This is a genomic window from Streptomyces sp. DvalAA-43, from assembly GCF_900091725.1.
Lineage (GTDB): Bacteria > Actinomycetota > Actinomycetes > Streptomycetales > Streptomycetaceae > Streptomyces > Streptomyces pulveraceus.
Genome location: NZ_FMBW01000030.1, coordinates 1 through 229,637, shown reverse-complemented (window position 1 = coordinate 229,637; position 229,637 = coordinate 1). Strand labels below are relative to the sequence as shown.

The window sequence follows — 229,637 nt, the reverse complement described above, 5'->3', positions numbered from 1 at the left end:
AGCCCGGCTGGTCCTCGCCATGACGGTGGTCGTCGGACAGCTCTGGGGCCTGACCGTCGTCATCGACGCGTGGATGGAGGGCCGCACCGGCACGGCCTGGTGGGGTGCCGGCTTCCTCTGTCTGTCGTTCCTCGTCGTCCTCGGGCTGTGGCTGATCGACCCGAAGGATCGCTGACCGCCGCCGTACCCTTGACCCATGAGCACCGCCCCCGCCCCCGGCCCGCGCGATCCGAAGCCCTCCGAGCCGCAGAGGCCGCAACCGAAACCGGCTCTGGTCTTCGACGATCCGCTGGACCAGCAGTCCTCGGACGATACGGACCGAGGGTGGGGCGAGCGGGCCCCGGCCGGTGGCAGCGCCGCCGATCTGGCGCGCTTCCTCGACGAGAAGCCGCCCCACCACATCTGATTCCCAGCTCCGTGGTGATCGGCCGGCGGTGCCGCCGGTTCTTCCGCTGTCCGTGGAGCCGGTGGGGCTACTGGTCGTGACTCCGGCCGGGGTCCTGGCCGGGGGCCTCGCCCGTGCCGCCGCCGCGCTGCGAGACGAGGGCGTCGCGGATCTCCTTCAGTACCTCCAGCTCGCTCACCTCCAGCGTCTCCTGCACTCCGTCCTTCGCGGCCTGCATCGCCGCCCGCCTGGCGAGGTACTTGGCCATGGGCAGGACCAGCAGGAAGTAGACGACGGCGGCCGTGATCAGGAAGCCGAGGGCGGCGCTGAGCACCGAACCCCACAGGATCCGGATGCCCTCGGTCGCCTCGCCCGTCTTCGGATCCGTGATGCAGGGGCCCTTGAAGCAAGAGCTGTAGCTCTCCAGGTCCTTGGTGCCGAACGCGCCGACCAGCGGATTGATGACTCCCTTGACGAATGCGTTCACGATCTGGGTGAACGCGGCGCCGATGACGACGGCGACCGCCAGATCGATCACATTGCCGCGCGTCAGGAAGGCTTTGAACCCTTCCAGCAGACTGACCTTCTTCTCGCTCACGGGTGAGCCTTCCTTCACGTGTGCCGTAGGCGGAGCAAACTCCTCCGCAACTTACGGCAGTACGCGTGGAAACCACCCAATTCTGAGCTTTGGCAAGGTGACTTGATCGGCTGTCAGTTTGAATCAGCACAGGGTCACCGCCAGCCGGGACGAGATCCCCGCGCCGGCCAGCGCGGTGGCCGTGTCCCGGGAAACGGACAGCACGATCAGCGCACCGTCCTCCGCGGAACCCTCCGCCAGGGACTGCGGCACCTCCGCCACGCGCGCGCCCTTCGCCAGCACCCGGGCCTCGGCCCCGTTTCCGGCGCCGGTCCCGGCGTCCCCGGCAGCGATCACGTCGACGTGGTCACCCGGCCGCAATAAGCGAACCGTCGCCGCGTCCGCGATCCGGACGGGCACGGACGCCGACCGAGCCGGCCGCCGCGCCCGCTCCTGCACCGCCCCGGGCCCGCTCCCGGCCCCCGCCCCGTACGCCGCGTCGCCGCCCGTCCCCGTACCGCCACCGCCCAGCCCCGTGGCGGCGAGCGCGGCAGCCGTCAGGGCCAGCCCGGCGGCCAGGGCGCGGCGCTGCCGCCACAAGGCCCGGCGCAGCCGCCGACCACCACCTCCGCGTACCCGCAGGGGCGCGAACGCGGGCACCCCGCAGGGCGAAGGGGCCGAGGACGGAGACGGCAGCGGCGAGCACGACGGAGAGGACGCGGGCGACGCGGAAGACACGGACGACACGGACGACGGAAACGGCCCGGGTGACGGAAACGAAGCGGACGAACCGGAAGCCAGGAACGAAGCGGATGGCGTGGGCGATGTGGATGACGCGGACGACGGAAACATGGGCGATACCACCTGTCGCGAGGAGCCGAGGAGCCGAGAAGTTTCGGACGAACGCCCCTCACGATCCACCGTCCGCGGGATTCCCGCTGAAGCCTGTGGACGGCCCCGGAGTTGTGGACAACTCCGTCACCCACTCACGCCACAACCGTCACCCGGCCACCTCTCCCCGCAGTGCTTGGCACCCCGCAGCGCTCGCCGCCCCGCCCCACAACGCCCCTAAGGCAGCTCGATCCCCGTCTTGAGGCCGTCCAGCGCATGCGAGCACGGACAGTCCCGGTCCGCCTCCGCGGGCAGGGCGGCCACCACGTCGAAGAGCACCGCACGCAGCCGGTCCACGTTGGCCGCGAACACCTCCAGCACCTCTCCGTGCGAGACGCCCTCGCCGGCCTCCGCGCCCGCGTCCAGGTCCGTCACCAGGGTCATCGTCGTGTAGCAGAGGCCCAGCTCACGGGCGAGGACGGCCTCCGGGTGACCGGTCATCCCGACCACCGACCAGCCCATCGCCGCATGCCAGCGCGACTCCGCCCGGGTCGAGAAGCGCGGCCCCTCGATGACCACCAGCGTCCCGCCGTCCACCGGCTCCCAGCTCTTCGCCCGTGCCGCCGCCAGTGCGGCCCTGCGCCCCTCGGGGCAGTACGGGTCGGCGAAGCCCAGGTGCAGGACGTTCGGCTCCGCACCGTCGGCCCGGGTCTCCCCGTCGTAGAACGTCTGCGTCCGGGCCTTGGTGCGGTCCACCATCTGGTCCGGCACGAGCAGGGTGCCCGGCCCGTACTCCGGGCGCAGCCCGCCCACCGCGCACGGGCCGAGCACCTGGCGTACGCCGACGGAGCGCAGCGCCCACATGTTGGCCCGGTAGTTGATGCGGTGCGGCGGCAGATGGTGGCCGCGTCCGTGGCGCGGGAGGAAGGCGACCCGGCGGCCGCCGACCTCGCCGAGGAAGAGGGAGTCGCTCGGCTGTCCGTACGGGGTGTCCACCCGCACTTCCGTGACGTCCTCCAGGAAGGAGTACAAGCCCGAGCCGCCGATGACACCGATCTCTGCGTTCGCCATGCGATCACATTAGCGGCGCCGGAAAACGCCAGGAGCCCCGCCGAACGGATTCGGCGGGGCTCCTGGCGGAAGCCCGGTGCGGAAGTGCGGTGCGGCTCAGGCGGCCGACGTGCCGCTCGTCGAGGACGAGGAGGACGACGACGAGGACGCCGCGGAAGAGGCGGACGACTTCGAGTCGGATCCCGCGGACGTCGAGGACGACGAGGAATCGGACGAAGCGGAACCGGATGCCTTCGCCGAGGACGAAGCCGGCGTGCTGCTCGACGAGGAGCCGCGGCTGTCGTTCCGGTAGAAACCGGAACCCTTGAAGACGATGCCGACCGCGGAGAACACCTTCTTCAGGCGTCCGTCGCAGCTCGGGCACACGGTGAGGGCGTCATCGGTGAACTTCTGCACCGCCTCAAGGCCCTCGCCACATTCGGTGCACTGGTACTGATAGGTCGGCACTTGCTCCTCCTGGCACTCTGACTCAATGAGTGCTAACGACGCTCCATACTGACGTATTCCGCAGCATCAGTCCACCGTGACCGGCTTCCGGTGACCGACACCACGTGCCACGGTCCGCCCCGGGGCGGCGGGTACGAGCCTCGAACGCAGCCCCACCAGGGTGATCAGGGCCAGTACGGTCCCCACGAGCGGCACCACGAATCCGGTGCTGGCCCCGTGGGCGTCCGCGAGTCGCCCGGCGACCGTCACCGCCGCCGCCTGGCCGAGCGCGACCGAGCCCGTCAGCCAGGTGAACGCCTCGGTCCGGGCGGAGGCCGGCACCAGGGCGTCGACCAGTGTGTAGCCGCTGATCAGGGCCGGGGCGATGGAGAGCCCGACCAGGAGTCCGAGCCCGGCCAGCAGCGGCACCGAGTGGACCGCCCACAGCCCGGACGCGGTCAGGGTGAGTGCCGCGTACCCGACGATCAGCCGCCGTCGCGGCCCGCTCTTCCAGGCGATGGCGCCGCAGGCGATCCCGGCGAGCATGTTGCCGGCCGCGAAGACGCCGTACAGCAGACCGTTGGCTCCCGGGCGGCCGATCTCCTCGGCGAAGGCGGTCAGCGAGACCTGCATGCCGCCGAAGACCGCGCCGATGCCGAGGAAGGCCACCGCGAGCACCCGTACGCCCGGTACGGCCAGGGCGGAGGCGCGGGGCCGGGAGGCGTCGGACGCGGTGTCGCGCACCGCGGGCTGGGTGCGGTGCTGCGTGGCGAAGAGCAGCCCGCCGATCAGGGTCAGCGCGGCCTCCGTGATCAGGCCGGCCGCCGGATGCACCCCCGTGCACAGCGCGGTGGCGAGCACCGGACCGATGACGAAGGTGAACTCGTCCGTCACCGATTCGAAGGCGGCCGCCGTGGCCATCAGCGGCGAGGCCTCGCGCTCCGGAGTCGCGCCGAGCAGGGCCGCCCAGCGGGCCCGCACCATCGGCCCGACCTGCGGGACGGAGGCGCCGGTCGGCACGGCCGCCACGAACAGCGCCCACAGGGGCGCGTCCGCCAGCGCCAGCGCCGTCAGCACCGACACGGACGCCCCGTGCGCCAGGACGCCGGGCAGCAGTACGGCGCGCTGGCCGAAACGGTCGGCGAGCTTGCCGGTCTGCGGTGCGAACAGGGCCATGGAGACACCGGTCACGGCGGCGACGGCGCCCGCGCTGCCGTAGGAGCCGGTGGTGTGCTGGACCAGGAGCACGATGCCGATGGTCAGCATGGCGAAGGGTTGCCGGGCGGCGAAGCCCGACAGGAGGAAGGTCCACGCACCCGGGGTGCGCAGCAACTGCCCGTATCCGGGGCGGTCGGTGACCGTGGACGCCACGGTCCATGCCTTTCTGCCGCCTGGTGGCCGAGCTCCCGCGGCGCGGCCGGCACCGATGGTGCGGGCTCGTTCGTGCGGGTGCTGCCGAGAGCTGTCCTCTTCGCGCGGAACTGCGGTAGATGCCGGGCGCTCAGCAGAGGCGGAGGACGCCACGACCGCCATACGGTCGCGCCAGCTCTGCATCAGGCAGAGTTGGTCGTTCGGGTTGGTCGATCGGGTCGACCGGCCCCGTCGCGGGGTCGATCGTTCCCTTCACGATACAGGCAGAGGTCCTTGTGAACCTGTGAATGTGCGCAAGGACTCCACCGGCACCTCGGATCGCAAGCAACGGCAAGGGCGCCCGTGCGTACACAGGGCGCCCGCACGCTCAAGGGCGCCCTCTGAGCACGCCGCTCAAGAGCGCCCGCGCGTGCCCAGAGGCGCCCCTGCGTACTCAGTGGTGCGCCTTGGGACCGCCGCTCTTCCCCAGCTTCTTCACGGCCTTCAGCGCATGTGCCGCCTCGCGCGCCGCCTCGTGGGCCGCATGCGGCCCCGAGAGGTCGTCGCCGCCCTTGCCGCCGGTCCCCAGCCAGCCCGCGAGCTTGCCGCCCTCGCCGACCGCGCGCAGCCGTTCCTCCGCCGCGTCGCGCACCGGGTCGGTGGTGACCACCAGCAGCTCGTCGCCGCGTCGCAGCACGGTCGAGGGCGCCGGTACGAAGCTCTTGCCGTCCCGCACCACGAGGGTGACGGCGGCTCCGGCGGGCAGCCGCAGTTCCGCGACCTCCACGCCGTGCATCTTCGACCGGCCGGGGATCGCCACCGAGAGCAGATGACCGCGCAGCCGTTCCAGCGGCGCCGACTCGATGCCCAGGTCGGCGGCCTCGGCCGGGTCGTCGGCGATCTTCAGGGCCTTGGCCAGCCAGGGCAGCGTCGGCCCCTGGATGAGGGTGTAGACGATGACGAGCACGAAGACGATGTTGAAGATGCGGGTGGAGCCCTCGACCCCGGCGACCATCGGGATGGTCGCCAGGATGATGGGCACGGCGCCGCGCAGCCCCGCCCAGGACATGAGCGCCTTCTCCTGCCAGGGCAGCCGGAACGGCGCCAGCGAGATGAAGACCTCCAGCGGACGGGCCACCACCGTCAGCACCAGGCCCACGATGACCGCGGGCCAGAAGTCGTCGTACAGATCGTGCGGCGTGACCAGGAGCCCGAGCAGGACGAACATGCCGATCTGGGCCAGCCAGCCGAGCCCGTCGGCGAAGCCGCGGGTGGCGGGCCAGTGCGGCAGCTTGGCGTTGCCGAGGATCATCGCGGCCAGATAGACGGCGAGGAAGCCGCTGCCGTGGGCCAGGGCGCCCGCCGCGTACGCCGAGACCGCGATCGCCATCACGGCGATCGGGTAGAGGCCGGAGGCGGGCAGCGCCACATGACGCAGTCCGAACGAGCCGAGCCAGCCGACGGCGATGCCCACGGCCGCACCGATGGCGAGCTCCAGGGCTATCTCGCCGACCAGGACGTACCAGCTGTCCACCGGCCCCCTGGTCGAGAAGGCGACCACCAGGATCACCACGGGGGCGTCGTTGAAGCCGGACTCGGCCTCCAGCACACCGGTGACCCGGGCGGGCAGCGGCACCTTGCGCAGCACGGAGAAGACCGCGGCGGCGTCCGTGGACGACACGACCGCGCCGATGATCAGCGACTGCCGCCAGTCCAGCCCGACCAGGTAGTGCGCCCCGGCCGCCGTGACGCCCACGCTCACCGCGACACCGACCAGCGAGAGCATCACGGCGGCGGGCAGCGCCGGTTTGATCTCTTTCCACTTCGTGCCCAGGCCGCCCTCGGCGAGGATCACGACCAGTGCGGCATAGCCGATGACCTGGGTCAGCTCGGCGTTGTCGAACTTGACGTCGAAGATGCCGTCCTGCCCCATGACGATCCCGATGCCGAGATACAGGAGCAGGCTGGGGAGCCCGCTGCGCGACGAGATGCGCACCGCCGCCACCGCGACGAGCAGTACGAGCGAGCAGACGAGCAGGAGTTCGTTGAGCGTGTGGACAGACAGTGGCCGTTCCTTCCCCGCGTACGCCTGCCGAGTCGGTCGACCTTCGGCATCGGCCGTTGGCGGCCGGTACTTCGTTACCTTACCTAATCTTTAACGCTTTCTTGACGCGTTCGAGCATTCGTACGATCGCTACGTAATTCGAGCCATCCCGATACCGCGTCAGAGCCGTCCCGGCGCTGCGCCTATGGTTGCTCCTGCACTCCCAGGACCACCTGCCCCTCGAAGGACAGCGATGCCCGCCAACACCACCGCCTCTTCCGCCGCCACCGGTTCCGCCGGTGCGAAGACCGGCCGGAAGAAGGGGCGACGTGCCCGCCTGATCGTGATCGTTCTGGTGCTGGCGCTTGTCGCGGGTATCGGTTACGGGACGTTCTGGTCCGTAACGACCGTGCGGGCCTCGTATCCGCAGACGACCGGATCGTTGAAGCTCGACGGTCTCGACGGCACCGTCGACGTCAAACGCGACAACTACGGCATCCCGCAGCTGTACGCGGACTCCGATGCCGACCTCTTCCGCGCCCAGGGCTTCGTCCAGGCGCAGGACCGCTTCTGGGAGATGGACGTCCGCCGTCACATGACGGCCGGCCGGCTCTCCGAGATGTTCGGCTCCGGACAGGTCGAGACGGACTCCTTCCTGCGCACGCTGGGCTGGCGCAAGGTCGCGCAGGAGGAGTACGACAACGTCCTGTCCGAGGCCACCAAGAAGAACCTCCAGGCGTACGCGGACGGCGTCAACGCCTACCTCAAGGGGCGCGACGGCAAGGACATCTCCGTCGAGTACGCGGCCCTCGGCTTCACCAACGACTACAAGCCGACCGAGTGGACCCCGGTCGACTCGGTCGCCTGGCTCAAGGCCATGGCCTGGGACCTGCGCGGCAACATGCAGGACGAGATCGACCGCTCGCTGATGACCAGCAGGCTCGACGCGAAGCAGATCGAGGACCTCTACCCGGCGTACCCGTACGACAAGCACCGGCCGATCGTCGACCAGGGGGCCATCTCCCCGGTCACCGGAAAGTTCGACCCGGACGCCACCCCGTCCGACTCGCTCGGCTCGAACACCGCGCAGGGCGCCACGGAGGGCCTGAACACCCAGCTCTCCGCGCTCTCCGACACCCTCGACCAGATCCCGGCGCTGCTCGGCCCGAACGGCAACGGCATCGGGTCCAACTCCTGGGTGGTCTCCGGCGACTACACGACCACCGGCAAGCCGCTGCTCGCCAACGATCCGCACCTGGCGCCGCAGCTGCCCTCGGTCTGGTACCAGATGGGCCTGCACTGCCGCGAGATCTCGGCGAAGTGCCAGTACGACACCGCGGGCTACACCTTCTCGGGCATGCCGGGCGTGATCGTCGGCCACAACCAGGACATCGCCTGGGGCCTCACCAACCTCGGCGCGGACGTCACCGACCTCTTCCTGGAGAAGGTCTCCGGCGACGGCTACCTGTACGACGGCAAGGTCAAGCCCTTCACCACCCGTGAGGAGACCATCAAGGTCGCGGGCGGCAAGGACCGGACGATCACCGTCCGCGAGACCAACAACGGCCCGCTGGTCTCCGACCGCAGCAGCGAACTGGAGACGGTCGGCCAGAAGGCCCCCGTCACCAACGCGGCCCCGGACCGGGCCGACGGCTACGCGGTCGCCCTGAAGTGGACCGCGCTGGAGCCCGGCAAGTCCATGGACGCCGTCTTCGAGCTCAACCGGGCCAAGGACTTCCCCACCTTCCGGGCGGCGGCCGCGGACTTCGAGGTTCCCTCGCAGAACCTCATCTACGCCGACACCAAGGGCCACATCGGCTACCAGGCACCCGGGAAGATCCCGGTGCGCCTCAAGGGCGACGGCATGATGCCCAGCCCCGGCTGGTCCTCGGCGTACGGCTGGAAGAAGGACCCGGTCCCGTTCGACGAGCTGCCCTACGAGTACGACCCGAAGCGCGGCTACATCGTCACCGCCAACCAGGCCGTGATCGACGAGAAGAAGTACCCCCACCTGCTGACCAAGGACTGGGGCTACGGCACCCGCAGCCAGCGGATCGACGACCTGATCCAGTCGAAGATCAAGGGCGGCGGGAAGATCTCGACCGAAGACATGCAGAAGATGCAGATGGACAACACCAGCGAGATCGCCGCGCTGCTGGTGCCCGAGCTGATGAAGATCGACGTCCCGGACAAGAGCGTCCGCGAGGCGCAGAAGCTCCTGGAGGGCTGGGACTACACCCAGGAGCCCGACTCGGCCGCGGCCGCGTACTTCAACGCGGTCTGGCGCAACATCCTCAAGCTGGCCTTCGGCAACAAGCTGCCCAAGGAGCTGCGGGTCGAGGGCGAGTGCCTCAACGTGCCCCGGGCCGGCGGTTCGGGCCCGGTCGACGAGCAGCGCAGGCTGGTGCGCGAGTGCGGCCGGCGCGACGCGGACTCCGCCCAGCCCGACGGCGGTGACCGCTGGTACCAGGTGGTCGCCGAGCTGATGGACGATCAGAACAGCGACTGGTGGAAGGCGCCGAAGAGCGGCCGGTACGACCCGACCGAGAACCGCGACCAGCTCTTCGCCCGTGCCATGGAGGACGCCCGCTGGGAGCTGACCGCCAAGCTCGGCAAGGACATCAGCACCTGGAGCTGGGGCCGGCTGCACCAGCTGACCCTGAAGAACCAGACCCTCGGCACCGAGGGCCCCGGCCTGCTCCAGCGGGCCCTCAACCGCGGCCCGTGGAACATCGGCGGCGGCGAGGCCGCGGTGAACGCCACCGGCTGGAACGCGGCGGGCGGCTACGAGGTCGTCTGGGTCCCGTCGATGCGGATGGTGGTCAACGTGGGGGACTGGGACAAGTCCCGCTGGATCAACCTCACCGGCGCCTCCGGGCACGCGTTCAGCGCGCACTACACCGATCAGACCGACAAGTGGGTCAACGGTGAACTGCTCGACTGGTCCTTCGGCACCAACGCCGTCACGAAGGCGACGACCGACACCCTGACCCTCAAGCCCTAGCGGCCCGTCCGGCGGACCGACGCCGGGGTCACCACCACGTCCACGGGGTGGTCGTGCGGTTCCTCCGGAACCTGCGCGACCACCTCGTCGTCGTACAGCAGGACGACCAGTGCCGGATGGGCGCCGGCCGCGGCGAGCCTGGCCAGCACCCGGTCGTAGCTGCCGCCGCCGCGGCCCAGCCGCATCCCGCGCCCGTCCGCCGCCAGGCCCGGCAGCAGGACCGCGTCCGCCTCCAGGACCGCTTCGGGGCCCAGCCGCCCGCCGTCCGGCTCCAGCAGTCCGCGCCCGGCCCGGACGAGACGGCCGGCCCCTTCGTACGGCGCCCAGTCCAGATCGTTGTCCGCGAGGAGCACCGGCAGCAGCACCCGCACCCCCCGGGCGCGCAACGCGTCCAGCAGTACCCGGGTGCCCGGCTCGCTGCCCACCGAGACGTACGCGGCGACGGTACGGGCCCCGGACACCTCCGGGAGATCCAATGCGCCCCGGGACAGAACCACCGCGGCGTTTTCCACGTCTTCCCTGGTCAGAAGGTGACGTGCGGCCAGCAGTTCACTTCGGAGCCGTGCTTTTCGGGACATCTCTGCGCTCAACGGGCACCCCTGGATCTCGCATGTGCATATAGGCGTACAAAGTTAACCGGACCCTCATCTTCCTCGCATACATACCGGTTATGGTTCTGCGCATGACTCAGTCGCACCCCAGGATCAGCAAGGCCGTCATCCCCGCCGCAGGGCTCGGTACCCGTTTCCTGCCGGCCACCAAAGCCACTCCCAAGGAGATGCTGCCTGTGGTCGACAAGCCCGCGATCCAGTACGTCGTGGAGGAGGCGGTGACCGCCGGCCTCTCCGACGTCCTGATGATCACGGGCCGCAACAAGCGTCCGCTGGAGGACCACTTCGACCGCAATTACGAACTGGAGTCCGCACTCACCCGCAAGGGAGACGCCGAACGGCTCAAGAAGGTCCAGGAGTCGAGCGACCTGGCCACCATGCACTACGTCCGGCAGGGCGACCCGCGTGGCCTCGGCCACGCCGTGCTGTGCGCCGCTCCGCACGTGGGGGACCAGCCGTTCGCGGTCCTCCTCGGCGACGACCTGATCGACCCGCGCGACCCGCTGCTGGCCCGCATGGTCGAGATCCAGGAGCGCGAGGGCGGCAGCGTCATCGCGCTGATGGAGGTCACGCCGGAGCAGATCCACCAGTACGGCTGCGCGGCCGTCGAGCCCACCGCCGACGGCGATGTGGTGCGCATCACCGGCCTCGTCGAGAAGCCCGAAGCGGCCGAGGCGCCCAGCAACCTCGCCATCATCGGCCGCTACGTCCTGGACCCCGCCGTCTTCGGCATACTGCGCAGGACCGAGCCGGGCCGCGGCGGCGAGATCCAGCTCACCGACGCGCTCCAGCTCCTCGCCGAGGACGAGAAGGTCGGCGGCCCGGTGCACGGTGTCGTCTTCAAGGGCCGCCGCTATGACACCGGCGACCGGAGCGACTACCTCCGTGCCATTGTCAGACTCGCGTGCGAACGTGAAGACCTGGGCCCGGACTTCAGGACCTGGCTCCGCAGTTACGTCACCGAGGAGATGTAGCACTTTGAGCAGCACGATCTGGTCGGTGGACGAGCACCTGGAAGACATTCTCGGCGCGGTACGGCCTCTCGAACCCATCGAGTTGCAGCTGCACGATGCCCAGGGCTGCGTCCTCGTCGAGGACGTCATGGTGGAGATCGCCCTGCCGCCCTTCGACAACAGCTCGATGGACGGGTACGCGGTCCGTGTCGCCGATGTCGAGGGCGCCGACGAGGAGTTCCCCGTGGTGCTCACCGTCATCGGTGACGTCGCGGCGGGCAGCGACGGCCTGCCCGACGGGCGGGCCGTCGGCCCCGGCGAGGCCGCCCGCATCATGACCGGCGCCCCGCTGCCGGCCGGTGCCGAGGCGGTGATCCCGGTCGAGTGGACCGACGGCGGTACGGGCGGCGGCCCCGCCGACACCATGCGCTCCCTGAGCGACGCCCCGCAGGCCGCGGGCGGCGAGGTCCGGGTACACCGTCCCGTCGAGGCCCGCGCCCACGTCAGGGCCCGCGGCAGCGATGTGAAGCCGGGTGATCTGGCGCTGAGCGCCGGATCGGTCGTCGGCCCGCCGCAGATCGGACTGCTCGCCGCGATCGGCCGCTCCACGGTGAAGGTGCGGCCCCGGCCGCGGGTCGTCGTCATCTCCACCGGCAGCGAGCTGGTCCAGCCCGGCGAGGAGCTGACCGGCGGCCGGATCTACGACTCGAACAGCTTCGCGCTCACGGCCGCGGCCAAGGACGCCGGAGCGATCGCCTACCGCGTCGGCGCCGTCACCGACGACGCGGACACGCTCCGCGCCACGATCGAGGACCAGCTGATCCGCGCCGACATCGTCGTCACCACCGGAGGCGTCAGCGTCGGCGCGTACGACGTCGTCAAGGAGGCCCTGTCCTCGGTGGGCGACGAGGACGAGCCGGGCAGCGGCATCGACTTCCGCAAGCTCGCCATGCAGCCGGGCAAGCCGCAGGGCTTCGGCTCGATCGGCCCCGACCACACACCGCTCCTGGCGCTGCCGGGCAACCCCGTCTCGTCGTACATCTCCTTCGAGCTGTTCGTACGGCCCGTGATCCGCACCCTGATGGGCCTGAAGGACGTGCACCACCCCACCGTCCGGGCCACCCTGAAGGCCGACGGGGCACTCGCCTCCCCGTCCGGCAGGCGCCAGTTCCTGCGCGGTACGTACGACGCGGAGTCCGGCACGGTCACCCCCGTCGGCGGTTCCGGATCGCACCTGGTCGCCGCGCTCGCCCGAGCGGACGCGCTCATCGTGCTGCCCGAGGACGTCACCTCCGCCGAGCCCGGCATGGACACCGAGGTGATCCTGCTCCGCTGATCGCCCGGCGGTGGCGGTACGGTATCTGCTCGCTGTGCCTTCCCGGGGACACCCCCGGGCCCCCGGCCCGCACCCCGGTGCGGGCCCTGGCGGGCAACCGGCGCCCTACCGCGAGGCGGAGTGAGTTGAGTACGCAGAACAGACTGACGCACATCGACGAGGCGGGCGCGGCCCGCATGGTCGACGTCTCGGAGAAGGCCGTCACCGCGCGGGTGGCCCGCGCGAGCGGCCGGGTCCTCGTCTCGCCGCGCGTCGTCGAGCTGCTGCGCGGCGAGGGGGTCCCCAAGGGCGACGCCCTCGCGACCGCCCGGATCGCCGGGATCATGGGTGCCAAGCGCACCCCCGACCTGATCCCGCTCTGCCACCCGCTGGCCGTCTCCGGCGTCGAGGTCGACCTGGGTGTCGCCGACGACGCGGTGGAGATCACGGCCACCGTGAAGACCACGGACCGCACCGGCGTCGAGATGGAGGCCCTGACCGCCGTCTCGGTCGCCGCGCTCACCGTGATCGACATGGTCAAGGCGGTCGACAAGGCGGCGGTCATCACGGACGTACGGGTCGAGACGAAGTCGGGCGGCAAGTCCGGCGACTACCGCCGCACCGAGGCGGACGGAGCGGACGCATGACGCCGCCCGGGGCGGCCCCGGCCCCGTCCCCCTACCGCGCCCTCGTCGTCACCGCCTCCAACCGTGCCTCCGCCGGCGTCTACGCCGACCGGGGCGGCCCCCTGATCTCCGAGGCGCTCACGCAGCTCGGCTTCGCCGTCGACGGCCCGCAGGTCGTGCCCGACGGCGACCCGGTCGAACAGGCCCTGCGCACCGGAGCGGCCGCCGGGTACGACGTCATCGTCACGACCGGCGGTACGGGGATCTCGCCCACCGACCGCACCCCCGAGGCCACCCGCCGGGTCCTCGACCACGAGATCCCCGGCATCCCCGAGGCCATCCGCGCCGAGGGGCGCGACAAGGTCCCCACCGCCGCGCTCTCCCGGGGCCTCGCGGGCGTCGCCGGCCGCACGCTCATCGTGAACCTGCCGGGCTCCACCGGCGGGGTGCGCGACGGCCTCGCCGTCCTCGCCCGTCTCCTGGTGCACGCCGTCGACCAGTTGCGCGGCGGCGATCACCCCCGACCGGGGAGCCCGAGCTGAACGTCTCGACCTGGCCGGTGATTCTCAGCGACGGCGAGATCGTGCTCCGTCCGATCAAACTGCGCGACCAGCGCATGTGGCGCGAGGTCAACCGGCGCAACCGCGACTGGCTGCGCCCCTGGGAGGCGACCGTGCCGCCGCCCGCCCCGGGCGCACCGGCGGCCCAGCGGCCGACGTACCGTCAGATGATCCGCCATCTGCGCGCCGAGGCCCACGCGGGCCGGATGCTGCCCTTCGCCATCGAGTACCAGGGCCGGCTGGTCGGTCAGCTGACCGTCGCCGGGATCACCTGGGGTTCGATGTGTTCCGGCCATGTCGGCTACTGGGTCGATCAGGACGTCGCCGGTCGCGGCGTGATGCCGACCGCGGTCGCCCTCGCCGCCGACCACTGCTTCCGGACGGTCGGACTGCATCGCATCGAGGTGTGCATCCGGCCGGAGAACGGGCCCAGCAGAAGGGTCGTGGAGAAACTGGGATTCCGCGAGGAAGGCCTGCGCCCGCGCTATCTCCACATCGACGGTGCCTGGCGGGATCATCTCATCTACGCGCTCACCGCGGAGGAAGTGCCCGACGGGCTGCTCAGGCGCTGGCATCGGTCACGGCCCGGAACGCCACGGGAAATAAAATAAATGTTCGATATTGATCGGCGATTGGCCGAGGGTGTACACCCAAACACCCATGGCTGATCTGAACAATCACAAAAAAAGTCCGTGATATCAGCCGGATCGTGCGACACACCGGGCCAATTGGCGGATGCCCCCGTGCAAACCCCTCTACGGTGTGAGACGTGAGCAGCAGCGGCCTCATCTACGCAGTCATCGTCGGGGCCTGGGCCGCCTACCTGGTGCCGATGTGGCTCCGCAGGCAGGACGAACTCAACGAAGCCCGTCCGACGGAACGCTTCAGCACCGCCATCCGGCTGCTGTCCGGACGGGCGGCGATGGAGCGCCGGTACGCCAAGGAGTTGCGGGAGCGCACCGCCGGGGAGGCGGAGCCCGACGCGGACCCGGATGTCACCACGGACCGAATGGATTCCGTGGACGTCCGGGCCTTCGCCGCGCCCGAGGAGCGGTCCGAACCGGCACAGGCAAAGGCACCGGCACCGGCAAAGGCACCCGCCTCCGCGCGGCGCGCACGCCAGCGCCCCGGCGGCACGGACGCCGAGCGCGTCCGGCGCGCCAAGCGCCTCCAGGTCCTCGCGCGCCGTCGGCGCACCACCGTCGTCCTCTTCCTGGCCTTCACCCTCGGCGCGGTCGTCGCGGCGGTCGGCGGCCTCCACTTCCTGTGGGCGCCCGCGGTCCCGGCCGTCCTGCTGAGCACGTACATCGTGCATCTGCGGGCCCAGGAGCGGCACCGGTTCGCCTTCACCATGGACCGGCGCAGGGCCGAGGTGGCGGCGCAGCATCTGCGCGAGAGCCGCACCCGCAGGCACCAGCCGGCCGCGGCGGCCCCCGCCGAGCCCGACGAGGAACCCGAAGCGCGCCGCCCCGAACCGGAGCCCGCGCCCGAGGTCTCCCCGCAGGAGGCCGGCCGCCGCGCCCTCGTCGAGCAGACGGACCACGCGGAATGGGTCGACCAGCAGCGCGAGCGCGGCCGGGTCCAGGGCGACAGCTGGGAGCCGGTTCCGGTCCCGCTGCCGACCTACGTCACCGCCCCGGTCGCCCCGCGCGCCACGGGTGGCGTCGAGGTCGGCAACCCGGAGACGTGGAGCGCGGCCCGCTCCAGCGCCGCCGAGCCCACGGGCACCTCGCACCCCGTGGCACCCCCGGCCGACCCGGCCCCGCGCCGGCGCACCAACCAGTCCCGCCGCACCCGGGACCGGGGCCGGACCCCGCTCTTCGACCAGTACGAGGACGGGGAACGCCCCCGGGCCGCCAACGAGTGAGCCGGACCCGGACCGGCTGCGCCGCCGCCTCGGCTGACCAGCACGGACCGGATTTCCGAGCACCCCGTTCGGGGTGCTAGAGTTTCACTCGTTGCAAGGGCCTGTGGCGCAGTCTGGTAGCGCACCTCGTTCGCATCGAGGGGGTCTGGGGTTCAAATCCCCACAGGTCCACCGCACACACGGAGATCCCGTCCGATCGGAAGATCGGGCGGGATCTCCGTCGTTGTGGCCCGTACCCGGATACGACACCGCAGGGGACCGGCATCGCGCCGGTCCCCTGCGGTGCACGGGCCGTCAGCAGCCGCTGGTGTGCCACCGGCAGGCGGTGATCAGGGCGGCGGCGTGCTCCTCGCCGCGGGCGTCCTCGGTGCGGACGTCCTCGGGCAGCACCTGCAGGGCGTCGATGTCGTGCTCCATCATTTCGGTCTCCTTCGGTCGGGACGGGTGCCGGTCCGGGGTGCGGAACGGCTGCCGGTGGCCGGCGGCCACCGGACGAATCAGGGGGTGGTGCGGGCGCCCTCGGGGAGCCAGGCGCGGGGGCCGCCGTACCGCAGGCGCAGCAGCAGCGAGAGGCTTCCGGCGAGGCCGGTGGCGTATTCGGCGAGCACGGTCCGCCGGTTCTCGTCCGGTACCAGGAGGCGGCCGTCGCGCAGGACCGCCTGGGCCGCCAGGTGCTCGACGAACAGTTCCGCGTCGGCGCGGTGGCGGTCGTCGCCGGTCAGTTCGGCCACGTCCAGGAGGAGTTGGGCGTTGCCCGCCAGCCCGTGGCAGGTGGCGGGCGAGTCCGTCACCCGGCCCGCCCGGACCGCGTCGGCCGCCCCTTCCACCAGAGCGCGAAGGGTGTCGTCCCCGGCGCCCCCGGCCGCCCACAGGCGGACCAGGAAGGTGCCCACGCCGGACGAGCCGCTGCACCAGTGGCGTGCCAGGTCCGGCGAGTCGGAGAGGTGCCGGGCGCGGTCGACGGGCCAGAGCGTTCCCGCCGGGCCGCTGCGGGCGGCGGTCGTCAGGGTCTCGCCCGCCGCGACGGCCGCGGCGCGGAAGCGCTCGTCCCCGGTGGCCCCGGCCGCCAGCAGCAGGAAGGTGCCGACCCCGGCCACACCGTGCGCGAAGCCGTAGTGCCAGGCGCCCGCCAGCGCCGAACCGAAGTCCTCGGGCACCGGCCAGAAGACGCCCTCGGGGGTGTGCCGTGCCGCGGCGAGCAGCCCCTCGGCGGCCTGAGCGGCGCGGTCGAGGAAGCGGTCGTCCCCGGTGCCGTGCCAGAAGTGCAGCTGGGCCAGGCCCGACCCGGCCGCGCCGTGCGTCACATCGGGGTTGGGCCACCGTACGGGCAGCTCCAGGGCCAGCTTCGTGGCGCGTTCGGCGAGGTCGGTGTCGTCCAGCGCACGGGCGGCGTCGAGCAGCGCCCAGGCCGTCCCCGACCGGCCGAAGTACAGACCCGGCAGGTCCCCGGGGAGTTCGTCCTGCCGGTCGGCGGTCCAGTGCGCGGCGGCCCGCAGGCCCTCGCGCAGCGCCTCACCGGACACGGGGGCCGGCGCTTCGGCGGGCCGGTCGTCCCACTGGCGCAGCGCCCGCGCGAGCACCGCCACCCCGCCCGCCGAGCCGTGCTGGAGGGTGACCGGGTCGCAGGTCTCGCCGAAGCTGTCCGAGGGCCAGAGCCGTTCCGGGTCGCCGGGGCGCATGGTGGCCAGCAGATGGGCGATGCCGTCGTGCAGCAGGCGGTCGCGGGTGTCCCCGGCCCGGTCCGCACGGTCGGTCGTGCCGGTGCGGTCGTTCCCGGCCGCGGCCGGGCGGAAGGTCCGGGCCGCCTCCAGGGTCCAGCGCTCGGCGGGCTCGTCCCGCATCAGCCCCAGGACCAGCGGTGCGTAGTCGCGTACCAGGGGCTGGTCGCGGGAGAGGAGTTCGACGAGCGCGGCCAGGCGCTCCTCGTCGGGGCGGGCCGCGGCCTCCGGCAGGTCCGGTGCGAACAGCGGGTCGGCGCCGCTCAGCGCGTGCAGGACGGTCGCGCCCAGGGCGAACAGGTCGACGGAGGGCGGCAGTGCGGGCGCCACATGGTCGGCGGCGCGCAGCTCCGGGGCGGTGTAGCCGGGGGTCGCGCCGAGTACCCAGCGCTCGCCCTGCGGGGCCGCCATCTCCAGGTCGATCAGCAGCAGTCGGCCGTCCGGGGCGACCATGACGTTGTTGGGGTTGAAGTCGTGCAGGGTGAGGCCCGGCTCATGGGCGGCGGCGACCAGTTCGACGAGCTGCCCGACCAGGGACCCGGCCGTTCCGGCGTCCGGGCAGGCGGTGCCGTCCTCGGCCAGCCGGCGGGCGACGGTGCGGCGCAGGGTGGCTCCGGGCACCGACTCCACGGCCATGAAGACACTGCCCTGCTGCTCGAAGACCTCGACGACGCGCGGCACGACCCGGTCCGGGCGGTCCCCGCCGAGGCGTTCCAGCAGCGCCGCCTCCCGGCGCAGCAGGTCCCGTACGTCGAGCCCTTCCAGCCCCGCGCCCACATGGGCCCGCGCCTGTTTGACGACGACCTGCTCCCCGGTCCTGGAGTCCTCGGCCCGGAAGACCCCGCCCTTGTTGGAGTGCTGGATCGCGCCCCGTACGAGATAGCGGCCGTTCAGGAGCACGGGCTTGGCCGTGGCGGTGCTGCGGACCGGGGCGGCCGGGCGGTCGGGGAACGGGTCGCCCGCCCAGGCCGGAGGGCTGAACCAGGCGTTGCGCTCGTCGGCGACCGGTCGGCCCTCGGGGTCGGTGAGGAGTGCGGCGTACCCGCCGTCGGGCGTCAGGCTGCGGACGGCGGAGAACACCCCGTACCGGTAGAAGACCTGGCTGTCCTGACGGTAGCGCCGGTCGGAGAGGACGGCGGGCCCCGGCAGCCCGGCGGTGGCCCGGTGCAACTCCTCGGCGAGCAGCCGGAACTGCTCGTCGTCCGCCGGGTACACGGTGATGAACTTGCCGGACCCGCCCCTGGCGAAGCGCCCCGAGACCAGCCCGGCGACCCGGGCGGGGCTCCCCGCGAACTTGAACCGGCACCGGTGGGCGACCAGCACCTCGGCGGCCCTGGCCAGGGTCAGGGGCGCGGCGAGCGGGGTGGCCGAGACATGCAGCTTCCAGCCCTGGGCCCGCCGCACCGCCCCCGGCGGGACCACCTGGCACCAGAACTCACCCTGGTCGACGCTCCACTCCTGCTCCGCCCCCGCCGCCTGCCGGGCGATGACGGCACGCACCAGATCGGGCAGCAGCGCGAGGTCCGCCGCGCGCTCGGCGCGGGAGTGCCGGGGCCCCGGCCCTGACGGTGAGTCGGTCTCGGGCAGTGCTGACACGCTGGTCGACCTCGCATCTCGTGACGGGGGGCGGGACTTGGCGGACATGGCCCGGGGGCTTGCGGGACCTACTGCCGGTGCGGGGTGTAGTGGTCGCCCCAGCTGGTGTCGAGGAGGGACGCCGCGACCGTGCCGACCGAATCCGCGCCGGGTCCGTGTGCCGAGGGGCCCGCCGCGACGGCGGCGGCGCCGGCGGACAGCAGGACCGTGAGGACGAGAAGGCGGCGGACGGCTGAGGGCATGGCGCGGCTCCTGGGTCGGGAGTGGGGGCGGTGGCGAGTACCGCGGGGGACGGGGTTCGCCGCCAGATGTCGCAGCTGAGGGGGTTTCGGCTGGACGACCAAAGTTCATCCTCCGACGCCCTGTTGGTCCAGCGCTCCGGGCTGGCAATACCCTGCATGGCACGGAAGTAGCAGGGCCGCATTGCGGAGAAGAACATGACTACAGGGAAAAATCGCGGCGAACTGCCGCGCCTCGACCCGGCGACCGTCGCGGTCTTCGAGCACGCGCTGTCGCTGGGCAGCGTCGGGCGACGGCACCCCGATGTGCCGCCCGGCCTCGGCCTGGACCCGGAGGAGGTCGAGCGGGCCTGCCGTGCCCTGCTGGCGCTCCGCCTGCTCAGGCCGGCCCCGGGCAACCCCGGCCAGCTGATCCCGGTCAGCCCGGACGCCGCCGCGGCCGAGGTGGTCGGCCCCCGGGAGGCGGAGCTGGCGCGGGCGGCGGCGCACATCCAGGCGGTGCGCGACGAGTTGCAGTCCCTGATGCCGCAGTACCGGGCCGCCCGGCGGGCGCGGAGCGGCGAGGAGGGCATCACCGTACTGCCCGACCTGGCGGCCGCCTCGGCGATGCTCACCGAGGAGTCGGCCCGCTGCTGGGACGAGGTGTTCACCGTCCAGCCCGGCGGCGGACGCTCCCCGCACCATCTCCGGGACGCCATCGACCGGGACCTGGCGATGCTCGGCCGGGGCGTGCGGATGCGCACCCTCTACCAGCACTCGGCCCGGACCAGCCTGGCCACCCAGGGGTACGTGGAACGGCTCACCGCGGCCGGTGCCGAGTACCGCACGTCCGCCGAACTCCCGGACCGGGCGGTGGTGTTCGACCGTTCCGTGGCCTTTCTGCCCCGGCGCGCGAACGGCGGCTCGGGCGAGGGCGCGGTGCTCGTCAGGGACCCCGACGTGGTGGCGTACCTCTGCCGGTCCTTCGAGCAGCACTGGTCCGGCGCCACGCCGTTCCGGGGCACCAGCGAGGCCGCCTACAAGGAGGTCGGCGGCAGCATGCGCCGCGCGCTGGTGGGGCTGCTGGCCGAGGGCGCCAAGGACGAGGTGATCGCCCGGCGGATGGGCATGTCGCTGCGCACCTGTCGGCGGCACATAGCGGAGTTGCTGGAGGAGCTGGGTGCCGGAAGCCGCTTCCAGGGCGGTGTACTCGCCGAACGCGCGGGCCTCACGGCCCCGGCCGCGCCCGGTGCGCACGATGATGTGGCCGGCGCGCACGACGACGTGGCCCGTGCGCATGTCGATGTAACCGATGCGCCGGAAGAGTCCGCCGCGCCCGTCGTGGGCCACGCACCTGCCTGAGCGGGCCTAACGCCGGGGCCGGGGCGCGTTAGGCGATGCTTGGCGAGGCGTTGGTGGCCGCTGCGGCCGGCCGCGCACTCTGCGGCCGTCCGCGTACCTTGCGACGCTCTGCGTACCTTGCGACATTCTGCGGCCGTCCGGGTACCTTGCGGTCGACCCGTCAGGAACGTACGGGCCGGCCGCCGCCCTCCGGTGCCGCCGGGAGGTCCACCGGCCGCCCCAGGGCCTCCAGTTGGGACCTGGCCCGGTTCACGCCCTCCTGGAAGCCCTGGCTCGCGGCTTCCGCGAGTGCCTGGCGGGTACAGCTCTCCGCCGCGTCCCGCTCGCCCAGCGCGAGCAGCGCCTCGCTCCGGCTCAGCCGCAGGGCGGCCCTGCGCAGTGCGCCCAGGCCCGTCGTCACCCCGTGGTCGTCGAGCGCCAGCGCGTACGCCGTGCAGCGCTCCGCCGCCGCGATGTCGCCCCGGGCCAGGAGCTGGCGCGTCCGGTGCTGGAGCGCGAGGAGTTCGGTGAGTACGTCCTGCGCCTCGCGGGCGAGCCGGACCGCGCGGGTGACATGGCGCAGCGAGGTGTCGGTGATCCCGTCCGCGTCCAGTGCGACCGCCAGGTTGACCAGGGCGATCGCCTCGCTCGACGGGGCGTGTGCGCGGGCGGCGAGGGCGGGCGCGAGCTCCAGCTGGGCGAGCGCCTCGGACAGCTGCCCCTCCCGGGTCAGCACCCAGCCCAGCAGCGCCCGTACCCGGGACTCCGCGTCCGGGTCGTCGAGGAGCCGGCTCGCCTCCAGGGCCTGTTCGAGCAGGGGTGCCCAGCCGTCCCGGACGCTCCACACCACGTACGGCCACTGGAGCACGGCCAGGCGCCAGGCCCGGTCGTCATGGCCCGCCGCGCGGGCGGCGGTGACCGCGGCGGCCAGGTTCTCGCGCTCCACCGCGTACCACCGCAGGGCGGCGGGCCGGTCGGCGAACGTCCGTGCCGGGGCGTCGGCGGGAGCCTCCCGGGGCAGGGTGCAGCAGGGCTTCTCGCCCGGTTCGGCGGCGAGGGACGCGGCGAGCGCGGTGGCCGTGTAGCTGTCCAGCAGCCGCAGCAGCGCCCCTTCGTCGGTGCCGAGCCCGCGCGCGTACAGCCGGACCAGATCGTGCATGGAGTACCTGCCGGGGGCGTACTCGGTCACCAGATGGGCCCCCGCGAGCCGGTCGAGCGCCTCGGCCGCCACGGCGGGATCGCGGCCGAGCAGCGCGGCGGCGGCGTACCGCTCCAGATCCGGTCCGGGGACCACCCCGAGCAGGGCGAAGAGCCGCACCGCCTCCGGCGGCAGCCCCTGCACCGTGATGCGGAGCGCCGCCGCGACCCCCGACTCCTCCGCCTCGTCGAGCGAGAGCAGGGCCAGCCTCCGCTGCTCGTCCGCGAGTTCGGCCGCCAGATCGGCGAGCCGCCAGCGTGGTCTGGCCGCCAGCTGCGCCGCCGTGATGCGCAGCGCGAGGGGCAGGCCGTCGCAGAGCCGGGCGAGCCGGTCCGCCGCCTCGGGCTCGGCCGCCACCCGCTCCTCGCCGACCGCCGCGGCGAGCAGTTCGGTGGCGGGCACGGGTCCGAGGACGTCGAGCGGCACCGGCCGGGCCAGCTCCTCGACGATCAGCCCGCTGAGCCGGATGCGCGAGGTGACCAGGACGGCCGAGCCGGTCCCGGAGGGCAGCAGCGAGCGGACCTGGTCGGTACCGCGCACATTGTCGAGGACGACCAGGAGTGCGCGCCTCGCGGTCAGCTCGCGGTACAGCGCGGCGGCGGCCGCCGCCGAGTCCGGGAGGTCGCGCGCCGGTACCCCCAGTGCGATCAGGAACTCCCTTACGGTCTCGGCCGGTTCGGCCGGTACGCCGCCGAAGCCGCGCAGATCGGCGAAGAGCGTGCCGCCCGGGTAACGGGCCTGTCTGTGGTGCGCCCACTGGAGCGCGAGCGCGGTCTTGCCCACCCCGGCGGGTCCGGTCACCAGCGCGACGGCCCCGTCCCCGGCTCCGGCGATCCGGTCCAGCGCGGCCAGCTCCGTGTCCCGGCCCAGGAACCCCCGTACCCCGCGCGGCAGCAACCGCGGCGCGGGCCCGGCCGGTGCGGGGGGCCGCCCGGCCGGTGCGAGGAGCAGCGCGTCCGCCCCGTACCGTGCGTCCGGCACGGGAGCGAGACCGGTCCCTGGTACGGGAGCGGGACCGGCCCCCGGCGCGGGCAGCAGGTCCACCGGACCGGCACCGCCCGCCCCCACGGGTCCGCCGCGCAGGGCCGTCTCGTAGGCGCTCCGCAGCCCCGGCCCCGGGCCGACGCCCAGTTCGTCGGCGAGCAGACAGCGGACGCGGTGGTACCGGTCGAGCGCGTCCGACCGGCGCCCCGCCCGGTACAGCGCCAGGATCAACGCCTCGGCCAGCGACTCGCGCAGCGGGTGCGCCGCCACCTCCGCCTGGAGCACCGCCACCGCACCGGCACGGTCCCCGAGCCGCTCGTAGGCCACCGCCAGGCTCTCCACCACGTCGAGCCGGGCCTCCTCCAGCGTCTGCGCGGCGGCCCGCAGCGGGGCGCTCGGGGCGGTGCCGTCGAGCGCCGGGCCGTGCCACAGCGCGAGCGCCTCACCGAGGACGGCCACCGCGTCGGCGGGCCGCTGCCGGAGCCTGCCGCGCCGGGCGAGCCGATCGAAGCGGCAGGTGTCGAGCAGCGTCTCCGGCACCTCGAACACGTACGACGGGCCCTGGGTCATCAGGCCGACCCCGTGCTCCCCGGCACCGGCCGAGGCCAGCAGGGCCCGCAGCCGCGACACATGCCCCTGAACGACCGTACGGGCGTGGGTGGGCGGCGCGTCGTCCCAGAGCGCGTCGATCAACTGATCTACGGGAACGGCGGAATTGGCCTTGAGGAGCAGCGCGGCGAGCACGCTGCGCCGCTTGACGGGGCCCAGTTGGAGCTCTTCCGCCCCGGTGGCAGCGCCCACCCTGCCGAGCAGCCGGAAATCCATCAGGGCCTCCCCATCGATGTGAGAACGCTCAGCGTCAGGGTCGCCGGGTCGCGCCCGGAGGCCGGGCCCCGGAACGATGATCTTACGAGCCCTGCCATCGGCCCCGGGAAGCGCGTCACCTACGCTGGGCGCGTTCGCACGCGCGTGGATTCCCCGCGATTCCGCGCTCATGGATTCTCCGTACCGCGAGGAGCGCCCCCGTGCCGGTCGACCAGCCCGAGCCCCGGATCGACACCAGCAAGCCCCATCCCGCCCGCGTCTACGACTGGCTGCTGGGCGGCAAGGACAACTACCCGGTCGACCAGCAGGTGGCGGAGAAGCTGCCCGCGGAGGCGCGGGGCAACGCCGCGCGGAACCGGGCCTTCATGCACCGGGCCTCCGCCTGGCTGGCCCGCAACGGGGTCGACCAGTTCCTCGACATCGGCACCGGCATCCCCACCGAACCCAATCTGCACCAGGTCGTCCAGGGCATCGTCCCGTCCGCCCGGATCGTCTACGCGGACAACGACCCGATCGTGCTGCGGCACGCGGAGGCGCTGCTGATCAGCAGTCCGGAGGGCGTCACCGACTACATCCACGCGGATGTGCGCCGGCCCGGGGTGATCCTCGAACACGCCCGTGAGCTGCTCGACTTCGACCGGCCCATCGCGCTCTCCCTCATCGCGCTGATGCACTTCCTGCCGGACGACGAGGACCCGTACGGCCTCGCCCGCACCCTGGTCGACGCGCTGCCCGCCGGGAGCTTCCTGGTGCTCTCGCACGGCACGGCCGACCAGCACCCGGAGCTGAAGCAGGAGACCGAGAGCGCGTACAAGAAGGGGGCGATCCCGCTGCGGATGCGTACCCGGAGCGAGGTCGAGCCGTTCTTCGACGGGCTGGAGCTGGTCGAGCCGGGGCTGGTCTTCGCCACGGAGTGGTATCGCGAGGAGCCCGCGCCGGTGCGGGAGCGCAGCGGCTTCTACGTGGGGGTCGGCCGGGTGCGCTGAGCCGTCGGGGGAGTGCGCCCGGGACCGATGAGTCCGGGACGGTGCGGCGGTCCTCCTTCCGGACGCACGAGCGAGAAGGTGGACCGATGAGCAATCTGCGCGATCTTCTGGGGAAGCATGTCGGCGGCGGAGCGGCGCCGGGAGCCGTGGGCCTGGTGGCCCGCGGGGACCGGGTCGAGGTGGCGGCGGTCGGCTCCGCCGACGTGGGCGGTACGGTCCCGATGGCCCGGGACTCGATCTTCCGTATCGCCTCGATGACCAAGCCGATCACCGCCGCGGCGGCCATGGTGCTGGTCGAGGAGGGCCGGATCGCGCTGGACGAACCGGTGCGGCAGTGGCTGCCGGAGCTGGCGGCGCCGATGGTGGTCCGTACGCCCGCCTCCCCGGTCGATGACGTGGTGCCCGCCGAGCGGGTCATCACCGTGGCCGATCTGCTCACCTTCCGGGCCGGGTACGGCTTTCCGTCGGACTTCTCGCTGCCCGCGGTCCGGCTGCTCTTCAGCGAGCTGAAGCAGGGCGCGCTGCGACCCCGGGACGTCGCGGCGCCGGACGCGTGGATGGCCGCGCTGTCCGGGATCCCGCTGCTCCACCAGCCGGGCGAGGCATGGCTGTACAACACCTGCTCCGACATCCTCGGCGTGCTGATCGCCCGGGTCTCGGACCGGTCGCTGCCCGAATTCCTGGCGGAGCGGCTGTTCGAGCCGCTGGGCATGGCCGACACCGGTTTCGCCGTACCGCCCGCCGAGGCCGACCGGTTCACCAGCCTCTATCGCGCCGCCCCGGAAGGTGACGGCCTCCAGCTGGCCGATGCCCCGGACGGGCAGTGGAGCAGCGTGCCCGCGTTCGCGTCCGGTGCCGGCGGGCTGGTCTCGACCGTCGACGACTGGTACGCCTTCGCCCGGATGCTGCTCGCGGAGGGGCACGCCGAGACGGGCGGCCGTCGGCTGCTGTCCGCCGAGTCGGTGCGGCTGATGACCACCGACCACCTGACGCGGGCGCAGCGCGAGGGCGGTGCGATGTTCCTGGAGGGGCAGGGCTGGGGCTACGGCGGCTCGGTCGATGTCGAGGCCGTCGAGCCCTGGAACGTTCCGGGGCGCTACGGCTGGGTGGGCGGCTCGGGGACGGCGGGACACCTCACGCCCGCCACCGGCACGGTCGCCCTCCTGCTGACCCAGCTGGAGATGACCGGACCGACCCCACCCACGTCGGTGCGGGAGTTCTGGAAGTACGCGGCCGGGGCCTGAGCCGGGGTCGGAGGCGCGGAACCGCTACCGCAGCGGCTTGGCGAAGCAGCGGCTGCTGTCGTACGTGCGGTAGTGGCCGAACTTCTCGCACGGGGCGTACCCGCTGGACGCGTACAGTGCGATCGCCTCGGGCTGCTGGTCCCCGGTCTCCAGCACCATGCGGACCCGGCCCGCCGCCCGCGCGTCGTCCTCCAGGGCGGCCAGGATGCGGCGGGCCAGTCCGTTGCCCCGGCCCTCGGGTATCACGAACATCCGCTTGAGCTCGGCGTCGCCGTCCGAGTACCCCTCGTCGTTCCGCTCCTGGGAGCGCCAGCCGCCGGTGGCGACGGGGCGGCCCTGCGCATCGTAGGCGAGCAGGTACAGACCGTTCGGCGGCTCGAACATCGTGGGGTCGAGCGGTGTGACATCGCCCTCGTCGCCGTAGCGCTCGGCGTATTCGAGCTGCACCTGGTCGTTGAGTCTGACGGCGTCTGGATGGTCGAAGAGACGGGGCTGGATATGCATGCGAAGAATGGTACATGTATGCATCAGGTGGATGTCGGTATCGTGCCGTAATGCTCACCACCGTGACCACCGTCAATGTAAACGGGCTCCGTGCCGCCGCCAAGAAGGGCTTCGTCGAGTGGCTGGCCCGGACCGAGGCCGATGTGATCTGTCTCCAGGAGGTGCGGGCCGAGCCGCAGCAGCTGCCCGACGAGGTGCGCGACCCCGAGGGCTGGCACACCGTGCACGCCCCGGCCGCCGCCAAGGGGCGGGCCGGGGTCTCCCTGTACACCCGGCGTGCGCCCGAGCGCGTGCAGATCGGGTTCGGCGGCTTCGGGGACGCCGGGAGCGAGGAGTTCGACGCGAGTGGCCGCTACGTCGAGATCGACCTGCCGGGTGTCACGGTCGCGAGCCTGTATCTGCCCTCCGGCGAGGTCGGCACCGAGAAGCAGGACGAGAAGGAGCGGTTCATGGCCGCGTTCCTCCCGTACCTGAAGGGCCTGAAGGAGCGGGCCGCGGCCGGTGGCCGCGAGGTGGTGGTCTGCGGTGACTGGAACATCGCCCACCAGGAGGCCGACCTGAGGAACTGGAAGGGCAACAAGAAGAACTCCGGCTTCCTCCCCGAGGAGCGGGAGTGGCTGACCCGGGTCTTCGACGAGGCCGGGTACGTCGATGTCGTACGGTCCCTGCACCCCGAGGAGGAGGGCCCGTACTCCTGGTGGTCCTACCGCGGGCGGGCCTTCGACAACGACACCGGCTGGCGGATCGACTACCAGGTGGCGACGCCGGGGCTGGCCGGGCGCGCGGTGAAGGGCTGGGTCGAGCGGGCCGCGACGCATGCCGAGCGGTGGAGTGATCACGCACCCGTGACGGTGGTCTTCGAACAGTAGAGCGTGCGAACGCGGGGAGTGCCGGGCCGTCCGGGCCGGGCAGGATCCCGGCGTGCGATCAAGGAAAACGGTCCGTCGGCCGCCGTGCGACCACCTGTCAGCAGGGGTTCCGCGGCGGCTCGTCGGTGTTCTCGCGGCGCAGGCGCCGGTCCAGGGCCATGGAGAGTTCGGCGTCCACCACCGCGCGGGCCAGCGGCCGGAGCTGGGGTGGTTCGGGGTCGTCGCCGTGGTTCTCCAGGACGCCCACGAAGAGTTCGGCGAGCGCGTCGGCGTGCTCGCGGACGCGGCGGCCGGCCGCGAGCACCGTGGCGAGCGGGACCCCTTCCCGGACCAGCTCGGACGAGACCTCCAGCAGGCGACGGCTGATGTGGACGATCTCGTCGCCGTCGGTGGCGAGATAGCCGAGGTCGAGGGCGGCGGCCAGATTCTCCGCGCTGGTCTCGCCCTCGAAGTAGTCCGCGAGCTGCTCGGGCGTGAGGCGTACCGGGGTCTCCTCGGTCGGCTCGCCCAGGCCCAGCACCTCGGCGACATCGCGGCCGCTGTCGAAGGTGCGGGCGAGATCGGCGATGCCGGTGAGGGTGTGGCCGCGCTCCAGCAGGCCCGTGATGGTGCGCAGCCGGGCCAGATGGTGGTCGTCGTACCAGGCGATGCGTCCCTCGCGGCGGGGCGGCGAGATCAGTCCGCGCTCCCGGTAGAAGCGCACGGTCCGCACGGGGATGCCGGCCTCCTTGGCCAGCTCCTCCATGCGGTATTCGCGGTGCTCGCGTTCTTCGGCCACCCCCGCACCCTACCGGCCTCCCCCAGGGCGGGGACCGCATGTTGTACCGCCGGTAACTTTCCCTCGCCGTACCCCTACCCATCGGTACGGAGCTGCTCTACTCTCCCAACAATGCCAGTGATTGCTGGCAGAGTCGTGTGACGTACCGCGGGAGGCGGCAGCATGGCCCAGCACGAGCATGTACGAGTGGCGGTGATCGGGTCCGGGTTCGGAGGGCTCGGGGCCGCGGTCCGGCTGCGCCGCGAAGGCGTCACCGACTTCGTCGTCCTGGAGCGGGCGGACTCCGTCGGCGGCACCTGGCGCGACAACAGCTATCCGGGCTGCGCCTGCGACGTGCCGTCCCACCTCTACTCGTTCTCGTTCGCACCCAACCCCGAGTGGCCGCGCACCTTCTCCGGGCAGGAGCACATCCGCGCCTATCTGGAGCACGTCGCCGACACCTTCGGGCTGCGCCCGCACCTCAGGCTGGGCCATGAAGTGACGATCATGCGCTGGGACCGCGAGGAGCTGCGCTGGACCATCGAGACGGCGAACGGGGCCTCCTTCACCGCCGATGTCGTCGTCTCCGCGAGCGGCCCGCTCTCCGACCCGAAGACGCCGGACATCCCCGGTCTCGACGGCTTCCCCGGCAAGGTCTTCCACTCGGCCCGCTGGGACCACGACGCCGACCTGACCGGCAAGCGCGTCGCCGTGATCGGCACCGGCGCCTCCGCCATCCAGATCGTGCCCGCGATCCAGCCGAAGGCCGGCCGCCTGACGCTCTTCCAGCGCACCCCGCCCTGGGTCATGCCGCGCATGGACCGCAGGATCAGCGGTGCCGAACGCTGGCTGCACCGCGCACTGCCCATCACCGGCACCGCCCGCCGCGGACTGCTCTGGGGTATACGGGAGTTGCAGGTCAGCGCCTTCACCAAACACCCGGGCGAACTCGGCATGGTCGAGAAGATAGCCAAGGCCAACATGGCGCGGGCCATCAAGGACCCCGCGCTGCGGGCCAGGCTGACCCCCTCGTACCGCATCGGCTGCAAGCGCATCCTGCTCTCCAGCGCCTACTACCCGGCGCTCGCCCAGCCCAACGTGGACGTGGTCGCCTCCGGCCTGGCCGAGGTGCGCGGCTCCACGCTCGTCGCCTCCGACGGCACGGAGACCGAGGCCGACGCGATCGTCTTCGGGACCGGCTTCCACGTCACCGACATGCCGATCGCCGAGCGCGTGGTGGGCGCGGACGGCATCACGCTCGCCGAGTCCTGGAAGGACGGCATGCAGGCGCTGCGCGGCGCCAGTGCCGCCGGTTTCCCCAACTGGATGACGATCATCGGCCCCAACACCGGGCTCGGGAACTCCTCGATGATCCTCATGATCGAGTCCCAGCTGAACTACATGGCCGACTACCTGCGCCAGCTGAACGTCCTGGGCGGACGGGTCGCCCTTGACGCGCGGGCCTCGGCGGTCGGCTCCTGGAACCGCCGCGTCCAGGACCGGATGAAGCGCACCGTGTGGAACACCGGCGGCTGCAACAGCTGGTACCTGGACGCCAACGGGCGCAACACCACGGTCTGGCCGGGCACCACCGCCGAGTTCCGCAAGGCCACCCGGTCGGTCGATCTCTCCGAGTACGAGGTCGTACGGCTCCCGAAGCAGGCCCCCGCCGCGCGGAAGGCCGTCGCCGAGGAGGTCATGGGATGAGCCGGCTGCTGAAGGGCGCCACCACCCCGCCGGTCCCCACGCGTGAGCTGACCGCGCGCTCCGCCGACGGCGCCCGCATCCATGTCGAGGTGCACGGGCGGGACGGCGCCCCCGCGGTGGTCCTCGCGCACGGCTGGACGTGCAGCACCCGCTTCTGGGACGCGCAGGTCCGGGACCTCGCGGTGGACCACCGGGTCGTCGTCTACGACCAGCGGGGCCACGGCCGTTCGCCCGCCGTCGGCCGCGAGGGGTACAGCACGGATGCCCTCGCCGACGACCTCGAAGCGGTGCTGGCCGCCACCCTCGCGCCGGGCGAGAAGGCCGTGCTCGCCGGGCACTCCATGGGCGGCATGACGCTCATGGCCGCCGCCCGCCGGGCCGGACTGCGTGAGCACGCGGCGGCCGTACTGCTGTGCAGCACCGGCAGTTCCCGGCTGGCCGCCGAGTCGCTGGTGGTGCCGTTCGGGGCCGGTGCCGTCCGGACCGGGGTGACCCGCGCGATCCTCCGTTCCCGGGCCCCGCTCGGACCGGTCACACCGATTTCCAGGCGGATACTCAAGTACGCCACGATGGGAGCGGGCTCCGCCCCGGACCGGGTGGACGCCTGCGCCCGGATCGTGCACGCCTGCCCGCGCGGCGCCAGGGCGCCCTGGGGCCGTGTCCTCGCGGAGCTCGATCTCGACGCGGGCGTTCGGGAGTTGCGGGTGCCCGCGGCCGTGATCGCGGGTACGGAGGACCGGATGACGCCGCCCGCGTGTGCCCGCGCCCTCGCGGCGGCGCTGCCCGACTGCCTGGGGCTCACCGAGCTGACGGGCATGGGCCACATGACACCCGTGGAGGCGCCGGAGGCGGTCACGGCGAAGCTCCGGGAGCTCGTCACCGCGTACCTCCCGGCGGGCGGCACGGGCACGAGTACGGGCACGGACGGTACGGCCGAGAAGGAGGAGGTCGCATGAGCGACAGGCGGAGTCTCGAAGGACAGGTCGTCGTCGTCACCGGCGCGGCGCGCGGGGTGGGCGAGCTGCTGGCCCGCAAGCTCTCGGCGCGCGGCGCGAAGCTCGCGCTGGTGGGCCTGGAGCCGGACGAGCTGAAGAAGGTCTCCGAGCGGCTGCACGCGGAGAGCGACCACTGGTTCGCGGACGTCACCGACCACGAGGCGATGGCGCGCGTCGCCCAGGAGGTCAAGGCGCGGTTCGGGAAGATCGACATCGTCGTCGCCAACGCCGGGGTCGCCTCCGGCGGGCCGTTCGTCGACTCGGACCCCGAGGCGTGGCGGCGGGTCATCGAGGTCAATCTGATCGGTGGCGCGGTCACCGGGCGGGCCTTCCTGCCGGTGCTCATGGAGAGCCGCGGCTACTTCCTCCAGATCGCCTCGCTCGCGGCGATGACACCGGCGCCGATGATGACCGCGTACTGCGCGTCCAAGTCGGGTGTGGAGGCGTTCGCGCACAGCCTGCGGGCCGAGGTCGGCCACCGGGGCGTGAAGGTCGGCGTCGGCTATCTCTCCTGGACCGACACGGACATGGTGCGGGGCGCCGACCAGGACGACGTGATGCGGGAGTTGCGGCAGCGGCTGCCCTGGCCGGCCAACCGCACCTATCCGCTGGGCCCCGCCGTCGACCGCATCGTGGCCGGCATCGAGCGCCGGTCCTCGCATGTGTACGCGCAGTGGTGGCTGCGCGGGATGCAGTCCGTGCGGGGCTGTCTGCCCTCGCTGATAGGGGTCGTCGGGCAGCGGGAGGTCCGCAGGTTCGGGTCGCGGCTCGACGGTGTGAGCAAGGGCCTCGTGGGTGCCGGGGGCGCCGCCGACCAGGACGCGAGAGCGGCGAACACGCAGCGTAAGTGATCGACATGCGGTGGGTGCCGGGTCCTGCGACGCTGAACGAGGTCCTCACGGACCGCCCCCAAGCACCCACGAGGAGTGAACGGCATGGGTATCGCAGACCAGTTCAAGGACAAGGCGCAGCAGCTCGCCGACCAGGCGAAGAAGAAGGCCGACGAGGGCCGCGACGCAGGCCAGGAGCGGATGGGCGCCGAAGGCCGGGAGCGGATGGGCGCCGAGGGCCGGGAGGGGATGCGGCCCGAGGGCCGGGAGCGGATGCAGGGCGCGTCCGAGCGGGCCTCGAAGACGACGCAGCAGGGCCGTGACAAGGCCCGGGGCGCCGCGGACGAGCTCCGCGAGCGCCGCGACCGCTGATGGCAAGTGACCGCGACACCGCGCGTTGTCGGTGAGGGGCGTGCCCGGATCTCCGGGCACGCCCCTTCCGCGCGGCGCCGGTCCCGCAGTGCCTGGCGGGCGCGGACGATCTCCCCGTCAGGCACGGATCAGGTCAGGTCAGGTCGGATCAGGTCGGGTCGGGAAGGTGGGACCAGCCGGTCCAGTTGCCGCCGCTGTCACGCCAGTTGGCCCACAGCCAGCCGTCGGATCCCTTGAGGACGAGAGCGAAGAGGTAGGGGTACACCTGCTGCGTACGGATGCCGACCGAGCTGTACCACTCTCCGCCCATCGACGTCCACGAGGTCCAGCCCCCGGACTTCGTCCAGCGCGTCCACACGGCACGGTCGGTGCCGATCGCGAACTCCTGCTTCGTGCCGTCGGGGAGCGTCGTGGTGCTCACGCCGTACTCGCAGATGATGGTGCCGCCACCGATGTTGCAGTAGTCGACCGCCTGCGCCGGGGTAGCGGCCACTGTCATACCCGCGACGACGGCGGCCGTGAGGAGAGCGGCCTTGATTCTCTTCATCCTGAGTCCCTTTGTTCGCCCGAAACGCAACCCTCACACTCTCCGGTTCACCGCTGATGTTCTGCTCACGTCCCGCTTACGCCCACGAGTCAAGGCGGTTCAGGCCGCCTTGCGGCGGACCGGACCGAGGGACCGGCGGTCCCGGTCTCAGCTTCCGGCCGCCGGGCGCACCAGGTCGCCCGGGTCGGTGTTCGCCCCGCACAGCACGACGGCGATCCGCTCGCCGGCGCCCGGCCGGTAGGCGGGGTCCGGTGCGGTGAGGGCGGCCAGCGCGGTGGCGGCGGCGTGTTCGACGGCGACGCGGCGCTGGTCCCACAGCGCCTGGCGGGCGCGGACGATCTCCCCGTCCGGTACGAGGACGGAGTGGACGTCGTTCTGGCGCACGGCGTGCAGGGCCAGCGCGGTGGCACGCCGGGCGCCGAGGGAGTCGACGGCGACCGAGTCGACGGGTACGTCGACCGGCCTCCCGGCCTCGATGGCGGCGCTCAGCGACCGGCAGTTCTCCGGCTCGACGGCGACGGTACGGATGCCGTGGTGCCGGGCGGCGGTGGCGACGCCCGCGAACAGCCCGCCGCCGCCGACCGAGACCACCACGGTGTCCAGACCGGGGATCCGGGCGTGGATCTCCTCCAGCAGGGTGCCCGCCCCGGCGGCGATCAGCGGGTGGTCGTAGGCGTGCGCGGCCAGCGCGCCGGACGAGGCGGCGAACTCCTCGCACGCGGCCAGGGCTTCGGCGTACTCCGCGCCGACCAGCCGCACATCCGCCCCGAACTCACTGAGCTTGGCCACCTTCACCGCGGGGGCGGTGCTCGGCAGGAACACCGTGGCCCGTACGCCCTGCTGCTGGGCGGCCCACGCACAGGCCAGCCCGGCGTTGCCGCCGGAGGCGATGGTCACCCCCGCGTCCGGCAGGGTGCCCGCCTCGCGGTGGGCCTGGATGAAGTTCTGCGCGCCGCGCGCCTTGAAGGAGCCGGTGTACTGCATGTACTCCAGCGCGAACCACACCTCGTACGGCTCCCCGGACGCCGTGCGGAACGTCCCCGGGACGACGGGTGCGACGGTGACCGGGCGGATGTGCCCGGCGGCCCGCTCGGTGGCGGCCTTGATGTCGTCGTACGTGATTCCGTCGCCGAGCAGGTCCGTGTCCCAGTCGCTCATGTCGTCCCTGTGCCGTTCCGTCTCGTGGTCTCTGTCTCGTCCAGCCTAGGCAGAGACGCGCTCGCACGTCGCCGGAGGGCCCGGGACCGGCGTCACGGAGGCCCGGAACCCAGGAGCGTGAAGGCGCCGTACACCCCCGACGCGAGCGCCGCCACGCCCACGACCACCGCCGGGACCACCCTGCGCCGGGCGCCCGCCAGGGCCACCGCGGCCGGGAGCAGCAACGGGAACGCGGGCATCATCAGCCGGGGCCTGGAGCCGAAGTAGCCGGACCCGATCAGCGAGATCACGACCACCACGACGCAGTAGACGATCACGGGCAGCGGCTGGCGCGGCCGTTGCCGTACGCACAGCCACACCACCCAGAAGAGGAAGGCGAAGGCCGCGCACAGCCCGAGCCCCGCGAGGACGTTGTGGCTGAACTGTTCCGCCACGAAGGCGGCCAGCGCCGCTCCTCCGTCGATCCGGTTGTTCCAGGCCGCCTGGACGTCGAAGTACGCGAACGGGGCGCTCTCCCGCACGGCCACGAAGACGATGTACGACAGCCAGCCCAGCGGCGCCAGACAGGTACCCGCCATCATCCGGCGGTGCGTCCGCAGCGGCTCACCCCCGCGCCACGCGGTGACCAGCCGCCACAGCGCGGTGACACCGATCGCCGCGATCAGCGCGGCCGCGACCGGCCGGGTGAGCCCGGCGCCGATGCACAGCACACCCGCTGTGATCCATCTGTCGGTCAGCACGGCGTACAGCGCCCAGGCCGCCAGCGCCGTGAACAGCGTCTCGGTGTACGCCATGGACTGCACGAACGCCGTCGGGTACACCCCCCAGAGCACGGCCAGCAGCACCCCCGCCCGCCGCCCGTACAGCCGCGCGCCCACGGCGAAGATGCCACCGGCGGCGGCGAGCGAGGCGAGCCAGGAGATCAGCAGACCCGCACCGGCCACGCCGAGGGGCGGGACCACGGCGGACAGCCCCCGCTCCAGCGCGGGCAGGAGCGGGAAGAAGGCCAGATCGGAGTGGAGGGTGCCGTCCGGGAGCCGGACCTCGTAGCCGTATCCGTGCTCGGCGATCCGCTGGTACCAGACCGAGTCCCAGCGGCCCGACAGCCGGTGCATTCCGTCCTTGCCGGTGACGGAGGCGGTGATCAGGAGGATCGCGATGCCGGTGATCCGTACGGCGACGTACCCCAGCAGCGCGGGCGCGGCGTCGCGGAGCGAGAGCGCCGGCGGGCGGGACGCGGAGCCTGGCCGCAGGGCGGCGGCCCATGAGGGGGGTACGGCCTTGGTCTCGGGCATGCTGAAAAGTATGCCCGGGGGCGCTGCGGCGGGGTCAGGACGCCTTGACGGACTCGACGAACGGCGTCCAGGCGGACGCGGGAAGGACGAGCACGGGCCCTTCGGGGCACTTGGAGTCGCGGACGGGGACGAGGCGACGGTCACGAGCGCCCCGGGCCTGCCCGAGGGCCGCGGCGGTGGGCTCAGCCGGAAGGGGCGGTCATGTCCCACACGATGTAGTGGAACTGCCGTCGGCCGTTCTCGTCCGGGCCGAGGTACTCCAGGCCCGCCACGTGGCCCGCGCTGGTCGGCATGCAGAGCCATGAGCCACTCGGGGCCATTCGTGCCATTCCGTGTGAGTAGTCACGGATGAGGTCCGCGCAGATGGTGGGGGTCGCCCCCTCCAGGGAGGAGGCGACCCGCCCGTTCAGCGCCGCGATGTAGTCGTTCCCGCTCCAGGACACATCGGGGCTTTCCACCGACTTCCCGGTGGTGCCGTGCTCAAGGTCGGCGCGGCTTCCCGGCTCAAGAGCGAAGTTGCCCGTTCTGAGAATGGTGGGGGCCGTACTCGAAGGGGTGGGCGACGGCGAGTCCGTGAGGGTGTCCTCGTCGGCCGACGCACCCGGTGCCGCGGGGGTGCTTGCCGGTGGAGCGGCGGTCGGCGCATGTCCCGACGGAGGCTTCGCCCGCGGTGCGTCGGGCCGTTGCTGGGTGAGCACCGTGACGACCAGGCCGACCACGGGGATCACGATGCCGACCACCCACCACGCCCAGCGCGGCGCCCCGTGGCCGGTCGAGGGACCGTGGGGCGGGATGTGCGGGGGATGCGGGGGAAGCGGTGGCGGCGAGCCACCCGGATCATGCGCCATCCCCGTACCTGCCCCCATAGTCGTGACGACCGTCGCACCCAGAGATCCACACCGTACCGAGTACGTCGAGTGCATGTCACCGCCGTTCCCGCTCCCGCTCCTCCCGTTCCCGCAGCCGCGCCGTGCCCGGACCGGTTCTCAACGCGGCGGCAACGGCGGTCGTCGTCGGTCCGGGACGTCGTCGTAGGTCGGTGGGGTCGCCGCCGGCTGGGCGGCCAGGAGGTCCAGGGCGACCCGTACCGCGTCGTCCAGTACCGCGTACCGGCCCTCCGCCCAGTCCAGGGGGGTGCGCAGCGCCTCCAGGTCCGGTTCGACGCCGTGGTTCTCGACGGACCAGCCGTAGGTGTCGAACCAGGCCGCGTTCATCGGCACCGTGATCACCGTGCCGTCGCCGAGCCTGGTCCGGCCGGTCATGCCGACGACGCCGCCCCAGGTCCGCTGGCCCACCACCGGGCCGAGCTTCAGCAGGCGGAACGCGGCGGTGATCATGTCGCCGTCGGAGGAGGTCGCCTCGTCGGCCAGGGCGACCACCGGGCCGCGGGGGGCGTTGGAGGCGTACGAGACCGGCTGGGCGTTGCGGGTCAGGTCCCAGCCGAGGATGGTGCGGGTCAGCTTCTCCACGACCAGCTCGCTGATGTGTCCGCCCGCGTTGCCACGTACGTCGACGATGAGCGCCGGGCGGGACACCTCCATGCGCAGGTCCCGGTTGAACTGGGCCCAGCCCGATCCGCCCATGTCGGGGATGTGCAGATAGCCGCACTTGCCGCCGCTCAACTCCCGTACGACCTCCCGGCGTTTGGCCACCCAGTCCTGGTAGCGCAGCGGCCGTTCGTCGACCAGGGGGACGACCGCGACACGGCGCGGCCGCCCCAGCCCCTCGCCCCCGGCCGGGCGGAAGGTCAGCTCGACCGTGGTGCCGCCCGCCGCCGTGAGGAGTGGGTACGGGCCGGTCACGGGGTCGACCGGGCGGCCGTCGACATGGGTGAGGACCGCGCCCTCGCGGATGCCCGTACCGGCCAGCGGGGAGCGGGCCTTGGAGTCGGAGGAGTCGCCCGGCAGGATCCGCCGGACCGTCCAGTCGCCGTCCCGGCACACCAGGTTCGCGCCGAGCAGGCCGATCGCCCGCTGGTAGTGCGGCGGGCCCTCGTTGCGGCGGGCCGGGGTCACATAGGCGTGCGAGGTGCCCAGTTCGCCCAGGACCTCGCGCATCAGATCGGCGAACTCGTCGGGGGAGGCGACCCGTTCGACCAGTGGGCGGTACTGGTCGAGCACGCCCGTCCAGTCGATGCCGCACATGTCCGGCTCCCAGAAGTAGGAACGGATGATGCGGCCGCCCTCCTCGTACGCCTGCCGCCATTCCGCCGCCGGGTCGACCTCGTGCAGGATGCGGCGCAGGTCGAGGTAGACGGTGGTGTCGCTGTCGCCGGTCTCGGTGGCGGGCACGGCGCGCAGCTCGCCCTCGTCCATGACGACCAGCCGGGTCGCGTCGCCGCTGACCGCGAACCAGTCGAGATGGCCGACCAGTTCGGTCTTCCTGGCCTTGGTGATGTTGAAGTGTTCGAGGGTGGGGCGGCCCGACATGTCCGACGGGTTGGCGAAGGTCTCGCCGAGCGCGCCGGAGATCGGCCAGCGCAGCCAGACCAGGCCGCCGCCGCTCACCGGGTGCAGGGCCGAGTACTTGGACGCGGAGACCGGGAAGGGCGTCACCCGGTTCTCCAGGCCCTCGAACTCGACGGTGACCGTGGAAGGGCCCTCGCCCGTACCGATGTCGGGGAGGTCGTCGGCCGGGTCGAGACCGCCCGCAGCCGGGCGCCCCTCCGGGGACAGGGCGAACGGGGAGGGCGTGGCGGAGGAGAGCGGCACCAGGTACGGGCGGCAGCCCAGGGGGAAGGAGAGGTCGCCGGTGTGGACGTCGTACACCGGGTCGAAGCCGCGCCAGGAGAGGAAGGCGAGATAGCGGCCGTCGCCCGTGAAGACCGGGTTCTCGTCCTCGAAGCGGCCGTTGGTGACATCGACGATCACGGGCGCGCCGGTGCCCAGGATGCGGGCCAGCTTGATCTGGCGCAGCGAGCGGCCGATCCCGGGGTGCGACCAGGTGAGCCAGGCGCCGTCCGGGGAGAACGCCAGGTCGCGGACCGGGCCGTTGATGGAGCGGATCAGCTCGGTGGGTTCACCGGTGGAGGTCTCCTCGTCCGTCTCCAGGAGCAGCAGCCGTCCGTCGTTCGTGGCGATGGCGAGGCGTTCGCCGTCCGGGGCGGCGATCAGCTCCTGCACCCGGCCGATCCGCCCGGAGGCCAGCCGGCGCGGCGCGCGGTCGCCGCTGGCGCGCGGCAGGTACGCGATCTCGATCGCGTCCTCGCCGTCGGCGTCCGTGACATAGGCGACCTGGCCGCCGCTGCCGAGCATCTCGGGCAGCCGGACCCGGACCCCGGGGGTGTCGGCGATGGTCCGGGCGGGGCCGTCGCGGTGGGTGAGCCAGTAGAGGCTGCCGCGTACGGTGACGGCGCTGGCCCGGCCCGTCTCGTCCACGGACAGCGAGTCGACGTGGCTGGCGGCGGGCACCTGGTACGGGCGTCGTCCGGTGCGCGGCCCGCCGAGCCGGACCGCCAGCTTCCGGGGCACCGCGTCCGGCGACGCCAGATCGTCCACCAGCCACAGATCGCCCGCGCACTGGTAGACCACCCGGTGTCCGTCGCTGGAGGCGTGCCGGGCGTAGAAGGCGTCGTGGTCGGTGTGGCGTCGCAGATCGGTGCCGTCGGGCCGGCAGGAGTACAGATTGCCGACGCCCTCGTGGTCGGAGAGGAACGCGATCCGGCCGCCGACGAACATCGGGGAGGCGAGGTGGCCGCCGATGTCCGGCAGCAGCCGCTTGCCGTGCAGCCAGAGCCGGCCGGTCGCGCCGCCCCGGTACCGCTTCCAGGCGGCCGGTTCGTGCGGCGGTGTGCCGGTGAGCAGCAGGGTGCGCCGCTCGCCGTCGATGTCGGCGACCGCGATGTCGGAGACCGGGCCCCAGGGCAGCTTGCCGCCGGGGCTGCCGTCGGTGGGGACGCTGTAGGCCCAGGAGATGTGCGAGAACGGCTGGTGGTGCGAGGACACGGCGAGGATCTGGGAGGCGTCCGGGGGATCGGGGGTCCAGCCGCAGACCCGGGTGTCCATCGACCCCCAGTAGGTGAGCCGGCGGGCCGGGCCGCCGTCGACCGGAGCGAGATGGATCTCGGGATCGAGGCTGCGCCAGGTCGTGTAGGCGATCCGGCTGCCGTCGGGGGAGAAGCGCGGGTGGCTGACCCGGGTCCGGTCGACGGTCAGCCGCCACGCCCGGCCGGGCGTCTGCCCCTCGGACGCGAGGGGGGAGACCCAGAGGTCGTCCTCGGCCGCGAAGCAGAGCAGGTCGTCGTGGAGGTGCGGGAAACGGAGATACGCGACGTCGTCACTCACCCTCCAATGCTTTCCGCGCGGGAGGGCCCCGGCAACTCGTGGTGCGGAACCGGTTGTGGTGCGGAACACAAGCGAAACGATTCCGTTTCGCTGGACGGGCGGGGTACCGTCGATGTGTACGAAACAGTTTCGTTCGATTGACTGGCGTACGAGTAAGAGAAGTTCGAGTAAGAGAAGTTCGAGTACGAGATGCGCGAGTACGGGTAGGCGACGTACGAGCAGTAGAAGTATGAGCATCCGAACAGGAGGTCGACACATGGCGCGCACCCGGCTCACGCCCGAGCGTGAGAGCGAGCTGTACGCCGCCGTGCTCGACCTGCTCCGCGAAGTCGGCTACGACGCCCTGACCATGGACGCCGTCGCCGCTCGCACCCGTTCCAGCAAGGCCACCCTCTACCGCCAGTGGGGGAGCAAGCCCGAGCTGGTCGTCAAGGCTCTTCGGCACAACAAGCCGGTCTCCCTCGAAGAGATCGACACCGGGTCGTTGCGCGGCGACTTCCACGCCGCGCTGGGCCGCAACGACGACTGTCAGATGGAGAAGGACTCCGCGCTGATGCGGGGTCTGAGCCATGCCGTCCACGAGAACCCCGATCTGTACCAGGCCCTGCGCGACCTGCTGATCGAGCCGGAGATGACCGGTCTCGACCTGCTGCTGCGCCGAGCCGTGGACCGGGGCGAGGTGCGTCCGGACAATCCGGCGCTGAAATACGTGCCGCACATGCTGATCGGCGCTTTCGCCGCCCGGCAGCTGGTCGAGGACCGCTCGGTCGACCAGGCGTTCCTCATCGATTACGTCGACTCCGTGATCCTCCCCGCCCTCGGAGCCTGACCCCCCCGGGCCGCCCCGCGCGGTCCGTCCCCGTCCGCACGGCCCCCTCCCCGAGCTCCACCTGACACGCCGCTCTCGTCGTCGGGCTGGTTCCGCACGCCCATTTCCACTCACGACCCGACCCGGGAGTACCCCTCCGTGGCCACATTCCTCTACAAGCTCGGACGGCTGGCCTTCCGGCGCCGCCGCTATGTCGCCCTGATATGGGTGGCACTGCTGGCGCTCGCCGGATTCGGCGCGGCCTCCGCGTCCACCGCCACCTCCAGCTCCTTCTCGATCCCGGGCACGGAGGCCCAGCGCGCCTTCGACCTGCTGGAACAGCGCTTCCCCGGAGCCAGTGCCGACGGCGCGAGCGCCCGGGTCGTCTTCAAGGCCCCCGGCAGCGAGAAGATGACCGACCCGGCGAACAAGGCCGAGGTCAACAAGGTCGTCCGCGAGCTGAAGTCCGGCTCGGACCAGATCGCCTCGGTCAGTGACCCGTACGCGGCGGGCGCCGTCAGCAAGAACGGTTCCACGGCGTACGTCTCGGTCTCCTACAAGGTCAACTCGATGGAGCTGACCGACGCGACCCGGGACGCCCTGGAGGACGCGGGCCACGCGGCGCAGAAGAGCGGGATGACCGTGGAGATCGGCGGTGACGCGCTCCAGGTGATGCCGGAGACCGGGGCCACCGAGATCATCGGCGTCGCCATCGCCGCGGTGGTGCTGGTCATCACCTTCGGCTCGCTGATCGCCGCCGGGCTGCCGCTGCTCACCGCCCTGATCGGGGTCGGCATCGGTGTCTCGACGATCACCGCGCTGGCCAATGTGCTGGACCTGGGCTCCACCACCTCCACCCTCGCGATGATGATCGGCCTCGCGGTCGGCATCGACTACGCGCTGTTCATCGTCTCCCGCTACCGCGCCGAGCTGGCCGAGGGCCGGGAGCGCGAGGAAGCGGCCGGACGGGCCGTCGGCACGGCCGGTTCCGCGGTGGTCTTCGCCGGTCTCACCGTCGTCATCGCCCTGGTCGGCCTCGCCGTCGTGAACATCCCGATGCTGTCGAAGATGGGCTTCGCCGCGGCCGGCACGGTCGCCATCGCCGTCCTCATCGCGCTCACCCTGGTCCCGGCGCTGCTGGGCTTCGCCGGGAAGCGGGTCCTGGGACGCAAGGCGCGCAGGGCCGCCGAGGCCCCGGACGGGGCCGAGGCCAAGCCGAACATGGGCACCCGCTGGGCGCGGTTCGTGCTGCGCAAGCCGGTCTGGGTGCTGCTGGTCGGCGTCATCGGCCTCGGCACGATCGCCGTACCGGCCGCCTCCCTGGAGATGGGCCTGCCCGACGAGGGCTCCCAGCCCACCAGCACCACCCAGCGGCGCGCCTACGACCTGCTCTCCGAGGGCTTCGGCCCCGGCTTCAACGGGCCGCTGATGGTCGTCGTCGACACCGCGGACAGCTCCGACGGCAAGACCGCCGCCAAGCAGGTCACCGACGAGATCTCCAGCATGAAGGGCGTCGTCGCCGTCACCCCGGCCCAGTTCAACAAGGCCGGCGACGCCGCGATGATCACCGTCGTCCCGAAGGACCGGCCGAGCTCCGTCGAGACGGAGAACGTGGTCCACGCGATCCGTGACGCGGGCAAGGACATCAAGTCCGACACCGGCGCCGAGGTCCTGGTCACCGGTTCCACCGCGATGAACATCGACTTCTCGCAGAAGATGAACGACGCGCTGCTGCCCTACCTGGCGCTCGTCGTCGGGCTCGCCTTCCTGCTGCTGATGGTGGTCTTCCGGTCCGTGCTGGTGCCGCTGAAGGCGGCCCTCGGCTTCCTGCTCTCGGTCGTCGCGGCCCTGGGCGCGGTCGTCGCGGTCTTCCAGTGGGGCTGGCTCGGCTCGCTCTTCGGGGTGGAGCAGACCGGTCCGATCATGTCGATGATGCCGATCTTCATGGTGGGCGTGGTCTTCGGCCTCGCGATGGACTACGAGGTCTTCCTCGTGACCCGGATGCGCGAGGCGTACGTCCACGGCGAGAAGCCCGGCCAGGCGATCGTCACCGGCTTCCGCCACGGCGCCCGGGTCGTCACGGCCGCGGCCGTGATCATGATGGCGGTCTTCGCCGGCTTCATCGGCTCCAGCGAGCAGATGGTCAAGATGATCGGCTTCTCGCTCGCCATCGCCGTCTTCTTCGACGCGTTCGTGGTCCGGATGGCGATCGTGCCCGCGGTCCTCGCCCTGCTCGGCAAGCGCGCCTGGTCGCTGCCGCGCTGGCTGGACCGGATCCTGCCGAATGTGGACGTGGAGGGCGAGGGGCTGCGCGAGCAGCTCGGCGAGACGCCCGAGGGCGGCACCGGACACGGTGACGCCGGGGGCGAGCGCGAGCTGACCCGGGTCTGAGCCATACGGCTCCGGGGCCGCGTCCGAGCGGAGCGCGCCCCCGGACGCGCCGGTTACCTGTGGGGACGGGGGGCCGGGGCAATGACGGAAGCCCCCGTGCGAGTCAGTGGCACGGGGGCTTCCGTCATGCGTGCGCGGGGGGCTTGGTGCCCTCGGCGTGGGTCCGGTGCAGGAAGCGGATCAGCGGTGCGCTGTCGAACTGCACCACCTCCACGCCGTCCTTCGAGTGCACCTCCACGACCAGCTGGGTCCGCCCGCAGGGCCACACCCGGACGCCGCCGCGCTCGGTGGGGGAGTGCAGCCCGCCCTCCAGCAGGTCGCGGCCGAACGCCCAGTCGTCGCCGCCGGGGAAGGAGACATGGACGGTGCGGGGGTCCTTGTCGGCGTCGTACAGCAGGTCGACCGGGACCGCCGGAAGGTCGGGGGTGTCGTTGACGAGCCAGGCTTCCGCCTGCTCGTGGATCACGGGGGCCATGGGTCGACTCCTCCTGTACGTGCCGCTTCGCCATCCAATGTCCCATATTTTCGGTAAGGGGCGCGGCGAGCAGTTGTGACGCATCCGCTCTTGCGAAGGGTTCGCAACAAGGTCCTATCATTGAGCGGTTCACGACATCGTCATCCTCATCGTCGTCGCTGTCGTCCGCAGCAACGCAGGACCGCAGGAAGCGGAGCCCCTCCATGCATGTACCCGACGGATTCATCAACGCGCCCGTCTCCGCCGCCGCCGGAGTCGTCGCCGCGGGTGCGGTCGCCGTCAGCCTGCGGGGTGCCCGCCGCGAGCTGGACGAGCGCACCGCGCCGCTCGCCGGTCTCGTCGCCGCGTTCATCTTCGCCGTGCAGATGCTGAACTTCCCGGTCGCGGCGGGCACCAGCGGGCATCTGCTGGGCGGGGCGCTGGCCGCGATCCTGGTCGGGCCGTATACGGGCGTGCTCTGTGTGACCGTCGTCCTCCTCATGCAGGGCATCCTCTTCGCCGACGGCGGCCTCACCGCGCTCGGCGTGAACGTGCTCGACATGGGCATCACGACCACCGTCGTGGCGTACGCCCTCTTCCGCGGACTGCTCAAGGCGCTGCCGAAGACCCGCCGCTCCGTGACCGGCGCGTCCTTCGTCGCCGCCCTGGTCTCCGTACCGGCCGCGGCCTGCGTCTTCACGCTGATCTACTGGACCGGCGGCACCACCGACATCCCGATCGGCAAGGTCTTCACCGCGATGGTCGGGGTCCACGTCCTGATCGGCATCGGCGAGGCCCTGATCACCGCGCTGACCGTCGGCGCCGTCATCGCCGTACGCCCCGACCTGGTCCACGGCGCCCGCGGACTCACCTCCTCGCTCAAGCTCCGCGTCGACGGCGAACTCGTCGACGCCCCCGCCCGGCAGCCCCTCGCCCCGGTCGCCGCCCGCTCCCACCGCGGGATCTGGGCCACCGGCCTGGTCACCGCCCTCGTCCTGGCGGGCTTCGTCTCCTACTACGCCTCCGCCAACCCGGACGGCCTGGAGAAGGTCGCCGCCGACCAGGGCATCGACAAGAAGACCGAGGAGCACGCGGCCAAGGACTCCCCGCTCGCCGACTACGGCGTCAAGGACATCTCCAACGCCCGGATCTCCGGCGGCCTCGCCGGAGTCATCGGCGTCGGCGCCACGATCGTGGTCGGCAGCGGAGTCTTCTACGTGGTCCGCCGCCGTCGTACGCAGGACGCCCCCGACGACACCACGCGCGCCGGCGAGAACGTCTGACATGGGCGCGGGACACGCACACAAGCTCTACCGGCACGGCCACTCGCCCGTCCACGACCTGCCCCCGCACTGCAAGATCGCCGCCGCCTTCTGCTTCGTCGTGGTCGTCGTCTCGACGCCCCGCGAGTCGGTGTGGGCGTTCGGGCTGTACGCGGTGCTGCTCGGCGCGGTCACCGCGCTCGCCCGCATCCCGGCGGGCTTCCTGCTCAAGCGGCTGCTCATCGAGGTGCCGTTCGTCGCGTTCGCGCTGCTCATGCCGTTCGTGGTGCCCGGCGAGCAGACCCACGTCCTCGGTCTCTCGGTCAGCGTCCCCGGCCTCTGGGGCGCCTGGAACGTGCTGGCCAAGGGCACCCTCGGCGTCGCCGCGTCCGTACTCCTCGCCTCCACCACCGAACTGCGCTCACTGCTGCTCGGCCTCCAGCGGCTCAAGCTGCCGCCGCTGCTCGTCCAGATCGCCTCCTTCATGATCCGGTACGGCGATGTGATCACCGACGAGATGCGCCGGATGTCGATCGCCCGCCGCTCCCGGGGCTTCGAGGCGCGCGGGATACGCCAGTGGGGCGTCCTGGCCAAGACGGCGGGCGCCCTCTTCATCCGCTCGTACGAGCGCGGCGAACGCGTCCACCTCGCCATGGTCAGCCGCGGTTACGCCGGTGCCATGCCGGTCATCGACGAGGTGACCGCCTCCCGGGCCCAGTGGGCCCACGCCGCCGCGCTCCCCGTGCTCGCCCTCGCCGTATGTCTGCTGGGATGGACCCTATGAGTCAGCCCACCGCCCCCGCGCCGTCCCTCGAAGTCAGCGGCCTCGCCTACGCCTACCCCGACGGCCACCAGGCGCTCTTCGGGGTGGACCTCGCGGTCGCCCGGGGCGAACGGGTCGCCCTGCTCGGCCCCAACGGCGCCGGCAAGACCACCCTGGTCCTCCACCTCAACGGCATCCTCGACGCGGGCGCCGGCACCGTCCGGGTGGCCGGACTCCCCGTCGAGAAGCGCAACCTCGCCGAGATCCGCCGCCGCGTCGGCATCGTCTTCCAGGACCCCGACGACCAGCTCTTCATGCCCACCGTCCGCGAGGACGTCGCCTTCGGCCCCGCCGCCTCCGGGCTGCGCGGCGCCGAACTGGACGAACGCGTCACCGAGGCCCTGAAGCAGGTCGGCATGGAGGAGTACGCCGACCGGTCGCCGCACCACCTCTCCTTCGGCCAGCGCCGCCGCGTCGCCGTCGCCACCGTCCTCGCCATGCGGCCGGAGATCCTCGTCCTGGACGAGCCGTCCTCCAACCTGGACCCGGCCTCGCGGCGCGAACTCGCCGACATCCTGCGCTCCCTGGACGTCACCGTGCTCATGGTCACGCACGACCTGCCGTACGCCCTGGAGCTCTGCCCGCGCTCGGTGATCCTCAGCGAGGGCGTCATCGCCGCCGACGACCGCACCCAGGACCTGCTCTGCGACGAGGAGCTGATGCGCGGTCACCGCCTGGAGCTGCCCTTCGGCTTCGACCCGCGCTCGGTGACGCTGAACGCCCGGTGACGGCGGCGGACGTTCCACGCCCGTGAACATGAGGTGACCCGGCACCCGTCCTGCCCACGACGCGATGCACCATGGGGGGATGAGCGGGAGCGCAGGAGCAGGCGTGGACGTACGGGGCACGGTGGCGGCCGGATTCGAGCCGGTCAGGGATGCCTTCATCCGTAACTTCGAGCAGCGCGGCGAACGCGGCGCCGCCGTCGCGGTCTACCGGGACGGGCACAAGGTCGTCGACCTCTGGGCCGGTACGAGAGACGTCGACGGCACCGAACCATGGGCCGTCGACACCGTGCAGATCGTCCGCTCGGCGGGCAAGGGCATCGCCGCCGCCGTACCGCTGCTGCTGCACCAGCGCGGCCAGGTCGACCTCGACGCCCCGGTCGGCACGTACTGGCCGGAGTTCAAGGCGGCCGGCAAGGAACGCGTGCTCGTCCGCCACCTCCTCGCCCACCGGGCGGGCATCCCCGCGCTCGACCGCCCGCTGACCCCCTCCGAAGCGGCCGACGGGAGCTCCGGGCCGCAGGCCGTCGCCGCCCAGCGCCCCCAGTGGGAACCCGGCACCGACCACGGCTACCACGCCCAGACCTACAGCTGGCTCATCGGCGAACTGGTGCGCCGGGTCACCGGCCGCACCGTCGGCCGCTGGATCGCCGAGGAGATCGCCCGCCCGCTCGGCCTGGACTTCTGGTTCGGCCTCCCCGCCGACGAGGCGCACCGGATCGGCCGCATCGGCCCCGTCGAACCGCCCGCCGCCCCGGGCGACAGCGGCATCCTGCGGGTGCGGCCCAAGCGGTCCGTCGTCGAGGCGTACCGCGACCCGCAGTCCCTCACCCGCCGCGCCTTCGGGGCCATCGACCCGATGCCCGACGAGAACGACCCCGGCTACCGGGCGGCCGAACTCCCCGCCTCCAACGGCATCGCCACCGCCCGCGGGCTGGCCCGCTGCTACGCCGCGATGATCGGCCCGGTCGACGGCCACCGCCTGTTCGCCCCCGCCACCCTCACCCTGGCCCGCACCGAGGAGTCGTCGGGCCCGGACCGGGTCCTGGTCGTCAACACCCGCTTCGGCCTCGGCTACATGCTGCACGGCCCGTCGGCCCCGCTGCTCGCCCCCGGCTCGTTCGGCCACCCCGGCCGGGGCGGCTCGCTCGGCTTCGCCGACCCCGAATCCGGCATCGCCCTGGGCTATGTGACGAATGGTCTGCAGAAAGGAGTCACCGCCGATCCCCGTGCCCAGGCCCTGATCAGGGCAGTACGGTCGGCGCCATGACTCCTCCTCACACTGCTGGTTCACGGTTCGACGGATACGGCGTCCTCATCACCGGAGCGGGCCGGGGCATCGGCGCGGCCACGGCCCGCCGACTGGCCTCGGAGGGCGCACGCGTCCTGGTGACCGACCTGGACGGCGAACGCGCCGGACAGACCGCCGAGGCGATACGCGAGGCGGGCGGCACCGCCGAGGCCCTCGCCTGCGACGTGACCGACCAGGCGGCCGTCGAGACGGCGGTGGCCCACGCGGTCGCCGCCTTCGGCTCCCTCGACGTGCTGGTCAACAACGCGTACTCCTGCACCACCGACGCCCCGCTCTTCGAGGACGAGGCCGACGAGGACTGGCAGCGCGACCTGGACGTCACCCTCACCGGCCCCTACCGCTGCTCCCGCGCCGCCCTCCCGCACCTGGTGGCCTCCGGCCGGGGCGCGATCGTCAACATCGGCTCGGTCAACGGCGAACAGGACTTCGGCAACCACGGCTACAGCGCCGCCAAGGCGGGCCTCGCCAGCCTCACCCGCACCCTCGCGGGCCACGCCGGACCGCGCGGCGTACGCGTCAACCTGGTCGCCCCCGGCACGATCCGTACGGACGCCTGGGCGGGCCGGGACGCGGAACTCTCCCGGGCGAGCGGCCTCTACCCGCTCGGCCGGATCGGTGAGCCCGAGGACATCGCCTCCGCCGTCGCCTTCCTCGCCTCGCGCGACGCGGCCTGGATCACGGGGACGACGCTGCGCGTGGACGGCGGGCTGACGGCGGTCAACTCCGGCTTCCGGCAGGCGGTTTCGGGGGCGTAGAGCCTTGGCCGCGTGCGGTCAGCGGCCGGTCGCCCCGTCGTAGACGCCGACCACTCGCCGCAGGAACGCCGCCACCACGGCCCGGTCCTGCGGGGAGAGGTCGGCCGCGGCCTCGGTGACGCCCTGGATGACCGGGGACACGTGCTCGTACGCCATGGCCTCCCAGTGCTCGGCGGGAGCCACGATCACCTTGCGCCGGTCGGTCGGGTGGGGCTCCCGCCGGGCGTGCCCGGCGGCCACGAGCCGGTCGATCACCAGCGTCGTCGCGGCCGTCGACGCGTCCAGCCGGCGGGCGAGGTCGGTGGGGGTGGTCGGCCCGACGTTCACGAGATGGTCCATCACGGCGAGCCCGGCCGCGTCCACCCGCAGCCGACGGCCCAGATGGCGCTCGAACCGCTGCTGGCGCAGGGTCAGATTCCGCAGCTGCTCACGGATGGCACCGTCGTCGGCGGGGGCGCCGGAGGGAGCCTCGCTGGGAGCCTCGGCGGGGGTCTCGCCCGGGGTCTCGGTGGGGGTGCCGACGTTCGGTTTGACATCCATGGGGCTCAGGATACTCTCAATATTGCTAAGAATATTGGTAAGTTTATTGGCGAGTTAATTGGTAACCAATGAGTAGAGGTAAAATGAGTACCGACCCGACCGCCACGCCGCCGCCCTACCGGTGGCGGTGGCTGATCCTGGCGGTGATGCTCGTCGCGGAGATCATGGATCTGCTGGACGCGTCGATCGTCAATGTGGCCGGGCCCGAACTGGAGCGCTCGCTGGGCGCCGGCTCGGTCGGGCTCCAGTGGGTGATCGGCGGATACGCCCTCACGCTGGGCGCCGGGCTGATCCTCGGCGGACGGCTCGGCGACCGCTACGGGCGGCGCCGGATGTTCCTGATCGGCCTCGCCTCGTTCACCGCCACCTCCCTGCTGTGCGCCTGCGCGCCGGACATCGGGTCCCTGATCGCCTTCCGGCTGCTCCAGGGCACCGCGGGGGCGATGCTCCTGCCCCAGGGGCTCGGGCTGCTGCGGGAGAACTTCTCCGGCGCCGAACTCACCAAGGTCTTCGGCATCTTCGGACCCGTCCTTGGGCTCGGCGGCATCATCGGGCCCGTCCTGGGCGGCGGCCTGATCCAGGGCGACTTCCTCGGCCTGGGCTGGCGGCTGGTCTTCCTGGTCAACCTGCCCATCGGCATCGCCGCCCTGATCGTCGCCGCGAAATTCGTCCCCCGGCGGCCGGGCGACCGCACGGTGGTCGTCGACACGGTGGGCGCCGCCCTGGTGGCACTGTCCTGCGCACTGCTCGTCCTGCCCCTGAACCAGGGCCAGGAGGCCGGGTGGCCGCTGTGGACCTGGCTCTGCATGGCGGGCTCCGTCATCGGATTCGGCGCCTTCGCGCTCCGCCAGCGCAGCACGGCGGCCCAGGGGCGCGAACCGCTGGTCACCCCCGCGCTGCTGCGCAAGCCCGCCTTCACCGTGGGGCTCGGCGGCATCGCCCTGTTCTTCGCCGGACTGGTCGGCACCCAGCTCGTACTGACCCTCTACCTCCAGATCGGCCGGCACTTCACCGCGGGCGAGGCGGGCCTCGGCAACCTCCCGCTCGCCGTGGGGACCGCCATCGGCGGCGCGGTCAGCGGCGCCGTGCTCGCGGACCGGATCGGCCGCGCGGTCCTCCAGATCGGCCCGCTCGTCCAGCTCGCCGGCGCCGCCCTGCTCGGCTACGAACTCGGCCGCCTGGGCGGCTCGTTCTCCATCTGGGACATCGCACCCGGCGTCGTCGTCTCGGGCATCGGCGCGGGCATGGTCATCGCGGCGCTGTTCAGCTTCATCCTCGCGGCCGTCGACGACCACGAGATCGGCTCCGCCTCCGGCGTGCTCTCCGCGGTCCAGTCGATCGGCGGCTCGATCGGGGTGGCCGTCTTCGGCTCCGTGTTCTTCGCCGACGCCAGGAGCGGCGACTTCGCGTCCGGCTTCCGGCACGCGCTGATCGCGCAGTCCTGCCTGCTGGTCGCCTTCCTTGCCATGACCTTCCTGCTCCCGAAGAAGGGGCGGCCGGAGGGCGATGAGTTCACGGCGGACGACGAGCCCCGGCGGGCCGTGGCCTGAGCGCGTCCCCGACCGCCTTCCGGTCGGGGACGGGAGCGCTTGCCCATGTCAGGCGAGTGCGGGGTGGATCAGGCGCCCGTGGTGGACGAGGGAGACCGCCTGCTTGAGCCGGCGCACCCGCACACTGATCTCGTAGCCCCTGACGCCCTCGGTACGGGCGAAGCGGCCGCTGAGGTAGCGGTAGAAGTCCGGGGTGTCCTTGCAGATGACGATCGCCATGATGTTGTGCTTGCCGCTGATGGCCGCGGCGAAGGCGCACTCGTCGTGCCTGCTGAGCTCCTCGCCGATCTCCTGGAGCCGGGGCAGGTCGACCTGGAGCCAGAGGGTGGCGTTGAGCTCGTAGCCGAGGCGTTCGGGCACGGTGTCGATGTCGTAGACCAACGAGCCGCTGCCCTCCAGGGCCTCCAGCCGGCGGGCCACGCGCGGCTTGGACCAGCCGGTGACCTCCGCGAGCCGGGTGTGGGAGGCGCGGCCGTCCTCCGCCAGCGCTTCGAGGAGGGGAAGGTCCTCGTCGGTCGCGGGGAGCGGGGGACCGGCGGGGGTGGGGCGCTCCGCGGTCAGCATCCGCACCTGCTCGTCGGTGAGCGAGCCCTCCCGGCCGGTCCAGCCGGCCGTGTCCGGGGAGCCGAAGGCGTGGACGAGCAGGTCGACGTTCAGGTCCAGGACCGAGGCGGCCCGGGGGAGCTGCCGCAGCAGCACGTCGTCGCGGGCGGTCCCGGTGGGCGAACGGACGATACAGATGATCTCCGAACCGCCGGACGCGATGCTCGCGTACGCGACCTCCGGCCTGCGGGCCAGGGAATCCGCGAGCGGCCCCACGGCGTCCGGGCGGCAGCGCAGCCGCGCGATCCACTCGGACCGGCCGTGGGCGGCGGGGCTGCTCAACCCGACGACGCGGATGACGCCGCCGCGGAGCAGGGCACTGTAGCGGCGCGCCACGGTCTGCTCGGACACCCCGACGACCTCGCTGAGGCGGCGGAAGGAGACTCGCGGCGAGCAGTTCAGTCCATGGATGATTTTGCGGTCCAGATCGTCAGGCATGGATGAATGGTCACATGACCATTGCCGAATCCGGAGGTTCCGTGACGTTCACCGGGATCGCTTGGGGATTCATCGACGGTCGGGGCGAAGCTGGTCGGCGGCTTTGTGGGTGATTCGGCGAACCGCGCGGAATGCGGTGGTACGCCGGATCACCCGGGAGCGGGCGCACGCCGGACGGCGGTGCTCACATCGCAGCCGGTGCCCGCGCGGCACCCACCCCCGCAGCAGAAGGAACCTCTACGTGAACTCCGCAACGACACAGGACAGATCAGGGCGGGGCGTCACGCTCGTCATGGCCTGCCTGGGCGTCTTCGTCGCCTACCTCCCCGTGACCACCGTGTCGGTGAGCCTGCCGGCCATCCAGCGGGCCCTGGGCGCCTCCACGTCCCAGCTGTCCTGGGTCTCGGACGCCTTCGTACTGCCGATGGCCGCGCTGATCCTCACCACCGGGGTATGGGGTGACGTCCACGGCCGCAAGCGGGTGTTCCAGACGGGCATGGCCCTCTGTGCCCTGGGCGCGGCGATATCGCTGATGTCGGACACGGTGCAGTGGCTCTGGGCCGGTCAGGCGCTCTCCGGTCTGGGAGCGGCGGCGCTGCTGCCCACGACGCTGGCCCTGATCAGCCACGCGGTCCCCGACCACCGCGAGCGGGGCAAGTACATCGGTCTGTGGGCGATGGCCCTGATGGGTTCGCTCGCCGTGGGCTCGCTGATCGCCGGTGTGCTGCTGGAGCACGTCGCGTGGCGCTGGATCTTCCTCCTGCCCATCCCGGTCTCCCTGGTCGTGCTGGTCGTGGCGGCGTTCCTGCTGCCCGACTCGCGCGCCCCGCACGGCCGCCGCCTCGACTGGCCGGGCCAGATCAGCGCGGCCGTCGCCGTCACCGCGGTCGTCTACGGCGTCATCGAGGGTGGCGCGGACGGCTTCGGCGAGCCCGCCGTGGTGACGGCCCTGGTGCTCGGCGTGGTCGCCGCCGCCGTGTTCGTCGTCGTGGAGCGCCGCAGCGCGAGCCCGATGCTCGACCTGGCGCTGTTCCGCAGCCCGGCCTTCACCGCCACCGCCCTGGTCGCCATGATCAGCTTCCTCGGCCTGATCGGCTTCTTCTTCGTGCTGAGCCTCTACTTCGGCATGGTGCAGCACCTGACCACGATCGAGGCGGCGCTGCGGATGGTGATGGTCACCGGGGTGTCCCTCCTCGCGGGCCTGCCCGTCGGACGCCTGATGCACCGGGTCTCCCCCCGGGTCCTGATCACCACCGGCCTGGTCCTCGCGGCGGGCGCGATGTTCTTGCTGACGGATGTCGACGCCCACACCTCCTACGTCTCCATCGCGTGGCGGCTGGCGCTGCTGGGTCTCGGCATGGGCGCCGTGATCACCCCGATGACCGCCTCCGCGGTGTCCTCCGTCCCGTACCAGCTGGCCGGGATGGCCGCCGCCGGGAACAACGCCTTCCGCCAGCTCGGCGGCGCCCTCGGCCCCGCCGTGCTCGGCGCCCTGCTGACCACCCGGGCGCTCGACGCGCTGCCCGGCCGCCTCACCGACGCGGGGGTGCCCGCCGAGGCGAGTGCCCGCGTCCTCGACACCGCCCGTGAGCAGGGGCTCGGCGCCGTGGCCGGACTCCGCCTGGACGCCGCCACCGGACCGGCCCTGTCGGCCCTGGGCGACTCCTTCCTCGACGGCATGCGGCTCTGCCTGACCGTCTCGGCCTCGCTCGCCCTGCTGGCCGCCCTCGCCTGCGCCGTACTCCTGCGCCCGGCCGCCAAGCAGGCCGCCCCGGCGTCCCCGGCCACCGAGGAACCTCCGGCCCGCCCCGCGTCGGTCCCGGTGGGCTGAGCGCCCGCCGTGCGCGGGTCGGCCCCGCTCAGACGGCCCTGAACTCCCCCGCCTTGACGCCTGCCACGAAGGCGGCGAAGGAGGCGGGGGAGGTGTGCAGCACGGGGCCGCCGGGGTTCTTGGAGTCGCGGACGGGGACGGTGCCGGTGGCGAGTGCGCTGCTCGGGGCCCACTCAACGCAAGAACCGCCGCTGCCGCTGTACGAAGACGTGACCCAGCGGGCGGATTCGATCGTCATGGGAGCCCTTTCGCGACTGGCCGGATGCAGTACCGAAGGCTGTGCCGCGTTCCACGTGCCCATTGGGCCGGAGAGGCAAACCGGCGCGGGTGGGTATGGGCAGCGCGAAGCCCCACCGTGCGTCGCGCGGTGGGGCTCGTCGGATCGGGTGCGCTGGACCTCCGTTGGTCAGACGGCGCCGAACTCCCCTGCCTTGACGCCCGTCACGAAGGCGGCGAAGGAGGCGGGGGAGGTGTGCAGCACGGGGCCGCCGGGGTTCTTGGAGTCGCGGACGGGGACCACGCCGTTCGAGGCGGCGAGGTTGGTGGCGGCCTCCACGCAGTCGCCGCCGTTGGAGCTGTACGAAGACTTGAACCAGCGGGGCTCGTCAGTCACGGATCTTCCCTTTCATGCCTGCTTGATCATCGCCACGGATGCCGCTTGGGAGAGGGCTTCGGCCTGTAGCTGATGGTAGCCCGTCAGCAGAGGCAGAACGGAAGCGCTCTCGCGGTCCACGTTCCCCTGCGAGTGGGATTCGGCATACGAGACCATGGACCGGTCCGGAAGGGTGAGCAAGTTGACCGGCAGGTTGAAGGGACGACGCTCCCCTATGTCGAACGGCGCCACCTGGAGAACCGTGTTGGGGAGTGCGGCGAAATCGACCAGCTTCTGAATCTGGGACTCCATGACCTCGGGACCGCCGATCGGGCGGCGGATGCAGCTTTCGTCCATCACCGCGATCAGCATGGGTGGCCGTGCCCTCGTCAACGCGCCTTGCCGCTGAGCCAGGAACGACACGCGCTCTTCTGCCTGTTCGGGCGTGATGGAGCCTCGCCACACATCACCATTCGCCAGCGCCCTTGCGTACTCCGGAGTCTGCAACAGCCCGGGGACGATCCCGATCTGGAACAGTCTGATCTCCGTCGCCCTGCCCTCGTACCCGACGTATTCCGGGAATCCCTCCAGTAGGTTTCCGTGCTTGATATCGCGCCATTCGCGCTCGAACGAATCGGCGGTGTTTGTCGTATCCAATGCCACATCAACACGGCGCGAGAACGGCAGAGTCGGTGATTTACGACCAGTTTCGAGGGCCGAGATATGCCTGCCCGTACAGCCGACCAGCGCACCGACGTGATCCTGGGTCCAGCCGCGCTCTTCCCGCAGCCTGCGTAAACGTGCGCCGAAAGCAGCCTGAGGGCTTGCTTCAGGGTTCAACTCCTTGCGGTTTACCAATGTGTCCTCCCCTTCGGCCATGTTGATGACACTCCGACTCTAGGCCACTCTGAAGCCTCCTGGTAGTGGGATGGCTACGGAGCGGAGTTGACGTGCCCGAAGAAGATGGTGCCCTGACTCGTCACCAACCCCCTCAAGTTCCGCCCTCCGGAACGCTTTTCCGGGATTCCGGCCATGGCGGCCGGGTGGGGGAATTCTGTGGGGTCGCCGGTCCGTACTGGTCCCTGCGGCCGCTCGGCGGCGGTGTGGAGTGGGAGGCGGAGCCCGAGTGGGTCCAGGCGCTCACTCCGGCCGAGCGGCTGAGCGTGGAGAACGCGTTGCGGAATCTGCGGAGCAGCCGGGGTGGGGTGTGAACGGGGCGGTACCACCCGGTGGTTACCGGTGCGAGGCGTTGGCGGTGGAATTCTTCGGGGGCACGGGAGAGATGGCGAGGCATGTGCTGGGCACGTTCCGGACCGTCTCCCCGGTGCTGGCAATGCGGTGGCTGGGCGGCCAGGCGTTGTGGATCGCGGACCGGATCGACACCGATGCCGATCCCGACGCGGATCCCGACTCCGAATCCGACGCGGATTCCGATCTCGATCCCGATCCCGACTCAGGCCTTGGCCCGCGTCCCGGCCCGGGGTGTTCGGCGTGGGTGCAGCCCTTGAAGCGGCTGCCGGTCGGCTCGACGCCCGACCGCCCCGCCGAGCTCCGTGCCTGGTACGAGGACCGGCAGGGCCAGCGCGCGGCCCAGGCGCACATCAAGAGCGGCAACCCGTTCCTCGTCGTCGTCCCCGACACCGACTGCACGTACACCCTCTCCGTGCACCCTGATTGAGGCGCGACGGCCGACTCGTGCCGTGTCACGTTCCTTCGCGGACGCCCCAGGAGGTCCGCCCGCCCGGACGGACCCCGAGGGTCAGACGGAGCCGAACTCCCCGCCCCTGACGCCCGCCACGAACGCGGCGAAGGCGGCGGGGGTGGCGTGCAGCACGGGTCCGCCGGGGTTCTTGGAGTCGCGTACGGGGACGGTTCCGTGCGGGGTGGCGAGGTTGGTGGCGACCTCGACGCAGGAACCGCCGTTGTCGCTGTAGGAGGACGTGAACCAGTGCGGGGACTCGGCTGTCACGGGAGGGCCCTTCGTAGGAGGCGGAGGTCTGGAAGCGACCTACCCGCATCGCCGCCGAACCAGGCCCCTGAACCCGCTCCCTGCACCTGCCCCTGAACCCGCTTCCTGCACCTGCCCCCCCGCACCCGCCCCGCTCACCCCGTGTGCAGCATCAGGCCGATGCCGACGACCATCAGCCCGGCCGCCGCGATGCGTGGTGCGCCGAATCGTTCCTTGAAGAGGAGCGTTCCGATGGCCGCGCCGACGATGATGGAGGACTCGCGCAGGGCCGCGATCGGGGCCAGTGCCGCCCGGGTCTGGGCCCACAGGACGAGGGCGTACGCCGTCACCGACAGGGCCGCGCCCAGCAGTCCGCGTACGGCGAACGGGCGCAGGGCGGGCAGGAGTTCGGCGCGGCGGCGGTGGAGCGCGTAGACCGGGATGGCCAGGCCCTCCAGGATCATCAGCCAGGCGATGTAGCCGAGCGGGGTGCCGGAGGCGCGTACGCCGACGCCGTCCACCGTGGTGTATCCGGCGATGGCCAGTCCGGTCGCGAGGGCGGCCAGCAGGGCGGGCCAGTCGGGGCGGCGACCGCTGCCCCGGATGCCCCAGAGGGCCAGTCCGACCAGCCCCGCCGAGGCCACCGCGACCCCGGCGGTGGCCCAGCCGTCCGGGTGCTCGCCGACGAAGACCGCGGCGAGGACCGTCACCACCAGCGGGGCCGTGCCCCGGGCGATCGGGTACATCTGCCCGAAGTCGCCCAGGGTGAACGAGCGCATCAGCAGCAGCATGTACGCCACATGGAGCCCGGCCGAGACCAGCAGATACGGCCAGGCCCCGGCGGCCGGGAACGGTACGAACAGGGCGGCGGCCGCGCCGATCAGCAGACCGCCGCCGGAGATCAGGGTGAAGGAGAGGAGCTGGTCCTTGATCGCGTGCGCGATGGCGTTCCAGCTGGCGTGGGTGACCGCCGCGATCAGGACCGCGCACGCGACCAGCGGCGTCACTTCGCGTGCTCGCGCACGTCCACCACGGTGCCGCCGGCGTGTCCGATCAACGAGGCGGGGTCGAGCGGGAAGACGGTGTGCGGGGTGCCCGCCGCCGCCCACACCACGGCGTGGTCCAGCAGCCCGCGGTCGGCCAGCACCCGGGTCTTCGTGCGGTGCCCGAAGGGCGGCACGCCGCCGATGGCGTACCCGGTCGTCTCCCGGACCAGCTCGGCCCCGGCCCGCTTGACCTTCGCGGCGCCCAGCTCCGCGCGTACCCGCTCCACGTCGACCCGCGAGGAGCCGTCCATCAGGACCAGCACGGGGGACCCGTCCGCCTCGAAGATCAGCGACTTGACGATCTCGCTCAGCTCGCAGCCGATCGCGGCGGCGGCCTCGGCGGCGGTACGGGTGGCCTCGGGGAAGCGGCGGACCTCGACGTCGAGGCCCAGCTCCCGCAGGGCCTCGGCGAATCGGGGGTGGGCCTCGGCGGCGGCGGTGGCATCGGAAGTGCTCATGCCCCGCACGCTAGCGAACGGCGTGCGGGGCATGCGACGGGGTTCCGTACGGCGTCCGGTGTTCAGGACCCCGCGCGGAGCACGGCGGCGACCACCGGGCCCGCCGCGTCGCCGCCGTGGCCGCCGGCCTGCACGACCGCGGCGGCCGCCAGGTCGTTGTTGAAGCCGGTGAACCAGCTGTTGGACGTGGCCTGGCCGTCCACCTCCGCCGAGCCCGTCTTGGCGCCCTTGTCGCCGACGACCGAGGCCATCGCCGCCCTGCCGGTGCCCCAACTGGCGGTCTGCCGCATCATGCCGGTGAGCTGCTGGGAGACGGAGGCGGGCAGGGAACGCGCGGCGGTGGCGATCGGGCGGCCGTCCAGCTCCGGGGACACGATGATCGGCTGGCGGAAGGTGCCGGTCCGGGCGGTGGCGGTGATGGAGGCCATGTTGAGGGCGTTCATCTGGACCGTGCCCTGGCCGATGTACTGCGCGGCGGCCTCGCCCTGGGTCTCCTCGGGCACCTTGCCGTCGAAGGTGACGACGCCGGTCTGCCAGTCCAGGCCGATCCCGAAGACGTCACGGGCCTCCCTGGGGAGCGCCGCGTCGTCCTTGGTGTCGTCGATCAGCTTGATGAAGGCCGTGTTGCAGGACCGGGCGAAGCTGGTCGTCAGGGTGCCGTCGCCGATGGAGAACCCGTCCAGGTTCTTGAAGGTGCGGCCGTAGTACGTCGCGGTCGGCGGGCACTCGATCTTCTGGCCGGCCGAGGTGAGGCCCTTCTCGATCAGCATCGCCGCCGTCACGATCTTCATCGTGGAACCGGGGGCCTGCGTGCCCTGCATCGCCGCGTTGAAGCCGGTGGCCGGGTTGTTGGCGACCGCGCGGATCGCACCCGTGGACGGCCTGACGGCGACCACCGAGGCCTGGCTGAACTTCTTCACGGCCAGCTCGGCCGCCGCCTGGGCACCGGCGTCCAGGGTGGTCTGCACCTTGCCCGGCCTGCCCTTGGTGAGGGTGAGCAGGGTCTTGCCGGGGCTGCCCGCGTCCGCGCTCTCGATCCAGGTCTCGATGCCCGCGGTGCCGCCGGCCTTCTCGCCGTACTTCTGGCGCAGCGTGTCCAGGATCGAACCCAGCGACGGGTACTTCTCCTTGGTGAGGATCTTGCCGTTGTGGTCGACGGCCTCGATCGAGGGGGCCGACGCCTCGCCCGTCTTGAGCGAGGCGCCGTCCTTCAGCTCCGGATGGATCACGGCGGGGGACCAGTCCACCAGCGGCCTGCCGGTGGTCTTCCCGCGGACCACGGTCAGCTCGGAGGAGTACGACCAGGGCTTGGACTTCCCCTTGAAGGAGACGGTCGCGTTCACCGTGTACGGCACCTTCGGGCCCACCGCGGGGCCCGGGGTGATCACCGCCTTGGTGACATGGGCGCTCTCGCGGTAGCCGGTGAGGGCCGGGCCTGCCTCGGCCGCGTTGTTGGTGAGCTGGGACGCGGTGTCCGGGTCGCCGCTCGCCCAGGCCTTGAGGAACTTCTTCGACGCGTCGTCGATCTCCGCCTTGGTGACCGGGCCCGTCTTCACCTCGGCGGAGGTGGACGTGGTGTCCGTACCCCCGCCCCCGCCGCCGCTCAGCCCGTCCAGGATGTTGTACGCCCCGTACCCCACCCCGCCGACCACGACCGCGAACACCCCGCCGACTATCGCTACCTTCGCTCCACTGCGCATACCTGCAGTCCCCCTCCCCAGGAGTTCCTTGTTGAACGCGTTCAACAAGATGCTGCTGGGCACCCTACGGGATGGCGGGGAAGGCCGGGGCGGTCGTTATCGGAACGCGATGCGAGGGGCGCGGGCACAGGGAGTGACCGGAGCGCGGGGCCGGGGCACCCGGGCCGCGATCGGTATGGATGGGGCACGGTCGTAGAGCAGCGGTGGGCATACTGACCGCATGACCGCACAGCCACGCGTCGGCTCCGTCTGGGCCCTTCGCTTCCCGGACGCTCCGCGGCACGACCACTGCTTCCGGGTGACCGGGGTGTTCGTCGTCGGCGAGGTCACCTACGTCGAGACCGAGGATCTCGACGGAAGAGGGGGACTTGGCAGAGGACGGCTTGAGGACGTCCTTGAGTTCGCGGAGCCCGTCGGCGGCTGAGCGCCTTCACGTCGCCGACAGGTGACCACCACCGAGGGGCCGCAGTCGACGACTACGGCCCCTCGATGGCTTCATCCGTCAGATCCACGTGTCCAGCCACATCCGGTCCCGCCACGACCCGTCCGGGATCGGGGTGCCCGTGTAGATCGGCCAGAAGTAGATGAAGTTCCAGATGATCAGCAGGACCAGGACACCCGCCGCGATCGCGCCCAGTGTCCGTCTGCGCTCCCCCGAGGGATCACCGGTCATCAGGCCCAGCTCCCGTTTCGTCCCCGTCCCGGCCGCCGGGCCCAGCAGCGCGCCGATCATCATCGTCACCGCCAGACACAGGAACGGCACGAACACGACCGCGTAGAAGAGGAAGATCGTCCGCTCCTGGTAGAGGAACCAGGGCAGCCAGCCCGCCGCCACACCGCAGGCGATCGCGCCCGCCCGCCAGTCGCGCCGGAAGAACCACCGCCACAGCACGTACACCAGGGCGAAGCACGCCGCCCACCACAGCAGCGGCGTCCCGATCGCCAGCACCTCGCGCGAGCACTTGCCGGTCTCCGACGCCGCGCAGCCCGACTGCTCCTCCCAGAAGTACGAGACGGGCCGGCCGAGCACGATCCAGCTCCATGGATTGGACTGGTAGGTGTGGCCGGACGTCAGGTTCACATGGAACTCGTAGACCTGGTACTCGTAATGCCACAGGCTGCGCAGCCAGTCCGGCAGCCAGGTCCAGCTGCCGCCCCGGCCGTCGGTCTGCGCCCAGTCGCGGTAGTAGCCCTTGCCGGTGACGATCCATCCGGTCCAGGAGACGAGGTACGTCGCGAGCGCGACCGGCACCGTCGAGACGAACGCCGGCAGCAGATCCCGCTTCAGCACCGCCAGGTAGGGGCGGACCGCACCCGCCGTCCGCCGGGCACCCACGTCCCACAGCACCGTCATCAGGCCGAAGCCGACCATGATGTACAGGCCGTTCCACTTGGTGGCGAAGGCCAGCCCCAGCATCAGCCCCGCGGTGATCCGCCACGGACGCCAGCCCAGCCGCAGCCGGTCCGCGATCTCCGCGTCCGGGCGCAGCACCCCCTCCTCGTCGACCGGCAGCGCCGCGGCGAGCCTGCGCCGCGCCCAGTCGCGGTCGATCAGCAGCGCGCCGAACGCCGCCAGCACGAAGAACATCAGCACCAGGTCGAGCAGCGCGGTACGGCTCATCACGAAATGCAGACCGTCGACGGCGAGCAGGGTGCCCGCCAGACAGCCCAGGAACGTCGAGCGGAACAGCCGCCGGCCGATCCGGCACAGCATCAGCACCGACAGCGTGCCGAGCACCGCCACCATGAACCGCCAGCCGAACGGCGTGAGCCCGAAGAAGTGCTCACCGAGCCCGATGACCCACTTGCCGACCGGCGGGTGCACCACATAGCCCGGGTCCACCGGGACGTGCACCTTCGAGGGGTCCGCGAGGATCAGCTTGTCGATGTCCTTGGGCCAGTCGCCCTCGTACCCCTGGTTGATCAGCGCCCAGGAGTCCTTGGCGTAGTACGTCTCATCGAATATCAGCGCGTGCGGGCTGCCCAGCTTCCAGAACCGCAGCACCCCGGCGACCAGCGCCACCAGCAGCGGACCGCCCCACGCCGACCACCGCACCAGGCGCCCGGCCAGCGGCGGGGAGACCCCGAGCACCGCCCACAGCTGGGCGCCGGGCCGGGTGTACGGCGGGACCAGCCGCTCGCGCAGCCCGGTCCCGGGCCGGGGCGCATGGCCGAAGCGGCGCAGCCGCTGCTGCCAGGAGGCCGGTTCTTCGCCGTGCGGTTCCCCGGCGTCTTGGCCCTGTCGGGCTTCGGGCGCAGTACTCGTCACCGCGCCATCGTAGGGAACGCCGCTGTGCGAGTGCTGTCGCCCGTGCTGGGAGGATGGTTCCGTGACTGGAACGACTGGAACGCTGGTACTCGCGGGAACCCCCATCGGCGACGTGGCGGACGCCCCGCCACGCCTCGCCGCAGAGCTGGAGACGGCGGACATCGTCGCCGCCGAGGACACCCGGCGGCTGCGCCGCCTCACCCAGGCGCTCGGGATCCACACCACGGGGCGGGTCGTCTCCTACTTCGAGGGCAACGAGTCGGCCCGTACGCCCGAACTGGTCGAGGCGCTGACCGGCGGCGCCCGCGTCCTGCTGGTCACGGACGCGGGGATGCCGTCCGTCTCCGACCCCGGCTACCGGCTCGTGGCCGCCGCCGTGGAGCAGGACATCAAGGTCACCGCCGTCCCCGGACCGTCCGCCGTGCTGACCGCGCTCGCCCTGTCCGCGCTGCCCGTCGACCGCTTCTGCTTCGAGGGCTTCCTGCCCCGCAAGGCGGGCGAACGGCTCGGCCGGCTGCGCGAGGTCGCCGACGAGCGCCGCACCATGGTCTTCTTCGAGGCCCCCCACCGGCTCGACGACACCCTCGCCGCGATGGCCGAGGTCTTCGGCGACGGACGCCGGGCCGCCGTGTGCCGGGAACTGACCAAGACGTACGAGGAAGTGAAGCGCGGCCCGCTGGGCGAGCTGGCCGTCTGGGCGGCCGAAGGGGTGCGCGGCGAGATCACCGTCGTCGTCGAGGGCGCGGCCGACTCCGGACCCGAGGAACTGGACGCCGAGGAGCTGGTGCGCCGGGTGCGGGTGCGCGAGGAGGCGGGGGAGCGGCGCAAGGAGGCGATCGCCGCCGTCGCCGCGGCCGCGGGGCTGCCCAAGCGCGAGGTGTTCGACGCGGTCGTGGCGGCAAAGAATGCGGCGCGAACCGTCCCTGCGGAAGGCAAAGGACTATCGTGAAAAGCAAAGCGAGAGCCGCGTATCGGGCCTTTCTGCCACGACCGGGCCAAAAGCGCTCCAACAGTCGACAGGGCCCGGTGCGCTGCTGCCGGTAGAGGCGTCCACTGGTTCCAGGACGCAACCTCCGGAGCGCTTGTCCGGAGTGCCTGTCCGACGGACAAAGGAGCGGGCATGAGCGAGATCGCAGCAACCACCGCACACGAGGCGTATGCCTTCGCCTGCATGAGGTGCGGACATGGCTGGGAACAAGCCTTTGAGATAGAGCACCACGTCGACGGATCCAACAACGCTTTCGTCATATACAAGGCGGATGGGGAGCGTGTCCCCTCGCCCCTTTCCAGGCCCAGTTGCTCCAACTGCGGCGGACACGTGGTCCGGATCATGCGGGCCGGGCGGGTCTCGACCGTTCAGCAACTCCTCCACAACCCCCAGCCGGCCAGGCCGGCCATCGAGGACAGCGACGCCCGGGAGGGCGAGGCCGTGGCTGCCGTACCCGCGGGCGCGGGGCACCACTGGCACCTGTCCGATCTGCTGCACCCCTTCCACCGGAAGTAGCCCCCCGGCTCCACCGAGGGCGGGGGCCATCGGCGTGTCCTCGTACGATCGTCTCCATGAGCCGTACCGAAGCCCCGCCGCTGCCCGAACCCCTCCGGGTACCGGTCGCCGATTCGCACACCCACCTGGACATGCAGGACGCGACCGTCGAGGAGGGCCTGGCCAGGGCCGCGGCGGTCAATGTGACCACCGTGATCCAGGTGGGGTGCGATGTCGCCGGCTCGCGCTGGGCCGCCGAGACCGCCGCCGCGCACGCCGGTGTGTACGCGGCGGTCGCGCTGCACCCCAACGAGGCGCCGCGCCTCGTCCTCGGCGACCCCGAAGGCACCTCGCGCCAGGGAGCGCGGGAGCCGGGCGGACCGGCGGCGCTGCACGAGGCCCTCGCGGAGATCGACGCACTGGCCGCGCTCGACCACGTACGCGGGGTCGGTGAGACCGGGCTCGACTACTTCCGCACCGGGCCCGAGGGCGTGGCCGCCCAGGAGGAGTCCTTCCGGGCCCATATCGAGATCGCCAAACGGCACGGCAAGGCGCTGGTCATCCACGACCGCGAGGCGCACGCGGACGTGCTGCGCGTCCTCGCCGACGCGGGCGCCCCGGACCGTACCGTGTTCCACTGCTACTCCGGCGACGCCGAGATGGCCCGGATCTGCGCGGACGCCGGGTACTTCATGTCCTTCGCGGGCAATGTCACCTTCAAGAACGCCCAGCCGCTGCGGGACGCCCTGGCCGTCGCGCCGACGGAGCTGGTCCTGGTCGAGACGGACGCCCCGTTCCTGACGCCCGCCCCCTACCGGGGCCGGCCCAACGCGCCCTACCTCATCCCGGTCACGCTCCGTGCGATGGCCGAGGTGAAGGGGGCCGACGAGGACACCCTGGCGGCGGCGATCGCGGACAACACGGCACGGGCCTTCGACTACTGAGCGGCTGCCGAGTGCGTGCCGGGCGGCTGCTGAGCGGCCGGGCGGCGGGTGCGAACCGTAAGGCGCCTTACGCTTTACAGGTGAGCACCACAGAGCCCGATGCCCTCCTGGGCCCCGCAGACATCCGCGAGCTGGCCGCCGCACTGGGCGTACGCCCGACCAAGCAGCGCGGCCAGAACTTCGTCATCGACGCCAATACGGTCCGCCGGATCGTACGGACGGCGGAGGTCCGCCCGGACGACGTCGTCGTCGAGGTCGGCCCCGGGCTCGGCTCGCTGACCCTGGCGCTGCTGGAGGCGGCGGACCGGGTCGTCGCCGTCGAGATCGACGACGTACTGGCGGCCGCGCTGCCCGCCACCGTCGCCGCCCGGATGCCGGGGCGCGCCGACCGGTTCGCCCTGGTCCACTCCGACGCGATGCTGGTCCGGGAGCTGCCCGGCCCGGCGCCCACCGCGCTGGTCGCGAACCTCCCGTACAACGTCGCCGTGCCGGTCCTGCTGACGATGCTGGAGCGCTTCCCGTCCATCGAGCGCACCCTCGTCATGGTCCAGGCCGAGGTCGCCGACCGGCTGGCCGCCCGGCCGGGCAACAAGGTCTACGGCGTGCCGTCCGTGAAGGCCAACTGGTACGCGGACGTCAAGCGGGCCGGCTCCATCGGCCGCAACGTCTTCTGGCCCGCCCCGAACGTCGACTCCGGACTGGTCTCCCTGGTCCGGCGCACCGAGCCGATCGCGACGAGCGCCGACCGCACCGAGGTCTTCGCGGTCGTCGACGCGGCCTTCGCCCAGCGCCGCAAGACGCTGCGGGCGGCCCTGGCCGGCTGGGCGGGCTCCGCCCCCGCCGCCGAGGCGGCCCTGGTCGCGGCCGGGATCTCGCCGCAGGCCCGCGGCGAATCGCTGACGGTCGAGGAATTCGCCGCCATCGCCGAGCACAAGCCCTCCGGGGCCACGGGGAATCCCCCTTCCAGGGCCACCACGAACCAGCCCTCCGGGGACACCGGGAACGAGCCCTCAGGGAGTGGCGAGTGAGCGTCACCGTCCGCGTACCCGCCAAGGTCAACGTCCAGCTCGCGGTCGGTGCCCCGCGCCCCGACGGCTTCCACGACCTGGCCAATGTCTTCCTCGCCGTCGGCCTGTACGACGAGGTCACCGCCACCCCCGCCGACGAGCTGCGGATCACCTGCTCGGGCCCGGACGCAGCCCAGGTCCCGCTGGACGCGACGAACCTCGCCGCCCGCGCCGCGCTCGCCCTGGCCGAGCGCCACGGCATCGCACCCGATGTGCACCTCCACATCGCCAAGGACATCCCCGTCGCGGGCGGCATGGCGGGCGGCAGCGCCGACGGGGCCGCCGCGCTGCTGGCCTGCGACGCCCTCTGGTCCACCGGCGCCACCCGGGACGAGCTCCTCGCCATCTGCGCCGAGCTGGGCAGCGACGTCCCGTTCAGCCTGGTCGGCGGCGCGGCCCTCGGCACCGGACGCGGTGAGCGGCTGACCCCGGTCGAGGTCGGCTCCACCTTCCACTGGGTCTTCGCGGTCGCCGACGGCGGGCTCTCCACCCCGGCCGTCTACGCCGAGTTCGACCGGCTCACGGCGGACACCGACGTCCCGGCCCCCGAAGCCTCCCCGGCGCTCCTCGACGCCCTGCGCACCGGCGACCCCACCGCACTCGCCGGGGCCCTCTCCAACGACCTCCAGCCCGCCGCGCTCTCCCTGCGCCCCTCGCTCGCCGACACCCTCGCCGCGGGCACCGCCGCCGGGGCCCTGGCGGCCCTGGTCTCGGGCTCCGGGCCGACCACCGCGTTCCTGGTGGCGGACGCGGAGGCGGCCCAGAAGGTGGCCGAGGCCCTGCTCACCTCGGGCACCTGCCGCAACACACGCACCGCGGTCTCCCCGGCACCGGGGGCGACCGTCCGCTGAACGCCTGCCGCCGTCGTGGGGGCGGCGAGGGCGAGCGGACATCGCCCCGCCGCCGCCCCGTACCCTGGGAAGCCGATCCATCCCCCCGGGCAGGAGTGAAATGGCCGTCAATCTGGTCAATGTCGAGCAGGTCAGCAAGGTGTACGGCACCCGTGCCCTGCTCGACGGAGTGTCCCTCGGGGTGTCCGAGGGAGACCGGATCGGTGTCGTGGGCCGCAACGGCGACGGCAAGACGACGCTCATCCGGATGCTCGCCCGGCTGGAGGAGGCGGACAGCGGACGCGTCACCCACAACGGCGGGCTGCGGCTCGGCGTCCTCACCCAGCACGACTCCCTCGACCCGCGGGCGACCATCCGCCACGAGGTGATCGGCGACCTCGCCGACCACGAGTGGGCGGGCAGCGCCAAGATCCGCGACGTCCTCACCGGGCTCTTCGGCGGGCTCGCCCTGCCGGGCTTCGAGCACGGCCTGGACACCGTCATCGCCCCGCTCTCCGGCGGCGAACGGCGCCGGATCGCGCTGGCCAAGCTGCTCATCGCCGAACAGGACCTCATCGTCCTCGACGAGCCCACCAACCACCTCGACGTCGAGGGCATCTCCTGGCTGGCCGGCCATCTGCGCGCCCGCCGCTCCGCACTCGTCTGCGTCACCCACGACCGCTGGTTCCTCGACCAGGTCTGCACCCGGATGTGGGACGTCCAGCGCGGCACGGTCCACGAGTACGAGGGCGGCTACAGCGACTACGTCTTCGCGCGGGCCGAGCGGGAGCGGATCGCCGCGACCGAGGAGTCCAAGCGGCAGAACCTGATGCGCAAGGAGCTGGCCTGGCTGCGCCGCGGTGCCCCCGCCCGCACCTCCAAGCCGCGCTACCGCATCGAGGCGGCCAACGAACTGATCGCCGATGTGCCGCCGCCGCGCGACACCAGCGAGCTGATGAAGTTCGCCAACGCCCGGCTCGGCAAGACCGTCTTCGACCTGGAGGACGTGACCGTCCAGGCCGGTCCCAAGACGCTGCTCACCCACCTCACCTGGCAGCTCGGCCCCGGTGACCGGATCGGCCTGGTCGGGGTCAACGGCGCGGGCAAGACCTCGCTGCTGCGGGCGCTCGCCGAGGCGGCCCGCACCCAGGGCGAAGCGCAGCCCGCCGCCGGGAAGGTCGTCGTCGGCAAGACCGTCAGGCTGGCGTACCTCTCCCAGGAGGTCAGCGAGCTCAACCCGAACCTGCGGGTGCTCGAAGCGGTGCAGCAGGTACGCGACCGGGTCGACCTCGGCAAGGGCCGCGAGATGACCGCGGGCCAGCTCTGCGAGCAGTTCGGCTTCTCGAAGGAGAAGCAGTGGACTCCGGTCGGCGACCTGTCCGGTGGTGAGCGGCGCCGGCTCCAGATCCTGCGGCTGCTGATGGACGAGCCGAACGTCCTCTTCCTCGACGAGCCCACCAACGACCTCGACATCGAGACCCTGACCCAGCTGGAGGACCTCCTCGACGGCTGGCCCGGATCGATGATCGTGATCTCCCACGACCGGTTCTTCATCGAGCGGACCACGGACCGGGTGATGGCGCTGCTCGGCGACCGCACGCTGCGGATGCTGCCGCGCGGGATCGACGAGTACCTGGAGCGCAGGCAGCGGATGGAGGAGGCGGCCACCCCCTCCGCCGCACCCGCGGCGGCCAAGGAGAAGGCCGCACCGGCCGCGACGGTCTCCCCGCAGGCCGCCCGCGCGGCGAAGAAGGAGCTCCAGAAGGTCGAGCGGCAGCTCGACAAGATGTCGACGCGGGAGACCACGCTGCACGCGCAGATCGCGGAGCACGCCACGGACTTCGAGAAGGTGGCCAAGCTCGACGCGGAGCTGCGGGAACTGGTCGCCGAGCGCGACGAGTTGGAGATGCGCTGGCTGGAACTGGCCGAGGACGCCTGATCGCTGCGGTGCGTCAGGTCCGTCGGATCCGTCGGATCCGTCAGGTCTGTCAGGCGCGCCAGGCGCGTCAGATGTGACCGTTGGGGCTGGTGGGGCGGGTGGTAGAAAGAAGCCTCGCCCGGCGCCGCAGCCGGACCGGTCCGCACGAAGGGGGACGTGCTGATGACCCAGCCGCCCGGCCAGCAACCACCGCAGGGGGGCTTCGGGGCTCCCTACGAGCCGCAGCCGGGTTCGTACGGACCGCCGCCGGCCCAGGCCGCAGGTCCGTACGGCGCTCAGCCGCCGGGGCCCTACGGCCCACCGCCGCAGCCCGGTCCGTACGGTGCTCCCGCTCAGCCCGGCCCGTACAACGCCCCTGCCCAGCCCGGCCCTTACGGCGCGCCCGTTCAGCCGCAGCCCGGTCCGTACGGCCAACCACCGCAGCCTCAGCCGGGCGGTCCGGCGGGCGGCGGCGGTGGCGGCGGGTTCTTCCGGGGCCGGCGCGGGGCGGTCGTCGGGGCCGTGCTCGCCGTGGTGCTGCTGGCGGGCGGGGGCGTCTGGCTGGCCACCGGCGGGGGCGACGGGCCGGAACCCACCGGGAAGTCGAGCGCGGCCCCCGGGCCCGATACGTCCTCCACCGGCAAGCCCAAGGGCAAGGGCAAGGAGAAGGATCCGGGGCCGAGCGACCTGCGCGCGGAGGCCGACGGGATCAACACCTTGCGCGATCCGGGCGAGGCCAAGGTCCTCTGGCTCCAGGAGGGCGGCGTCGACCTGCCCCGTAACGGCGCGAGCGTGTACGGCCCCTGGTTCGTCGGCGACACCGTCGTCAAGGCGATGTTCCACACCGTCACCGGCTACTCGACCGCCGACGGCAGCGAGAAGTGGAGCTTCCGGCTGCCGGGCAAGGTGTGCGGGGCCCCCTCGCAGGCCACCACCGACGGCAGGATCGTCTTCGGGGTCGAGAGCGGCAGCGGCACCGAGGCCGAGTGCAACGCGCTCCAGATGGTCGACCTCACGACCGGCAGGGCCGGCTGGTACAAGACGTACAAGCGGCAGGGCACCTGGGACCTGCTCTCCGATGTCGCGATGGCGACCAACGGCAACACCGTGACCGTCGGGCGCACGACCAGGACGGACGCCTTCCGGATCAGCGACGGCAAGGTGCTCTTCGGTGAACTCCCGGGCAACTGCCAGCCGTTCGGCTTCGCGAGCGGCCCGCTGGGCATCGCCGCCGCCAGCTGCCAGACGGCGGCCGACGACCACAAGGAACAGCTGGTGGAGCGGATCGACCCGGTCGGCGGGAAGGTCCTGTGGAAGTACAAGGTCAAGAAGGGCTGGGAGGTCTCGCAGTTCTACTCCGTCAACCCGCTGGTCGTCTCCCTGAAGAAGAAGGGCGGCTGGGCCATCCTCACGCTCAACCCGGACGGTACGTACCGCTCCCAGCTGGTCGGCGGCAAGGAGAACTACCGGGTGGAGTGCGACACCGAACTCATCACCGGCGGCGGGAACCTCGACAACTGCCTCGGGGTGGCGGCCGACGACCGGACGGTCTACCTGGCGACCGAGGCCACCGAGTCCGACTCCGGCCCCACCAACAAGGTCGTCGCCTTCGACGTTGCCGGCGGCCGGGTCAAGTGGCGGGCCGCGGCTCCGGCCGGGCAGACCATGATGCCGATGCGGGTGGAGGGCGGCAGGCTGCTGCTGTTCGTGGAGTCGTCGTCGAAGAGGGGCGGCGGGATCGCCACCCTCGCACCGACCGGCGGCACACCGAAGCTGCTGCTGCGGCACCCGAACGGAGGGGTGCGGACCGAGCAGACCCTCTTCGAGCCGCGGGTCGCCTATGTGGACGGCCGCTCCCTATTGATGAGTACCAGCATCAGCGGAGTCGAGGACGGGGATGAGAAGCGGGCCAAGTCGATGGAGATGTTCGGCAACTGACACCCAGGCGTAACGGAGGCATCACGGGCCGGTTCTCCCTTGGGAACAGGGGGCGGACCGACCCGGTGCCCGGAATACTGCGGGTGGTACAAAGAAGCCCCGCTCGACTGACGTAACACGCGGGATCCATGCCCGATTCGCTCCTTTCCGGGAAATTCAGGGGGTTTCGGCCCCGTGGTGCTCCGCGGAATCGCGGGGGAGACCGGAACGGGCACCGGACCGCACGAAGGGGGACGTGCTGATGACCCAGCCGCCCAGCCAGCAACCGCCGCAGGGAGGCTTCGGCGCGCCGCAGGATCCGCCGCCGGGAAGTCCTCAGCCGCCCCAGGGCCCGCCGCAGACACCGCCGCCGGGAAGTCCTCAGCCGCCGCAGACACCGCCGCCCGCCCAGCCGGGCTACGGCTATCCGCAGGCCCCCGGCCAGCCCCCGGGCCAGGCCCCCGGCTACGGCTACCCGCAGCAGCCGGGCCAGCAGCCCGGCCCGTACGGTCAGCAGCAGGGCCCCTACGCCCAGCAGCCCGGTCCGTACACCCAGCAGCAGCCCGGCCCCTACGCCCAGCAGCCGGGTCCGTACGGCCAACCGACGCAGCCCGGTTACGGATACCCGCAGCAGCAGTATCCCGGCGCACCGGCCCCCGTCGGTCCGGGCGGTGGCGGTCCCTCCAAGCGCAAGCCCGCGATCATCATCGGCGCCGCGGCCGCCGCGCTCCTGGTGATCGGCGGCGGCATCTACGTCGCCACGAGCGGCGACGACGACAAGAAGCCGGTCGCGAAGGAGAGCGGGGACGCCAAGCCGAGCACCTCGCCCTCCGTCAACGAGGGCAACGGTGACGGCGACGGCGAGGGCCGCGGCTCCGGCGACGACCTCAACGCCGGGCGCAAGTCCGGCGAGGCCAAGGTCCTCTGGCTGCAGAAGAACGACATCGACCTGCCGCGCAACGGCGCCGACGTGTACGGCCCATGGGTGGCCGGCGACACGATCGTCAAGGCCATGTACCGCTCGGTCTCCGGCTACTCCGTGGCCGACGGCAAGCAGAAGTGGACCCTCAAGCTGCCCGCCGACCTGTGCGCGGCGCCCTCGCAGCCCACCACCGACGGCAAGATCGTCCTCGGGGTCAAGAACGGCACCACCGACAAGGCGGACTGCGCGGATCTCCAGATGGTCGACCTCGCCACCGGCAAGGCCGGCTGGAAGAAGCCGATCAAGCAGAACGGCACCTGGGACTTCCTTTCGGACATCTCGCTGGCCATCAGCGGCGACACCGTGACGGTCGGGCGCACCGGCAACTCCAACGCCTACCGGGTCAGCGACGGCAAGGAACTGTTCGGCAAGCCGTCGGGCAACTGCCAGCCGTTCGCCTTCGCCGGCGGGGCCAAGCTCATCGCCGCGTCCAGCTGCCGCACGTCCGACACCGACAACCCGCAGCACCAGCTCCAGGAGCTCGACCCGGTCAGCGGCAAGCCCCGGTGGACGTACCAGCCCAAGCGCGGCTGGGAGATCGACCGGGTCTACTCGGTGAACCCGCTGGTGGTCTCCCTGAAGAAGGACAAGGAGTGGAGCATCCTCGCGCTGAAGCAGAACGGAACCCTCCGCTCGGGCATCGTCAGTGACAAGGGCGACAAGTTCGCCCCCGACTGCGGCAGCGCCTTCGCCATCTTCGGCAAGTCCCTGGAGGGCTGTACCGGGGTCGCCGCCGACGCCAACACCTTCTACATGGCGACCTCGCCCGACTCCAGCGGCACATCCCGTACGAACAAGGTCGTGGCGTTCAACCTGAACACCGGCAAGCCCCGGTGGAAGGCCGCGGCCCCGGCCGGGCGCACGGTGAAGCCGCTGCGCATGGAGGGCGCCGATGTGCTGCTCTACGTGGAGCCCGGCTACGAGAAGGGCGGCGGCATCGCCACCCTCGCACCGACCGGCGGCACCCCGCGGATGCTGCAGCAGCACCCCGCGTCGACGGCCGAGATCGAGAACGACTTCTACAACTCGAAGATCGTCTACGCGGACGGCCGCTGCTTCGTCGCGAGCGGCCGGGTCAGCGCCAGGAACGACAAGGAAGAGCTGGAGACGAAGACCATGATGGCCTTCGGCAACTGACGGCTCACGAGGCCCTTCGACGGCAGCACCCCGGCCGTCAAAGCCCCACGGCTCACTGCCGGCGGCGGCCGGAGCACGACCGACCGCCGCCGGTTCCGTCCCACCGACTCCCTTTCCCCAGAGGTACGTACGCCATGACGCAGCCGCCCCAGCCGCCCAACGAACCGCCCCAGGGCGGATTCGGTGCCCCTCAGGATCCTCCGCCGGGTGGATTCGGCGCCCCGACCCCACCGCCCGCCGACCCGTTCGGCAAGCAGCCGGCCACCCCGCCGGCCGGTGGATTCGGTGCCCCGACCCCGCCGCCCGCCGACGCCCAGCCGCCCGCCGGGGCCCCGCAGCAGCCGGGCCCCGGCTACGGCTATCCGCAGGGGCAGCCCCCGCAGCCCGGCTACGGCTACGGCTACCCGCAGGGCCAGCCGCCGCAGCCCGGCTACGGCTACCCGCAGGCACCCGTGCCCGGTCAGCCGCAGCAGGGGTACGGCGTCCCGCAGGGCCTGCCGCCCGGCCAGCCGCCGCTCCAGGGGTACGGCTACCCGACCACGCCGATGCAGCAGCCGCCCCAGCCGCCGCAGCAGAACGGGAACGGCGGCAAGAAGCTCTCCACCCAGATGCAGATCATCGTCGCCGCCTCGGTCGCCGTCGTGCTGATCGTCGCGGGCGGCATCTGGTACTCCTCCGGCAGCGGTGACGACGACAAGAAGGACAAGGCGTCGCAGTCCAGCGGCTCCACCGAGGGCAAGGGCGGCGAGAACAAGGGCGGCACCGCCCCCGACGGCGCCGGCACGGAGAAGGCGCCCGACGACCCCAAGTCCACGGTCGCCTTCCAGCTGCCGCTGCCGAAGGTCACCGACGTCACCAAGGTCGACGGCTCCTGGCTGACCGACAAGGCGTACGTGAAGACCGGCCTGAACGAGGTCGTCGCCTACGACCCGGCCAAGGGCACCAAGCTGTGGTCCATCCCGCTGGCGGGCCAGGTCTGCGCCGCCTCGCGGCACATGTCCAAGGACTACCGCACCGCCATCGCCTTCCAGCAGAGCAAGCCGTCCAAGGCGACCAAGTACCCGCCGTGCAACCAGATCGGCGCGCTCGACCTGAAGACCGGCAAGCTGCTCTGGAGCAAGTCCGTGACCGCCGCCACCAGCGGTGACGCCCCGGTCAGGTTCGACGAGGTCACGGTCAGCGGCACCACGGTCGCCGCGGGCGGAACCGAGGGCGGCGCCGCCTTCGACCTCAACACCGGCGCCGAGCGCTGGAAGCCCAAGGCCACCACCGACGGCTGCTACGACAGGGGATACGGCGGCGGCGAAGCGCTCGCGGTGGTCCGCAAGTGCGGTACGTACGACGACCCGCAGCTCGTCATCCAGGCACTGAACCCCACCTCCGGAGCCCCGATCTCCTCGTACAAGATGCCGCCCGGTGTCGACTACGCGAGCATCGTCTCCACCAAGCCCCTGGTGGTCGCGGCCGACGTCGGCGACACCGCCGGTGACGGCAGCGGCATCTCCGACTTCTTCTCCATCGACGCCTCCACCGGCAAGCTGCTCACCCGGATCGCGGCGGACGGCGAGAAGTACGCCGCGCGCTGCGCCTCCACCGAGGTCGAGAGCTGCAGCCAGCTGGCCGTCGGCAACAACCGGATCTACGTGCCGACCGAGGACCACGAGGGCTCCGGCGACTACGGCGACACCAACGAGATCGTCTCCTTCGACCTCACCACCGGCAAGCCGACCAGCGACCGGGCCGACGCGGGCGACCGCTACACGATGTTCCCGATCCGCATGGACGGCGGCAACATCATCGCCTACCGGGTCCCCCCGTACGACAAGGGCGGCCAGGTCGTCTCCATCGACGGCGCCACGTTCAAGCAGACGGTGCTGATGGAGAACCCGAGCGACGAGTCCATCCGGGACGCGGAGACCAGCTTCACGCCGGACTACACCGAGTTCCGCTACGGCGACGGGCACCTGTACCTGTCCAGCACGATGGTCAGCAAGCCGAGCGGCTCGCTGGACACGAGCCGCCGCCTGGTGGTCAGCTTCAGCCGGGACTGAGCACAAGGCCGCATGCGCGCGGGGGTGGTGTCCGGCCGACGGACACCACCCCCGCGCGCATGTCCGGGACCGGAGGACGGCCCTCGGGCGCATGAACCCCGGGAAGCGGTCCGCAACGGTCGGCGGACAGCTCACAACGGTGATCACTCGGACATGACGCACCATCAACCGGTCCTGAAAGCACGCCGATTCGGCGTTCCAGAGCCTTTTGGCCAGTAAGGCGCCCCCGGCGTCGAACAAGCGTGTAGCTTGCCGGGTCAGGAAAGCCGGGGGGCCCGGTGTGCCGGTGCTACGGGGGTGTGTCCGATGGGTGTGCGGCTCATGGTGGTCGATGATCACAGACTGCTCGCCGAGGCACTCGCCTCGGCGCTGAAGCTGCGGGGCCACCGCGTCCTCGCGGCCGCCGCGCCGACCTCGGGCGCGGCGGAGCTGGTGGTCAGCAGGGCCCCGGAGGTCTGCCTGTTCGGCACCGCGGCACCCGCCGAACCCGGCACCTTCGACCCGATCGTACGGATCCGCCGCGAGCGCCCGCAGGTGGCCGTCGTGGTACTCGGACCGGTGCCCAGTCCGCGCGGGATCGCGGCGGCCTTCGCGGCCGGGGCCGCGGGATACGTCCGCCACGACGAGCGCATGGAGGGCGTCGAACGGGCGATGGCCAAGGCGCGCGCCGGAGAGGCGGTGGTGGCGCCGCAACTCCTCCAGGGTGCCTTCGCCGAACTGCTCCACCCCACCGCGGCACCGGACGACGAGGGGCAGCGGCTGCTGCGGATGCTCACCCCGCGCGAGGTCGAGGTCCTGGTGCGGGTCGCCGAGGGGGAGGACACCCGGCTGATCGCGGCCGGGATGCGGATCGCGCCGAGCACCGCGCGCACCCATGTGCAGCGGGTACTGATGAAGCTGGGCGTCGGCTCCCGCCTGGAGGCCGCGGCACTCGCGGCCCGTACGGGGCTGCTGGCTCACGCGGGCCTGCTGGACGGCTGAGCCGCACCGCCGCCACCCCTTCGTCCCGCGCGCACCACCGGACACCAGGCGCCGGACACGAACACCTCACGCCGGACCGCGGCAGCGCGCGCGTCGGCCCCCGCACGCCCGGCGGGGCCCGCTCATTGACGCCCTTGTTGACTTGTGGTTCATTGTGTTCGGTTATGTTTGGAGGAACCTGGTGAAGAAGACGGTTACGACGCTCGCCGACGGCCGGGAGCTGCTCTACTACGACAGCCGCGACGACGCCGTACGGGACGCCGTCGACCGGCGCCCCCTCGACGCCGTCTCGACCTCGTCCGAGATCCGCCGTGACCCCTTCCTCGGCGACAGCGTCGCCATCGCCTCGCACCGCCAGGGCCGCATCTACCACCCGCCGGCCGACGAGTGCCCGCTCTGCCCCTCGCGGGACGGCCGGCAGAGCGAGATCCCCGAGGCCGACTACGACGTCGCCGTCTTCGAGAACCGCTTCCCCTCGCTCGCCGGTGGCTCCGGCCGCTGCGAGGTCGTCTGCTTCACCTCCGACCACGAGGCGTCCTTCGCCGACCTCACCGAGGAGCAGGCCGCCCTGGTCCTGGAGGCCTGGACCGACCGCACCGCCGAACTCGCCGAACTCCCGCAGGTCAAGCAGGTGTTCTGCTTCGAGAACCGGGGCGCCGAGATCGGCGTCACGCTCGGCCACCCGCACGGCCAGATCTACGCGTACCCCTTCGTCACCCCGCGCACCGAGCTGATGCTCCGCTCCATGGCGGCCCACCGCGCCGAAACCGGCGGCAACCTCTTCGACGACGTGGTGGCCCGCGAGGTGGCGGACGGCTCCCGGATCGTCATCGACGCCGAACACTGGGTCGCCTTCGTGCCCTACGCCGCGCACTGGCCGTACGAGGTCCACCTCCACCCCCGCCGCCGCGTCCCCGACCTGCGGGAACTCGACGAGGCCGCGCGCACGGAGTTCCCACAGGTTTATCTGGAACTCTTGAGGCGATTCGACCGGATCTTCGGCCCCGGCGAGCCGCCGACCCCGTACATCTCGGCCTGGCACCAGGCCCCGTTCGGTGTCCCCGGACGGGAGGACTTCGGGCTCCATCTGGAGCTTTTCACCATCCGACGTACCTCCGGCAAGCTGAAGTTCCTCGCGGGTTCCGAATCCGGCATGAACGTGTTCATCAACGATGTGCCGCCGGAGGCCGCGGCCCAGCGACTGCGAGAGGTAGCGAGCGAGTGAGCAAGCCCCAGAAGAAGTACCTGGTCACGGGCGGCGCGGGATATGTCGGCAGCGTGGTCGCCCAGCACCTGCTGGAGGCCGGGCACGCGGTCACCGTTCTCGACGACCTCTCGACCGGGTTCCGGGAGGGCGTCCCGGCCGGGGCCGAGTTCATCGAGGGCCGCATCCAGGACGCGGCGAAATGGCTCGACGCCTCCTACGACGGGGTGCTGCACTTCGCCGCGTACTCCCAGGTCGGCGAGTCCGTCACGGACCCGGAGAAGTACTGGGTGAACAACGTCGGCGGCTCCCTCGCACTGCTCGCCGCGATGCGCGACGCCGGGGTGCGCACCCTGGTCTTCTCCTCCACCGCCGCCACCTACGGCGAACCGGCCACCACCCCCATCACCGAGTCCGACGCGACCGCGCCCACCAACCCCTACGGTGCCACCAAGCTCGCCGTCGACCACATGATCACCGGCGAGGCGGCCGCACACGGACTGGCCGCGGTCTCCCTGCGCTACTTCAACGTGGCCGGGGCGTACGGCAGTTACGGGGAGCGGCACCACCCCGAATCGCACCTCATCCCGCTGGTCCTCCAGGTCGCCCTCGGGCAGCGCGAGTCGATCTCCGTCTACGGCGACGACTACCCCACCCCCGACGGCACCTGCGTCCGCGACTACATCCACGTCGCCGACCTCGCCGAGGCCCACCTGCTGGCCCTGGACGCGGCCACCGCGGGCGAGCACCTGATCTGCAACCTCGGCAACGGCAACGGCTTCTCGGTGCGCGAGGTCATCGAGACCGTCCGCCAGGTCACCGGCCACCCCGTCCCCGAGACCACGGCCCCCCGCCGCGCCGGTGACCCCGCCGTGCTGGTCGCCTCCGCCGCCACCGCCGGGGAGCGGCTCGGCTGGTCGCCGTCCCGCGCCGACCTGACCGGAATCGTCGCCGACGCCTGGACGTTCGCCCGCCGAGAGGAGCCCACCGCCCCATGACCGAGACCAGCGAGCCGACCACTTCCCCCACCGGAACCAGCGAGCCGAACCCCTCCCTCACCGGCGGGAACCGTGAGCTGACCGCCTCCTTCACCGAGCTGTACGGGCAGGCGCCCGAAGGGATCTGGGCGGCCCCCGGCCGGGTCAACCTGATCGGCGAGTACACCGACTTCAACGACGGCTTCGTGATGCCGCTCGCCCTGCCGCACACCGCACGCGCGGCCGTCGCCCGCCGCACCGACGGCGAACTGCGGCTCCACTCGACCGACGTACCCGGCGGCGTCGTCCAGCTCCGGATCGACGAGCTGGCCCCGCACCAGGGGCACGGCTGGGCGGCCTACCCGGCCGGAGTCGTCTGGGCGCTGCGCGAGGCCGGCCACCCGGTCACCGGGGCGGACATCCAGCTGACCTCCACGGTCCCCACCGGGGCGGGCCTGTCCTCCTCCGCCGCGCTGGAAGTCGTCACCGCGCTCGCCCTGAACGACCTCTTCGGACTCGGGCTGACCGCACCGGAACTGGCGGTGCTCGGCCGCCGCGCCGAGAACGACTTCGTGGGCGTGCCGTGCGGGGTCATGGACCAGATGGCCTCCGCCTGCTGCACCGAGGGCCACGCCCTCCACCTCGACACCCGCGACCTCACCCGGCGCCAGATCCCCTTCGACCTGGCTTCGGGCGGACTGCGGCTGCTGGTGGTCGACACCCAGGTCAAGCACGCGCTCGGCGACGGCGCGTACGCCGAGCGGCGGGCCGGCTGCGAGGCGGGCGCGGCGGCGCTCGGCGTACGGACGCTGCGCGAGGTGCCGTACGAGGGCCTCGGCGCGGCCCTGGACACCCTGGCCGCGGCCGACGTGGACGAGTCCGTGGTGCGCTACGTACGCCATGTGGTCAGCGACAACGAGCGGGTGGAGCAGGTCATCGCGCTGCTCGACGCGGGCGAGGTGCGCTCCGCGGGCCCGGTGCTCGTCGCCGGGCATGTCTCGCTCCGCGACGATCTGCGGGTCTCCTGCCCGGAGCTGGACCTGGTGGTGTCGGCGGCCTGCGAGGCCGGGGCGCTCGGGGCGCGGATGACCGGCGGCGGCTTCGGCGGCTCGGCGATCGTGCTGGTGGAGGAGGAGCGCGCGGACGAGGTTTCCGAGGCCGTGCTGAAGGCGTTCGCCTCGGCGGGGCACGCGACGCCGAGGATCTTCCCGGCCGTGCCCTCGGCGGGTGCCCGCCGCCTCGCCTGAACCCCGTGGGCCCAGCCCCGGTCCCCCCTTCTGTCGCAGGACGGAACACACACCACACCTGGGGGCGGCCGGAGCCGGCCAGTTCTGCGAATCGCCTTCCCACCCGGCCCGTCGGCCGTACCCTGATGCACAGCACCGGTGGGGGCCGGTGCTGATTCAGGGGTACGAGACAGTCGGGTACGGCGCCCGGGGCGGGTTGCGGTCGGCACACGACGGCGGTCGTGGACTGCGGTCCAACTCCCCGGTCCGGGCGCCGTACCCGCACTGATCTGTCCCTTCGGCGGGCCGGGGGTGGCCCAGGAACAGATGCGGCATGGGGGTGCCTGTGGTTCGTATCCGGGTTCTCGTGGTGGACGACCACCGTATTTTCGCCGAGTCGCTCGCAGCGGCACTGGCGGCCGAGCCGGACGTCGACGTGGCGGCGGCGGGCAGCGGCCCCGCCGCCCTGCGGTGCCTGGAGCGGGCCGCCGCCGAGGGGCGCGGCTACGACGTGATGCTGGTCGACGCCGAGCTGGGCATCCCGGGCGCGGCGGGGGACCGCCGGGCGCCGGTCCCGGTCCCCGCCGACGGGGAGAACACCCCGGTGGACGGCATCTCCCTGGTGGCCGGGGTCCGTTCGGACCGGCCGTCCGTGCGCACCGTGGTGCTCGCCGAGAGGGACGACCCGCGCCGGGCCGCGCTGGCACTACAGGCCGGGGCTTCTGGCTGGGTCGCCAAGGACTGCTCGCTCCAACGGCTCCTCGCGGTCATCCGCGGAGTGCTGCGGGACGAGACACATCTGCCCCCGGCCCTGCTCACTGGCGTACTGCGGGAGCTGACGGCGGCCCGCAGACACCGCACCGAGAGCGAGCGGCTGGTCGAGGCACTGACCCCGCGCGAACGCGAGGTGCTGCGCTGCATGGTGGCGGGCCTGGGCCGCAAGGCGGTGGCCGAACGGCTCTTCCTCTCCCCGCACACGGTCCGTACCCATATGCAGAACGTGCTGGGGAAACTGGGCGTGCACTCCACCCTGGCCGCGGTCGCCCTGGCCCGCCGGGCGGGCATCGGCCCGGCCGACCAGGCTCCCGCCGGACAGGCGGCCCTAGCCGGGAATGTTGTCGAACGGGGCGGTCAACTGGCGTAGCAGCCCGGCCAGTTCGCCCCGCTGCTGGGTGGAGAGCTTGCTCAGGATGGCGCGCTCCTGGGCGAGCAGCCCGGCCAGCGACTGGTCGGCCTTGTCCCGCCCCTCGGCGGTGAGCCGGACGAGGACGCCGCGGCGGTCGCTGGGGTCGGGGAGCCGCTCGACGAGGTTCTTCTTGGTCAGCCGGTCGATCCGGTTGGTCATCGTGCCGGAGGTGACCAGCGTCTGGGTGAGGAGCTGCCCGGGGGAGAGCTGATAGGGAGCACCGGCGCGACGCAGCGACGTCAGCACGTCGAACTCCCACGGCTCCAGATTGTGCTCGGAAAAGGCGATCCGCCGGGCCCGGTCCAGATGACGGGCCAGGCGGGAGACGCGGCTGAGCACCTCGAGTGGTTCCACGTCGAGGTCGGGGCGCTCGCGGCGCCATGCAGCGACCAGTCGGTCGACCTCGTCCTCCATGTGGATCAGTGTAGAGGGTCTGTCGACATGAAGTCTCTTGAATTCAAGTGTCTTGACATCAAGATACATCGGACGTGATCCTGAACCCATGACCTCACCCACCTGGGACCCGCAGCAGTACCTGCGCCACGCCGACCACCGCACCCGCCCCTTCCTCGACCTCCTCGCCCGCATCCCCGACCTCCCGGCCACCCCCGCACCCCGCATCGCCGACCTCGGCTGCGGCGCGGGCAACGTCACCGTGCTGCTCGCCGACCGCTGGCCCGGGGCCCGGATCACCGGCTACGACAACTCCCCGCAGATGCTCGAACGGGCCCGCGCCCACACCGGCCCCCACCTCGACTTCGCCGAGGCCGACGCCACGACCTGGACCCCCGCCGAACCGCACGACCTGATCGTCTCCAACGCCCTGCTCCAGTGGGTCCCCGGCCACACCGCCCGCTTCCCGGACTGGCTGGACGCGATCGCCCCCGGCGGCACCTTCGCCTTCCAGGTCCCCGGCAACTTCGACCAGCCCAGCCACGTACTGATGCGGGAACTCGCCGGCTCCCCGCGCTGGCGCGACCGCCTGGCCGGCGAGCTGCGCCACGCGGACGCGGTACTCACCCCCACCGCCTACCTCGACGCGCTGACCGCCCCCGGCATCACGGCGGACGTCTGGGAGACCACCTACCTGCACCTCCTGCCCGGCCAGGACCCGGTCCTCGACTGGGTGAAGGGCACCGGCCTGCGCCCCGTCCTGACCGCGCTGGCCGACGACCCCGAGGCCCGCGACGCCTTCCTCACCGAATACCGCGACCTGCTCCGCACCGCCTACCCCACGGGCCCGCACGGCACCGTCTTCCCGTTCCGCCGCATCTTCGCCGCGGCCCGCAAGGAGAAGTGATGATCGTCGCCCTCGACCACGTACAGCTCGCCGCCCCGGAGGGCTCCGAGGACGCCCTGCGCGCCTACTACGCCGACATCCTCGGCATGACGGAGATCCCCAAGCCCCCGGTACTCGCCGCCCGAGGCGGCTGCTGGTTCCAGGCGGGCCCGGTCCAGCTCCACCTCGGCATCGAGCAGGACTTCCGCCCGGCGAAGAAGGCCCACCCCGGGCTGCTCGTCACCGGCATCGAGGCGTACGCGGCCCGACTGGCGGAGCGGGGCGCCGAGGTGCGCTGGGACGGCGACCTGCCGGGGCACCGGCGCTTCTACAGCCACGACCCGGTGGGGAACCGGCTGGAGTTCCTGGAGCGGGTCGCCTGACGAGCAGCGGCGCTCAGCCGTACCAGGCGACGTCGCAGACGTAGACGCACTCGTGGCGCGGGACGGCGAGAAAGCTGATGAATCCGCGTTCGCCCATGATGTCGAACTCTCGGAGACCCCCTTCTCTGTCGAGCGGCCGGCCGACCTTCACCGCACCGTGCCCGAGCGCGGCGAGCTCAGTGGCGAGTCACTCGACTTCCGCCACGACGCCGTGTACGACGGACTCGGCAGACTGCTCAAGGTATGGCAGCCCGGCTGGGCCAAGAAGGACCACGCGGACAAACCGTCGGCCGAATACAGCTACACCATCTCCAAGACAGCAGACAACGCCGTCACCACGAAGACGCTGAAGCAGAACGGTACCTACCGCACCACCTACAGCCTGTACGACAGACTCCTGCGCGAGCGCCAGACGCAGGCCCCGGCCACCGGCACCCAGAACCGGATCATGACCGAGACCATGTACGACAACCGCGGTTGGGCCTGGCAGACGTACGCCCCCTACTACGCCAACGGGCTGCCCGAGGCGAAGCTGGCGACTGCCATCGTCAACACCGTCCCCACCGCCATCCGGAACCTCTACGACGGCACAGGCCGGGTCACCGACGCACTGTCCGTCAAGTTCGGCGACGAGCAGTGGCGCACCACCACGGTGTACGGAGGCGACCGCACCACAGTCATCCCGCCGCAGGGCGGCACGGCCACGACCACCGTGACCGACGCCCGCGGCCGGACCACCGAACTGCTCCAGTACACCGACGCAGCGCGTACCACCTCGCAGAGCACCACGTACGGCTACGGCAAGTACGACGAGCCCTCCACCGTCACCGACCCGGACGGCAACACCTGGCGCTACACGTTCGACAGCCGCGGCCAGAAGACGGTCGTCGACGACCCCGACGCCGGGATCACGCGCACCGAGTACGACAAGCTGGGCAGGGCGACCGCTGTTACCGATGCCCGCGAGATCACTCTGACCACGGAGTACGACGAGCTGGGACGCAAGACGAAGGTCAAGCAGGCTGACACCGTGCTTGCCTCCTGGAGCTACGACACCCTCGCCAAGGGCCAGTTGACCAGCAGTACGCGCTACGTCGACGGTGCCGCCTACACCACGGCGACCGACGAGTTCAACGACCGCTACCAGCCGACCTCCACCACGGTCACTGTTCCGTCCCAGGCCGGCAGCACTGCCGGCACGTACACCTGGACGTACGGCTACAAGGCCGAGACGGGTGCCCTGCTCTGGACGCTCAACCCTGCTGTCGGCAACGTTCCTTCGGAACAGGTCATCACCAACTACAACAGTGACGACCAGCCCTTCCGTACCGGCGGACAGAACGGGGCCCTGGTCAGCAACACCCTGTACGACGTGTTCAACCGCCCTTCCCGTCTGGAGTACGGCGCCACCCTCGGCAAGAAGGCTTCCAAGTCACTGGTGTACGACGAGCACACGGGACGGGTGGTGCAGCAGACCATCGACCGTGATCTGGCGCCGAAACGCGTGGACGACGCCACCTACGCGTACGACCCGGCCGGCAACGTCACCGGAGTCACCACCGCCAGTGGCCAGGACGCTCAGAGGTCCGTGGACACCCAGTGCTTCACCACCGACCCGCTGGGCCGACTCACCGAGGCCTGGACAGCAAAGGCCGACTGTGCCCCCACCGGTCCGAGCGCGGCCACGGTCGGAGGCCCCGACGCGTACTGGCAGAGCTACGGCTACGACAAGCTCGGCAACCGCACCAACCAGACCGACCACGCCACCACCACTTCCGGCACGGACGTCACGACCGACTACACCCAGCCCGCTCCCGGAGCCAAGCGCCCCCACGCAGTCCAGCAGACCAAGGTCACCGGCGGCCCCGACAACGGCCGTACCACCACCTTCGAGTACGACAACAACGGCAACACCACCAAGCGAACCACCGGCTCAGACGTCCAGGACCTGAAGTGGGACGCCGAGGGCCACCTCGCGACCCTCACCGAGGCCGGCAAGACCAGCAGCTACGTATACGACGCCGACGGCAACCGGCTCATCGCCAAGAACGCCGACGGCTCCAGCACCCTCACCCTGCCCCAGGGCAATGAACTCACCGTCGCCGCCAACGGCACCAAGACCGGCACCCGTTACTACACGCACAACGGCGAAACCGTGGCCGTCCGCACCGGTGCGACCACCTCGTACCTCATCAGCGACCACCAGGGCACTGCGATGACCGCCATCACGGTCGGAACGCTCGCCCTCACCCGCCGCAAGCAGCTCCCCTTCGGACAGCTCCGCACCCCCCAGTCGACAGCCTTCGGAACCCGAGGCTTCGTCGGCGGCACCAACGACCCCACCGGCCTCACCCACCTCGGCGCGCGCGAATACGACCCCACCCTCGGCCGCTTCCTCTCCACCGACCCCGTCATCGACGTCAACGACCCGGCGCAGATGAACGCCTACAGCTACGCCCACAACAACCCCCTCACCAAGTCCGACCCCGACGGCCTCCGCCCCGACGGCCCGGCCGGCGGTGCCTCGTACAACGACGACGCCTGGGCACGGGACCGCGGCATGAACGCCGGCTACACCCTGAAGGGCAGCGAGTGGGTCTGGCACCAGACACCCAAGAAGGACCCGGAATCCCAGTTCCTCTACGCCGCGTACCGTCAGAACACCAGCGGCTACCTGATCAACGACTACTACGCGAAGCAGCGGGCTATTGATCCGAAACGGTTTGGGTTCTGGGTCGTTGCACGGGTGTGAGTGACCTGGTGGGGGACGTGCGGCATCTGTCGCCGTCGGCGCAGGAGGCCCTGCGGTTGCGGGCGGTGGCCGCGTTGGTGGCGGGGCGGGCCCGCGCGTGGAAGGTGGGGGCGAGCTTTCCGGTGGCGCGGGGGAGGTTGTAGGTGAGGTTCCCCCGCTGCGCGGGAGTGGCTGGCTGGCTGATCAGGGCGGGTTGACGCGGTTTCAGGTTCACTGGTTCGGTCGCTGCCTGGTCGGCGTAATGCTTCTCCTCGAACTCGATGGGGCTGAAGTAGCCGAGCCGTTTCTGGATGCGGCGGGGGTTATAGAAGCCGTCGATGTACTCGACACCTGATCGACGGCTGCCTCGTGGGCACCGGCCTGACCTTGACCAGCTGACACGATCAGGCCGACATCACACATTCAAGTTCAGTAGTGGCCAATAGATATTGAGAGAGGTCATATGGGGTATGTGGGAGTGTCCGTGATGGTTATAGGTGGACTCGGCCTGATCGTCTCAACGCGGGGACGACGCGACTGGAATATCTGGACAAGACGCCAGAAGACGGGGGCCTCGCTGAGCGCCGTGATCATCGCAGCCGGACTCATTCTGATGGGCATCGACTCGGGATCTGGTACCTGATCCTGGATCCACCGGTTCGGTTTGGGGGCGGGTGGGCTCCCAAACCGACAGGTGCGGGTTGCAGGGGTGAGAGGTCAGTAGCGGCCCTCGCTCAGAGGCTGCGAAGAATGGTGACGACCTTCTTTGTTGCTTTGCCCGAGATCGTTGCCCGGTTGGCCCAGATGCGTTCGCAAGCCTTGTTGTCGCGCATGGCGGCCATCACGGTCGGGCCCGCGCTCTGACCCGCCGCGAGCAGCTGCCCTTCGGTCAAACTCCGCGCCACCCAGTCGACAGCCTTCGGCACCCGAGGCTTCGTCGGCGGCGCCAACGACCCCACCGGCCTCACCCACCTCGGCGCGTGACCTGGGAGCCTCGCTCCATCTGCCCGATTCGGGCTGATCCGGCCGAACGGGTGACCAACCCCCCGCTCAGCTCTTCCGGTGCCCGATCAGTCTCGGCTTCGCCTCCAGGTTCTCCAGGCCGTGCCAGGCCAGGTTCACCAGATGCGCGGCGACCTCGGACTTCTTCGGCTTGCGGGCGTTGACCCACCACTGGCCGGTCAGGGCGACCATGCCGACCAGCGCCTGCGCGTACAGCGGGGCCAGCTTCGGGTCGAAGCCGCGGGCCTTGAACTCCAGGCCCAGGATGTCCTCCACCTGGGTGGCGATGTCGCTGATCAAGGAGGCGAAGGTGCCGGTCGACTGGGCCACGGGGGAGTCGCGGACCAGGATGCGGAAACCGTCCGTGTACGTCTCGATGTAGTCGAGCAGGGCGAACGCCGCCTGCTCCAGCAGCTCGCGGGGGTGGCCCGCGGTCAGCGCGCTCGTCACCATGTCCAGGAGCTGGCGCATCTCGCGGTCGACCACGACGGCGTACAGGCCCTCCTTGCCGCCGAAGTGCTCGTACACGACCGGCTTGGAGACACCGGCACGGGACGCGATCTCCTCGACCGAGGTGCCCTCGAAACCCTTGTCGGCGAAGAGGGTGCGGCCGATGTCCAGCAACTGCTCGCGGCGCTCCTTCCCGGTCATCCGCACCCGGCGGGTACGCCGGGTGGAAGAGGAGGGACGGTTTTTCTCGCTGCTGGTACTGGAGTCGGTCGCCACGTCGTCAATCATGCCGCGTCGGCGCGTTCGCGGTCGCGCCGGGAGTCGATCCGGCGGGACTCGATCCGGGCGGCGTCCGGCCAGCGCACATCGTGCGCCCAGCCCAGTTTCTCGAACCAGCGGATCAGCCGGGCGCTCGAATCGATCTGACCGCGCATCACGCCGTGCCGGGCGCTCGTCGGATCGGCGTGGTGCAGGTTGTGCCAGGACTCGCCGCAGGACAGGACCGCGAGCCACCACACGTTCCCGGACCGGTCGCGCGACTTGAAGGGCCGCTTGCCGACCGCGTGGCAGATCGAGTTGATCGACCAGGTGACATGGTGCAGCAGGGCCACCCGGACCAGCGAGCCCCAGAAGAAGGCCGTCGCCGCACCCCACCACGACATCGTCACCAGACCCCCGACCAGGGGCGGGAACGCCAGCGACACGATCGTGAGGGTCATGAAGTGGCGGGAGACGGCGCGCAGCGCCGGGTCCCTGATCAGATCGGGGGCGTACTTCTGCTGCGAGGTCTGCTCCTCATCGAACATCCATCCGATGTGGGCCCACCACAGCCCCTTCATCAGCGCGGGCAGACTCTCGCCGAAACGCCACGGCGAATGGGGGTCGCCGTCCGCGTCGGAGAACCGGTGGTGCTTGCGGTGGTCGGCCACCCAGCGCACCAGTGGACCCTCCACGGCCAGCGAACCCGCGACGGCCAGGGCGATGCGGAGCGGGCGCTTCGCCTTGAAGGAACCATGCGTGAAATAGCGGTGGAAACCGATCGTGATGCCATGGCAGCCGATGAAGTACATCGCCACGAGCAGGCCCAGATCGAGCCAGCTCACACCACGGCCCCAGGCCAGCGGCACCGCCGCGACCAGCGCCACGAACGGCACCACGATGAACAGCAGAAGGGCGACCTGCTCGATCGACCGCTTGTTGTCCCCGCCGAGCGTGGCGGAGGGAGGGACCTGACCGTCGGCCGCCGGTGGCTGGGCGTCGTCGATCACGGAGGGGCGGGTGTTCATGGGGAGTCCCCTGGGGATGAGGAATACGACGGATAGCTCTGGCTACGGTTCCGTAACCTACGGCGACGTAAGTATGGCAGCGCACGGGCCCATCGCACGAGAGCGCGACGGGCCGCCCACGAAGGGGAAACCCGATCGGGCCGCCAGTGGGGCCGACGGAGTGGACACCTATCCTGGTGGGGTCGGACAGCGCGGTCCGCACTCTGCTTCCCGGGGTGACGCCAGCACCGCTGCCTGTCGTGGCCCCCGGAGAACCCCTGTGGCCGCTGCCTGCCGCGGCCCCGGAGAACCCCTGTGCTCAACCACTGCAAGGAGCCGCACACCGTGAGCAGTGCCGACCAGACCCCCGCCGCCAGCCCCGAGCTGCGCGCCGACATCCGCCGCCTCGGCGACCTGCTGGGCGAGACCCTCGTACGCCAGGAAGGCCAGGAACTCCTCGACCTCGTCGAGCGGGTCCGCGCCCTCACCCGCACCGACGGCGAGGCCGCGGCCCAGCTCCTCGGCGACACGGACCTGGAGACCGCCGCACAGCTCGTGCGCGCCTTCTCCACCTACTTCCACCTCGCCAACGTCACCGAGCAGGTCCACCGCGCCCACGAGATGCGCGACCGGCGCGCCGCCGAGGGCGGCCTCCTCGCCCGCACCGCCGACCGGCTCAAGGACGCCGACCCCGACCACCTGCGCGAGACCGTCAAGAACCTGAACGTCCGCCCCGTCTTCACCGCGCACCCCACCGAAGCCGCCCGGCGCTCCGTACTCAACAAGCTCCGCCGCATCGCCGCACTCCTGGAGACCCCCGTCGTCGACGCCGACCGGCGCCGCCAGGACCTCCGCCTCGCCGAGAACATCGACCTCATCTGGCAGACCGACGAACTGCGCGTCGTCCGCCCCGAGCCGGCCGACGAGGCCCGCAACGCCATCTACTACCTCGACGAACTCCACGCCAACGCCGTCGGCGACGTACTGGAGGACCTCGCCGCCGAACTCGAACGCGTCGGCGTCGAACTCCCCGCGGGCACCCGCCCCCTCACCTTCGGCACCTGGATCGGCGGCGACCGCGACGGCAACCCCAACGTGACCCCCGCCGTCACCTGGGAAGTCCTGATCCTCCAGCACGAGCACGGCATCACCGACGCCCTCGAACTCATCGACAACCTGCGCGGACTCCTCTCCAACTCCATCCGCTACACCGGCGCCACCGACGAGCTGCTGACCTCCCTCCAGGCCGACCTGGAACGCCTCCCCGAGATCAGCCCGCGCTACAAGCGGCTGAACGCCGAGGAGCCCTACCGCCTCAAGGCCACCTGCATCCGGCAGAAGCTCGTCAACACCCGGGAGCGCCTCGCCTCCGGCACCCCGCACCGCCCCGGCTGCGACTACCTCGGCACCGCCGAACTCCTCGCCGACCTCGAACTCATCCAGACCTCACTGCGCGAGCACCGCGGCGGACTCTTCGCAGACGGCCGGATGGACCGCACCATCCGTACGCTCTCCGCCTTCGGCCTCCAGCTCGCCACCATGGACGTCCGCGAACACGCCGACGCCCACCACCACGCCCTCGGCCAGCTCTTCGACCGGCTCGGCGAGGAATCCTGGCGCTACGCCGACATGCCCCGCGACTACCGGCAGAAGCTCCTCGCCAAGGAACTCCGCTCCCGCCGCCCGCTCGCCCCCACCCCGGCCCCCCTCGACGCCGCGGGCGAGAAGACCCTCGGCGTCTTCCACACCGTCAAGGAAGCCTTCGAGCGCTTCGGCCCCGAAGTCATCGAGTCCTACATCATCTCGATGTGCCAGGGTGCCGACGACGTCTTCGCCGCCGCCGTCCTCGCCCGCGAGGCCGGCCTGATCGACCTGCACGGCGGCTGGGCCAAGATCGGCATCGTGCCGCTCCTGGAGACCACCGACGAGCTGCGCGCCGCCGACGTCATCCTCGACGAAATGCTCGCCGACCCCTCCTACCGCCGCCTCGTCTCACTCCGCGGCGACGTCCAGGAGGTCATGCTCGGCTACTCCGACTCCTCCAAGTTCGGCGGCATCACCACCTCCCAGTGGGAGATCCACCGCGCCCAGCGCCGCCTCCGCGACGTCGCCCACCGCTACGGCGTACGCCTGCGCCTCTTCCACGGCCGCGGCGGCACCGTCGGCCGCGGCGGCGGCCCCTCGCACGACGCGATCCTCGCCCAGCCCTGGGGCACCCTGGAGGGCGAGATCAAGGTCACCGAACAGGGCGAGGTCATCTCCGACAAGTACCTCATCCCCGCACTCGCCCGGGAGAACCTGGAACTGACCGTCGCCGCCACCCTCCAGGCCTCCGCACTCCACACCGCACCCCGCCAGTCCGACGAAGCCCTCGCCCGCTGGGACGCCGCGATGGACACCGTCTCCGACGCGGCCCACGCCGCCTACCGCAAGCTCGTCGAAGACCCCGACCTGCCCGCGTACTTCCTCGCCTCCACCCCGGTGGACCAGCTCGCCGACCTGCACCTGGGCTCGCGGCCCTCCCGTCGCCCCGGCTCGGGCGTCTCGCTCGACGGCCTGCGGGCCATCCCGTGGGTGTTCGGCTGGACCCAGTCCCGGCAGATCGTCCCCGGCTGGTACGGCGTCGGCTCCGGCCTCAAGGCCCTGCGCGAAGCCGGTCTCGACACCGTCCTGGAAGAGATGCACGAGCAGTGGCACTTCTTCCGGAACTTCCTCTCCAACGTCGAGATGACCCTGGCCAAGACCGACCTGCGCATCGCCCGGCACTACGTCGACACGCTCGTCCCCGACGAGCTGAAGCACGTCTTCGACGCCATCGAGGCCGAGCACGCGCTGACCGTCCAGGAAGTCCTCAAGGTCACCGGCTCCACCGAACTGCTCGGCACCAGCCCGGTGCTCCAGCAGACCTTCGCCATCCGTGACGCCTACCTCGACCCGATCTCCTACCTCCAGGTCTCGCTGCTGGCCCGCCAGCGCGAAGCCGCCGCACGCGGCGAAGAACCCGACCCGCTGCTCGCCAGGGCCCTGCTGCTCACCGTCAACGGCGTCGCCGCGGGCCTGCGCAACACCGGCTGACCCCCACCGGACCGGGTACGGCCCCGCTCACAGCGCGAAGAACGTCGCCACGAGCAGGGCCGTACCCGCGAGCCCGGTGCACCAGCCGGTCCGCGACATCCGCAGCCCCCCGCCGATCACCAGCCCCGCCAGCAACAGCGCACCGCCCAGCGGCACCCAGGCATGCAGAAAGCCCGGCGTTCCGGTCCGCACCACATCGTCCGTACCCGGCTTCACCACCACCGGGAACCGGTCACCCCTGCGCGCCGCGACGGAACTGTCGATCGTCACCCGCGACCGCGCGACCGCCTGCCCCGACGGCGCGAACGGCCCCGTGCAGACATCGGCGCCGCACCCCGTCACCGTCATCGTGCCGTGCTCACGGCCCTTGGCCAGAATGATGTGGTGCGCCTCGTTCCAGGACGACAGCACACCCGCCACCAGCAGCAACAGGACAACACAGCCCATGGCGGCGTTGCGGGCGTAGACCAGGGCGCGGTGGGAGGAGCTCCGCTTCATGGGGAGCGATCCTTGGGCAGACCGGGGCCACCGGTCAACTCGTGGCCGAAAAACGCCGGGGTACCGGCAGGAATGTCAGAGTTGTACGCGCAACCGTGCCCTGCGACTTGTACGCACCCCGCGCCTACGAGTTGTACGCGCTCTGCGCGCGCTCCAGGCCCTCCGCCAGCAGGCACTCCACCGAATCCGCCGCCCGGTCCACCAGGTACGCGAGCTCCTTGCGCTCGGTGGACGAGAAGTCCTTCAGCACGAAGTCCGCGACCTGCATCCGCCCCGGCGGCCGCCCGATCCCGAACCGCACCCGGTGATAGTCCGGACCCATCGACTTGGTCATCGACTTCAGCCCGTTGTGACCGTTGTCGCCGCCACCCAGCTTCAGCCGCAGCGCCCCGAAGTCGATGTCCAGCTCGTCGTGGATCGCCACGATGTGGTCCGTCGGCACCTTGTAGAAGTCGCGCAGCGCCGTGACCGGCCCGCCCGAGAGATTCATGTACGACATCGGCTTGGCCAGGATCACCCGCCGGTTCGCCGGTCCGGGCGGACCCATACGGCCCTCCACGACCTGCGCCTGCGCCTTCTGCGCCCGCTTGAACTTCCCGCCGATCCGCTCGGCCAGGAGATCGGCCACCATGAAGCCGACGTTGTGCCGGTTCGCCGCGTACTCGGGGCCGGGATTGCCGAGGCCCACGATGAGCCAGGGTTCGGTGGCGTCGGACATCTGCGCTCGGTCTCCTCGCGTACGACGGCTGATTGCGCTGATTACAGGGAAGCTGATGACGGGGAAGCTGATGACAGGGAAACGGGGCGGCGGTCCTCGAACAAGGAACCGCCGCCCCGTCAGTCAAGCAGTGAAGCAGTCAAGCGGTGAAGCAGTGCGACGAGGCTCAGGCCTCGGCGCCCTCGCCCTCGGCACCCTCGGCAGCCGGCTCCTCGGCCTGCGCGGCGACGACCTGGAGCACGACGGCGTCCTCGTCACCGGCCAGCACGGAGCCCTTGGGCAGCGGGATGTCCTTGGCGAGAACGGACGCACCGGCGTCCAGGCCCGCGACGGAGACCGTGACCGACTCCGGGATGTGGGTGGCCTCGGCCTCGACCAGCAGGGTGTTCTGGACGTACTCCAGCAGGTTGCCGCCCGGGGCCAGGTCGCCCTCGACGTGCACGGCGATCTCGACGTTGACCTTCTCGCCGCGCTTGACGGTCAGCAGGTCGACGTGCTCGATGTCGCCCTTCAGCGGGTTGCGCTGCACGGCCTTCGGGATGACCAGCGCGTCCTTGCCGTCGATCTCCAGACCGATCAGGACGTTGGCGGTCTTGAGCGCCATCATCAGGTCGTGACCCGGCAGGGTGACGTGAACCGGCTCGGCACCGTGGCCGTAGACGACCGCGGGAACCAGGTTGGCGCGACGGGTGCGACGGGCGGCACCCTTGCCGAACTCGGTACGGACCTGGGCGTCGAGCTTGACCTCAGCCATGACTGCACTCCTCGTAAGGTGACGAAACTTGGATGGTCACCCGGCCCACGACAGGCCTGCTACGAAGAGCGCGTCGATAACGGACCGCCGTACACATGAGTACGGCCTCCCTCGCCGAGCAACTCACTGAGTCTACCCGGCGGGGAGGCCGCCCCCAAAGTGGATCTTCGGAGCCGCTGCTCCGACCACCACTCCCGCTGCTCCTACTGCTCCTCGAAGAGGCTCGTGACCGAACCGTCCTCGAAGACCTCACGCACCGCGCGCGCGATCGTCGGCGCGATCGAGAGCACCGTGATCTTGTCGAGCTCCAGCTCGCCCGGGGTCGGCAGGGTGTCCGTGAACACGAACTCGCTGACCTTGGAGTTCTTCAGCCGGTCCGCGGCCGGACCCGACAGCACACCGTGGGTGGCCGTCACTATGACGTCCTCGGCGCCGTGCGCGAACAGGGCGTCGGCGGCGGCACAGATGGTACCACCGGTGTCGATCATGTCGTCGACCAGGACACAGACCCGGCCCTTCACATTGCCGACGACCTCGTGGACGGTCACCTGGTTGGCGACGTCCTTGTCACGGCGCTTGTGCACGATGGCCAGCGGGGCGTCCAGACGGTCGCACCAGCGGTCGGCGACCCGCACCCGGCCGGCGTCCGGGGAGACGATCGTCAGCTTGGAACGGTCGACCTTGGCACCGACGTAGTCGGCCAGGATCGGCAGCGCGAAGAGGTGGTCCACCGGGCCGTCGAAGAAGCCCTGGATCTGGTCCGTGTGCAGATCGACGGTGAGGATGCGGTCGGCACCCGCCGTCTTCATCAGATCGGCGACCAGACGGGCCGAGATCGGCTCACGGCCGCGGTGCTTCTTGTCCTGACGGGCATAGCCGTAGAACGGCACGATCACCGTGATGGAACGGGCCGAGGCGCGCTTCAGCGCGTCCAGCATGATGAGCTGCTCCATGATCCACTTGTTGATCGGAGCGGTGTGGCTCTGGATCAGGAAGCAGTCGGCGCCACGGGCCGACTCCTGGAAGCGGACGTAGATCTCACCATTGGCGAAATCGAAGGCCTTCGTCGGCACGAGGCCGACACCCAACTGGTGCGCGACCTCCTCGGCCAGCTCGGGGTGGGCGCGGCCGGAGAAGAGCATCAGTTTCTTCTCGCCGGTCGTCTTGATCCCGGTCACAGCACAGTCTCCTCAGACGTGTTCCTGGCGCTGCGCGCATGTTGTCCCGATGCGCAACGAGCCAGCCGAAATGGGGTGAGCATCTATCACGGTACGCCGTGCTCGGCGTACCTGTTTCCGGTCAGCTTTCGCTGTTGCGCTCCGATGCGGCGGCCTGGGCCGCCTGCGCGGCGCCGCTCCCCGGACGCTTGCGGGCCACCCAACCCTCGATATTCCTTTGCTGGCCGCGGGCGACGGCCAGCGAACCGGGCGGTACGTCCTTGGTGATGACCGAGCCGGCCGCGGTGTAGGCGCCGTCCCCGACCGTGACAGGCGCCACAAACATATTGTCCGACCCGGTACGGCAGTGGGAGCCGATCGTCGTGTGGTGCTTGGCCACGCCGTCGTAGTTCACGAAGACGCTGGCCGCACCGATGTTGGTGTGGTCGCCGATCGTCGCGTCGCCCACGTAGCTCAGGTGCGGGACCTTGGTGCCCTCGCCGATCGTGGCGTTCTTCATCTCCACGTACGTACCGGCCTTGGCCTTCGTGCCCAGCCGGGTGCCGGGCCGCAGATAGGCGTACGGGCCGACCGTGGCGCCCTCGCCGATCTCCGCCCGGTCCGCGACCGTGTTGTCCACCCGCGCGCCCGCCCGGACGACGGTGTCCGTGAGCCGGGTGTTGGGGCCGACCTCGGCGTCCTCGCCGAGATGCGTGGTGCCGAGGAGCTGGGTGCCCGGGTGCACGAGCGCGTCCCGCTCGTAGGTGACGGTGGCGTCGATCACCGTGGACGCCGGGTCCACGACGGTCACACCGGCCATCATGGCCCGCTCCAGCAGCCGCTGGTTCAGCAGCCGCCGGGCCTCGGCCAGCTGGACCCGGTTGTTGATGCCGAGGATCTCGCGGTGGTCGACGGCGACCGAGGCGCCGACCCGGTGCCCGGCCTCGCCCAGGATGGAGAGGACGTCGGTGAGGTACTCCTCGCCCTGGCTGTTGTCGGTGCGGACCTTGCCGAGGGCGTCGGCGAGCAGCCGGCCGTCGAAGGCGAAGACCCCGGAGTTGATCTCCCGGATCGCGCGCTGGGCGTCGGTGGCGTCCTTGTGCTCGACGATCGCGGTGACCGCGCCGTCGGCCGGGTCGCGGACGATGCGGCCGTAGCCGGTGGAGTCCGGGACCTCGGCGGTCAGCACGGTGACGGCGTTGGCGTCGGCCGTGTGGGTGGCGGCGAGCGCGCGGAGCGTCTCGCCGGAGAGCAGCGGGGTGTCGCCGCAGACGACGATCACGGTGCCCTCGACGGCGCCCCCCAGCTCGTCGAGACCGACGCGCACGGCGTGGCCGGTGCCCTTCTGCTCCGCCTGGTGGGCGGTCCGCAGCCGGTCGTCGGCGGCGGTGAGGTGTGCGGTGACCTGCTCGCTGCGGTGGCCGACGACCACGACGAGGTGTTCGGGGTCCAGTTCGCGGGAGGCGGCGACGACATGTCCGACGAGCGAGCGCCCGGAGATCTCGTGCAGAACCTTGGGGGTCTTCGACTTCATGCGGGTGCCCTCACCCGCTGCGAGGACGACGACGGCTGCCGGGCGTTCGGAGCTCACGGAAATGCCCTTCGGCTTCGGGTGGTGGACACCCGAAGGATACCGGGGGGGTATGGGGCGGGCATGGGTGCGGGCCCCGACCTCTGAGGTCGGGGCCCGTCATCGAGCTCCCGGGGAAGGAATCGAACCCTCATTCAATGGACCAAAACCATTTGTCCTGCCATTAGACGACCCGGGATAGATTGTCCGTCATGTCCGAATTTGCCGATCGGGCATCGAGGCAGCCCCTACTATGCCGTACCACCAGCCCTCGATGCGACGGTACAGGTCAGCACTTTTCAGAACTCGCACCACCAGGCAACCCCGGTAGCCCTCCCCGACGTTCTTCCGGTTGGTCCTCGGGGGGGTGCCTCTTGATCGTCGTCTTGCCGAATGCGGACGTATCGGCGCCCGTCGGGGTGGCCCAGAACCGCTCCGCCGACGCGACATCGGCCGTCTCGTGGATGTGTACGTGAAAGCGGAGCCGCTCGTCGCCCACTCCCAGCAGGCGGAGCCGGGCGAGGAAGACCTTGATCATGTCCGGGTCGCTGTTGACGAACGAGACCCGCTCCTGCGTGCGGTGGGGCTTGGACTTGGAGCCCTCCGCCCAGTAGAGGCCCACGCCGAGCAGGAACAACTCGTTCGCGCTCATGGTGTCGATCTCGCTCCGTGCCCGTCTCCTCGTCTCCTGGCGCTCCTCGTCGCGCCGCCGAAGCGTGGGCTCCCAGCCGCGCCGTGCGATGGCGGATGCTTCCTCCCGTGTCCGCTTGCGTTCCGGCTTCGGCAGATCCCGCACCCACAGCGAGATCGAGCTCTTCGAGCGGCCCAGCTCCACCTGGATCCGGTCGTACGTCATGCCCTGGCCGCGCAGGTCCCGGGCCTTCTCCCGGAGGTCGTCCTTGGCGCGTGGGCGCTTCGTCCACTCCGGGGCGGGCTCGCCTCGGACGAGGCGGCCCAGGATGTCGTTGTTGTGGATGTGCAGCCGGTCGCGGATCTGCCGGAGGCTGAGGCCCTCCCGGCGTAACGCGATCGCCTGCTCGCGCAGGTCTTCGAAGTTGGCGTACTTGCTCGTGATTTCCGTCATGCGACGAGCATCGTCCGGAATACGGACGTCCGGTGCGAAAGCCTGCCCGATTCGCCATTTCAAGCGATAAGTAGGCGTTTCGCCTTCGTTCGGTGGACGCACATGGTGTTGCCGTCGCCCGAAAACCAGGTGCGCCCGCCCGTAGGGTGGACGGCATGACCGCAACGGGGGCAGACCGGGACGCGGCGGGTTCGACCACCCGCGGCTACTGGTGGTGGGAACGGCGGCGCAGTGTCGCCCTGGATGTGGGGCTCGGGCTCCTGTCGGCGCTGGAGTGCGCGCTGGAAGGGGTGGAGTTCGCCGGGGACACCGGGTTGCCGGTGCCGATGGGTGTGCTGTTCGGGCTGTTCGCGGGGTCGGTCCTGGTGGTGCGGCGGCGCTGGCCGCTCGCGGTGGTGCTGGTGGCGATCGCGACCACGCCGGCCGAGATGGGCTTCCTGATGGGCCTGGTCGGCCTCTACACGCTGGCCGCCTCCGATGTGCCGCGGCGGATCACCGCGGTGCTGATGGGGATGTCCTTCGCGGGGACGTTCATCGTCACCTACGTACGGCTGCGGCAGAGCGTCGCCCAGCAGGACGACTTCGGGCCGGGCGACTGGTACGTACCGCTGATCTCCCTCTTCATGTCGCTCGGGCTCACCGCGCCGCCCGTGCTGTTCGGCCTCTACATAGGGGCCCGGCGGCGGCTGATGGAGAGCCTGCGGGAGCGGGCGGACTCGCTGGAGCAGGAGTTGTCGCTGCTCGCCGACCGGGCGGAGGAGCGGGCGGAGTGGGCGCGTGTGGAGGAGCGCCACCGGATCGCCCGCGAGATGCATGACGTGGTCGCCCACCGGGTCAGCCTGATGGTGGTGCACGCCGCCGCGCTCCAGGCCGTCGCGCCGAAGGATCCGGCGAAGGCGGTGCGGAACGCGGCGTTGGTCGGTGACATGGGCCGGCAGGCGCTGACGGAGTTGCGGGAGATGCTCGGGGTGCTGCGGACGGGGGACCCGGTGACGGCCCGGCCGGCCTCGGTGCCGCTGGCCTCGGTCGGTCGGGCGGCGGCCGCCGCGGCCGCCGCGGCGACGGAGGACGGGCCTCGGCTGGACGAGGTGGAGACCCTGGTGGGGGAGTCCAGGGCGGCCGGGATGACGGTGGAGCTGTCGGTGGACGGTGAGGCGCGCGCGTATCCGCCGGAGGTCGAGCAGACGGCGTACCGGGTGGTGCAGGAGGCTCTGACGAACGTCCACAAGCACGCGGCGGGTGCGAAGACCTGGGTGCGGCTGGCGCACCGGGGCGCGGAGGTCGCGATGCAGGTGGAGAACGGTCCGTCGGACGCGGCCACGGCGGACGCGGGGCTGCCGAGCGGTGGCAATGGCCTGGTCGGCATGCGGGAGCGGGTGCAGGGGCTCGGCGGTGTCTTCGTCTCGGGCCCGACGGACGCGGGTGGCTTCCGGGTGTCGGCGGTGCTGCCGGTGCAGGGGGCGGCGGCCTGATTCGCCGGGGCCGGTGGGGGCGGGCCGGGTCGGTCCTGCGGGGCGGAGCCGACGACCTGGCGACCGGCTCGACGCGGTGGCCTCTGGGCACTCCGAGCCCTCGGGCACGTCGAGCCCTCGGGCACGCCCCGTGCCCCCGAGGGCGTGCCGCATCCCCGCCGAGTACGCCCCGCGCCGCGGGCACGTCCCCGCCGCTCGTTCAGCCCGAGACGAGGCGTTCCGGCTGGATGCCCGAGATCAGGGTGGCCAGTGCCTGGTCGATGTCCGGGCCGAGGTACCAGTCGCCGGTGTGGTCGATGCTGTAGACGCGGCCCTCGGTGTCGATGGCCAGGACCGCCTGGCCGTCCCCTTCCTCGCCCAGGGGGCTGACCTCGGTCTCCAGTGCCCGGCCGAGGTCGCCGAGGGTGCGGGCGAGGTGGAGTCCGCTCAGTGGGTCGATGCGTACCGGGGCGGGTGCGATCTGGCGGCCCGGTGCGGACGCGGAGATGTGGAGTCCGCCGAATTCGGCCCAGGCCTCCACGGCCGCGGGGAAGACCGCGTGCTGGTGGCCGGCGGGCGAGGCGTGCGAGCGCAGCGCGTCGGCCCACTCCTCGGCCTGGCGGATGTCCCAGCGGCCGGGCTGCCAGCCGGCGGCGCGCAGGGCGGCGTCGACGGTGACGGGGAAGCGGGTGGAGTCGTGCCGGTCGCGCTCGGCGGGGCCCGTCTGTTCGGGCAGGTCGGTTCGGTCGTGCATCGGCGTGCGGTCAGCCCTTCTCGGCGGTGGTCGCCGACCCGGTGGTCGTGAGGTCGACGGGACGTACGCCGAAGTGGGCGAGCATCGCCGTGCAGGAGCGGCACGGGGGCGCGTAGCTGCCGTGCATCGGGTCGCCGTCCTCACGGATGCGCCGTGCGGTGAGTCGTGAGTGCTTGAGGGCGCGCCGGGCTTCGCCGTTGGTCAGCGGCTTGCGCTGGGCGCGCTTGGAGCGGGTCGACTCCGCCGCGGTGAGCTGGCGGGAGAGCAGTATCGCCTCGGGGCAGCGGCCGGTGAAGCGTTCGCGCCGGCCGCTGGGGAGGGTGTCGAGGAAGTCCTGGACGAGTGGGTGCAGTACGGGGGGCTGGTCGCCCTTGCCCGCGGTGCAGGTGAAGGTCTCGCCGCGTACGGACAGGGCCGCCGCGACTGCGGGCAGGATGCCGTCGCGGCGGTGGCGCAGGCGGGGTGCGCGGCTGGTGTCGGTGCTGCTCCAGCTGAGGCGTGGATCCCCGGATGTGACTGATTGTGCAGTGGTCATGGTGCTTTCCCTCCCGTGCCCGCAGCGGTAGCTGCGCGATGTGCACGCCCCCCGAGTTGCGGTGACAGCCTGCCAAATGTCCGGGCTGGTGGGGAAGCTGGGGCGGTGAAACGTGTCTCCGTGTCGCCCGTCGGGGGCAGGAGCGTCGCTCGTCCGTCACGCCGTTGTGACGGTTCGTGACGGGTGCGGAGGGGGAGTCGTACGACAGGTCACATGAGCGAGACCCGCCCTTGCGGCACCGCATAGGCTGTGCCCGGACCGTCCCCCTCGGGCAGGCCGGTCCTCACCAGCCAGACGCAGCAGGGGGCAACCGCCATGACGACAGGTCGGCTCGGGCAGCAAGCCGCGCCACCGAACGCGGCCTACGCCGGGCAGCTCGTGCATTTCCCGGACCCGGTCCGGGCGTCCCGCCATCCCGGTGGTGTGCGCATGGACGGGAACGGCAGCCCGGACTTCGCGCCGTACGCGCGTGCCGCCGCCGAGATCGCCGAGCCGCCGCAGGGCTTCGGGGTCGATGAGCTGCGGCTCACCGATTATGTCTCGGCCAATGCGGCGCTGGCGGCGAGCGGCCATGAGCTGTGGGACACGATCCCGGCGGTCGCCACTCCGCACGGCTGGACGTGGCACCACGTGCCGGGGGGCCGGCGGATGGAGCTGGTCCCGGTCGAGGTGAAGGCGCTGCTCAGGCATCACGGTGGTCTGGCGGCGACGGCGGTGGACCACGGCAAGCGGGGGACCCGCCCGTTGCAGGAGACCCGGCCGGCGCACTTCCGGCTGCCGAAGGGTGCCGTGGCGGTGAGCGAGGCGCAGGTGCTGAACGTCGAGGAGGATCTCGGCTACCGGCTGCCGGGTGCCTACCGTTCGTTCCTCAAGGCGGCGGGCGGTTCGGCGCCGGTCGGCGCGGCGCTCGACGCGGAGCTGGGGCTCCTGGTCGACCAGCCGTTCTTCACGGTGCGCGAGCAGGCCGCGGCGAACGACCTGGTGTACATCAACAAGTGTCTGCGCGATCACCTCACCAAGGACTTCCTGGGCGTCGGTTTCGTCCAGGGCGGCATCGTCGCGGTGAAGGTGAAGGGCAACGGCGTCGGTTCGGTCTGGTTCTGCGCGTACGACGATGCCCGGGACCGGGACGGCTGGAACGTCCAGGAGCGGGTGGACCGGCTGTTGCTGCCGTGCGGTGACGACTTCGACGCCTTCCTGCGGCGTCTGGCGGGCAATCCGCCGGAGCTGGAGACCGTGGCGAACCTGATGGTGGACGGCGGCTTCGCGCGGGCCGTCCCGGTGGAGGGGTGAGCGCGATGGTGACCTTCGCTCAGGCGCAGGAGCGCGCGGACGAGTGGATCAACGGCGATGTGCCGGTGTACCAGCACCGTGAGGTGCGGGTGCGGGAGTTCGAGCTGGGCTTCGTGGTGTGGGGCGAGGACCGTGCCGAGGGCCCGGTCTCGGACGGCGGTGCGCAGCGGCTGGTGATCGCCCGGGACAGCGGTGAGGCCACCTTGTGGCCGGGGCTGCCGGTGGGTGAGGTGATCCGGCGGTACGAGGAGGAGTACGGCGCCCCCGTGGCGGCCGCGGCTGCTCCGGAGCCGCCGCAGCGCATCGATCTCAATCAGACGTCGTTCCTGTTGAGCCCCCCGGAGTGGCTCCAGGAAGCGGCCGACAAGCTGGGTATCCCGGATCGCCGGGAGGGTCGGGACCAGGGTGGGGACGCGGTGCCCCCGGTTGCCCCGATGCCTCCGGTCCCGCCTGCTTCGCCGGTTCCGTCCGCTTCTCCGATTCCTCCGGCTGCCCCGGCTCCGTCCGTCACCCCGCCGGCCGCCGTTCCGGCGGCCCGTGGCGGGCACGGGGCGCCTGGTGCGCAGGGTGGGCCGGTCGCGTACGAGCCCACGGCCAACGACGGTGTCCCGGTGTCCCCGCCGAATGTGCCCGCCGGGTCCACCCCTTGGGCCGGTACGGACACGAACGGGGGCTCCGACGAAGGGGCGGTGCCGTTGCCGGCCACGGTGTTCGCGCCGCCGCTCTCGGGTGCCGACGACGACGGCACCCCGCCGCCGATCGTGCCGGCCGATGCGCCGACCGCCCTGATGTCGGGCGGCAGCCAGCTGCCCCGGACGGCGATAGTGCCGGGTCTGCCCCCGCAGGGCGGCGCCCCGGGTGCCCCGAGCGCTCCGGTGGGTCCTCCGGGCCCGGGCGCCGGTGACATCGCCGACGCGGCCACCAGCAAGGCCACCGTGACGCCGCGCGGGGCGCGTGGTGGCGGTTCGTCGACCCCGCCGCCGCCCGGTGCTCCCGGGACGCCGGGTGCCAGGCCGGGTGCGCCCGTGCCGCCGCCGTCGGGCCCGGGTACGCCCGGTGCTCCGGCGGGCGGGTACCTGCCGACCCAGCTCGCCCCTCAGGCGGGTCCGCCCGGGGCCCCCGGCGCACCGCTGCCGCCTCCGGGCCCGCCCGGTGTTCCTGGTGTGCCTGGTGCTCCGGTGCCGTCTCCGCCGCCTGGTTCGACGCCTCCGCCCGGTGGTGGCATGCACCATGCCGCGACGATGCTGGCCGATCCGGGCATGGGCGGTCCCGGTGCACCGACGCCTCCGGGCCCGCCTGGTGCTCCTGGCGCCCCTGGTGTTCCTGGTGCTCCGGTGCCGTCTCCGCCGCCTGGTTCGACGCCTCCGCCCGGTGGCGGTATGCACCATGCCGCGACGATGCTGGCCGATCCGAGCATGGGCGGTCCCGGTGCTCCGGGTGCCCCCGTGCCGCCTCCGCCCGGTGGCGGTATGCACCATGCCGCGACGATGCTCGCCGACCCGAGCATGGGCGGCCCTGCCGGGGTCCGGCCTCCCGGTCCGCCCGGAGCGCCGCAGGGCGGCGCCCCCGGCCCCGTACCGCCGAATCCGCACACCCCGCCGCCCCCGGCGTACGGATATCCGCAGACGCCGCCCGGTCAGCCGACCGTCGGGCCCGGCTACCAGGCCGTGCTCCGCTACCGCGCGCCCGACGGCAGCGAGCAGCAGCTGATCCGGCGTTCGGCGCCCGGCACCCCGCACCCCGAGTGGCAGATGCTGCACGAGCTGCGGGCGATGAACGTGCCGCCGCAGCAGGTCATCGAGCTGCACACCGAGCTGGAGTCCTGCGAGCTGCCCGGTGGGTACTGTGCGCGGATGATCCGTGAGACCTGGCCGCAGGTCCGGATCACCAGTGTCGCCCCGTACGGCACCGATCACGCCAGCCGTCAGCAGGGCATGCAGCATCTCCTCACCCACCAGGGCGAGCTGCACCAGGTGGCGGACGGGCCCGCTCGTCCGGCGCCGGTGCGGGCGCCGCTGCCGCAGATGCCGCCCGCGATGGCGGCACCGCCGGAGGCCATCGCGGACGAGCTGCTGCAGACCTTCGGGCCGCAGGGCATCTGCCGCTTCGACCAGCGTGCCGTCTCCCGGCAGGGAGTGCCCGAGACCGTGGCGCGCACGCTGGTGTGGGCGGGGCTGCCCGCCGACTTCGGGCCGTTCTTCTGGGCGCAGCCCGGTCAGCCGGTGGTGCCGACGCTGGCCGAGCTCGCCGCGCAGCGCCAGGTGCAGGCCGCCCCCGACGCGGGGTCGTACCTCGTCATGGGGTCCGACTTCGGGCGGGCGATCTGTGTCCAGTACGGGACCGCGAACATCGTGGCTGTGCCGGTCGAGGCGGGGCCGGGCGGGCAGTCGGTGGCGCCGCAGTTCGTGAACACCGGGCTGCCGGAGTTCCAGCGTTCGATGGCGCTGCTCGGCCGGATGTGGCGGCTGCGCTTCGGGCTCAATCCGGAGCAGGCGGGCCGCTGGACGGTCGATTTCCAGGCCCAGCTGGTGGCGCTGGACGCGGCGGCGCTGGCGTCGCCGGAGAGCTGGTGGTCGGTGCTTCTGGAACAGATGTGGGACGGGCTGATCTGACCCGGCGGTTTTCGCGGACGGCGCCCGGTTTCCCCGTGAGGGGAGCCGGGCGCCGTGCTCCGTGGTGCGGGGCAGTGCCTGGTGCTCGGGTGCCTGTGGTGTCCGGGATATCCGTGATGCCTGTGATGCCTGTCGCTTCCGTCTGGAAATCAGTTGATCGATTCCGACTTCTTGGCCAATTGCCGCATCCTTGACCTGTCGCTGATGGTCGGAGAGTCGGAAAGAGGCTTCAAGGATGAGTTCTGCACCGGTGTCCGCGCACGGCTTCGTCGGCGGACGAGGGCGTGGCTACCGTCCGGAGCAGGTGGACCGCGCGGTGGCCGGGCTGTCGGCGGAGCGGGACGCGGCGCTGGACGAGGTGTCCCGGCTGACCGCGCTGGTGGAGAAGGTGTCGGCGGAGTCGGTCCGGCTGAGCGAGGTCGTCGCCACGCTCGCCCCGCAGACCTACGAGTCGCTGGGTGAGCGTGCCCAGCAGATCCTGGCGCTCGCCGAGAGCGAGGCGGAGACCGTACGGGGCGCCGCCCAGGAGGAGGCGCAGGCGCTGCGGGACGCGGCGGACGAGGCGGGCCGCGAGGTCCGTGCCTCGGCGCGGGCGGACTCCGAGGCGATGCGGGCGGCGGCCGTGCGGCACGCCGACGAGACGCTGTCCACGGCGCGGGGCACCGCCGACACCACGGTCGCCGAGGCCCGCGAGGAGGCCGCGGAGGTGCGGGAGCGGGCGGAGTCCATGATGGCGGAAACGATTCGCCGCACCGAGAGCGTCCTCGCGCACCAGGAGCAGGAGCACTCCGAGCGGTGGCAGGCGGCCGAGCTCGAACTGGCCGGTGACGAGGCCGCGCAGGCGGCGCGCCACGACGAGCTGACCGAGCAGGCGGAGGCCCGTCTGGCCGAGGCGCGGCGGGCGCTCGCGGAGACGGAGGAGGCCGCCCGTCACGGCCAGGAGGACGCCGAGGCGCAGGCCGCGGAGCTCCTCGCCGAGGCCAGGGTCCGCGAGGAGCGGGTGGTCCGGGAGACGGAGAGGATCGTGCGGGAGCACGAGGAGGGCCGCGAGGAGCTGCAGGCGCACATGGCACACGTACGGAATTCGCTCGCGGCGCTCACCGGGCGGGTGACCCCGGCGGAGGACTGAGCCCGGCGCCTTCCCGCCCGGTCTGAACCGCGTTGCCCCACCTCCGCCCGCCCGTCCGCCGTTCCCCGCGGCGGACGGGCGGTGCCCTCTTGCGTACACGTGGGCCGTGTACATGGAGGCCCCGCGTGCCGGGTGGCTGAACGCCCGCGCCCGGCGGGCGGGCTCACTGGTGTGCCGGTGGGGCACCCGCCAGGATCCGGGGTTCCTCGCCCTGGTAGAGCCGGCGGGCCGCGGGGGCCGTATGGCGGGGGAGGACCGTGCCCAGCCAGCCCGCCAGGAATCCGGCGGGGATGGAGACGAGCCCGGTGGTGGTGTACGGGAACCAGTTGAAGTCGTGGTCGGGGAAGACCGAGGTGGGTGAGCCGGAGACCAGGTTGGTGCCGGTGATCAGTACCAGGGTGGTGAGGGTGCCGACGATGAGGGTGCAGAGCAGTCCGGCGCGGGTGAAGCGCCGCCAGAACATGCTGTAGACGAGCGCCGGGGCGAAGGCGGACGCGCCGACGCAGAACGAGAGCGTCGCCAGCGCCTGCACGTTCCAGTGTCTGGCCACGACGGCGAGCACGGTGGCGAGCAGTCCGACGACGATCGCCGAGAACTGTGCCGTACGCATCTCGGACAGGCCCGGCAGTGGCTTGCGGTCCGGGTCGCGCACCCCGTGCAGGCCGTGGGCGAAGAGGTCGTGGGCGAGGGAGTTGGCGCAGGACAGGATCATTCCGGCGACCGAGGCGAGCAGGGTCAGGAAGATCGCCGTCGTCATCGTCGTGATGACCAGGGCCCCCATCCGCGTACCGTTCGCGACCTCCCCGCTGATCTGGAGGATCGCGCTGTTCCCGGAGGCCCCGGCGGCGGTGATGCCCTCGTGGCCGACGAGCGCCCCCGCGCCGAAACCGATCACGACGAGCAGCAGGCAGATCGTGGCGACCACGGCGACGGCCCAGGACATCGAGCGCCGGACGGCCTGGGTGGAGCGGGCGCTCGCCATGCGCATGGTGACGTGCGGCAGGCAGGCGGCGCCGAGCACCACGGTCAGCTCGGAGCTGACCATGTCGAGCCCGCTGCCCTCGAACTGGAGCCCCGAGCGCAGGTAGTCGGCCCCCGCGCCGCTGCTCTGGCGGGCGGCCGAGAGCAGGGAGTCGGTGTTCCAGTCGAACCGGTTCATGATCAGTACGGCGATGGTGAAGGAGGCCACGAAGAGGACCACGGTCTTCACGATCTGGATCAGTGAGGTGCCCTTCATCCCGCCGATCGCCGCGTAGCCGATCATCAGGGTGCCGAGTCCGATGATGGCGCCGGTGCGGAAGCCCGAGGTGTCGAATCCCAGGATGAAGGCGAGCAGATCGCCGCTGCTGGCGAGCTGGACGACCATCATCGGGACGAGCGCGGCGAGGGTGGCCGCGCAGGCGGTGATGCGGACGGCGCGGCCGGGGGCGCGGCGCACCAGCAGGTCGCCCATGGTGAACCCGCCCGCGTTGCGCAGCGGTTCGGCGAGCAGGAACATCAGCAGGACGAGCGAGAGGGTGATGCTCAGGGCGAGGATCATCCCGTCGTAACCGGTGAGGGCGATGATGCCGGTGGTGCCGAGCACGGTGGCGGCGGAGAGGTAGTCGCCCGCGAGGGCGAGGCCGCTCTGCATGGGCGAGAGCGAGCGGGAGCCGGTGTAGAACTCGTCGAGGTCGTCGCGGTCCGGGCCGGTCATCACACAGAGCAGCAGAGCCACGGTGCCCACGGCGAGGAAGGCCACCAGGGACATCGACTGCGCGGAATTGTCGAATCCGTTCACCGTGCCGCTCCCGCTCTTCGTATCCGGGCGGCGAGCGGGTCGACCGTGCGCCGTGCGGTCCGCTCGTACACGACGATGGCGAGCACCGTCACGGGGAGCTGAAGCAGCCCCAGGGCCACGCCGAGGTTGAGGCCGCCGAACAGGGGGACGTCCATCAGCTCCTTGGCGAATCCGGAGAGCAGCAGGAAGGCCACGAAGTAGCCGAGTGCGGTGAAGGTCGCGATGCGCCGCAGCAGCCGGTACGCGGTGCGCAGCCGGCGCAGGTCGCTGTGGCGGCCGGGGGCGGGTGCGGGTGCGGGAGCGTCGGTCGGGCTCGGCGGCCGGTCGGGCGGTGCCTGTTCCGAGCTCTGCCAGGGGAGCAGGTAGTCGAGGTGGTGGGGGGAGGGGGGCGGGTTTCCGTGCGACATCGGGGTGCTGCTCCTTGCATGGCTCGGGTCCTGGTCTGGACGGCAAGGCAGGAGTGCGGGTGCGGTCGGAAGCGCGAATATTACTCGCGGGTACAGCAGTTGGGGAGTGGGTGGCCCGAATTGCTGCTGGTAATGGCTCAGTTGCATGTGGTCCCGTGAACGGGGGGTGGCGGCCGGGCGGGAAGGAGACCCCGGCCGCCCCCGCCGGTGCACCTTTGGGTCCAGTCCCTGATACGGGCCTCCACCCAGGGGCCGAGACCCTTAGGGGGAGGTCCTTACTTCTGGGCAGGGGTGGTTCCTCCCGGCGGAGGACGTGAGAGCGGGGGCCCGTTCCTTAACGTGTTCCTACACCGCGAAAAGCGGCTGAATCCCACCGCGGACGCGGTGGAAAACGGGGGGCCGGGGGCGGGACACGGGGGGCCGGGGTGGGGGAAACCCCACCCCGGAACGGTGCCGGGCACCAGTGATCCGGACCCGCCCCCGGCACCAGACTCTGCACGTACAGCGACATATTCACCGACGCATTCATCAGCGCAATCACCAGCGCGTCCATCCAGCGACGCGCCCATCGACGCGTTCCCACGCCGACCGACATAGGAGATAAACCGTGACAACGGCTATGACCATTCCCAGGCACGGGGGTACTGGAGGGCGTACGGCCGTTGCTGCGCGAGCGCGGCAGGTCGTCAAGGCGTACGGGGCGGGGGAGACCCGGGTCGTCGCGCTCGACCATGTCGACGTGGACATCGCCCGGGGGCAGTTCACCGCGATCATGGGCCCGTCCGGCTCCGGCAAGTCGACCCTGATGCACTGCCTGGCGGGCCTGGACACCGTGAGCTCGGGGCAGATCTACCTCGACGAGACCGAGATCACCGGGCTCAAGGACAAGAAGCTCACCCAGCTCCGCCGGGACCGGATCGGCTTCATCTTCCAGGCGTTCAACCTGCTCCCCACGCTCAACGCGCTGGAGAACATCACGCTGCCGATGGACATCGCGGGCCGCAGGCCCGACGCCGCCTGGCTGAGCCAGGTCGTGGAGACCGTGGGCCTCGCCGAGCGGCTGAAGCACCGGCCCACCGAGCTCTCCGGCGGCCAGCAGCAGCGCGTCGCGGTGGCTCGGGCGCTCGCCGCCCGGCCGGAGATCATCTTCGGTGACGAGCCCACCGGGAACCTGGACTCGCGGGCCGGCGCCGAGGTGCTGAGCTTCCTGCGCAGGTCGGTCGACGAGCTGGGCCAGACCATCGTCATGGTCACCCATGACCCGGTGGCCGCCTCCTACGCGGACCGGGTGCTGTACCTCGCCGACGGACGCATCGTCGACGAGATGCACAACCCGACGGCCGACCAGGTCCTCGACCGCATGAAGGACTTCGACTCGCGCGGGCGGACCTCATGACCGTCTGGAAGACATCGAGGCGGAATTTCTTCGCCCACAAGGGACGCATGGCGCTCTCCGCCGTAGCGGTCCTGCTGTCGGTGGCGTTCGTGTGCGGCACGCTCGTCTTCACCGACACCATGAACACCACCTTCGACAAGCTCTTCGCCGCGACCTCGGCCGATGTCACGGTCGGCCCGAAGGAGGCCGAGGAGAAAGACCGGCTCCCGGGCGGCGGCAAGCCCGTCACGATCCCCGCGTCCGATGTCGGCCGGATCGTGAAGGCCACCGGCGCGAAGGCGGCCGAGGGCGCGGTCACCAGCATGTCCGTCACCGTCGTCGACAGCCATGACAAGAACATGGGCTCGACCACGGGTGCCCCGACGATCGCGGGCAACTGGACGCGCAACGACCTGCGTTCGATGGAGATCTCCTCCGGTCACGCACCGCGCGGCCCGACCGAGATGATGGTCGACGCCGACACCGCCGAGAAGCACCACCTCAAGCTCGGCGACGAGCTGCGCACCATCACCGCCAACGGCGACATCCGGGCCCGGATCAGCGGCATCGCCACCTTCAAGGTCACCAACCCCGGCGCGGCGATCGTCTACTTCGACACCGCCACCGCGCAGACGAAGCTGCTCGGCCGGCCCGATGTCTTCAGCCTGGTCTCCGTCACCGCCGAAGCGGGTGTGGCCGACGAGCAGCTGAAGAAGAACGTCGCCGCGGCGCTCGGCGACACCTCCGCGTACGAGCTCCGGACGCAGAAGGAGGCCGCGGACGCCAACAAGGACTCGATGGGCTCCTTCCTCGACGTCATGAAGTACGCGATGCTCGGCTTCGCCGGGATCGCCCTGCTCGTCGGCATCTTCCTGATCGTCAACACCTTCTCGATGCTGGTCGCCCAGCGCACCCGCGAGATCGGCCTGATGCGGGCCATCGGCTCCAGCCGCAAGCAGGTCAACCGTTCCGTGCTGATCGAGGCGCTGTTCCTCGGCGTCGTCGGCTCGCTGCTCGGCGTGGCCGCGGGCGTCGGCCTCGCCGTCGGCCTGATGAAGCTCATGGGCGCCGTGGGCATGGAGCTCTCCACCGGGGACCTCACCGTCGCCTGGACGACCCCGGTGACCGGCCTCGTTCTCGGCATCGTCGTCACCGTCGTCGCCGCGTACTTCCCCGCCCGCCGGGCCGGGAAGGTCTCCCCGATGGCCGCCCTGCGCGAGTCCGGCACCCCGGCGGACGGTCGCGCGGGCAAGGTCCGGGCCGCGATCGGCCTGGTCCTCACGCTCGCCGGCGGCGCCGCGCTCCTCGCCGCGACCAGGGCCGACAAGTCGAGCGAGGGCTCGCCCCTCCTCGGTGCGGGCGTCCTCCTCACCCTGATCGGCTTCATCGTGATCGGCCCGCTGCTGGCCGGATTCGTGGTCCGGGTGCTGAGCGCGGTCATGCTGCGGATGTTCGGCCCCGTGGGACGGCTCGCCGAACGCAACGCGCTGCGCAACCCGCGCCGCACCGGAGCCACCGGCGCCGCCCTGATGGTCGGCCTCGCCCTGGTCGCCTGCCTCTCGGTCGTCGGCTCCTCCATGGTCGCCTCGGCCACCGAGGAACTCGACAGGTCCGTCGGCGCGGACTTCATCGTCCAGCCGGCCGGCGGCGACGGATCGCCCATCGTCGACCAGGCGGCGAAGGCCCTGAAGGCCGTGCCGGACATCGAGCACCTCACCGGCTACACGTACGTGAGTGCCCGGCTGACCGCCCCCGACGGCACCACCGAGGACGAGGGCCTGGTCGCCGCCGACCCCACGTACAAGGACGACGTCCGCCGCGAGACGGTCTCCGGCGAGCTGGCCGCCGCGTACGGCAAGGACGCCATGTCGGTCGGCGACACATACGCCACCAAGCACCACGTCGAGGTCGGTGACCGGATCACCGTCGCGTTCAAGGGCGGCGAGACCGCGAAGCTGACGGTCGCCGCGATCACCTCCGACGACGTGAACATCGACAAGGGCGCGATGTACACCAACGTCGCGACCGCCGCGCGGTACGTCCCCGCCGACACCCTGCCGCAGAACATGCTCATGTTCGCGAAGGCCGCGGACGGCAAGGAGAAGGAGGCGTACGCCGCCCTCAAGGACGCCCTCGCCAAGTACCCGCAGTACGAGGTGCGGAATCAGGCCGACTACAAGCAGCAGCTGAAGGACCAGATCGGCCAGCTGCTGAACATCGTCTACGGCCTGCTGGCGCTCGCGATCATCGTCGCCGTGCTCGGTGTGGTGAACACCCTGGCGCTGTCGGTGGTCGAGCGGACCCGGGAGATCGGCCTGATGCGGGCCATCGGCCTCTCCCGCCGGCAGCTGCGCCGGATGATCCGCCTGGAGTCGGTGGTCATCGCGGTCTTCGGCGCCCTGCTCGGCCTCGGCCTCGGCATGGGCTGGGGCACCGCGGCCCAGAAGCTGCTGGCCCTGGAGGGCCTCGGCGTCCTGGAGATCCCGTGGCCGACGATCCTCACGGTCTTCGTCGCCTCGGCCTTCGTGGGCCTGTTCGCCGCCCTGGTCCCGGCGTTCCGGGCAGGCCGGATGAACGTCCTGAACGCGATCGCCACGGATTAGGGCCGGTCCGGCGGGGGCGACCGCCGACGTAGAATGACGAGATCCGGCCCCGGGGTGTTCCTCCAAACACTCCGGGGCCGGATCGCGTGCGGCTCCGGGACGTTCCTCCACGCCTTGGGAGGGCCGGATCCCGTGCGTCCCGTGGTGCCCGTTCCCGTGCCCTGCCGGGTGTCTCCCGGTACGGCGATCCGGTTGCACGAAGCTGCCGCGGCGCGTGCAGCAAGCTGACACGGCGGCCCCTGCTGCCACGCCTCCCTCGCTGGCATCGTCGTCCTGCCGGGGGCACCCCCCGGCAGGACGACACAGCCGAAGGGGACAGAAGTGTTCGGTTCTTCGCTTTCATGCCGGTCGGCCATCGTGACCCGTACCGCCGCCGTCACCCGCGCCGCGGCCGTCACGGGTCTCGCATTCGCCGCACTCACGTTCGGTGCCCCCGCCGCCCTCGCCGCCCCGGGGGCCGGGACGGGCGGGCAGCGTCCCGCCCACGAGGTCACGCGGGTCTGTACGGACGTGGAGGCGTTCCTCGCCCGGCTGCCGCTGCCCGCACCGGTACTGGTATGCAAGCTGGTCAACGGCTGGGACTAGACCGCGATGATGCGGTTCCAGCTGCTCGGTCCCCTGACCCTCGCCGACGGGCCCGAGGCCGTGGTGCTCCAGCCGTCGAAGCCGACGATCCTGCTGGCGGCGCTCCTCCTGCGCGCCAACTCCGTCGTGTCCGCCGACTACCTCCAGCGGGCCGTGTGGGGGGAGGAACAGCCGGCCACCGCCAAGGCCGCGCTCCAGACCTGTGTGCTGCGGCTGCGCAGGCTCTTCGCCAAGCACGGCGTGACCGAGACATCGATCGAGGCGGTGCCCGGCGGCTACCGGATCACCGCCGAACCGCACACCCTCGACCTGCTCGGCTTCCGGGACCAGGTCCGCCGCGCCGTGCTGCTCTCCCACGACCCCGAGGCCGAACTCTGCGAACTCAAGGACGCGCTGTCGTTGTGGCAGGGCGCGCTGCTCGCCAACGTGCGCTCCGACGTGCTGCACCGGGACGAGGTGCCGCGCCTCGCCGAGGAGCGGCTGCGGAGCGTGGAACGGGTCTGCGACCTGCTGCTGGGGCTCGGACGGCATGGTGAGGCGCTCGTCGAACTATGGACCGCTACGCGCGTATACCCGGGACACGAGCGGCTCCATGAGCAGCTGATCGAGGCGCTCTACCGGACCGGGCGGCAGACCCAGGCCCTCGCCGAGTACCGGAGGGTCAAGGGGTTCCTGCTGGACGAGCTGGGGGTCGACCCGTCACCCGCCCTCCAGCAGCTGGAACTCGCGATCCTGCGCGGCGAGGACCTGGGCCCCGGCGGTGTCCGGACGCCGCCGCCGTCCCGTCCCGTCGCGTCGATCGCACGGCACACCGGCGCGGAGGCGAGAGCGCTGGAAGGACCGGCGGCCCCCGCCGCGGACCCGGTGCCGCTGCCCGGCACACCCGCCGCGGGGACGGCCGGGCCACCGCTGCCGGTCCCGGCGGCCGAACCGGACCCGGCGGTCGGCGTGGTACGGGCGGCAGGCCGGGTTCCGGTGACGGGTGCGGTACCGGCCGCCCCCGTACCGAGGTCCGCGGCGCCCGCCGGTGCGTCCCCGGCGCCCGAGGCCCGCTCCGTCCCGAACTTCACCGGCCGCGAGACCGAAACCGCCGCGATGACCGCACGGCTCACCGCGTCCGTCGCCGACGCCGACCGGCATCCGCCCACCATTCTGGTGTCGGGGGCGCCCGGCGTCGGCAAGTCGGCCCTCGCCCACCACGTCGCCCACCTGGTGCGGGACGCCTTTCCGGGTGGCCGTGCGGTCGTCCGGGCGACCCGGCCGGACGGCGAGGCCCGCACCGCCGCCGACCTCACGGCGGAGGCGGCCGAGGTGCTGCGGCCCGGCGCGGACGGCGCACGGGTCCTGCTCGTCCTCGACGACGTCGTCCAGGCCGACCAGGTGCGCCCGTTGCTGCCCGCCGTCGCACGGGCCCAGGGGGCGGTGATCGTCACCAGCCGGATGGGCCTCGCCGGACTCGTCGCCACGCACGGCGGCTGGGTGCACCGGCTCTCGGTGTTCACCGCGGCCGAGTCGTACGCGCTGCTGGTCTCCGTCCTCGGTGTCGAACGCGTCGAGGCGGAACCGGACGCGGCCCGCCGGCTGACCGGGCTGTGCGGCCATCTCCCGCTCGCCCTGCGCATCCTGACGGCCCGGCTGCTGACCCGGCCCGCGCTGTCGCTCGGCGACGCCGTCGACTGGTTCGGCGACGATCCGCTGGCCCGGCTCGCCCTCCCCGACGCCCCGGGACTGTCCGTGACCGCCGTCCTCGACGCGGCGCTGAGCCGGCTCGACCCGAGGCTCTCCGAGGCGTTCCACCGGGCCGCGACCGGCACCGGATCCACCTTCACGGCCGACGACGTCCCGGACATCACCGAGGCGGTCCTGGAACGGCTCGCCGACGCCGGGCTCCTGGAGGACGGCCCGCCCGGCCCCTACCGGATCCATGAACTGCTCCGCGCCCACGCACGAAGAACCGACCAGGAACGCATCCGCCGCACAGAGAAGGTGTGACCCCCATGGCCGAGACCGCCGCCACCACCGAGCGCGCCCCCGACGCCGTGCCGACGGGCGAACCCGCCCGAAGCACCCCCGCCCCGGCGGCGTCGGCCTTCGACACGCTGGCCGGGACCCGGCCGCGCATCCGCCGGGACGTGCTGTTCACCGAGACCCCCGGCGGGGTGCTCTTCCACAACGCCGACGGCGGCTTCCACCTGGCAGGCCGCACCGCCTACCGCTTCGCCTCGCTCGTCGTGCCCCACCTGACAGGCCACCACCGGCTCGCCGACCTCTGCGCGGGCTTCGGACCCGCCCAGCGGGCGATGGCCGCGGAACTCGTCAAGACCCTCTACGCCCGCGAGTTCGCCCGCGACGTTCCCGAGCCCGGCACCGGACCGGACCCGGTGCCCGACGAGGTCGCCGAGCGCTTCGCCGCGCAGATCGCCTACATCGACCACTACGCGGACGGCGCACCGGAGCGCTTCGCCCGGTTCCGCGCCACCCGGGTCGCCGTCCTCGGCGACGACGAGACCGCCCGCTGGTGCGCGCTGAGCCTGCTGCGCAACGGGTGCGTGCGGATCGGTACGAACACGGAGTCCGACGACGTCACGGCCGAGGCGGACCGGGCGGCCGCACACGTCGAACGGGTCACCGCCGGGACCGGCGCGGGCTGGCGCGACCTCGACGGGTACGACGTCGTCGTGGTGACCGGCACCGGCGCCGGGCCGCGCACCCAGCGGCTGCTGGCCGCCGGGGTGCCCGACGGCCGGACCCTGATCCCCGCCTGGCAGTTCGGCGAGCGCCTGGTCGTGGGACCGCTGGCCACCGCCGACTCCACCGGCTGCTGGTCCTGCGCCGTGCTGCGGCTGGGCGGCAACGTGGACGCGGGAGCGGCGGCCGAGCTGTGGAGCCGGGCGGCGGGGGCGGTGCCCGTGTGCCCGGACACCGTGACCGGACCGGTCGCCGCGATGGTGGGCAACCTCCTGGGCTACGAGGTCTTCCGCCTCACCACCGGTGTGCTGCCCGCCGAGACCGACCGCCAGGTCCTGATCCAGGACCTCGCCTCGCTGGACGTCGTGGCCGAACCGGTCGCCCCGCACCCCCGCTGCGCGCGCTGCGCGGGCGCGGACGGCCACGAGCCCGCCGCGGCCCTGCCGGACGGGCTCGCGCTGCCGGTCACCGCGACGGTGGAGACCGCCCGCGACGCCGAGGAACTGGTCGGGGAACTGAACCGGCACAGCGCGGCGATGGTGCGCCCGCACACCGGGATCTTCCGGAGCTGGGACGACGAGGCGCTGACCCAGACCCCGTTGAAGATCAGCCGGGTCGAGGTGGCGCTCGGCGCCGGGGAGCGGCGGCGGATCGCCGCCTTCGACGTGCACCACCTGGCGGGGGCGCGGATGCGGGCCCTGTACGCGGCGGCGGCCGCGTACGTCGAACACGTGGTGCCGCTCGACGCGTCGGCGGCGGCCGGGACGGCGGACCGGGTGCTCGGCCCGGACGCGCTGACCACCGGCGGCGGCACCGGGGCGGTCCCGGACGCCTGGACCGTGGCGACCTCGCTGACCGGCAGGGACGCGGTCCGGGTGCCCGCCGCGGCCGTGCGGACCTTCGGCGCGCACAACCGGGGGCGCGTCCACCTCGCGACGGCGGCCGGCTCGGGGGCCGGGGCCGACGCCCGGGAGGCGGCGGGGACCGGCCTGATGTCGGCGCTGGCGCACGACGCCCTGCTGCGGGCGGTCCGCGGCACCACCGAGGTCCGCCCGGTCGCCACCGACGGCGACGACCCGGAGCTGGTGTTCCTGCTGAAGTCCGCCGTCAACCTGGACCTCGCGGTCGAGCTTCTGGAGCTGGGCGAGCACGGGCGCACCACGGCCCATGCGGTGCTGGCCCGGGAGGCGGACGGCGGCAACGCCCGGGGACGCTGGGCGGTCGGTGCCGGGCTCTCGCGCCGGGCGGCGGCCTGCGCGGCGCTGCGGGACCTGCTCGGGCAGGCACAGCTGGCCGCCGAGGACCCGGACACCCCGGTGGACACCGGCGACCCGCTGGTCCGGGACCTGGCCGCGGCGAGCGTCGCGGTGGCCGGTGCCCCGGTCGCCGTGGACGGGCCCGCGACCACGTTCGACGCGGTCCTCGACGCGCTGCGCGAGGCCGGCCGGGACGCCCTGTACGTGCCGACCACCCCGGCCGACCTCGCCGCGGGCGGCATCAGCACCGCCCGGGTGCTGCTGACGGCGGGCGGAGAGGCCGGCACCGATGCCCGTTGACGCTCCGGTCCGGGAGGCTCCCGTGCTGTCCCGGACCGCACATGCCCTCACGACGGCGCTCCGGGAGGCGCTGGCCGGGTACGGGACACCGCCCCCGCTGGACGTGGCACCGCTCGGGGTGCGCGACGCCTTCGCGGGCGGAGTGGACGGAGTAGGGGGTGTAGGCGGAGCGGACGGTGCGGGCGGTGCGGGCGGAGTAGGAGGTATAGGCGAAGCGGGCGGAGCGGTGGGCGCGTCCGGCGGCCCCGGTGCGTCCGCCGGATCCGGCGCCGTGCCCGTGCGGTTCTACGGCCGGCACGCCGTCGTCGGCCCCTTCGCACCCCTCGCGTCCGGGAAGCGCGACGGCGGGCGGGCCTGCGTCCGGTGCCTTGAGCGCCGCTGGCAGGCGGTCCGCTCCGTCGCGCTGCGCGAGGCGTTGGAGCTCGGCTCCGGCACCCGGGCGGCCGGGGAGTCCCCGTACCCCACACCGTTCGCCGTGCACGCCCTGGCCGGACTGGTCGCGGCCAGGCTGGCCGGTGCCGGGCCGCGGACCGGCACCCGCCCGGCGGTGCACCTGGTGGACCTGGAGACGCTGACGGTCCGTCACTATCCGTTCGTCCCCGACCCCGAGTGCCCGCGCTGCGGGATGAGCGAGCAGGACACCGCCGAGGCGGCGGAGCTCGTCCTGGGCCCCGCGCCCAAGCGCCGCCCCGGCGGCTTCCGGGTCCGGGACATCGAGGCGTACGACCTGCCGGTCGAGCCCTACGCCAACCCGGTGTGCGGCTCGCTCGGCCCGTCCGTCGTCCAGGACGTCTCCTCCACCTCCACCTCGGCGACCATCGGCTGCTTCTCGATGCGCTCGGGCGAGTACCTGCGCGAGACGTTCTGGGGCGGCCACGCCGACACCTACGCCGAGTCCATGCGGATCGGGGTGCTGGAGGGGCTGGAGCGGTACGCGGGCATGCGGCCCCGGGCCAAGCGGGCCGGGACGACGGACTCCCTGAACGCCCTGCGGGCCCGCGGCGAGCACGCGCTCGACCCCCGGGTCTGCGGGCTGTACTCGGACGCGTTCCACCGCGCCAACCCCCGGGTAGCCCCCTTCACCCCGGACCGCCCGGTCCCCTGGGTCCAGGGCTGGTCGCTGCGCGACCGGCGCACGATCCTGGTGCCCGAGGTCCTCACGTACTACCACGCCCCCGGACTGGAGAACCGCTTCGTCCAGGAGAGCTCCAACGGCTGCGCCTCCGGCGGCTGCCTGGAGGAGGCCGTCTACTGCGGGCTGATGGAGGTCGTCGAGCGCGACGCCTTCCTGCTCACCTGGTACGGGCGGGCGGCGCTGCCGGAGATCGACCCGGCCAGCAGCCGCCGCCCCGCCACCCGGCGGATGATCGACCGGCTGGAGATGTACGGCTACGAGGCCCGCTTCTTCGACACCCGGATCACCTTCCCGATCCCGGTCGTCACCGGGGTGGCGGTGCGCCGGGACGGCGGGCCGGGCCTGATGTGCTTCGGTGCCGGGGCCGGCCTCGACCCGGAGGCGGGCCTGGCCGGGGCGCTGTGCGAGATCGCCACCGACGCGGTCAACCTGCCCCGCCGCACCGAGCGCGACCGGGACCGGCTGCGCGCCATGGCCGCCGACTTCGACCAGGTCGAGGCGCTGCACGACCACCCGCTGGTCTACGGCCTGCCCGAGATGGGCCACCACGCGCACTTCCTGCTCGGTGAACCGGGCGCCCCGCGCCCTCCCAAGCGGTCCTTCGACGAGCTGTACGGGAACGGGTCGGTGCCGCCGGTCTCCGACGACCTGCGCGAGGACCTGAACCGGTGCGTGGACGCCGTCACCGCCGCCGGATTCGATGTGGTCGTCGTCGACCAGACCATGCCGGAACAGCGGGAACTGGGGCTGACCACGGTCAGCGTCCTGGTACCGGGGCTGCTGCCGATCGACTTCGGCCGGAGCAGACAGCGCGCCCTCGGCATGGACCGGCTGCGCACCGCGCTGCGCGCCGCCGGGCTGCGCGACCGCGACCTGACCGACGCCGACCTCAACCCGGCCCCGCACCCCTTCCCGTGACCGCCGACCGCCCGGGGCCGCCCGCCGCGACCGCTGCCCCGCCGACCGCCCGCACCCCTTTCCGTGACCGAGGAGCCCGCCATGGGGTACGCCCATGAATACGCCACCGCGATCCTTCACCGCGGCCGCATCCCGATGGACCCCGCCGACTACGTGCCGAACTGGTCGGACGGGCCGCGCAAGACCAAGTTCTACCCCGGCACCGACAGCACGCCGCTGCCCGACTGCGCCTACCCGGCCCACGCGGACCTGGACCGGGGCCTGGCCCGGGACACCGGCGGGGACGGCGCGTTCGACCTCGCGCTGCTGTCCGGGATGCTCCGTGACTCCTACGGGCTGACCGGCCGCCGCCTCGGCGTCCAGGCCAACACCGACCTGAACGCCCTGCCGTTCTACCCGCTCGCCAACTGGTCCCGGGGCACCGCCTCCGGCGGCGGCCTCTACCCGGTCGCCGTGCACTGGGTCTCCGGGCCCGGCGCCCCGGTGCCGCCCGGGGTGCACTACTACTCCACCCGGCACCACGCCATGCGGCGGCTGCTGACCGGCGACGTGACCGGGGAGGTGCGGGCTGCGCTCGGGGACGGGGCCCCGGGCCCGGACACCGACCAGTACCTGGTCCTGTCCATCAAGTACTGGCAGAACGCCTTCAAGTACAACAACTTCTCCTTCCACGCCGTGACCATGGACCTCGGCGCGTGCCTCCAGACCTGGCGGATGTGGGCCGGGGCGCGCGGGCTGTCCGTCGAGCCCGCGCTCTGGTTCGACGAGGAACGCCTCGGACGGCTGCTCGGGATCGACACGGTGGAGGAGGGCGTCTTCGCCGTCGTCCCGCTGAAGTGGGCCGGTTCCGTCGCCTCCCGTACCCCCGGCCCGGTCCCGGTGTCGGTGCGCCACCGTGACCAGGAGCGCTCGCGCACCGTCCTCGGTTTCGACGCGCTGCGGCGGATGCAGTCCGTGACGGCCGCCCGGGCCACCGAGCGCCCCGGCCCCGGTGCGCTCGCCCCGGCCGCCGCGCACCCCGCCGTCCCGGACCGGCCCACGACGGCGCTGCCGCCCCGCCCGCCGCTCTCCACCGACGTCCGTACCGCGCTGCGCGCCCGCCGCAGCAGCTTCGGCCGCTTCGACGCCCAGCACCCCCTGACCGCCGAGCAGCTGGCGTCCTGCCTGGCGGCCACGGCGGCCGGTTCGCTGATCGGAGGGGACGGCGGCGGGCACCGGCTGGCGAAGCTCTACGCGTTCGTCGGCCACGTCGACGGGATAGAACCCGGGGCGTACGAGTACGACCCCGAGGCACACAGCCTGCGCCTGGTGAAGGCGGGCGCGCCGGGCGTCTTCCTCCAGAAGAACTACTTCCTGTCGAACTACAACCTGGAGCAGGCGGCGGCGGTCCTGGTGCCCACCGTCCGCACCGACGCGGTCCTCGACGCCGTCGGGGACCGCGGCTACCGCCTGGTCAACGCCACCGTCGGGGCGATCGCGCAGACCACGTACACCACCGCGTCCGCCCTCGGCGTCGGCTGCGGCGTCGCCCTGGGCTTCGACAACATCTCGTACATCGAGGAACTCGGCCTCGACGGCACCGGCGAGGCTCCGCTGCTGATCATGATGATCGGCAACGAGCGGCCCGCCCCGGCCGACTTCCGGTACGAGATCGCCTGAGTGCGCCCGCCCCATGAGCTCCACGAGACGACCGGAACGAGAAGGGGAGACCCCGCCATGACGCCGGAACACCCGGCCACCGCCGCCCCCGCGGCCGTCACCCGCCCCCGCTTCATGCTGCGGGTCGCCGGGCTGCCCGTCGACAGCGTGCGGGGCTTGCGCTGCCCGGACAGCCGACGCTGGGCCGACGACGTCCTGCGCGCCACCGAACGGGTGCGCGCCGACGGCGAACGGCTCGGCGACCTGCTCCACGACCTGGTCGGCGGCAGCGAGGACGAGACGCTGCGCCGCACCCTGCTCGCGCTGCGCCGCGACATCTTCAACAACCGGCTGCCCCGGCCCGGGGCGGCCGACCGCGCCCTGGCCCTGGTGCGCGGGCTCGACGGGCCGGCCGGCGACGCGCTGACCGCCTGGCTCGCCGGACGGCGCCGCCTGGAGGAGCAGCGGGCGGCGGGCGCCGCTCTGCTCGCCGCGGAGACCGCCCGCGCCCGCGGGCACCTGCGCGCCCTGGCGGGGGAGGAACGGCTGCGCAAGGCGCTGCTGCTCGCCTCCCCGGCCCTGGACGCGCAGCTGGACGGCTACGTCCGGTCCGACGCCGCCGCGCCGCCGGACAAGAAGCAGCGCAAGATCGAGCGCTCGCTCCTCTCGTACCTGTACCGCACGGCGTGCAAGACGAGCCCGTTCTCCACGTTCACCGGGGTCGCCCTCGGCACCTTCGGTGAGGGCGGCGGCCAGGACGGCGGCCCGGACGGTGAGGGCGGCCCGGACCGGGGCCTGCGGGTGCGGGTCGACGACACGTGGGACGGCAGGCTGCGGCTGAACGTCGCCGCCGTCGGACGGCTCACCGAGGCCGTGATCGCCGACCCGGTGCGCCGGGCCGATCTGCCGGTCGCGCCCGCCTCCGGCTGGGGCCGCGACGACGACCGGGTCCGTTACGTCCGCCGCTGGATCACCCAGGGCGACGAGGACACCGCCGTCACCTTCGACGCGGTGAAGGACCGGCTGTTCTTCCTGCGCCGCAGCGGCACCCTGGAACGCCTCCTCGGCCTGTTCGAGAAGTGCGGCACCCTCCGGTACGGGGAGCTGGCCGACTGGCTCGCAAGGGACCGGGACGCGGACCCGGAGGAGTGCGCCCAGTACCTCCAGGCGCTTCTGGACATCGGCATGGTGCAGGTGCCGTGCCTGCGGACCGAGGTCCACGACACCGATCCGCTGCGTGCCTTCCAGGACTCGCTGCGCGGTCTCGGCCGTCCCTGGGCCGACCGGCTCGCCGGGCGGCTGGAGGCCCCGGCGTCCGGGATCGAGCGGTTCGCCGACGCGGACCCGGCCGGACGCCGGGCGCTGATGGGGGAGTTGCGTACCGCGCTGCGCGCCCTCCAGGAGGAGGAGCTCGGCGTGGACGGGGCCCGGGTCCCGCAGACCCTGCTCTACGAGGACGTGGCGGCCGGGCGGCACACCGAGCTGTCGGCGTCCGCCTGGGAGCGGCTGGCGGCCGGGCCGCTCGGGGCGGTGGAGCGCGTTCTTCCCGCCTTCGACCTGACACTGCCGCAGCGCATCACGTTCAAGGGGTTCTTCCTCGCCCGGTACGGGCAGGGCGGGCGCTGCGACGACCTGCTGAAACTGGTCCACGACTTCCACGAGGACTTCTTCGACCAGTACATGTCGTTCACCGCCAAGCGCACCGCCTTCGACGCGGACGGCACCTACGTCCCCGAGGAGAACTGGCTGTCGCTGCCGCAGCTCAAGGCCCTCGACACCGCCCGGCAGACCTTCGTGGAGCGGATGCGCGGCCTGTGGGCGGACTGGGAGGCGGGCCGGGGCGGGCGGCCGGAGCACGGCGGTGCCGAAATCCGGTTGGACGGTGCCCTCCTCGACGAGGTCGCCGCCGAACTCGACACGCTGCACGGCGAGTTCGCGCCACTGGCCCATCATGTGCAGATCGCGGACCGGCCCGGCGACCCGCTGGTCGTGCTCAACCGCTCCTACGGCGGGGTGTCCTTCCCGTTCAGCAGGTTCACCCACCTCTTCGACGGCCTCGACGCGCAGCTCCTCGCCGCCACCGTGGACCTGCTGCCCGACGACGCGGTCCTCGCCGAGGTCACCGGCGGGCCGGTGACCAGCAACCTCAACCTGCACGGCCGCCTCACCGAGTACGAGATCGTCTGCCCCGGCGAGCGCGGCACCCTGCCCGAGGAGTACCGGATACACCTGGACGACCTCCACCTCGTCCACGACCGCGACGCGGACCGTCTGGTGCTGCGCTCCACCCGGCTCGGCAGGGAGGTGGTGCCGGTCTACCTCGGATACCTCGTCCCGCTCGCCCTGCCCGAGCTGCCCCGCACCCTGCTCCTGCTCTCGCCGACCTCGATGTCCCCGCTGAACGTGTGGGGCGGCGTCCCGGAAGGTGCGCCGGTCGACGGGGTCACCAGCCGGCCCCGGGTCCGGCACGGCAGCGTGGTCCTCAGCCGGCGGAGCTGGAGCGCGCCCGCCGCCGGACTGCCGCTGCGCCCGCCGGCCGGAGCGGACGACGCGTGGTTCCTGGGCTGGCAGGCGTTCCGCCGCGCCCACGGGCTGCCGGACCGGGTGTTCGCGACCGTCGCCGACAGCGGGGCGCGCGGCGCGACCGGCGCCAAACCCTGCTACGTCGACTTCGACAGCCCGCTCTCGCTGGCCGCGTTCGAGGCCCTGATCAAGACGGCCGGGGCACGGGTCGTGTTCCGGGAGATGCTCCCCGACGAGGACGGCCTGCACACCGTCTCCGGCCGGGGCCGCCACGTCGCCGAACTCGCGGTGGAGACCGCCGCCCCCGTCGAAAGGACCAACCCGTCATGAGTACGGCGCAACCCGCGCGGACCGCCGCCGGTACCACCGCCACCACCGGCACCGGCCGGGCGGGAGCCTGGCAGGCCACGCACATCTTCTACGCCGCCAACCCGCGGCCCATGCTGACCCAGTGCGTCCGCCCGCTGGTCGAGGAGCTGACGGCGGACGGCCTGCTCGACGGCTACTTCTTCATCAACTACTGGCTGGAGGGGCCGCACGTCCGGCTGCGGATCAGGCCCGCGTCCCCCGGGGCCGAGGCCGAGGTCCGGCGCCGGACGGAAGCGGCGGTGGACGCGTTCCTCGCCGAACGGCCCGCCCTGTACGAGGTGGACTCCGGCTTCCTCAACGACTTCTACAACACCCTGTTCGACATCGAGTTCCCCGGTGCCGAGCGCGGTCACTTCACCGACGACCAGGGCCGGATGCGGCTGCGGCCGAACAACTCGCGCAGCGCCGAGCCGTACGAGCCGGAGTACGGCAAATACGGCGGCCCGGCCGGGATCGAGCTGGCCGAATGGCACTTCCGGCACTCCAGCGACCTGGTCATCGACGCTTTCCGGACGAAGAACCTCCACTTGAGGACCGTGCTGCTCGGCACCTCCGCCCAGCTGATGATGGTGATGTCCGCCGCGTTCCTGCCGGACCGCACCGAGCTCGCCGACTACCTGGACAGCTACTACGAGTTCTGGCACAAGGCGTTCCCCGGTACCGGGTTCATCGGCAGCGACGAGTACGACCGCAACTACGCGGCCATGGCTCCCGGCCTGGCCGCCCGCTTCGCCCGTGTCCGCGCCGCCGTCGCCGCACCGGCTGACGCCGGGACCGGGGAGGGTGGCACGGCGCGGCTGCCCGGCTTCCTCGCCGGATGGGCCGAGCACTGCGCCGAACTGCGGGAACGCGCGGTCGGGCTGAGCCGCAACGGCGATCTGGTCTTCCGGTCCTGGGACGGGGAGCGCGACGAAGTCGTCACCGATCCGGCGGCCTCGCTGCCGCTGCTGCTCTCCCCGTACATGCACATGACCAACAACCGGCTGCACGTGACGATCCGGGACGAGGCGTATCTCGCGCACGTCCTCGGCCGGGCGCTGCGGGAGCCGGGATGAGCGCCATCCCGCCCAGGGCCGTCGAGGGCCTCGCCGAGTACCGGCCCGAGCTGGGCCCCCAGGTCCTGCTGAGCGACGCGATGCTCCAGGGCGCGGCGACGGTGCACCTGATCAAGGACACCGCCGGGGGCGGCTCGTTCCGGGTCGGGGCCAAGGAGCACTTCCTGATCGCCCGGATGGACGGCAGCCGCAGCCTGGCGGAGATCGGCGAGGAGTACGCGCGGGAGTACGGGCGCAGGCTGGACGGCGCCCGCTGGCAGCAGATCCTGCGGATGCTCGGCACTCGCGGACTGCTGGCCGGGGCGCCCGCCCGCCCGGCCGGTGGGCCCGCGTCCGCGCCCGCCGAGCCCGACCGCGGGCTGCTGCGCGGCAGCATCCGGCTGGTCGCCGACGCGGACGCCACCACCGACCGGCTGCACCGGGCGGTCGGCTTCCTGCTGACGCCCGGCTGGCTGGTGCCACTGCTGGCCCTGGTGCTGGCGATGGAGGTGGTGGCCGCCCTCCGGATCGGTGAACTGCTCGACGCCACCAAGGGGCTGTTCGGCAATCCGGTGCTGCTGGTGGGGGCCGCCACGCTGCTCTGGTTCAGCACCGCGCTGCACGAACTGGCCCACGGGGTGGTCGCCCGGCACCATGGCGGCACCGTGGCCGAAATCGGACTGCGCTGGCGACTGCCCGTGGTCATCATGTACTGCACGGTCGGCAACTACCTCTACCTCGGCTCCCGTTGGCAACGCATCCAGACGGCGCTGGCCGGCGCCGTGATGAACCTGCTGTTCCTGTTGCCGTTCTGCGCGCTGTGGCTGTTCGCCCCCCTGGACACCGCGACGCGCGACGCACTCGGCGCGCTGCTGCTCCTGGGCAGCGTGCAGGCGCTGGCCATGCTCGTCCCGTTCCCGCCGCTCGACGGCTACCGGATCGCGAGCCAGTTGTGCGGGGCCACCGAACTGGCCGGTTCGACCGTCGCCTACCTGCGCCTGGCCGCCCGCCGCGACCCCGCGGCGGGCGACTACCCGCGCCGGGCCCGGAACGCGTACCGCGCCTACGGGCTGGGCGCGGTGTTGGTGCTCGTGGGCATCGCGGCAGCCGTCGTGGCGGCGGCCCATCGCCTCCTGACCACCTGACCACCTGACCGCCCGACCACCCGGCCCCTCCACCGCCGACCGTCCCCCTCCACAGGCCCGACCCACCAGACCGCCGATCAGCGGCGGACAAGGAGAGTTCCATGACCCCCACCGCCCCCTCCGCCTCCCCGGGCAACCAGGCAGGCCCGGACGGCGACCGGTCCGCACAGGCCGTCGTCCTCGACGCCGTGCACAAGAGGTACGGCGACCGGAACGCCGTCGACGGGGTGTCGTTCACCGTGCGGCGCGGCGAGTTCTTCGGACTGCTCGGTCCCAACGGGGCCGGCAAGACCACCCTCGTCGAGATCATGGAGGGCCAGCGGAAGGCCGACTCCGGGACCGTCACCGTGCTCGGCACCAGCCCCTGGCCACGCAACCCGGAGCTGCTACCCCGGCTCGGCGTGCAGACCCAGAGCTCGGCGTTCTTCGTCCGCCTCACCGCCCGCGAGCACCTGCGCACCATGGCCGCGCTCTACCGGACGGACCATGCGGCGGCGGACCGGGCGCTGGCCTCCGTCGGCCTCACCGAACAGGGCGGGACCCGGGTGGACGACCTCTCCGGCGGCCAGCGCCAGCGCCTGGCCATCGCCTCCGCGCTCGTCCACGAACCCGAAGTGATCTTCCTGGACGAGCCCACCGCCGCCCTCGACCCCCAGGCCAGGCGGGCGCTGTGGCAGGTGCTGCGTGACCTCAAGGGCGAGGGCCGCACCATCATCTACACCACCCACCACCTCGACGAGGCCGAGGCGCTCTGCGACCGCGTCGCGATCATGGCCGACGGTGCCGTCGTCGCCCTGGACAGCCCCGCCCACCTCATCGCGGCCGCCGCTCCCACCACCCGGCTGGTCGTCCCCGACGACCGGATCACCCTCGAACAGGCCCAGGCCATCGACGGTGTCGACGCCGTCACCGAGGAGCCCGGCGCCCTCGTGCTGGAAACCCTCGAATCCGGCAAGGTGCTCGCCGCGATCGACGCCCTGGCCGGACTGCGCGGCGTGCAGACCCGCACCGCCGGCCTGGAGGACGTCTACCTGGCGCTCACCGGCACCGGAACCGGCTTCGACAGCGGTACCACCACGCAGCAGTAGCGGACGCCGATGCCGCGCCCCCGCCTTCCCCGGGAGCCCTGCCGCCCCGCCCCACCCACCGACTTCAGCAGTGATACGGAGATCTCCCGATGAGCGCATACGCGGCGCTGAGCCAGGCCGGATACCGGGCCTACACACGCGACAAGACCACGCTCTTCTTCACCTTCGCCTTCCCGCTCATCTTCCTCGTCGTCTTCGGACTGATCTTCCACGGGAAGACGGTCGAGGAGAGTGGCCTGCCCTACATCAACTACATCGCCCCCGGCGTCCTGTCCTGGGGCGTCGGCAACGCCGCCGTGTTCGGGGTCGGCTTCGTCCTCATGCAGTGGCGGCGCGACGACATCCTGCGCCTCATCCGGATGACCCCGACACCGGTATCCGCCCTCCTCGCCTCCCGGTACGTCCTGGCGCTCGCCATCGGCGCCGTCCAGGCCGTCCTCTTCGTGGCCGTCGCCCTGCTGCCTCCGTTCGGCCTGGAGCTGGACGGCCGCTGGCCCCTCGCCCTGCCCGTCCTGGTGCTCGGCATCACCGCGTTCCTCGCTCTGGGCGTCATCGTCGGCAGCTACACCAGGACACCCGAGGCCGTCGCCGCCGTGGCCAACTGCCTGATGATCCCGATGGCGTTCCTGTCCGGTTCGTTCTTCCCGCTGGACGCGATGCCGGGCTGGATGCAGAACCTGTCCCGGGTGCTGCCGCTGCGCTACCTCAACGACGGGATCACCGGCTCCCTCACCGGCGGCGGCACCACCGGCGACATCGGCCTGGCCTGCGTGGTGCTCGCCGGGTTCGCCGTCGTCCTGGGCGCGATCGCGATCAAGACCTTCCGCTGGAGCGACAAGTCATGACGACGGCACCCGCCCCGTCCCCGGTGCGCGGCGAGACCCCGCTGGAGGAGGCCCGTGCCGCGCTGCACGACGAACTCGCCCGCCGCCACCGGGAACTGCCCGCCCCGGCGGCCCTGCCCGCCCCCCGTGTCGTCTCCCTCGGCGCCGCCGACACGCTCGGCTTCGGCGGACCCGACCCGTACGCGGACCTCCGCCCGGCCGCCAACGTCCAGCTCACCTCCCGTGCGGTACTGATCGGCCCCTGGGGCGGCGAGCCGGGAACCGCCGCCTGCGGCCAGTGCCTCGCCATGCGCTGGCAGCGGCTGCGCAGCCGCTCCGAGCGCGAGGCCCTGGAACTCGGACGGCAACCGAACGGCGCCGTCCACTGGCCGGTCCTCACCGCCTACGCGGCCGACGCCGTCTGGGCCCTCTACCGGGCGGTCCTCGGCGGAGACCACGGCCTGCCCGAGGCATCCCCCGCGGACCGGGCCCTGCCCCGGGTCAGCCGGATCGACCTGGTCACCCTTGCCACCGCGACCTTCCCGATCCTGCCCGAGCCGCTCTGCCCCTTCTGCGTCCAGGAGGTGCCGGACACCGCCGATGCGGCCCGCATGCACCTCGGCCCGGCCCCGAAACCGGACCCCGACGGCTACCGGCTGCGACCGCTGTCCTCGTACCCGCTGCCGACCGCCGCCCTCGTCAACCCGGTCTGCGGCGCCCTCGGTTCGGACCTCTGGATCAACCCGACGTCCACCACCACCGCACCCGCCGCCGGAACTCACTTCGTCCGCGGCTACGCCGGTCTGAACGACGTCACCTGGAGCGGCCAGGCCAACAGCTACGACACCAGCCGTGTCCTCGCCCGCCTGGAGGGCCTGGAACGCTACGCGGGCACCACGCGCAGGCGCGGCACCTCGCCCGTCGTGGACAGCTACCACCGCCTCGCCGGCCACGCCCTGGACCCCGCCGCCTGCGGCCTCTACGCCCCCGAGACCTACGCGAACGACCCGATGGTCTCCCCGTTCGACCCCGACCGCCCCATCCCCTGGGTGTGGGGCCACTCGCTGCGCGACGACCGGCCGGTCCTCGTGCCCGCCCGGCTCGCCCACTACAGCGCCGGGGTCGAGGCCGACAACTTCGTCTTCGAATGCTCCAACGGCTGTGCCACCGGCGGCAGTCCGGAGGAGGCGATCCTCTACGGGCTGCTGGAGATCGTCGAACGGGACGCCTTCCTGCTGGCCTGGCACGCCCGGACCCCGCTCACCGCGATCGACCTCGCGACCTGCCGTTCCCCGGCCGTCCGCAGCATGATCGACCGGGCCGGACTGCACGGCTACGACGTCCACGCCTTCGACACCCGGATGGACCTGGCCGTGCCCGTCGTCACCGCCCTCGCCGTGCGCCGGGACGGCGGATACGGCGCCCTGTCGTTCGCCGCCGCCGCCGGATTCGACCCGGAGGCGACCGTCGAGTCGGCGCTGTCCGAAGTCCTCACCTACATCCCGCACCTGCCCTACCAGGTCGCCGAACGGCACGCCGAACTCACCTCCATGGCAGCGGACTTCGGCCGGGTGCGGCAGCTCAAGGACCACGCCCAGCTGTACGGACTGCCCGAAATGGCCGAACACGCCCGGGAGTACCTGGAACCGGTCGCCGTGCGCCCGCTGGCCGACACCTTCGCCGACTGGCAGCCGCGCCGCCCGCGCACCGGGGACCTGCTGGACGACCTGAATCTCCTGCGCGACCAGCTCGTCTCCGCCGGACACGATGTCATCGCCGTCGACCAGACCACCCCCGAGCAGCGCCGCATGGGCCTGCACACGGTCGCCGCGGTCGTCCCCGGCCTGCTGCCGCTGGACTTCGGCTGGGCACGGCAGCGTGCCCTGCTGATGCCCCGGCTGCGCACCGCGCCGCGGGCCGCGGGCAGACGCGCCGACGACCTGCCGGAGTCCGCGGTCAAACGGGTTCCGCACCCCTTCCCGTGACCGCTCCCGTGACCGCTCCCGTGACCGCTCCGACGTCCGCGCCGGCCGGTGCGGACGGGCGCCGACAGCGCACAGGCCCTCTCCGTGCTCACGGCACGGGGAGGGCCTGTGGTCTTGCGGACGACGTGCGGCCGACGGACCGGTCAGGCGCAGCAGGAGGTGGTGCTGGTGGTGCTGGAGCAGGTCGAGGTCGAGGAGCAGGACGTCGAACCGGCGAGCACGACCTCCGCGGCGTCCGAGTAGTCCGAGATCTCGAAGGTCTCCGACTCCAGCTCCAGGATCTCGTCGGCGAGGGTGGCGAGCTCGGTCTTGGGGGCCATGGTGTTCTCCCTTGGTCGTCGGGGACGAACCGGCGGATCCGGCACCGTTCCCCTGCGCTGACGCCATTCCAGCGGGGGCCGCTGTCGGATCGGCAGCGGTTTCGCTGTCAGACCGCTGACACCCCATGACAGCGGAACGCCGCATTGATGAAGCCGGGGCGGCGCAGGCTGATGCAGCCGGCCCCACACGTGCCCGGCGGGCCGGGAGGAAGACGACCCGGCCCGCCCAGCGGAACGAGGTGAGATGACATGCAGGAGACAGCCGAGTCCCCGCCCGGCCCCCCGCCCCCGCAACGTTCCGGACAATCCGGACCGCCCCCGGTGGCGCGGGAGGTTCTGCGTCCGGCGCTGGAGCTGTACCTCGACATCCACGCCCACCCCGAACTCTCCGGGGCCGAGCGGCGCACCGCGGACCTGTTCGCCGCCCGGCTGGAGGCGAGCGGCTGCACGGTGACCCGGAAGGTCGGCGGCGGCCACGGACTGGTCGGCGTCCTGCGCAACGGGAACGGTCCGACGGTGATGCTCCGCACCGAATTCGACGCCCTTCCGGTCACCGAGCGCACCGGCCTGGCCTATGCGAGCACCGTGCCGGGCATGATGCACGCCTGTGGCCACGACCTCCACCTCGCCGCGGTCACCGGCGCGGTGGACGAACTCGACCGGACCAGGTCCGCCTGGCGGGGCACGGTCCTGGTGGCGGGCCAGCCGGCCGAGGAGACGCTGACCGGGGCGCGGGAGATGCTGGCGGACGGTCTGTACGAGCGTTTCGGCACCCCGGACGCGGTGCTCGCCCAGCACACCTCGCCCTCGCCCGCGGGCACCCTCGCGCACGCCGCGGACCCCGGTACGCCGCTGATGGCGGCCAGTGCGTCGGTGGAGATCACCCTGTACGGGCGCGGCGGTCATGCCGGAGCGCCGCACCTGGCCGTCGACCCGGTCCTCACGGCGGCGGCGACGGTGCTGCGGCTCCAGTCCGTCGTGTCCCGGGAGACCGCCCCGGCCGAGCACGCGGTGCTGACCGTCGGTGCGATGCGGGCCGGGGGCCCGGCCAACGTGATCCCGGACACCGCGGACCTCTCGCTGTGCGTACGGGCGCTCTCCGAACCGGCCGTCGACCGGATGGTGGCCGCCGCGCTGCGGATCGTGCGGGCCGAGTGCGCGGCGTCCGGCTGCCCGGAGGACCCGGACTTCACCGTCACCGCCCGCTCGCCCGCCCTGCTGACCGACGGGGCCGCCACCGCCGCGGTGCGCCGGGCGCACGAGGAGCTGTTCGGCCCGCACCGGGTCGTTGGCACCGGCCCGCTCACGGCCACCGAGGACTTCGCCCGGTTCGGCGCCGGGGGAGTGCCGACGGTGTACTGGCTGCTCGGTGTCACGGGGGCCGGGCCGTGGCGCCGGGCCCGGGACGGCGGTCCGCCGGTGCCGCCGAACCACGCGCCGGAGTTCGCCCCGGACGCCCGTACCGCCCTGCCCACCGGGATCGCGGCCATGGCGTCGGCCGCGCGGCGGCTCCTCGCCCCGGCAGGGGGCACCGCATGACCCGCCGGGGCGAGACGGCGCACGGCACCGGCCAGGGGATGACACACGGCCCCGGCCACGAGGCGGCGCATGGCACCGACCAGGGGATGACACACGGCCCCGGCCACGAGACGGCACACGGCACCGGCCACGTCGACCTGGTCGCCGTCCGTCGCGACGGTACCGCCGCGACGGGCGAGACCACCGTCGTACGGCTGCTGAGCCTGCTGCCCACCCACTGGCTCTGCGCCCCCCGGTCGGTGGGCCCCGACCGGATCACCCTGCGCATCGCCCTCGACGAGGCCGTCGACCCGGGCGCGGTCCGCCGGGCCGTCGCCGGTGCCCTCGCCGACCGGGCACTGGACGGCTGGGTACTGGACGGCTGGGCGGAGGAGCCCCGAGGGCTCGGATCCGGCCGTGTTCCCGGACCGGGGAAGGAGCCCTGAGAGCCCTGAGAGCCCCGAGCACTCAGATCCAGCCGCGCTCCCGGGCGAGCAGTGCGGCGTGGGCGCGGCTCGCGGCGCCGAGGGTCTGCATCAGCTCGGCCACGTACCGCCGGTACGTGCGTACCGAGACGCCCAGTTCGCGTGCGCCCGCCTCGTCCTTGCCCACGGAGCACATGGAGACCAGAACCCGGTGCTCGGTCTCCGACAGGCGGTCGTCCGGCGCTTCCTCCGCCTCGCCCTCCGCCTGAGCGAGGTCCGCCGCCTGGTCCCAGATCTTCTCGAAGAGGGCGATGATGTTGCACACCAGGCCGCTGCGGTGGGCCAGCAGCGCACCACGTGAGGTGTCGTGCGGGTCCAGCGGAACGAGCGCCGCCTTGCGGTCGTAGACCAGCAGCCGCTCGGCGCCGCGCTCCGTCACCCGGATCATGGCCCCGTGCCCGGCCAGCTCCTTCAGGTACGCGGCGGTCGCCGGATCCCGCAGGGCATCCCGGATCACCACGTTCCGGATCTTTACGCCGCGCCGCAGACATCGCAGGTCCAGGGGGCGCGAGCGGGCGATGTTCTCCGGCGACAGCTTGGTGTACGGCTCCACGGAGAGGATCTCCTCCCGCGCGAAGAACGCGAGGTCGTCGATCCGGTTGCGGATCTGCGCGAGCCCCTCCAACTGCTCGATCCCCGCCGCGGGAGGCTTACGGGTGTTCTGCTCCGCACGCAGGCCGTCGATGACATGCCGGGACCGGGTGACGCGCTGGAACTCCTGGTGCAGGGCGTGTAACCGCAGATCGATCAGGTGCGCCACGGCGATCTCGGGATCGGTCGGGAAGACGCGCAGATCCGGTTCCTCGGGGTGGAGCAGCCCCAGCTTCTGGAGCCGCTCGACGTGAGTGCGCGCGGACGCCGGGGTCGTGTGCAGAAGGAGGTGCAGATGGTCCGTGGTGGTGCCGGGGTTGCGCAGGAAATGCCGGTATATCTCTTCCTCGGCCTCCGAGACTCCGAACACGGACATCTCGTTGTCGCCCACGTGTGCCCCCGCTGCCTGGTCCCGTACGGCCGCACGCATCCCCGGAGGTCGACCGCGGGATCCGGTCTGCGGCTGCCGCGCTGACTGCCCGTGCACCTGCTTGTGGAATCTTTCGGCCAAAGAGTAGACGCTGAGATCATTTCTGTGAGGGCCTCGGGCACAACTGTGCAAGAGATGGAGACGAACGGTGTGTGTCCAGCGATGAGCGGCCCTCCGCACGAGACGGACGGTCCGGGCCGGGCGCCCGCCGAGCGGGACCGTCCCCGTCTACGACGCATTCCGGCCACAGCGCCGAGCACCGACGCAGACCGGCCATGCCGTGGTGCCGGTCGGGTTCTCGGTCTGTCCGGCCGTGCCGTGGTGCCGGTCCGGTCCTCGGCCTCTCCGGCCCGTGGCTCGTTCGGCCCGTGGCCTGTCCGGCCCCTGGCCCGTTCGGTCACGACGCCGTGCAGGTCCGTACGGCCCCGGTCCGTCCGGCCGTCCGGAACCCGTCGCCCGTCCCGCCCCGGGGCGGATCGCGGGCGCGGGCGCCCCTGCGGAGTCGTAGGCTGGTGGTCCCCGGCCCGCCCGGGGGTGGCTCCTGGACCGTGCCGGCGGGCCCGGCACGCGGACACGACGGCGAAAGCCCGGCCGAGCGGGCGCCCGCGGCGCGGTGTCGCCGCCCGTGCCCCGCACGTGCCGCGCACCCGCCGACGAGGACCGCGCGCACCGCCCGCGTCCCCGGTCCGGCCCGGAAGCCGCCCCCGCACACGTGTCGGGCCCTTCGCGTTGCCCCGACCCTGGCAGCAGCCGGCTGCCGGGACCTGCCCTTCGTTACCGGACGGAAGCCCTTCATGAGCCTGCACGGTCTGCTGGATGTCGTCGTACGTGATCCGGCGCTCGACGAAGCGGTGAAGGCCGCCGGCGACGGCCACCGGATGCATGTCGACCTTGTCGGCCCGCCCGCCGCCCGCCCCTTCGCCGTCGCCGCGCTTGCCCGCGAGACCGGGCGGACCGTGCTCGCCGTCACCGCGACCGGCCGGGAGGCCGAGGACCTGGCGGCCGCGCTGCGCACCCTGCTGCCGCCGGACACGATCGCGGAGTTCCCGTCCTGGGAGACGCTGCCGCACGAGCGGCTCTCGCCCCGCTCGGACACCGTGGGCCGCCGCCTCGCCGTGCTGCGGCGCCTGGCGCACCCGAGGGCGGACGACCCGGAGACCGGCCCGGTCTCCGTCGTCGTCGCGCCCATCCGCTCCGTGCTCCAGCCGCAGGTCAAGGGGCTCGGCGACCTGGAACCCGTGGCGCTGCGCATCGGCCAGAGCGCCGATCTCGGCAAGACCGTCGAGGCGCTCGCGGCGGCCGCGTACTCCCGGGTCGAACTGGTCGAGAAGCGTGGCGAATTCGCTGTGCGCGGCGGCATCCTGGACGTCTTCCCGCCGACCGAGGAGCACCCCCTTCGGGTGGAATTCTGGGGCGACGACGTCGAGGAGATCCGCTACTTCAAGATCGCCGACCAGCGGTCGCTGGAGATCGCCGAGCACGGGCTGTGGGCGCCGCCCTGCCGTGAGCTGCTGCTCACCGACGAGGTGCGGGAGCGGGCCGCCGCCCTCGCCGAGCAGCACCCGGAGCTGGGCGAGCTGCTCAACAAGATCGCCGAGGGGATCGCGGTGGAGGGCATGGAGTCCCTCGCCCCGGTCCTCGTCGACGACATGGAGCTGCTGCTCGACGTGTTGCCGAAGGGTTCGATGGCGCTGGTCTGCGACCCGGAGCGGGTCCGTACCAGGGCCGCCGACCTGGTCGCCACCAGCCAGGAGTTCCTCCAGGCGTCCTGGGCGGCGACCGCGGGCGGGGGTGAGGCCCCGATCGATGTCGACGCGGCCTCGCTGTGGGGCATCGCGGACGTCCGGGACCGGGCCCGTGAGCTGGGGATGATGTGGTGGTCGGTCTCCCCGTTCGCCGCCGGCGAGGCCGACGAGGCCGATGAGGGCGCCGACACGCTCAGGCTCGGCATGCACGCCCCGGAGGCGTACCGCGGCGACACCGCCCGCGCGTTCGCCGACACCAAGGGCCGGCTCGCCGACGGCTGGCGCACGGTGTACGTCACCGAGGGCCAGGGCCTGGCCTCCCGCACCGTCGAACTGCTGGGTGGCGAGGGCATCGCCGCCCGTCTCGACCCGGACCTGGCGGAGATCACCCCGTCCGTCGTCCATGTCTCCTGCGGCGCGATCGACCACGGCTTCGTGGACCCGGCGCTGAAGCTCGCCGTCCTCACCGAGACGGATCTCACCGGCCAGCGCACCGCCACCAAGGACCTGGGCCGGATGCCGGCCCGCCGCCGCAAGACGATCGACCCGCTGACGCTGGAGACCGGCGACTACATCGTCCACGAACAGCACGGCGTGGGCCGCTACATCGAGATGGTGCAGCGCACCGTGCAGGGCGCCACCCGCGAGTACCTCCTCGTCGAGTACGCCCCCGCCAAGCGCGGCCAGCCCGGCGACCGGCTCTACATCCCGACCGACCAGCTGGAGCAGGTCACCAAGTACGTCGGCGGCGAGGCGCCCACCCTGCACCGGCTCGGTGGCGCCGACTGGACGAAGACGAAGGCGCGCGCCAAGAAGGCCGTCAAGGAGATCGCCGCAGACCTGATCAAGCTGTACTCGGCCCGGATGGCGGCCCCCGGCCACACCTTCGGCCCCGACACCCCCTGGCAGCGCGAGCTGGAGGACGCCTTTCCGTACGCGGAGACGCCCGACCAGCTCTCCACCATCGCCGAGGTCAAGGAGGACATGGAGAAGTCCGTCCCGATGGACCGGCTGATCTGCGGTGACGTCGGCTACGGCAAGACGGAGATCGCGGTCCGGGCGGCGTTCAAGGCGGTCCAGGACGGCAAGCAGGTCGCCGTGCTCGTCCCCACGACTCTCCTCGTCCAGCAGCACTTCGGCACATTCACCGAGCGCTACTCCCAGTTCCCGGTCAACGTGCGGGCGCTCAGCCGCTTCCAGTCCGAGACCGAGTCCAAAGCGACTCTCGAAGGGCTCCGCGAGGGCTCCGTCGACCTGGTCATCGGCACCCACCGCCTCTTCTCCTCCGAGACGAGGTTCAAGGACCTGGGCCTGGTCATCGTCGACGAGGAGCAGCGCTTCGGCGTCGAGCACAAGGAGCAGCTGAAGAAGCTCCGCGCCAACGTGGACGTCCTCACCATGTCCGCGACGCCGATCCCCCGTACGCTCGAAATGGCCGTGACCGGCATCCGCGAGATGTCGACGATCACCACGCCGCCCGAGGAGCGCCACCCGGTCCTCACCTTCGTCGGCCCGTACGAGGAGAAGCAGATCGGCGCGGCCATCCGCCGCGAACTGCTCCGCGAGGGCCAGGCGTTCTACATCCACAACCGCGTCGAGTCGATCGACCGCGCCGCCGCCAGGCTCCGCGAGATCGTCCCGGAGGCCCGTATCGCGACGGCCCACGGCCAGATGTCCGAACAGGCCCTGGAACAGGTGGTGGTGGACTTCTGGGAGAAGAAGTTCGACGTCCTGGTCTCCACCACGATCGTCGAGTCCGGCATCGACATCTCCAACGCCAACACCCTGATCGTGGAGCGCGGCGACAACTTCGGCCTCTCCCAGCTCCACCAGCTGCGCGGCCGCGTGGGCCGGGGCCGCGAGCGGGGGTACGCCTACTTCCTCTACCCCCCGGAGAAGCCGCTCACCGAGACGGCCCACGAGCGCCTCGCCACGATCGCCCAGCACACCGAGATGGGCGCGGGCATGTACGTGGCGATGAAGGACCTGGAGATCCGCGGCGCGGGAAATCTCCTGGGCGGCGAGCAGTCCGGCCACATCGCGGGCGTCGGCTTCGACCTGTACGTCCGCATGGTGGGCGAGGCGGTCGCCGATTACCGGGCCTCCCTCGAAGGCGGCGTGGAGGAGGAGCCGCCGCTGGAGGTCAAGATCGAGCTTCCGGTCGACGCCCATGTCCCGCACGACTACGCCCCCGGCGAGCGGCTGCGCCTCCAGGCGTACCGCGCCATCGCCTCCGCCACCACGGAGGACGACATCAGGGCGGTCCGCGAGGAGCTCACCGACCGCTACGGCAAGCTCCCCGAGCCGGTCGAGAACCTCCTCCTGGTCGCGGGCCTGCGCATGCTGGCCCGCGCCTGCGGCGTCGGCGAGATCGTCCTCCAGGGCCCGAACATCCGGTTCGCCCCGGTGGAACTGCGCGAATCGCAGGAGCTGAGGCTGAAGCGCCTCTACCCGAGAACGGTCATCAAGCCCGCCGTCCACCAGATCCTGGTCCCCCGCCCCACCACCGCCAAGGTCGGCGGCAAGCCGGTCGTGGGGCGTGAACTGCTGTCTTGGACGGGGGAGTTCCTCACTACGATCCTGGGGTCGTAGTTCCTGGAGCGGTACGTGAAGAGGTCCCGCCGGACGTTCGGCGGGACCTCTTCCCCGTCATGGGGCGGCCGGTCTCCTGAACGCGAGCCAGACGGTCTTGCCGACGACGTGGTGGTCGACGCCGAACTCCGCGGCAAGTTTCATCGACCAGGAATAAGCCGCGCCCCGAGCAGCAGTCATCTTCCGCGTGCTGGATCGCCGGTCGTCCGCCGCCGCTGTCCCGCACTTCCAGGCGCACGAGATCCTCTGTTGCCCGGAGGCGGACGGCGAACTCCCTTCCCGGCGGGACGCCGTGCAGCAGGGCATTGGTCGCCAGTTCCGAGACGCAGAGCCGTATGTCCTCGATCAAGGTGGTGAGCTGCCACTCCGTGAGTGCTTCGACGACGAAGTCGCGTGAGGCACCGACAGAGGTGCGTCGCCGGGGAAAGCGCCGTTGCTGAGACAGGGACACGGTGGTCCACCGCCTTGCTCGTGGGGCACGACGCGCACACCGTACTGCTATTCGCGAAAAGCGGCACGGTTTACTCTGGGGGGTGCGGCCAGGTCGCCTACCGTGTGGATACCGCAGGCTGGGACGGGCGTCGGCTGCGAAGGAGGAGGGCATGGGCGGCAGCGAATGGGTCAGCACCTCGGTGCCGTACCTTTTCGTGTCTTCGGGGGGTCCAGGTGACGCGTGGGCCGCGGAGGCCGCCGCGGAGGGCCGCCGGGGCAGCCAGCGCATCATTCAGGCTGGCGAGGTGGCCGCGGCGGAAGCGGTTGCGGAACTGCTGGGGCTGCCCGCCGGCCGGCGCGTCGTTGCTCGTCGCAGGATCATGTATCTCGACGGTGAGCCCTGCGAGTTGACGGACACGTACTACCCCGTGAGCATCGCGGGCGGCACTGCTCTGGCCGGGACCGCCAAGATCCGGGGCGGGGCGATCAGATTGCTGGCGGACCTGGGTCACGTCGGCGTACGCGTCCGCGAGGACGTGACCGCGAGGCTGGCGAGCGGCCACGAGCGGGAACAGTTGGGGCTGGCAGCCGGCGAGCCCGTACTGCAACTGACCCGGCTCACGCTGGACGACGAGGATCGGCCCATTCAGGTCGACATCATGGTCATGCCGCCACGGCGCCAGAAGTTGCGGTACGAGATCAGGATCGGATGACTGTGCCCAGACCCGAAGCGGATGCCGTCGACCGCCGTTCACTGCACGAGCGGATCGCGGCCGACCTCAGGGACCAGATCATGGGCGGGGACCTCGCTCCCGGCGCCAGCCTGCCCTCCACCGTGCATCTCAAGGAACGGTTCGACGCCTCGAACGCGACGGTGCAGAAGGCGCTGCAACTGCTCAAGGACGAACAGTTGGTGATCGGCAGGGCGGGCGCCTCCGTGACGGTCCGCGAGCACCGGCAGCGAACCGTCCGCCCGGCCTCGTCCATGGCTCCGGCGGGTTCCGGCGAGCCGTACCGCTGGCTGACCGAAGCGGCCAGGAACGGTTCCCGCGCGCACAGCACGCTCCTTGAGGTCGCCGAGGCTGTGCCGCCTGCGGACGTCGCCGAAGCGCTCCGGCTCCCGAAGTCCGGCACCGCGGTCCTGCGGCGCCAACTTCTCACGATCGACGACGAGCCGGTCGAGCTGGTCGCGTCCTACTACCCGCTGGACATCGCCCATGGCACGGCGATGACCGAGCCCCGAAAGATCCCTGGCGGCACCCCGACCCTGCTCGCCGAGCTGGGCTGCCCGCCGCGACTCAGCGTGGACCGGGTCTCCGCGCGCGTCCCCACCCAGGAGCAGTACCAGGCGCTCCGACTGCCCGGCGGGCTGCCGGTGCTCCGTACCCTGCGCGTCGTCCACAGCGACGACGAGCGGCCCATCGAGGCGACCGTCATGGTCAAGGCGGGGCATCTGTACGAGTTGCAGTACGAGTTCGTTGCCGAGTGAGCGGTGCCCGGGTTCCGGCCACGACGGAACGCGGGCGTTCTAGCCGGGCACGTCCAGGCGCTGGGTGCCGACGACCGACAGCAGCCGCAGGGCCTGTTCGGCCGGTGAGCCGGGGGTGGCGGTGTAGATGACGACCCGCTGGTCCCGGTCGGCGATGTCCAGGATGTCGCAGTTGACGGAGACAGGGCCGACGAGGGGGTGATGGAAGGTCTTGCAGAGGGTGGGGCGGGCGGTCACGTCGTGGGCCGCCCAGATGCGGGCGAACTCCTCGCTGCCGGACAGGAGTTCGTCCACCAGACCGGTCACCTCCGGGTCGCCCGGGTAGCGGGCCGCGGCGGCGCGCAGGTGCTGGGCCGAGGTCCGGACGAACTCGTCCGCGTCCGAGACCCCGTACAGGGGCCGGCCGTTGCGGTGCGGTCCCAGGAAGGCGCGCCGGATGAGATTGCGGTCGCGGCGCGGCAGGGCGGAGAAGTCCTCCATCAGTGCGGCGGCCAGGTCGTTCCAGGCGATCACTTCGTACGTCGCCGACAGCACCAGCGACGCGGCCTCCGGCAGCCGGTGCAGCAGGTCGACGATGCTCTGCCGCACCTCCCTCGACGGGCCCGGCAGCGGGCCGGGCGGGGTGCCGGCGAGGTGGTGGAGGTGGTCGCGCTCGGCGTCCGACAGGCGCAGGGCGCGAGCGAGCTGGACCAGCACCTCGCGGGAGGGATGCGGGCCGCGTGCCTGCTCCAGCCGGGTGTAGTACTCGGTCGAGATGAACGCCAGCTGCGCCACCTCCTCGCGGCGCAGCCCCGGTGTGCGGCGGCGCGGCCCGGCGGGCAGCCCCACGTCGGCGGGGGTGATCCGCTCGCGCCTGCTGCGCAGGAAACCTGCCAGTTCTCGTCGATCCACCCGTCCAGTGTGCGCGAGCTCCGGCCGGCCCAGCCAGGTACTGCCGGTGCCTGGATGAGGGCCGCGGCCCGGCGCAGGCTCGTCGGCATGAACGACACGACGATCACATCCACCGCAGCCACCACGTCCACCGCACATCCGGGCCTGCTCGCCGGCAAGGTCGCCTTCATCACCGGAGCCGGCCGCGGCATCGGCGCGGCCGCCGCGCGGCTCTTCGCCCAGGAGGGCGCCCGGGTGCTCCTCGCGGCCCGTACCGAGGCCCAGCTCAAGGCGGTGACCGAGGAGATCCGGGCGGCGGGCGGCACCGCGGAGTACGCGCTGTGCGATCTGGCCGACCCGGCGGGCATCCGGGCCGCCGTCGACCGGACGGTGGAGCTGTACGGACGGCTCGACGCCGCCTTCAACAACGGTGCGACGGCCCAGCCGCCCGGCCCGATGGACCAGCTGGCGGAGGTCGACTTCGACCGTGTGTACGCGGTCGACCTCAAGGGGCCGTGGCTCGCCATGAACGCCGAGATCGCCGCGATCCGGGCCACCGCCGGGAGCGGGGCGATCGTCAACACCTCCAGCGTCGGCAGCCTGATGGGCAACCCCTGGCTGCCCGCCTACGGCGCCGCGAAGCGGGCGGTCAACAGCCTCACCGCGTCGGCCGCCGTCACCTACGGCCCGGAGAACATCCGGGTCAACGCCATCGCGCCCGGCACCACGCTCACCGAGATGGTCCACGAGTGGGAGGCGGATTCTCCCGGCATCATCGAGCAGCTCAACGCCCGGACCCCGCTGGGCCGCGCGGCCGACCCGGATGAGATCGCCCAGGCGGCCGCCTGGCTGCTGAGCGACCGCGCCTCCTACGTGACCGGCACGGTCCTGCGCGTGGACGGGGGCATGCGGGCCTGAGCCGGGGCCCGGCCGGGCCGGGGGCGGGCCGAGGCCGGGCCGGGGGCGGAGGATGTGATTCCGGCCGCATCGGGGCGGTGGCGTGCTCATGAACACCCGTCAGCGGGGAAGGCCTCCGTAGGATTCCCGGGTTCGGCTTTCTCCCCGTCAGGACGGTTCCGAGTGATATCTCCCCGCACATACCGAGTGATGCTGCCCGCCCTCAGCGTGGCGGCGGTGCTGGCCCTGGCCGGCTGCGACCCTGAGTCCTCACCCTCCGAGGGGAGCGGAGGCGGGCGGGCCGTCACCGGATTCGGGGCCAGCCCGCTCGACAACGCCGACGGTACGAAGCCGGGGCTCGCGCCGCTCACCTCCGAGGCGGACCGGGCGGCCGGCCGGAAGGTCATCGAGAAGGTGGCGACGAAGGGGCGGGGGCCGAAGACCGGTTATGCGCGGGACAAGTTCGGCTACGCGTGGAAGGACTCGGTCGACGGGATACCGCTCGCGAGGAACGGCTGCGACACCCGCAACGACCTCCTCGCCAGGGACGGCAAGGACGTGAAGTTCAGGTCCGGTTCGGACTGTGTGGTCGTGTCGATGACCCTCAAGGACCCGTACACCGGCTCGACCATCGACTGGCGCAAGCAGCAGGCCACCAAGGTGCAGATCGACCACGTCATGCCGCTCTCGTACGACTGGCAGATGGGCGCCGCGCGCTGGAACGAGGCCAAGCGGCAGCAGATCGCCAACGACCCGCTCAACCTCGTTCCGGTGGACGGTCCGGCCAACAACGCCAAGCGCGACTCGGGGCCGGCCTCCTGGCTGCCGCCTTACAAGCCGGTCCGCTGCTCGTACGCGGTGCGGTTCGCGCAGGTGTCCCTGAAGTACGAACTGCCGGTCACCGCCGCCGACAAGAGGGCGATGCTGGAGCAGTGCGGCGGGTGACCGTCCGGACGGGCCCCTGACGGGGCGGGTGACGGACGGGTGGAACCCGCCCCGGGGCGGGGCGGGTTCCGGTGCCCCGGTGGTCCGGGGGCTTCAGGTCTTCGGCGCGTTCACTGTGAACGGCTGGTCGAATGCGGAGAATTCGACTGTCGCGGGGGCGGTGCCGCCTCCCGTGCCGTCGTGCGGGAGGCGCAGCTTCAGCTTCAGCAGGAAGGGCTTGCCGGTGGTGGCGATGTCCGCCGCCCATTTCCCCTCGGCTGTTTTTCCGGTGACGGTCAGGGCGGGCGCGTCGGAGCCGGAGGTGGTGGTCGTCCTTCCTTTGCGGGCCGTTCCGCTCTGCGGTGCGAGGGGGCCGAGGAAGGTCTCGCGGTCGCAGTAGCGTTCGGCCAGCTCCGCGTGCCGGTCGCCGGGGGCGGGCTTCGTCCAGCGGCCTGCGCGGTCGGCGGTATCGGTGGCGGTCTTGGTGGCGGTATCGGCGGTGGTGGTTCTGATGTCGGATCTGGTGCGGACCGTGCCGCCCGTCCGCACCAGCTCCATGGTGCCGGTCGCGCCCAGGGAGAGCGTGACCGTGCACGCGCCCCTGATGTCCGTGGCCACGAACGCCTCGACCGGGCCCTCGGGGGAGGTCGTCTCCACCGCCATGCGGACCGACTTGGCGGCCCGGGTCGCCGCGAGGGCCTTGTTGACGACCTCGGGGCCGGTCAGCCGCGCATAGGGGGCGGTGGCGTCGGGTGCGTCCTCCGGAAGCATGCCGCAGGCCGACGCGAGGGCGAGGGCGGTCGCGGCGCTCAGGGTGGCTGCCGAGGCGCGGGCGAGAAGGCGCATGGTGGGCGGCTCCGGTCTCTCCGGTTCGTTCTGTCCGGTTCGCGTTCTGCCCGGTTCGGCCTGTGTGGTTCGGCCTGTGCGGTTCGCTCTGTGTGGTTCGTTCTGTCCGGGCCCGGAAGGACGGTCAGAGCTTCAGGTCCCACTGGGAGGCGTCGTACGTGAAGCCGGGGTTGACCTCGACGGTCAGGTTCTTGGCGTCCGCCGGGGCGTCGAAGGCGAACTGGACCGTGACCTTCTTGCCCGGCAGGACCGTGCCGCTGAAGCCCGCGCCGACCTTGTTGTCGAAGATCTGCCCGGCGTCCACGCCGTCCTTCCCGGCCCGCGCCGAGACGCTGACGAGCGCGGAGTCGAACTTCTCCTTGCCCGCGTTCTCGATGACGACGGCGACCCGGTAGGCCTTCTGGCCCTTGGTGTGTCCGGCGGCGTAGGCGTCCGGGGTGTACGAGGTGGCGTCGCCGACCGTGACCGTCAGATCGTCGTCGTACACGGCCGAGTCACCGGCCTCCAGTGCCTTGCCGGTGTCCTTCTTCTCCGCGCCGGCCTTGTCCGTGCCCCCGCCCTTGGCGGAGTCGTCGCCGGGCTTCGGCTTCGCGGAGGCCGTGGTGTCCGACACCGCCTTGCCGAGGTCGTCCACCGCGTCGCCCACGGCCTTGAACGTGATCACCGCGCCCACCACCGCGAGGATCAGCGAGATCAGGCCGAGCACGGCGCCGAAGGTGGTCACGCCCTTGTTGGTGGCCTCGCCGCGCTTCGCCCGGCCCCGGCCCGCCAGGCCCAGGATCAGGGCGATGAGGCCGAGGATGCCGGCCAGCCAGAACAGGAACGGGACCAGGCCGGACACGGCGCCGATGACACCCAGGACGAGAGCGGCGATGCCCAGTCCGTTGCGGGCCGGGCGCGTCCCCGGCGTCTGGGCGGGGGCGTACGGCTGCTGGGGCTGCGGGGACTGCGGCGGCTGCGTGAACTGGGACATGGCTGTGCCCTCCGGCAAAAGCAGAAATGGATGGTGAGCGGTTCCGTGCACCGCTCCGGTGTGGCGATGGGTCAATAACAGCAGAGCTTGTGAACCGAGTCAACACGGTTCACGGTGGATGGGTTGATGCACGCTGTGAATCGATGTCGTGTGAACCGGGTCGGTATGCTCGCCGACAAGCCAGTACCGGGACGAGCGCCAGGACCAGGGAGACAGTCAGTGCCGGAGAACTCGACAGAGGTGACCGCGGCCGGGATCGCACGGCTGGCCGGAGTGGGGCGCGCCGCGGTCAGCAACTGGCGCCGCCGCCACGCCGACTTCCCCAAACCCGTGGGGGGCACCGAGACGAGCCCGTCCTTCGCCCTGTCCGAGGTCGAGCAGTGGCTCCGCGACCAGGGGAAACTCGCCGAGGTCCCGCTGCGCGAACGGGTCTGGCAGCACCTCGCCGGGCACCCCGCCGGTCCGGTCCCCGCCCTGGTCCACACCGGCTGCGCCCTGCTGCTCCTGCGAACGTCCCCCCACGCCTGGCCGGAGATCACCGCCGCGTCGGACGAAGGGATGGCCGGCGTGCTCTCCCTCGCCGTCGACAAGGCGCTCACCGCCCGCTTCGGTCCGGCGGAAGCCGGGCGGGCCGTCCACGCCCCGAGCCCGGCCGAACTGCTCCCCTCCGTACCGCTGCTCCGCGCCGCCGCCGAACTCGCCGCCGGGACCGGGGCCCAGGAGACCTTCGAGTTCCTGCTCGGCCGTCAGCTGGACGCCAACCCCCGCCAGTACACCCTCACCCCGCCCGGACTCGCCGAGCTGATGGCCGCCCTGGCGGAGACGTCGGAGCGGCCCGCCCGCACGGTCCTCGACCCGGCCGCGGGCACCGGCGCCCTGCTGCGCGCCGTCGGCCGCCCGGCCGCCCTGTACGCCCAGGAGGCCGACCCCGACCTCGCCGCGCTCACCGCGCTGCGGCTCGCCCTGCACACCGACACCGGCTGTGCCCTGGCGGCACGGACCGCCGACACCCTGCGCGCCGACGCCTTCCCGCAGCTCGCCGCCGACGCCGTGCTCTGCCACCCGCCGTTCAACGAACGCAACTGGGGCCACGACGAACTCGCCTACGACCCGCGCTGGGAATACGGCTTCCCGGCCCGCACCGAGTCCGAGCTCGCCTGGGTCCAGCACGCGCTGGCCCATCTGCGCGAGGGCGGCACCGCCGTACTGCTGATGCCCCCGGCCGCCGCCTCGCGCCGCTCCGGCCGCCGGATCCGCGCCGATCTGCTGCGCCGCGGCGCCCTGCGCGCCGTCATCGCGCTCCCGGCCGGCGCCGCGCCCCCGTACGGCATTCCGCTCCACCTCTGGGTGCTCCGCAAGCCCGGCAGCGGCCGGCACCCCTCGCCGGAACTGCTGCTCGTCGACACCGCCGAACCCGCCGAATCGCCTTCGGCGGGCCCGGCGCAGGCCGCCCCCGCAGGCGGGCGCGACCGGCTCGACTGGCAGGCCGTGCACCGCGCCGTCCTCGACGCCTGGCAGTCCTTCGAGGACCCCGACCTCGCTGCCCGCCCCGGCGCCGGCCGCGCCGTACCCGTCATCGAACTCCTCGACGACGACGTGGACCTGGCCCCCGCCCGCCATCTGCCGCCCGCCGCCACGGGCGGACCCGCCGAGCTGATCCGCGTACGGGAACGGCTCACCGAGACGCTCGGCCTCACCGGCACCCTCACCCCGCCCGCCGTGACCCCCTCCGACCCGGCCCACTGGCCGCTCACCACCGTCGGCGAACTCGCCCGCGCCGGTGCCCTCCAGCTCCGTACCGGCGGCTCAGGCACCGGCCAGGGCCCCGTCCTCACCGAACACGACGTCCTCGGCTCCGCCGCCCCTTCGGGAAGCCTGCCCGCCGACGGGCCCCCCGAGGAGCCCGTCCTCGTCGAACCGGGCGATGTCGTCGTCCCCGTGCTCGGCGGCGGCTCCGTCGCCCGCGTCATCGACGACGCCACCGCGGGCGCCGCCCTGGGCCGCAACCTCCAGCTGCTGCGCCCCGATCCGGCCGCCCTCGACCCCTGGTTCCTGGCCGGGTTCCTGCGCGGCACCGCCAACAACCGCCAGGCCAGCAGCTACGCCTCCACCGCCACCCGGCTGGACGCCCGCCGCCTCCAACTGCCGCGGCTGCCGCTCGCGGAGCAGCGGCGGTACGGGCAACGGTTCCGTGCCCTGGCCGAGTTCGAGGACGCCCTCAGACTGGCCGGCCGGCTCGGCGGACAGCTCGTCCAGGGGATGTACGACGGGCTGACGGACGGCACGGTCGCGCCGGGGTGAGCTGAACCACAGCGGATCCGTACAACCCGGGGCCGGTTGCCGGTGTCGCCCTTTACGCTCGGTCTGCGTGCACGGAGCGTGTGCGCGGATGTTCAACGACCAGGTCTCCAGGAGCAGCCATGTACGCCCCGGGTCATCCGCCGACGCCGCCGCGCCGGGTTCCCAGCCGGGCCTGGATCGTCTCCATGCGGGTGCTGTTCGTCGTGCTCTCGGTGGGCTCGGTCGGCATACTGCTGTGGAGCCCGCTGCTCCGCCTCGCGATCGTGCGCCGCCGGGCGTCCGACTGGTGGCTGACCGGGGCCGGGTTCGTCTTCGTCTGCGTGCTCATCCCGATCCTCGGCCGGGACGGCAACGACGAGCCGACCGGCATCGACAACGTCCTCATCCCGCTGCTGCTGGTGACGATGCTGGGCTCGATCGCGTACTACCTGGTCGGGGATGTCCGCCACTACGACCGGCTGACGGAGCAGCACCCGATGGGCGGCTACTCCGCCGTCCCGCCGGTGCCGGGGTACGGATACGGGTACCCGTACGCGCCCACGGTGCCGACGCGGATGCCCGCAGCCGCGCCCATGCCCGCGCCCCTGCCGGCCCCGGCGCCCGCGCCGCCGGTTCGACCGGCACAGCAGCCCCAGCCGGCACCCCGGCAACAGCAACAACCTCATCCCCAGCCCCACCCCCACCGCATCGACCAGGTCCGCGCCGAGCTCGACGAACTGAGCGACTACCTCCGTAAGGAGGAGGGCCGGTGAACGGCCGTCTCATCGGTGGTCGGTACCAACTGGCGACCATCCTCGGCCAGGGCGGCATGGGCCAGGTCTGGACGGCCTACGACCAGCGCCTGGACCGCCGCGTCGCGGTGAAGCTGCTCCGCCCCGACCGGGTCACCGGCCCCGTCGACGGCGAGGCCGCCGACGAGCTGCGCCGCCGCTTCGTCCGCGAGTGCCGGGTCACCGCCCAGGTCGACCACCCGGGCCTGGTCACCGTCCACGACGCGGGCAGCGACGGCGACGACCTGTTCCTCGTCATGCAGTACGTCGAGGGCGCCGACCTCGCCGACCATCTCGCCGAGCACGACCCGTACCCCTGGCAGTGGTCCGTCGCGGTCGCCGCCCAGCTCTGCGCCGTCCTGTGCGCCGTGCACGCGGTGCCGATCGTCCACCGCGACCTCAAGCCGCGCAACGTGATGGTCCGCCCGGACGGCACCGTCACCGTCCTCGACCTGGGCGTCGCCTCCGTCCTGGACACCGACACCACCCGGCTCACCCACACCGGCTCACCGATCGGCTCCCCGGCCTACATGGCCCCCGAGCAGGCGATGGGCGGCGCCGTCGGCCCGTACACCGATCTGTACGCCCTCGGCGTGCTCCTCCACGAACTGCTCAGCGGCGAGGTGCCGTTCGCCGGGTCCACCGCCCTCGGGGTGCTGCACCGCCACCTCTACGAGCCGCCGCTCCCGGTCCGCCGGATCAGGCCCGACATCCCCGAGCCGCTCGAAGCGCTGGTGTTGCGGCTGCTCGCCAAGGACCCGCAGCACCGCCCGTCCGGCGCCCAGGAGGTGTACGAGCACCTCGCCCCGCTGCTCCCCTCGCCGGGCACCGGACCCTGTTCCGGACCGCTCGACCCGACCCGCCCCTTCCTGCGCCCGCACGCCCCCTGGCCCGACCGCACCAGCACCCCGCCCCCGCCGACGGGCCCGCCCGCCCCCGCGGTCGCCCGGCCCGATGTGGCCGCCGCCGTCGACGACGTCAAGAGGCTGCTCGGTGAGGGCCGGATCACCCAGGCCGTGGACATCCTCGGCTCGATCCTCCCGGCCGCCGCCGAACAGCACGGCGAGGACTCCGCCGTGGTCCGCATCCTGCGCAAGCAGTACGCGGCGACCCTGATGGACGACGGGCAGTACCGCCGCGCCCTGCCCGAGCTGCGCCGCCTCGCCGACGACCGCGCGGCGGAGGCGGGCCCGGCCGACGCGCAGACGCTCCAGTTCCGCTACGACGCGGCCCAGTGCCTGGAGCAGCTCGGCGAACCGGCCGCCGCGCTCGCGGAGTACCGCGCGGTCCTCCCGTACCACGAGAACCACGGCACCCCCGGCGGCGACCCGGCCCGCTCCTTCGAGATCCGCAACCGCATCGCCCACCTGCTGCTCGCGCTCGGCGACCACGTGACCGCGCGCGTCCAGCTCCAGGCGCTGCTGTACGACGCCGAGCGTGCCTACGGGCCCCACCATCCGCTGCCGGTGGAGCTGCGTCGCAGGCTCGACCGCCAGGTGGAGGTACGGGGCGGCTGATCACCGGCCCGGGGGCGGGCGTTCCGCCCCCGGCCCCGGTCAGGCGTCCACGGGCTCCGGCGTCCCGGCCTGTCGCGGAGCCCGGTCGGAGCCGGGCCGCCCGGCCCCCGCGTCCCGCCGCCGCCGGTACGCGAGCCCCGCCCCGCCGAGCACGAGAACGGTGAGCGCGCCCGCCCCCGCCACCGCGCCCGCCCGCAGGCCCGGGGGCCGGAACGCGCAGTCGACGGCCGTGCCGTCCGCGGGGGCCGGGGTGGCGACCAGGCCCAGGTAGCTGTCGGCGGGGCGGCCCTGGCAGCTCCAGCCCGCGATCCGGGGCGCGGCGAGTACGACCGTTCCGGTGGTGCCGGGCGGCAGTTCGGCGCGGACGCCGTGGTCGGTGACGTGGACGGCGGTCGCGCCGGTGCGCTTCAGCCCGGCGACCGCCGAGGACAGCCGGGTCCGGTCCAGACAGCCGATCGCCCCGTGCGGCACGGTCCCGGCGCGTACCGGGGCCAGCGTGACCCGCACGTTCCCGTCCTTGCCGACCGTGCCCAGGTGGTGCATGGCGGCACGCCGGGCCGGCAGCTGCCCCTTGAACTCGACCTCCGGGCCGTCGCCGAGCCGTGCCCGGCCGAACAGGTCGGGCGACCACAGATACGCCTCGGTGCCCGCCGGGCAGGCGGCGGTCAGTGTGTACGCGCCGCGCCCCACCCGGTAGTCGTCCGCCCCCTTGTCGGCCACCGCACCGCCGGCCGCCGTGCGCAGCGCCGTCGCCGGGACCGTGTAGACCCGCGAGCCGAGCAGCCGCTCCTGGTTCCGGTACGGCGAACGGCCGTACGGCACCGGCCCGCCCGCCCCGCGCACCGTCACCAGCGGCGGCACCTCGGCACGGCTCACCGTCACCGGCCGGTCGTCCGTACCGCCCATGCCCGTGCGCCCGGCCCCCTGGTGCGGATCGCGCGGCCCGCGCACCCGCGCGCCGACCGAGAAGACCGCGTCCGTGACCGGGTTGTCGAGGCTCTGCACGGCCCGCCCGTTCGACGTCCACCCGCCGCCCAGCGCACGCATCGTGCGGGTCAGCACATCGGGCGTGTGGCTGCTGTAGTACGCGCCGCCCTGCCCGCCCACCAGCAGCGGATCGTTGGCGGTGGTCTGCTCCCGGCCGGGGTCCGTGCGGTAGCCCGGCCAGCCGTCGGCGCCCGCCACCACGGCCGCCTGGGTCCGCTGCCGTTCGCCCCAGGGCGCGTAGTCGTCGAGCCGGTTCAGCCGCTCCCGGTCGAAGTACGCGGTGGACGCGGCGGCCTGCCCGGCCTGGGCGCCGATCAGCAGCACGGCGGCCAGCGCCGCGAGCCTGCGGCCCCGCCCGACCAGCACCAGAGCGCAGGCCGCGGCCACCAGACCCACCCCGAACAGCGGATACGTCCACCCGGTGACCAGATCGCTGAAGCCCGCCCCGGCCGCGAGCAGCACCAGGACCGCGACCCCGCCGAGCAGCGCCCGCCGCCCCGGCCAGCCGTACGAGACCGAGACCCAGGCGGCGATCACCACCAGCCCGGCCAGCACGAACGTCTGCCGGTACGGGCTGCCGTTGGGCGTGGCGAAGGCGTGCCACAGCAGATGCGTCGGCTCCCACTGCAACGACAGCGCGACCCCCGCCACCAGTCCCGCCCACGCCCACCGCTCGCGCCCCGGCACGGACCGCTGGAAGGCCAGCGCACAGGCCAGCAGCAGGGTGCCGGTGCCCAGGAAGAGCGCCGGGGTGAAGAAGCTGTACGTGGCGGGCAGCAGCCGGGCGAGCACATCGGGCCAGGCGGCGGGCGCGAACGCACGGTCCCAGCCCGGGTAGGCGTGCTTGGTGCCCAGGTAGACGGGGAGCAGGACGGGCGCCGCGAGCCCGACGCCCACCCCGACCGTGCAGACCGCCCGCACCAGACCCCGGACCACCGCCCGCCGGTCGTCCCGCTCGGTGAAGAGCCGGACGGCCAGCACCAGGGCGGCACCGAGCGTCGCCATGTACGCCGTGTAGAAGTTGGCCGCCCACACCACCGCGACCAGCAGCGGCCCGGCGATCCGGTGCCGTCCCGTACGGGCCCACTCGGCGACCAGGCAGAGCAGCGGCAGCGCGACCAGCCCGTCCAGCCACATCGGGTTGTACGAGGCCTCGGCGACCGACCAGCCGCACAGCGCGTACGAGGCACCGAGCGCCCCGGCCGCCCACCAGCGCCCACCGCGCAGCGTCAGCAGGAACAGCGTCATCAGCGCCGCCGCCGACGCCATCTTGAGGATCGTCACCACATAGACCGCGAGATCGATGCGGTCGCGTGGGAAGACCCCGACGAGCAGGGCGAACGGGCTGGTCAGATAGGTGCCGAGATCCGGCAGGAAGCTCGTCCCGTACCCGGAGGACCAGTTGAGCAGCAGCCCGCCGTCGGCGTTCCCGTGCAGCAGGTCCCACAGCCGGGCGTGGAACGGCACGAACTGATTGCCCAGGTCGTTGACGCTGCGCGTGTACGGCCCGAACGGGAAGACGCGGGCCACGGCGTCACCCGCGCAGACCGCGGCGACGGTGAGCAGCGCGGCGAGCGAGCCCGCGCACAGGCGGGGGCGGGAAGTCGGCATACGCAGGAATATGCCAGCTTCGAACGCCCAAACCCGTGCCGAATTGGGTCAGTTCACGTAATGGACGCTCACCGGCCACGTGCTGCATCGGGTTCCGACATCTGGCCGCGCTGATGTACATCCGTGCTGATCTCGCTGGTGGTGCCTTGTTACAACGAGGAAGAGATCCTCGAACGCTTCCATGAACGCGTCACGGACGAAATGACCGGGCTGGGACATGAATTCCAGCTGGTGTTCGTCGACGACGGCAGTGCGGACCGGACCCTGGTGATCCTCCAGGAGCTGGCAGCCGCCGACCCACGGGTCCGCTATGTCTCCTTCAGCCGCAACTTCGGCAAGGAGGCCGCCATGCTGGCCGGTCTCCAGCACGCCGAGGGCGACGCCGTCGTCATCATGGACGCCGACCTCCAGCACCCGCCGGAGCTCGTGGGCCGCATGCTCCAGGAGCACGCGCAGGGCTACGACCAGGTGATCGCCCGCCGCACCCGCAAGGGCGACCGGGTCACCCGCACGCTCAGCGCCCGCGCCTACTACTGGCTGATCAACCGCATGGTGGACGTGGAGCTGGTCGACGGCGTCGGGGACTTCCGGCTGCTCTCCCGCCGCACCGTCGACGCCGTACTGGAACTCACCGAATACAACCGGTTCTCCAAGGGCCTTTTCGCCTGGGTGGGATTCCGTACGACGACCTTCAGCTACGAGAATGCCGTCCGTGAGCAGGGCAGTTCCGCCTGGACCTTCGGAAAGCTGCTCAATTACGGCCTCGACGGTCTGCTGTCCTTCAACAACAAACCGCTGCGCGCCGCGCTCTACCTGGGCATGCTGCTGCTGTCTGTGGCCTTCGCCTATGCCGCGTGGATCGTGGGTGTCGCCCTGGTGCAGGGGGTCGACACCCCCGGCTATGTCACCCTCATCGTCGTGGTCACCGCGCTCGCCGGGGTCCAGATGGTGATGGTCGGAGTGGTCGGCGAGTACGTCGGCCGTATCTACTACGAGGTGAAGCGGCGCCCGCACTTCCTGGTGAAGGCCACGAACACCGAGGCGTCGCACCGGACACGGGAGCCCCAGGAGTTCGTACGCCGATGACGGTCACCGCACAGATGGCCCGGTTCGCCCTCGTGGGAGTGGTGAACACCGGCACGTACTACGGCTGCTACCTGGTGCTGCTGACATGGCTGCCCTATATCGCCGCCCATGTGACCGCCTTCGCGCTGAGCATGGTCGGGTCCTTCTTCCTGAACTCCTGGTTCACCTACCGGACCCGTCCCACCTGGCGGAAGTTCCTGCTCTTCCCGCTCACCAACGCCGCCAACTTCGTCATCACGACCGGCGGTGTCTATCTGCTGGTCGACCTCGCCGGGTTCAGCAGCCGGTACGCGCCACTGGTCGCGGCCGCGGCGGCCATCCCGATCACCTTCGTCGTCTCGCGCACGATCATGCTGCGGCCGGAGCCCCGGGTCCCGTCGCCCGAACGCGTGCCCTGAGCCCCGCCGGGCGGTCCCGATCGGGCCCACATCCCCAACTCCTTCCGAATCGTTGGTCGAATCAGTGGCCCCAGCCACGTCCACTGCCTAACATCGATCACCGCAAGGTCTTGTGCACTGATGCACAAAGTCTCCCCGGGAGGTTCCTTTGCACCGCCGCCGTCGCACCGCGCTCACCGTCTCCGCCGCCCTGCTCGCCGGCGCCCCACTCCTGACCGCCTGCGGCAGCGAGGCCCACCCGGGCGCCGCGGCCGTCGTCGGCGGGGACCGGATCGAGGTCTCCACGCTGCAGAGCCAGGTGGCGGCCGTCCGCGAGGCCCAGCGCGATTCGAAGGACGCCTCCCAGCTCATCGACAAGTCCGGACAGCTCAGCCGGGCCAAGCTGCACGGCATGATCTTCGACCGGGTCCTGGACCGGGCCGCGCAGGACGCGGGTGTCACCGTCGACCGCAACGACATCCAGCAGATGCGCAGGGCGGCGGCGGCCCAGTCCGGCGGGGAGGCGCGGCTGCGGACGGCGATGCTCCAGCAGAGCTGGGTCGCCCCCGGTCAGATCGACGCCGTCCTGCGCGAGCAGGTCCAACTGACGAAGCTCGCCCAGGCGCTCGGCGCCGACCTCCAGCAGCCCGCCGGGCAGCAGGCCGTCGGCGAGGCGCTCAGCAAGGCGTCGAAGGCGCTGCGCGTCGACGTCAACCCGCGCTACGGCACCTGGGACAACAAGCAGACCCAGCTGGCCGACTACAAGGCGCCCTGGATCACCCAGGTCACCAAGCCGGCCGGCGCGAACGCCGAGGCCGGAGCCTGACCGGCCGGCGGAACGGGCGGCGGAAGCGACCGAGGTAGATTCGGACGGTGAACGCTGAAGCCCCCGGCCGTATCGTCCTGCTCACCGCCAGCCACCGCGTCGCGCCCGGACTCCTGTCCTGGCCCGCCTGGCAGACGCTGCACGCCGCCGACCGGGTGCTCTGCGCCGAGCCGGACCATCCGCAGCTGCCGTATCTGCGCGAGGCGGGCGTCACCGTCGAGCACGTTGCGCCCACCGCGCGGGAACTCGTCGACGCCTGCGCGGGCGGCCGGTCCGTCGTCGTCCTCGCGGGAGGCGCGGGCGACCAGCCGCTGACCGACGGCCTCGCCCGGCTCGCCGGTTCGGGCCGGGCGCGGATGCCGGACCTGGAGCTGTTGCCCGGTTCGTACGATCTGCCGGGGGCCCGGCTCCTCGATCTGGTCCAGGTCATGGACCGGATCAGGATCGAATGCCCGTGGACCTCGCAGAAGACCCACGAGGGCCTCGCCAAGTACGCCATCGAGGAGGCGTACGAGCTCGTCGAGGCGATCGAGGACGGCGACCGGGACGAACTGCGCGAGGAACTCGGGGACGTGCTCCTCCAGGTCGTCTTCCACGCCCGGATCGCCGAGGAGGCCGAGGACGAGCCGTTCTCCGTCGACGACGTGGCCGCGACCCTCGTCGAGAAGCTGATCCACCGCCACCCGCACGTCTTCGGCGACGAGAGCGCCGAGACCCCCGAGGACGTGCACGCGCACTGGCTGCGGACCAAGGCGATCGAGAAGCAGCGCGACTCGGTGACCGACGGGGTCCCGCTCGGCCAGCCCGGCCTGGCACTGGCGGCGAAGCTGGCCGGCCGGGTCCGTACCGCGGGGCTCGACGTGCCGCTCCCCACCGGCGAAGGCATCGGCTACGAGCTCCTCGCCCTCGCCGTACGCGCCGAAGAGGACGGCATCGACCCCGAGGCCGCCCTGCGGGCCGCGGGCCGCGCCTACCGGGACGCCATCAGGGCGACGGAGGGCAACGCCTAGAGCAGCGGGCAGCACCGGGGTGGCGCCGAACGGCCCCGGAGGGCGCCGGAAGGCGTCCGGGGGCAGCGGATAACGTCGGGGGGTGAACCACAGCCCCGCCGACCGTCCCGCAGATCAGCCCGCCGCCTGCCCCGTAGCCGCGCCCGAACTCTTCACCTGGGAGTTCGCCACCGACCCGTACCCGGCGTACGCCTGGCTGCGCGAGCACAGCCCCGTGCACCGGACCACGCTGCCCAGCGGCGTCGAGGCCTGGCTCGTGACCCGGTACGCGGACGCGCGGCAGGCGCTCGCCGACTCCCGGCTCTCCAAGAACCCGGCGCACCACGCCGAGCCGGCGCACGCCAAGGGCAAGACCGGCATCCCGGGCGAGCGCAAGGCGGAGCTGATGACGCATCTGCTGAACATCGACCCGCCGGACCACACCCGGCTGCGCCGCCTCGTCTCCAAGGCGTTCACCCCGCGCCGGGTCGCCGAGTTCGCGCCGCGCGTGCAGGAACTGACGGACCGCCTCATCGACCGTTTCGTGGAGGAGGGCAAGGCGGACCTCATCCACGACTTCGCCTTCCCGCTCCCCATCTACGCCATCTGCGATCTGCTCGGCGTCCCGCCCGAGGACCAGGACGACTTCCGGGACTGGGCGGGCATGATGATCCGCCACGGCGGCGGCCCGCGCGGCGGGGTGGCCAGGTCGGTGAAGAAGATGCGCGGCTACCTGGCCGAACTGATCCACCGGAAGCGGGAGAACCCGGGGGACGACCTGATCTCCGGGCTGATCCGGGCCAGCGACCACGGCGAGCACCTCACCGAGAACGAGGCCGCGGCCATGGCCTTCATCCTGCTCTTCGCCGGATTCGAGACCACGGTCAATCTCATCGGCAACGGCGTCTACGCCCTGCTGCGCAACCCCGGGCAGCGCGAACGGCTCCAGCTCTCCCTCGGCTCGGGGGAGAGCGGGCTGCTGGAGACCGGGATCGAGGAACTGCTCCGGTACGACGGACCGGTGGAGCTGGCCACCTGGCGGTTCGCCACCGAGCCGCTGACGCTCGGCGGACAGGACATCGCGGCCGGGGACCCCGTGCTCGTGGTGCTCGCCGCGGCCGACCGCGACCCGGAGCGCTTCGAGGACCCCGACACGCTCGACCTCGCACGGCGTGACAATCAGCACCTCGGATACGGGCACGGCATCCACTACTGCCTGGGAGCGCCGCTCGCCCGGCTGGAGGGACAGACCGCGCTCGCCACGCTTCTGACCCGCCTTCCGGACCTGCGGCTTGCGGTGGAACCTACCGATTTGCGGTGGCGTGGCGGGCTCATCATGCGTGGACTTCGCACGCTCCCCGTGGAGTTCGCGCCGGGGCTCACCCACACCGGAAATGACGCTCCGTCAACTCTGTGACTTTTACGTGATCTGCGCTGCATCGACTTGTGACGCGCGTTCGAGTCCCGCTAGGTTCACCGTTCGACCCACCCGTCACACGTCAGTCACACGGAAGGCAACCCCATGGGCTCCGCGAACGGCAGACACCGTCGCCCCCGTCAGGCACCCGCCATCGTCGTCGCCGCGGGCGTGACCGGATCGGCCATCGCCATCCCGCTGCTCGGCGCGTCCGGTGCGCACGCGGCCGACGCCACGACCTGGGACCGGGTGGCCGAGTGCGAGAGCGGCGGCGCGTGGAGTGCCGACTTCGGGAACGGCTCCTACGGCGGCCTCCAGCTCTCGCCGGAGACCTGGAAGGCGTACGGCGGTGAGGCCTACGCCGAGCGCGCCGACCTCGCCAGCCGGGCGCAGCAGATAGCGGTGGCCGAGAAGGTCCTGGACGCCCGGGGCCCGAAGGCCTGGCCCAGCTGCGCGGTCATCTCCGGCCTCGCGGCGGACGGGACGCTGCCGGGGGTCGACCCGGGCTCCGTGCCCGCCGACGACCCGACCGGGAGCACGAAGCCGTCTGACGACACGTCGGCGGACCCGTCCGACGACGCCACGCCGTCCCCGGACGCCTCGGACGGGCCGGACGCCGTGGACGGTGAGGAGGGCTCGGACGGGACCGCGAAGCCGTCGGGGAAGACCTCGCCGTCCTCGAAGCCTCCGGCCTCGGACTCCCCGTCCTCGACCGCCCCGTCCTCCAGGACGCCCTCCGGGGCGCCCCGTGACACGTCCAGCTCATCCGACTCGTCCAGTGGAGTGGGCGGCAAGCACCGTGGCGCGCCGGCCCCCGAGGGGAGCCGCGACACGGACGGCGGCGACAGCCGCGAGTCGGGCCGCCACGCCTCCCGCGGCGGCGACGCGCGCGACACGGGCGAGCCGACGGCTGACGGTACGTACACCGTCCTGCCCGGCGACAACCTCTGGGCGATTGCTGATGCACAGAAGGTTCCCGGTGGCTGGCCCGCGCTCTACGAGGCCAACAAGGGTGCCGTGGGTGCCGACCCGGACCTCATCCTCCCTGGCCAGAGTCTCGATCTCGATGTGAAGGACCAGTGAAACCAGTCTGATAATCGACTAAAAGCGCCCCGAAAACTGGGCCAGTTCAGGGACCTATGTCCACTTATGCGTAAGTGAGACATGGGTCTCTTTGCGTCAACTGGCGTGTCGCGCCTGGGGACCCCTTCCGCATCGCGTCCCACCTGCGAAAACAACAGTTCTTCAGATGCAAGTACGGGCTGATTGTCCGATGTGTCCATCTTTGAATGTGAGGGTTGCGTATGTTTACGGTCGGAACCGCTCGCACCGCGGGCCCCGTCGACCGTCACGCCGAATCCTGCCGTCGGTCGAAGGGAACAGACGCGTAAAGCGCCGTAGGCAGGAGCGGGGGACCCAGGTAAGCGCCGGGCCCGATCGTCGAGAGACGCATCAGGACCGGCTTGGGGTGAAGTCGCGTGCTAGGACGTGCGACCGGGCAACTCACTTGGCCCGAACCCGACAGCTCACCTCGTAGGCGTCGGTGAGGAGAAGTTCCATGCTGCTTTCCAGCAAGGGCAAGCACCGCCGCCCGTCCAAGGCCGTCCGTATCGCCACGCTCGCCGGTGTCGCCGGTGCCGCCGTCGCCGTGCCCCTGATGGGTGCGACCAGCGCCTCCGCCGCCTCCGTCGCCACCTGGGACGCCGTCGCCCAGTGCGAGTCCGGTGGCAACTGGTCCATCAACACCGGCAACGGCTACTACGGCGGTCTGCAGTTCTCGCAGTCCAGCTGGGCCGCCGCCGGTGGTACGCAGTACGCCCCCCGTGCCGACCTGGCCACCAAGGCCCAGCAGATCGCCACCGCCGAGCGCCTCCTCGACATGCAGGGCCCGGGTGCCTGGGGCTGCGCCGGCGCCGGCAACCTGACCAACGACGGCGTCGACCCGGGTGTCAACACCGGCTCCTCGTCCTCTTCCTCCTCCTCGAACTCCACCGCGAGCTCCGGCGCCTCCGGGCAGCAGAGCGCCCCGGCCGCCCCGAAGCAGCAGGCCCAGCCGAAGCCGGCCGAGCGCACCGAGGCCCCCGCCGCCTCCCGCTCGGACCGCTCCGACGCCCCGCGTGCCGAGTCGAAGAAGACCGTCACCACCCCGACCGGCGAGAAGGTCAAGAAGGGCGACGGCGAGTACAAGGTCGTCTCCGGCGACTCCCTGAGCAAGATCGCCGCCGACCACAAGGTCGAGGGCGGCTGGCAGCAGCTGTTCGAGCAGAACAAGGACATCGTCAAGAACGCCGACCTGATCTACCCGGGTCAGCAGCTGCACCTGACGAAGTAGTCACGGCTCTCTCCTCCCTGAGCACCCCGGCCCGGCGCGTTCCCCCGTACGCGTCGGGCCGGGGTTCCGCCGTCTCCGCTCGGGGGAGCGCCGGACCGTTCAACTGTTGTAGTTACCGACCGGTAAAATTCTGGCCGTTTGCCCGGCTATGTGCGTCCTCGGGTCCTTTTTCGTCCCAGAGGTCGGGCGGTCGTCGGGCTGAGCGGGCCGGGCCGGTTAGGCTCTTGTCGCAAGGCCAAAGCGACCCTGCACAATCAGCGTCATATCCCAGAAGGAGATGCCTCGTGCCGTCCATCGACGTCGTCGTAGCCCGGGAAATCCTCGACTCCCGCGGAAACCCCACGGTCGAGGTCGAGGTCGGCCTCGACGACGGCAGCACGGGCCGTGCTGCCGTTCCGTCCGGCGCCTCCACCGGTGCGTTCGAGGCCATCGAGCTTCGCGACGGTGACCCCAACCGCTACCAGGGCAAGGGCGTCGAGAAGGCCGTCCTCGCCGTGATCGAGCAGATCGGCCCGGAGCTCGTCGGCTACGACGCCACGGAGCAGCGGCTGATCGACCAGGCGATGTTCGACCTGGACGCCACCGAGAACAAGGGCTCGCTCGGCGCCAACGCCATCCTCGGCGTCTCGCTGGCCGTCGCCCACGCCGCCTCCGAGGCCTCGGACCTGCCGCTGTTCCGCTACCTCGGCGGCCCGAACGCGCACCTGCTGCCCGTTCCGATGATGAACATCCTCAACGGCGGCTCGCACGCCGACTCCAACGTGGACATCCAGGAGTTCATGATCGCGCCGATCGGCGCGGAGTCCTTCTCCGAGGCCCTGCGCTGGGGTGCCGAGGTCTACCACACGCTGAAGAAGGTCCTGAAGACCAAGGGCCTGTCGACCGGTCTCGGCGACGAGGGCGGCTTCGCGCCGAACCTGGAGTCGAACCGCGCCGCCCTCGACCTCATCCTCGAAGCCATCAAGGAAGCCGGTTACGCCCCCGGCAAGGACATCGCGCTCGCGCTCGACGTCGCCGCGTCCGAGTTCTACAAGGACGGCAAGTACGAGTTCGAGGGCAAGTCCCGTTCGGCCGCCGAGATGACCGAGTACTACGAGGAGCTCGTCTCCGCGTACCCGCTGGTCTCCATCGAGGACCCGCTGTACGAGGACGACTGGGCCGGCTGGAAGGTCATCACCGACAAGCTCGGCGCCAAGGTGCAGATCGTCGGCGACGACCTCTTCGTCACCAACCCGGAGCGCCTGGCCCGCGGCATCGAGGAGGGCTCCGCCAACGCCCTGCTCGTCAAGGTCAACCAGATCGGTTCGCTGACCGAGACCCTGGACGCCGTCGAGCTGGCCCAGCGCAACGGCTTCAAGTGCATGATGTCCCACCGCTCCGGCGAGACCGAGGACGTCACCATCGCCGACCTCGCGGTCGCCGTGAACTGCGGTCAGATCAAGACCGGCGCCCCGGCCCGCTCGGACCGTGTCGCCAAGTACAACCAGCTGCTGCGCATCGAGGAGATCCTCGACGACGCCGCGGTGTACGCGGGCCGCTCGGCGTTCCCCCGGTTCAAGGGCTGATCATCCCTTTCGGCCCGTCAGCGGTCGAAGGCCATGGCATCCGTCCGTCCCCGCACTCGGTCCCGTACCGTGTGCGGGGACGGACGTGCGTAGTGGGGAGGCGGGGACATGGCCGCGAAGGACCGGGACCGGTTCTCCACCGGGACCCGGCTGCGGCTGCTCGGTGAGCAGACCGCTGCCCGCGTCTACCGTTCCCAGAACCGCCGCCAGGCCCGCCGCTCGCGGCTCACCGGCCGGGCGGCCTTCCTGGCGCTCGTCGTCTGCTCCCTGGTGGTCGCGCTCGCGTACCCGATGCGGCAGTACGTCTCCCAGCAGGACGAGATCGCCGACCAGGAGCGGCTGGCGCAGGAGGCCAGGGCCCGCACCGAGGAGCTGCGCGACGAGAAGGCGCGCCTCCAGGACGACGCGTACATCAGGCAGCTGGCCCGTACGCATCTGCACTACCTTCTTCCCGGGGAGACCGGTTATACGGTGATCGACCCCGACGCGGTCAAGGAGCGCGAGGGCAGGACGGACGGGTCCGGCCGGCCGTGGCACTCCAACCTCTGGGACGGCGTGGACAGCGCCGACCGCGACTGACCCCTCTTCACCCCTCTGCAGAACCGCTTGTTCGAGCAGCCCGATCAGAACCTAGGCAGGCATGGAAACGCCCCCTCCCCAGACCGAGTCCACCGCGCCCACCGAGGCGGACATCGCCGCGTTCCAGCAGCAGCTGGGCCGCCCGCCGCGCGGTCTGCGCGCGATCGCGCACCGCTGCCCGTGCGGCAACCCGGACGTGGTCGAGACGCAGCCCCGGCTGGAGGACGGTACGCCGTTCCCGACGACGTACTACCTGACGTGCCCGCGTGCCGCGTCCGCGATCGGCACGCTGGAGGCGAACGGGGTCATGAAGGAGATGACCGAGCGCCTCGCCACGGACCCCGAGCTGGCCGCCGCGTACCGGGCCGCGCACGAGGACTACCTCGCCCGGCGCGACGCCATCGAGGTGCTGGAGGGCTTCCCGAGCGCGGGGGGCATGCCGGACCGGGTGAAGTGCCTGCACGTCCTGGTCGGGCACTCGCTGGCCGCGGGTCCTGGCGTGAACCCGCTGGGCGACGAGGCGATCGCGATGCTGCCGGAGTGGTGGCGCAAGGGGCCGTGCGTTTCGCCGTGCGGCGCGCCGGAGAAGAAGGACGGCTGGACCGTCGAGGCGTCGGAGGGCGGGCACTTCGCGACCCGGCCGATCGACGGCGCGCCGGACGAGGGCTGACCGTTCGCCTTCCGGGGGCCCTGCCCCCGGACCCCCGCTCCTCAATCGCCGGAGGGGCTTGGTTTGCTCCTCGGTCGTCGGAGAGGCTTGGTTGCTCCTCGTCCGCCGGAGGGGCCTGATTCGGGAGTTCTTTCATGAGCCGCGTGGCCGCCATCGACTGTGGTACCAACTCCATCCGCCTGCTCGTCGCCGATGTGGACCCGTCCACCGGTGAGCTCGTCGAGCTCGACCGGCGGATGGAGATCGTCCGCCTCGGCCAGGGCGTCGACCGCACCGGCCGGCTCGCCCCCGAGGCCCTGGAGCGGACGTTCGCCGCCTGCCGCCAGTACGCGGCGGTGATCGAGGAGCACGGGGCGCGGCGCGTCCGCTTCGTCGCCACCTCCGCCTCACGCGACGCGGAGAACCGGGACGAGTTCGTGCGCGGGGTGCTGGAGATCCTGGGCGTCGAGCCCGAGGTGATCAGCGGCGACCAGGAGGCGGAGTTCTCCTTCACCGGAGCGACCAAGGAGCTCGCGGGCCGCGATCACCTGGCGAAGCCGTATCTCGTCGTGGACATCGGCGGCGGCTCCACCGAGTTCGTCGTCGGCGACGACCACGTCCGGGCCGCGCGCTCCGTGGACATCGGCTGCGTACGGATGACCGAGCGGCACCTGGTGTGCGACGGCGTCGTCACCGACCCGCCGGTTCCCGCCCAGATCGATGCGATCCGGGCCGACATCGACGCCGCCCTCGACCTCGCCGAGGAGAGCGTCCCGCTCACCGGGGCCGGCACCCTCGTCGGCCTCGCCGGGACGGTCACCACCCTCGCCTCGATCGCCCTGGGGCTCGACGCGTACGACTCCGAGGCGATCCACCACTCCCGGATCTCCTTCGACCGGGTCCAGGAGATCACCGGACGGCTCCTCGGCTCCACCCACGCCGAGCGGGCCGCGATCGGCGCGATGCACCCGGGACGGGTCGACGTGATCACGTCCGGGGCGCTGATCCTGCTCGCCGTGATGAAGCGGACCGGGGCCCGGGAGGTCGTCGTCAGCGAGCACGACATCCTCGACGGAATCGGCTGGTCGATCGCCTAGGACGGGGCCTTCGGGAGGCGCCGCACGCGGTGTCTCCCATAGGTGCTCACGCGTACCTTGGCCTGCACCTTTGAGCTCCTGTGGGCCGCTCGGGCGGTGGTTTCGGGGACACGTCGCGACCAAGTTCGTGAACTTCTTCACAAGGAATTCGGTCCTGCGGAGGGCAGTTCTCGCCCGTATGGGCATCCGGAGCCGCTCGCAGGGGCGCCGAGTCGTCGTGCGGGAGTGTTCCGCCCGTGTTGCGGGCAGATGAATCGGAGCGGTGGTTCACCCCGTCCGGAGGGCCAAGGGCCAGCTCACAAGCGGTGAACAACGTTCGCCGTGACGCCGTGGTTCCCCTCCGGCGCCATGACCTGGGTCACGTGGGCGGCGAAGTGTAGCAGAAGGTGGCTCATACCTTGTGAAGGGGCTCACGAGCCCTCCCCGGGAGGGGGGTGGATACTCGATGGCATGAGCACCACGGAGCGTCCCAGGATCCTCGTAGTAGGCGGTGGGTACGTAGGCCTGTACGCAGCTCGACGCATTCTCAAGAAGATGCGCTACGGCGAGGCGACCGTCACGGTCGTCGACCCGCGCTCGTACATGACGTACCAGCCCTTCCTCCCCGAAGCTGCTGCCGGCAGCATCTCGCCTCGGCATGTCGTCGTCCCGCTGCGACGCGTCCTGCCGAAGGCCGAGGTACTCACCGGCCGTGTCACGACCATCGATCAGGACCGCAAGGTCGCCACGGTCGCGCCGCTCGTCGGCGAGGCCTACGAGCTGCCCTTCGACTACCTGGTCATCGCGATGGGCGCGGTCTCCCGCACCTTCCCGATCCCCGGCCTCGCCGAGCAGGGCATCGGCATGAAGGGCATCGAGGAGGCCATCGGCCTGCGCAACCACGTCCTCGAACAGCTCGACAAGGCTGACTCGACGACCGACGAGGACGTCCGCCGCAGGGCGCTGACGTTCGTCTTCGTGGGCGGCGGCTTCGCCGGTGCGGAGACCATCGGCGAGGTCGAGGACATGGCCCGCGACGCGGCGAAGTACTACACGAACGTGAAGCGCGAGGACATGCGCTTCATCCTCGTCGACGCCGCCGACAAGATCCTTCCCGAGGTCGGCCCGAAGCTGGGCACCTGGGGCCGGGAGCACCTGGAGTCCCGTGGCGTCGAGGTCTTCCTCTCGACCTCCATGGACTCCTGCGTCGACGGTCACGTGGTGCTGAAGAACGGCCTTGAGGTCGACTCCAACACCATCGTGTGGACGGCCGGCGTGAAGCCGAACCCGGCGCTGGCCCGCTTCGGCCTGCCGCTCGGCCCGCGCGGTCACGTGGACACCTCCGAGAAGCTCCAGGTGCAGGGCACCGACTACATCTGGGCCGCCGGCGACAACGCCCAGGTCCCGGACATGATCGGCCGCAAGGCCGGCAACCCGAACGCCTGGTGCCCGCCCAACGCCCAGCACGCGCTGCGGCAGGCCAAGGTCCTCGGCGACAACGTCATCTCCGGCATGCGGGGCTTCCCGCAGAAGGAGTACAGCCACGCCAACAAGGGTGCCGTCGCCGGTCTGGGGCTGCACAAGGGCGTCGCGATGATCGTCATGGGCAAGATGAAGATCAAGCTCAAGGGACGCCTCGCCTGGTACATGCACCGTGGCTACCACGGCATGGCGATGCCGACCTGGAACCGCAAGATCCGGATCTTCGCCGACTGGACCCTCGCGATGTTCCTCAAGCGTGAGGTCGTCTCGCTCGGCGCCATGGAGACGCCGCGCGAGGAGTTCTACGAGGCCGCCAAGCCGAACCCGGCCCCGGCCGCCGTCAAGGCCGAGGGCGAGAAGGCCAAGGCCTCCTAGCCCGCCCGCGGGCCCACTCGCCCGTCGCAGTACACGCACAACGCCCGAAGGGGCCGTCCGCCATCCGTGGTGCGGGCGGCCCCTTCGGCGTGCCCGGCCCCACATGTATGTGGTGTACAACCATTTTGCTCTTCCATTGCGCTGTAGCGGGATGGGGCACGCCTCACGGAGTGTTGAGGGGTACGTACCTCGTCGTGGCGCACGGGTGCCCGGCGTGGTGACAGGCATGTTCGACCATGTTTGGGCACATTGGGAACACCATCACGGAGGTGTGCGCCATGGCAGACGCCGCGTTGCGGCTGACCGCTCTCGCCGAGGAGTTGCTGGGAGAAAGGCTGCCGGTCCGTATCCGGGCCTGGGACGGCAGCGAATCAGGACCGCCCGGTGCCCCCGTCCTGGTGATCCGGAACCGCCGGGCACTGCGCCGGCTGCTCTGGAAGCCGGGCGAACTGGGCCTGGCCCGCGCCTGGGTGGCGGGCGAGCTCGACATCGAGGGCGATCTCTACGAGGCCCTGGACCTGCTGGCCGCGCTGATCTGGGAGCGCGGGGCCGACGCGAAGGACGGCGTCCATCCGGTCCGCGACCCCAAGGTGCGGGCCTTCGCCAAGGGGCTGCTGCAACTGGCCGGCCCCTGGCCCCCGCCGCCCCCGCCGCCCGAGGAGGTGCGCCGCCGCACCGGCACCCTCCACACCAAACGCCGCGACAAGGCGGCCATCAGCCACCACTACGACGTGGGCAACGACTTCTACGAACTGGTCCTGGGCCCGTCCATGGTCTACTCCTGTGCCTACTGGGAGGACGGCGGGAACCTTGAGGACGCCCAGCGCGACAAGCTCGACCTGGTCTGCCGCAAGCTCGCGCTGAAGGAGGGCGACCGCCTCCTCGACGTCGGCTGCGGCTGGGGCTCCATGGCCATCCACGCGGCCCGCGAGTACGGCGCCCGGGTCACCGGCGTGACCCTCTCCGTGGAACAGGCCGCCTTCGCCAGGAAACGCATCGCGGAGGAGGGCCTGACCGACCGGATCGAGATCCGGGTCCAGGACTACCGGGACGTCAGGGACGGCCCGTACGACGCCATCTCGTCGATCGGCATGGCGGAACACGTCGGCGCGGTCCGCTTCCGCGAGTACGCCGACGACCTCCACGCACTCCTCAAGCCCGGCGGCCGGCTGCTCAACCACCAGATCGCCCGCCGCCCCGAGCCGGACGAGTCCGCGTACCACGTGGACGACTTCATCGACGCCTATGTCTTCCCGGACGGTGAACTGGCCCCGGTGGGCCGGACCCTGGCCACTCTCGAAGAGGCGGGCTTCGAGGCCCGCGACGTCGAGTCGCTGCGCGAGCACTACGCACTGACCCTGCGCCGCTGGGTCGCCAACCTGGAGGAGCACTGGGACCGTGCGGTCCGGATGACCTCGCCCGGACGGGCCAGGGTCTGGCGCCTCTACATGGCCGCCTCCGCCCTCTCCTTCGAGCACAACAAGATCGGCGTCAACCAGATCCTCGTGGTGCGCCCGGCGGAGGGCGGGGCCTCCCGCACACCGCTGCGGGCCCGCGCCTGGACGGCGTCCGCGACCGGCTGACACCGGAAACGGACCGGGGGCCGGTACACGCAGCGCCGTGCTGCGTGTACCGGCCCCCGGGCGTAGCGGGCGGAGTCCGCCCGTTCCGCCCTTCGGTCCGTCCTGCTATTCGGTCTTGATCGCCGTCAGCATGTTCAGCTTCGCGGCGCTGCGGGCCGGCCAGAGCGAGGCCAGCACGCCCACGAGCCCCGCCAGCACCAGGAAGACCGCGATCCGGTCCCACGGGAGGACCAGCACGTACCCCGGGATGTCCGAGGACAGCGTCTGCCCGATCGCCCAGCCGAGGAACATGCCGAGCGCGACACCGACCACCGCACCGAAGAGCGAGATGACCACGGCCTCCAGCCGGATCATGCGCTTCACCCTGCGGCGGTCCAGCCCGATCGCCCGCAGCATGCCGATCTCCTGCTGACGCTCGAAGACCGACATCGCCAGGGTGTTGATGACCCCGAGCACGGCGATGATCAGGGCCATCGCCAGCAGCCCGTACATGATGTTCATCGCGAGGTTGACCGAGCCGCCGAACATGTCACGGATGTCCTGACGGTCCATGATGCTCATCGCCGGGTTGTCGCCCAGCGCCTTCACCAGGGCCTGCTCGTTGGCGTCGGAGGCGCCGCCGTCCGTCTTCAGCCAGATCTCCCGGATGTCCGCCCGGCTGCCGTGCGCGTCGGCGATGTCCTTCGGCATCAGGACCGGGGAGAGCATCTCGTTGCCCTGGAAGACCGCCCCGACCTTCACCTCGCCCTTCTTCTCGTCGTCGAACGTCACCGGCAGGGTGTCGCCGGTCTTCCAGCCGTTCGACTTCGCCGTCTTCTCGTCGACGGCGATCTCGCCCTTCTCCAGCGCGTCGAGCGAGCCGGAGACGGTCGGCAGCGTGAAGAGCTTCTGCACCTCGCCGGGGGCGACGCCGGACACGGAGTGGTACTCGCCCTTGATCTGGAGCGAGGAGGCCTGCTGCGCCGAGACCGCCGAGACGCCGTCGGCCTTGCGCAGTGCGGTGAGCGTCGACTCGTCGAGCGAACCGCCGCTCGCCATCGTCACCATGTAGTCGGCCTTGATGTTGTCCGTGGTCATCCGGTCGACCGCCTGGCCGAGAGTGACGCCGAGGACCGAGATGCCGGTGACCAGCGTGAGGCCGATCGCCAGCGCGGAGGCGGTGGCGCCGGTACGACGCGGGTTGCGCACCGCGTTCTGCGCGGCCAGCTTGCCGGAGACCCCGAACAGCCGCTTCAGCATCGGGCGGACCAGCGCGATCACCGGCCGCGACAGCAGCGGGATCAGCACGATGACACCGATCAGCGTGAGGAAGGCACCCACCGCGATGACGGTCCGGCCGGTCGATCCGGACTTGGACGCGCCCGCCACGATCGCCGCCCCGCCCAGCAGGGTGAGCACCGCGCCGATCGAGTTGCGCACCACCAGGGACTTGACGGTCGCCGTGGCGTGCACGCTGCTCATCGCCGCGACCGGCGGGATCTTGGCGGCCCGGCGGGCGGGCAGCCAAGCGGCCAGCACGGTGATCAGGACACCGACGGCGAACGCGGCGACGACCGCGGTGGGCGAGACGATCAGGGGCCCGGCCGGGATCTTCCCGCCGAACATGCCCATCGCGGAGCGCAGTCCGATGGCGAGGCCGAGACCGAGGGCGAAGCCGACGACCGAGGCGATCAGGCCGACGACGGCCGCTTCGAGGAGCACCGAGCGCTTGACCTGGCGGCGGGAGGCGCCGACGGCGCGCATCAGTGCCAGCTCCTTGGTGCGCTGGGCCACCAGCATGGTGAAGGTGTTGGCGATCAGGAAGACACCGACGAACAGGGCGATGCCGGCGAAGGCGAGCAGCATCCCGTTGAGACCGCTCAGGCCCTTCTCGATCTGCTCGGCCTGGTCGTCCGCGAGCGCCTTGCCGGTCTGGGCCTCGGCGTTCTTGGGCAGCAGCGGCTTCACCTCGGCCAGCAGCTTCTCGGCGGAGACGCCGGGCGCGGCGGACAGATTGACGTCCCTGAACACACCGGGCTTGAGGTAGAGCTTCTGGGCGACCTCGGGGTCGAAGAGGACCAGGCTGCCGCCCGCGTTGACCGCGCCGTCCTCGGTGGTGAAGACACCGGAGAGGGTGTACTCCTTCACCGGTCCGTTCGTGGCGACCCGGACCCGGTCACCGACGTGGTACTCGCCCCGCTTCGCGGTCTCCTTGTCGAGCGCGATCCGGTCGGCCGCGGCCGGGCCGGTCCCGTCGACGAAGGTGTACGCGGAGTCCTTGCCGTCCTTGCCGGGGGAGTAGTTCCCGCCGGTGTTCGACCAGCCGTTGCCGATCAGCTTGCCGTCTGGGTCGGCGACCCCGGCGAAGCCGGAGACCCGGCCGGTGGCGTCGGCGACGCCGTCCAGGCCCTGGATCTTCTTCAGGGTGGCGTCGGTGATGCCGGACGTCTTGTCGTCGCGCTGGTCGGCGTAGGTGGTGACGGCGACGGCGACGTCGTCGTAGCTCTTCGCCGACTGGTTGCGGAGGGCGTTGCCGAGGGTGTCGGTGAAGACCAGCGTGCCGGAGACGAAGGCCACGCCGAGCATCACGGCGAGGACGGTCATCAGCAGCCTGGCCTTGTGCGCGAGCACATTGCGCAGGGCGGTACGGAACATGTCTGTCAGTCCTGGGATGGGGAGAGGTGCCGGAAAAGGGCGCGGGGGAGGGCGGGGTTCAGCTGGTGCGGCCCTTGGCGTCGAACGCCTTCATCCGGTCGAGGACCCCGTCCGCGGTGGGGTGGAGCATCTGGTCCACGATCGCCCCGTCGGCGAGGAAGATCACCCGGTCCGCGTAGGAGGCGGCCGCCGGGTCGTGGGTCACCATCACCACGGTCTGGCCCAGCTCGCGCACCGAGTTGCGCAGGAAGCCGAGGACCTCGGCGCCGGAGCGGGAGTCGAGGTTCCCGGTCGGCTCGTCACCGAAGATGATCTCCGGCTGCGAGGCCAGCGCGCGGGCCACCGCGACGCGCTGCTGCTGGCCGCCGGAGAGCTCGGTCGGCCGGTGGGACAGCCGGTCGGAGAGGCCCACCATGTCGATGACCTGGCGCACCCACGCGGCGTCGGGCTTGCGGCCCGCGATGTCCACGGGGAGCGTGATGTTCTCGTACGCCGTCAGCGTCGGCAGCAGGTTGAACGCCTGGAAGATGAAGCCGATCTTGTCCCGGCGGAGCTGGGTGAGCTGCTTGTCCTTGAGGGAGCCGAGCTCCGTGTCGCCGATCCGTACCGAACCGCTGCTGAAGCTGTCGAGGCCGGCCACGCAGTGCATCAGCGTGGACTTGCCGGAGCCGGACGGGCCCATGATCGCGGTGAACTCGCCCCGGGGGAAGTCCACGGTGACCCGGTTCAGGGCGGTCACCCTGGTCTCGCCCTCTCCGTAGACCTTCGACAGGTCCGTGGCGCGGGCGGCCACCGTGGTGACGCGGGGTGCGGTGGAAAGGGTGGTCACGGGAATCTCCTGGTTCGGGGCTCCGGCCGAGGGCTCGTCCGGGGTGTTGTTCGGAACCCTTCAATCCTCGCCGCCGTACCGCCGCCGGTCGTCAGCCCGCGTGCCCGTTCCATGGGCAGTCTTGAGTCGCATCGGGAAGCCCCTGGGTCCTCCTGCGGTATGACACCGACCCCGAGGCGGTCGGTCCGGGGAACCGTCACCGGCCCGCTTCCCGGGAGCCCTGGGGCGTGTCCGCCGGCGTATGCGCGGCGGTCGTCGGCGCGCGCCCGGTGAATGCGCCGTCCGGGTGCGGCGACTTTACGTCAATCCGGATTGCCGTCCGCCGCGCCCCTTACCCCGCCCAGGCATGTGGCGATGCCCTTTCACGGGTGCTGACGACCCCTCAAGCGGTCAATAAAATAAGACAACATCGCGCCAATGATCCGCTGTTCGGGGGAAGTCCCCGGATAGGGTCATGTGCCAACGCGGAGCCGCGCGCCAGGCCTGGATGGTGGAATGCAGACACGGCGAGCTTAAACCTCGCTGCCCCTCGGGGGCGTACCGGTTCGAGTCCGGTTCCAGGCACCACTACTCACTTGGCGGCCGAGCCGGCGGAACGCCTCGACGGCGGCCGTTCCCGGGCCCGCGGGCCACTCGCAGCGTATGCCCCATGGATTCAGCCTTCGCTCCCGTCGCTGGAGTGATGACGCCGTACCGGTTGGTCGGAACGTTACTTGACCGCGCGCCCGGAGGGTATGGGGTGAGCCGGTTTTCGTGGGTGGCCGCGGGCGGACCGGTGACCGACGCGCGGATGTCGTCCCGGACAGGTTTCCGCAAAGATCCTCCCCAAGCACTAGTCTGATTCTTTTGCCTACCCATTACTCTTGTGGGAAGGCCACGCAGGGTGGCCATGGAGGAGTGAGATGAGGAGCAGCAACCCGGTCTTCTCGCGACGGGGCTTCAGCCGCGACAACGGATACGCGGGCTTCAACGCGGCGCCGCAGGCCGGGGCCCCCGCAGCGGGTGCCAACCCGTACGCGCAGGGCGCCGCCGCCAACCCGTACGCCACCAACCCCTACGCCCAGCCGGACGCCCAGTACGGCGCCCCGCAGGCCCCGGCGCGCACCGGCGCGATGACGATCGACGACGTCGTCACGCGGACCGCGATCACGCTGGGCACCGTGGTGCTCGGCGCCGCGCTCGCCTGGGCGCTGCTGCCGGTCGACGAGGCGAACCTCGGCAAGTCGTACGGCATCGCGATCGGCGCCGCCCTGGTGGCGTTCGTCCTGTCGCTCGTCCAGTCCTTCAAGCGCAAGCCGGTGCCGGCGCTGATCGTCTCGTACGCGGCCTTCGAGGGTGTCTTCCTCGGAGTGATCTCCAGCGCGGTCAGCACGTACATCGGACCGGGCGTCGTGATGCAGGCCGTGATGGGCACCATGTGTGTCTTCGCCGGTGTGCTGCTCGCGTACAAGATGCGCTGGATCCGTGTCACCCGCCGCTTCTACGGCTTCGTGATGGCCGCCGCCATGGGCTTCATGCTCCTGATGGTGGTCAACCTGCTGTTCGCCGTCTTCGGCGGCGGTGACGGCCTGGGCTTCCGCAGCGGTGGCCTCGGCATTCTCTTCGGCGTCATCGGGATCATCCTGGGCGCGTGCTTCCTGGCCCTGGACTTCAAGCAGGTCGAGGACGGCATCGCCTACGGCGCCCCTCGCGAGGAGTCCTGGCTGGCGGCCTTCGGCCTCACCATGACCCTGGTGTGGATCTACCTGGAGATGCTGCGTCTGCTCTCCATCCTCAGCGGCGACGACTGATCCCTCGCCCGCACGACGGGAACGGCCCGCAGGCACTGCCTGCGGGCCGTTCCCGTTTCCCCGTGCGGCCCAGGGCTGTCGTCGGACTGCCGTCTGCCGCCCGGCGTCGCGTAGGGTCGCGGAGTGCTCGATACGACCCCCCTGATCACCGCCGTGGACCGATTCGCCGACCGGCTGCGCGCCGCCCCGCAGAGCCGCCTCCAGCGCGGTGCCGCCGCCGAAGGGCTGGCCACGGCCCGGGAACTGGCGCTGCGCGCCCAGCGGATCGAGGCGCCGTACCGGGAGCCGCGCGCCATGCCGGACGGCGGGATCTTCTCGATCGGCGACCAGCTCGCCGTGGCGGGCCGCGATCTGGCGGTGGCACTGGAAACGGCCCCGTCGGCTGAGCTGGACGAGGCCGTGCGATACGTGGACGAGGCGGCCGCGCGCGCGTTCGCGTAGTGGCGGGGGCGGCGGTCCGGGGGAGGCCCGGAGGCGGCGGCCGACGAGAGCCGCTGTGCCCGGACGCCGTGGTGTCGGGCGGCAGGTGTCAGAACGAGGCGATGACGCGGTCGGCGAGGATGTACACGTTCTCCTTGCCGCAGGAGAAGGTCAGGGCGTACGCGCCGGACACACCGGAGCCGCCCAGCAGGACCGGGTGCTCACCGGCGAGCAGCGAACCCGCCAGACGCTCGGCCGTCTCGCGGTGGCCGGGGGTCATACAGAGCGTGGTGCCGTCGGCGAAGACGTAGACGTCGAGCGTGCCGAGCGGGCCGGGGCGCACATCGGCGAGCTCCGTACGGCTGTCGGCGAGCTCTTCGAGACGGTTCACAGTGCGCTCGTGGTCGGTGACGACCGGGGTCTGCACCGGTACGAAGTCGGGGTGCGAAGGGTGCCTGCGGCGGGCGGCGGCCAGCTCGGGGGAGTCCTCGGCGAACTCCGCCGGGCCGGTCAGCTCGGTCAGGTCCGCCGCCTCCGTCAGCTCCGCCAGCTCGTCCAGGGCCTCGGCGGCGTCGAGGTCCATCGCTTCGAGGCCCGCGAAGTCGGCCTGGCGGGGCATGAAGAACGGGATGTCCTCGCCCGCCCCGGCCAGCCCGCCCAGCAGGGACGGGGCGTCGGCGGCGTCGCGCGCTTCCTGGGTGGCCCAGAAGGCGCGGGCCTCGGCGAGCTCGCGCTCGCGCTCCTCGGCCAGTGCTTCGGCGACGGCCGCGCGTATCTCGGCGACCGGGGTGATCGTGCTGCGGCTCTGCGCGGGCACGACGACATCGTGCGTGCGGGCCTCGGCCAGCTCCGTACGAAGGGCCGTGACCTGCTTGCGCAGCCCGTGAGCAGCGTGCAGAGCAGCGGCGCCCACGGCCGTGGCGGCGGCGGTGGTCAGCAACAGGGCAAGAGACATGGCGCTCACTGACATACTCCCGGTTTCAATCGATCCCCCGACTTCCTACATCAGCTTGTCCCCTACCTGCGCCCTGTGTCAGTGCATTACGTCACGAAATGGACAGGTCTTTGGGCCTGGGGTTTAACCCTGATGCGGGTGTGACCTGCGGGAATGACTCTCCCCCAGGACATAGGTCACATCCTGGGGGAGATTCGGTCACGGTCGGGGCTCGGAACCGGCCACCTCATGCGGCGCGGGCCCGCTGACGACTATGTCAGGTCCGGCGCGGCTCTCAGCTCAGCCGCTCGATGACCATCGCCATGCCCTGGCCGCCGCCCACGCACATGGTCTCCAGGCCGAACTGCTTGTCGTGGAACTGCAGGCTGTTGATCAGCGTGCCGGTGATCCGGGCGCCCGTCATACCGAAGGGATGACCGACGGCGATCGCGCCGCCGTTGACGTTGACCTTCTCCAGCGGCAGGCCGAGGTCGCGGTAGGAGGGGATCACCTGGGCCGCGAACGCCTCGTTGATCTCGGCCAGGTCGATGTCGTCGACGGTCAGCCCGGCCCGCTTCAGCGCCTGCTTGCTGGCCTCCACCGGTCCGTACCCCATGATCTCGGGGGAGAGGCCGGAGACGCCGGTGGAGACGATCCGGGCCAGGGGGGTCAGGCCCAGCTCGCGGGCCTTGGTGTCGGACATGATCACGAGGGCGGCGGCGCCGTCGTTGAGCGGGCAGCAGTTGCCCGCGGTGACCAGGCCGTCGGGGCGGAACACCGGCTTCAGGCCCTGCACACCCTCCAGGGTGACGCCCGCGCGCGGCCCGTCGTCCTTCGAGACGACCGTGCCGTCCGGGGTGGTGACCGGGGTGATCTCGCGCTCCCAGAAGCCGTTCTTGAGGGCTTCCTCGGCGAGGTTCTGCGAGCGGACGCCGAACTCGTCCATGTCCTGGCGGGTGACGCCCTTGAGGCGGGCCAGGTTCTCCGCGGTCTGCCCCATCGCGATGTACGCGTCCGGGACCAGGCCGTCCTCGCGCGGGTCGTGCCAGTCGTCGCCGCCCCGCTCGGCGCGGGCCGCGGTGCGGGCCTCGGCGTCGGCGAACAGCGGGTTGTGCGTGTCCGGCCAGCTGTCGGAGTTGCCCTTCGAGAAGCGGGACACCATCTCGACACCGGCCGAGATGAAGACGTCGCCCTCGCCGGCCTTGATGGCGTGCAGCGCCATCCGGCTGGTCTGGAGGGAGGACGAGCAGTAGCGGGTGACCGTACAGCCCGGGAGGTGGTCCATGCCCATCTGCACGGCGATGATGCGGCCCAGGTTGTTGCCCTGCTCGCCGCCGGGGAGGCCGCAGCCGAGCATCAGGTCGTCGATGTCCTCGGGGTCCAGCTCGGGAACCTTCGCGAGCGCGGTCTGGATGATCGTGGCGGTCAGGTCGTCCGCGCGCAGTTCCTTCAGCGAGCCCTTGAAGGCCCGGCCGATCGGAGAACGGGCTGCAGAGACGATCACGGCTTCGGGCATCACGCGGCTCCATGAGGGCTGGAAGGCGGGTTCTGGCGGGTACTGAATGGGAAGTTACCTGTACGTACGCGCTGGGTCACCGGGCAGCGCGTGTGACGCCGACCTCTTTTCTAAGCGGCCGCTCAGTCGATCAGTTGGCCGGGAGACTGCCCGGCTTCCCGTGCGTCTCCCCCGTCTCTCCGGTCTCCCGCGTCTCCGCTGTCCTGCTTGTCTCGTCCGTCTTGCCTGTCTTCTTTCCAGTCTCCCTCCCCGCTCTCTTCCCCGGCTCCCCCGTCTCTCCGTGCGGCTCCGGGTGCGGGTGCGGATGGGGCTCCGTGGCGGCGGGCAGGCGCCGCCGCCTGCGGTGCTTGAGGAGTGCCCAGGGCGCCCGCGCCCCCGTGACCTCCGTACCGGCCTCCCTGGCCGCCTGGGAGGCCGCCTTGGCCACCGGCAGCATGTCCTCGCGCCGGGCCCCGTCCAGGCGGTCGGACTCCGGCCACAGCCCGAGCACCGCGCAGAGCGTGGGCAGCACCGCCATCGCCGCCGTGGCGTACCCCTCCGCCGACGGGTGGTAGTTGTCCGGGCCGAACAGCTCCCGCGGATTCGCCTCGAACTCCGGCCCGAGCAGATCGCCCAGCGACACCGTGCGCCCGCCCTGCTCCACCGAGCCGATCGTCTGGGCCGCGGCCAGCTGCCGGCTCACCCGCCGGGCCAGCCAGCGCAGCGGCTGATAGACCGGCTCGATCGTGCCCAGGTCCGGGCAGGTGCCGACCACGACCTCCGCACCCGCCGTACGCAGCCTGCGCACGGCGGTGGTCAGACAGCGCACCGACTGGGTGGCCGGCATCCGGTGCGTCACATCGTTCGCGCCGATCATGATCACGCAGACGTCGGGCGTACGGGAGGTGTCGGCGAGCAGCAGCGAGACCTGCCGCTCCAGATCGTCCGACCGGGCGCCCGGCTGTGCCACATTGCGCAGATCCACCGGCCGCTCGGAGACCGCGGCGAGCCCCGAGGCGAGCAGCGCCCCCGGGGTCTGCCCGGCCCGGCGCACCCCCTGCCCGGCCGCCGTCGAGTCGCCCAGCAACCCCAGCCGCAACGGGTCCGCGGGGCCGGCGAACGCCACCCCGTACCGCCCGTCCGCGCTCGGCGGAACCGGTGCGATCCCGCCGCCCACCTGCCGTTTCGCCAGCTGGACCTCCGCCAGCAGCACGCCTACCGTCGCGGCGCCGAGCAGCCCGATGCTGCCCCCGCCGTAGGCCGCGCCCGCTGCGATCCGCCGTGCCACCCTTGCCCTCGACACAGTCCGGTCCACCTCCTCGTCGCCGTACCGCCGTACCTACAGCTAACTGCCCCGCAGGAGCCGTCGCTCAATCGCTTCGCCCAATCCCGTGCCCGTACGCATACCCTTGCCGCACCATCTCGGAGACCCCGGAGTACACGGTGCAATTCCACGATTCGATGATCAGTCTCGTAGGCAATACCCCGCTGGTGAGGCTGCGCAGTGTGACGGCCGGCATCCAGGCGACGGTCCTGGCCAAGGTCGAGTACTTCAACCCCGGCGGTTCGGTCAAGGACCGCATCGCCCTGCGGATGATCGAGGCCGCCGAGCAGAGCGGCGAGCTCCGGCCCGGCGGCACGATCGTCGAGCCGACCAGTGGCAACACCGGCGTCGGTCTGGCGATCGTCGCCCAGCAGAAGGGGTACAAGTGCATCTTCGTCTGCCCGGACAAGGTGTCCACGGACAAGATCAATGTGCTGCGCGCCTACGGTGCCGAGGTCGTCGTCTGCCCGACGGCCGTTGACCCCGAGCATCCCGACTCCTACTACAACGTCTCCGACCGCCTGGTCCGCGAGACGCCGGGGGCCTGGAAGCCCGACCAGTACTCCAACCCCAACAATCCGCGTTCCCACTACGAGACCACCGGTCCCGAGCTGTGGGAGCAGACGGACGGGAAGATCACCCACTTCGTCGCGGGCGTCGGGACCGGCGGCACGATCAGCGGGACCGGCCGCTATCTGAAGGAGGTCAGCGGCGGCTCGGTGAAGGTGATCGGCGCGGACCCGGAGGGCTCGGTCTACTCCGGCGGCTCCGGACGCCCCTACCTCGTCGAGGGGGTCGGCGAGGACTTCTGGCCGAGCGCCTACGACCGTACGGTCACGGACGAGATCGTCGCCGTGTCCGACAAGGACTCCTTCCAGATGACCCGCCGCCTCGCCAAGGAGGAGGGCCTGCTGGTCGGCGGTTCCTGCGGCATGGCGGTGGTCGGCGCCCTGGAGGTCGCGGCGCGCCTGGGCCCGGACGACGTGGTCGTCGTCCTGCTGCCGGACAGCGGCCGCGGCTACCTCAGCAAGATCTTCAACGACGAATGGATGGCCGACTACGGCTTCCTGGAGGACACCGGCCCGTCCGCGCGCGTCGCCGATGTGCTCGACCACAAGGCCGGCCCGATCCCGACGCTCGTCCACATGCACCCGGAGGAGACCGTCGGCGAGGCGATCGACGTGCTGCGCGAGTACGGCGTCTCGCAGATGCCGATCGTGAAGCCGGGCGCCGGGCACCCGGACGTGATGGCCGCCGAGGTCATCGGTTCGGTGGTGGAGCGCGAGCTGTTGAACGCGCTGTTCGCGCAGCGCGCCTCGCTCTCCGACCCGCTGGAGAAGCACATGTCGCCGCCGCTGCCGCAGGTCGGCTCCGGCGAGCCGGTCGAGGACCTGATGGCGGTGCTCGGCGGCACGAACGCCGCGGACGCGGCGATCGTGCTGGTGGAGGGCAAGCCGAAGGGCGTGGTCAGCCGCCAGGACCTGCTGGCGTTCCTCGCCAAGGACGCGGGGACCGGCAAGGCGTAGCCCCACGGGTCCGGGCTTCGCGAAAACGGTACGAGCGCGACACGTCCGCGCAGCACCGGCTTAACACGGGTCCGGCAGATTGACGGGTGTCGGCGGGGAGACCCGCCGACACCCGAAACGGCGACACGGACTACGGAGCGGCTCCCGGACCTCCACCGTCGCCAGGACGCGGTGACCGGCCCTGACCCGGACCGTGTCCCTCGCGGGGACCGCCGTCGTCCCGCCCCCCGGGCAACCGGGGGTGCGGCGGTCCCCGCGACACATCCATGTCCGCGGGCCCGCGGACGGCTCAGTCGGCCGGGGCCGACGGCGCGGCCGCCCGGCCCGCCAGCAGCGCGAGGCGCTCGGCGGTCTCGCTGCCGGGCTCCGGTGTGTAGACCACCAGGCACTGATCGGGATCGCCGGCCGCGCCGAGCGTCTCGTACGGGAACACGAGCTCGCCCACGAGCGGATGGGCGACGCGCTTGACGCCGTAGGTCTTCGACTTCACCTGGTGATCCGCCCACAGCCGGCGGAAGTCCTCGCTCTTCAGGGACAACTCACCGACCAGCGTGGCCAGTTTCCGGTCATCGGGGTGCAGCCCCGCATCCAGGCGCAGATACGCCACGGTCTCCGCCGCCACCGCCGCCCAGTCCGGGTACAGCTCGCGCGCCGCCGGTTCCAGGAACACCTGGCGCGGCATGTTCCGTTCGGCGGCGGGCATCCGGGAGAAGCCGACGACGGCGTCCCCCAGCGCGTTCCAGGCCAGCACGTCCATCCGGCGGCCCAGGACGAACGCCGGGGCCGCGGCGAGCGAGTCCAGCACCCGGCGCAGACCCGGCCGGACCCGCTGGGCGGAGGCCGGGGCGGAGGCGCGCGACCGGGGGCGGGCCACGGTGCGCAGATACGTGTGCTCCGTCTCGTCCAGCCGCAGCACCCGGGCTATCGCGTCGAGCACCGCGTCCGAGACGCTCGGGCCGCGCCCCTGCTCCAGCCGGATGTAGTAGTCGACGCTCACCCCCGCGAGCTGAGCGACCTCCTCGCGCCGGAGTCCGGGCACGCGCCGCCGGCCGTACGCCTGGAGCCCCACGTCCTCGGGCTGGATACGGGCTCGGCGGGAGCGGAGGAAATCACCCAGGTCAGCGTCCATGGCGTCGATCGTAGAAGAAGCGCGAGCGCCCAGCCTGGTACTGGCGGACCCAGGAACAGCGTCGCCCTGGCTGGGCCCCGGGCGGCCCCGCAGAGTGGAATCGGGCCCGGGGAAACGCTCCGGTCCGCAACCACTCAAGGAGTACGGACATGTCGTACGAGACCCTCGCGGGCCGCACCGCCGTCATCACCGGAGCCGCCAGCGGCATGGGCGGCGCGACCGCCCGGCTGCTCGCCGCCCAGGGGGTCCGGGTCGCCCTGCTGGCCCGGCGCGCGGAGCGGCTGGAAGAGCTCGCCGCCGCGGTCGAGGAGGCAGGAGGCGTGGCGCTCGCCGTCCCCACCGACGTCACCGACCAGGCGTCCGTCGACTCCGCCGCCGAGCGGGTGCACCGCGCCTTCGGTCCGGTGGACCTGGTGGTCAACGCGGCCGGTGTGATGCTGCCGAATCCGGTGGACGAGGGCCGGACGGACGAGTGGCAGCGGATGATCGACACCAATGTGACGGGCGCCCTGCGGATCATCCGGGCCTTCACGGCCGACCTGGTGGCGGCGGCCGCCGAGGGGCGCACCGCGGACCTGGTGAACATCTCGTCCATCGGCGCGCACGTCATGTTCCCCAATTACGCGGTGTACGGGGCGACGAAGGCCGCGCTGACGTACCTGTCGACATCGCTGCGCACCGAGTTCGGGCCGCGCGACGTCCGCGTCACGAACATCGAGCCGGGCCTCACCGACACGGAGCTGGCCGGCCACGTCGACAACGCCGAGCTGAGCGGGCAGCTCGACGGCATGTTCAAAGCGCTCGGGGGGCTCTCCGGCGACGAGATCGCCGACCTGATCGCCTACGCCACCAGCCGGGCGCGCCACATCAACCTGCGCCAGCTGATCGTGCAGCCGACCCGCCAGGCGTAGAGCCGGTCAGGCCCGGGGGTTGCGTGCTTCCGGGGTCCGGGGGCCTGGGAGCGCGGCCCCGTCACTCCTCCCAGTCGGAGTCCGTACGTGCCGGGCGGCGCGAGAACCGCGGCCGGGCGGCGTGCACGGCGTTGACCGCGACGATCCCGAGCCAGGCGACGATCAGGCCCGCCGTGTGGGCGGTCGAGGCGCCGATCGCCGACAGCGGGACGGCCAGGACCAGCGAGATGATCCCGAAGCCGTAGCGCTCGCCGAAGTTCCCCAGGGGGTGCGGCGGGTGCGGTTCCCTGACGACGCTCACCCGCTGCTCGGCGAGATGACGCCGGACGCGGCGGTCGAGCGTGCTGTCGAGCCGCTGCTCGACCTTCTCCAGAAAGGACTCGACGAGAGCGGGCTCGTACTCCGACCCCAGCTCGCTACGGGCCTGCAGGGCGGCATCGAGCTCGTTCCTGAGCTCGGGGTCACGGGCTTTCATACCCTTTACGGTACGAATCGAGGCCGCCCCGGACAGTGGGGCTAACCCCCCTCTTTGGACCCCGGGTGTCCCGGCCTCCCGGCCGCGTACGGACGTCCCGGGCACCGGCCCGCGTACCGGCTGCATATGGACATGCAGACGGCTTGCTGGCTGAATGGATTGGTCGGCGCCGGATCGCGGCGCGACGGATCTACCGAGGGGACAGCATGAGCGGGAGCAGCCCGGCCGCGCGGTTGCAGCAGCTCTTCGAGGGGCGCCGGCTCACACCCACCCAGCGGCGCATCGCGCACTCGATGGTGCGCCGGGCCGGGGACGTCCCGTTCCTGTCGAGCGTGGAGCTGGCCGAGCTCGCCGGGGTCAGCCAGCCGTCCGTCACCCGCTTCGCCGTGGCGCTCGGCTTCGACGGCTATCCGGCGCTCCGCAGGCACCTGCGGGAGGTCGCCCCCGCCGAGCCCGGTGCGGCGGGCGGGGACGACGCGTACAACGAGTACCAGCAGGCGGTACTCGGCGAGATCGCGAATCTGCGGCATCTGGCCGAGCTGCTCGCCGATCCCGGGCCCGTCGAGCGGGCGGGCAGGCTGCTGGCGGCCTCGCGTCCGCTGCCGGTGCTCGGGCTGCGGGCCGCCTCCTCGCAGGCGCGGGGCTTCGGGTACTTCGCGGCCAAGGTCCACCCCGATGTCCGGGTGCTCGACGAGGGCGGCAGCATGCTGCGCGACCGGATCGACGCCGCACGGCGGGCGGGCGCCACCGCGCTGATCTGCTTCGCGCTGCCCCGCCACCCCAAGGAGGTCGTGGACGCCCTCGCCTACGCGCAGGAGCAGGGGCTGGCCGTGGTGTCGGTGGCGGACTCCGCCTTCGCGCCCGTCGCCAAGCACAGCGATCTGCTGATCCCGGCCGCCGTCGGCACCGGGCTCGCCTTCGACACGGCGTGCGCGCCCATGCTGCTGGGGCGGGTGCTGCTGGAGGCGATGTGCGACGACCTGCCCGACGCGCAGGCACGGCTGGAGGAGTTCGACGCGAGGGCGGCGGCGCGGGGGCTGTTCGTGGAATGACCGCCCCTCGGGCCTGGGGGAGCGACCGACTCCGGCCGATGCGCAGTCCAACGGCTGGGTGCGCTGTCGCGCGAACGTGTCGGCTCTCCGAAGTCGCTCCCCTTGCGCTGCTCCCCCGGCGTCGTTCCTCCGGTGCCGCTCTCGGATATCGCTTCTTCTCAGGCATCGCTCATCTACGGCCACTAATCTCCGGGCCGGAACGGCTTACGAGGAACTGCGGAGAGGGGTACGGACGTGGGGCGCGGAGCGCAGTCGTTGGCGAGGGTGGCCGTGATCGTACGGGCCGGAGCCGCACCGATGTGGTGGCCGGGACTGCTGGCCGCGGCGATCGGCGCGCTGGTGCCGGGACTCACCGGGCGCCGGATCGGCCTGCTGTCCGGGGCCGCGCTGTTCCTGATCACCGCGGCCGTGGTGGCGCTCGTCCGGAGCCGACGGTACGCGGAGCTGGCCGGGGGTGCCACGCGTGCCGGGCGCTCCGACTTCCTCCAGGACCGGGCCGTGACCGTACGCGACTGGCGGCGCGGGCACCGGTGGTGGCTGCTCGGGGCGTTTCTCGTGGCGGTGGCGAGCGCGTTCCTGCTGCCCGGGGCCGGCGGGATGGTGCTCGCAGGGGCGGGCGCCGGGCTCTGGATCAAGGCCGTCCGGATCGGGCGGCGCGAGCACCGGGACGATGCCCTGTACTGGGTGCGGACCGACTGGGTGGAGCGCGGGCGGCCCGCGGGCAAGCGGGTCAAGGGATACCGGACGACCGGGCCGGTGGCGGGGGACGCCGCGCCCGGCGGGGCGCGGCGCAGGCGCTGAAGCCGCCCGTCGTGCCTCCGGCCGTCAGAGGCGGGGCGGCAGCGGGTCGGAGTGCGGGGGCAGTTGCCTGGGGGAAGGGACCGAGGGCGCACAGCAGGTGGCGCGGCGGTGCGCGGCGTCGAGCAGCTCGCCGATCAGGGCACCTGCCCGGCGGCCCTCGAAATGGAGGCTGTCGATGTCGATCCGGTCCTCGGCGAGCAGGGTGAGCACGGCCGAGGAGCCCGCGGCGTACGAGGCGATGCAGCCGGACTCGCACCGTACGAGAAGTTCACCGAAGCCGCCCCGGCCGGTCGCCTCCGTCATCCGGACCGCGACGCCGAGCGCGCTCGCGGTCAGCGCGGCGACGCCCTCGGTCTCCACCCCCGGGGCGTCATGGGCCAGGACGAGCCCGTCGGTACCGGCGACCAGGGCGCCGGTAAGGAGCGGGACCCCGGCCCGTAATCGCCGGAGTTCGGCCAGGACGTCCGGCGCCCCGGCCTCGGATTCCATCGTTTGCTTCGTGCCGGCGCGCAGTCGGAGTGCTCGGATCACAGGGGCCTCCCATAGATCTCTGGGCCGGGACGGCGGAGCGGACCCGTGTCCGCTCCGCCGTCCCGGCTGGGTGTGACCAAGAGGCTACGTAACGTGCCTGCTTCCGGAAGGGGTTCGGTACTTTCCCCCGGCACATGCCGGAGGCGTACGGGGGTGCGTGGAGGGCGCGCGACCGAGGTCCGGGGCGAACTGTGCGCGGGGCGGGCGCGGGTCGCTGCCCCCGTGCGACGGCGCGGAACTGTTGACTACGAGTATTCAGACCCCCAGGATGTGAATAGAAGACTTACAGTCGCGAGGAGGCACCGCCATGTCAGGACCCCGCCCCGTACGGGCACCGCGCGGTACGGAACTGAGCGCCCTGGGATGGCAGCAGGAGGCCGCCCTGCGCATGCTGCAGAACAACCTCGACCCCGAGGTCGCCGAGCACCCCGACAAGCTCGTCGTCTACGGCGGCACCGGCAAGGCGGCCCGCGACTGGCGTTCGTTCGACGCGATGGTGCGCACGCTGCGGACGCTCAAGCAGGACGAGACGATGCTCGTCCAGTCCGGCCGCCCGGTCGGCGTCATGCAGACCCACGAATGGGCGCCGCGCGTCCTGATCGCCAACTCCAACCTGGTCGGCGACTGGGCGAACTGGGAGGAGTTCCGCCGCCTGGAGGCGCTCGGGCTCACCATGTACGGCCAGATGACCGCCGGGTCGTGGATCTACATCGGCACGCAGGGCATCCTCCAGGGCACCTACGAGACGTTCGCCGCCGTCGCGGCGAAGAAGTTCGGCGGGACGCTGGCCGGCACGATCACCCTGACCGCCGGACTCGGCGGCATGGGCGGCGCCCAGCCGCTCGCCGTGACCATGAACGACGGCGTCGTGATCTGTATCGACTGCGACCCCCGTGCCATCGAGCGCCGGATCGAGCACCGGTACCTGGATGTGCGCGCCGACTCCCTGGAGCACGCGCTCCAGCTGGCCACCGAGGCCCGGGACGCCCGCCGGCCGCTCTCCATCGGCCTGCTGGGCAACGCGGCGGAGCTGCTGCCGCGGATGCTCGCCGAGGGCGCCCCGATCGACATCGTCACCGACCAGACCAGCGCGCACGACCCGCTGTCCTACCTCCCGCTCGGCGTCGACTTCGACGACATGGCCTCGTACGCCACCGAGAAGCCCGCCGACTTCACCCGGCGCGCACGGGAGTCGATGGCCCAGCACGTCGAGGCGATGGTCGGCTTCATGGACGCCGGGGCCGAGGTCTTCGACTACGGCAACTCCATCCGCGGCGAGGCCCAGCTCGCCGGGTACGAGCGGGCCTTCGACTTCCCGGGCTTCGTGCCCGCCTACATCCGGCCGCTCTTCTGCGAGGGCAAGGGCCCGTTCCGCTGGGCGGCGCTGTCCGGCGAGGCGTCGGACATCCACAAGACCGACAAGGCGATGCTCGAACTCTTCCCGGAGAACGAGTCGCTGCACCGCTGGATCAAGATGGCCGGCGAGCGCGTCCACTTCCAGGGACTGCCCGCCCGCATCTGCTGGCTCGGCTACGGCGAGCGCGACCGGGCCGGCGAGCGGTTCAACGACATGGTGGCGAGCGGCGAGCTGGCCGCGCCGCTGGCCATCGGGCGCGACCACCTGGACTGCGGCTCCGTGGCCTCCCCGTACCGGGAGACCGAGGCCATGCTCGACGGGTCCGACGCGATCGCCGACTGGCCGCTGCTGAACGCCATGGTCAACGTGGCGTCCGGGGCCTCCTGGGTCTCCATCCACCACGGCGGCGGCGTCGGTATGGGGCGCTCCATCCACGCCGGGCAGGTGACCGTCGCCGACGGCACGAAGCTGGCGGGCGAGAAGATCCGCCGGGTGCTCACCAACGACCCGGGCATGGGCGTCATCCGGCATGTCGACGCCGGATACGACATCGCGGAGTCGGTCGCCGAGGACAAGGGTGTGCGGGTGCCGATGCGGGAGGACGAACAGTGAGCCTGCCTCCCGGGGGCGCGAACGGGAACGAGGACACGGCCGGGAACGGGGTGGCCGGGAGCGGAGCGGCCGCGAACGGGGCCGTAGCCGGAAGCGGGGCCGGAAACGCGGCCGCGACCGGGAACACGGTCGCGACCGGGAACAAGGCCGCGACCAGGAACACCGCCGCGACCGGAAGCGGGGCCGCGGCCGGCGGCGGCTCGTCGTTCCAGGCCATGTGGCGGGAGCTCCTGCCGGTCGGCCGGAACCAGGACAGCGGGGGCTACCGCCGTTACGCCTGGACCGGGGCCGACGCCGACTGCCGCGCCTGGTTCCGGGCGCAGGCCGAGGCGCGCGGCCTCGCCTACGAGGTCGACCGGAACGGCAACCAGTGGGCCTGGCTCGGCGACCCCCTGGCCGGGGACGCCGTCGTCGCCGGATCGCACCTCGACTCCGTACCGGACGGCGGCGCCTTCGACGGGCCGCTCGGCGTGGTCTCCTCCTTCGCCGCGCTCGATGAACTCCGCCGCAGAGAAGTGGAGTTCACCCGGCCGCTGGCCATCAGCAACTTCGGCGACGAGGAGGGTGCCCGCTTCGGGCTCGCCTGTGTGGGCTCCCGGCTCGCCGCCGGACAGCTGACCGTGGAGGCCGCCCACCGGCTCCGCGACGGCGACGGCATCACGCTGCCGCAGGCGATGGAGGCGGCCGGACACGACCCCGACGCCATCGGCCCGGACCCCGAACGGCTCGCCCGCATCGGCGCGTTCGTCGAGCTCCACGTCGAGCAGGGGCGCGCCCTCGACCTCACCGGCGACCCGGTCGGCATCGCCTCCGCGATCTGGCCGCACGGACGCTGGCGGTTCGACTTCCGGGGCGAGGCCAACCACGCGGGCACCACCCGCCTCGCCGACCGGCGGGACCCGATGCTCACGTACGCCGAGACCGTGCTGGCCGCCCGCCGCGAGGCGGAACTCGCCGGGGCCCTCGCCACCTTCGGCAAGATCTCCGTCGAGCCGAACGGGGTCAACGCCATCCCCTCCCTCGTCCGTGGCTGGCTCGACTCCCGCGCCGCCGACCAGGAAGCCCTCGACGCCGTGGTCACCGGCATCGAACGGGCCGCCAGGGAACACGCCGAGCGGGCCGGGATCGACCTCGACGTCGTACGGGAGTCCTTCACGCCCGTCGTCGAATTCGAGCACGCCCTCCGCGACGAGCTCGGCAAGATCCTCGCGGGCCGGGACGGCGGGGACAGCCGGGACGGCGGTGGCGCCGACCGGCCGGTACCCGTCCTGGGCACCGGCGCCGGACACGACGCGGGTATTTTGTCCGCTTCGGTCCCTACCGCCATGCTGTTCGTACGGAACCCCACCGGGATCTCGCACTCGCCGGCCGAGCACGCGGGCGAGGACGACTGCGTGGCCGGGGTGATCGCACTCGCCGACGTACTGGAAGGTCTCGCGTGCAGCTGACAACGCAACCGACGGGCAGGCCCGCCACCATGACGTACTGGCTGTCCCACGCCTGGCTCGGCACCCATGTCGAGCCAGGCGTCGCCCTGGACGTCTCCGACGGGCTGATCGCGGGCGTCCGCACCGGCGTCGCCGCCCCGCCGCCGGGTGCCACCGTGCTGCGCGGGCTCACCCTCCCCGGGCTCGCCAACACCCATTCGCACGCCTTCCACCGCGCCCTGCGCTCCACCGTCCAGGTCGGCTCCGGCACCTTCTGGACCTGGCGCGAGACCATGTACCAGGTCGCCTCCCGGCTCACCCCCGACTCGTACTACGACCTCGCCCGTGCCGTGTACGCCGAGATGGCGCTGGCCGGCATCACCGCGGTCGGCGAATTCCACTATCTGCACCACGCGCCGGGCGGCACCCCGTACGACAACCCGAACGCGATGGGGGAGGCCCTGATCGCGGCGGCGGGCGAGGCCGGTATCCGGATCACCCTGCTGGACACCGCCTACCTCTCCGCCGGATTCGGCAAGCGCCCCACCCAGTACCAGCAGCCCGACCGGCACCAGCTGCGCTTCTCCGACACCACCGCGGACGCCTGGGCCGAACGCGCCTCCCTCCTCAAGGGCGGCGACCACGCCCTGATCGGCGCGGCCGTCCACTCCGTGCGTGCCGTGCCCGCCGCACAGCTGGCGACCGTGGCCGCCTGGGCCGAGGAGCGACAGGCCCCGCTCCATGTCCACCTCTCCGAGCAGACCGCGGAGAACGACGCCTGCCTCGCCGCCCACGGCCGCACCCCCACCCGGCTCCTCGCCGACCACGGGGTCCTCGGCCCGCGCACCACCGGCATCCACAACACCCACCTCACCGCCGAGGACATCGCGCTCCTCGGCTCCTCGGCGACCGGCACCTGCATGTGCCCCACCACGGAACGCGACCTCGCCGACGGGATCGGCCCCGCCGTCGCCCTCCAGCGCGCCGGTTCGCCGCTCTCCCTGGGCAGCGACAGCCACGCCGTGATCGACCTCTTCGAGGAGGCCCGTGCGATGGAGCTGAACGAGCGCCTGCGCACCCGGGCACGAGGGCACTGGACGGCGGCCGCCCTGCTGCGCGCCGCGACCGTCGACGGACACGCGGCGCTCGGCCGGCCCGAGGCGGGCGTCATCGAACCCGGGGCGCCCGCCGATCTGGCGACCGTCGCCCTGGATTCGGTCAGAACAGCGGGGCCGGTGCCCAGACTCGCCGCCGAAGCGGTCGTATTCGCCGCCTCCGCGGCCGATGTGCGGCACACGGTCGTGGCGGGGCGGCACATCGTCCGCGACGGACGGCACGCCCACGTCGAGGACGTACCCGCGGCACTCGCCTCGGCCATCGCCGCCCTGCACCGCTGAGACCGGACCCCCGCAAGGAGAGCAGCCCCCCGATGACGACGACCGCCATCACCAACATCGCCAGTCTGGTCACCAACGACCCCTCCCGCCGTGCGGATTCCCCCCTGGGCCGGATCCGGGACGCGGCCGTCGTCATCGAGGGCGACCGGGTCGTCTGGACCGGTGAATCAAGCAAAGCACCCGCCACTGACAACGCCGTCGACGCGGGCGGCCGGGCGATGATCCCCGGCTTCGTCGACTCCCACTCCCACCTCGTGTTCGCGGGCGACCGCACCGAGGAGTTCAACGCCCGGATGTCCGGCCGCGCCTACAGCGCGGGCGGCATCAGGACCACGGTCGCCGCCACCCGCGCCGCCACTGACGAGGAGCTCGCCGCCAACGTCGCCCGCTACCTCGCCGAGGCGCTGCGCCAGGGCACCACCACCTTCGAGACCAAGTCCGGCTACGGGCTCACCGTCGAGGACGAGGCCCGCGCCCTGCGCATCGCCGCCCGGCTCACCGAGGAGGTCACCTACCTCGGCGCCCACATCGTCTCCCCGGACTACGCCGACGACCCGGCCGGTTACGTCGACCTGGTCACCGGTCCGATGCTCGACGCCTGTGCCCCGTACGCCCGTTGGATCGACGTCTTCTGCGAGAAGGGTGCCTTCGACGGCGACCAGGCCCGCGCCGTCCTGACCGCGGGCATGGCGAAGGGGCTGCACCCCCGCGTCCACGCCAACCAGCTCGGCCACGGCCCCGGCGTCCAGCTCGCCGTCGAGCTCGACGCCGCGTCCGCCGACCACTGCACCCACCTCACCGACGCCGACGTGGACGCCCTGGCCCAGGGCGGCACCGTCGCCACCCTGCTCCCCGGCGCCGAGTTCTCCACCCGCGCCACCTGGCCCGACGCCCGCCGCCTCCTCGACGCGGGCGCCACCGTCGCCCTCTCCACGGACTGCAACCCGGGTTCGTCGTTCACCTCCTCCATGCCCTTCTGCATCGCGCTCGCCGTACGCGACATGGGCATGACGCCGGACGAGGCGCTCTGGTCCGCCACCGCGGGCGGCGCCGCGGCCCTGCGCCGTACGGACATCGGCCGCATCGCCCCCGGCGCCCGCGCCGACCTGGTGCTGCTCGACGCGCCCAGCCATGTCCACCTCGCCTACCGGCCGGGTGTTCCGCTGGTCCACGCGGTCTGGCGGCACGGCGAACGCGCCGTCTGAACCTCCCCCGGCGCCCCGTGACGCGGTGTCGGACGTGACGCGGTGTCGGACGTGACGCGGTGTCCGGACATGCGGAAGGACCCGCCCTTGCCGGGGAGGGTCCTTCCGCATGTCTCTTCGCGGTGCGCCGCCCGGACGCCGGACGGGCGGGCGGCGCACTCGTTCACTCCTCCAGGGTCAGGCCCTTGCGGAGTCTGACCAGCGTGCGCGAGAGCAGCCGGGACACATGCATCTGGGAGATGCCCAGCTCCTCGCCGATCTCCGACTGCGTCATATTGGCGACGAACCGGAGCGAGAGGATCGTGCGGTCGCGGCGTGGCAGCGAAGCGATCAGCGGCTTCAGGGACTCCACGTACTCGATGCCTTCGAGTCCGTGGTCCTCGTAGCCGATACGGTCCGCCAGCGCGCCTTCGTGCTCGTCCTCCTCGGGCTTGGCGTCCAGCGAGCTCGCGGTGTACGCGTTGCTCGCGGCCATGCCCTCGACGACCTCGTCGTGGGTGATGCCGAGGCGGTCGGCGAGCTCGCCCACAGTGGGCGAGCGGTCCAGTTGCTGGGCGAGCTCGTCGCCCGCCTTGGCCAGGTCGAGCCGCAGCTCCTGCAGTCGGCGCGGGACGCGCACGGACCAGCTGGTGTCGCGGAAGAAGCGCTTTATCTCGCCGACGATGGTCGGCATCGCGAACGTGGGGAACTCCACGCCCCGGCTGAGCTCGAAACGGTCGATCGCCTTGATCAGGCCGATGGTTCCGACCTGGACGATGTCCTCCATCGGCTCGCTGCGGGAGCGGAACCGGGAGGCGGCGAACCTGACCAGGGCCAGGTTCAGCTCGACGAGCGTATTGCGGACGTACGCGTACTCGTGGGTGCCCTCTTCGAGGGATTCGAGCCGCGCGAAGAGCGTCTTCGACAGCGCTCTGGCGTCCAGCGGTCCCACCTCGTCGAAGGGCGGGATCTCGGGAAGTCCTTCGAGACCGTCGCTCGCGCCGTGGTCGTCGGCGCCGATGCGGTCGAAGTCACCGATGTGGCCGGTGTCGCCGATGGTGCTGGTGTTGCTGATCGTGCTGGTGGTGCTGTTGCTGCTGCGGGTGCCGTCCTCGGCGATCGCGGCAGGGGAGTCTGAGTGGGTCAGTCCCTGAGGACATGCTGACGTCGCGTTGTGGGGACGCGGTCCGTCGAGCCGGGGTGACATGGTCTCCTCCATCGTTCTCGGCATATGGCTGCCGATGCCCATACGTGTTCCTGCGGTGAAGCGGCGCCTCCGAAGCCGGTCGTGTTTTGGGTGTCCCCCTACCCTTACCCGGTTCGGGCGGGCAGTTACAAGCGCCAATTGGCGCTATATGTCCGGTTTGTTGAGGTCTTCGGGTACCGCGTCACGCACAGACCGCGTAGTGTTTCGAGAACGTCAGAGGCAGCGCATACGTCTCTGCGCACGCAGAGACGCGGACAGTGACGAACGGCGAAGAGGGACGGGCATGGACCGCGGGACGGTCGGCAGTGCGAACCGGGGTCGACTTCATGTCGATGTCCGGACCGAAGGGCTCAGCGAGGTCGTGACGCCGGTGGGTGAGCTGGATCACCACACGGCGGATCTGTTGCGGGAGCCTCTGGAGCGCGCGGTCGAGCAGGGGCGAGTACGCCTGGTGGTCGACTGCTCGGGACTCGAATTCTGTGATTCCACCGGGCTCAATGTGCTGCTCGGTGCCCGCCTGAAGGCGGAAGCGGCCGGGGGAGGGGTTCATTTGGCCGGAATGCTGCCCGTGGTGGCGAGGGTCTTCGAGATCACCGGGGCCGAGGCGGTCTTCACCGTCCACGACTCCCTCGAAGCGGCCCTGGACACATGACCGCGGCGCGTGTCGCGGTCCCGGGCGCTTCTTGTGTTGCCCGTGTCACGCGATCCGCGTAGACGAAGTGGGTGTTGTCACGATTCGGCCGGGCAGGAGACACCCGGCGGGGCCGTGGGCGCCCCGCACACTCTGTATCTGTAACTGCAACTGTCAAATCGTTTCGATGGCGACATGGTGAATCGGTGAGGTGAAGCGCTGATGAGCACCACCCGGCAGCATCCGCCGGGCGACCTGGGCCGCGAGCCGCAGGGCGCCGGCGTGGACGCGGGTGCCGGTGCGGCCTCGCCCGAGCCGGCCGAGCGGCAGTGGCGCACCCTGTCGCTGCGGGATGCCAGCGGCATCGTGCCGACCGCCCGCGACTTCGCCCGGCAGGCCCTGCACGCATGGGGCTGGCTCCCCGCGTCGAGCGCCGACGGCCGGGCCGCCGCCGAGGACGTCCTGCTGGTCGTCTCCGAGCTGGTCACCAATGCCTGTCTGCATGCCGAGGGCCCCGAGGAGATCCGCATCGCCTGCACCGCGAAGGTGCTGCGGGTGGAGGTCGTCGACTCGGGCGCGGGTCAGCCCGCGCCGCGCACCCCGCACCGGGCCGGGCGGCCCGGCGGACACGGCATGTTCATCGTGCAGCGGCTCTGCCTCGACTGGGGCGTCCTGCGGGTGCCCGGCCGACCGGGCAAAACCGTCTGGGCGGAGCTGGCCGCCCCCGCGTAGGCCGGGGCCGGGCCCCGGGGGGCGTACCGCCCCCGCCGTTCGCACCACCGAAGAGCGCGCCGGATCGGCGCGCTCTTTGTCTTCCCTCCACAAGGCGCCGGGCGTACCTTGAGCGCCCGATCTGATGTGTCGTCAGTAACTTGCGTCGGTCAGCACCGGCGTGCGGCGACTTCCGGCATGAGGGGAACTCAGGTGTCCTACCAGAAGCGAACAGCTCTCGCGCTGGCGTCCGCGCTGGCGGGCACGGTGGTGCTGCTGGCCGCGCCCGCCGCCCACGCCACGGTCGTGGACGTCGACTACAAGTGCAAGACCCCGATCGGCGACAAGAGCGCCGTGTCTCCCATCGACATCAAGAGCGTCAAGAGCGGTGGTGGCTACCGGCTCACGATGTCCTTCCAGAAAGGCGTCTCCTCCAGCCCCGTCGAGCTGGGCAAGGGGGCGATGAACCCCAGCGCGGTCATCGAGGTGGGCGGCGCCGACACGGGCCAGGTCCAGGTCTCCGGCCCGCCGAACTCCACCGCCATACCCGCCAACACCCCGATCAAGATCAGCGATCTGTCGGGTACGTACACCCCGAAGAAGAGCGGCAAGGTCGACTTCACCGCCGGAGTGCTCACCATCAAGGCGCTCGGTACGACCACGACCTGCACCCCCGCCAACAACCCGGGACCGTCGCTCCAGCTCGACGTAACGGCCGCGGGCAACGCGCAGAGCACCCCGGACGGCGGCGGCCAGCTGCCGAAGACCGGCCCGCTCGACTCGGCGGTGGCACTCGGCACCCTGGGCGGCACGGTGCTGCTGACCGGCGCGGCCGGGGTGCTCTGGCTGACCAGGCGCGGGCAGGGGGCCGTGGGCCGATAGGGCGCCTTTGGACCCAGCCGCCGCCGTCACGCACCAGGGAGCCGCCCATGTCGTCGCCGACCGGCCACGCCGCCCGACTCGCCCTCGCCGTACTGCTGTGCGCCCTCGCCATGACACCGGTGGCCGGTGCCGCGACGCCGCCCGCCCCGGACCGGGGTGCCGCTCCGTGGACGGCGCGGCCCGCGGTGGGCGGTTCCGGTACGGGCGGCAGACCGTACTTCTATCTGGAGGGCCCGCCCGGCACCGTTCTGCAGGACCGGCTCTCCGTCACCAACCCCGGCCGGGCCCCGGTCACCGTACGGCTGAGCGGCTCCGGTGTACGCGCGGGCGGCGAGGGCGCCACGGAGGGCGGGGCCGGCAACTGGCTGCGGACGGCCGCCGAGAAGGTGACCGTCCCGGCCCGCACCCGGGCCGATGTGCCGTTCACCGTGACGGTGCCGGCCGGGGCGACGCCCGGCGACCACCCCGGCACGATCGTCGTGCGCGGCGGCGACCGCACGGTGGGCGTGCCCGTCCGGCTGCGGGTCGGCGGGCCGACCCTGGCCGCGCTCACCGTCGAGGACGTCACCGTGTCCGGGCGGGCCATCCACTACACGCTGGTCAACCGCGGCAACGCGGTCCTCGCCCCGCGGATCGCCGTACGCGCCGACGGGGTGTTCGGGACCCTGCTGCGGCGCGAGGACCGCACCCTGCCGGTACGGGTGCGGCCCGGACAGCGCGTCAGGCTCACCGAGCCGTGGCGGGACGTCCCCGTACTCGACTCGGCGACGGTACGGCTGCGCGTCACGGCGGCGGGCGGCGCGCACGGCGAGGCGACGGCCCGCGCCGTCTTCGTTCCGTGGGCGCCGCTGACCGCGGGCGCGCTGCTGGTCCTGGGCGCCGCCGGCGCGGGCACGTACGCCTACCGGCGCAGGCGCCCGCGCGACCGGCGGCCGGACGACGAAGAGCGGCCCGGCGCGTCATCGGGCGAAGAAGAGAGGCCCGGCGACGAAGAGCGGTTCGGCAGGTCACCGGACGGCGAAGAGCGGCCCGGTGACCGGCCGGGCGACCAACAGCACTCCAGGAGCAGGCACGTGGCGAAGGCGGGAGCGGAATCGTGACTGGACAGGCCGGACCGGCAGCACACCGCAGCGGTAGCCACCGGTGGGCCGCGGCGCTGTTCGTCGCGCTGCTCATGGCCCTGCTGCCCGCCCTGCCGGTGCTCCCCACGGCCGGGGCCCGAGCGGCCGTCACGCGGGCCGCGGACGCGAAGCCCGTGGTCACCCTCTCCGAGCAGCAGGCGGGCAAGGGCGGTGAGATCACCGTGAAGGGCGGCGGCTGGCGCCCGAAGGCCCTGCTGATGATGCTGATCTGCGGACGTTCCACGACGGACCGGGGCGTGATCGGCGGTACCAACTCCTGCGCCAACGCCGAGGGCCGGGCCGTCACCACCGATGCCCGGGGCGCCTTCCGCAAGAAGATGCCGGTCGCCGAACCGCCCGTGCCCTGCCCCTGCGTGGTGCATGTCGCCACCGTCACCGGTGAACAGGCCGCCGCCGACGCCGTGTTCGTCGTCGCGGGCCACCCGATCGCCCCGCTGCCGAAGGAGACCGGGGGCGGCAGGCTCGCGGTCCTCGCCACCACCAGGCTGGAGGGCGACAGCGGGGTCCTCACCTGGTTCGGCGCACCGCCCGCCCGGCACCTGGTCTTCACCGTGGGCAACCTCGGTTCCGCCCCGGTCAAGGACCCGGTCTTCGAGATCGGCACCGCGCACGGCGTCTTCGCCCCCCAGTGGGAGGAGCAGCAGTGGCGCGGCACCATCGGGTCCGGCCACAAGGCGCGCATCGAGCTTCCGGTCGAACTGGCGGCGGGCGCCCACGGCGACTACCAGGTCTCGCTCAGGTACGGCGGCAAGGTGCTGGCCGAACAGCCGTGGGGGGTCGGCCGCCCCTGGGGCGTCACGCTCTTCTGGATCCTGCTGTGCCTGGTCGTACCGGCCGCCGTGTTCCGGATCGGCATGGCGGTCGTCGACAAGGTGCGGCCCCGCTCCTCGCGCGCCCCGGGCCGCGCCGGACGCCACCGCCCCCCGGGACCGGCCGACGCCACGGCGAAGTCCGCGAAGACTCCGAGGGCCGTGAGGATCCCGGGGCGCCGCCGCGCCCAGGGGCCCGTCGCGGACCCCGTGGCCGGGGCCACCGACGGCCCGGCCGACACCACGGCCGCGCTGCCGTGGTTCACACCTGATTCCGCACCGTCAGAGAACAGACCGACGACGAAGGGACATTCGTGAGTACGCATCGCAGGACGGTCGCGGCGGGAGTCGCGATGATGCTCGGCGGCGCGGGCATGCTGCTGGCCGCGAGTCCGGCCCAGGCCGCCGACGTCTCGTACGCGACGGAGTGCATTCCGCCGCCCATCTCCGGGCTGCCGGCCGTGCAGGGCACCACCCAGGTGCGGCTGACCGCGCCCGCGGAGGCGAAGGTCGGGGACACCGTCGAGGTGGTGTGGAAGACGGTCCAGGCCGCCTCCAAGAACCCCGACATCCTCGACCTGGACAAGGACACCGTCAAGCCGACCGGCACGCTCAAGGTCGGCGGCGCCGCCACCGGCACCGTGCAGATGGAAGGGCCGCGGCAGAACCCGCCGATCCCCAAGAACAGCGCCATGGTGCTGCCCGACATGAAGGGCACGCTGAAGCTGGAGAAGGCCGGCGAGATCACGCTCACGCCGGACGCGTACAGCATCAACGTCTCCAAGCCGATCTCCACGGACACCAAGTGCACCCCGAAGGCGGCCGTGCAGCCGGGCGCGACCATCAAGGTCACGGACGGCGGCGGCTCCACGGGAGGTACGACGACCGCGGGCGGCACGACCTCCGGCTCCACGACCGCGGGCGGCACCACCACGGGCGGTACCACCACAGGTGGGACGACCACGGGTGGGACGACCACGGGTGGGACGACCACGGGCGGCGACTCCGGTTCCACCGCCTCCGGCTCCACCACCGCGGGCTCCGGAGGCGGCGACGGGCAGACCGACTTCCCCGGCAAGGAGGTCGCGGTCCACTTCACCTGTACGTCCCCGGGACCGCCCGACATCTCCTCCAAGGTGACGATCAACGCCAAGAAGAGCGGCGGCAGCTACGCCCTCACGGTCAAGACGGCCAAGGGCGTGATGGACAGCCCGGCCGCACTCCCGGCCGGTGCGCTCAAGCCGTCCATGGACATCACCCTCGGCGGCGCCGACAAGGGCTCGGTGAAGGTCACCGGACCCGCCAACGCAACACCGCTGGAGCAGGGCAAGCCGGTCGACCTGTCCGACATGACCGGCACCTACAAGCCCGGCGCCTCCGGCAAGTCCACGCTCAGCCCCGGCACCCTGACGATCGACGTCACCCTGGGCGCCTCGAAGATCAACATCCCGTGCAAGGTCAAGGGCTCGGTGACCCCGTCGCTGACGCTCGACACCACGGCCCAGCAGGGCGGCGCCTCCGGCTCCGCCACCACGGGCTCCACGGGCGCCGCCGGCTCCACGGCCGGCGGCACGGCCTCCGGCGGCGGACTGGCCGCCACCGGGGCCGAGGACAACGGCACCCTGCGCGCCCTGGGCCTGGTCGCGGGCACCGCGATCCTGCTCGGCGGCGCGGTGTTCACCTTCACCCCGTGGCGCAGGCTGCGCGGGACGCGCTGAGTCTCCGAGGAACGAGGGGCGTCGCACCGGGCCACCGGTGCGGCGCCCCTCGGCCGTACACGGGAGCGCACGCGCCACGTCGCACCGCGTGCCCGGACACCCCCCCCGCACCGGGTCAGCAGGGCGTCGGCCGATGCTCCGGATCGGCGTCGTCGCAGGCAGCGGCCACATCGGCCTGGGCCACGTCGTTCTCGGACAGGGAGCGGATGCGCGGTATCGGCGAAGCCAGTAGCCAGAGCAGTGCCAGCGTTCCCCCCACGGCGCCGACCAGCAGTGTGGCCCGCAGGCCGAAGGCGGTGGCGAGCAGGCCGCCGACGACGGCCCCGAGGGGGCGTACGCCGTAGTTGACGCTGCTGAACGCGCCCGCCACGCGGCTGCGCATGCCGTCGGGGATGACGCTGGTCTGCAGGGAGTTGAGGTTGACGTCGAAGAGCATGACGCCGACCCCGGAGAGGAATTCCCCCGCGGCCAGCACTCCGGCGCGGGCCCAGAGCGGGCCTCCCGCAAAGGCCGCGATGGCGAGGGGCGCCGGGAACAGCACGGCTCCCACGGCGATGCTGCGCCCCACCCCGATACGACGCGAGACGCTCGGAGCGAGGACGGCACCGAGCAGGGCGCCGGTCGAGCCGATGCCCAGGGCCAGTCCGATGGCTCCGGCCGACAGCTCCAGGACGCGGCTGGCGAACAGCACCAGCAGCCCGCTGCCCGCGACGAAGGTGAAGAAGTTGACGGTGGCCGCGCAGCCCAGCCCGGCACGCAGCACCGGGTGCCGCCGGACGAAGGCCATCCCCTCCCGGGCGCGTCGCAGCAGCGAAGGAGGCGCCGCCCCGTCGGTGCCGGTGGGCGATTCATCGAGCGGGATCCGCCCGATCAGGAACGCGGACGCCAGGTACGACAGGGCGTCGACGACGACGGCGACGGGCGCGGTCAACGCCTGGACCAGAGCGCCACCGGCCGCGGGGCCGACCACGTGCGACACCGACCGGCTGGCACTGAGCCTGCTGTTCGCCTCGACGTAGGAGGAGCGGGGCACGAGGTGTGCGAAGAAGGGCGGATAGGCGGTGTTGAAGAGCACCGCCGCGGTGCCGGTCACCAACGCCACGGCGTACAGCTGACCGAGGCTCACCGCGTCGAGCAGGTACGTCACCGGAAGGCTGAGCAGCACCGCGGCGCGCACCAGATCGGCGAGAACCATCAGGCGGCGTTTGCGGACCCGGCGGTCGACCCAGGCCCCCAGGACGATCGCGAGCAGATTCGGGGTCCAGACGAGCGCGGTCAGCCACGCCACCTGGTTGGCCGAGGCGCTCAGCGCCGTCACGGCGATCAGTGGCAGCGCCAGTTCGGTGATCCGGTCGCCGAACTCCGAGATCGACTGCCCCGCCCAGAACCGGCGGAAGCGCCGGTCGCGCCAGAGCGGTATCGGGCCGTCCTCCCGAGAACCGCCTGCCCGAGGGCCGTCCTCCCGAGCGGCGCTCACCGGGCCCCGCCGGTCTGCTCCTCGTCGGCCGGCTCCGGCAGGACGTAACGCATCAGCCGGACGCCGCGGCTGCCGGCCGGGCGCTCGGTGGGTTCGCGCGTCACGTAGGGCGCGAGCACCTGCTCGATTCCGTTCTGGATCGCCGCGAGTTCCTCCGCCGAGACGACCACACGGGTATCGGCCAGACCGGCGGCCCCCCGCCACACCGGGTCCAGGCCGGGCTCGACCTCGGCCGCCCACCTGCTCGGCAGTTCTCCGTAGCGCGCGAACATCTCCCGGGACAGCGCCCGCGCGGCCGACCTGCCCTCCTCGTCCTCCGGTGCCTGGAACCGGAAACCGCGTCCGGCCGCCTCCCAGCGCCGCTGCCGACGGTCCGTCCCGGCCCCGGCGTCCCGGACCAGTCCGAACCCCGCGAGGTGCCGCAGATGCCAACTGGTCACCGAGGGGGTCGCTCCCACATCGGGCGAGAGCTGGGTGGCCGTCGCGGGGCCGTACCGGTGGAGGCGGTCGAGGATCGCCAGCCTCACCGGATGTGCCAGCGCCCGCATCGCCTGTGGATCGGTGATCTCGATATCGCCCAGCCGGTTCTCGGAGTCCATGACGTGAGAGTGTCCTCTCACATAATGTGAGAGTCAACTCTCACATTGGGCCCCGGTAAGTGGCCCCGGAAACCGCGGAGGGCCCCGCACCACCAGAAGCGGTGCGGGGCCCTCCGTCGTACGGAAGCGGCTGCGTCAGTGCACGCCGCCCATCAGGGGCTGGATCTTCTTGCGGTACATGAGGATCGCCACGCCGGCGAGGACGGCCAGCGCACCCTGGCTGGCGAACCACCCCTGTGTGGTGGTCGGGACGCCGACCAGCTGGAGCAGGGCGATGACGGAGTCGCCCGCCGTCACGGCCAGGAACCAGACACCCATCATCTGCGAGGCGTACTTCTGCGGAGCCAGCTTGGTGGTCACCGACAGACCGACCGGGGAGAGCGTGAGCTCACCGACGGTCTGGATCAGGTACACCATGACCAGCCACAGGGGCGAGACGCGCGTGCCGTCGGTCGCGAGGCCCTGGGCGATCATCATGATGCCGAAGGAGGCACCGATCAGCACCAGGCCGAACGAGAACTTCGCCAGGGTGGTCGGCTCCTTGCGGCGCTTGGCGAGCGCCACCCAGATCCAGGCGAACACCGGGGCGAGCGCCATGATGTACAGCGGGTTGAGCGACTGGAACCAGCTCTCGGGGAAGCTGAAGCCGAGCAGCGAGGACGACGTGGAGTCCGAGGCGAAGACCGTCAGCGTCGAGCCGGTCTGGTCGTAGATGCCCCAGAAGACGGCGGCGGCCACGAAGAGCCAGATGTACGCGGACATCTTCGACTGGTCGGCCGGGGCCAGCTCCTTGTCCCGCTTGATCCGGGCCAGGTAGTACACGGGCAGGACCAGACCGAGGATGGTCAGCGGCCACAGCGCCCAGTCGATCGTGAAGTGACCGGAGAGGCCGACCACGCCGTAGGCGACGGCGGCGACCAGCGTCCAGATCAGCACCTTCTTGATGATCGAGGCGCGCTCGGCCTCGGACATCGGGCTCGGGACGACATCGCTCTGCGCGTCGAAGTGGCGCGTGCCGAAGAGGAAGAACGCGAGGCCGATCGCCATTCCGATACCGGCCATGGCGAAGCCGAGGTGCCAGTTGACCTTCTGGCCGATCGTGCCGATGGTCAGCGGCGCCACGAAGGCGCCGATGTTGATGCCCATGTAGAAGATCGTGAAGCCGCCGTCACGGCGGGGGTCGTTCACGCCGTCGTACAGATGGCCGACCATCGTCGAGATGTTGGCCTTCAGCAGCCCGGACCCGACGGCGATGAACGCCAGCCCGATGAAGAAGGAGAACTCGGGCGGCAGCGCCAGCAGGAAGTGGCCGATCATGATGATCGCGCCGCCGATGGCGACGGTCTTGCGGGCGCCCCAGGCGCGGTCGGCGATCCAGCCGCCCGGGAGGGCGAGGAGGTACACCATCGCGTTGTACACGCTGTAGATGGCGGTGGCCGTGGCCACGTTCATGCCCAGTCCGCCCTGCGCCACATCGGCGGTCAGGTAGAGGACGAGGAGGGCCCGCATGCCGTAGAAGCTGTAGCGCTCCCACATCTCCGTCATGAACAGATTGGTCAGGCCGCGGGGGTGGCCGAGGAAGGTCCGCTCGGTACCAGTGCTACTGGCCGGGTCCTTCGTCAGGCTGGACGCCATGGTCGATCCTTGTGTGCTCGGGACGCGACGCCTTGTGAGCGTGGTGCGCCCGGTGGGGGGAGGCCGGCACCGGCACGGACGGACCCCACCCCTCACGCCTGAGAGGGATTCGTCCCGGCCGCCGGGCTCACGAAGGAGCCGGCCGAAGGGGACGGGGACCGGCCGCATCGGGATCCACGCCCGGTGCGCATCCTCGCGCTCCGGGCCCGGCCGCAGGTCATTGACTGTGTCCGCGACTGGCGGGTACCAGTCGGCCAACAAAAGAGACCCTTGGCGCTAAAAGCTGCCCAAGGGTCCTTGAGTCGTGCAACAGGCGTCGAGCAACCATACGACACGACAGAGACGGATATGAACGGACTTGAGAGATGGATCACAGGTCTGGGTGGAACCGCGCTCCCATAATCAAAGGCGTCTGCCCATTTATTTCGCAGACCCGCAGGGCTTCTGGATCACCTCACTGCATGCCCTCCGCGCGGACTACCATCACTCCATGACCCGTGTACTGCTCGCCGAGGACGATGCATCCATCTCGGAGCCGCTGGCCCGCGCCCTGCGTCGGGAGGGATACGAGGTCGAGGTCCGCGAAGACGGTCCGACCGCGCTCGACGCCGGCCTCCAGGGCGGAATCGACCTGGTCGTGCTCGACCTGGGTCTGCCCGGGATGGACGGCCTCGAAGTGGCCCGCAGGCTCCGTGCCGAGGGTCACACCGTGCCGATCCTGGTGCTGACCGCCCGCGCCGACGAGGTGGACACCGTCGTCGGCCTCGACGCGGGCGCCGACGACTACGTCACCAAGCCCTTCCGCCTCGCCGAACTGCTCGCCCGTGTCCGGGCCCTGCTGCGCCGCGGCGCCAGCGAGCCCGCGCCGCAGCCCGCGACGCACGGCGTCCGGATCGACGTCGAGTCGCACCGCGCCTGGATGGGCGAGGAGGAACTCCAGCTCACCGCCAAGGAGTTCGACCTGCTGCGGGTCCTGGTCCGCGACGCCGGCCGGGTCGTCACCCGGGACCAGCTGATGCGCGAGGTCTGGGACACCACCTGGTGGTCGTCGACGAAGACCCTCGACATGCACATCTCCTGGCTCCGCAAGAAGCTCGGGGACGACGCCGCCAACCCCCGCTACATCGCGACCGTGCGGGGCGTCGGCTTCCGCTTCGAGAAGAGCTGACGTGCGGAAGCGCCCGTGCGCCGCAGGCTGATCAACTCCACGCTCGCCGTGGTGCTCGTGGTGATCGCCGTCTTCGGCGTGTCCCTCGTCATCGTCGAGACCCGCACCATCAGCAACAGCGCCCAGGAGAGCGTCGACTCCGAGGCGCTGCGGCTGATCGGCGTCGTCGAGAGCCGGCTGCTGGAGGACGAGCGGATCACCTCGGTGCTGCTCTCCCAGCAGATCGCCAGCAAGCGCTACGCACTGGTCAAGATCCCCGGCCGCGCCCCGCTCGAAGTCGGCAAGCGCCCCACCGGCAGTGTGATCAGGAGCACGGCCGAGGGGGAGCGGGGCGAGCGGGTCACCGTCGAGGAGTCCAGCTCCGCGGTCACCCGTGAGGTCGGCCGCACCCTGATGATCATCGGCGCGGTGGCGCTGCTGGCCATCGTCTCCGCCGTGCTCCTGGCCGTACGCCAGGCCAACAAGCTGACCTCGCCGCTGACCGACCTGGCCGAGACCGCCGAACGCCTGGGCTCCGGCGACCCGCGCCCGCGCCACAAGCGGTACGGGGTGCCGGAGCTGGACCGGGTCGCCGATGTCCTGGACGCCTCCGCCGAACGGATCGCCCGGATGCTGACCGCGGAACGCCGGCTGGCCGCCGACGCCTCGCACCAGCTCCGTACGCCGCTCACCGCGCTCTCCATGCGGATCGAGGAGATCTCGGTCACCGACGACCCGGACACGGTGAAGGAGGAGGCGAACATCGCCCTCACCCAGGTCGAGCGGCTCACCGACGTGGTGGAGCGGCTGCTGACCAACGCCCGCGATCCGCGAACCGGCTCCGCCGTCGTCTTCGACCTCGACGAGGTCGTCAAGCAGCAGATCGAGGAGTGGCGCCCCGCCTACCGGAGCGCGGGCCGCGCCATCGTCCGCTCCGGCAAGCAGGGGCTGCGGGCCGTCGGCACGCCGGGCGCGGTCGCCCAGGTGCTGGCCGCGCTGATCGAGAACTCACTGATGCACGGCGGCGGTACGGTCGCGCTGCGCACCCGGGTCACCGGAAACCAGGCGGTCATCGAGGTCACGGACGAGGGCCCGGGGGTGCCGCCCGACCTGGGCGCCCGGATCTTCGAGCGGACGATCAGCGGCCGCAACTCCACGGGCATCGGCCTCGCGGTGGCCAGGGACCTCGCGGAGGCGGACGGCGGACGCCTCGAACTGCTCCAGCAGCAGCCCGCGGTCTTCGCCCTGTTCCTCAGCCGGGTGGCCCTGAAGAGGCAGGAACCGGAACGCCCGGTGCGGTGAGCCGCGCCGGGGCGTACGCGGCCGGCCACAGGCGCACGCGGTCAGCGACGGGCGCACGCGGTCGGGCCACAGACGACGCGGTTCGCTACCGCTGTGCGCCGTCCGCTACCGCCGTACACGGTCTGCTGAACCTGTCCGTCAAAGCCGTCCGCCGTCCGCCGTCCGCCGTCCGCCGTCCGCTGCCGCCCAGCCGTCCGCTACCGCCGTACGGAATCCGCCTCGACCCGCGGCACCTGCTCCGTCCGCCCCTGCTTCAGAAACGCCCCGGCGCCGGGCACGCCCCTGTCCGGCAGGGTCCCGTCGGGCACGGCGTCGCCCGGCACGTCTCCGCCCGGCACGGCCTCGTCCGGTGCCGCCTTCTCGATGGGCAGCGCCTTGAACACCCACGTCCGGTAGGACCAGAAGCGGAACAGGGTCGCGATGCCGATCCCGAGGATCTTGAAGACATTGCTCTGGACCGGGCTGTTCCAGCCGAAGCCGTACGTCGCCGTGTACAGCACACCCGTCTCGATGACCGCGCCCACCGCGCTGAACAGCAGGAACAGCGTCAGCTCGCGGGTCCGTCCGCTCTTGTCGCGGTCCCGGTAGGTCCAGTAGCGGAAGCCGATGTAGTTGCCGAGGATGGCGACGACGGTGGCCAGCAGACCGGCCCGCACCGTCGGGATGTCCGTATAGCGCCAGAGCAGGTTGGACACCACGATGTTGACCACCAGGCCGACCGCGCCGACCACGCCGAACTTGGCGACTTCCCGGGCCAGCAGCTCCAGCCGCGCCCGTAGTGCGCCCCGTTCGCTCATAGTGATCGCTCAGCCTGTCTGTCGGTTACATCAACCCGGTCATGCTAACCAGCCCTTCCTCGCGCCGCCCCCGGATGCCGTGAGTGGTGTGGCGATGCTGTGACACGGCCCGCCCCCGGCCGGGCGGGGGCGGAGGGCGTCGTCGGGAGCTTCCCGGGGCGGCGGATACTCTGGAGGAGTGACGTTCCCCGTAGTCGGCATGGTCGGTGGCGGTCAGCTCGCCCGTATGACCCACGAGGCGGGCATCCCCCTCGGCATCAAGTTCAAGCTCCTCAGCGACACCCCCCAGGACTCGGCGGCCCAGGTGGTGAGCGAAGTCGTCATCGGCGACTACCGCGACCTGGACACGCTGCGCGCCTTCGCGCGCGGCTGCGACGTGATCACCTTCGATCACGAGCACGTACCGACCGAGCACCTGCGGGCCCTGGAGGCGGACGGCATCCCCGTGCGCCCCGGCCCCGACGCGCTGGTGCACGCCCAGGACAAGGGGGTGATGCGCGCGAAGCTCACCGAGATCGGCGCGCCCTGCCCCCGCCACCGCATCGTGAAGGACCCGGCCGACGCCGCCGCCTTCGCCGAGGAGACCGGCGGCTTCCCCGTCATCCTCAAGACGGTCCGCGGCGGCTACGACGGCAAGGGCGTCTGGGTGGTCCGCTCCGAGGCGGACGCGGCGGAGCCCTTCCGGGCAGGCGTCGCGGTCCTGGCCGAGGAGAAGGTCGACTTCGTACGGGAGCTGGCGGCCAACATCGTCCGCTCGCCGCACGGCCAGGCCGTCGCCTACCCGGTCGTCGAGTCGATCCAGGTCGACGGGGTCTGCGACACGGTGATCGCCCCCGCCCCCGAGCTGGACGAGCGGCTCGCCGGCGAGGCCCAGCAGCTGGCCCTCCGCATCGCCTCCGAGCTCGGTGTCGTCGGCCACCTCGCGGTCGAGCTCTTCGAGACCCGGGACGGACGCATCCTGGTCAACGAACTGGCCATGCGCCCGCACAACTCCGGCCACTGGACGCAGGACGGCGCGATCACCTCGCAGTTCGCCAACCACGTCCGCGCCGTGCTCGACCTGCCGCTCGGCGACCCGCGCCCGCGCGCCACCTGGACGGTCATGTGCAACGTCCTCGGCGGCGACTTCCCGGACATGTACCAGGCGTATCTGCACTGCATGGCCCGCGACCCGCAGCTCAAGATCCACATGTACGGCAAGGACGTGAAGCCCGGCCGCAAGGTCGGACACGTCAACACCTACGGCGACGACCTGGCGGACGTGCGGGAGCGCGCCCGGCACGCGGCCGACTACCTGCGAGGAACGATCACCGAATGACCTCCCCCGGCACCGCCGCGCCGCTCGTCGGCATCGTCATGGGCTCGGACTCCGACTGGCCCGTCATGGAAGCGGCCGCCAAGGCCCTCGACGAGTTCGAGATCCCCTACGAGATCGACGTCGTCTCCGCCCACCGCATGCCGCGCGAGATGATCGCGTACGGCGAGCACGCGGCGGACCGCGGCCTCAAGGCGATCATCGCGGGCGCGGGCGGCGCCGCCCACCTGCCCGGCATGCTCGCCTCCGTCACCCCGCTGCCGGTCATCGGCGTACCGGTCCCGCTGAAGTACCTCGACGGCATGGACAGCCTGCTCTCCATCGTGCAGATGCCCGCCGGTGTGCCGGTCGCGACCGTCTCGGTCGGCGGCGCGCGCAACGCGGGCCTGCTCGCCGCCCGCATCCTCGCCGCCCACGACGCCGAGCTGCTGGCCCGGATGCGGGAGTTCCAGCAGGATCTGAACGACCAGGCGACGGAGAAGGGCAAGCGGCTGCGCAGCAAGGTCCAGGGCGCGGACTCCTTCGGCTTCGGGAAGTAGGCGGCCGTGCAGCAGCTGGAGCGGGCGAGGGAACTCCTCGCCGCGTACCCCGTCGTCGACGGCCACAACGACCTGCCGTGGGCGCTGCGCGAACAGGTCGGCTACGACCTCGCCGCCCGCGACATCGCCACCGACCAGTCGGCCCATCTGCACACCGACATCCCCCGGCTGCGCGCGGGCGGCGTCGGCGCGCAGTTCTGGTCCGTCTACGTACGGACCGACATGGCGGGCGACGAAGCCGTCAGCGCGACGCTGGAGCAGATCGACGTGGTCGCCGAGCTGATCGGCCGCCACCCCGCCGATCTGCGGCGCGCCCGGACCGCCGACGACATGGAGGCGGCCCGCGCCGAGGGCCGGATCGCCTCCCTGATGGGTGCCGAGGGCGGCCACTCCATCAACAACTCGCTGGGCACCCTGCGCGCCCTGCACACCCTGGGCGTCCGCTACATGACGCTCACGCACAACGACAACATCGCGTGGGCGGACTCGGCGACCGACCGACCGGGCGTCGGCGGTCTCTCGCCGTTCGGCCACGAGGTCGTACGGGAGATGAACCGCACCGGCATGCTGGTCGACCTCTCCCACGTGGCGGCCACCACGATGCGCGACGCGCTCGACACCTCCACGGCGCCGGTGATCTTCTCGCACTCCTCGGCGCGGGCGGTCTGCGACCACCCGCGCAACATCCCGGACGATGTCCTCGGCCGGCTCCCGGCCAACGGCGGCATCGCCATGGCGACCTTCGTGCCGAAGTTCGTCCTGCCGGAGGCCGTCGCCTGGACCCGGGCCGCGGACGAGAACCTGCGCGCGCACGGCATGCACCACCTGGACACCACCGCGCAGGCCATGAGGGTCCACGCCGACTTCGAGGCGGCCTACCCCCGCCCGATGGCCACCGTGGCGACCATCGCCGACCACCTCGACCACATGCGCGAGGTCGCCGGCGTCGACCACATCGGCATCGGCGGCGACTACGACGGAACCGCCTTCCTCCCGGCGGGCCTCCAGGACGTCGCCGGCTACCCGAACCTGATCGCGGAGCTCCTCGGCCGCGGCTGGTCCACCGCCGATCTCGCCAAGCTCACCTGGCGGAACGCCGTACGGGTGCTGCGCGACGCCGAGGCCGTGGCGCGCGAGCTGCGCACCCGCCGCGGTCCGTCGCACGCCACGATCGAGCAGCTGGACGGCCCGGCCGTCTGAGCCGTGCCGTGACACGTGTGGGGGGCGCCCGGGAAGGGCGCCCCCCACACGTCGTCCGTCACGCCGCGCAGAGACAGAACGGGTGCCCCGCGGGATCCGCGTACACCCGGAAACTCCGCTCCCGGTCGTCCGCCTCCAGCACGGTGGCGCCCAGCGCGAGCGCCTCCTTCTCCGCCGCGTCCAGATCCTGCACGGTCAGATCCAGATGGACCTGCTGCGAGGCGTCCGCACTCGGCCACCGCGGCGGTACGTGACCGGGCGCGGCCTGGAACGCGACGAGCGTGCCCCCGGTACCGGTCAGCTCCACCCAGTCCTCCCCACCGGGCACGATCTCCCCGCCGAGCAGCCCCGCGTAGAAAGCGGCGAGCGCCGCAGGGTCGGGGCAGTCCAGTACGACGGTTCCCAGGGTGGCGACAGCCATGACAATTCCTCTCCTTCTCCGGACACATGGACACAGCCGGTTACCTGCAGATGGCGCCAACAGGTAACCGTTACTGCATGCTGCCGCAAAGGAGGTAACGTCGCAACCATGAGGTCGCCATCATGAGTGAGAGCGGGAAGGAATCCGCGCCCGGGGAACTCGCGCTGATCGAGGCCCTGGTCAACACGCTGGACGTCGAGACGGGCGCGGACACCCTCGACACGGCGGACGGCCGCGCCGCCTTCGGCCTCACCGAACCCGAGGTTCCGGACGCACGCGAGCTGCGCGAGGCGCTCCGTACCGCCTGCCTCGCCCACGCCGGCCACCGCCCGCCGGACGGCGCCGCGTCCCCGCTCGACCGGCTGCTCGCCGGGGCGGCCCTGCGCGTCACCGTGGACGCGGCGGGCGCCGCCGCCCTGCGCCCCGCCACCGAACCGGCCGGGCTGACCGCACGCGTGGCGGCGGCCATCGCCACCGCGGCGGCCGAGGGCACCTGGACCCGGCTCAAGGCGTGCGAGGCGGAGGACTGCCGCTGGGCCTACTACGACCGCAGCCCCGCGGGGCGCCGCCGCTGGTGCTCCATGGCGGTGTGCGGCGCCCGCGCCAAGATGCGCACCTACCGCGCGAAGCGCGGCTGAGGTCTTCCCCCGGGCCCAGGGGTCTTTTCTCCGGCTCAGGCCGTCGGGCGGCCCATCGCCCGGTACGTCCAGCCGGCCGCGCGCCACAGCTCGCTGTCGAGCGCGTTGCGGCCGTCCAGGATGATCCGGCGGGACGTGACCTCGCCGAGCGCCGCCGGGTCCAGCTCGCGGAACTCGCGCCACTCCGTCAGATGCAGCACCACATCGGCGCCGCGCACCGCGTCCCGCGCGGTGTCCGCGTAGCCGAGGGTCGGGAAGAGCCGCCGGGCGTTGTCCATGCCCTTCGGGTCGAAGACCGTGACCTGGCCGCCCTGGAGGTGGATCTGCCCGGCCACGTTCAGCGCCGGCGAGTCCCGTACGTCGTCCGAGTCCGGCTTGAACGTCGCGCCCAGCACCGCCACCCGCTTGCCGAGGAACGAATCGCCGCCCACGGCCTCCCGGGCCAGCTCCACCATGTGGCCGCGGCGCCGCATGTTGATCGAGTCGACCTCGCGGAGGAAGGTCAGCGCCTGGTCCGCGCCCAGCTCACCGGCGCGCGCCATGAAGGCCCGGATGTCCTTCGGCAGACAGCCGCCACCGAAGCCGATCCCGGCCCGCAGGAACTTCGAGCCGATCCGCTCGTCGTGCCCGATCGCCTCGGCCAGCTTCTTCACATCGCCGTCGGCGGCCTCGCAGACCTCCGCCATGGCGTTGATGAACGAGATCTTCGTGGCCAGGAAGGAGTTGGCCGCGGTCTTCACCAGTTCGGCGGTCGGGAAGTCCGTCACCACGAACGGCGAGCCCTCGGCGACCGGCACCGCGTACACCTCGCGCAGCAGCTTCTCGGCCCGCTCGCTCGCCACCCCGACCACGATCCGGTCCGGGTGCAGGGTGTCCTTGACGGCGAAGCCCTCGCGCAGGAACTCCGGGTTCCAGGCCAGCTCCGCGTCGGCGCCCACCGGCGCCAGCTCCGCCAGCCGCGCCGCGAGCCGGGCCGCCGAGCCCACCGGGACGGTCGACTTCCCGACGACCAGGGCCGGCCGGGTCAGATGCGGTGCCAGCGATTCGAACGCGGTGTCCACGTAGCTCATGTCGCAGGCGTACTCGCCGTGCTTCTGCGGAGTGTTCACACAGACGAAGTGCACATCGCCGAAGGCCGCCACCTCCTCGGGGGAGGTGGTGAACCGCAGCCGTCCCGTGGACCCCTCGATCCCCTCGACGTGCTTGCGCAGCAGCTCCTCCAGCCCCGGTTCGTACATCGGGACCTTGCCTGCGCCGAGCATCTCGATCTTCTCGGGCACGACATCGAGGCCGAGCACTTCGAAGCCCAGCTCCGCCATGGCCGCGGCGTGGGTGGCGCCGAGGTAGCCGGTGCCGATCACAGTGATCCTGAGGGCCATGAAGTGCTCCTGGGAGATGCGGACAGACGTGCGGTGAACGAGCATAGTCCTGCCCCCGAAGCCCAGGTTTTCCCCCCGCCCGCGCCCCTTCGCACCCCTCCCTCTTCCCCCTTTCCCACCCCTGTCGCGAAGCTCACGCGGGCATTGCATAGGCCATTGCGGGCGCGGAGCCCTAAAATTGGGTTACTTAACGGTAGTTAGCGTCTTGGGGAGTGAGCGTCTTGGCGGGTTCGACCGATTTCGACCTGTACCGTCCGGCCGAGGAGCACGAGATGCTTCGGGAGACGGTGCGTGCGCTCGCGGAGGCGAAGATCGCCCCGCACGCGGCGGCGGTCGATGAGGAGGCGCGCTTCCCGCAGGAGGCGCTGGACGCCCTGACCGCTGCGGACCTGCACGCGGTGCACGTACCCGAGGAGTACGGTGGCGCGGGCGCCGACGCCCTCGCCACGGTCATCGTGATCGAGGAGGTGGCCCGTGTCTGCGCCTCCTCCTCCCTCATCCCGGCCGTGAACAAGCTCGGCTCCCTCCCGGTGATCCTCTCCGGCTCCGAGGCCCTGAAGAAGAAGTACCTGGGCCCGCTCGCCAAGGGCGACGGCATGTTCTCGTACTGCCTCTCCGAGCCCGACGCGGGTTCCGACGCGGCCGGCATGAAGACCAAGGCTCTCCGCGACGGCGACTTCTGGGTCCTCAACGGCGTGAAGCGCTGGATCACCAACGCGGGCGTCTCCGAGTACTACACGGTCATGGCCGTCACCGACCCGACCAAGCGCTCCAAGGGCATCTCGGCCTTCGTCGTCGAGAAGTCGGACGAGGGCGTCTCCTTCGGCGCCCCGGAGAAGAAGCTCGGGATCAAGGGCTCCCCGACCCGCGAGGTCTACTTCGACAACGTCCGCATCCCCGCCGACCGCATGATCGGCGAGGAGGGCACCGGCTTCGCCACCGCGATGAAGACCCTGGACCACACCCGCATCACCATCGCGGCCCAGGCCCTCGGCATCGCCCAGGGCGCCCTCGACTACGCCAAGGGCTACGTGCAGGAGCGCAAGCAGTTCGGCAAGCCGATCGCGGACTTCCAGGGCATCCAGTTCATGCTCGCCGACATGGCCATGAAGCTGGAGGCGGCCCGCCAGCTCACCTACTCGGCCGCCGCCAAGTCCGAACGCCTCGACGGCGACCTCACCTTCTTCGGCGCCGCGGCCAAGTGCTTCGCCTCCGACGTCGCGATGGAGATCACCACGGACGCGGTCCAGCTCCTCGGCGGCTACGGCTACACGCGTGACTACCCGGTGGAACGGATGATGCGCGACGCGAAGATCACCCAGATCTACGAGGGCACGAACCAGGTCCAGCGGATCGTGATGGCGAGGAACCTGCCGTAGCGGGGTTGTTCAGCTCGGCGGCGGTCCTGCTGGGGAACCCTGGGGCGGCACTGGGCTCTGAATAGCTTCTGACCTGCACAAACACAACGGCCTCCGGCATGATGCCGGGGGCTGTTCGCCTCGTCATGCGACTGGGCAGGCCAGTTCAGCGTTGGCCCGATTCGAGGAACAGGCCACCACTGCCAGGGACAGGTACGTGGGGCGTTCCAGGTAGAAGCCGTATGACACGTCAGCACCCGAGCGCAGATGCTCGGCAGCATCGTTCACCAGCCGGGCCAGGCGCGTGGGGTCGCGGTCCCTGTCCGACGCGAACCGAGGCGCGTACTCGGCCAGCCGCTCACCGAGCCACGAGGCGGCCTCCTTCGCGTCATCCCACGTACCGCGGACCAACGAACGGGGCTTGATCAGCCAGTACGCCGTTTCCAGCGGCGGCAGATCCGAAGCGGGGAACTCCGCGGCCACCTCGCGGTACCGCTGAATCAGTTCCGGCCTGCTGTTGGCCGGGGGCGGATCAGGGGGTGGAGGCCGCCGAAGGGCCTCGGCGTCGAACCGCTGCTTCGAGCCGGCCCAGAGATAGCCGTGGTGGTGCAACTGCCGTCCCGTTCAACGCAGGAGCAAGAGGTAAGCGGCCGGTCTCAACCCTCGGGGGAGGGAGCGGGACCGGCCGCCGAGCGGGGCGGCCGTCAGGCCGACAGACCAAAGCGCGCCGGGTCGATACCTGCCGCGTCCAACTCGGCCGTGGTGAAACGCAGCGGGGTCATGTCGGGCCGCTTGCTGTCACCCAGGGCCCACGCGTCCTCACCGATCCTGGCGAGCGTCATGCACGACTCGCCGTCCGGGTGAGTGTTGCCGCCGCATGCCTTGGCGAATACGGCGGTGTCGATGTCGAGCGTGTACAAGCCGGTTCCGTCCAACATGTTGCTGCCTTTCTGATAATCCAACGGCCGTGCAGGAAGCTGCCTCCACCCGTCCCGGGGTGGGAGCACGGAAGCCCTTGAAGGGCTGATTCAGGCGAGTGCCGGAACTTGGAGAACCAGTCGCCACCCTCCTGTGTGGGAACAGGAAATTCGGTGTCTCCCGCCGGTCGGCACAGAACAATCGTCGGACCGTCAACGCCGAGACTCCAGCAATATTCGCGTTGCTGGATAAAAGATCATGAACGGTAGGCGGTGGCCCATTCCCCGAGTTGTGCCCTGGCCTCTTCCCCGAACAATGCGTTCCGCTCGTACAGGCCGAATACTTCAAGATGCTCCGCGATGTCCCGGGCATCCTGGAAAACTATGCGACCGGTGAATGTCTCGACAGTCGCCAGACGTTGGTCGTAGACCGTAAAGGTGTTCATCGGGCCACGCCCGACAACCGTCCCCAAGGGGATGACGCCGATGCGCACATTGGAGAGATGGGACAGCGAGACAAGACGGTCGATCTGTACGGCCATCGCTGCGCGAGGCACCACGGCCCATCTGACGGCCTGCTCCGAGAGCAGGAACGTGAACCGCTTCCTGTTGTCGTAGAGCACCGCTTGGCGATCCAGCTTTTTTGCGACCGTCTTGGATGTGTCCACCGGTGAGTGCCCCAGGCTCGCCCTGATGTACTCAGGCGTGGCCAGGAGTCCGGTCACCATCGCGGGCAGGAAGTACCGGAGCGTCAAGGCATCCGCTTCGAGGCCGGCCAGTTCCGACTGCCGCTTCTCCAATCCTCTGCGCCACGACGCCCGCTTGCCCTGCCATTCCGTATGGGCGAGCCGAGCGAGAGCGGCCACTTCGGCCACGGACTCCGGAGGCGCGTCAAGGGCTCTGAGAATCAACTCGATGTCAACAAGGCCGGGTGTGCTCCGGCCCGTCTCGATATTGCTGAGCTTGGTCTGGGACATGTTGCAGCGCTGGGCGAGCCAGACCTGTGTGCGGCCGGCTCGCCTGCGCAGTGCGCGGAGTGTCTCCGCCAGGTCAGCCTTCGACTGCCCTAGCTGCCCGGGGTCAAACGTCAAGGCCCTTCACGTACTTCTCGAAAGGCACGGCGTGTTCCAGGGCGATGCGCTTCCACTCTCGATAGGGAGCGGGGTCTCCCTCGTACGCCTCGCGATTGATCTGGGTGCCGTCCGGCCGGAAGTTCAGATGAGCGGCGCGGCTTTCGTCGAACAACCACCAGTCGCGCCCGGAGAGCGGCAAACCGTAATCCTCCCGCGTCACGTCCAGGACGCGGATGTCCTCACCGGCCGTGATGTTGCCGGGGATACCCCAGGCGAATTGATACCGCTGGTAGTCGGTGAGCGGCTGTCGCACGACGCGTACACGCCCGATGCGCCTTCCGGATGCGACGTATGCGCGTACCCGGTCATGCCAGCGGGCATTGTGGTCGGCGGGCTTGTCCTCGCCCCTCAGGAAGCGGGCGACACTCTCCTGTTCCTTGGGCATGGTGTAGGTGGGCTGTGCCTCGAACCGCCATGCTTCGCGCTCGAAGGCGTCGAAGAAGCGACGCCAGTCCTCACCATCCAAGGGCACGGGCGGCCTCCCTGAGAACGTGCTCGGGGATCTCTACCAGGCCCTCGCCGGCGGGTGGCGTGAAGGCGGATGACACGTTCCCCTGAACAACTAATGAACCGCTCCTGGTCCGATAGACGTTGGGGCAATCGTCGTCGTCGCAGTTGGGCCCTCCGGCATGGCCGGTAAGACGGGTCAGTTCTTCGCGCGCCACTGTGATCTCCTTCGATGCAGGGCTGGTCCGTGCCGTCAGGGCGACGGTAGGCCGGATGCGTGTGGCGGGTCTATGTCACATCGCCGATATTCGTGTTGTCGGGTAGACGATCACGGGGAAATGCTGGGCAGGCACTTCATGAAGTGGGTGTTTACGCAGGTCAGAGCGCTGAGTGTTGTAAAGCACCCGATCTACGAGGGCGCGGACCAGATCCAGCGCATCGTGATGGTCAGAACCTGCCGTAGCGGGACCGGCTGTACGCCCGCGCCTCCGGATGCCTGTCGCAGCAGGCTGTACGGAAACGCGGCTCGGCCCCCATCGCGGACACGGTGGCACCCCTTGGGGCCCCGGCGCCATGCCGGGGAAGTTCCTGATTGGTTCTGGGAAGTCCTGGAGACGATACGGCCGCGTCTGTCTTCCCTGGAGTCGTGGCTCGGGTCGCAGCGCCGGGAAGTTCTTGAGGACTTCGCGCTCGCCTACCTGGATGCGGCAGAAACGCTGGATGCGGCGATCGCCGCATCCGGCCGCGCCGCCAGGGGCCCTGCATGCCGAGCCGAGCGCGGCGATCACCGACTCCCAGTCGCCGCGGGCCGCCGAGACGGCCGGTGCGGCCGACCGGGGGCTGGGACACGGGCAAGAAGGTGAACGGCACCAGGCGGCGCATCGCGGCGGCCCCTCTCGGCAACCAGGGCGAACCGTCCGTCCGTACGCGTGACCTGCTGCAACGCACACCGAAGTCCGGCTCGATCTGTGTAGTCGCATGGCACGGGCACGACGAGCTCCGGGCGGTTGCTCGATGCTGCGACGGCAGCGATCCGCGCCCGGTCCCGCGCTACGACGCCGACCCGTCGCCCCTGGCGGACGAGGTGATGCACAACCCTGTCAGCATGCCTGTCCCGCCGACGACCAAAGCGGGACTTCTGGAAAGCGCCATCGGCGCTCACAGTTTCGCAGCAGACCGCTGAGGCAGCTGACCGCCACAGGTGACCGTGTCCGCCGGACGGGTGTATGCGATGAGGGGACCGGGCTGGGTCACTCCCCGGCGAAGACTTCCTCGATGGTGGCGGCGGTGATGGCGCGGTTCAGCCACTGGCGCAGGAGCCGGAGGTCATGGCAGCTGGTGATCTTCTCGCGGGCCTCGTCGGCAAGGGTGATGCCACGTGCTTCGAGGACCAGCAAGAGGCTTTCCGCCTGGCCCTCCGCCCGGCCTTCGTCCCGGATCTCCTCTGAGATGAAGGACTTGTAGAAAGACGTGTCCACGGCCACCAGATTCCTCCACTGTTGTGCGGCCGGGCGGTTGCCCAGGCCCTGTGCGGTGAGTTCGACGATGGGGTCGGCGATTGCTTCCGGTGTGTCGCGCAACGCGGCGGACAGCGTCTTCAGTATGGCACCGACGTCCGGATTGTCGGCGTGTGTGATGGCGGCCAGGGTGGCGAGCGCGAGGTCTTTGCGGGCCTCGGCCACATCGGTGATGACCGGCATGTTGTGCGGCCCCGCGACGAGGGGGTTCAGGGTGAGGGTCTGCCATTGACGGACACCGATGGAGATGGGCCGTGTGGCCCATTCGGCGGTGGCCTGGTCCTGGCAGACGACCAGCAGCAGGATCGGCAGCCCATATCTGTTGTGGAGGTAGCTGACGTAGTACGGCCAGCTGGCTGTCTTGCGCGGGGCCTTCTTGCCCTGGGCTTCGATGGCGAGGACGAAGGGGCCGTCGTGCTCTGTCTCGATGCGCAGGAGGGTGTCCACCCTGCGCTCGACGGGGCGGGCCTCGGTGAGGTCGGTGGGCAGGGCGATGGCCGAGGTGGGTGCGGGGATGTCGACTCCGAGCACTTCGGAGACGCGCGAGAAGAGGCCGGGGTACTCCTGGAAGATGCGGTGCATTGCTTCGTGGGGTGAGCTGACCATGGAGGTCCGTTCGGGTCGAGTGGGTCCGGGGCGGTGCCCGGTCTGGGCGGGGAGGACCATTTCCCCCAAGTTCTTTCAGGCTTTATACGTCAGGGAACGCGGGGACGTGGTTCACCGGGTCGTGGGATTCCGCGACCCGGTGGAGGGGGTGCGGTACGAGGTCGATCTCAGCCCAGACGGTCTTGCGTGGGACGGGTCCGAGGCCGATGCCCCAGCGGTCGGCGAGCGCCTCGACGATCAGTAGGCCGCGCCCGTTCTCCGCGTGCTGGTCGGGGGTGGACACGACGGGCAGTTGCTCGGCCCGGGTGTCGGTCACCTCGATCCGAAGGAGCTCGTCGCGGTGGACGGTGATGTTCAGCCGGAAGTCCCGGCCCGGTACGCGACCGTGGACGGCGGCGTTGATCGCCAGCTCGGCGACGACATGCGCGGCCCGTTCGTAGGCGATCCCCCAGTCGCCCAGATGCGCCGTGGTGAGGAGGCGGGCGAGCCTGGCGCCCCGGCGGGTGGGGGAGAGCAACACGGTGAACTGCCGGACGGGAGCGGAATGTTCGGTTCGGGTGATGTGTGGGTTCACGCCACTCAGCGTGGCCGTGGCTGCGTACCGTGAACAGTGACAAGCCGCTTACGTACGGCGATTGTCCAGGGTTTGTCCAGTGTTGTCCCGGCTGTCCGGGGTGACCTGCCGGGGGCATCAGGGGTTGGGCCGAGAACGGCAAACGCATCGGAAGTGGGGCACGGATGAGCGTGGATGAGACCGGTACGGAACATGGCGACGCCGGGGCGGACGAGCCGGGCTGGGACGTCGATCCCGATGACGAGTCGGGGGCGGCCGTGGTCGCGGCGGTGGGCCGCCAGCTCAAGGCGTGGCGGGAGGCGGCGGGGTTGCGGGCCGGGGAGTTCGGGGCCGCGATCGGGTACGGGGAGGACCAGATCTACAAGGTGGAGGGCGGTCGCCGCATCCCCCGGCCGGAGCTCCTGGACAGAGCCGACAGCGTGCTCGGGGCGGATGGGAAGCTCGCGGCGATGAAGCAGGACGTGGCCGAGGTCCGCTACCCGAAGAAGATCCGGGATCTGGCGAGCGTGGAAGCGAAGGCGGTCGAGATCGCCGCCTATGTGGCGCACGGCCTGCACGGGTTGTTGCAGACTCCGGGCCATGCGCGGGCACTGTTCGAGGCCCGGCAGCCCTCGTACTCTCAGGACGAGGTGGAGCGGATGGTGGCCGCGCGCATGGCGCGGCAGTCGATCTTCGAACGGTCGCCCGCACCTGCTCTCAGTTTCGTCCAGGAGGAGTCGGCGCTCAGGAGGCCCATCGGGGGCACGATGGAATGGCGGCGACAGCTCGAACGCCTGCTGGAGATCGGGCAGTTGCGCAATGTCACCCTCCAGGTGATGCCTACGCACCGCGAGGCGCACCCTGGGATGGACGGGGACATCGACGTGCTGAAGTTCAGAGACGGTTCGGCGGTGGGGCGTTCGTATGGAGCGTTCGGCGGGCGTCGGGTGACCGACGCGAAGCAGCTCCGTATCCTTGAACTGCGGTATGGCATCATCCGAGCCGTGGCTCTCACGCCCCGAGAGACTCTGGCCCTCATCGAGCAAATGCTGGGAGAGACATGATCCGCAGGACTTCCGCGCAGGACGTTTCCGAGTTGGCCTGGTTCAAGAGCAGCTACAGCAGCAATGGCAACGAAGGCGACTGCGTCGAGGTCGCGGCGGCCTCAGGCTCGGTGCATGTACGCGACTCCAAGAACGCGCAGGGCGCCCGCCTCGCCTTCACTTCCGCCGCCTGGACCGGCTTCGTCTCCTACGCCACCGAGCGCTGATCCCGCTCGGCCGCCGGCCCCGGGCGGGATGGCCTCCGTCAGTCCTCCTCGTCCTCCCCGTCGAAGCGGTCGAAGGCCGCCTCCGTGCGGGCGCGGAACATCGCGGTCCCGTGGTCGTCGCGGAGGATGATCTCGTCGTGGGCGTACCAGCGCGAGCCCGGCCGCTGGCTGATCGGGTACTCCGGGAACGGCAGGCGCAGGAAGGCGGCGGCGATGTCCTCGGGCAGACCGGTGTCGTCGGGGGTCACCCAGCCCATCAGGTCCTCGTCGGCGCACAGGGCCTCGGAGAGGACGATCTCGATGAACGCGACGCTGACCCGGCCCAGCCACGCGGCCCAGTCGTCGGCGGTGGGGCTGACGAGGTCGGCGCGGATCACGACGGGCGGGTCCTCCTGGTCCAGGTCCGTGACGCGTATGCCCCAGTAGGCGCAGGACTGGTTCTCGACGCGGAAGACCAGTACACCGCGGTCCGCGTCCACGTAGAGGTCCTGCGGGGCGAGCAGCGTGTCTTGATTGTCCGTCAGGTCGATTCGAGTACCGAGCAGTTGGAGGGCCTCGCGCAGCGCGGCGGGCAGGGGAAGGCCGAGCCGGGCCTGTGCCGCGTCGAGTTCGGCGGCGGTGTGGCCGTCGGCCTCGCCCAGGGGGCGCCCGCTCCAGTCGCGGGCGAAGGCGCGGATGAAGCGCCATGCCGCCTGTCTGTCGGGCCGCTCACCGGTGGCCGCGCCGAGCGCGTCGAGGTCGAGCGCGAGGGTCGGGGGCTGCTGCTCCTGCGTCATGCGTGCGACTGTAGGTGCCGCCACCGACAACGCCCCGTACCTTGCGTCCCGCAGGGTGCCGCCGCCGACAACGCCCCGCGCCGGTCGGCCCGTACTCCGCATTCCGGCCTCCTTCCCGCATTCCGCCCACCTTCCGCACCCGGCCTCGGCACACTGGGTACATGACCGATCACCAACAGGCACCACCGGATCACCTCGTCATCAACGTGCAGCACCGGGACGACCCGGTCTCCCTCGTCACCGAGGCGGACGCGCTCGTCGCGTCCCGGACGTACGGGAAGATCGTGGTCCGGGGGCCTCTCTTCGGCATCGCCGAGCAGCGCTGCGGCGAGCGGCCACGGTGGCGGCTGCTGACCGACATGGACACCGGCTATCCGCAGGACGCCCGCGACCAGCTGAACTCCTACCTCTGGTTCAAGGCCAAGGACGAGACGGACGACCCCCGCGAGCGGCGCGTCCTCCTGGACGCGGTGGCCCGGCTGGAGACCGAGCCGCTGAACGAGCTGACCGTCGGTGACACGCGCTACCGCGTGGTGCGCGCCGACGAGTTCGCCCGGACCGGGCAGGGGCGTCTGGAGCCGCCCAGGGCCACGGACGTCGACTCGGAGGGCTGGGACCTCCTGCCGTGCACGCCCTCGACCACCAAGGGGTTCGTCGTCGACCACGCGGCGGCGGTGGGGCTGACGGAGGGCCTGGACCGGATGGGTCTGGTGCCGGTCTCGTACACCTCGGACCGCTTCCCGCCCGACGTACTGGCGGATTCGCAGCGGGCGTTGCGGACCCATCCGGGCCTGGTGCTGCTGCCGGTCGTCTTCCGGGTGATGGAGCACAAGGAGAAGTCCTGGTCGATGGCGTCCAGTCAGCACCCCACCCCGCAGGACGCGCGGCGCTCACTGGTCCACTACCTGAAGACGTACCTGCCGATGACCGGGGAGGTCGACGAGCGGGACGCCGCCGTGTACGCGCGGGCCGCGGATTCGTTCGTGCGGCGCGTGCGGCCCAACGAGCTGAAGGTACGGGGGCGTTGCTTCGAGATCGCCCGGATCGAACGGATGATGCGCATCGGTCCCGCCGGCCCGGAGGGTCCGCGTCGCTCGGACGTCGACGACCAGGGCCCCACGCAGATCCACCCCACGATGGACGAGTGGGGAAACGTCGACCGCAGCGAATAGTCGACTGCAGCGGATAGCGGCGGTGGCGGAATCCGGCGCGGAACGGGACCAGGAACGGGAACGGGGCCCGGACGGCGAACCGTCCGGGCCCCGTTCTCCGGGCTCTGTGCCAGTCGTCAGTTCTCGGTGACGGTGACCTTCTCGTCGTTCTTGAGCTGCTCCACCAACTGCTTGACCTTGGTCTTGTCCCAGACCACATTGCCGCCCGAGAAACCCGAGATCGGCATGTTCATCGACTTGCCGTCGCCGCCCGTGACGTCCTTCATGGCGAAGAACATCTGCCCCAGGGACCAGAGCGACATGTCCTTGTCCACGACCAGGGTGTCCAGGCCCGCCCCCATCGTCGGGTACAGCTTGAACGGGTTGAGGATGGTGGACGCCGTCGCCGTCTGGCTCGCCAGCGCCGCGAGGAACTTCTGCTGGTTCTTCGTACGGGCCAAGTCCGCCTGGGCGAAGGCGTACCGGGTGCGGACGAAGGCCAGCGACTGTTCGCCGTTCAGCGTCTGCTTGCCCGCCTTGAAGTCGGCGCCGGACTTCTTGTCCTTGAAGCCCTTGGGGATGTCCAGCTCCACGCCGCCGATCGCGTCCACGATCTTGGCGAAGCCGCCGAAGCCGATCTCGCAGTAGTGGTCGATGCGCAGGCCGGTGTTGAACTCGACGGTGCGGACGAGGAGTTCGGGGCCGTCCATGGCGTACGCGGCGTTCAGCTTGGTGAAGCGGCCGCGGCCGGGGTAGAGCTTGCCGGAGTCGGAGCCCTTGAACGAGGGGATCTCGACGTTCGAGTCACGCGGCAGGGAGATCAGCGTCGGCCCGTTGGAGCCGTCGTGCAGGATCATCATCGAGTCGGTCCGCTTGCCTTCCGCGGAGCCGGTGTGGAGCTTCTTCTTGTCCTCGGCCGTCATGCCCTCGCGGCTGTCGGAGCCGACGATCAGGTAGTTGGTGCCGTCGCCGCCCTCCGGCCGCTCGATGACCTTGGAGAGGTCCACCTCGCGCTTGAGCTTGGAGTCGGCCCAGAAGTACGTGCCGATGGAGACCGCGAGGACCACGATCACCAGCGACAGCGAGCCTATCTTGATCCGGCGGCGCCAGTCGGGCGCCGAGCGCCCCTGCGCATAGCCGCCGGGGCCCTGGCCACCGCCCTGGCCGCCGCGGCCGTTGCCCCGGCCGCCCCCCTGGCCGCCGTAGACCTCACCCGTGTTGTAACCGCTGTCGTACCCCGCGCCGTCGTCGTAGCCGCCGGAGTGCTGCTGCGACTGCGCCTGGCGCTGCCGGGGCGGAGCGGGGCGCTGCCGCGGCGGGGCGGGAGGGCGCTGGACGTGCGGCATCACGCGGGCGCCCTCGGGCCGCTCGCCGGCGCTGCCCTGCCCGTAGCGGTTACCGCCGCGGTTGTCGTCGGACCATCCCTCGGGCCAATCGTTCATGCGGTCCAGTGTGCAGGCCAGGTGTACTGGTATTACAGGGGGTGCGGGAAATCGCATCAGGGCTGTTGCGAAGCTGATGCAATGCGGCCGGGTGAGAGCCCCCGCATAAGGTGGACGGTATGACAGATCAGGCCCCACGCCCGGAGGGCGACATTCCGGGCAAGCCGACCGCCGCTTCCCGGACCACCCTCAGCCACATCATGACCGGCAGCGACACCAATCTGCTGGGTACGGTGCACGGTGGCGTGATCATGAAACTGGTCGACGACGCGGCGGGCGCCGTGGCCGGCCGGCACTCCGGCGGACCCGCCGTGACGGCCTCGATGGACGAGATGGTCTTCCTGGAGCCGGTCCGCGTCGGCGACCTCGTGCACGTCCGCGCCCAGGTGAACTGGACCGGCCGCTCCTCGATGGAGGTCGGCGTCCGGGTCATGGCCGAGCGGTGGAACGAATCGACCCCCGCCCAGCAGGTCGGCAGCGCCTACCTGGTGTTCGCCGCGGTCGACGCGGACGGCAGGCCGCGCCCCGTACCGCAGGTGATCCCGGAGACGGAGCGCGACAAGCGGCGCTACCAGGAGGCGCAGATCCGGCGCACCCACCGCCTCGCCCGCCGCCGCGCGATCAAGGAGCTGCGCGAGAAGCGCGCGGCGGACGGCATCGAGGACTGAGAGCGCCGACCGGCCTCGTGGGCGTGGACACATCGGCCCGTCGGCAGGCCTTGCGGGCACGGGCAGGTCGGTCCGTCGGCAGACCCGTGGTCACGGGCAGGCCACCTCGTCGCCCGTGACCGCGCCGTACTCGCCGTTGTTCTTCTCCTCGGCCCGCACCCGCTGCACCTTGTCGAAGTCGGCGCCCGCCGTCACCCGCATCGTGGCGCCCTGCCCCCGCACCGCCCGCAGCTCGGCCCCGGGCAGCGCTGCGGCCAGCGACTTCGCGGACTGGTCCCAGCGCGGGTCGTAGGTGACCAGGGTGCGCTTCAGCCCGTACGGCTCGCGCTCGGCGTCCACGTTCTGCTCGTCGTCCGCGTTCTGCTCCCTGTTCGTGTGCGGCTCCCTGTTGAGCGGGGTGCGCGTGGTGTCGAAGCCGGTGGCGCGCAGCGCGTCGTCGACCGTCCTGCCGAGCCCGTCCTTCGGCGTCCCGTTGTAGACCTGGACCCGGATCTCCCGGGGGGCGACGTCGACCTGCACCGCCTTCGGCCGCGCGGGCCGTACGGGGGCGAGCGGCTTGTCCTCGCGCAGTGCCTGGAAGAGCTTCTTCGACTTGGCCTTGTCCCAGGTGACGGTCGTGCCGATGCCCTTGACCTGGTAGGAGACGTTCCCCATCGGCACGGAGGCGAACTCGGACGAGGCGGGGGAGAAGCCGCGCATCGCCTGGCCGAGCTCCAGCATCTGCTCCGTACCGAACCCCTGGTCGGCCCGGACCGAGCCGAGCATCGTCGCGGTGACGTCCCGGAACTTCACCGGGTTCAGCAGCACCCCGCTGCTGGTCGCCTGCGCGATCAGCGAGGCGAGGAACTTCTGCTGGCGCTGCATCCGTCCCAGGTCGGCGGCCCCGTCGATGTGCCGGGAGCGTACGTACTGGAGGGCCTGCCCGCCGTTCAGCTCATGGGAGCCCGCGGCGAGGTCGAGGCCGGTGTACGCGTCCTTCATCGGCCGGGTCGTGCAGATCTTCACCCCGCCCAGGGCGTCCACCGTCTTCATGAAGCTGGTGAAGTCGACCTCCAGATAGTGGTCGACCTTGACGCCCGTCATGTGCTCGACGGTCCGTACGGTCAGATTCGGCCCGCCCTCGGCATAGGCCGCGTTCAGCTTCGACGGGTGCGCGGGGCGCTCCTTGCCGGTGGTCCCGTCCCGGTGCTCGGGGACCTCGGCGTAGCTGTCGCGGGGCAGCGAGACGACGCTCGCGCGCTTCTTGTCCGCCGACAGATGCACCAGCATGACCGTGTCGGTGCAGTGGCAGGGGGCGCCGCCCAGCCGGTACTTCCTCTTCTCCTCGGCGGTGATCCGGTCGCGGGCGTCGGTGCCCACGAGCAGCAGATTCGTGCCGGTGCCCGCGGGCGGCCGGTTCTTCATGTCCTTGAACGGGTCGATCCGGTCGATCCCGGTCTCCAGACCGGTCACCATCGCGTGACCGATCCCGCCGGCGCCCAGCACCAGCACGGAGAAGCCGGTCACCATCCGCATGCCCCAGCGTGGTCGCTCGTCCTGCTTTCTGGACCTGCGCTGCGGCGGAACCGCGCGGGAACGGGACGGACTGGGGGAGCGGTGCGGTGTGGGCACTGGGGGACCTCCACGGTGCGAGGGGGACCGTTCGCACAGTAGGTCCATATGATCAACGGCCCGGTGTGTGCTCCGGCGGGGCGCGCCGGTATCCCCCATTCGCGGTAACGTGGCGGCCGAATACCGCCGCCTGGTGGGGTACGAAACCCCCGGCGCCCCCGAGGACCACCCGAGGACCACCATGTCTGCCGCGCAGCATCCCGCCGTCTCCGTGATCATGCCGGTGCTCAATGAGGAGCGTCACCTCAGGAACTCCGTACGGCACATCCTGGAGCAGGAGTACGCAGGGGAGATGGAGGTGGTCATCGCGCTGGGCCCCTCCACGGACCGTACGGACGAGATCGCCGCGGAGCTGGTGCGCGAGGACCCCCGGGTCCACACCGTCCCGAACCCGACCGGCCGCACCCCGGCCGCCCTCAACGCCGCGATCAAGGCCTCCCGCCACCCGATAGTGGTGCGGGTCGACGGCCACGGCATGCTCTCGCCGAACTACATCGCGACCGCCGTCCGCCTCCTGGAGGAGACCGGCGCGCAGAACGTGGGCGGCATCATGCACGCCGAGGGCGAGAACGCCTGGGAGGACGCCGTCGCCGCGGCCATGACGTCGAAGATCGGCGTCGGCAACGCGGCCTTCCACACCGGCGGCCAGGCCGGCCCGGCGGAGACCGTCTACCTCGGCGTCTTCCGCCGCGAGGCGCTGGAGAAGGCGGACGGCTACAACGTGGAGTTCATCCGGGCCCAGGACTGGGAGCTGAACTTCCGCATCCGCGAGGCCGGCGGCCTGATCTGGTTCTCGCCCGAACTGAAGGTGCAGTACCGGCCGCGCCCCTCCGTGCGGGCCCTTGCCAAGCAGTACAAGGACTACGGCCGCTGGCGGCATGTCGTCGCCCGCTACCACTCCGGCTCCATCAACCTGCGCTACCTGGCGCCGCCCACCGCCGTCTGCGCGATCGCGGCGGGCATCGTGGTCGGCGCGGCCGTCACCCCGTGGGCGTTCGTCGTCCCCGCCGGGTACGTCGCGGCGATCGTCGCCGGGTCCGTACCGGCGGGCAAGGGCCTGTCGCTGAAGGCGCGGGCGCAGATCCCGGTGGCCCTCGCGACCATGCACATGTCGTGGGGGTACGGCTTCCTGACCAGCCCGCGCTCGCTGGCGAGGAAGGTCATCGCCAGCCGCCGCCCGGCCGTCACCGCGTAGCGCGCCGACGACATCGCAGGGGGCCTTCCGATGTGCCGGAGGGCCCCCTGCGGTGTGCTGTGCCGGTGCGGCGCTACCAGGTGAAGCCCGGCTGGATGTCCATGCAGGCCGAATCGTCGTCGCCGTTGAGCGCCCGTGCGCTGTCCGGGGTCTTCTCCTCGGCGGAGGCCGCGTGGTACGGCCCGTCCTCGCGCCAGTCGGCCCCCACGGTCAGTGTGATGCCCGAGACGTCGGCCGACTTCTTCACCGCTGTCAGCGGGATGCCGAGCGCCTTGGCGACCGCCTGGGCGTTGCCCTCCATGTCCACGGTGGGGAAGAGGATCCCGGTCCGCTTCGCGGCCTCGGCGCTCTGCGCGTCGATCGTGGCCCGGGTGAAGCCCTTTCCGGCCAGCAGCGTCTGGACCGCCGAGGCGCGGCCCTTGACCGGGTAGTCGGTTTCGGTACGCGTGCCGTTGCGGACGGTCACCGGGATCTCGGCCGGGGACGCCGTGGGCTCCTTGGCGGCGGCCGGCTTCTTGCGCTTGGACGCCTTGCCGTCGAGCGGGATGTCGTCGCGGACCATCTGGAAGAGCTGGTCGGCGTCGCCGGGCTTCGGGAGCACCCGCTCCTTCAGGGTGCCCGTCCCGTAGACGTTCGGCATCGTCGTCATGGTGATGCGCTTGGTCGGCACCCGCTTGAGGTCTTCCGCGAGGTCGTAGAGATCCTTGACCGTGTCGATGGACTTGTCGACGGTGAGCGCGTTGATCACCGCCTCGGCGAGGTCGGTCAGCTTGCCCGGGTCGGTGAGCTTGGTGCCCTTGCGCAGTTCACGGACCATCGAGTTCATGTACATGTGCTGGGCGTGGGTACGGCCGAGGTCGGTGCCGTCCTCGAAGCCGTAGCGGGTGCGCAGCCACTGGAGGGCCTGCTTGCCCTTGATCTTCGTGGTGCCCTTCTTCAGCTTCAGCCCGGAGCCGTGGCCCTTGCTGTCGCGCGAGTAGACGTTGTTCTTCACGCAGACCGGGACGCCGCCGATCGCGTCGGCCATCGAGACCACACCGGAGAAGTCGATCATCATGAAGTGGTCGATGGTGATGCCGGTGAGCTCGTACCAGGTGGCCACGGAGCATCCCGGACCGCCGCGGCCGAGCGTCTCGTTGGTCATCTCCAGACCGACGGACGCGGGGTAGACGCGCTTCGTCTTCGGATCGGTGCACTTCGGGATCTTCAGCATGGTGTCGCGCGGCATGCTGATCACCGACATGTTGCTGCGGTCCGCGGAGACGTGGAGCAGCATCTGTACGTCGGCCAGGGGCGGTGCCCCGAAGGTGTCCTTCGCCCCGCCGAGCTTCTGGTTCTCCGCGTTGTCCCGTGCGTCCGAACCGAGGAGCAGGATGTTCAACGGCGTCTGACCGGCGGCGTTGGCCTTGTGGTCGGCCATCTTCTTGTCGCCGAGGGTCAGATCGGCCTTCTTGATGTTGCTGTTGAGGTGTTCGTAGTAGAGGTATCCGGCCCCCGCGCCGCCGATTATGAGCAGCGCGAGAACCGACGCGCTCCAGCGCAGCACCCGGCGTTTGCCCTTCTTGCCGCGCCGCTTCGAGCCACCGCGCCGGTGACCGCTCTCCCCGGAAGCGGCCTGCCGCTCCCCGGTGCCGGAGTCCGTGCCGCTCTCCGGCCCCTCCTCGTACAGCCCGTCGTCCCAGCCGAGTTGGCCGGCATGCCGGACGCGTGGTCGCGTCCCCTCCCCGGATGTACCACTTCGTGCCACCAGGTCCCCCCTGCTGCTCAGACTCGTGGGTAAGCGCGGTGACCCGGTGTCACTTGGCGCACTCTGCCTTGTCGGCGTTTGCTTGCTGGATGTCGGCCGGCACCTTGGCCGGCCCGGTGATGGGAGTGCCCGCGCCCTTGAAGTCGTCCCCCAGGGTCAGGACCATCGCCTGGAGCCCTTCGGCGTCCTCGGTGCCCTTCTTCATGGCCGAGCCGGGCAGGCCCATCATGGCGGCCAGCGCGCGGGCCTGGTCCGCCTGGTTCGGCGCGTACTCCAGCGTCGTCTTCGCGGCCTTCGCCGGGGCGTTGGCCTTGTTGGTGGACTTGAGTACGCCCTGCTCGTTCTGCAGCCAGGTGACCGTCGCCTGTGCGGCTCCCGGGACCTTGCCGCCGTTGTACACATCGACGCGGACATCGCCCGCGGCGGCCTTGGGGCCCTTGAGGAGGGCGTCCTGCTTGCCCTTCGCGGCCTTCTTCTTCGACTTCACCTCGGTCAGCGAGGTGTCGTCGCGCATCATGGCGAAGAGCGCGTCGGACTTGGGCGGGTTCAGCACGACGGTGACCGGTGTCTTCTCGGCCGGGTTGTCGAGCACCGGCACCGTGGTGAAGGTGATGTTCTTGGTGTTGACCTTGCTGAGCTCCTGGGCCAGCGAGGCCAGCTTCGTCCCCGTGCCGATGCCGGTGTCGACGGTGAGTGCCCTGGTCGCCGCGTCCGCCAGCTTGTAGAGCTTGGTCGGGCTGGTCAGGGTGGAGTCGGACTGCATCTGCCGGATCATCGAGGCGATGAACTGCTGCTGGACCTTGATCCGGTCCAGGTCGCCATGGTTGCCGAAGCTGTGCCGGGTCCGTACGAACGCCAGGGCGTCCTCGCCCTGGATCCGGTGCTCACCGGCCGGCAGGTTCAGGTGCGAGTCCGGGTCCTTGACCGGCTTGGCCAGGCAGATCTCGACCCCGCCGACCGCGGTGGACAGCTCCTTCACCGCGTTGAAGTCGACCATCATGAAGTGGTCGACCTTCAGGCCGGTGATCTCCCTGACCGTCTCCATGGTGCAGCCGGCGTTACGGCCCTCCTGGCCGAGGCTCTGGTTGAAGCGGACGTTCTGCGTGCCCGGGACGACCTTCTCCGAGCCGTCCGGCTGCTTGACTTCGCAGTCCGGGATGTCGGTGATCAGGTCGCGGGGGATGCTCAGCGCCGTCGCGTTGGTGCGGTCCTCGGAGACGTGGAAGAGGATGTTGGTGTCGGCGTGGCCCACACTGCCCTTGTCGCCGTAGCCCTCGTTGCCCTTGCCGGTGCGCTTGTCGGTACCGATGATCAGGATGTTGATCGGGGCGTCGTTGTCGAAGACGTTCTTGTTGCCGGCCCCGCCCACGTCGACCGTGTTCAGGTTGCCGTTGAAGTGCTGGTAGAGCGCGTAGCCGCCCACCGAGAGGCCGACCAGGACGAAGGCCGTCACACCGCCCGTCCACATCAGGGCCTTCTTGCGCCGGGCCTTCGGGGCCTTGCGGCTGCGGCGGCCCGCCGGGCCGGAACTCTCCTGGCCACGCGTGCCGTTGGCCGAACGGCGGCTGCGCTGACCGGGCACCTCGCGCTTCGACGGGGAATCCTGGTCGTCGCGGGCCGGATCACGGCGGTCGCCCCTGCCGTCGCGGGTGGTGCCTCTGCGTCCGCCGCCACTGTCCCGGACCGGCTCCCGACTATGCGGAACACGCGCGCCGGAAGTACGGGAAGGGGTGTCCGAATCCCCTCCGGAATGATTCAGTCGCAGTTCGTAATCACCGGTGTGCGGGTTGAGGACCCACTGGTCTGCGGGGTCGATTCCGTCCGCCCGCCCACGGCTTTGCGCATCCACGGTTGCTTGAGTCCTCCGTCGGTGCCACGCGAGGCGCCTCCCCCGATCAGGCGCTCGATCTTTCGCTCCAGAAGTGCGCGGCCTGGCGGCCGGAAGCACCGGATCGCGTCACACTATCGGCCCAGTTCGGCGTCTAGCGACGTGCGTGACAAATTCCACGCTCCTTACAACTGGTCATACTGCTCATTACACGCCGATCACCGGCTTCTGCTTGGGAATTGCTTTACTGCTTGCACAGGTCCGCCGCCGCGTTGTTGCCCGAATAGGTAGGCGTGGGACTGGGGCCCGAAGCATCCGGGGTATCGGCCGCGGCATTGTTTTTCCCGTTGTTCTTTCCGTCGTCATGTTGGAACTCGTCCGCCGGGACCACCGCGACCGGATCGTCGTCGCGCAGCCGCTTGAAGAGCCGGTCCGCATCGGGCTGTACGAGTTCGTCCCGATTCCGGTCGGCGGCGTACGGCTGCCGGGGCACGGTCAGGAACTGAACCTTGTCGGTCGGCACGTTGCGCATGCCGCGCACCAGCTCGTACAGGTCCTTGAGGCTGTCCAGCCCCGGGTCGGTGGTCAGCGCCTTGGTGGCCGCGTCCAGCACCGGGTAGAGGCGGGTCGGATTGAGCAGGACGCCGTTGCTCTGGACCTTGTTCACCAGCGCGCCCAGGAACTGCTGCTGGCGGTCCATCCGTTCGGTGTCGCTGCCGTTGCCGATCGACTTGCGGGCCCGTACGTACCCCAGCGCCTGCTCGCCGTCGAGCGTCTGGCGTCCGGCGGGGAGCTTCAGATGGGCGGCGGTGTCGTCGACCGGCTTCTTGAGGCAGACCTCGACCCCGTCCACGGCGTCGACCATGTCCTTGAAGCCGTTGAAGTCGACGATCATGTGGTGATCGATCCGGACGCCGGTCATCTTCTCGACCGTACGGATCGTGCAGGCGGCGCCGCCGAACTCGAAGGCCCAGTTGAACTGGGCGAATTGCTTCTTCGTGGCCGTGCCGTCCGCCTGGTGGCAGACCGGGATCCGCACCATCAGGTCGCGCGGCAGGGACATCGCGGTCGCGCTCTTCCGGTCCGCGGCGAGGTGCAGCAGGATCGTGGTGTCCGAGCGCTGGCTGCCGCCGTCGTCCCGGCCGTACTTGCGGTTGTCACCGGCCCGGCTGTCCGAGCCGATGAGCAGGATGTTCTCCGCGTCGTGCACCACGGAGGCGGGCCGCTCCCGGTCGTACACCTTGAGCTCGGCGGCCGCGGAGGTGTCGGTCCTGATGTTGCCGTCGAGCTTCCGGTACAGCCACCAGCCGGCACCCGCCGCGACCAGCACGACGAACGAGGCGCCGAGTGCGGCCCAGCGCAGCCAGTGGCGCCGGTGCCCGGTCGCCGGGGCGGCGCCGGGCCCGTCCTCGGGCTCCGGCTTGTCCCCGCCCGCCGGGTCGGCCGGTGGGCCGGCGCTTTCGCTCACGTCTGCGTCCATCCTTCACGTTCGGCGGCACGTCGGGCCACCGGTCGCAGGAGTAGACGGCTGAACCTCACGCTTGGTTGTGTCCCCGGTGGTCCGTAACGCCGATCATGTACCGGAGTTGACGCGGAGCCGCCGAGGACTCGACACGGTATGGGCCGGAAGAGTGGTCCTCAGCGTGCTTGTCATACCGCACTGTTGGTGACCCGCTCGCTCGCCATCCGCTTCGCCAGCCCCTCCTCGCCCAGCTGCCCCAGGTGCCGGCACAGGACCACGGACCCCCCGGCGGCCAGCGGCGCGAACAGCCCCGCGCTCAGCCCTTCCCAGCTGCCGTACGTACGCCCCGTGAGCAGCCGCGATCCGGCGGTCAGGCCGAGCCCTTCCGCATCCTTCCCGGCCCGCGCCACCAGCTGCGCCGACGTCAGCTCGACGCCGTCCACCACCAGCGCGGGAGCGTCCGGGTCCACGGGGGCGAACGGGGCGAACCGGTCTCCCTGGCCCGGCACCTCCACCGCGTAGTCCGCGAAACCCTCGGGCGCCTGCGGGAACCTGCCGCCCAGCGGGCGCAGCGCCAGGGCGACCCGCTCGCCCCGGCAGGCGCGCGCCGCCTCCAGGCTGTCCGGACCGCTGACGACGAGGTCGGCCCCGGCCGGGTCGCCCTGCACATCGGCGATCACGCCGACCGAGGAACAGGCGAGCAGCCACACCGCGGACTGCCAGTGCGCGGGCAGCAGCAGCGCGAGCCGGTCGCCGGGTTCGGCGGCGAGATCGCCCTGCAGGAGATTGGCGGTCTTGGCCACCCAATTGGCGAAGGTGGCCACCGACAGTTCGACGCGCTCTCCGGTGGCGTCGTCGTAGAAAGTGACCAAGGGGCGGGCCGGGTCCGCGGCGAGCGCGGAACGCAGCAGGTCGGCAGGGGTGCGGTCGGTGGCGTTCATCCGCGCAAGGGTACGCGGCGGCGCCCGGCCCGGCGGGGAGAAAGGGTGCCGGGTACACCGGTGGGGCAGACGGGCCGTCACATGTACGCAGAGGTCCGGGTGGCCGGAGTTGCGCGGTTATGCCCAGGATTACTGGCATGCGTGCCTTCCTTGCATCCTCGATCGGTGTCACCTGCGCGGCCGTTCTCGTACTGCCGTCGGCCGTGCCCGCAGGCGCCGCCCCTGACAACCGCACCCTCCCCGCCGAGTCGGCCGGGCCCGTCGACGTACCGGGCTCCACGCAGTCCCTGCCGATGCGGACCCTGCCGCCACCCTCCGACCGGGCCACCGGCGAACCGACCCGGGCCGGGGCAGCCTCCGAACAGGGACTGCCCGAACGCGCGGTCCGCCCCTTCTCACTGGTCGGCGTCGTCTGGGACGACGTGAACACCGAACTCCACGGCACCGTCCAGGTCCGCACCCGCGCCACCACCACCGGCACCTGGTCGAACTGGCAGGACCTGGAGACCCACAACGCCGAGCACTCCGCCGACCCCGGCACCGCCGAGCGCGAATCCGGCGCCGTCCGGGGCTCCACCGCCCCGCTCTGGGTCGGCGACTCGGACGGCGTCGCGGTCCGCGTACGCCCCGAGGCCCCGGACCCGCAGGACCGGACCGCCCCCGCCGTACCGCTGCCCGGCGGGCTGCGCCTCGAACTCGTCGACCCCGGCAGGGACCCGCAGCAGGTGAGCGCGACGGACCTCGGCGGTGTCACCGCGGCCGGCTCCCAGGCCGGAGCGGACGGCCGCACCAGCACCCTCGCCCAGGGCGTGCTCCCCGCCCTGAGCAAGACGGAGTCCGAGGTGCGGGGCGAGGCGGAGGCCGGTCTCGCGCCGGGCGCCCGGCCGTACATCGGGCCCCGTCCGCGCATCATCACCCGCAAGGGCTGGGGCGCCGACGAGAAGCTCAGGGAACGCAAGTTCGTCTACACCAGCACCGTCAAGGCCGCCTTCATCCACCACAGCGCCACCGGCAACAACTACACGTGCTCCCAGGCGGCCTCGGTCCTGCGCGGTATCTACCGCTACCACGTCAAGAGCAGCGGCTGGCGCGACATCGGCTACAACTTCGCCGTCGACAAGTGCGGAAACATCTACGAGGGACGTGCGGGCGGTGTGACCCGGGCCGTCCTCGGAGCGCACACGCTCGGCTTCAACACCAACAGCATGGGCATCGCGGTGCTCGGCACCTTCACCAAGTCGAACCCGCCCGCCGCCGCGGTGAATGCCGTGGCGAAGCTCACCGCCTGGAAGCTCGGCCTGTTCGGCGCCAACCCGCGCGGCAAGGTCACGCTGGTCTCGGGCGGCGGCAACAAGTACAAGAAGGGCAGGAAGGTCTCGCTCAACGTCATCTCCGGCCACCGGGACGGCTTCGCAACCGAATGCCCCGGAGCGCGTCTCTACAAGAAGCTCGGCTCGGCCCGGACCAGCTCCGCCAAGCTCCAGGGCCGCTGATCCGCCGAGCTCCAGGGCCACTGAACGGAACGGAAGAGCTGCTGCGGGCCGCTGACCGGGGACGACCGAACCGGTCTGCATACACTGGCCAGCCGAAACCAGGCCAGGCCCCAGCAGGAAGCAGAGTCAGTGCTGTGACAGAGGCAAAAGAAGCGATCCTCCTGGTCGGCGGAAAGGGAACCCGGCTGCGCCCGCTCACGGTGCACACGCCCAAGCCCATGGTTCCGGCAGCGGGCGTTCCGTTCCTCACCCACCAGCTGGCGCGCGCCCGCGCCGCCGGGGTCGAACACATCGTGCTCGCCACCTCGTACCTGGCGGAGGTCTTCGAACCGTACTTCGGCGACGGCTCCTCGCTCGGCCTCCACATCGAGTACGTCACCGAGCGCGAGCCGCTCGGCACCGGCGGAGCGATACGCAATGTCGCGTCCCGGCTGACCTCGGGCCCGGACGACCCGGTGCTCATCTTCAACGGCGACATCCTCACCGGCCTGGACATCCGGGCGCTGGTCGCCTCGCACGCCGGCTCCGGAGCGGACGTCTCCCTCCACCTCACCCGGGTCGAGGATCCGCGCGCCTTCGGCCTCGTCCCGACCGACGACAGCGGCAGGGTCACCGCCTTCCTGGAGAAGCCCGAGACGCCCGAGGAGATCGTCACCGACCAGATCAACGCGGGGGCGTACATCTTCCGCAGGTCGGTCATCGACACCATCCCGGCCGGCCGGCCGGTCTCCGTCGAGCGCGAGACCTTCCCCGGACTGCTCGCCTCCGGAGCGCACCTCCAGGGCATGGTCGACTCCACCTACTGGCTGGACCTCGGCACCCCGCAGGCCTTCGTACGCGGCTCCGCCGATCTGGTCCTGGGCCGCGCCCCCTCCCCGGCCGTCCCTGGCCGGTGTGGCGACGGGCTCGTGCTGCCGACGGCCTCCGTCGCCGCCGACGCCAAGATCAGCGGCGGTACGGTGGTCGGAGAGGGCGCCCTGATCGGCGCGGGAGCCCGGATCGACGGCTCGGCGATACTGGCCGGCGCGGTGGTCGGACCGGGCGCCGTGATCACGGACTCGCTGGTCGGAGCCGATGCCCGGATCGGCAGCCGTACGGTGCTCACCGGCGCGGTCGTCGGGGACGGGGCCCGGGTCGGCGCCGACAACGAGCTGCGCGACGGCATCCGCGTCTGGTGCGGGGCGGTCCTCCCGGACGCGGCGGTGCGCTTCTCCTCCGACGAGTAGCCGGGCGCCGTACGGAGATCAGCCGGGCACCGGCCGGTACGGAGGTCAGCCGGACACCCGCCGCAGCGCTTACCCTCGACAGGCACCCCGACGACCGAGGACCTCACCGTGGCAGGACGATTCGCCCCCCGCAGCGCTCCCCGCGCGGCCGTCCCGCACCAGGCGGCGGCCCCGGCGGCGGACGCGCTGACCCGTGAGTGGACCCCGTCCGGCCCCTTCGACCTCCGCCTGGTCGTCGGCCCACTGCGCCGCGGCCCCGCCGACCCCACGTACCGGCTGACCGGGGACGGCACGGCCTGGCGGGCCAGCCGCACCCCCGCGGGCCCCGGCACCCTCCGGATCACCGCCCGGGGCGGCCGGATCGAGGCGACGGCCTGGGGCCCCGGCGCACCGTGGCTGCTGGACCGGCTCCCGACGCTGCTCGGCGCGACGGACGACCCGGACGCCTTCCGCCCGCGCCACCGGCTGCTCGCCCTGGCCCGGCACAGCCGCCCCGGTCTGCGGCTGCTGCGCACCGGCCTGGTCATGGAGTCGCTGATCCCCTCAATCCTGGAACAGAAGGTCACCACGGACGAGGCCTACCGCGCCTGGCGCCTCCTGGTCCGGAAGCACGGCACCCCGGCGCCCGGCCCCACGGACCACGCCGCGTTCACCGCGCTGGGCCTGCACGTCATGCCGGACGCCCGCGCCTGGTCCTTGATCCCGTCCTGGGAGTGGCACCGCGCGGGCGTCGACGCCAAGCGCTCGGGCACGATCCTGCGCGCGGTACGCGTGGCCCGCCGCCTGGAGGAAGCGGCGGCCATGGAGCTCCCGGAGGCCATGGCCCGCCTGGAGCTGATCCCCGGCATCGGCCCCTGGACCGCGGCCGAGACGCTCCAGCGGTCGAACGGCGCCCCGGACGCGGTCACCGTCGGCGACTTCCACCTCCCCGGCATCGTCGGCCACGCCCTGGCGGGCAACCGGGATGCCGACGACGAGGAGATGCTGGCCCTCCTGGCCCCGTACGAGGGCCAGCGCCACCGGGCGACCCGCCTCATCCTGCTGTCCGGCCACACCCCGGCGCGCCGGGCCCCGCGCATGACCCGGGGCGACATTGCCCGCCTGTAGAAAGCCCCCGCCCGGACCACGCGGCCCACGCACGGAAGCCCCCGGAACCCCGGCCCCGCCTCAGCGCACCTCGACGAATCCCTCCGCGTCCCGCACCGCCCGCGCCGCGGGCTCGGCCGCCGCGCGGCCCACCGCCACGGCTCCCAGCGGATCCCAGCTCTCCGGCAGCTCCAGCACCTCGCGCACCACGGAACGGCAGAACATCGTCGACGACACCCACGCCGAGCCCAGCCGCTCGCCCGCCAGCGCCACCAGGAAGTTCTGGATGCCGGCCCCGGCGGCGACCACGAACATCTCGCGCTCCGCCGTGTCCCGGCGCTCGTCCCCGTAGGTGTGGGAGCCGTCCATCACCAGGCACGGCACCACCAGATACGGCGCCCGGCGCAGCACATCGCCGCGCCGCACCCGCTTGGCGACCGACTCCTCGCTCTTCCCGTCCCGGCGCAGATCGGCGATCCAGGCGTCCCGCATCGCGTCGAGCAGCCGGGTCCGCGACTCCTCGGACTCCAGCAGGACGAACCGCCACGGCGTCGTGTGATGCGGCGCGGGCGCCGTCACCGCCGCGGCCACGGCCCGCCGCACCGCCCCCGGGTCCACCGGGTCGTCGGTGAACTCGCGGACGGTACGCCGCTGGGTCACCGCCTCCCGTACCGCCTCGGACGTCCCCAGCCGGAACATGTCGTCGGCCGCGACCCGCACCATCGCGCGGGCACCACCGGCATCGGCGGGGTCCAGGACATGGCCGAGCCCGCGCACCACCGCGACCGGCAGCCCGTCCGCCTTGCCCTTGACCAGGTCTCCGGCGGAGGCCAGCTCGTCGGCGGTGGCGACCACGGTGGCGCTCAGCGGATTGCCGTACGCGTCGGTGCCGCCCCGCAGATCGTCCAGCACCCGGATTCCGGCCGCTCCGATCGCCACATCGGTCAGCCCGCTGCGCCAGGGGCGCCCGAAGGTGTCCGTGATGACGACCCCGACCTCCACGCCGAGCGTGTCCCGCAGCCCCTCGCGGATCGCACGCGCGGAGGCGTCCGGGTCCTCGGGCAGCAGCAGCACCGTCCCGGCGGGGGTGTTCGAGGCGTCGACCCCGGCCGCGGCCATGACCAGGCCCTGCCGGTTCTCCACGATCCGCAGGGTGCCGCGGCGCGCCACGACCCGTACCGTCTCGGCGTCGATCGCCGCCTCGCGGTCGGTCGCCTCGACGATCCGGCCCTCCGCCTTGGAGACGATCTTCGAGGTGACCAGCAGGACGTCACCGTCGGCCAGACCGGGCCCGGTCGCGGCGATCAGCTTCGCCAGGTCGTCCCCGGCCCGCACCTCGGGCATCCCGGGCAGTGCCCAGACCCGGTACGAGGGCGCTGCGGCACTCATGCCCGTACCTCCTCGGCCAGCGCCAGCGCCTGCCGGGCCATCTCCGCCGTCGCGTCGACATCGGTCATCATCAGCGGTACGGCACGGCAGCGGATACCCGCGGCCTCCACCGCGTCGACCGCCCCGGCGTCCACCGTGTCGACGAGCCAGCCGTCGAGCAGCCCGGAGCCGTAGTGCGTGGCCACGGCGGAGGCCGTCGACTCGACGCCCACCGCGGCGAGCACCTTGTCCGCCATGCCGCGCACGGGCGCGTCCCCGACGATGGGGGAGAGGCCGACGACCGGCACCCCGGCCTCGGCGATGGCCTCCCGGATCCCGGGCACGGCGAGGATCGTCCCCACCGACACGACGGGGTTGGACGGCGGGAAGAGGATCACATCGGCCCCGGCGATGGCCTCCAGCACGCCCGGAGCGGGCTTGGCCTGCTCGGCGCCGACCGGCACGATCGCCTGCGCCTCGACCGAGGCACGCAGCTTCACCCAGTACTCCTGGAAGTGGATCGCCCTGCGCTCGCCGTCGATGTCGACCGCGACATGCGTCTCGACCCGGTCGTCGGACATCGGCAGCAGCCGGACCCCCGGCTTCCAGCGCGCACAGAGCGCCTCGGTGACGGCGCTCAGCGGATAGCCCGCGCCCAGCATCTGCGTGCGGACGATGTGCGTGGCGAAATCACGGTCGCCGAGCCCGAACCACTCGGGCCCCACGCCGTACGCCGCGAGCTCCTGCTTGACGTGGAAGCTCTCGTCCGTACGCCCCCAGCCCTGCTCCTCGTTGATGCCACCGCCGAGGGTGTACATCACGGTGTCGAGGTCGGGGCAGACCTTCAGCCCGAACAGATGGATGTCGTCACCGGTGTTGCCGATCACCGTGATGTCCGCGTCGGGCGCGGCCCGCTTGAGGCCACGCAGAAAACGAGCACCACCGATACCGCCGGCCAGAACCACAATGCGCATGCAGACAGT

199 protein-coding genes, 3 tRNA genes, 3 pseudogenes and 1 riboswitch (1 of these 206 running past the window's edge) are annotated in these 229,637 nt (G+C 71.7%); of the genes and pseudogenes, 121 read left to right on the top strand and 84 right to left on the bottom strand.

Annotated elements, in window-relative coordinates:
• Together GA0115234_RS07040 and GA0115234_RS07035 are read left to right on the top strand one after the other, a co-directional pair.
• Positions 1-175, top strand: partial view of a hypothetical protein gene (locus GA0115234_RS07040; RefSeq protein ID WP_093539981.1) — the final stretch only. It extends 257 nt beyond the left edge of the window; only the last 175 of its 432 coding nucleotides appear in the window; the start codon falls outside the window, past its left edge; the stop codon is at positions 173-175.
• Positions 176-196: 21 nt separating this feature from the next.
• A complete protein-coding gene (locus tag GA0115234_RS07035) occupies positions 197-406 on the top strand; it encodes a hypothetical protein (RefSeq protein ID WP_093539980.1) in 210 nt (69 codons plus the stop codon).
• Positions 407-473: 67 nt separating this feature from the next.
• On the opposite strand, the gene GA0115234_RS07030 is transcribed toward GA0115234_RS07035, so the two are convergent.
• The 6 genes from GA0115234_RS07030 to GA0115234_RS07005 form a co-directional block, all read right to left on the bottom strand.
• Positions 474-983, bottom strand: a complete 510-nt coding sequence (locus GA0115234_RS07030; RefSeq protein WP_093539979.1) for a large conductance mechanosensitive channel protein MscL — start codon at positions 981-983, stop codon at positions 474-476.
• Between the two features lie 123 nt (positions 984-1,106).
• Positions 1,107-1,622 (bottom strand): RcpC/CpaB family pilus assembly protein, encoded by a 516-nt coding sequence (locus tag GA0115234_RS07025; RefSeq protein WP_343335934.1) that lies wholly within the window; start codon positions 1,620-1,622, stop codon positions 1,107-1,109.
• Positions 1,623-2,030: 408 nt separating this feature from the next.
• Positions 2,031-2,864 (bottom strand): S-methyl-5'-thioadenosine phosphorylase, encoded by an 834-nt coding sequence (locus tag GA0115234_RS07020; protein WP_093539978.1) that lies wholly within the window; start codon positions 2,862-2,864, stop codon positions 2,031-2,033.
• Positions 2,865-2,960: 96 nt separating this feature from the next.
• A complete protein-coding gene (locus GA0115234_RS07015) occupies positions 2,961-3,311 on the bottom strand; it encodes an FmdB family zinc ribbon protein (protein ID WP_093539977.1) in 351 nt (116 codons plus the stop codon).
• Positions 3,312-3,377: 66 nt separating this feature from the next.
• A complete protein-coding gene (locus GA0115234_RS07010) occupies positions 3,378-4,661 on the bottom strand; it encodes an MFS transporter (RefSeq protein ID WP_093539976.1) in 1,284 nt (427 codons plus the stop codon).
• A gap of 433 nt (positions 4,662-5,094) precedes the next feature.
• Complete coding sequence (locus GA0115234_RS07005) at positions 5,095-6,645, bottom strand: potassium/proton antiporter (RefSeq protein WP_256088654.1); 1,551 nt, start codon at positions 6,643-6,645, stop codon at positions 5,095-5,097.
• Between the two features lie 292 nt (positions 6,646-6,937).
• On the opposite strand from GA0115234_RS07005, the gene GA0115234_RS07000 reads away from it, so the two are divergent.
• Positions 6,938-9,688 carry a penicillin acylase family protein gene (locus GA0115234_RS07000; RefSeq protein ID WP_093539974.1) on the top strand — a complete coding sequence of 917 codons (2,751 nt, stop codon included), beginning with the start codon at positions 6,938-6,940 and terminating at the stop codon, positions 9,686-9,688.
• On the opposite strand, the gene GA0115234_RS06995 is transcribed toward GA0115234_RS07000, so the two are convergent.
• Entirely contained in the window at positions 9,685-10,266 is a 582-nt protein-coding gene (locus GA0115234_RS06995; protein ID WP_093539973.1) for a 5-formyltetrahydrofolate cyclo-ligase, read from the bottom strand. The genes GA0115234_RS07000 and GA0115234_RS06995 overlap by 4 nt on opposite strands.
• Before the next feature lie 104 nt (positions 10,267-10,370).
• Between GA0115234_RS06995 and galU the strand changes: the two genes are divergently transcribed.
• From galU to GA0115234_RS06960, 7 genes are all read left to right on the top strand, one after another.
• Positions 10,371-11,273 (top strand): UTP--glucose-1-phosphate uridylyltransferase GalU, encoded by a 903-nt coding sequence (gene galU, locus GA0115234_RS06990; protein ID WP_093540151.1) that lies wholly within the window; start codon positions 10,371-10,373, stop codon positions 11,271-11,273.
• Positions 11,274-11,277: 4 nt separating this feature from the next.
• Complete coding sequence (glp, locus tag GA0115234_RS06985; RefSeq protein ID WP_093539972.1) at positions 11,278-12,588, top strand: molybdotransferase-like divisome protein Glp; 1,311 nt, start codon at positions 11,278-11,280, stop codon at positions 12,586-12,588.
• A gap of 125 nt (positions 12,589-12,713) precedes the next feature.
• The gene (gene moaC / locus GA0115234_RS06980; protein ID WP_093539971.1) at positions 12,714-13,214 is read left to right on the top strand and encodes a cyclic pyranopterin monophosphate synthase MoaC; all 501 of its coding nucleotides are present in this window, start codon (positions 12,714-12,716) and stop codon (positions 13,212-13,214) included.
• Complete coding sequence (locus GA0115234_RS06975) at positions 13,211-13,735, top strand: MogA/MoaB family molybdenum cofactor biosynthesis protein (protein ID WP_093539970.1); 525 nt, start codon at positions 13,211-13,213, stop codon at positions 13,733-13,735. Before moaC ends, GA0115234_RS06975 begins: the two co-directional genes overlap by 4 nt.
• A 17-nt stretch (positions 13,736-13,752) precedes the next feature.
• On the top strand, positions 13,753-14,364 hold the full coding sequence (locus tag GA0115234_RS06970; RefSeq protein WP_093539969.1) for a GNAT family N-acetyltransferase: 612 nt from the start codon (positions 13,753-13,755) through the stop codon (positions 14,362-14,364).
• 158 nt (positions 14,365-14,522) lie between these two features.
• Positions 14,523-15,620: a divisome protein SepX/GlpR gene (gene glpR, locus GA0115234_RS06965; RefSeq protein WP_093539968.1), complete on the top strand. Its 1,098-nt coding sequence runs from the start codon at positions 14,523-14,525 to the stop codon at positions 15,618-15,620.
• 97 nt (positions 15,621-15,717) lie between these two features.
• Positions 15,718-15,791: transfer RNA gene (locus GA0115234_RS06960), tRNA-Ala, on the top strand.
• 123 nt (positions 15,792-15,914) lie between these two features.
• Here GA0115234_RS06960 and GA0115234_RS42765 read toward each other — a convergent pair.
• The 3 genes from GA0115234_RS42765 to GA0115234_RS42230 all read right to left on the bottom strand — a co-directional run bounded on the left by GA0115234_RS42765 (position 15,915) and on the right by GA0115234_RS42230 (position 19,176).
• Complete coding sequence (locus GA0115234_RS42765; protein ID WP_202553435.1) at positions 15,915-16,040, bottom strand: ALQxL family class IV lanthipeptide; 126 nt, start codon at positions 16,038-16,040, stop codon at positions 15,915-15,917.
• Positions 16,041-16,117: 77 nt separating this feature from the next.
• Complete coding sequence (gene lanL, locus GA0115234_RS06950) at positions 16,118-18,934, bottom strand: class IV lanthionine synthetase LanL (RefSeq protein WP_093539966.1); 2,817 nt, start codon at positions 18,932-18,934, stop codon at positions 16,118-16,120.
• A gap of 68 nt (positions 18,935-19,002) precedes the next feature.
• The gene (locus GA0115234_RS42230; RefSeq protein WP_161275576.1) at positions 19,003-19,176 is read right to left on the bottom strand and encodes a hypothetical protein; all 174 of its coding nucleotides are present in this window, start codon (positions 19,174-19,176) and stop codon (positions 19,003-19,005) included.
• Between the two features lie 195 nt (positions 19,177-19,371).
• Between GA0115234_RS42230 and GA0115234_RS06945 the strand changes: the two genes are divergently transcribed.
• A complete protein-coding gene (locus GA0115234_RS06945; protein WP_093539965.1) occupies positions 19,372-20,514 on the top strand; it encodes a hypothetical protein in 1,143 nt (380 codons plus the stop codon).
• Positions 20,515-20,674: 160 nt separating this feature from the next.
• Here the strand turns inward: GA0115234_RS06945 and GA0115234_RS06940 are convergent, their stop codons facing one another.
• A complete protein-coding gene (locus tag GA0115234_RS06940; RefSeq protein ID WP_161275575.1) occupies positions 20,675-23,500 on the bottom strand; it encodes an AfsR/SARP family transcriptional regulator in 2,826 nt (941 codons plus the stop codon).
• Positions 23,501-23,700: 200 nt separating this feature from the next.
• Here GA0115234_RS06940 and GA0115234_RS06935 point away from each other — a divergent pair, with 200 nt between their 5' ends.
• Complete coding sequence (locus GA0115234_RS06935) at positions 23,701-24,486, top strand: SAM-dependent methyltransferase (protein WP_093539963.1); 786 nt, start codon at positions 23,701-23,703, stop codon at positions 24,484-24,486.
• Between the two features lie 86 nt (positions 24,487-24,572).
• Positions 24,573-25,730 (top strand): serine hydrolase domain-containing protein, encoded by a 1,158-nt coding sequence (locus tag GA0115234_RS06930; RefSeq protein ID WP_093539962.1) that lies wholly within the window; start codon positions 24,573-24,575, stop codon positions 25,728-25,730.
• Between the two features lie 24 nt (positions 25,731-25,754).
• Here GA0115234_RS06930 and GA0115234_RS06925 read toward each other — a convergent pair whose 3' ends face one another.
• Complete coding sequence (locus GA0115234_RS06925) at positions 25,755-26,234, bottom strand: GNAT family N-acetyltransferase (protein WP_093539961.1); 480 nt, start codon at positions 26,232-26,234, stop codon at positions 25,755-25,757.
• A gap of 50 nt (positions 26,235-26,284) precedes the next feature.
• Between GA0115234_RS06925 and GA0115234_RS06920 the strand changes: the two genes are divergently transcribed.
• On the top strand, positions 26,285-27,103 hold the full coding sequence (locus GA0115234_RS06920; RefSeq protein WP_093539960.1) for an exodeoxyribonuclease III: 819 nt from the start codon (positions 26,285-26,287) through the stop codon (positions 27,101-27,103).
• A gap of 97 nt (positions 27,104-27,200) precedes the next feature.
• On the opposite strand, the gene GA0115234_RS06915 is transcribed toward GA0115234_RS06920, so the two are convergent.
• Positions 27,201-27,848: a MerR family transcriptional regulator gene (locus GA0115234_RS06915; protein ID WP_093540150.1), complete on the bottom strand. Its 648-nt coding sequence runs from the start codon at positions 27,846-27,848 to the stop codon at positions 27,201-27,203.
• 195 nt (positions 27,849-28,043) lie between these two features.
• Between GA0115234_RS06915 and GA0115234_RS06910 the strand changes: the two genes are divergently transcribed.
• The 4 genes from GA0115234_RS06910 to GA0115234_RS06895 all read left to right on the top strand — a co-directional run bounded on the left by GA0115234_RS06910 (position 28,044) and on the right by GA0115234_RS06895 (position 31,764).
• Positions 28,044-29,567, top strand: a complete 1,524-nt coding sequence (locus GA0115234_RS06910; protein WP_093539959.1) for a flavin-containing monooxygenase — start codon at positions 28,044-28,046, stop codon at positions 29,565-29,567.
• Entirely contained in the window at positions 29,564-30,523 is a 960-nt protein-coding gene (locus GA0115234_RS06905; protein ID WP_093539958.1) for an alpha/beta fold hydrolase, read from the top strand. The genes GA0115234_RS06910 and GA0115234_RS06905 overlap by 4 nt, the downstream gene beginning before the upstream one ends.
• Positions 30,520-31,413 (top strand): SDR family oxidoreductase, encoded by an 894-nt coding sequence (locus GA0115234_RS06900; protein ID WP_093539957.1) that lies wholly within the window; start codon positions 30,520-30,522, stop codon positions 31,411-31,413. The genes GA0115234_RS06905 and GA0115234_RS06900 overlap by 4 nt, the downstream gene beginning before the upstream one ends.
• Before the next feature lie 84 nt (positions 31,414-31,497).
• Positions 31,498-31,764: a hypothetical protein gene (locus tag GA0115234_RS06895; protein ID WP_093539956.1), complete on the top strand. Its 267-nt coding sequence runs from the start codon at positions 31,498-31,500 to the stop codon at positions 31,762-31,764.
• 148 nt (positions 31,765-31,912) lie between these two features.
• Here GA0115234_RS06895 and GA0115234_RS06890 read toward each other — a convergent pair whose 3' ends face one another.
• The 6 genes and pseudogenes from GA0115234_RS06890 to GA0115234_RS06865 all read right to left on the bottom strand — a co-directional run bounded on the left by GA0115234_RS06890 (position 31,913) and on the right by GA0115234_RS06865 (position 39,047).
• Entirely contained in the window at positions 31,913-32,311 is a 399-nt protein-coding gene (locus GA0115234_RS06890; RefSeq protein WP_093539955.1) for a hypothetical protein, read from the bottom strand.
• Positions 32,312-32,458: 147 nt separating this feature from the next.
• Positions 32,459-33,469 (bottom strand): serine/threonine dehydratase, encoded by a 1,011-nt coding sequence (locus GA0115234_RS06885; protein WP_093539954.1) that lies wholly within the window; start codon positions 33,467-33,469, stop codon positions 32,459-32,461.
• Between the two features lie 92 nt (positions 33,470-33,561).
• Positions 33,562-34,764: a hypothetical protein gene (locus tag GA0115234_RS06880; protein WP_093539953.1), complete on the bottom strand. Its 1,203-nt coding sequence runs from the start codon at positions 34,762-34,764 to the stop codon at positions 33,562-33,564.
• Positions 34,765-34,798: 34 nt separating this feature from the next.
• Positions 34,799-34,879: pseudogene (locus tag GA0115234_RS06875) on the bottom strand (DUF397 domain-containing protein); the annotation flags it as partial.
• Between the two features lie 67 nt (positions 34,880-34,946).
• Complete coding sequence (locus GA0115234_RS06870) at positions 34,947-35,612, bottom strand: hypothetical protein (protein ID WP_141718405.1); 666 nt, start codon at positions 35,610-35,612, stop codon at positions 34,947-34,949.
• A 138-nt stretch (positions 35,613-35,750) separates the two neighbouring features.
• A complete protein-coding gene (locus GA0115234_RS06865; RefSeq protein ID WP_093539951.1) occupies positions 35,751-39,047 on the bottom strand; it encodes a S41 family peptidase in 3,297 nt (1,098 codons plus the stop codon).
• Positions 39,048-39,303: 256 nt separating this feature from the next.
• On the opposite strand from GA0115234_RS06865, the gene GA0115234_RS06860 reads away from it, so the two are divergent.
• Complete coding sequence (locus GA0115234_RS06860) at positions 39,304-39,876, top strand: TetR/AcrR family transcriptional regulator (RefSeq protein ID WP_093539950.1); 573 nt, start codon at positions 39,304-39,306, stop codon at positions 39,874-39,876.
• A 138-nt stretch (positions 39,877-40,014) separates the two neighbouring features.
• Positions 40,015-42,246, top strand: a complete 2,232-nt coding sequence (locus GA0115234_RS06855) for an MMPL family transporter (protein WP_093539949.1) — start codon at positions 40,015-40,017, stop codon at positions 42,244-42,246.
• A gap of 124 nt (positions 42,247-42,370) precedes the next feature.
• Here GA0115234_RS06855 and GA0115234_RS06850 read toward each other — a convergent pair whose 3' ends face one another.
• The gene (locus tag GA0115234_RS06850) at positions 42,371-42,721 is read right to left on the bottom strand and encodes an SsgA family sporulation/cell division regulator (protein WP_093539948.1); all 351 of its coding nucleotides are present in this window, start codon (positions 42,719-42,721) and stop codon (positions 42,371-42,373) included.
• 203 nt (positions 42,722-42,924) lie between these two features.
• On the opposite strand from GA0115234_RS06850, the gene GA0115234_RS06845 reads away from it, so the two are divergent.
• From GA0115234_RS06845 to GA0115234_RS06825, 5 genes are all read left to right on the top strand, one after another.
• Positions 42,925-43,983, top strand: a complete 1,059-nt coding sequence (locus tag GA0115234_RS06845; protein WP_093539947.1) for an energy-coupling factor ABC transporter permease — start codon at positions 42,925-42,927, stop codon at positions 43,981-43,983.
• Between the two features lies 1 nt (position 43,984).
• Positions 43,985-44,746: a cobalt ECF transporter T component CbiQ gene (gene cbiQ, locus GA0115234_RS06840; protein WP_093539946.1), complete on the top strand. Its 762-nt coding sequence runs from the start codon at positions 43,985-43,987 to the stop codon at positions 44,744-44,746.
• Entirely contained in the window at positions 44,743-45,513 is a 771-nt protein-coding gene (locus GA0115234_RS06835; protein ID WP_093539945.1) for an energy-coupling factor ABC transporter ATP-binding protein, read from the top strand. Before cbiQ ends, GA0115234_RS06835 begins: the two co-directional genes overlap by 4 nt.
• A gap of 103 nt (positions 45,514-45,616) precedes the next feature.
• Positions 45,617-46,780, top strand: a complete 1,164-nt coding sequence (locus tag GA0115234_RS06830) for a serine hydrolase domain-containing protein (RefSeq protein WP_093539944.1) — start codon at positions 45,617-45,619, stop codon at positions 46,778-46,780.
• Complete coding sequence (locus GA0115234_RS06825) at positions 46,777-47,577, top strand: SDR family NAD(P)-dependent oxidoreductase (RefSeq protein ID WP_093539943.1); 801 nt, start codon at positions 46,777-46,779, stop codon at positions 47,575-47,577. The genes GA0115234_RS06830 and GA0115234_RS06825 overlap by 4 nt, the downstream gene beginning before the upstream one ends.
• An 18-nt stretch (positions 47,578-47,595) precedes the next feature.
• Here the strand turns inward: GA0115234_RS06825 and GA0115234_RS06820 are convergent, their stop codons facing one another.
• On the bottom strand, positions 47,596-48,117 hold the full coding sequence (locus tag GA0115234_RS06820) for a MarR family winged helix-turn-helix transcriptional regulator (RefSeq protein ID WP_093539942.1): 522 nt from the start codon (positions 48,115-48,117) through the stop codon (positions 47,596-47,598).
• A gap of 83 nt (positions 48,118-48,200) precedes the next feature.
• Here GA0115234_RS06820 and GA0115234_RS06815 point away from each other — a divergent pair, with 83 nt between their 5' ends.
• Entirely contained in the window at positions 48,201-49,667 is a 1,467-nt protein-coding gene (locus GA0115234_RS06815) for an MFS transporter (RefSeq protein WP_093539941.1), read from the top strand.
• A gap of 48 nt (positions 49,668-49,715) precedes the next feature.
• On the opposite strand, the gene GA0115234_RS06810 is transcribed toward GA0115234_RS06815, so the two are convergent.
• Positions 49,716-50,708: an Lrp/AsnC family transcriptional regulator gene (locus tag GA0115234_RS06810; protein ID WP_093539940.1), complete on the bottom strand. Its 993-nt coding sequence runs from the start codon at positions 50,706-50,708 to the stop codon at positions 49,716-49,718.
• 292 nt (positions 50,709-51,000) lie between these two features.
• On the opposite strand from GA0115234_RS06810, the gene GA0115234_RS06805 reads away from it, so the two are divergent.
• A complete protein-coding gene (locus tag GA0115234_RS06805; RefSeq protein WP_093539939.1) occupies positions 51,001-52,539 on the top strand; it encodes an MFS transporter in 1,539 nt (512 codons plus the stop codon).
• 28 nt (positions 52,540-52,567) lie between these two features.
• On the opposite strand, the gene GA0115234_RS06800 is transcribed toward GA0115234_RS06805, so the two are convergent.
• The 3 genes from GA0115234_RS06800 to GA0115234_RS06790 form a co-directional block, all read right to left on the bottom strand.
• Positions 52,568-52,777: a DUF397 domain-containing protein gene (locus GA0115234_RS06800; protein ID WP_093539938.1), complete on the bottom strand. Its 210-nt coding sequence runs from the start codon at positions 52,775-52,777 to the stop codon at positions 52,568-52,570.
• Positions 52,778-52,945: 168 nt separating this feature from the next.
• Positions 52,946-53,152, bottom strand: coding sequence for a DUF397 domain-containing protein (locus GA0115234_RS06795; protein ID WP_093539937.1), 207 nt, complete (start codon positions 53,150-53,152; stop codon positions 52,946-52,948).
• A gap of 12 nt (positions 53,153-53,164) precedes the next feature.
• On the bottom strand, positions 53,165-54,010 hold the full coding sequence (locus GA0115234_RS06790; protein WP_093539936.1) for a helix-turn-helix domain-containing protein: 846 nt from the start codon (positions 54,008-54,010) through the stop codon (positions 53,165-53,167).
• Positions 54,011-54,081: 71 nt separating this feature from the next.
• On the opposite strand from GA0115234_RS06790, the gene GA0115234_RS06785 reads away from it, so the two are divergent.
• The gene (locus GA0115234_RS06785) at positions 54,082-54,342 is read left to right on the top strand and encodes a hypothetical protein (RefSeq protein WP_093539935.1); all 261 of its coding nucleotides are present in this window, start codon (positions 54,082-54,084) and stop codon (positions 54,340-54,342) included.
• A 44-nt stretch (positions 54,343-54,386) separates the two neighbouring features.
• On the top strand, positions 54,387-54,809 hold the full coding sequence (locus GA0115234_RS06780) for a hypothetical protein (RefSeq protein WP_141718404.1): 423 nt from the start codon (positions 54,387-54,389) through the stop codon (positions 54,807-54,809).
• 81 nt (positions 54,810-54,890) lie between these two features.
• On the opposite strand, the gene GA0115234_RS06775 is transcribed toward GA0115234_RS06780, so the two are convergent.
• From GA0115234_RS06775 to GA0115234_RS06760, 4 genes are all read right to left on the bottom strand, one after another.
• Positions 54,891-55,100, bottom strand: a complete 210-nt coding sequence (locus GA0115234_RS06775) for a DUF397 domain-containing protein (RefSeq protein WP_093539933.1) — start codon at positions 55,098-55,100, stop codon at positions 54,891-54,893.
• 134 nt (positions 55,101-55,234) lie between these two features.
• Positions 55,235-56,086 (bottom strand): DMT family transporter, encoded by an 852-nt coding sequence (locus GA0115234_RS06770; RefSeq protein ID WP_093539932.1) that lies wholly within the window; start codon positions 56,084-56,086, stop codon positions 55,235-55,237.
• A complete protein-coding gene (locus GA0115234_RS06765) occupies positions 56,083-56,583 on the bottom strand; it encodes a YbaK/EbsC family protein (protein ID WP_093540149.1) in 501 nt (166 codons plus the stop codon). The genes GA0115234_RS06770 and GA0115234_RS06765 overlap by 4 nt, the downstream gene beginning before the upstream one ends.
• A gap of 62 nt (positions 56,584-56,645) precedes the next feature.
• Positions 56,646-58,283: a penicillin-binding transpeptidase domain-containing protein gene (locus tag GA0115234_RS06760; RefSeq protein ID WP_093539931.1), complete on the bottom strand. Its 1,638-nt coding sequence runs from the start codon at positions 58,281-58,283 to the stop codon at positions 56,646-56,648.
• Positions 58,284-58,503: 220 nt separating this feature from the next.
• On the opposite strand from GA0115234_RS06760, the gene GA0115234_RS06755 reads away from it, so the two are divergent.
• Positions 58,504-58,707, top strand: a complete 204-nt coding sequence (locus GA0115234_RS06755; RefSeq protein ID WP_093539930.1) for a hypothetical protein — start codon at positions 58,504-58,506, stop codon at positions 58,705-58,707.
• Positions 58,708-58,785: 78 nt separating this feature from the next.
• Here the strand turns inward: GA0115234_RS06755 and GA0115234_RS06750 are convergent, their stop codons facing one another.
• Positions 58,786-60,552 carry a dolichyl-phosphate-mannose--protein mannosyltransferase gene (locus GA0115234_RS06750; protein WP_093539929.1) on the bottom strand — a complete coding sequence of 589 codons (1,767 nt, stop codon included), beginning with the start codon at positions 60,550-60,552 and terminating at the stop codon, positions 58,786-58,788.
• A 61-nt stretch (positions 60,553-60,613) separates the two neighbouring features.
• Between GA0115234_RS06750 and rsmI the strand changes: the two genes are divergently transcribed.
• The 14 genes from rsmI (at position 60,614) to GA0115234_RS06680 (ending at position 78,413) form a co-directional block, all read left to right on the top strand.
• On the top strand, positions 60,614-61,501 hold the full coding sequence (rsmI, locus tag GA0115234_RS06745; RefSeq protein WP_093539928.1) for a 16S rRNA (cytidine(1402)-2'-O)-methyltransferase: 888 nt from the start codon (positions 60,614-60,616) through the stop codon (positions 61,499-61,501).
• A gap of 171 nt (positions 61,502-61,672) precedes the next feature.
• The gene (locus tag GA0115234_RS06740) at positions 61,673-62,056 is read left to right on the top strand and encodes a hypothetical protein (protein ID WP_093539927.1); all 384 of its coding nucleotides are present in this window, start codon (positions 61,673-61,675) and stop codon (positions 62,054-62,056) included.
• A gap of 56 nt (positions 62,057-62,112) precedes the next feature.
• A complete protein-coding gene (locus tag GA0115234_RS06735) occupies positions 62,113-62,979 on the top strand; it encodes a TatD family hydrolase (RefSeq protein WP_093539926.1) in 867 nt (288 codons plus the stop codon).
• An 80-nt stretch (positions 62,980-63,059) separates the two neighbouring features.
• Positions 63,060-64,007, top strand: coding sequence for a 16S rRNA (adenine(1518)-N(6)/adenine(1519)-N(6))-dimethyltransferase RsmA (rsmA, locus tag GA0115234_RS06730; protein ID WP_093539925.1), 948 nt, complete (start codon positions 63,060-63,062; stop codon positions 64,005-64,007).
• Positions 64,004-64,897, top strand: coding sequence for a 4-(cytidine 5'-diphospho)-2-C-methyl-D-erythritol kinase (locus GA0115234_RS06725; protein ID WP_093539924.1), 894 nt, complete (start codon positions 64,004-64,006; stop codon positions 64,895-64,897). Before rsmA ends, GA0115234_RS06725 begins: the two co-directional genes overlap by 4 nt.
• A 100-nt stretch (positions 64,898-64,997) precedes the next feature.
• Positions 64,998-66,815: an ABC-F family ATP-binding cassette domain-containing protein gene (locus tag GA0115234_RS06720; protein ID WP_093539923.1), complete on the top strand. Its 1,818-nt coding sequence runs from the start codon at positions 64,998-65,000 to the stop codon at positions 66,813-66,815.
• 162 nt (positions 66,816-66,977) lie between these two features.
• The gene (locus GA0115234_RS06715) at positions 66,978-68,732 is read left to right on the top strand and encodes an outer membrane protein assembly factor BamB family protein (protein WP_093540148.1); all 1,755 of its coding nucleotides are present in this window, start codon (positions 66,978-66,980) and stop codon (positions 68,730-68,732) included.
• Positions 68,733-68,973: 241 nt separating this feature from the next.
• Positions 68,974-70,830 (top strand): outer membrane protein assembly factor BamB family protein, encoded by a 1,857-nt coding sequence (locus tag GA0115234_RS06710; RefSeq protein WP_093540147.1) that lies wholly within the window; start codon positions 68,974-68,976, stop codon positions 70,828-70,830.
• A 134-nt stretch (positions 70,831-70,964) separates the two neighbouring features.
• A complete protein-coding gene (locus tag GA0115234_RS06705) occupies positions 70,965-72,881 on the top strand; it encodes an outer membrane protein assembly factor BamB family protein (protein ID WP_093539922.1) in 1,917 nt (638 codons plus the stop codon).
• A gap of 306 nt (positions 72,882-73,187) precedes the next feature.
• Positions 73,188-73,862 (top strand): helix-turn-helix transcriptional regulator, encoded by a 675-nt coding sequence (locus GA0115234_RS06700; RefSeq protein ID WP_093540146.1) that lies wholly within the window; start codon positions 73,188-73,190, stop codon positions 73,860-73,862.
• Positions 73,863-74,043: 181 nt separating this feature from the next.
• Entirely contained in the window at positions 74,044-75,087 is a 1,044-nt protein-coding gene (galT, locus tag GA0115234_RS06695) for a galactose-1-phosphate uridylyltransferase (RefSeq protein ID WP_093539921.1), read from the top strand.
• On the top strand, positions 75,084-76,064 hold the full coding sequence (galE, locus tag GA0115234_RS06690) for a UDP-glucose 4-epimerase GalE (RefSeq protein WP_093539920.1): 981 nt from the start codon (positions 75,084-75,086) through the stop codon (positions 76,062-76,064). The genes galT and galE overlap by 4 nt, the downstream gene beginning before the upstream one ends.
• Complete coding sequence (galK, locus tag GA0115234_RS06685) at positions 76,061-77,290, top strand: galactokinase (RefSeq protein ID WP_093539919.1); 1,230 nt, start codon at positions 76,061-76,063, stop codon at positions 77,288-77,290. The genes galE and galK overlap by 4 nt, the downstream gene beginning before the upstream one ends.
• Positions 77,291-77,603: 313 nt before the next feature.
• On the top strand, positions 77,604-78,413 hold the full coding sequence (locus GA0115234_RS06680) for a LuxR C-terminal-related transcriptional regulator (protein ID WP_176729091.1): 810 nt from the start codon (positions 77,604-77,606) through the stop codon (positions 78,411-78,413).
• Here GA0115234_RS06680 and GA0115234_RS06675 read toward each other — a convergent pair.
• Complete coding sequence (locus GA0115234_RS06675; protein ID WP_093539918.1) at positions 78,372-78,869, bottom strand: MarR family winged helix-turn-helix transcriptional regulator; 498 nt, start codon at positions 78,867-78,869, stop codon at positions 78,372-78,374. The genes GA0115234_RS06680 and GA0115234_RS06675 overlap by 42 nt on opposite strands.
• An 88-nt stretch (positions 78,870-78,957) precedes the next feature.
• On the opposite strand from GA0115234_RS06675, the gene GA0115234_RS06670 reads away from it, so the two are divergent.
• Both GA0115234_RS06670 and GA0115234_RS06665 read left to right on the top strand, forming a co-directional pair.
• On the top strand, positions 78,958-79,755 hold the full coding sequence (locus tag GA0115234_RS06670; protein ID WP_093539917.1) for a trans-aconitate 2-methyltransferase: 798 nt from the start codon (positions 78,958-78,960) through the stop codon (positions 79,753-79,755).
• A complete protein-coding gene (locus GA0115234_RS06665) occupies positions 79,755-80,117 on the top strand; it encodes a VOC family protein (protein WP_093539916.1) in 363 nt (120 codons plus the stop codon). The genes GA0115234_RS06670 and GA0115234_RS06665 overlap by 1 nt, the downstream gene beginning before the upstream one ends.
• Before the next feature lie 13 nt (positions 80,118-80,130).
• Here the strand turns inward: GA0115234_RS06665 and GA0115234_RS43250 are convergent, their stop codons facing one another.
• Positions 80,131-80,268, bottom strand: a complete 138-nt coding sequence (locus tag GA0115234_RS43250; RefSeq protein WP_237541118.1) for a hypothetical protein — start codon at positions 80,266-80,268, stop codon at positions 80,131-80,133.
• Positions 80,269-80,274: 6 nt separating this feature from the next.
• Here GA0115234_RS43250 and GA0115234_RS06660 point away from each other — a divergent pair, with 6 nt between their 5' ends.
• Positions 80,275-82,869 carry an RHS repeat-associated core domain-containing protein gene (locus GA0115234_RS06660; RefSeq protein WP_256088652.1) on the top strand — a complete coding sequence of 865 codons (2,595 nt, stop codon included), beginning with the start codon at positions 80,275-80,277 and terminating at the stop codon, positions 82,867-82,869.
• 713 nt (positions 82,870-83,582) lie between these two features.
• Here GA0115234_RS06660 and GA0115234_RS41795 read toward each other — a convergent pair.
• From GA0115234_RS41795 to GA0115234_RS06650, 3 genes are all read right to left on the bottom strand, one after another.
• On the bottom strand, positions 83,583-83,774 hold the full coding sequence (locus GA0115234_RS41795) for a hypothetical protein (RefSeq protein WP_141718403.1): 192 nt from the start codon (positions 83,772-83,774) through the stop codon (positions 83,583-83,585).
• Positions 83,775-83,898: 124 nt separating this feature from the next.
• A complete protein-coding gene (locus GA0115234_RS06655) occupies positions 83,899-84,588 on the bottom strand; it encodes a TetR/AcrR family transcriptional regulator (protein WP_093539914.1) in 690 nt (229 codons plus the stop codon).
• On the bottom strand, positions 84,585-85,586 hold the full coding sequence (locus GA0115234_RS06650) for an acyl-CoA desaturase (protein WP_093539913.1): 1,002 nt from the start codon (positions 85,584-85,586) through the stop codon (positions 84,585-84,587). Before GA0115234_RS06650 ends, GA0115234_RS06655 begins: the two co-directional genes overlap by 4 nt.
• 324 nt (positions 85,587-85,910) lie before the next feature.
• Here GA0115234_RS06650 and ppc point away from each other — a divergent pair, with 324 nt between their 5' ends.
• On the top strand, positions 85,911-88,640 hold the full coding sequence (gene ppc / locus GA0115234_RS06645) for a phosphoenolpyruvate carboxylase (protein ID WP_093540144.1): 2,730 nt from the start codon (positions 85,911-85,913) through the stop codon (positions 88,638-88,640).
• Between the two features lie 27 nt (positions 88,641-88,667).
• On the opposite strand, the gene GA0115234_RS06640 is transcribed toward ppc, so the two are convergent.
• The 7 genes and pseudogenes from GA0115234_RS06640 to GA0115234_RS06610 form a co-directional block, all read right to left on the bottom strand.
• A complete protein-coding gene (locus tag GA0115234_RS06640) occupies positions 88,668-89,138 on the bottom strand; it encodes a hypothetical protein (RefSeq protein ID WP_093539912.1) in 471 nt (156 codons plus the stop codon).
• Between the two features lie 124 nt (positions 89,139-89,262).
• On the bottom strand, positions 89,263-89,856 hold the full coding sequence (gene pth, locus GA0115234_RS06635; protein WP_093539911.1) for an aminoacyl-tRNA hydrolase: 594 nt from the start codon (positions 89,854-89,856) through the stop codon (positions 89,263-89,265).
• 166 nt (positions 89,857-90,022) lie between these two features.
• On the bottom strand, positions 90,023-90,610 hold the full coding sequence (locus tag GA0115234_RS06630; RefSeq protein WP_093539910.1) for a 50S ribosomal protein L25/general stress protein Ctc: 588 nt from the start codon (positions 90,608-90,610) through the stop codon (positions 90,023-90,025).
• A 203-nt stretch (positions 90,611-90,813) separates the two neighbouring features.
• A complete protein-coding gene (locus tag GA0115234_RS06625; RefSeq protein WP_030976866.1) occupies positions 90,814-91,788 on the bottom strand; it encodes a ribose-phosphate diphosphokinase in 975 nt (324 codons plus the stop codon).
• A gap of 121 nt (positions 91,789-91,909) precedes the next feature.
• Positions 91,910-93,358 carry a bifunctional UDP-N-acetylglucosamine diphosphorylase/glucosamine-1-phosphate N-acetyltransferase GlmU gene (gene glmU / locus GA0115234_RS06620; RefSeq protein WP_093539909.1) on the bottom strand — a complete coding sequence of 483 codons (1,449 nt, stop codon included), beginning with the start codon at positions 93,356-93,358 and terminating at the stop codon, positions 91,910-91,912.
• Positions 93,359-93,465: 107 nt separating this feature from the next.
• A tRNA-Gln gene (locus tag GA0115234_RS06615) sits at positions 93,466-93,536 on the bottom strand.
• Between the two features lie 11 nt (positions 93,537-93,547).
• Positions 93,548-94,421: pseudogene (locus GA0115234_RS06610) on the bottom strand (hypothetical protein).
• Between the two features lie 155 nt (positions 94,422-94,576).
• Between GA0115234_RS06610 and GA0115234_RS06605 the strand changes: the two are divergent.
• Positions 94,577-95,893: a sensor histidine kinase gene (locus GA0115234_RS06605; RefSeq protein ID WP_093540143.1), complete on the top strand. Its 1,317-nt coding sequence runs from the start codon at positions 94,577-94,579 to the stop codon at positions 95,891-95,893.
• Between the two features lie 199 nt (positions 95,894-96,092).
• Here the strand turns inward: GA0115234_RS06605 and GA0115234_RS06600 are convergent, their stop codons facing one another.
• On the bottom strand, positions 96,093-96,626 hold the full coding sequence (locus GA0115234_RS06600; RefSeq protein WP_093539908.1) for an SUKH-3 domain-containing protein: 534 nt from the start codon (positions 96,624-96,626) through the stop codon (positions 96,093-96,095).
• Between the two features lie 10 nt (positions 96,627-96,636).
• Positions 96,637-97,161, bottom strand: a complete 525-nt coding sequence (locus GA0115234_RS06595; RefSeq protein ID WP_093539907.1) for a YwqJ-related putative deaminase — start codon at positions 97,159-97,161, stop codon at positions 96,637-96,639.
• A gap of 315 nt (positions 97,162-97,476) precedes the next feature.
• Between GA0115234_RS06595 and GA0115234_RS06590 the strand changes: the two genes are divergently transcribed.
• From GA0115234_RS06590 to GA0115234_RS06580, 3 genes are all read left to right on the top strand, one after another.
• Positions 97,477-98,454, top strand: a complete 978-nt coding sequence (locus GA0115234_RS06590; RefSeq protein WP_093539906.1) for an SMI1/KNR4 family protein — start codon at positions 97,477-97,479, stop codon at positions 98,452-98,454.
• Positions 98,455-98,459: 5 nt separating this feature from the next.
• Complete coding sequence (locus GA0115234_RS06585) at positions 98,460-101,066, top strand: SUKH-4 family immunity protein (protein WP_093539905.1); 2,607 nt, start codon at positions 98,460-98,462, stop codon at positions 101,064-101,066.
• A gap of 235 nt (positions 101,067-101,301) precedes the next feature.
• Complete coding sequence (locus GA0115234_RS06580; RefSeq protein ID WP_176729090.1) at positions 101,302-102,195, top strand: cellulose-binding protein; 894 nt, start codon at positions 101,302-101,304, stop codon at positions 102,193-102,195.
• A 163-nt stretch (positions 102,196-102,358) separates the two neighbouring features.
• On the opposite strand, the gene GA0115234_RS06575 is transcribed toward GA0115234_RS06580, so the two are convergent.
• Positions 102,359-103,975, bottom strand: a complete 1,617-nt coding sequence (locus GA0115234_RS06575; protein WP_093539904.1) for a sodium/solute symporter — start codon at positions 103,973-103,975, stop codon at positions 102,359-102,361.
• Entirely contained in the window at positions 103,972-104,382 is a 411-nt protein-coding gene (locus GA0115234_RS06570; RefSeq protein WP_093539903.1) for a DUF485 domain-containing protein, read from the bottom strand. The genes GA0115234_RS06575 and GA0115234_RS06570 overlap by 4 nt, the downstream gene beginning before the upstream one ends.
• A 607-nt stretch (positions 104,383-104,989) precedes the next feature.
• Here GA0115234_RS06570 and GA0115234_RS06565 point away from each other — a divergent pair.
• The 13 genes from GA0115234_RS06565 (at position 104,990) to GA0115234_RS06505 (ending at position 125,848) form a co-directional block, all read left to right on the top strand.
• Positions 104,990-105,778, top strand: a complete 789-nt coding sequence (locus GA0115234_RS06565) for an ABC transporter ATP-binding protein (RefSeq protein ID WP_093539902.1) — start codon at positions 104,990-104,992, stop codon at positions 105,776-105,778.
• On the top strand, positions 105,775-108,360 hold the full coding sequence (locus tag GA0115234_RS06560; RefSeq protein WP_093539901.1) for an ABC transporter permease: 2,586 nt from the start codon (positions 105,775-105,777) through the stop codon (positions 108,358-108,360). Before GA0115234_RS06565 ends, GA0115234_RS06560 begins: the two co-directional genes overlap by 4 nt.
• A 357-nt stretch (positions 108,361-108,717) precedes the next feature.
• Positions 108,718-108,945, top strand: a complete 228-nt coding sequence (locus GA0115234_RS06555) for a hypothetical protein (RefSeq protein ID WP_202553433.1) — start codon at positions 108,718-108,720, stop codon at positions 108,943-108,945.
• Positions 108,946-108,954: 9 nt separating this feature from the next.
• Positions 108,955-110,937 (top strand): BTAD domain-containing putative transcriptional regulator, encoded by a 1,983-nt coding sequence (locus tag GA0115234_RS06550; protein ID WP_093540140.1) that lies wholly within the window; start codon positions 108,955-108,957, stop codon positions 110,935-110,937.
• A 5-nt stretch (positions 110,938-110,942) separates the two neighbouring features.
• Complete coding sequence (locus GA0115234_RS06545) at positions 110,943-113,189, top strand: TOMM precursor leader peptide-binding protein (protein WP_093539900.1); 2,247 nt, start codon at positions 110,943-110,945, stop codon at positions 113,187-113,189.
• Entirely contained in the window at positions 113,179-115,242 is a 2,064-nt protein-coding gene (locus GA0115234_RS06540) for a TOMM precursor leader peptide-binding protein (protein ID WP_237541117.1), read from the top strand. The genes GA0115234_RS06545 and GA0115234_RS06540 overlap by 11 nt, the downstream gene beginning before the upstream one ends.
• Before the next feature lie 81 nt (positions 115,243-115,323).
• Entirely contained in the window at positions 115,324-116,901 is a 1,578-nt protein-coding gene (locus GA0115234_RS06535; protein ID WP_093539899.1) for a SagB/ThcOx family dehydrogenase, read from the top strand.
• A 57-nt stretch (positions 116,902-116,958) separates the two neighbouring features.
• Positions 116,959-119,733, top strand: coding sequence for a lantibiotic dehydratase (locus GA0115234_RS06530; protein ID WP_237541116.1), 2,775 nt, complete (start codon positions 116,959-116,961; stop codon positions 119,731-119,733).
• A complete protein-coding gene (locus GA0115234_RS06525; protein WP_093539898.1) occupies positions 119,730-120,827 on the top strand; it encodes a lantibiotic dehydratase C-terminal domain-containing protein in 1,098 nt (365 codons plus the stop codon). Before GA0115234_RS06530 ends, GA0115234_RS06525 begins: the two co-directional genes overlap by 4 nt.
• Entirely contained in the window at positions 120,824-121,951 is a 1,128-nt protein-coding gene (locus GA0115234_RS06520) for a M50 family metallopeptidase (RefSeq protein ID WP_093539897.1), read from the top strand. Before GA0115234_RS06525 ends, GA0115234_RS06520 begins: the two co-directional genes overlap by 4 nt.
• A 101-nt stretch (positions 121,952-122,052) precedes the next feature.
• Entirely contained in the window at positions 122,053-123,039 is a 987-nt protein-coding gene (locus GA0115234_RS06515; RefSeq protein WP_093539896.1) for an ABC transporter ATP-binding protein, read from the top strand.
• 89 nt (positions 123,040-123,128) lie between these two features.
• Positions 123,129-123,884, top strand: coding sequence for an ABC transporter permease (locus GA0115234_RS06510; protein ID WP_093539895.1), 756 nt, complete (start codon positions 123,129-123,131; stop codon positions 123,882-123,884).
• On the top strand, positions 123,881-125,848 hold the full coding sequence (locus tag GA0115234_RS06505) for a TOMM precursor leader peptide-binding protein (RefSeq protein ID WP_093539894.1): 1,968 nt from the start codon (positions 123,881-123,883) through the stop codon (positions 125,846-125,848). Before GA0115234_RS06510 ends, GA0115234_RS06505 begins: the two co-directional genes overlap by 4 nt.
• Before the next feature lie 143 nt (positions 125,849-125,991).
• Here the strand turns inward: GA0115234_RS06505 and GA0115234_RS06500 are convergent, their stop codons facing one another.
• Entirely contained in the window at positions 125,992-126,168 is a 177-nt protein-coding gene (locus tag GA0115234_RS06500; protein WP_073790073.1) for a thiazolylpeptide-type bacteriocin, read from the bottom strand.
• A gap of 249 nt (positions 126,169-126,417) precedes the next feature.
• On the opposite strand from GA0115234_RS06500, the gene GA0115234_RS06495 reads away from it, so the two are divergent.
• Positions 126,418-127,707 carry an amidohydrolase gene (locus GA0115234_RS06495; protein WP_093539893.1) on the top strand — a complete coding sequence of 430 codons (1,290 nt, stop codon included), beginning with the start codon at positions 126,418-126,420 and terminating at the stop codon, positions 127,705-127,707.
• Entirely contained in the window at positions 127,704-128,132 is a 429-nt protein-coding gene (locus GA0115234_RS06490) for a hypothetical protein (RefSeq protein ID WP_343335933.1), read from the top strand. The genes GA0115234_RS06495 and GA0115234_RS06490 overlap by 4 nt, the downstream gene beginning before the upstream one ends.
• 22 nt (positions 128,133-128,154) lie before the next feature.
• On the opposite strand, the gene GA0115234_RS06485 is transcribed toward GA0115234_RS06490, so the two are convergent.
• The gene (locus tag GA0115234_RS06485) at positions 128,155-129,153 is read right to left on the bottom strand and encodes a helix-turn-helix transcriptional regulator (RefSeq protein ID WP_176729089.1); all 999 of its coding nucleotides are present in this window, start codon (positions 129,151-129,153) and stop codon (positions 128,155-128,157) included.
• Positions 129,154-129,986: 833 nt separating this feature from the next.
• Here GA0115234_RS06485 and mfd point away from each other — a divergent pair.
• Entirely contained in the window at positions 129,987-133,529 is a 3,543-nt protein-coding gene (mfd, locus tag GA0115234_RS06480) for a transcription-repair coupling factor (protein WP_093539892.1), read from the top strand.
• Positions 133,530-133,586: 57 nt separating this feature from the next.
• On the opposite strand, the pseudogene GA0115234_RS06475 reads toward mfd, so the two are convergent.
• Positions 133,587-133,980 (bottom strand): annotated as a pseudogene (locus GA0115234_RS06475) (ATP-binding protein).
• 151 nt (positions 133,981-134,131) lie between these two features.
• Between GA0115234_RS06475 and GA0115234_RS06470 the strand changes: the two are divergent.
• A complete protein-coding gene (locus GA0115234_RS06470) occupies positions 134,132-134,674 on the top strand; it encodes a UTRA domain-containing protein (RefSeq protein ID WP_093539891.1) in 543 nt (180 codons plus the stop codon).
• Positions 134,671-135,450, top strand: coding sequence for a GntR family transcriptional regulator (locus GA0115234_RS06465; RefSeq protein WP_093539890.1), 780 nt, complete (start codon positions 134,671-134,673; stop codon positions 135,448-135,450). The genes GA0115234_RS06470 and GA0115234_RS06465 overlap by 4 nt, the downstream gene beginning before the upstream one ends.
• Before the next feature lie 39 nt (positions 135,451-135,489).
• On the opposite strand, the gene GA0115234_RS06460 is transcribed toward GA0115234_RS06465, so the two are convergent.
• Positions 135,490-136,341 (bottom strand): helix-turn-helix transcriptional regulator, encoded by an 852-nt coding sequence (locus GA0115234_RS06460; RefSeq protein WP_093539889.1) that lies wholly within the window; start codon positions 136,339-136,341, stop codon positions 135,490-135,492.
• 87 nt (positions 136,342-136,428) lie between these two features.
• On the opposite strand from GA0115234_RS06460, the gene GA0115234_RS06455 reads away from it, so the two are divergent.
• A complete protein-coding gene (locus GA0115234_RS06455; protein ID WP_093540135.1) occupies positions 136,429-137,238 on the top strand; it encodes an SDR family NAD(P)-dependent oxidoreductase in 810 nt (269 codons plus the stop codon).
• A gap of 189 nt (positions 137,239-137,427) precedes the next feature.
• The gene (locus GA0115234_RS06450) at positions 137,428-138,162 is read left to right on the top strand and encodes an HNH endonuclease family protein (RefSeq protein ID WP_176729087.1); all 735 of its coding nucleotides are present in this window, start codon (positions 137,428-137,430) and stop codon (positions 138,160-138,162) included.
• 93 nt (positions 138,163-138,255) lie between these two features.
• Here GA0115234_RS06450 and GA0115234_RS06445 read toward each other — a convergent pair whose 3' ends face one another.
• Together GA0115234_RS06445 and GA0115234_RS06440 are read right to left on the bottom strand one after the other, a co-directional pair.
• Positions 138,256-138,987 (bottom strand): hypothetical protein, encoded by a 732-nt coding sequence (locus GA0115234_RS06445; RefSeq protein WP_093539887.1) that lies wholly within the window; start codon positions 138,985-138,987, stop codon positions 138,256-138,258.
• A 124-nt stretch (positions 138,988-139,111) separates the two neighbouring features.
• The gene (locus GA0115234_RS06440; protein ID WP_093539886.1) at positions 139,112-139,960 is read right to left on the bottom strand and encodes a DUF4352 domain-containing protein; all 849 of its coding nucleotides are present in this window, start codon (positions 139,958-139,960) and stop codon (positions 139,112-139,114) included.
• Positions 139,961-140,179: 219 nt separating this feature from the next.
• Here GA0115234_RS06440 and GA0115234_RS06435 point away from each other — a divergent pair, with 219 nt between their 5' ends.
• The 3 genes from GA0115234_RS06435 to GA0115234_RS06425 all read left to right on the top strand — a co-directional run bounded on the left by GA0115234_RS06435 (position 140,180) and on the right by GA0115234_RS06425 (position 144,548).
• Positions 140,180-142,261, top strand: coding sequence for an N-6 DNA methylase (locus GA0115234_RS06435; protein WP_093539885.1), 2,082 nt, complete (start codon positions 140,180-140,182; stop codon positions 142,259-142,261).
• A 119-nt stretch (positions 142,262-142,380) separates the two neighbouring features.
• Positions 142,381-143,013, top strand: coding sequence for a hypothetical protein (locus GA0115234_RS06430; RefSeq protein ID WP_093539884.1), 633 nt, complete (start codon positions 142,381-142,383; stop codon positions 143,011-143,013).
• Positions 143,010-144,548, top strand: a complete 1,539-nt coding sequence (locus GA0115234_RS06425; RefSeq protein ID WP_093539883.1) for a serine/threonine-protein kinase — start codon at positions 143,010-143,012, stop codon at positions 144,546-144,548. Before GA0115234_RS06430 ends, GA0115234_RS06425 begins: the two co-directional genes overlap by 4 nt.
• A gap of 39 nt (positions 144,549-144,587) precedes the next feature.
• Here the strand turns inward: GA0115234_RS06425 and GA0115234_RS06420 are convergent, their stop codons facing one another.
• Positions 144,588-147,146, bottom strand: a complete 2,559-nt coding sequence (locus tag GA0115234_RS06420; RefSeq protein WP_093539882.1) for a YfhO family protein — start codon at positions 147,144-147,146, stop codon at positions 144,588-144,590.
• Positions 147,147-147,269: 123 nt separating this feature from the next.
• On the opposite strand from GA0115234_RS06420, the gene GA0115234_RS06415 reads away from it, so the two are divergent.
• The 13 genes from GA0115234_RS06415 (at position 147,270) to GA0115234_RS06355 (ending at position 161,482) form a co-directional block, all read left to right on the top strand.
• On the top strand, positions 147,270-148,232 hold the full coding sequence (locus GA0115234_RS06415; RefSeq protein ID WP_093539881.1) for a glycosyltransferase family 2 protein: 963 nt from the start codon (positions 147,270-147,272) through the stop codon (positions 148,230-148,232).
• Positions 148,229-148,630 (top strand): GtrA family protein, encoded by a 402-nt coding sequence (locus GA0115234_RS06410; RefSeq protein WP_093539880.1) that lies wholly within the window; start codon positions 148,229-148,231, stop codon positions 148,628-148,630. Before GA0115234_RS06415 ends, GA0115234_RS06410 begins: the two co-directional genes overlap by 4 nt.
• A gap of 148 nt (positions 148,631-148,778) precedes the next feature.
• Positions 148,779-149,435 carry a SurA N-terminal domain-containing protein gene (locus GA0115234_RS06405; protein WP_093539879.1) on the top strand — a complete coding sequence of 219 codons (657 nt, stop codon included), beginning with the start codon at positions 148,779-148,781 and terminating at the stop codon, positions 149,433-149,435.
• A gap of 47 nt (positions 149,436-149,482) precedes the next feature.
• On the top strand, positions 149,483-150,445 hold the full coding sequence (locus GA0115234_RS06400) for a nucleoside triphosphate pyrophosphohydrolase (RefSeq protein WP_093539878.1): 963 nt from the start codon (positions 149,483-149,485) through the stop codon (positions 150,443-150,445).
• Between the two features lie 82 nt (positions 150,446-150,527).
• Positions 150,528-151,841, top strand: coding sequence for a cytochrome P450 family protein (locus GA0115234_RS06395; protein ID WP_093539877.1), 1,314 nt, complete (start codon positions 150,528-150,530; stop codon positions 151,839-151,841).
• A gap of 105 nt (positions 151,842-151,946) precedes the next feature.
• Positions 151,947-152,924 carry a LysM peptidoglycan-binding domain-containing protein gene (locus GA0115234_RS06390; protein WP_093539876.1) on the top strand — a complete coding sequence of 326 codons (978 nt, stop codon included), beginning with the start codon at positions 151,947-151,949 and terminating at the stop codon, positions 152,922-152,924.
• Between the two features lie 300 nt (positions 152,925-153,224).
• Positions 153,225-153,396, top strand: a riboswitch (cyclic di-AMP (ydaO/yuaA leader).
• 3 nt (positions 153,397-153,399) lie between these two features.
• Positions 153,400-154,173 (top strand): transglycosylase family protein, encoded by a 774-nt coding sequence (locus GA0115234_RS06385; RefSeq protein WP_093539875.1) that lies wholly within the window; start codon positions 153,400-153,402, stop codon positions 154,171-154,173.
• Positions 154,174-154,457: 284 nt separating this feature from the next.
• Positions 154,458-155,738, top strand: a complete 1,281-nt coding sequence (gene eno / locus GA0115234_RS06380; protein WP_093539874.1) for a phosphopyruvate hydratase — start codon at positions 154,458-154,460, stop codon at positions 155,736-155,738.
• Between the two features lie 108 nt (positions 155,739-155,846).
• Positions 155,847-156,317 carry an FtsB family cell division protein gene (locus GA0115234_RS06375; protein ID WP_093539873.1) on the top strand — a complete coding sequence of 157 codons (471 nt, stop codon included), beginning with the start codon at positions 155,847-155,849 and terminating at the stop codon, positions 156,315-156,317.
• Positions 156,318-156,378: 61 nt separating this feature from the next.
• Positions 156,379-156,987, top strand: coding sequence for a DUF501 domain-containing protein (locus GA0115234_RS06370; protein ID WP_093539872.1), 609 nt, complete (start codon positions 156,379-156,381; stop codon positions 156,985-156,987).
• A 134-nt stretch (positions 156,988-157,121) separates the two neighbouring features.
• Positions 157,122-158,063 (top strand): Ppx/GppA phosphatase family protein, encoded by a 942-nt coding sequence (locus GA0115234_RS06365; protein WP_093539871.1) that lies wholly within the window; start codon positions 157,122-157,124, stop codon positions 158,061-158,063.
• Between the two features lie 450 nt (positions 158,064-158,513).
• A complete protein-coding gene (locus tag GA0115234_RS06360) occupies positions 158,514-159,899 on the top strand; it encodes an NAD(P)/FAD-dependent oxidoreductase (protein WP_093539870.1) in 1,386 nt (461 codons plus the stop codon).
• Positions 159,900-160,177: 278 nt separating this feature from the next.
• On the top strand, positions 160,178-161,482 hold the full coding sequence (locus GA0115234_RS06355; RefSeq protein WP_093539869.1) for an SAM-dependent methyltransferase: 1,305 nt from the start codon (positions 160,178-160,180) through the stop codon (positions 161,480-161,482).
• Between the two features lie 105 nt (positions 161,483-161,587).
• Here GA0115234_RS06355 and GA0115234_RS06350 read toward each other — a convergent pair whose 3' ends face one another.
• Positions 161,588-164,116, bottom strand: a complete 2,529-nt coding sequence (locus tag GA0115234_RS06350; protein WP_093539868.1) for an ABC transporter permease — start codon at positions 164,114-164,116, stop codon at positions 161,588-161,590.
• Between the two features lie 58 nt (positions 164,117-164,174).
• Positions 164,175-164,945 carry an ABC transporter ATP-binding protein gene (locus tag GA0115234_RS06345; protein WP_093539867.1) on the bottom strand — a complete coding sequence of 257 codons (771 nt, stop codon included), beginning with the start codon at positions 164,943-164,945 and terminating at the stop codon, positions 164,175-164,177.
• A gap of 481 nt (positions 164,946-165,426) precedes the next feature.
• Between GA0115234_RS06345 and GA0115234_RS06340 the strand changes: the two genes are divergently transcribed.
• From GA0115234_RS06340 to GA0115234_RS06330, 3 genes are all read left to right on the top strand, one after another.
• Positions 165,427-165,512, top strand: a tRNA-Leu gene (locus tag GA0115234_RS06340).
• Between the two features lie 335 nt (positions 165,513-165,847).
• The gene (locus GA0115234_RS06335) at positions 165,848-166,735 is read left to right on the top strand and encodes a Bax inhibitor-1/YccA family protein (protein ID WP_093539866.1); all 888 of its coding nucleotides are present in this window, start codon (positions 165,848-165,850) and stop codon (positions 166,733-166,735) included.
• 123 nt (positions 166,736-166,858) lie between these two features.
• A complete protein-coding gene (locus GA0115234_RS06330; protein ID WP_093539865.1) occupies positions 166,859-167,176 on the top strand; it encodes a hypothetical protein in 318 nt (105 codons plus the stop codon).
• Positions 167,177-167,264: 88 nt separating this feature from the next.
• Here GA0115234_RS06330 and GA0115234_RS06325 read toward each other — a convergent pair whose 3' ends face one another.
• From GA0115234_RS06325 to GA0115234_RS06315, 3 genes are all read right to left on the bottom strand, one after another.
• Positions 167,265-168,110 (bottom strand): hypothetical protein, encoded by an 846-nt coding sequence (locus GA0115234_RS06325; protein ID WP_237541115.1) that lies wholly within the window; start codon positions 168,108-168,110, stop codon positions 167,265-167,267.
• A gap of 274 nt (positions 168,111-168,384) precedes the next feature.
• Entirely contained in the window at positions 168,385-169,605 is a 1,221-nt protein-coding gene (locus GA0115234_RS06320; RefSeq protein WP_093539863.1) for an acetyl-CoA C-acetyltransferase, read from the bottom strand.
• 130 nt (positions 169,606-169,735) lie between these two features.
• On the bottom strand, positions 169,736-170,872 hold the full coding sequence (locus GA0115234_RS06315; protein WP_256088666.1) for an SGNH/GDSL hydrolase family protein: 1,137 nt from the start codon (positions 170,870-170,872) through the stop codon (positions 169,736-169,738).
• Positions 170,873-171,027: 155 nt separating this feature from the next.
• On the opposite strand from GA0115234_RS06315, the gene GA0115234_RS06310 reads away from it, so the two are divergent.
• On the top strand, positions 171,028-172,434 hold the full coding sequence (locus tag GA0115234_RS06310) for a cystathionine beta-synthase (RefSeq protein ID WP_093539862.1): 1,407 nt from the start codon (positions 171,028-171,030) through the stop codon (positions 172,432-172,434).
• A 289-nt stretch (positions 172,435-172,723) separates the two neighbouring features.
• On the opposite strand, the gene GA0115234_RS06305 is transcribed toward GA0115234_RS06310, so the two are convergent.
• Positions 172,724-173,563 carry a helix-turn-helix transcriptional regulator gene (locus GA0115234_RS06305; RefSeq protein WP_093539861.1) on the bottom strand — a complete coding sequence of 280 codons (840 nt, stop codon included), beginning with the start codon at positions 173,561-173,563 and terminating at the stop codon, positions 172,724-172,726.
• Between the two features lie 149 nt (positions 173,564-173,712).
• Between GA0115234_RS06305 and GA0115234_RS06300 the strand changes: the two genes are divergently transcribed.
• Complete coding sequence (locus GA0115234_RS06300; RefSeq protein ID WP_093539860.1) at positions 173,713-174,474, top strand: SDR family oxidoreductase; 762 nt, start codon at positions 173,713-173,715, stop codon at positions 174,472-174,474.
• Positions 174,475-174,535: 61 nt separating this feature from the next.
• Here GA0115234_RS06300 and GA0115234_RS06295 read toward each other — a convergent pair whose 3' ends face one another.
• Complete coding sequence (locus tag GA0115234_RS06295) at positions 174,536-174,949, bottom strand: hypothetical protein (RefSeq protein WP_093539859.1); 414 nt, start codon at positions 174,947-174,949, stop codon at positions 174,536-174,538.
• Between the two features lie 206 nt (positions 174,950-175,155).
• Here GA0115234_RS06295 and GA0115234_RS06290 point away from each other — a divergent pair, with 206 nt between their 5' ends.
• Positions 175,156-176,001 carry a MurR/RpiR family transcriptional regulator gene (locus GA0115234_RS06290; protein ID WP_093539858.1) on the top strand — a complete coding sequence of 282 codons (846 nt, stop codon included), beginning with the start codon at positions 175,156-175,158 and terminating at the stop codon, positions 175,999-176,001.
• Positions 176,002-176,265: 264 nt separating this feature from the next.
• Positions 176,266-176,802, top strand: coding sequence for a hypothetical protein (locus tag GA0115234_RS06285; RefSeq protein WP_093539857.1), 537 nt, complete (start codon positions 176,266-176,268; stop codon positions 176,800-176,802).
• 24 nt (positions 176,803-176,826) lie between these two features.
• On the opposite strand, the gene GA0115234_RS06280 is transcribed toward GA0115234_RS06285, so the two are convergent.
• Positions 176,827-177,291: a roadblock/LC7 domain-containing protein gene (locus GA0115234_RS06280; RefSeq protein WP_093539856.1), complete on the bottom strand. Its 465-nt coding sequence runs from the start codon at positions 177,289-177,291 to the stop codon at positions 176,827-176,829.
• Between the two features lie 349 nt (positions 177,292-177,640).
• Between GA0115234_RS06280 and hutU the strand changes: the two genes are divergently transcribed.
• From hutU to hutI, 4 genes are all read left to right on the top strand, one after another.
• Positions 177,641-179,302, top strand: coding sequence for a urocanate hydratase (gene hutU / locus GA0115234_RS06275; RefSeq protein ID WP_093539855.1), 1,662 nt, complete (start codon positions 177,641-177,643; stop codon positions 179,300-179,302).
• Positions 179,303-179,517: 215 nt separating this feature from the next.
• A complete protein-coding gene (locus tag GA0115234_RS06270; protein WP_093540134.1) occupies positions 179,518-180,750 on the top strand; it encodes an allantoate amidohydrolase in 1,233 nt (410 codons plus the stop codon).
• The gene (locus GA0115234_RS06265; protein WP_093539854.1) at positions 180,741-182,126 is read left to right on the top strand and encodes a formimidoylglutamate deiminase; all 1,386 of its coding nucleotides are present in this window, start codon (positions 180,741-180,743) and stop codon (positions 182,124-182,126) included. Before GA0115234_RS06270 ends, GA0115234_RS06265 begins: the two co-directional genes overlap by 10 nt.
• A gap of 32 nt (positions 182,127-182,158) precedes the next feature.
• Positions 182,159-183,331 (top strand): imidazolonepropionase, encoded by a 1,173-nt coding sequence (gene hutI / locus GA0115234_RS06260; protein WP_093539853.1) that lies wholly within the window; start codon positions 182,159-182,161, stop codon positions 183,329-183,331.
• Between the two features lie 163 nt (positions 183,332-183,494).
• On the opposite strand, the gene GA0115234_RS06255 is transcribed toward hutI, so the two are convergent.
• A complete protein-coding gene (locus tag GA0115234_RS06255) occupies positions 183,495-184,517 on the bottom strand; it encodes an RNA polymerase sigma factor SigF (protein ID WP_093540133.1) in 1,023 nt (340 codons plus the stop codon).
• Between the two features lie 283 nt (positions 184,518-184,800).
• Between GA0115234_RS06255 and GA0115234_RS06250 the strand changes: the two genes are divergently transcribed.
• The 6 genes from GA0115234_RS06250 (at position 184,801) to GA0115234_RS06225 (ending at position 190,410) form a co-directional block, all read left to right on the top strand.
• Positions 184,801-185,169 (top strand): STAS domain-containing protein, encoded by a 369-nt coding sequence (locus tag GA0115234_RS06250; RefSeq protein ID WP_093539852.1) that lies wholly within the window; start codon positions 184,801-184,803, stop codon positions 185,167-185,169.
• Positions 185,170-185,370: 201 nt separating this feature from the next.
• The gene (locus tag GA0115234_RS06245) at positions 185,371-185,880 is read left to right on the top strand and encodes an ATP-binding protein (RefSeq protein WP_093539851.1); all 510 of its coding nucleotides are present in this window, start codon (positions 185,371-185,373) and stop codon (positions 185,878-185,880) included.
• 192 nt (positions 185,881-186,072) lie between these two features.
• Entirely contained in the window at positions 186,073-186,741 is a 669-nt protein-coding gene (locus tag GA0115234_RS06240; RefSeq protein ID WP_093539850.1) for a peptidase, read from the top strand.
• A 47-nt stretch (positions 186,742-186,788) separates the two neighbouring features.
• On the top strand, positions 186,789-187,841 hold the full coding sequence (locus GA0115234_RS06235) for a COG1470 family protein (protein WP_176729085.1): 1,053 nt from the start codon (positions 186,789-186,791) through the stop codon (positions 187,839-187,841).
• Entirely contained in the window at positions 187,838-189,010 is a 1,173-nt protein-coding gene (locus GA0115234_RS06230; RefSeq protein WP_370803913.1) for a hypothetical protein, read from the top strand. The genes GA0115234_RS06235 and GA0115234_RS06230 overlap by 4 nt, the downstream gene beginning before the upstream one ends.
• A gap of 38 nt (positions 189,011-189,048) precedes the next feature.
• A complete protein-coding gene (locus GA0115234_RS06225) occupies positions 189,049-190,410 on the top strand; it encodes a hypothetical protein (RefSeq protein WP_093540131.1) in 1,362 nt (453 codons plus the stop codon).
• Between the two features lie 115 nt (positions 190,411-190,525).
• On the opposite strand, the gene GA0115234_RS06220 is transcribed toward GA0115234_RS06225, so the two are convergent.
• From GA0115234_RS06220 to GA0115234_RS06210, 3 genes are all read right to left on the bottom strand, one after another.
• Complete coding sequence (locus tag GA0115234_RS06220) at positions 190,526-191,887, bottom strand: MFS transporter (RefSeq protein WP_256088645.1); 1,362 nt, start codon at positions 191,885-191,887, stop codon at positions 190,526-190,528.
• On the bottom strand, positions 191,884-192,486 hold the full coding sequence (locus GA0115234_RS06215; RefSeq protein ID WP_093539849.1) for a helix-turn-helix domain-containing protein: 603 nt from the start codon (positions 192,484-192,486) through the stop codon (positions 191,884-191,886). Before GA0115234_RS06215 ends, GA0115234_RS06220 begins: the two co-directional genes overlap by 4 nt.
• A gap of 135 nt (positions 192,487-192,621) precedes the next feature.
• The gene (locus GA0115234_RS06210) at positions 192,622-194,121 is read right to left on the bottom strand and encodes a peptide MFS transporter (RefSeq protein ID WP_093539848.1); all 1,500 of its coding nucleotides are present in this window, start codon (positions 194,119-194,121) and stop codon (positions 192,622-192,624) included.
• A 490-nt stretch (positions 194,122-194,611) separates the two neighbouring features.
• Here GA0115234_RS06210 and GA0115234_RS06205 point away from each other — a divergent pair, with 490 nt between their 5' ends.
• Positions 194,612-195,289, top strand: coding sequence for a response regulator transcription factor (locus tag GA0115234_RS06205; RefSeq protein WP_093539847.1), 678 nt, complete (start codon positions 194,612-194,614; stop codon positions 195,287-195,289).
• A 15-nt stretch (positions 195,290-195,304) separates the two neighbouring features.
• Positions 195,305-196,570, top strand: a complete 1,266-nt coding sequence (locus GA0115234_RS06200) for an ATP-binding protein (RefSeq protein WP_093539846.1) — start codon at positions 195,305-195,307, stop codon at positions 196,568-196,570.
• Positions 196,571-196,767: 197 nt separating this feature from the next.
• Here GA0115234_RS06200 and GA0115234_RS06195 read toward each other — a convergent pair whose 3' ends face one another.
• Positions 196,768-197,367, bottom strand: coding sequence for a GtrA family protein (locus GA0115234_RS06195; RefSeq protein WP_237541114.1), 600 nt, complete (start codon positions 197,365-197,367; stop codon positions 196,768-196,770).
• 178 nt (positions 197,368-197,545) lie between these two features.
• On the opposite strand from GA0115234_RS06195, the gene GA0115234_RS06190 reads away from it, so the two are divergent.
• From GA0115234_RS06190 to GA0115234_RS06180, 3 genes are read left to right on the top strand one after another with little or no spacing between them, the layout of a single operon-like run.
• Positions 197,546-198,685, top strand: a complete 1,140-nt coding sequence (locus tag GA0115234_RS06190) for a 5-(carboxyamino)imidazole ribonucleotide synthase (RefSeq protein ID WP_093539845.1) — start codon at positions 197,546-197,548, stop codon at positions 198,683-198,685.
• A complete protein-coding gene (gene purE, locus GA0115234_RS06185; RefSeq protein ID WP_093539844.1) occupies positions 198,682-199,221 on the top strand; it encodes a 5-(carboxyamino)imidazole ribonucleotide mutase in 540 nt (179 codons plus the stop codon). Before GA0115234_RS06190 ends, purE begins: the two co-directional genes overlap by 4 nt.
• Positions 199,222-199,227: 6 nt before the next feature.
• Entirely contained in the window at positions 199,228-200,421 is a 1,194-nt protein-coding gene (locus GA0115234_RS06180; protein WP_093539843.1) for a dipeptidase, read from the top strand.
• A 58-nt stretch (positions 200,422-200,479) separates the two neighbouring features.
• Here the strand turns inward: GA0115234_RS06180 and GA0115234_RS06175 are convergent, their stop codons facing one another.
• Entirely contained in the window at positions 200,480-200,842 is a 363-nt protein-coding gene (locus GA0115234_RS06175; RefSeq protein WP_093539842.1) for a VOC family protein, read from the bottom strand.
• A 122-nt stretch (positions 200,843-200,964) separates the two neighbouring features.
• On the opposite strand from GA0115234_RS06175, the gene GA0115234_RS06170 reads away from it, so the two are divergent.
• Positions 200,965-201,480: a CGNR zinc finger domain-containing protein gene (locus GA0115234_RS06170; protein WP_093539841.1), complete on the top strand. Its 516-nt coding sequence runs from the start codon at positions 200,965-200,967 to the stop codon at positions 201,478-201,480.
• A gap of 35 nt (positions 201,481-201,515) precedes the next feature.
• Here the strand turns inward: GA0115234_RS06170 and GA0115234_RS06165 are convergent, their stop codons facing one another.
• Positions 201,516-202,859, bottom strand: coding sequence for a UDP-glucose dehydrogenase family protein (locus tag GA0115234_RS06165; RefSeq protein WP_093540129.1), 1,344 nt, complete (start codon positions 202,857-202,859; stop codon positions 201,516-201,518).
• 221 nt (positions 202,860-203,080) lie between these two features.
• Here GA0115234_RS06165 and GA0115234_RS06160 point away from each other — a divergent pair, with 221 nt between their 5' ends.
• A complete protein-coding gene (locus tag GA0115234_RS06160) occupies positions 203,081-204,238 on the top strand; it encodes an acyl-CoA dehydrogenase (RefSeq protein ID WP_093539840.1) in 1,158 nt (385 codons plus the stop codon).
• A 123-nt stretch (positions 204,239-204,361) separates the two neighbouring features.
• On the opposite strand, the gene GA0115234_RS06155 is transcribed toward GA0115234_RS06160, so the two are convergent.
• The 5 genes from GA0115234_RS06155 to GA0115234_RS43245 all read right to left on the bottom strand — a co-directional run bounded on the left by GA0115234_RS06155 (position 204,362) and on the right by GA0115234_RS43245 (position 206,932).
• Positions 204,362-204,829 (bottom strand): hypothetical protein, encoded by a 468-nt coding sequence (locus GA0115234_RS06155; RefSeq protein WP_093539839.1) that lies wholly within the window; start codon positions 204,827-204,829, stop codon positions 204,362-204,364.
• A 92-nt stretch (positions 204,830-204,921) separates the two neighbouring features.
• Entirely contained in the window at positions 204,922-205,155 is a 234-nt protein-coding gene (locus GA0115234_RS06150) for a DUF397 domain-containing protein (protein WP_093540128.1), read from the bottom strand.
• Positions 205,156-205,391: 236 nt separating this feature from the next.
• The gene (locus tag GA0115234_RS06145) at positions 205,392-206,225 is read right to left on the bottom strand and encodes a helix-turn-helix domain-containing protein (protein ID WP_093539838.1); all 834 of its coding nucleotides are present in this window, start codon (positions 206,223-206,225) and stop codon (positions 205,392-205,394) included.
• Entirely contained in the window at positions 206,215-206,739 is a 525-nt protein-coding gene (locus GA0115234_RS06140; protein ID WP_093539837.1) for a DUF6879 family protein, read from the bottom strand. The genes GA0115234_RS06145 and GA0115234_RS06140 overlap by 11 nt, the downstream gene beginning before the upstream one ends.
• Positions 206,723-206,932, bottom strand: a complete 210-nt coding sequence (locus GA0115234_RS43245; RefSeq protein WP_093539836.1) for a hypothetical protein — start codon at positions 206,930-206,932, stop codon at positions 206,723-206,725. Before GA0115234_RS43245 ends, GA0115234_RS06140 begins: the two co-directional genes overlap by 17 nt.
• A 641-nt stretch (positions 206,933-207,573) precedes the next feature.
• On the opposite strand from GA0115234_RS43245, the gene GA0115234_RS06125 reads away from it, so the two are divergent.
• Complete coding sequence (locus GA0115234_RS06125; RefSeq protein WP_141718402.1) at positions 207,574-207,897, top strand: hypothetical protein; 324 nt, start codon at positions 207,574-207,576, stop codon at positions 207,895-207,897.
• A 67-nt stretch (positions 207,898-207,964) separates the two neighbouring features.
• Here the strand turns inward: GA0115234_RS06125 and GA0115234_RS06120 are convergent, their stop codons facing one another.
• Positions 207,965-208,837, bottom strand: coding sequence for a hypothetical protein (locus GA0115234_RS06120; protein ID WP_093539833.1), 873 nt, complete (start codon positions 208,835-208,837; stop codon positions 207,965-207,967).
• Between the two features lie 82 nt (positions 208,838-208,919).
• Positions 208,920-209,411 carry an ATP-binding protein gene (locus tag GA0115234_RS06115; protein ID WP_256088641.1) on the bottom strand — a complete coding sequence of 164 codons (492 nt, stop codon included), beginning with the start codon at positions 209,409-209,411 and terminating at the stop codon, positions 208,920-208,922.
• A gap of 164 nt (positions 209,412-209,575) precedes the next feature.
• Between GA0115234_RS06115 and GA0115234_RS06110 the strand changes: the two genes are divergently transcribed.
• A complete protein-coding gene (locus GA0115234_RS06110) occupies positions 209,576-210,454 on the top strand; it encodes a helix-turn-helix domain-containing protein (RefSeq protein ID WP_093539832.1) in 879 nt (292 codons plus the stop codon).
• Positions 210,451-210,660 (top strand): DUF397 domain-containing protein, encoded by a 210-nt coding sequence (locus tag GA0115234_RS06105; RefSeq protein WP_093539831.1) that lies wholly within the window; start codon positions 210,451-210,453, stop codon positions 210,658-210,660. The genes GA0115234_RS06110 and GA0115234_RS06105 overlap by 4 nt, the downstream gene beginning before the upstream one ends.
• A 38-nt stretch (positions 210,661-210,698) precedes the next feature.
• On the opposite strand, the gene GA0115234_RS06100 is transcribed toward GA0115234_RS06105, so the two are convergent.
• Complete coding sequence (locus tag GA0115234_RS06100; protein WP_093539830.1) at positions 210,699-211,436, bottom strand: SMI1/KNR4 family protein; 738 nt, start codon at positions 211,434-211,436, stop codon at positions 210,699-210,701.
• A gap of 161 nt (positions 211,437-211,597) precedes the next feature.
• Between GA0115234_RS06100 and GA0115234_RS06095 the strand changes: the two genes are divergently transcribed.
• Complete coding sequence (locus tag GA0115234_RS06095; RefSeq protein WP_093539829.1) at positions 211,598-212,608, top strand: DUF5954 family protein; 1,011 nt, start codon at positions 211,598-211,600, stop codon at positions 212,606-212,608.
• A gap of 116 nt (positions 212,609-212,724) precedes the next feature.
• On the opposite strand, the gene GA0115234_RS06090 is transcribed toward GA0115234_RS06095, so the two are convergent.
• The gene (locus GA0115234_RS06090) at positions 212,725-214,029 is read right to left on the bottom strand and encodes an LCP family protein (RefSeq protein ID WP_093539828.1); all 1,305 of its coding nucleotides are present in this window, start codon (positions 214,027-214,029) and stop codon (positions 212,725-212,727) included.
• 119 nt (positions 214,030-214,148) lie between these two features.
• On the opposite strand from GA0115234_RS06090, the gene GA0115234_RS06085 reads away from it, so the two are divergent.
• Positions 214,149-214,697, top strand: a complete 549-nt coding sequence (locus GA0115234_RS06085) for an acyl-CoA thioesterase (protein ID WP_093539827.1) — start codon at positions 214,149-214,151, stop codon at positions 214,695-214,697.
• 90 nt (positions 214,698-214,787) lie between these two features.
• Here GA0115234_RS06085 and GA0115234_RS06080 read toward each other — a convergent pair whose 3' ends face one another.
• Positions 214,788-216,212, bottom strand: a complete 1,425-nt coding sequence (locus GA0115234_RS06080) for an LCP family protein (RefSeq protein ID WP_093539826.1) — start codon at positions 216,210-216,212, stop codon at positions 214,788-214,790.
• A gap of 277 nt (positions 216,213-216,489) precedes the next feature.
• On the opposite strand from GA0115234_RS06080, the gene GA0115234_RS06075 reads away from it, so the two are divergent.
• Entirely contained in the window at positions 216,490-217,503 is a 1,014-nt protein-coding gene (locus tag GA0115234_RS06075) for a glycosyltransferase family 2 protein (protein ID WP_093540127.1), read from the top strand.
• 73 nt (positions 217,504-217,576) lie between these two features.
• Here GA0115234_RS06075 and GA0115234_RS06070 read toward each other — a convergent pair whose 3' ends face one another.
• From GA0115234_RS06070 to GA0115234_RS06055, 4 genes are all read right to left on the bottom strand, one after another.
• Complete coding sequence (locus tag GA0115234_RS06070; protein ID WP_093539825.1) at positions 217,577-219,250, bottom strand: LCP family protein; 1,674 nt, start codon at positions 219,248-219,250, stop codon at positions 217,577-217,579.
• Positions 219,251-219,299: 49 nt separating this feature from the next.
• On the bottom strand, positions 219,300-221,099 hold the full coding sequence (locus GA0115234_RS06065) for an LCP family protein (protein WP_093539824.1): 1,800 nt from the start codon (positions 221,097-221,099) through the stop codon (positions 219,300-219,302).
• A 223-nt stretch (positions 221,100-221,322) separates the two neighbouring features.
• Positions 221,323-222,558, bottom strand: coding sequence for an LCP family protein (locus GA0115234_RS06060; protein ID WP_093539823.1), 1,236 nt, complete (start codon positions 222,556-222,558; stop codon positions 221,323-221,325).
• Between the two features lie 170 nt (positions 222,559-222,728).
• Entirely contained in the window at positions 222,729-223,481 is a 753-nt protein-coding gene (locus tag GA0115234_RS06055) for a TIGR03089 family protein (protein ID WP_093539822.1), read from the bottom strand.
• A 137-nt stretch (positions 223,482-223,618) separates the two neighbouring features.
• On the opposite strand from GA0115234_RS06055, the gene GA0115234_RS06050 reads away from it, so the two are divergent.
• From GA0115234_RS06050 to GA0115234_RS06040, 3 genes are all read left to right on the top strand, one after another.
• Positions 223,619-224,974 (top strand): peptidoglycan recognition protein family protein, encoded by a 1,356-nt coding sequence (locus tag GA0115234_RS06050; RefSeq protein WP_093539821.1) that lies wholly within the window; start codon positions 223,619-223,621, stop codon positions 224,972-224,974.
• A gap of 134 nt (positions 224,975-225,108) precedes the next feature.
• Positions 225,109-226,200 (top strand): nucleotidyltransferase family protein, encoded by a 1,092-nt coding sequence (locus tag GA0115234_RS06045; RefSeq protein ID WP_093539820.1) that lies wholly within the window; start codon positions 225,109-225,111, stop codon positions 226,198-226,200.
• Positions 226,201-226,308: 108 nt separating this feature from the next.
• Positions 226,309-227,307 carry a DNA-3-methyladenine glycosylase family protein gene (locus tag GA0115234_RS06040; protein ID WP_093539819.1) on the top strand — a complete coding sequence of 333 codons (999 nt, stop codon included), beginning with the start codon at positions 226,309-226,311 and terminating at the stop codon, positions 227,305-227,307.
• A gap of 60 nt (positions 227,308-227,367) precedes the next feature.
• On the opposite strand, the gene GA0115234_RS06035 is transcribed toward GA0115234_RS06040, so the two are convergent.
• Complete coding sequence (locus tag GA0115234_RS06035) at positions 227,368-228,675, bottom strand: coenzyme F420-0:L-glutamate ligase (protein ID WP_093539818.1); 1,308 nt, start codon at positions 228,673-228,675, stop codon at positions 227,368-227,370.
• Positions 228,672-229,628 (bottom strand): 2-phospho-L-lactate transferase, encoded by a 957-nt coding sequence (gene cofD / locus GA0115234_RS06030; protein ID WP_093539817.1) that lies wholly within the window; start codon positions 229,626-229,628, stop codon positions 228,672-228,674. The genes GA0115234_RS06035 and cofD overlap by 4 nt, the downstream gene beginning before the upstream one ends.
• Positions 229,629-229,637 lie beyond the last annotated feature (9 nt).

Excerpts from the sequence above, each read along its gene's own strand:
- GA0115234_RS07035 (WP_093539980.1), top strand. The coding sequence starts at position 197 with ATGAGCACCGCCCCCGCCCCCGGCCCGCGCGATCCGAAGCCCTCCGAG.
- GA0115234_RS07020 (WP_093539978.1), bottom strand. The coding sequence starts at position 2,864 with ATGGCGAACGCAGAGATCGGTGTCATCGGCGGCTCGGGCTTGTACTCC.
- GA0115234_RS07000 (WP_093539974.1), top strand. The coding sequence starts at position 6,938 with ATGCCCGCCAACACCACCGCCTCTTCCGCCGCCACCGGTTCCGCCGGT.
- GA0115234_RS06995 (WP_093539973.1), bottom strand. The coding sequence starts at position 10,266 with ATGTCCCGAAAAGCACGGCTCCGAAGTGAACTGCTGGCCGCACGTCAC.
- galU (WP_093540151.1), top strand. The coding sequence starts at position 10,371 with ATGACTCAGTCGCACCCCAGGATCAGCAAGGCCGTCATCCCCGCCGCA.
- GA0115234_RS06975 (WP_093539970.1), top strand. The coding sequence starts at position 13,211 with ATGACGCCGCCCGGGGCGGCCCCGGCCCCGTCCCCCTACCGCGCCCTC.
- GA0115234_RS42765 (WP_202553435.1), bottom strand. The coding sequence starts at position 16,040 with ATGATGGAGCACGACATCGACGCCCTGCAGGTGCTGCCCGAGGACGTC.
- GA0115234_RS42230 (WP_161275576.1), bottom strand. The coding sequence starts at position 19,176 with ATGCCCTCAGCCGTCCGCCGCCTTCTCGTCCTCACGGTCCTGCTGTCC.
- GA0115234_RS06945 (WP_093539965.1), top strand. The coding sequence starts at position 19,372 with ATGACTACAGGGAAAAATCGCGGCGAACTGCCGCGCCTCGACCCGGCG.
- GA0115234_RS06940 (WP_161275575.1), bottom strand. The coding sequence starts at position 23,500 with ATGGATTTCCGGCTGCTCGGCAGGGTGGGCGCTGCCACCGGGGCGGAA.
- GA0115234_RS06930 (WP_093539962.1), top strand. The coding sequence starts at position 24,573 with ATGAGCAATCTGCGCGATCTTCTGGGGAAGCATGTCGGCGGCGGAGCG.
- GA0115234_RS06925 (WP_093539961.1), bottom strand. The coding sequence starts at position 26,234 with ATGCATATCCAGCCCCGTCTCTTCGACCATCCAGACGCCGTCAGACTC.
- GA0115234_RS06920 (WP_093539960.1), top strand. The coding sequence starts at position 26,285 with ATGCTCACCACCGTGACCACCGTCAATGTAAACGGGCTCCGTGCCGCC.
- GA0115234_RS06915 (WP_093540150.1), bottom strand. The coding sequence starts at position 27,848 with ATGGAGGAGCTGGCCAAGGAGGCCGGCATCCCCGTGCGGACCGTGCGC.
- GA0115234_RS06910 (WP_093539959.1), top strand. The coding sequence starts at position 28,044 with ATGGCCCAGCACGAGCATGTACGAGTGGCGGTGATCGGGTCCGGGTTC.
- GA0115234_RS06905 (WP_093539958.1), top strand. The coding sequence starts at position 29,564 with ATGAGCCGGCTGCTGAAGGGCGCCACCACCCCGCCGGTCCCCACGCGT.
- GA0115234_RS06900 (WP_093539957.1), top strand. The coding sequence starts at position 30,520 with ATGAGCGACAGGCGGAGTCTCGAAGGACAGGTCGTCGTCGTCACCGGC.
- GA0115234_RS06895 (WP_093539956.1), top strand. The coding sequence starts at position 31,498 with ATGGGTATCGCAGACCAGTTCAAGGACAAGGCGCAGCAGCTCGCCGAC.
- GA0115234_RS06890 (WP_093539955.1), bottom strand. The coding sequence starts at position 32,311 with ATGAAGAGAATCAAGGCCGCTCTCCTCACGGCCGCCGTCGTCGCGGGT.
- GA0115234_RS06885 (WP_093539954.1), bottom strand. The coding sequence starts at position 33,469 with ATGAGCGACTGGGACACGGACCTGCTCGGCGACGGAATCACGTACGAC.
- GA0115234_RS06880 (WP_093539953.1), bottom strand. The coding sequence starts at position 34,764 with ATGCCCGAGACCAAGGCCGTACCCCCCTCATGGGCCGCCGCCCTGCGG.
- GA0115234_RS06870 (WP_141718405.1), bottom strand. The coding sequence starts at position 35,612 with ATGGCGCATGATCCGGGTGGCTCGCCGCCACCGCTTCCCCCGCATCCC.
- GA0115234_RS06860 (WP_093539950.1), top strand. The coding sequence starts at position 39,304 with ATGGCGCGCACCCGGCTCACGCCCGAGCGTGAGAGCGAGCTGTACGCC.
- GA0115234_RS06850 (WP_093539948.1), bottom strand. The coding sequence starts at position 42,721 with ATGGCCCCCGTGATCCACGAGCAGGCGGAAGCCTGGCTCGTCAACGAC.
- GA0115234_RS06845 (WP_093539947.1), top strand. The coding sequence starts at position 42,925 with ATGCATGTACCCGACGGATTCATCAACGCGCCCGTCTCCGCCGCCGCC.
- cbiQ (WP_093539946.1), top strand. The coding sequence starts at position 43,985 with ATGGGCGCGGGACACGCACACAAGCTCTACCGGCACGGCCACTCGCCC.
- GA0115234_RS06835 (WP_093539945.1), top strand. The coding sequence starts at position 44,743 with ATGAGTCAGCCCACCGCCCCCGCGCCGTCCCTCGAAGTCAGCGGCCTC.
- GA0115234_RS06825 (WP_093539943.1), top strand. The coding sequence starts at position 46,777 with ATGACTCCTCCTCACACTGCTGGTTCACGGTTCGACGGATACGGCGTC.
- GA0115234_RS06820 (WP_093539942.1), bottom strand. The coding sequence starts at position 48,117 with ATGGATGTCAAACCGAACGTCGGCACCCCCACCGAGACCCCGGGCGAG.
- GA0115234_RS06815 (WP_093539941.1), top strand. The coding sequence starts at position 48,201 with ATGAGTACCGACCCGACCGCCACGCCGCCGCCCTACCGGTGGCGGTGG.
- GA0115234_RS06810 (WP_093539940.1), bottom strand. The coding sequence starts at position 50,708 with ATGCCTGACGATCTGGACCGCAAAATCATCCATGGACTGAACTGCTCG.
- GA0115234_RS06805 (WP_093539939.1), top strand. The coding sequence starts at position 51,001 with ATGGCCTGCCTGGGCGTCTTCGTCGCCTACCTCCCCGTGACCACCGTG.
- GA0115234_RS06800 (WP_093539938.1), bottom strand. The coding sequence starts at position 52,777 with ATGACGATCGAATCCGCCCGCTGGGTCACGTCTTCGTACAGCGGCAGC.
- GA0115234_RS06790 (WP_093539936.1), bottom strand. The coding sequence starts at position 54,010 with ATGGCCGAAGGGGAGGACACATTGGTAAACCGCAAGGAGTTGAACCCT.
- GA0115234_RS06765 (WP_093540149.1), bottom strand. The coding sequence starts at position 56,583 with ATGAGCACTTCCGATGCCACCGCCGCCGCCGAGGCCCACCCCCGATTC.
- GA0115234_RS06760 (WP_093539931.1), bottom strand. The coding sequence starts at position 58,283 with ATGCGCAGTGGAGCGAAGGTAGCGATAGTCGGCGGGGTGTTCGCGGTC.
- GA0115234_RS06755 (WP_093539930.1), top strand. The coding sequence starts at position 58,504 with ATGACCGCACAGCCACGCGTCGGCTCCGTCTGGGCCCTTCGCTTCCCG.
- GA0115234_RS06740 (WP_093539927.1), top strand. The coding sequence starts at position 61,673 with ATGAGCGAGATCGCAGCAACCACCGCACACGAGGCGTATGCCTTCGCC.
- GA0115234_RS06735 (WP_093539926.1), top strand. The coding sequence starts at position 62,113 with ATGAGCCGTACCGAAGCCCCGCCGCTGCCCGAACCCCTCCGGGTACCG.
- GA0115234_RS06720 (WP_093539923.1), top strand. The coding sequence starts at position 64,998 with ATGGCCGTCAATCTGGTCAATGTCGAGCAGGTCAGCAAGGTGTACGGC.
- GA0115234_RS06715 (WP_093540148.1), top strand. The coding sequence starts at position 66,978 with ATGACCCAGCCGCCCGGCCAGCAACCACCGCAGGGGGGCTTCGGGGCT.
- GA0115234_RS06710 (WP_093540147.1), top strand. The coding sequence starts at position 68,974 with ATGACCCAGCCGCCCAGCCAGCAACCGCCGCAGGGAGGCTTCGGCGCG.
- GA0115234_RS06705 (WP_093539922.1), top strand. The coding sequence starts at position 70,965 with ATGACGCAGCCGCCCCAGCCGCCCAACGAACCGCCCCAGGGCGGATTC.
- GA0115234_RS06700 (WP_093540146.1), top strand. The coding sequence starts at position 73,188 with ATGGGTGTGCGGCTCATGGTGGTCGATGATCACAGACTGCTCGCCGAG.
- galK (WP_093539919.1), top strand. The coding sequence starts at position 76,061 with ATGACCGAGACCAGCGAGCCGACCACTTCCCCCACCGGAACCAGCGAG.
- GA0115234_RS06680 (WP_176729091.1), top strand. The coding sequence starts at position 77,604 with ATGGGGGTGCCTGTGGTTCGTATCCGGGTTCTCGTGGTGGACGACCAC.
- GA0115234_RS06675 (WP_093539918.1), bottom strand. The coding sequence starts at position 78,869 with ATGGAGGACGAGGTCGACCGACTGGTCGCTGCATGGCGCCGCGAGCGC.
- GA0115234_RS06670 (WP_093539917.1), top strand. The coding sequence starts at position 78,958 with ATGACCTCACCCACCTGGGACCCGCAGCAGTACCTGCGCCACGCCGAC.
- GA0115234_RS06665 (WP_093539916.1), top strand. The coding sequence starts at position 79,755 with ATGATCGTCGCCCTCGACCACGTACAGCTCGCCGCCCCGGAGGGCTCC.
- GA0115234_RS06655 (WP_093539914.1), bottom strand. The coding sequence starts at position 84,588 with ATGATTGACGACGTGGCGACCGACTCCAGTACCAGCAGCGAGAAAAAC.
- GA0115234_RS06650 (WP_093539913.1), bottom strand. The coding sequence starts at position 85,586 with ATGAACACCCGCCCCTCCGTGATCGACGACGCCCAGCCACCGGCGGCC.
- GA0115234_RS06640 (WP_093539912.1), bottom strand. The coding sequence starts at position 89,138 with ATGAAGCGGAGCTCCTCCCACCGCGCCCTGGTCTACGCCCGCAACGCC.
- pth (WP_093539911.1), bottom strand. The coding sequence starts at position 89,856 with ATGTCCGACGCCACCGAACCCTGGCTCATCGTGGGCCTCGGCAATCCC.
- GA0115234_RS06630 (WP_093539910.1), bottom strand. The coding sequence starts at position 90,610 with ATGGCTGAGGTCAAGCTCGACGCCCAGGTCCGTACCGAGTTCGGCAAG.
- GA0115234_RS06605 (WP_093540143.1), top strand. The coding sequence starts at position 94,577 with ATGACCGCAACGGGGGCAGACCGGGACGCGGCGGGTTCGACCACCCGC.
- GA0115234_RS06600 (WP_093539908.1), bottom strand. The coding sequence starts at position 96,626 with ATGCACGACCGAACCGACCTGCCCGAACAGACGGGCCCCGCCGAGCGC.
- GA0115234_RS06595 (WP_093539907.1), bottom strand. The coding sequence starts at position 97,161 with ATGACCACTGCACAATCAGTCACATCCGGGGATCCACGCCTCAGCTGG.
- GA0115234_RS06590 (WP_093539906.1), top strand. The coding sequence starts at position 97,477 with ATGACGACAGGTCGGCTCGGGCAGCAAGCCGCGCCACCGAACGCGGCC.
- GA0115234_RS06585 (WP_093539905.1), top strand. The coding sequence starts at position 98,460 with ATGGTGACCTTCGCTCAGGCGCAGGAGCGCGCGGACGAGTGGATCAAC.
- GA0115234_RS06580 (WP_176729090.1), top strand. The coding sequence starts at position 101,302 with ATGAGTTCTGCACCGGTGTCCGCGCACGGCTTCGTCGGCGGACGAGGG.
- GA0115234_RS06570 (WP_093539903.1), bottom strand. The coding sequence starts at position 104,382 with ATGTCGCACGGAAACCCGCCCCCCTCCCCCCACCACCTCGACTACCTG.
- GA0115234_RS06560 (WP_093539901.1), top strand. The coding sequence starts at position 105,775 with ATGACCGTCTGGAAGACATCGAGGCGGAATTTCTTCGCCCACAAGGGA.
- GA0115234_RS06550 (WP_093540140.1), top strand. The coding sequence starts at position 108,955 with ATGCGGTTCCAGCTGCTCGGTCCCCTGACCCTCGCCGACGGGCCCGAG.
- GA0115234_RS06545 (WP_093539900.1), top strand. The coding sequence starts at position 110,943 with ATGGCCGAGACCGCCGCCACCACCGAGCGCGCCCCCGACGCCGTGCCG.
- GA0115234_RS06540 (WP_237541117.1), top strand. The coding sequence starts at position 113,179 with ATGCCCGTTGACGCTCCGGTCCGGGAGGCTCCCGTGCTGTCCCGGACC.
- GA0115234_RS06535 (WP_093539899.1), top strand. The coding sequence starts at position 115,324 with ATGGGGTACGCCCATGAATACGCCACCGCGATCCTTCACCGCGGCCGC.
- GA0115234_RS06530 (WP_237541116.1), top strand. The coding sequence starts at position 116,959 with ATGACGCCGGAACACCCGGCCACCGCCGCCCCCGCGGCCGTCACCCGC.
- GA0115234_RS06525 (WP_093539898.1), top strand. The coding sequence starts at position 119,730 with ATGAGTACGGCGCAACCCGCGCGGACCGCCGCCGGTACCACCGCCACC.
- GA0115234_RS06520 (WP_093539897.1), top strand. The coding sequence starts at position 120,824 with ATGAGCGCCATCCCGCCCAGGGCCGTCGAGGGCCTCGCCGAGTACCGG.
- GA0115234_RS06515 (WP_093539896.1), top strand. The coding sequence starts at position 122,053 with ATGACCCCCACCGCCCCCTCCGCCTCCCCGGGCAACCAGGCAGGCCCG.
- GA0115234_RS06510 (WP_093539895.1), top strand. The coding sequence starts at position 123,129 with ATGAGCGCATACGCGGCGCTGAGCCAGGCCGGATACCGGGCCTACACA.
- GA0115234_RS06505 (WP_093539894.1), top strand. The coding sequence starts at position 123,881 with ATGACGACGGCACCCGCCCCGTCCCCGGTGCGCGGCGAGACCCCGCTG.
- GA0115234_RS06500 (WP_073790073.1), bottom strand. The coding sequence starts at position 126,168 with ATGGCCCCCAAGACCGAGCTCGCCACCCTCGCCGACGAGATCCTGGAG.
- GA0115234_RS06495 (WP_093539893.1), top strand. The coding sequence starts at position 126,418 with ATGCAGGAGACAGCCGAGTCCCCGCCCGGCCCCCCGCCCCCGCAACGT.
- GA0115234_RS06490 (WP_343335933.1), top strand. The coding sequence starts at position 127,704 with ATGACCCGCCGGGGCGAGACGGCGCACGGCACCGGCCAGGGGATGACA.
- mfd (WP_093539892.1), top strand. The coding sequence starts at position 129,987 with ATGAGCCTGCACGGTCTGCTGGATGTCGTCGTACGTGATCCGGCGCTC.
- GA0115234_RS06470 (WP_093539891.1), top strand. The coding sequence starts at position 134,132 with ATGGGCGGCAGCGAATGGGTCAGCACCTCGGTGCCGTACCTTTTCGTG.
- GA0115234_RS06465 (WP_093539890.1), top strand. The coding sequence starts at position 134,671 with ATGACTGTGCCCAGACCCGAAGCGGATGCCGTCGACCGCCGTTCACTG.
- GA0115234_RS06455 (WP_093540135.1), top strand. The coding sequence starts at position 136,429 with ATGAACGACACGACGATCACATCCACCGCAGCCACCACGTCCACCGCA.
- GA0115234_RS06450 (WP_176729087.1), top strand. The coding sequence starts at position 137,428 with ATGCTGCCCGCCCTCAGCGTGGCGGCGGTGCTGGCCCTGGCCGGCTGC.
- GA0115234_RS06445 (WP_093539887.1), bottom strand. The coding sequence starts at position 138,987 with ATGCGCCTTCTCGCCCGCGCCTCGGCAGCCACCCTGAGCGCCGCGACC.
- GA0115234_RS06440 (WP_093539886.1), bottom strand. The coding sequence starts at position 139,960 with ATGTCCCAGTTCACGCAGCCGCCGCAGTCCCCGCAGCCCCAGCAGCCG.
- GA0115234_RS06430 (WP_093539884.1), top strand. The coding sequence starts at position 142,381 with ATGTACGCCCCGGGTCATCCGCCGACGCCGCCGCGCCGGGTTCCCAGC.
- GA0115234_RS06420 (WP_093539882.1), bottom strand. The coding sequence starts at position 147,146 with ATGCCGACTTCCCGCCCCCGCCTGTGCGCGGGCTCGCTCGCCGCGCTG.
- GA0115234_RS06410 (WP_093539880.1), top strand. The coding sequence starts at position 148,229 with ATGACGGTCACCGCACAGATGGCCCGGTTCGCCCTCGTGGGAGTGGTG.
- GA0115234_RS06390 (WP_093539876.1), top strand. The coding sequence starts at position 151,947 with ATGGGCTCCGCGAACGGCAGACACCGTCGCCCCCGTCAGGCACCCGCC.
- GA0115234_RS06385 (WP_093539875.1), top strand. The coding sequence starts at position 153,400 with ATGCTGCTTTCCAGCAAGGGCAAGCACCGCCGCCCGTCCAAGGCCGTC.
- GA0115234_RS06375 (WP_093539873.1), top strand. The coding sequence starts at position 155,847 with ATGGCCGCGAAGGACCGGGACCGGTTCTCCACCGGGACCCGGCTGCGG.
- GA0115234_RS06370 (WP_093539872.1), top strand. The coding sequence starts at position 156,379 with ATGGAAACGCCCCCTCCCCAGACCGAGTCCACCGCGCCCACCGAGGCG.
- GA0115234_RS06365 (WP_093539871.1), top strand. The coding sequence starts at position 157,122 with ATGAGCCGCGTGGCCGCCATCGACTGTGGTACCAACTCCATCCGCCTG.
- GA0115234_RS06360 (WP_093539870.1), top strand. The coding sequence starts at position 158,514 with ATGAGCACCACGGAGCGTCCCAGGATCCTCGTAGTAGGCGGTGGGTAC.
- GA0115234_RS06355 (WP_093539869.1), top strand. The coding sequence starts at position 160,178 with ATGGCAGACGCCGCGTTGCGGCTGACCGCTCTCGCCGAGGAGTTGCTG.
- GA0115234_RS06350 (WP_093539868.1), bottom strand. The coding sequence starts at position 164,116 with ATGTTCCGTACCGCCCTGCGCAATGTGCTCGCGCACAAGGCCAGGCTG.
- GA0115234_RS06335 (WP_093539866.1), top strand. The coding sequence starts at position 165,848 with ATGAGGAGCAGCAACCCGGTCTTCTCGCGACGGGGCTTCAGCCGCGAC.
- GA0115234_RS06325 (WP_237541115.1), bottom strand. The coding sequence starts at position 168,110 with ATGTCTCTTGCCCTGTTGCTGACCACCGCCGCCGCCACGGCCGTGGGC.
- GA0115234_RS06320 (WP_093539863.1), bottom strand. The coding sequence starts at position 169,605 with ATGCCCGAAGCCGTGATCGTCTCTGCAGCCCGTTCTCCGATCGGCCGG.
- GA0115234_RS06305 (WP_093539861.1), bottom strand. The coding sequence starts at position 173,563 with ATGGACGCTGACCTGGGTGATTTCCTCCGCTCCCGCCGAGCCCGTATC.
- GA0115234_RS06300 (WP_093539860.1), top strand. The coding sequence starts at position 173,713 with ATGTCGTACGAGACCCTCGCGGGCCGCACCGCCGTCATCACCGGAGCC.
- GA0115234_RS06295 (WP_093539859.1), bottom strand. The coding sequence starts at position 174,949 with ATGAAAGCCCGTGACCCCGAGCTCAGGAACGAGCTCGATGCCGCCCTG.
- GA0115234_RS06290 (WP_093539858.1), top strand. The coding sequence starts at position 175,156 with ATGAGCGGGAGCAGCCCGGCCGCGCGGTTGCAGCAGCTCTTCGAGGGG.
- GA0115234_RS06280 (WP_093539856.1), bottom strand. The coding sequence starts at position 177,291 with ATGGAATCCGAGGCCGGGGCGCCGGACGTCCTGGCCGAACTCCGGCGA.
- hutU (WP_093539855.1), top strand. The coding sequence starts at position 177,641 with ATGTCAGGACCCCGCCCCGTACGGGCACCGCGCGGTACGGAACTGAGC.
- GA0115234_RS06270 (WP_093540134.1), top strand. The coding sequence starts at position 179,518 with ATGTGGCGGGAGCTCCTGCCGGTCGGCCGGAACCAGGACAGCGGGGGC.
- hutI (WP_093539853.1), top strand. The coding sequence starts at position 182,159 with ATGACGACGACCGCCATCACCAACATCGCCAGTCTGGTCACCAACGAC.
- GA0115234_RS06255 (WP_093540133.1), bottom strand. The coding sequence starts at position 184,517 with ATGTCACCCCGGCTCGACGGACCGCGTCCCCACAACGCGACGTCAGCA.
- GA0115234_RS06250 (WP_093539852.1), top strand. The coding sequence starts at position 184,801 with ATGGACCGCGGGACGGTCGGCAGTGCGAACCGGGGTCGACTTCATGTC.
- GA0115234_RS06245 (WP_093539851.1), top strand. The coding sequence starts at position 185,371 with ATGAGCACCACCCGGCAGCATCCGCCGGGCGACCTGGGCCGCGAGCCG.
- GA0115234_RS06235 (WP_176729085.1), top strand. The coding sequence starts at position 186,789 with ATGTCGTCGCCGACCGGCCACGCCGCCCGACTCGCCCTCGCCGTACTG.
- GA0115234_RS06225 (WP_093540131.1), top strand. The coding sequence starts at position 189,049 with ATGCTCGGCGGCGCGGGCATGCTGCTGGCCGCGAGTCCGGCCCAGGCC.
- GA0115234_RS06215 (WP_093539849.1), bottom strand. The coding sequence starts at position 192,486 with ATGGACTCCGAGAACCGGCTGGGCGATATCGAGATCACCGATCCACAG.
- GA0115234_RS06210 (WP_093539848.1), bottom strand. The coding sequence starts at position 194,121 with ATGGCGTCCAGCCTGACGAAGGACCCGGCCAGTAGCACTGGTACCGAG.
- GA0115234_RS06205 (WP_093539847.1), top strand. The coding sequence starts at position 194,612 with ATGACCCGTGTACTGCTCGCCGAGGACGATGCATCCATCTCGGAGCCG.
- GA0115234_RS06195 (WP_237541114.1), bottom strand. The coding sequence starts at position 197,367 with ATGAGCGAACGGGGCGCACTACGGGCGCGGCTGGAGCTGCTGGCCCGG.
- purE (WP_093539844.1), top strand. The coding sequence starts at position 198,682 with ATGACCTCCCCCGGCACCGCCGCGCCGCTCGTCGGCATCGTCATGGGC.
- GA0115234_RS06175 (WP_093539842.1), bottom strand. The coding sequence starts at position 200,842 with ATGGCTGTCGCCACCCTGGGAACCGTCGTACTGGACTGCCCCGACCCT.
- GA0115234_RS06170 (WP_093539841.1), top strand. The coding sequence starts at position 200,965 with ATGAGTGAGAGCGGGAAGGAATCCGCGCCCGGGGAACTCGCGCTGATC.
- GA0115234_RS06165 (WP_093540129.1), bottom strand. The coding sequence starts at position 202,859 with ATGGCCCTCAGGATCACTGTGATCGGCACCGGCTACCTCGGCGCCACC.
- GA0115234_RS06150 (WP_093540128.1), bottom strand. The coding sequence starts at position 205,155 with ATGTTGGACGGAACCGGCTTGTACACGCTCGACATCGACACCGCCGTA.
- GA0115234_RS06120 (WP_093539833.1), bottom strand. The coding sequence starts at position 208,837 with ATGGTCAGCTCACCCCACGAAGCAATGCACCGCATCTTCCAGGAGTAC.
- GA0115234_RS06110 (WP_093539832.1), top strand. The coding sequence starts at position 209,576 with ATGAGCGTGGATGAGACCGGTACGGAACATGGCGACGCCGGGGCGGAC.
- GA0115234_RS06105 (WP_093539831.1), top strand. The coding sequence starts at position 210,451 with ATGATCCGCAGGACTTCCGCGCAGGACGTTTCCGAGTTGGCCTGGTTC.
- GA0115234_RS06100 (WP_093539830.1), bottom strand. The coding sequence starts at position 211,436 with ATGACGCAGGAGCAGCAGCCCCCGACCCTCGCGCTCGACCTCGACGCG.
- GA0115234_RS06095 (WP_093539829.1), top strand. The coding sequence starts at position 211,598 with ATGACCGATCACCAACAGGCACCACCGGATCACCTCGTCATCAACGTG.
- GA0115234_RS06090 (WP_093539828.1), bottom strand. The coding sequence starts at position 214,029 with ATGAACGATTGGCCCGAGGGATGGTCCGACGACAACCGCGGCGGTAAC.
- GA0115234_RS06085 (WP_093539827.1), top strand. The coding sequence starts at position 214,149 with ATGACAGATCAGGCCCCACGCCCGGAGGGCGACATTCCGGGCAAGCCG.
- GA0115234_RS06080 (WP_093539826.1), bottom strand. The coding sequence starts at position 216,212 with ATGCGGATGGTGACCGGCTTCTCCGTGCTGGTGCTGGGCGCCGGCGGG.
- GA0115234_RS06075 (WP_093540127.1), top strand. The coding sequence starts at position 216,490 with ATGTCTGCCGCGCAGCATCCCGCCGTCTCCGTGATCATGCCGGTGCTC.
- GA0115234_RS06060 (WP_093539823.1), bottom strand. The coding sequence starts at position 222,558 with ATGGACGCAGACGTGAGCGAAAGCGCCGGCCCACCGGCCGACCCGGCG.
- GA0115234_RS06055 (WP_093539822.1), bottom strand. The coding sequence starts at position 223,481 with ATGAACGCCACCGACCGCACCCCTGCCGACCTGCTGCGTTCCGCGCTC.
- GA0115234_RS06050 (WP_093539821.1), top strand. The coding sequence starts at position 223,619 with ATGCGTGCCTTCCTTGCATCCTCGATCGGTGTCACCTGCGCGGCCGTT.
- GA0115234_RS06035 (WP_093539818.1), bottom strand. The coding sequence starts at position 228,675 with ATGAGTGCCGCAGCGCCCTCGTACCGGGTCTGGGCACTGCCCGGGATG.
- cofD (WP_093539817.1), bottom strand. The coding sequence starts at position 229,628 with ATGCGCATTGTGGTTCTGGCCGGCGGTATCGGTGGTGCTCGTTTTCTG.